The 230,686-nt window shown below is 59.1% G+C and carries 178 protein-coding genes and 1 pseudogene (1 of these 179 running past the window's edge); 76 read left to right on the top strand and 103 right to left on the bottom strand.

All coding sequences use genetic code 11. From position 1 onward, the window contains the following. The 4 genes from J3P88_RS16375 to J3P88_RS16390 form a co-directional block, all read left to right on the top strand. A protein-coding gene (locus J3P88_RS16375; protein WP_434570245.1) for an EamA family transporter crosses the window boundary here: on the top strand, window positions 1–254 show its end. 574 nt of this gene lie to the left of the window's left edge; the window shows 254 of its 828 coding nt (coding positions 575–828); the start codon falls outside the window, past its left edge; the stop codon is at window positions 252–254. 33 nt (window positions 255–287) lie between these two features. Beyond that, on the top strand, window positions 288–1,049 hold the full coding sequence (locus tag J3P88_RS16380; RefSeq protein WP_434570247.1) for an SDR family oxidoreductase: 762 nt from the start codon (window positions 288–290) through the stop codon (window positions 1,047–1,049). Between the two features lie 122 nt (window positions 1,050–1,171). After that, the gene (locus J3P88_RS16385; protein WP_434570249.1) at window positions 1,172–1,660 is read left to right on the top strand and encodes an AAA family ATPase; all 489 of its coding nucleotides are present in this window, start codon (window positions 1,172–1,174) and stop codon (window positions 1,658–1,660) included. Then, window positions 1,653–2,078, top strand: coding sequence for a MarR family winged helix-turn-helix transcriptional regulator (locus J3P88_RS16390; RefSeq protein ID WP_186705607.1), 426 nt, complete (start codon window positions 1,653–1,655; stop codon window positions 2,076–2,078). Before J3P88_RS16385 ends, J3P88_RS16390 begins: the two co-directional genes overlap by 8 nt. Here J3P88_RS16390 and J3P88_RS16395 read toward each other — a convergent pair. After that, window positions 2,075–3,190: an NAD(P)/FAD-dependent oxidoreductase gene (locus tag J3P88_RS16395; protein WP_434576496.1), complete on the bottom strand. Its 1,116-nt coding sequence runs from the start codon at window positions 3,188–3,190 to the stop codon at window positions 2,075–2,077. The two genes, J3P88_RS16390 and J3P88_RS16395, sit on opposite strands and share 4 nt — an antisense overlap. 256 nt (window positions 3,191–3,446) lie before the next feature. Between J3P88_RS16395 and J3P88_RS16400 the strand changes: the two genes are divergently transcribed. The 4 genes from J3P88_RS16400 (at window position 3,447) to J3P88_RS16415 (ending at window position 9,043) form a co-directional block, all read left to right on the top strand. Then, entirely contained in the window at window positions 3,447–3,692 is a 246-nt protein-coding gene (locus J3P88_RS16400) for a hypothetical protein (RefSeq protein ID WP_434570251.1), read from the top strand. Window positions 3,693–3,787: 95 nt separating this feature from the next. Further along, entirely contained in the window at window positions 3,788–4,372 is a 585-nt protein-coding gene (locus J3P88_RS16405) for a hypothetical protein (protein WP_434570253.1), read from the top strand. Window positions 4,373–4,688: 316 nt separating this feature from the next. Further along, window positions 4,689–8,108, top strand: coding sequence for a patatin-like phospholipase family protein (locus tag J3P88_RS16410; RefSeq protein WP_434570255.1), 3,420 nt, complete (start codon window positions 4,689–4,691; stop codon window positions 8,106–8,108). Between the two features lie 341 nt (window positions 8,109–8,449). Then, the gene (locus tag J3P88_RS16415) at window positions 8,450–9,043 is read left to right on the top strand and encodes a hypothetical protein (protein ID WP_434570257.1); all 594 of its coding nucleotides are present in this window, start codon (window positions 8,450–8,452) and stop codon (window positions 9,041–9,043) included. 264 nt (window positions 9,044–9,307) lie between these two features. Here J3P88_RS16415 and J3P88_RS16420 read toward each other — a convergent pair. From J3P88_RS16420 to J3P88_RS16440, 5 genes and pseudogenes are all read right to left on the bottom strand, one after another. Then, window positions 9,308–9,505, bottom strand: a pseudogene (locus J3P88_RS16420) (cyclase family protein); the annotation flags it as partial. 1,595 nt (window positions 9,506–11,100) lie between these two features. Next, a complete protein-coding gene (locus J3P88_RS16425) occupies window positions 11,101–11,274 on the bottom strand; it encodes a hypothetical protein (RefSeq protein WP_434570259.1) in 174 nt (57 codons plus the stop codon). Window positions 11,275–11,465: 191 nt separating this feature from the next. Continuing rightward, window positions 11,466–11,993 carry a hypothetical protein gene (locus tag J3P88_RS16430; protein ID WP_434570260.1) on the bottom strand — a complete coding sequence of 176 codons (528 nt, stop codon included), beginning with the start codon at window positions 11,991–11,993 and terminating at the stop codon, window positions 11,466–11,468. Window positions 11,994–13,165: 1,172 nt separating this feature from the next. After that, window positions 13,166–13,417: a BPSL0761 family protein gene (locus tag J3P88_RS16435; protein ID WP_434570262.1), complete on the bottom strand. Its 252-nt coding sequence runs from the start codon at window positions 13,415–13,417 to the stop codon at window positions 13,166–13,168. 858 nt (window positions 13,418–14,275) lie between these two features. Next, window positions 14,276–14,557, bottom strand: a complete 282-nt coding sequence (locus tag J3P88_RS16440) for a helix-turn-helix domain-containing protein (protein ID WP_434570264.1) — start codon at window positions 14,555–14,557, stop codon at window positions 14,276–14,278. A gap of 792 nt (window positions 14,558–15,349) precedes the next feature. Between J3P88_RS16440 and J3P88_RS16445 the strand changes: the two genes are divergently transcribed. Continuing rightward, a complete protein-coding gene (locus tag J3P88_RS16445) occupies window positions 15,350–15,538 on the top strand; it encodes an AbrB/MazE/SpoVT family DNA-binding domain-containing protein (protein ID WP_434570266.1) in 189 nt (62 codons plus the stop codon). A gap of 52 nt (window positions 15,539–15,590) precedes the next feature. Here J3P88_RS16445 and J3P88_RS16450 read toward each other — a convergent pair whose 3' ends face one another. Together J3P88_RS16450 and J3P88_RS16455 are read right to left on the bottom strand one after the other, a co-directional pair. Continuing rightward, window positions 15,591–16,022, bottom strand: a complete 432-nt coding sequence (locus J3P88_RS16450) for a Mov34/MPN/PAD-1 family protein (protein ID WP_434570268.1) — start codon at window positions 16,020–16,022, stop codon at window positions 15,591–15,593. Window positions 16,023–16,275: 253 nt separating this feature from the next. Next, window positions 16,276–16,713, bottom strand: a complete 438-nt coding sequence (locus tag J3P88_RS16455; protein WP_434570270.1) for a winged helix-turn-helix transcriptional regulator — start codon at window positions 16,711–16,713, stop codon at window positions 16,276–16,278. 239 nt (window positions 16,714–16,952) lie between these two features. Between J3P88_RS16455 and J3P88_RS16460 the strand changes: the two genes are divergently transcribed. Further along, window positions 16,953–17,696: a YkgJ family cysteine cluster protein gene (locus tag J3P88_RS16460; RefSeq protein WP_434570272.1), complete on the top strand. Its 744-nt coding sequence runs from the start codon at window positions 16,953–16,955 to the stop codon at window positions 17,694–17,696. 121 nt (window positions 17,697–17,817) lie between these two features. On the opposite strand, the gene J3P88_RS16465 is transcribed toward J3P88_RS16460, so the two are convergent. The 9 genes from J3P88_RS16465 to J3P88_RS16505 form a co-directional block, all read right to left on the bottom strand. Then, window positions 17,818–18,750 carry an alpha/beta fold hydrolase gene (locus tag J3P88_RS16465; protein WP_434570274.1) on the bottom strand — a complete coding sequence of 311 codons (933 nt, stop codon included), beginning with the start codon at window positions 18,748–18,750 and terminating at the stop codon, window positions 17,818–17,820. Window positions 18,751–18,978: 228 nt separating this feature from the next. Beyond that, window positions 18,979–19,554 (bottom strand): TetR/AcrR family transcriptional regulator, encoded by a 576-nt coding sequence (locus tag J3P88_RS16470; protein ID WP_434570276.1) that lies wholly within the window; start codon window positions 19,552–19,554, stop codon window positions 18,979–18,981. A gap of 440 nt (window positions 19,555–19,994) precedes the next feature. Beyond that, entirely contained in the window at window positions 19,995–21,788 is a 1,794-nt protein-coding gene (locus tag J3P88_RS16475; RefSeq protein ID WP_434570278.1) for a DUF1302 domain-containing protein, read from the bottom strand. A 406-nt stretch (window positions 21,789–22,194) separates the two neighbouring features. Beyond that, window positions 22,195–23,550 carry a DUF1329 domain-containing protein gene (locus tag J3P88_RS16480; RefSeq protein ID WP_434570280.1) on the bottom strand — a complete coding sequence of 452 codons (1,356 nt, stop codon included), beginning with the start codon at window positions 23,548–23,550 and terminating at the stop codon, window positions 22,195–22,197. 230 nt (window positions 23,551–23,780) lie between these two features. Then, window positions 23,781–25,100 carry an NADH:flavin oxidoreductase/NADH oxidase family protein gene (locus J3P88_RS16485; protein ID WP_434570282.1) on the bottom strand — a complete coding sequence of 440 codons (1,320 nt, stop codon included), beginning with the start codon at window positions 25,098–25,100 and terminating at the stop codon, window positions 23,781–23,783. A 133-nt stretch (window positions 25,101–25,233) separates the two neighbouring features. Further along, entirely contained in the window at window positions 25,234–26,109 is an 876-nt protein-coding gene (locus J3P88_RS16490; protein ID WP_434570284.1) for an alpha/beta fold hydrolase, read from the bottom strand. Further along, window positions 26,106–27,032 carry an alpha/beta hydrolase gene (locus J3P88_RS16495; protein ID WP_434570286.1) on the bottom strand — a complete coding sequence of 309 codons (927 nt, stop codon included), beginning with the start codon at window positions 27,030–27,032 and terminating at the stop codon, window positions 26,106–26,108. Before J3P88_RS16495 ends, J3P88_RS16490 begins: the two co-directional genes overlap by 4 nt. A gap of 14 nt (window positions 27,033–27,046) precedes the next feature. After that, complete coding sequence (locus J3P88_RS16500; protein ID WP_434570287.1) at window positions 27,047–27,553, bottom strand: DUF6841 family protein; 507 nt, start codon at window positions 27,551–27,553, stop codon at window positions 27,047–27,049. Window positions 27,554–27,564: 11 nt separating this feature from the next. Further along, window positions 27,565–28,356, bottom strand: a complete 792-nt coding sequence (locus tag J3P88_RS16505; RefSeq protein WP_434570289.1) for an enoyl-CoA hydratase/isomerase family protein — start codon at window positions 28,354–28,356, stop codon at window positions 27,565–27,567. A 129-nt stretch (window positions 28,357–28,485) separates the two neighbouring features. Here J3P88_RS16505 and J3P88_RS16510 point away from each other — a divergent pair, with 129 nt between their 5' ends. The 3 genes from J3P88_RS16510 to J3P88_RS16520 all read left to right on the top strand — a co-directional run bounded on the left by J3P88_RS16510 (window position 28,486) and on the right by J3P88_RS16520 (window position 32,089). Next, entirely contained in the window at window positions 28,486–29,151 is a 666-nt protein-coding gene (locus J3P88_RS16510) for a TetR/AcrR family transcriptional regulator (protein ID WP_434570291.1), read from the top strand. A gap of 338 nt (window positions 29,152–29,489) precedes the next feature. Beyond that, window positions 29,490–30,185: a flavin reductase family protein gene (locus J3P88_RS16515; protein ID WP_434570293.1), complete on the top strand. Its 696-nt coding sequence runs from the start codon at window positions 29,490–29,492 to the stop codon at window positions 30,183–30,185. A 293-nt stretch (window positions 30,186–30,478) separates the two neighbouring features. Beyond that, on the top strand, window positions 30,479–32,089 hold the full coding sequence (locus J3P88_RS16520) for a GMC oxidoreductase (RefSeq protein ID WP_434570295.1): 1,611 nt from the start codon (window positions 30,479–30,481) through the stop codon (window positions 32,087–32,089). A gap of 333 nt (window positions 32,090–32,422) precedes the next feature. Here J3P88_RS16520 and J3P88_RS16525 read toward each other — a convergent pair whose 3' ends face one another. Then, a complete protein-coding gene (locus J3P88_RS16525) occupies window positions 32,423–34,054 on the bottom strand; it encodes a GMC oxidoreductase (RefSeq protein ID WP_434570297.1) in 1,632 nt (543 codons plus the stop codon). 314 nt (window positions 34,055–34,368) lie between these two features. Here J3P88_RS16525 and J3P88_RS16530 point away from each other — a divergent pair, with 314 nt between their 5' ends. Further along, entirely contained in the window at window positions 34,369–34,950 is a 582-nt protein-coding gene (locus J3P88_RS16530) for a TetR/AcrR family transcriptional regulator (RefSeq protein WP_434576498.1), read from the top strand. A gap of 87 nt (window positions 34,951–35,037) precedes the next feature. On the opposite strand, the gene J3P88_RS16535 is transcribed toward J3P88_RS16530, so the two are convergent. From J3P88_RS16535 to J3P88_RS16545, 3 genes are all read right to left on the bottom strand, one after another. After that, window positions 35,038–36,918 carry an acyl-CoA synthetase gene (locus tag J3P88_RS16535; protein ID WP_434570299.1) on the bottom strand — a complete coding sequence of 627 codons (1,881 nt, stop codon included), beginning with the start codon at window positions 36,916–36,918 and terminating at the stop codon, window positions 35,038–35,040. A gap of 47 nt (window positions 36,919–36,965) precedes the next feature. Continuing rightward, complete coding sequence (locus tag J3P88_RS16540) at window positions 36,966–37,766, bottom strand: crotonase/enoyl-CoA hydratase family protein (protein WP_434570301.1); 801 nt, start codon at window positions 37,764–37,766, stop codon at window positions 36,966–36,968. A gap of 349 nt (window positions 37,767–38,115) precedes the next feature. After that, on the bottom strand, window positions 38,116–39,729 hold the full coding sequence (locus tag J3P88_RS16545; protein WP_434570303.1) for a long-chain fatty acid--CoA ligase: 1,614 nt from the start codon (window positions 39,727–39,729) through the stop codon (window positions 38,116–38,118). Between the two features lie 417 nt (window positions 39,730–40,146). Between J3P88_RS16545 and J3P88_RS16550 the strand changes: the two genes are divergently transcribed. The 6 genes from J3P88_RS16550 (at window position 40,147) to J3P88_RS16575 (ending at window position 46,707) form a co-directional block, all read left to right on the top strand. Then, window positions 40,147–41,211, top strand: coding sequence for a phosphotransferase family protein (locus tag J3P88_RS16550; RefSeq protein ID WP_434570304.1), 1,065 nt, complete (start codon window positions 40,147–40,149; stop codon window positions 41,209–41,211). Beyond that, complete coding sequence (locus J3P88_RS16555; RefSeq protein WP_434570306.1) at window positions 41,208–41,597, top strand: DUF6285 domain-containing protein; 390 nt, start codon at window positions 41,208–41,210, stop codon at window positions 41,595–41,597. The genes J3P88_RS16550 and J3P88_RS16555 overlap by 4 nt, the downstream gene beginning before the upstream one ends. A gap of 100 nt (window positions 41,598–41,697) precedes the next feature. Continuing rightward, on the top strand, window positions 41,698–42,870 hold the full coding sequence (locus J3P88_RS16560; protein WP_434570308.1) for an acyl-CoA dehydrogenase family protein: 1,173 nt from the start codon (window positions 41,698–41,700) through the stop codon (window positions 42,868–42,870). Then, the gene (locus tag J3P88_RS16565; protein WP_434570309.1) at window positions 42,870–43,649 is read left to right on the top strand and encodes an SDR family NAD(P)-dependent oxidoreductase; all 780 of its coding nucleotides are present in this window, start codon (window positions 42,870–42,872) and stop codon (window positions 43,647–43,649) included. The genes J3P88_RS16560 and J3P88_RS16565 overlap by 1 nt, the downstream gene beginning before the upstream one ends. 76 nt (window positions 43,650–43,725) lie before the next feature. Then, a complete protein-coding gene (locus tag J3P88_RS16570) occupies window positions 43,726–45,393 on the top strand; it encodes an AMP-binding protein (protein WP_434570311.1) in 1,668 nt (555 codons plus the stop codon). A gap of 729 nt (window positions 45,394–46,122) precedes the next feature. Further along, entirely contained in the window at window positions 46,123–46,707 is a 585-nt protein-coding gene (locus J3P88_RS16575) for a TetR/AcrR family transcriptional regulator (RefSeq protein ID WP_434570313.1), read from the top strand. A 472-nt stretch (window positions 46,708–47,179) separates the two neighbouring features. Here J3P88_RS16575 and J3P88_RS16580 read toward each other — a convergent pair whose 3' ends face one another. Further along, entirely contained in the window at window positions 47,180–49,273 is a 2,094-nt protein-coding gene (locus tag J3P88_RS16580) for a heavy metal translocating P-type ATPase (protein ID WP_434576501.1), read from the bottom strand. On the opposite strand from J3P88_RS16580, the gene J3P88_RS16585 reads away from it, so the two are divergent. Next, window positions 49,215–49,739: a hypothetical protein gene (locus J3P88_RS16585; protein WP_434576662.1), complete on the top strand. Its 525-nt coding sequence runs from the start codon at window positions 49,215–49,217 to the stop codon at window positions 49,737–49,739. The two genes, J3P88_RS16580 and J3P88_RS16585, sit on opposite strands and share 59 nt — an antisense overlap. Before the next feature lie 73 nt (window positions 49,740–49,812). Here J3P88_RS16585 and J3P88_RS16590 read toward each other — a convergent pair whose 3' ends face one another. Further along, window positions 49,813–50,457, bottom strand: coding sequence for a DsbA family protein (locus J3P88_RS16590; RefSeq protein WP_434570315.1), 645 nt, complete (start codon window positions 50,455–50,457; stop codon window positions 49,813–49,815). Then, the gene (locus tag J3P88_RS16595) at window positions 50,454–50,894 is read right to left on the bottom strand and encodes a disulfide bond formation protein B (protein WP_434570317.1); all 441 of its coding nucleotides are present in this window, start codon (window positions 50,892–50,894) and stop codon (window positions 50,454–50,456) included. The genes J3P88_RS16590 and J3P88_RS16595 overlap by 4 nt, the downstream gene beginning before the upstream one ends. Before the next feature lie 95 nt (window positions 50,895–50,989). Here J3P88_RS16595 and J3P88_RS16600 point away from each other — a divergent pair, with 95 nt between their 5' ends. Then, a complete protein-coding gene (locus tag J3P88_RS16600) occupies window positions 50,990–51,397 on the top strand; it encodes a MerR family transcriptional regulator (protein WP_434570319.1) in 408 nt (135 codons plus the stop codon). Here J3P88_RS16600 and tnpC read toward each other — a convergent pair. From tnpC to tnpA, 3 genes are all read right to left on the bottom strand, one after another. Beyond that, window positions 51,394–52,929 (bottom strand): IS66 family transposase, encoded by a 1,536-nt coding sequence (tnpC, locus tag J3P88_RS16605; RefSeq protein WP_434570321.1) that lies wholly within the window; start codon window positions 52,927–52,929, stop codon window positions 51,394–51,396. The two genes, J3P88_RS16600 and tnpC, sit on opposite strands and share 4 nt — an antisense overlap. Before the next feature lie 61 nt (window positions 52,930–52,990). Further along, window positions 52,991–53,326: an IS66 family insertion sequence element accessory protein TnpB gene (gene tnpB / locus J3P88_RS16610; protein WP_434570323.1), complete on the bottom strand. Its 336-nt coding sequence runs from the start codon at window positions 53,324–53,326 to the stop codon at window positions 52,991–52,993. Next, window positions 53,323–53,646 (bottom strand): IS66-like element accessory protein TnpA, encoded by a 324-nt coding sequence (tnpA, locus tag J3P88_RS16615; RefSeq protein WP_434570325.1) that lies wholly within the window; start codon window positions 53,644–53,646, stop codon window positions 53,323–53,325. Before tnpA ends, tnpB begins: the two co-directional genes overlap by 4 nt. A 360-nt stretch (window positions 53,647–54,006) precedes the next feature. On the opposite strand from tnpA, the gene J3P88_RS16620 reads away from it, so the two are divergent. The 5 genes from J3P88_RS16620 to J3P88_RS16640 all read left to right on the top strand — a co-directional run bounded on the left by J3P88_RS16620 (window position 54,007) and on the right by J3P88_RS16640 (window position 58,587). Further along, entirely contained in the window at window positions 54,007–54,216 is a 210-nt protein-coding gene (locus J3P88_RS16620; protein WP_434570327.1) for a hypothetical protein, read from the top strand. A gap of 33 nt (window positions 54,217–54,249) precedes the next feature. After that, a complete protein-coding gene (locus J3P88_RS16625; RefSeq protein WP_434570329.1) occupies window positions 54,250–55,329 on the top strand; it encodes an alkene reductase in 1,080 nt (359 codons plus the stop codon). A 97-nt stretch (window positions 55,330–55,426) separates the two neighbouring features. Then, window positions 55,427–56,848, top strand: coding sequence for a coniferyl aldehyde dehydrogenase (locus J3P88_RS16630; protein WP_434570331.1), 1,422 nt, complete (start codon window positions 55,427–55,429; stop codon window positions 56,846–56,848). Window positions 56,849–56,889: 41 nt separating this feature from the next. Next, window positions 56,890–57,348, top strand: a complete 459-nt coding sequence (locus tag J3P88_RS16635; RefSeq protein ID WP_434570332.1) for a GFA family protein — start codon at window positions 56,890–56,892, stop codon at window positions 57,346–57,348. Window positions 57,349–57,582: 234 nt separating this feature from the next. Beyond that, window positions 57,583–58,587 carry a LacI family DNA-binding transcriptional regulator gene (locus J3P88_RS16640; protein WP_434576504.1) on the top strand — a complete coding sequence of 335 codons (1,005 nt, stop codon included), beginning with the start codon at window positions 57,583–57,585 and terminating at the stop codon, window positions 58,585–58,587. An 83-nt stretch (window positions 58,588–58,670) separates the two neighbouring features. Here the strand turns inward: J3P88_RS16640 and pgi are convergent, their stop codons facing one another. From pgi to J3P88_RS16685, 9 genes are all read right to left on the bottom strand, one after another. Next, the gene (gene pgi / locus J3P88_RS16645) at window positions 58,671–60,413 is read right to left on the bottom strand and encodes a glucose-6-phosphate isomerase (RefSeq protein ID WP_434570334.1); all 1,743 of its coding nucleotides are present in this window, start codon (window positions 60,411–60,413) and stop codon (window positions 58,671–58,673) included. A gap of 2 nt (window positions 60,414–60,415) precedes the next feature. Next, window positions 60,416–62,428: a transketolase gene (gene tkt, locus J3P88_RS16650; protein ID WP_434570336.1), complete on the bottom strand. Its 2,013-nt coding sequence runs from the start codon at window positions 62,426–62,428 to the stop codon at window positions 60,416–60,418. 84 nt (window positions 62,429–62,512) lie between these two features. After that, window positions 62,513–63,439, bottom strand: a complete 927-nt coding sequence (gene tal / locus J3P88_RS16655) for a transaldolase (RefSeq protein ID WP_434570338.1) — start codon at window positions 63,437–63,439, stop codon at window positions 62,513–62,515. A gap of 34 nt (window positions 63,440–63,473) precedes the next feature. Further along, window positions 63,474–64,211: an SDR family oxidoreductase gene (locus tag J3P88_RS16660; RefSeq protein WP_434570340.1), complete on the bottom strand. Its 738-nt coding sequence runs from the start codon at window positions 64,209–64,211 to the stop codon at window positions 63,474–63,476. Window positions 64,212–64,221: 10 nt separating this feature from the next. Further along, the gene (locus J3P88_RS16665; RefSeq protein WP_434570342.1) at window positions 64,222–65,754 is read right to left on the bottom strand and encodes an FGGY-family carbohydrate kinase; all 1,533 of its coding nucleotides are present in this window, start codon (window positions 65,752–65,754) and stop codon (window positions 64,222–64,224) included. Window positions 65,755–65,758: 4 nt separating this feature from the next. Continuing rightward, complete coding sequence (locus tag J3P88_RS16670; protein WP_434570344.1) at window positions 65,759–66,850, bottom strand: alcohol dehydrogenase catalytic domain-containing protein; 1,092 nt, start codon at window positions 66,848–66,850, stop codon at window positions 65,759–65,761. A gap of 81 nt (window positions 66,851–66,931) precedes the next feature. Continuing rightward, complete coding sequence (locus tag J3P88_RS16675; protein ID WP_434570346.1) at window positions 66,932–67,924, bottom strand: ABC transporter permease; 993 nt, start codon at window positions 67,922–67,924, stop codon at window positions 66,932–66,934. Beyond that, complete coding sequence (locus J3P88_RS16680; RefSeq protein WP_434570348.1) at window positions 67,890–69,398, bottom strand: sugar ABC transporter ATP-binding protein; 1,509 nt, start codon at window positions 69,396–69,398, stop codon at window positions 67,890–67,892. The genes J3P88_RS16675 and J3P88_RS16680 overlap by 35 nt, the downstream gene beginning before the upstream one ends. Window positions 69,399–69,460: 62 nt before the next feature. Continuing rightward, window positions 69,461–70,375, bottom strand: coding sequence for a substrate-binding domain-containing protein (locus tag J3P88_RS16685; protein ID WP_434570349.1), 915 nt, complete (start codon window positions 70,373–70,375; stop codon window positions 69,461–69,463). Window positions 70,376–70,984: 609 nt separating this feature from the next. Here J3P88_RS16685 and J3P88_RS16690 point away from each other — a divergent pair. After that, on the top strand, window positions 70,985–71,593 hold the full coding sequence (locus J3P88_RS16690) for a TetR/AcrR family transcriptional regulator (protein WP_434576507.1): 609 nt from the start codon (window positions 70,985–70,987) through the stop codon (window positions 71,591–71,593). Between the two features lie 428 nt (window positions 71,594–72,021). Here the strand turns inward: J3P88_RS16690 and J3P88_RS16695 are convergent, their stop codons facing one another. From J3P88_RS16695 to J3P88_RS16720, 6 genes are all read right to left on the bottom strand, one after another. Next, complete coding sequence (locus tag J3P88_RS16695) at window positions 72,022–72,453, bottom strand: Mov34/MPN/PAD-1 family protein (RefSeq protein WP_434576510.1); 432 nt, start codon at window positions 72,451–72,453, stop codon at window positions 72,022–72,024. A gap of 53 nt (window positions 72,454–72,506) precedes the next feature. After that, entirely contained in the window at window positions 72,507–74,132 is a 1,626-nt protein-coding gene (locus tag J3P88_RS16700; protein WP_434570351.1) for a ThiF family adenylyltransferase, read from the bottom strand. Between the two features lie 5 nt (window positions 74,133–74,137). Further along, the gene (locus J3P88_RS16705) at window positions 74,138–75,286 is read right to left on the bottom strand and encodes a CBASS cGAMP synthase (RefSeq protein ID WP_434570353.1); all 1,149 of its coding nucleotides are present in this window, start codon (window positions 75,284–75,286) and stop codon (window positions 74,138–74,140) included. Beyond that, the gene (locus tag J3P88_RS16710) at window positions 75,287–76,441 is read right to left on the bottom strand and encodes a CBASS cGAMP-activated phospholipase (RefSeq protein WP_434570355.1); all 1,155 of its coding nucleotides are present in this window, start codon (window positions 76,439–76,441) and stop codon (window positions 75,287–75,289) included. It abuts the gene before it with no gap. Between the two features lie 367 nt (window positions 76,442–76,808). After that, entirely contained in the window at window positions 76,809–79,082 is a 2,274-nt protein-coding gene (locus J3P88_RS16715; RefSeq protein ID WP_434570357.1) for a KAP family P-loop NTPase fold protein, read from the bottom strand. A gap of 76 nt (window positions 79,083–79,158) precedes the next feature. Beyond that, entirely contained in the window at window positions 79,159–80,121 is a 963-nt protein-coding gene (locus tag J3P88_RS16720; protein WP_434570359.1) for a DNA-binding protein, read from the bottom strand. A 78-nt stretch (window positions 80,122–80,199) separates the two neighbouring features. On the opposite strand from J3P88_RS16720, the gene J3P88_RS16725 reads away from it, so the two are divergent. After that, a complete protein-coding gene (locus tag J3P88_RS16725) occupies window positions 80,200–81,330 on the top strand; it encodes a site-specific integrase (RefSeq protein WP_434570361.1) in 1,131 nt (376 codons plus the stop codon). Between the two features lie 778 nt (window positions 81,331–82,108). Here J3P88_RS16725 and J3P88_RS16730 read toward each other — a convergent pair. The 4 genes from J3P88_RS16730 to J3P88_RS16745 all read right to left on the bottom strand — a co-directional run bounded on the left by J3P88_RS16730 (window position 82,109) and on the right by J3P88_RS16745 (window position 87,211). Next, the gene (locus J3P88_RS16730; RefSeq protein ID WP_434570363.1) at window positions 82,109–83,515 is read right to left on the bottom strand and encodes a hypothetical protein; all 1,407 of its coding nucleotides are present in this window, start codon (window positions 83,513–83,515) and stop codon (window positions 82,109–82,111) included. Then, window positions 83,512–84,498: an ATP-binding protein gene (locus J3P88_RS16735; RefSeq protein ID WP_434570365.1), complete on the bottom strand. Its 987-nt coding sequence runs from the start codon at window positions 84,496–84,498 to the stop codon at window positions 83,512–83,514. The genes J3P88_RS16730 and J3P88_RS16735 overlap by 4 nt, the downstream gene beginning before the upstream one ends. A 4-nt stretch (window positions 84,499–84,502) precedes the next feature. Continuing rightward, window positions 84,503–86,425 carry a hypothetical protein gene (locus J3P88_RS16740; protein ID WP_434570366.1) on the bottom strand — a complete coding sequence of 641 codons (1,923 nt, stop codon included), beginning with the start codon at window positions 86,423–86,425 and terminating at the stop codon, window positions 84,503–84,505. Between the two features lie 111 nt (window positions 86,426–86,536). Then, window positions 86,537–87,211, bottom strand: a complete 675-nt coding sequence (locus J3P88_RS16745) for a hypothetical protein (RefSeq protein ID WP_434570368.1) — start codon at window positions 87,209–87,211, stop codon at window positions 86,537–86,539. A gap of 681 nt (window positions 87,212–87,892) precedes the next feature. Here J3P88_RS16745 and J3P88_RS16750 point away from each other — a divergent pair. Next, window positions 87,893–88,948: a hypothetical protein gene (locus J3P88_RS16750; protein WP_434570370.1), complete on the top strand. Its 1,056-nt coding sequence runs from the start codon at window positions 87,893–87,895 to the stop codon at window positions 88,946–88,948. A 381-nt stretch (window positions 88,949–89,329) separates the two neighbouring features. On the opposite strand, the gene J3P88_RS16755 is transcribed toward J3P88_RS16750, so the two are convergent. The 10 genes from J3P88_RS16755 to pstS form a co-directional block, all read right to left on the bottom strand. Further along, window positions 89,330–90,196, bottom strand: a complete 867-nt coding sequence (locus J3P88_RS16755; RefSeq protein ID WP_434576513.1) for a cyclase family protein — start codon at window positions 90,194–90,196, stop codon at window positions 89,330–89,332. Window positions 90,197–90,352: 156 nt separating this feature from the next. Continuing rightward, window positions 90,353–91,795: a hypothetical protein gene (locus J3P88_RS16760; protein WP_434570372.1), complete on the bottom strand. Its 1,443-nt coding sequence runs from the start codon at window positions 91,793–91,795 to the stop codon at window positions 90,353–90,355. Between the two features lie 71 nt (window positions 91,796–91,866). After that, the gene (locus J3P88_RS16765) at window positions 91,867–93,015 is read right to left on the bottom strand and encodes an iron-containing alcohol dehydrogenase (protein WP_434570374.1); all 1,149 of its coding nucleotides are present in this window, start codon (window positions 93,013–93,015) and stop codon (window positions 91,867–91,869) included. A gap of 182 nt (window positions 93,016–93,197) precedes the next feature. Then, window positions 93,198–94,571 (bottom strand): sigma-54 interaction domain-containing protein, encoded by a 1,374-nt coding sequence (locus J3P88_RS16770; protein WP_434570376.1) that lies wholly within the window; start codon window positions 94,569–94,571, stop codon window positions 93,198–93,200. A gap of 557 nt (window positions 94,572–95,128) precedes the next feature. Next, entirely contained in the window at window positions 95,129–95,755 is a 627-nt protein-coding gene (locus J3P88_RS16775) for a hypothetical protein (protein ID WP_434570378.1), read from the bottom strand. Beyond that, on the bottom strand, window positions 95,755–96,453 hold the full coding sequence (locus J3P88_RS16780; protein ID WP_434570380.1) for a hypothetical protein: 699 nt from the start codon (window positions 96,451–96,453) through the stop codon (window positions 95,755–95,757). Before J3P88_RS16780 ends, J3P88_RS16775 begins: the two co-directional genes overlap by 1 nt. Before the next feature lie 93 nt (window positions 96,454–96,546). Then, window positions 96,547–97,308, bottom strand: coding sequence for a phosphate ABC transporter ATP-binding protein PstB (gene pstB, locus J3P88_RS16785; RefSeq protein ID WP_025214260.1), 762 nt, complete (start codon window positions 97,306–97,308; stop codon window positions 96,547–96,549). 75 nt (window positions 97,309–97,383) lie between these two features. Further along, on the bottom strand, window positions 97,384–98,295 hold the full coding sequence (gene pstA, locus J3P88_RS16790; RefSeq protein ID WP_186705613.1) for a phosphate ABC transporter permease PstA: 912 nt from the start codon (window positions 98,293–98,295) through the stop codon (window positions 97,384–97,386). Continuing rightward, the gene (gene pstC / locus J3P88_RS16795) at window positions 98,295–99,260 is read right to left on the bottom strand and encodes a phosphate ABC transporter permease subunit PstC (protein ID WP_186705614.1); all 966 of its coding nucleotides are present in this window, start codon (window positions 99,258–99,260) and stop codon (window positions 98,295–98,297) included. The genes pstA and pstC overlap by 1 nt, the downstream gene beginning before the upstream one ends. A 72-nt stretch (window positions 99,261–99,332) precedes the next feature. Next, a complete protein-coding gene (gene pstS / locus J3P88_RS16800; protein WP_434570382.1) occupies window positions 99,333–100,364 on the bottom strand; it encodes a phosphate ABC transporter substrate-binding protein PstS in 1,032 nt (343 codons plus the stop codon). A gap of 204 nt (window positions 100,365–100,568) precedes the next feature. Between pstS and J3P88_RS16805 the strand changes: the two genes are divergently transcribed. Then, a complete protein-coding gene (locus J3P88_RS16805) occupies window positions 100,569–101,444 on the top strand; it encodes a LysR family transcriptional regulator (protein WP_434570384.1) in 876 nt (291 codons plus the stop codon). Between the two features lie 2 nt (window positions 101,445–101,446). Here J3P88_RS16805 and J3P88_RS16810 read toward each other — a convergent pair whose 3' ends face one another. The 4 genes from J3P88_RS16810 to gabT form a co-directional block, all read right to left on the bottom strand. Next, window positions 101,447–101,872, bottom strand: a complete 426-nt coding sequence (locus J3P88_RS16810) for a VOC family protein (RefSeq protein ID WP_434570386.1) — start codon at window positions 101,870–101,872, stop codon at window positions 101,447–101,449. Between the two features lie 188 nt (window positions 101,873–102,060). Then, window positions 102,061–102,549 carry an Lrp/AsnC family transcriptional regulator gene (locus J3P88_RS16815; protein WP_008146530.1) on the bottom strand — a complete coding sequence of 163 codons (489 nt, stop codon included), beginning with the start codon at window positions 102,547–102,549 and terminating at the stop codon, window positions 102,061–102,063. Between the two features lie 46 nt (window positions 102,550–102,595). Next, window positions 102,596–103,252, bottom strand: coding sequence for an HAD family hydrolase (locus J3P88_RS16820; protein ID WP_434570388.1), 657 nt, complete (start codon window positions 103,250–103,252; stop codon window positions 102,596–102,598). Between the two features lie 89 nt (window positions 103,253–103,341). Continuing rightward, window positions 103,342–104,634, bottom strand: coding sequence for a 4-aminobutyrate--2-oxoglutarate transaminase (gabT, locus tag J3P88_RS16825; RefSeq protein ID WP_434570390.1), 1,293 nt, complete (start codon window positions 104,632–104,634; stop codon window positions 103,342–103,344). Between the two features lie 286 nt (window positions 104,635–104,920). On the opposite strand from gabT, the gene J3P88_RS16830 reads away from it, so the two are divergent. The 6 genes from J3P88_RS16830 (at window position 104,921) to J3P88_RS16855 (ending at window position 110,143) form a co-directional block, all read left to right on the top strand. Continuing rightward, complete coding sequence (locus tag J3P88_RS16830) at window positions 104,921–105,847, top strand: 2-hydroxyacid dehydrogenase (RefSeq protein ID WP_434570392.1); 927 nt, start codon at window positions 104,921–104,923, stop codon at window positions 105,845–105,847. A gap of 224 nt (window positions 105,848–106,071) precedes the next feature. Further along, window positions 106,072–106,929: a GNAT family N-acetyltransferase gene (locus J3P88_RS16835; RefSeq protein ID WP_434570394.1), complete on the top strand. Its 858-nt coding sequence runs from the start codon at window positions 106,072–106,074 to the stop codon at window positions 106,927–106,929. Between the two features lie 49 nt (window positions 106,930–106,978). Continuing rightward, complete coding sequence (locus J3P88_RS16840) at window positions 106,979–107,686, top strand: cupin domain-containing protein (RefSeq protein ID WP_434570396.1); 708 nt, start codon at window positions 106,979–106,981, stop codon at window positions 107,684–107,686. A gap of 86 nt (window positions 107,687–107,772) precedes the next feature. Next, window positions 107,773–107,994 (top strand): twin-arginine translocase TatA/TatE family subunit, encoded by a 222-nt coding sequence (gene tatA, locus J3P88_RS16845; protein WP_411384662.1) that lies wholly within the window; start codon window positions 107,773–107,775, stop codon window positions 107,992–107,994. A 147-nt stretch (window positions 107,995–108,141) separates the two neighbouring features. Continuing rightward, window positions 108,142–109,131 carry an ornithine cyclodeaminase family protein gene (locus J3P88_RS16850; protein WP_434570398.1) on the top strand — a complete coding sequence of 330 codons (990 nt, stop codon included), beginning with the start codon at window positions 108,142–108,144 and terminating at the stop codon, window positions 109,129–109,131. A 40-nt stretch (window positions 109,132–109,171) separates the two neighbouring features. Continuing rightward, window positions 109,172–110,143, top strand: coding sequence for a threonine/serine dehydratase (locus J3P88_RS16855; protein WP_434570400.1), 972 nt, complete (start codon window positions 109,172–109,174; stop codon window positions 110,141–110,143). Between the two features lie 92 nt (window positions 110,144–110,235). Here the strand turns inward: J3P88_RS16855 and J3P88_RS16860 are convergent, their stop codons facing one another. The 10 genes from J3P88_RS16860 to J3P88_RS16905 form a co-directional block, all read right to left on the bottom strand. Further along, a complete protein-coding gene (locus J3P88_RS16860) occupies window positions 110,236–111,315 on the bottom strand; it encodes a tartrate dehydrogenase (protein ID WP_411384665.1) in 1,080 nt (359 codons plus the stop codon). A 34-nt stretch (window positions 111,316–111,349) separates the two neighbouring features. After that, window positions 111,350–112,807 carry an NAD-dependent succinate-semialdehyde dehydrogenase gene (locus tag J3P88_RS16865; RefSeq protein ID WP_434570402.1) on the bottom strand — a complete coding sequence of 486 codons (1,458 nt, stop codon included), beginning with the start codon at window positions 112,805–112,807 and terminating at the stop codon, window positions 111,350–111,352. Window positions 112,808–112,938: 131 nt separating this feature from the next. Further along, complete coding sequence (gene argE, locus J3P88_RS16870) at window positions 112,939–114,096, bottom strand: acetylornithine deacetylase (RefSeq protein ID WP_434570404.1); 1,158 nt, start codon at window positions 114,094–114,096, stop codon at window positions 112,939–112,941. Next, window positions 114,093–115,934 (bottom strand): ABC transporter ATP-binding protein, encoded by a 1,842-nt coding sequence (locus tag J3P88_RS16875; RefSeq protein ID WP_434570406.1) that lies wholly within the window; start codon window positions 115,932–115,934, stop codon window positions 114,093–114,095. The genes argE and J3P88_RS16875 overlap by 4 nt, the downstream gene beginning before the upstream one ends. Before the next feature lies 1 nt (window position 115,935). After that, complete coding sequence (locus tag J3P88_RS16880; RefSeq protein ID WP_207965653.1) at window positions 115,936–116,811, bottom strand: ABC transporter permease; 876 nt, start codon at window positions 116,809–116,811, stop codon at window positions 115,936–115,938. Next, window positions 116,808–117,764 carry an ABC transporter permease gene (locus tag J3P88_RS16885; RefSeq protein WP_186728398.1) on the bottom strand — a complete coding sequence of 319 codons (957 nt, stop codon included), beginning with the start codon at window positions 117,762–117,764 and terminating at the stop codon, window positions 116,808–116,810. The genes J3P88_RS16880 and J3P88_RS16885 overlap by 4 nt, the downstream gene beginning before the upstream one ends. 40 nt (window positions 117,765–117,804) lie before the next feature. Then, complete coding sequence (locus J3P88_RS16890) at window positions 117,805–119,451, bottom strand: ABC transporter substrate-binding protein (protein ID WP_434570408.1); 1,647 nt, start codon at window positions 119,449–119,451, stop codon at window positions 117,805–117,807. An 83-nt stretch (window positions 119,452–119,534) separates the two neighbouring features. After that, window positions 119,535–120,809: an NAD(P)/FAD-dependent oxidoreductase gene (locus tag J3P88_RS16895; protein WP_411384670.1), complete on the bottom strand. Its 1,275-nt coding sequence runs from the start codon at window positions 120,807–120,809 to the stop codon at window positions 119,535–119,537. A gap of 36 nt (window positions 120,810–120,845) precedes the next feature. Further along, complete coding sequence (locus tag J3P88_RS16900) at window positions 120,846–121,514, bottom strand: haloacid dehalogenase type II (RefSeq protein ID WP_250963811.1); 669 nt, start codon at window positions 121,512–121,514, stop codon at window positions 120,846–120,848. Between the two features lie 370 nt (window positions 121,515–121,884). After that, window positions 121,885–123,210, bottom strand: a complete 1,326-nt coding sequence (locus J3P88_RS16905) for an NAD(P)/FAD-dependent oxidoreductase (RefSeq protein ID WP_434570410.1) — start codon at window positions 123,208–123,210, stop codon at window positions 121,885–121,887. Between the two features lie 1,110 nt (window positions 123,211–124,320). Here J3P88_RS16905 and J3P88_RS16910 point away from each other — a divergent pair. Next, the gene (locus tag J3P88_RS16910) at window positions 124,321–125,799 is read left to right on the top strand and encodes an aldehyde dehydrogenase family protein (RefSeq protein WP_434570412.1); all 1,479 of its coding nucleotides are present in this window, start codon (window positions 124,321–124,323) and stop codon (window positions 125,797–125,799) included. Here the strand turns inward: J3P88_RS16910 and J3P88_RS16915 are convergent. Beyond that, window positions 125,788–126,702 (bottom strand): helix-turn-helix transcriptional regulator, encoded by a 915-nt coding sequence (locus J3P88_RS16915; protein WP_434570414.1) that lies wholly within the window; start codon window positions 126,700–126,702, stop codon window positions 125,788–125,790. The two genes, J3P88_RS16910 and J3P88_RS16915, sit on opposite strands and share 12 nt — an antisense overlap. 364 nt (window positions 126,703–127,066) lie before the next feature. On the opposite strand from J3P88_RS16915, the gene J3P88_RS16920 reads away from it, so the two are divergent. Beyond that, the gene (locus J3P88_RS16920; protein WP_434570416.1) at window positions 127,067–129,049 is read left to right on the top strand and encodes a TonB-dependent receptor; all 1,983 of its coding nucleotides are present in this window, start codon (window positions 127,067–127,069) and stop codon (window positions 129,047–129,049) included. Between the two features lie 24 nt (window positions 129,050–129,073). On the opposite strand, the gene J3P88_RS16925 is transcribed toward J3P88_RS16920, so the two are convergent. The 3 genes from J3P88_RS16925 to J3P88_RS16935 are packed head-to-tail and all read right to left on the bottom strand — an operon-like array spanning window position 129,074 to window position 135,230. Next, window positions 129,074–131,221, bottom strand: a complete 2,148-nt coding sequence (locus J3P88_RS16925) for a TonB-dependent receptor (RefSeq protein WP_434570418.1) — start codon at window positions 131,219–131,221, stop codon at window positions 129,074–129,076. Window positions 131,222–131,253: 32 nt separating this feature from the next. Then, window positions 131,254–134,349, bottom strand: a complete 3,096-nt coding sequence (locus tag J3P88_RS16930) for a hypothetical protein (protein ID WP_434570420.1) — start codon at window positions 134,347–134,349, stop codon at window positions 131,254–131,256. Beyond that, window positions 134,346–135,230, bottom strand: a complete 885-nt coding sequence (locus J3P88_RS16935) for an ABC transporter ATP-binding protein (RefSeq protein ID WP_434570422.1) — start codon at window positions 135,228–135,230, stop codon at window positions 134,346–134,348. The genes J3P88_RS16930 and J3P88_RS16935 overlap by 4 nt, the downstream gene beginning before the upstream one ends. 302 nt (window positions 135,231–135,532) lie before the next feature. On the opposite strand from J3P88_RS16935, the gene J3P88_RS16940 reads away from it, so the two are divergent. From J3P88_RS16940 to J3P88_RS17000, 13 genes are read left to right on the top strand one after another with little or no spacing between them, the layout of a single operon-like run. Further along, window positions 135,533–141,970, top strand: coding sequence for an amino acid adenylation domain-containing protein (locus J3P88_RS16940; RefSeq protein ID WP_434570424.1), 6,438 nt, complete (start codon window positions 135,533–135,535; stop codon window positions 141,968–141,970). Window positions 141,971–142,008: 38 nt separating this feature from the next. Further along, complete coding sequence (locus J3P88_RS16945) at window positions 142,009–147,483, top strand: amino acid adenylation domain-containing protein (RefSeq protein ID WP_434570426.1); 5,475 nt, start codon at window positions 142,009–142,011, stop codon at window positions 147,481–147,483. Then, the gene (locus J3P88_RS16950) at window positions 147,480–149,219 is read left to right on the top strand and encodes an ABC transporter ATP-binding protein (RefSeq protein ID WP_434570428.1); all 1,740 of its coding nucleotides are present in this window, start codon (window positions 147,480–147,482) and stop codon (window positions 149,217–149,219) included. Before J3P88_RS16945 ends, J3P88_RS16950 begins: the two co-directional genes overlap by 4 nt. Then, complete coding sequence (locus tag J3P88_RS16955; RefSeq protein WP_434570430.1) at window positions 149,216–150,961, top strand: ABC transporter ATP-binding protein; 1,746 nt, start codon at window positions 149,216–149,218, stop codon at window positions 150,959–150,961. Before J3P88_RS16950 ends, J3P88_RS16955 begins: the two co-directional genes overlap by 4 nt. Beyond that, window positions 150,955–152,058 carry a saccharopine dehydrogenase NADP-binding domain-containing protein gene (locus J3P88_RS16960; RefSeq protein WP_434570432.1) on the top strand — a complete coding sequence of 368 codons (1,104 nt, stop codon included), beginning with the start codon at window positions 150,955–150,957 and terminating at the stop codon, window positions 152,056–152,058. The genes J3P88_RS16955 and J3P88_RS16960 overlap by 7 nt, the downstream gene beginning before the upstream one ends. Beyond that, a complete protein-coding gene (locus J3P88_RS16965) occupies window positions 152,055–153,086 on the top strand; it encodes a class I SAM-dependent methyltransferase (RefSeq protein WP_434570434.1) in 1,032 nt (343 codons plus the stop codon). The genes J3P88_RS16960 and J3P88_RS16965 overlap by 4 nt, the downstream gene beginning before the upstream one ends. After that, on the top strand, window positions 153,086–154,798 hold the full coding sequence (locus J3P88_RS16970; RefSeq protein WP_434570436.1) for a class I SAM-dependent methyltransferase: 1,713 nt from the start codon (window positions 153,086–153,088) through the stop codon (window positions 154,796–154,798). Before J3P88_RS16965 ends, J3P88_RS16970 begins: the two co-directional genes overlap by 1 nt. Then, window positions 154,795–155,940 carry a Gfo/Idh/MocA family oxidoreductase gene (locus J3P88_RS16975; protein ID WP_434570438.1) on the top strand — a complete coding sequence of 382 codons (1,146 nt, stop codon included), beginning with the start codon at window positions 154,795–154,797 and terminating at the stop codon, window positions 155,938–155,940. Before J3P88_RS16970 ends, J3P88_RS16975 begins: the two co-directional genes overlap by 4 nt. Continuing rightward, window positions 155,937–156,656 carry a VOC family protein gene (locus J3P88_RS16980; protein WP_434570440.1) on the top strand — a complete coding sequence of 240 codons (720 nt, stop codon included), beginning with the start codon at window positions 155,937–155,939 and terminating at the stop codon, window positions 156,654–156,656. Before J3P88_RS16975 ends, J3P88_RS16980 begins: the two co-directional genes overlap by 4 nt. Further along, a complete protein-coding gene (locus tag J3P88_RS16985; RefSeq protein WP_434570442.1) occupies window positions 156,649–158,247 on the top strand; it encodes a (2,3-dihydroxybenzoyl)adenylate synthase in 1,599 nt (532 codons plus the stop codon). Before J3P88_RS16980 ends, J3P88_RS16985 begins: the two co-directional genes overlap by 8 nt. Continuing rightward, window positions 158,244–159,002: a thioesterase II family protein gene (locus J3P88_RS16990; RefSeq protein WP_434570443.1), complete on the top strand. Its 759-nt coding sequence runs from the start codon at window positions 158,244–158,246 to the stop codon at window positions 159,000–159,002. Before J3P88_RS16985 ends, J3P88_RS16990 begins: the two co-directional genes overlap by 4 nt. Further along, on the top strand, window positions 158,999–159,307 hold the full coding sequence (locus J3P88_RS16995) for an isochorismate lyase (protein WP_434570445.1): 309 nt from the start codon (window positions 158,999–159,001) through the stop codon (window positions 159,305–159,307). The genes J3P88_RS16990 and J3P88_RS16995 overlap by 4 nt, the downstream gene beginning before the upstream one ends. Beyond that, window positions 159,304–160,671, top strand: a complete 1,368-nt coding sequence (locus tag J3P88_RS17000) for an isochorismate synthase (RefSeq protein WP_434570447.1) — start codon at window positions 159,304–159,306, stop codon at window positions 160,669–160,671. The genes J3P88_RS16995 and J3P88_RS17000 overlap by 4 nt, the downstream gene beginning before the upstream one ends. A 17-nt stretch (window positions 160,672–160,688) precedes the next feature. On the opposite strand, the gene J3P88_RS17005 is transcribed toward J3P88_RS17000, so the two are convergent. The 9 genes from J3P88_RS17005 to J3P88_RS17045 all read right to left on the bottom strand — a co-directional run bounded on the left by J3P88_RS17005 (window position 160,689) and on the right by J3P88_RS17045 (window position 168,576). Then, window positions 160,689–161,468 (bottom strand): hypothetical protein, encoded by a 780-nt coding sequence (locus J3P88_RS17005; RefSeq protein WP_434570449.1) that lies wholly within the window; start codon window positions 161,466–161,468, stop codon window positions 160,689–160,691. 392 nt (window positions 161,469–161,860) lie between these two features. Then, window positions 161,861–162,544 (bottom strand): type 1 glutamine amidotransferase domain-containing protein, encoded by a 684-nt coding sequence (locus J3P88_RS17010; RefSeq protein ID WP_434570451.1) that lies wholly within the window; start codon window positions 162,542–162,544, stop codon window positions 161,861–161,863. Window positions 162,545–162,654: 110 nt separating this feature from the next. Next, on the bottom strand, window positions 162,655–164,001 hold the full coding sequence (locus J3P88_RS17015) for an NTP/NDP exchange transporter (RefSeq protein ID WP_434570453.1): 1,347 nt from the start codon (window positions 163,999–164,001) through the stop codon (window positions 162,655–162,657). A gap of 67 nt (window positions 164,002–164,068) precedes the next feature. Continuing rightward, a complete protein-coding gene (locus J3P88_RS17020) occupies window positions 164,069–165,124 on the bottom strand; it encodes an oxidoreductase (RefSeq protein ID WP_186705661.1) in 1,056 nt (351 codons plus the stop codon). A 45-nt stretch (window positions 165,125–165,169) separates the two neighbouring features. After that, window positions 165,170–165,430: a DUF2790 domain-containing protein gene (locus tag J3P88_RS17025; RefSeq protein WP_434570455.1), complete on the bottom strand. Its 261-nt coding sequence runs from the start codon at window positions 165,428–165,430 to the stop codon at window positions 165,170–165,172. 342 nt (window positions 165,431–165,772) lie between these two features. Then, a complete protein-coding gene (locus tag J3P88_RS17030; protein WP_411384689.1) occupies window positions 165,773–167,152 on the bottom strand; it encodes a heavy metal sensor histidine kinase in 1,380 nt (459 codons plus the stop codon). Continuing rightward, on the bottom strand, window positions 167,152–167,856 hold the full coding sequence (locus J3P88_RS17035) for a heavy metal response regulator transcription factor (protein ID WP_434570457.1): 705 nt from the start codon (window positions 167,854–167,856) through the stop codon (window positions 167,152–167,154). The genes J3P88_RS17030 and J3P88_RS17035 overlap by 1 nt, the downstream gene beginning before the upstream one ends. Before the next feature lie 166 nt (window positions 167,857–168,022). Beyond that, the gene (locus J3P88_RS17040) at window positions 168,023–168,316 is read right to left on the bottom strand and encodes a type II toxin-antitoxin system RelE/ParE family toxin (protein ID WP_186705665.1); all 294 of its coding nucleotides are present in this window, start codon (window positions 168,314–168,316) and stop codon (window positions 168,023–168,025) included. Continuing rightward, a complete protein-coding gene (locus J3P88_RS17045; protein ID WP_434570460.1) occupies window positions 168,304–168,576 on the bottom strand; it encodes a CopG family ribbon-helix-helix protein in 273 nt (90 codons plus the stop codon). The genes J3P88_RS17040 and J3P88_RS17045 overlap by 13 nt, the downstream gene beginning before the upstream one ends. Before the next feature lie 506 nt (window positions 168,577–169,082). On the opposite strand from J3P88_RS17045, the gene J3P88_RS17050 reads away from it, so the two are divergent. From J3P88_RS17050 to J3P88_RS17095, 10 genes are all read left to right on the top strand, one after another. After that, the gene (locus J3P88_RS17050; RefSeq protein ID WP_434570462.1) at window positions 169,083–171,308 is read left to right on the top strand and encodes a type VI secretion system Vgr family protein; all 2,226 of its coding nucleotides are present in this window, start codon (window positions 169,083–169,085) and stop codon (window positions 171,306–171,308) included. A gap of 16 nt (window positions 171,309–171,324) precedes the next feature. Then, the gene (locus tag J3P88_RS17055; protein ID WP_434570464.1) at window positions 171,325–171,783 is read left to right on the top strand and encodes a DUF6484 domain-containing protein; all 459 of its coding nucleotides are present in this window, start codon (window positions 171,325–171,327) and stop codon (window positions 171,781–171,783) included. Between the two features lie 12 nt (window positions 171,784–171,795). After that, complete coding sequence (locus J3P88_RS17060) at window positions 171,796–172,938, top strand: DUF2169 family type VI secretion system accessory protein (protein WP_434570466.1); 1,143 nt, start codon at window positions 171,796–171,798, stop codon at window positions 172,936–172,938. Next, complete coding sequence (locus J3P88_RS17065) at window positions 172,935–173,999, top strand: 3-oxoacyl-ACP synthase (RefSeq protein WP_434570468.1); 1,065 nt, start codon at window positions 172,935–172,937, stop codon at window positions 173,997–173,999. The genes J3P88_RS17060 and J3P88_RS17065 overlap by 4 nt, the downstream gene beginning before the upstream one ends. Next, a complete protein-coding gene (locus J3P88_RS17070; RefSeq protein ID WP_434570470.1) occupies window positions 173,996–174,907 on the top strand; it encodes a DUF4150 domain-containing protein in 912 nt (303 codons plus the stop codon). Before J3P88_RS17065 ends, J3P88_RS17070 begins: the two co-directional genes overlap by 4 nt. A 2-nt stretch (window positions 174,908–174,909) precedes the next feature. Then, the gene (locus J3P88_RS17075; RefSeq protein WP_434570472.1) at window positions 174,910–175,776 is read left to right on the top strand and encodes a hypothetical protein; all 867 of its coding nucleotides are present in this window, start codon (window positions 174,910–174,912) and stop codon (window positions 175,774–175,776) included. 15 nt (window positions 175,777–175,791) lie between these two features. Next, window positions 175,792–177,036: a TIGR02270 family protein gene (locus J3P88_RS17080; protein WP_434570473.1), complete on the top strand. Its 1,245-nt coding sequence runs from the start codon at window positions 175,792–175,794 to the stop codon at window positions 177,034–177,036. A 339-nt stretch (window positions 177,037–177,375) separates the two neighbouring features. Next, complete coding sequence (locus J3P88_RS17085) at window positions 177,376–178,578, top strand: M48 family metalloprotease (RefSeq protein ID WP_434570475.1); 1,203 nt, start codon at window positions 177,376–177,378, stop codon at window positions 178,576–178,578. After that, the gene (locus tag J3P88_RS17090) at window positions 178,566–184,010 is read left to right on the top strand and encodes an AAA domain-containing protein (RefSeq protein ID WP_434570477.1); all 5,445 of its coding nucleotides are present in this window, start codon (window positions 178,566–178,568) and stop codon (window positions 184,008–184,010) included. The genes J3P88_RS17085 and J3P88_RS17090 overlap by 13 nt, the downstream gene beginning before the upstream one ends. Window positions 184,011–184,065: 55 nt before the next feature. After that, window positions 184,066–184,845, top strand: a complete 780-nt coding sequence (locus J3P88_RS17095) for an SDR family NAD(P)-dependent oxidoreductase (protein WP_434570479.1) — start codon at window positions 184,066–184,068, stop codon at window positions 184,843–184,845. 289 nt (window positions 184,846–185,134) lie between these two features. Here J3P88_RS17095 and J3P88_RS17100 read toward each other — a convergent pair whose 3' ends face one another. Next, the gene (locus J3P88_RS17100) at window positions 185,135–186,016 is read right to left on the bottom strand and encodes a LysR family transcriptional regulator (protein WP_434570481.1); all 882 of its coding nucleotides are present in this window, start codon (window positions 186,014–186,016) and stop codon (window positions 185,135–185,137) included. Window positions 186,017–186,132: 116 nt separating this feature from the next. Here J3P88_RS17100 and J3P88_RS17105 point away from each other — a divergent pair, with 116 nt between their 5' ends. The 3 genes from J3P88_RS17105 to J3P88_RS17115 all read left to right on the top strand — a co-directional run bounded on the left by J3P88_RS17105 (window position 186,133) and on the right by J3P88_RS17115 (window position 190,202). After that, a complete protein-coding gene (locus J3P88_RS17105) occupies window positions 186,133–187,332 on the top strand; it encodes an MFS transporter (RefSeq protein ID WP_434570483.1) in 1,200 nt (399 codons plus the stop codon). 143 nt (window positions 187,333–187,475) lie between these two features. After that, on the top strand, window positions 187,476–187,949 hold the full coding sequence (locus J3P88_RS17110; RefSeq protein ID WP_186730926.1) for a (2Fe-2S)-binding protein: 474 nt from the start codon (window positions 187,476–187,478) through the stop codon (window positions 187,947–187,949). Between the two features lie 12 nt (window positions 187,950–187,961). Beyond that, window positions 187,962–190,202, top strand: coding sequence for a molybdopterin cofactor-binding domain-containing protein (locus J3P88_RS17115; RefSeq protein WP_434570485.1), 2,241 nt, complete (start codon window positions 187,962–187,964; stop codon window positions 190,200–190,202). 42 nt (window positions 190,203–190,244) lie between these two features. On the opposite strand, the gene J3P88_RS17120 is transcribed toward J3P88_RS17115, so the two are convergent. From J3P88_RS17120 to J3P88_RS17135, 4 genes are all read right to left on the bottom strand, one after another. Beyond that, complete coding sequence (locus J3P88_RS17120; protein ID WP_434570487.1) at window positions 190,245–191,153, bottom strand: AraC family transcriptional regulator N-terminal domain-containing protein; 909 nt, start codon at window positions 191,151–191,153, stop codon at window positions 190,245–190,247. 242 nt (window positions 191,154–191,395) lie between these two features. Further along, entirely contained in the window at window positions 191,396–192,142 is a 747-nt protein-coding gene (locus tag J3P88_RS17125) for a YkgJ family cysteine cluster protein (RefSeq protein ID WP_434570489.1), read from the bottom strand. A 227-nt stretch (window positions 192,143–192,369) separates the two neighbouring features. Continuing rightward, the gene (locus tag J3P88_RS17130; RefSeq protein WP_434570490.1) at window positions 192,370–193,437 is read right to left on the bottom strand and encodes an alpha/beta fold hydrolase; all 1,068 of its coding nucleotides are present in this window, start codon (window positions 193,435–193,437) and stop codon (window positions 192,370–192,372) included. Between the two features lie 248 nt (window positions 193,438–193,685). Continuing rightward, window positions 193,686–194,648 carry an AraC family transcriptional regulator ligand-binding domain-containing protein gene (locus J3P88_RS17135; protein ID WP_434570492.1) on the bottom strand — a complete coding sequence of 321 codons (963 nt, stop codon included), beginning with the start codon at window positions 194,646–194,648 and terminating at the stop codon, window positions 193,686–193,688. Window positions 194,649–194,715: 67 nt separating this feature from the next. Between J3P88_RS17135 and J3P88_RS17140 the strand changes: the two genes are divergently transcribed. After that, window positions 194,716–195,570 carry a sterol desaturase family protein gene (locus J3P88_RS17140; RefSeq protein WP_434570494.1) on the top strand — a complete coding sequence of 285 codons (855 nt, stop codon included), beginning with the start codon at window positions 194,716–194,718 and terminating at the stop codon, window positions 195,568–195,570. Beyond that, window positions 195,567–196,160, top strand: a complete 594-nt coding sequence (locus J3P88_RS17145) for an NADPH-dependent FMN reductase (RefSeq protein ID WP_411384701.1) — start codon at window positions 195,567–195,569, stop codon at window positions 196,158–196,160. Before J3P88_RS17140 ends, J3P88_RS17145 begins: the two co-directional genes overlap by 4 nt. Before the next feature lie 16 nt (window positions 196,161–196,176). On the opposite strand, the gene J3P88_RS17150 is transcribed toward J3P88_RS17145, so the two are convergent. Then, the gene (locus J3P88_RS17150) at window positions 196,177–197,688 is read right to left on the bottom strand and encodes a methyl-accepting chemotaxis protein (protein WP_434570496.1); all 1,512 of its coding nucleotides are present in this window, start codon (window positions 197,686–197,688) and stop codon (window positions 196,177–196,179) included. Between the two features lie 180 nt (window positions 197,689–197,868). On the opposite strand from J3P88_RS17150, the gene J3P88_RS17155 reads away from it, so the two are divergent. Next, a complete protein-coding gene (locus J3P88_RS17155) occupies window positions 197,869–199,017 on the top strand; it encodes a MalY/PatB family protein (protein WP_434570498.1) in 1,149 nt (382 codons plus the stop codon). Window positions 199,018–199,192: 175 nt separating this feature from the next. Here the strand turns inward: J3P88_RS17155 and J3P88_RS17160 are convergent, their stop codons facing one another. Then, complete coding sequence (locus tag J3P88_RS17160; RefSeq protein WP_434570500.1) at window positions 199,193–199,597, bottom strand: VOC family protein; 405 nt, start codon at window positions 199,595–199,597, stop codon at window positions 199,193–199,195. Window positions 199,598–199,784: 187 nt separating this feature from the next. Between J3P88_RS17160 and J3P88_RS17165 the strand changes: the two genes are divergently transcribed. After that, window positions 199,785–200,642: an SDR family oxidoreductase gene (locus J3P88_RS17165; RefSeq protein ID WP_434570502.1), complete on the top strand. Its 858-nt coding sequence runs from the start codon at window positions 199,785–199,787 to the stop codon at window positions 200,640–200,642. Between the two features lie 192 nt (window positions 200,643–200,834). Here the strand turns inward: J3P88_RS17165 and J3P88_RS17170 are convergent, their stop codons facing one another. Genes J3P88_RS17170 through J3P88_RS17180 form a run of 3 tightly spaced genes read right to left on the bottom strand, consistent with a single transcriptional unit; the run spans window position 200,835 to window position 202,320 of the window. Further along, entirely contained in the window at window positions 200,835–201,284 is a 450-nt protein-coding gene (locus J3P88_RS17170; protein WP_186705687.1) for a DUF421 domain-containing protein, read from the bottom strand. Between the two features lie 7 nt (window positions 201,285–201,291). Continuing rightward, window positions 201,292–201,810, bottom strand: coding sequence for a hypothetical protein (locus J3P88_RS17175; protein WP_434570505.1), 519 nt, complete (start codon window positions 201,808–201,810; stop codon window positions 201,292–201,294). 9 nt (window positions 201,811–201,819) lie between these two features. Further along, complete coding sequence (locus J3P88_RS17180) at window positions 201,820–202,320, bottom strand: CinA family protein (RefSeq protein WP_434570507.1); 501 nt, start codon at window positions 202,318–202,320, stop codon at window positions 201,820–201,822. A gap of 167 nt (window positions 202,321–202,487) precedes the next feature. Between J3P88_RS17180 and J3P88_RS17185 the strand changes: the two genes are divergently transcribed. Further along, window positions 202,488–203,099 carry a Yip1 family protein gene (locus tag J3P88_RS17185; RefSeq protein WP_434570509.1) on the top strand — a complete coding sequence of 204 codons (612 nt, stop codon included), beginning with the start codon at window positions 202,488–202,490 and terminating at the stop codon, window positions 203,097–203,099. 151 nt (window positions 203,100–203,250) lie between these two features. After that, a complete protein-coding gene (locus J3P88_RS17190; protein ID WP_434570511.1) occupies window positions 203,251–207,396 on the top strand; it encodes a CheR family methyltransferase in 4,146 nt (1,381 codons plus the stop codon). Between the two features lie 181 nt (window positions 207,397–207,577). Here J3P88_RS17190 and J3P88_RS17195 read toward each other — a convergent pair whose 3' ends face one another. Then, window positions 207,578–208,207 carry a TetR/AcrR family transcriptional regulator gene (locus J3P88_RS17195; RefSeq protein ID WP_434570512.1) on the bottom strand — a complete coding sequence of 210 codons (630 nt, stop codon included), beginning with the start codon at window positions 208,205–208,207 and terminating at the stop codon, window positions 207,578–207,580. A gap of 100 nt (window positions 208,208–208,307) precedes the next feature. On the opposite strand from J3P88_RS17195, the gene J3P88_RS17200 reads away from it, so the two are divergent. Then, the gene (locus J3P88_RS17200; protein ID WP_434570514.1) at window positions 208,308–208,940 is read left to right on the top strand and encodes an NAD(P)H-dependent oxidoreductase; all 633 of its coding nucleotides are present in this window, start codon (window positions 208,308–208,310) and stop codon (window positions 208,938–208,940) included. Here the strand turns inward: J3P88_RS17200 and J3P88_RS17205 are convergent, their stop codons facing one another. Next, window positions 208,941–210,503, bottom strand: coding sequence for a L,D-transpeptidase family protein (locus J3P88_RS17205; RefSeq protein WP_434570516.1), 1,563 nt, complete (start codon window positions 210,501–210,503; stop codon window positions 208,941–208,943). A gap of 162 nt (window positions 210,504–210,665) precedes the next feature. On the opposite strand from J3P88_RS17205, the gene J3P88_RS17210 reads away from it, so the two are divergent. Together J3P88_RS17210 and J3P88_RS17215 are read left to right on the top strand one after the other, a co-directional pair. Further along, on the top strand, window positions 210,666–211,349 hold the full coding sequence (locus tag J3P88_RS17210) for a murein L,D-transpeptidase catalytic domain family protein (protein ID WP_434576515.1): 684 nt from the start codon (window positions 210,666–210,668) through the stop codon (window positions 211,347–211,349). Window positions 211,350–211,574: 225 nt separating this feature from the next. Next, window positions 211,575–212,528: a class I SAM-dependent methyltransferase gene (locus J3P88_RS17215; protein WP_434570518.1), complete on the top strand. Its 954-nt coding sequence runs from the start codon at window positions 211,575–211,577 to the stop codon at window positions 212,526–212,528. A gap of 172 nt (window positions 212,529–212,700) precedes the next feature. On the opposite strand, the gene J3P88_RS17220 is transcribed toward J3P88_RS17215, so the two are convergent. The 6 genes from J3P88_RS17220 to J3P88_RS17245 all read right to left on the bottom strand — a co-directional run bounded on the left by J3P88_RS17220 (window position 212,701) and on the right by J3P88_RS17245 (window position 225,978). After that, window positions 212,701–217,800 (bottom strand): dermonecrotic toxin domain-containing protein, encoded by a 5,100-nt coding sequence (locus J3P88_RS17220; protein ID WP_434570520.1) that lies wholly within the window; start codon window positions 217,798–217,800, stop codon window positions 212,701–212,703. 109 nt (window positions 217,801–217,909) lie between these two features. Further along, entirely contained in the window at window positions 217,910–223,024 is a 5,115-nt protein-coding gene (locus tag J3P88_RS17225; RefSeq protein ID WP_434570522.1) for a dermonecrotic toxin domain-containing protein, read from the bottom strand. A gap of 245 nt (window positions 223,025–223,269) precedes the next feature. Beyond that, on the bottom strand, window positions 223,270–223,596 hold the full coding sequence (locus J3P88_RS17230) for a four-helix bundle copper-binding protein (protein WP_434570524.1): 327 nt from the start codon (window positions 223,594–223,596) through the stop codon (window positions 223,270–223,272). Between the two features lie 122 nt (window positions 223,597–223,718). Beyond that, window positions 223,719–224,321 carry a LysE family translocator gene (locus J3P88_RS17235; protein WP_186705698.1) on the bottom strand — a complete coding sequence of 201 codons (603 nt, stop codon included), beginning with the start codon at window positions 224,319–224,321 and terminating at the stop codon, window positions 223,719–223,721. Window positions 224,322–224,375: 54 nt separating this feature from the next. Next, window positions 224,376–225,212, bottom strand: coding sequence for an AraC family transcriptional regulator (locus J3P88_RS17240; protein WP_434570526.1), 837 nt, complete (start codon window positions 225,210–225,212; stop codon window positions 224,376–224,378). A gap of 340 nt (window positions 225,213–225,552) precedes the next feature. Further along, complete coding sequence (locus tag J3P88_RS17245) at window positions 225,553–225,978, bottom strand: GlcG/HbpS family heme-binding protein (RefSeq protein WP_434570528.1); 426 nt, start codon at window positions 225,976–225,978, stop codon at window positions 225,553–225,555. A gap of 279 nt (window positions 225,979–226,257) precedes the next feature. Between J3P88_RS17245 and J3P88_RS17250 the strand changes: the two genes are divergently transcribed. After that, window positions 226,258–227,343 (top strand): Rieske 2Fe-2S domain-containing protein, encoded by a 1,086-nt coding sequence (locus J3P88_RS17250; protein ID WP_434570530.1) that lies wholly within the window; start codon window positions 226,258–226,260, stop codon window positions 227,341–227,343. Next, the gene (locus J3P88_RS17255; protein ID WP_434570532.1) at window positions 227,340–228,290 is read left to right on the top strand and encodes a PDR/VanB family oxidoreductase; all 951 of its coding nucleotides are present in this window, start codon (window positions 227,340–227,342) and stop codon (window positions 228,288–228,290) included. The genes J3P88_RS17250 and J3P88_RS17255 overlap by 4 nt, the downstream gene beginning before the upstream one ends. Window positions 228,291–228,606: 316 nt before the next feature. On the opposite strand, the gene J3P88_RS17260 is transcribed toward J3P88_RS17255, so the two are convergent. Beyond that, window positions 228,607–229,320: a GntR family transcriptional regulator gene (locus tag J3P88_RS17260; RefSeq protein ID WP_434570533.1), complete on the bottom strand. Its 714-nt coding sequence runs from the start codon at window positions 229,318–229,320 to the stop codon at window positions 228,607–228,609. Between the two features lie 125 nt (window positions 229,321–229,445). After that, window positions 229,446–230,477 (bottom strand): Ldh family oxidoreductase, encoded by a 1,032-nt coding sequence (locus tag J3P88_RS17265; protein ID WP_434570535.1) that lies wholly within the window; start codon window positions 230,475–230,477, stop codon window positions 229,446–229,448. Window positions 230,478–230,686 lie beyond the last annotated feature (209 nt).

Here is a 230,686-nt window from a genome sequence, read left to right on the forward strand (position 1 = left end):
GAGACACTCAAAGCCTCTTTGCCCTGCGCCCAGGGTTCGCTGTGGCCGTCGCTGGCGGGCTGGTTTCGTTATTGGCCTACGGGGTTGTGATCTACGCCATGGCTCATGCACCGATGGGCGCGGTGTCTGCGTTGCGAGAAACCAGCGTCATGTTCGCCGCGTTGATCGGGTACGTCTTTCTTGGCGAGGCATTGACCTTGCGCAAGCTGCTGGCCTGTGCCGTCATTGCCCTCGGTACGCTGGTCATCGGCTGACGTTGTTTTTTCATCCAGTCGTGAGGATTGACCATGAATGAACGTTCGCAAAAACCCGTGATCCTGATCACCGGAGGCGGGCGCGGGATCGGGGCGGCGACGGCCATACTGGCTGCTGAGCAAGGTTACGACGTCGCGCTGACCTATATCGCCGATGAAGCGTCGGCGTTGGCGGTGGCCGCGAAGGTCGAGGCCAAGGGCGCCCGTGCCTTGGCAGTACGTGCCGATAACGCCGATCCAGCACAGGTCGCCGAACTGTTCGCCACCCTTGATTTGCACTTCGGGCGAATCGATGTGCTGGTCAACAACGCCTCGATACTCGCCCAGCAGTCTCGCTTGGAGGATCTTGGCTTCGAGCGCATGCAGCGAATATTCGCGGTGAACACCTTGGGCCCGATGCTTTGCGCGCAGCAGGCTACCCGGCGCATGGCCTATCGTTATGGCGGGCGTGGCGGTGCCGTCGTCAATGTCTCCTCGGCGTCAGCCCGTCTCGGTAGCCCGAATGAATATGTGGACTACGCAGCCTCCAAGGGCGCGGTCGAAACGTTCACGACCGGTTATGCCAAGGAAGTGGCCCGGGAAGGTATTCGGGTCAATTGCGTTCGACCCGGGCATATCTATACCGAAATGCATGCGAGCGGGGGAGAGCCGGGCAGAGTCGATCGGGTGAAGGATACGATTCCCATGGGGCGCGGTGGCCAGCCGGAGGAGGTCGCGCGGGCCATTCTCTGGTTGGCGGGGGAGCAGGCTTCGTTTGTGACGGGAACCTTCCTGGATGTGACTGGAGGAAAGTAGGCTGAGGGGATATCGGCTGCCTCATTTCATGTTCGGGTAACTTCGGCCGTTCGTCGACCACAGGTTACGTCAGTCTTATTTCTCGATACTGTAGCGTTCAAGTATCTAGAAAGTAGAAAATCATGCAATCAGTCCATATGGTTTTTGGCCCTTTGGGGGCAGGGAAGTCGACGTTCGCCAGGCAGCTGAATGCCGAAGTGACCGGCGTACGCTTCTCCATCGATGAGTGGATGAACGAGCTTTATGGCCCGGACTTGCCGAAGCCCATGAACCTGGCGTGGATCATGGCCCGTGTACAACGCTGTGAAGCCCATATATGGAAGACGGCTCTACAAGTTCTGGGAGCAGGGCGCGACGTCGTGCTTGATCAAGGCTTCATGACTGAAGCTGATCGCACACGCATTCGTTTGTTGGCCGGACAAGCTGGCTATCAGGTGTCCAGCTATTTCATCGATGCTACACCCCAACTGCGGCGTGAGCGGGTCATGCAAAGGAATAGTGAAAAAGGCGAGACCTACGCTTTCGAGGTAACGGGGCCCATGTTTGATTTCATGGATTCCCGATTTGAAAGTCCTTCTCCACAAGAATTGGAGCAATGCTGCAATGTCTGACAACGAATCTACCGCACCTGCCGCGAACGGCTCGATACTCGACCGCTGTGTTCGTTTCTCACGCGCCTACACCTCAGCCGCACGGCGAGTGGATGCCAAGCTCTCTGCCGTGCACGGCCTGAGCTTCAGCGATTTCATGATCCTGTACCACTTGAAACATGCACACAATGCTCGGCTGCGGCGAGCGGACCTGGCTGATCACATGGGGCTGACGGCATCGGCGGTCACCAAATCCCTGCTGCCGCTTGAAAAAATAGGCTTGGTGTCTCGCCAAAGTGACCCACGGGATGCGCGTGTAGGCTACGCCTGCCTCACGTCAGCAGGCGATCAGGTTTTTGCCGATGCGAAGGTTTCGGCGGAGTTCGCTTGCCGAGAGGTTTATGAGGCAATGGTGGGGGAGTGGAGCAAGCCTGGTTAAGCGTGACGCCGTTCAATCAGCTCACGTACGTGCTTGGCAATGGCCAGGCATGACGTCAGTCCGGGAGACTCTATGCCAAACAAATTGATCAGCCCCGGGACGTCATGCTCGCGCTGGCTGCTGATCATAAAATCGCGGGCTGGCTCGCCAGGCGCCGAGATCTTCGGGCGAATCCCGCTATAGCCCGGTTGCAGGCTACCGTCCGGCAAGTCGGGCCAGTAGCTGCGAATGGCCGCATAGAAACTGTCTGCGCGAGCCGGATTGACTTGGTAGTCCTCGGTTTCGACCCATTCGGTATCTGGACCAAAGCGTGCTTGTCCGCCCAAGTCGAGGGTCATGTGCACCCCGAGACCATCGGCTTCCGGCGCCGGGTAAATCAGATGGGTGAAGGGCGCGCGTCTGGACACGTTGAAGTAACTGCCCTTGCACAAATAGTCACGGGGCACCGCGTCAGACGGCAATCCGTCTATTCGCCGTGCCAATGCCGGCGCATGAAGGCCCGCGGCATTGATTAGCCGGCGGCATGCAAGCTCCATGGGAGCTTCCCCACCCACATGAAGGAGAAAACCGTCCGCGGTCACCTTTGCACCGAGGAACGGGGCATGGAACGCGATGCTGGTGCCGGCTGCCTCGGCGTCCCCTTGCAACGCCAACATCAGCGCATGGGAGTCGACGATGCCGGTCGAAGGTGAATACAACGCAGCGATGCATTCAAGCGCAGGCTCCAGCGCCATGGCTTGATTACGATCAAGCAGACATAGATCATCCACACCGTTTTCATGCCCTCGCTTGAGCAAGAACCGAAGCTGATCTACCTGCGCGTCAGTGTTGGCGACGATCAGCTTTCCAATTCTGCGCGTACTGACACCGTGGCTATCGCAATACTCGTAAAGTGCCTGTCTGCCCTCGACGCACAGCCGGGCTTTCAAGCTTCCGGGCGGGTAATAAATCCCCGCGTGGATGACCTCCGAATTACGCGAGCTTATGCCAATACCGATTGCCGCCCCACTTTCAATCACCAGGACTTCGTGACCTGCCAAGGCCATTTCCCGCGCGATGGCAAGCCCGACGACACCCGCACCCACGACTACGCAATCGATATCGACACTCACCGTCACGGCTCCTTTCAAATTGTTAGATGTCATCGAGAAGGTACCTTCAAGGCCGGGAGTCCGCCACCCGCTGTGACCTGTATCGCGGTTTGTCAGCGGCTTGCTCGCGACCATCAGTTCGATGAGTGTGAGCACAACTGGCATTGGCTTGACTTTGCTATTGAGAAGGGTAACGCTCATACTAGGTAGCGATGTGCCATCTATTACAAGCGCCACCTCTGTGTTGGCTAACGATAATTTAGAATAGGATATTCAGATGAAAGACTTTTTCGAAGCCAGTAGTAAACCCCTTGCTCTTGTGAGCGCAATAGTCGCAGTCATCGCGGCGTTGGTTTGGCATCTTTCTGCCAATGCGCAGGAGGCCCTGAATCTAGCTACTAATACAAACTCCGAGGCTTTCAAGACGGCCCTGAGCATGTCTTTGAAATTAAACTCGCAAGCGGCGATTCTCTCTGCTGTGTCTGCAGCGTTAGCCGCACTCTCGGTGTTAGCAAGTAAATAATTCGCTGCTACTGCCGGACCGTCTGCCTTTTTTTCGCATAATCTTGCCCTTGGCTGGGCTACCGAACAGATCAATTTCACTGTAGGAGAACTTACATGGATCCATTCTCATCATTGCTCTGGGACATCTTTAAGAATGTCCTCGGCAATCGAGTTGACGCTCTTATTTTCGGCAAGCAGGAAAATGAACCGCAGCCAGGCGCGTTGGGGCAGACAACTGAGCGCAAGGAGATCGTTGAGGCCCCTCTGGTCAAACCGCGTAGATTCAAAACGTTTGACGCCGTCTATGATCTTGAAAAGCTCTTGGCTTACGTCGACAACCCAATCGTCTATCTGTTGGTCGAAGACAGTCCAAGCTCTGCCTACAACCTTCCAAGTTACGTACTCGAATCCGGAAATACAGGAGAGTGGTTCGTCTTTACTCGGGGACGTCTTGCACTCCAAGGTAGCGGGGGCGGTCATAAAAATACCAAAGGTGTTTTCGAAGTCCTGTTGCAGAAAAAAACTAAAATTGGGGCTTGGGTAGTTGAAAAGAAACTACTTGACCAGCTCGATAATGGCCAAGCTTTATGGCCTGAAGTGAAACAGCTTTCGGTTCCGTTGTTAGCAGTCCTATCGGAAGAGTATTCATGGTCTGAAATCCAACGCCAGTTTGAAGCCCTCAGTGCAAATAAAACTTGATAGGGCTGGCACATTGATTTTCTGAGGTGGCGAAGGGTGGAGAGGCGCCAGTTATTAACAGACGTGGGATCGACTCGATTTTGATTGATACCCGAACGTCTGGCCTCAGCCATTCGCTCCCGCCATGGAACTGCAAGGTACTTATCCAACATCGCTGGCGAAGGTCATCAGGGCTGTCTACAGTCTCTTCAGTTACCGCTACACCATCGGCCTCGTCTTTGTTCAGGTTGTCGTGCGAATTGTCGCTCAGGAAGTCAAAACTCGGATGAGTTAGAACCACGCTTTGCGTGCGATTGATTTCTTGAGGAGAGACGCCATGACGGTCGAGCAGGAAAACCCGCCACCCGAAAATACCCAACCCTCCAGCGAGGCGCTGAAGTTGCAGGCGGCACTCGATGCCGAGGCCGCTGCTTTATCCCGCCATCCCCGATCGGCCTTTTATACCAAAGGTGGGCAAACGGATGGGCAAACCTTGCGTAAAACCCGGGAGTCCATCGGCCTGGCTTTTTCTGGCGGCGGTATCCGCAGCGCTACGTTCTGTCTCGGCGTGCTTCAGGCATTGGCCGGCAGAAAAAGACTGGCCTCGTTCGACTATTTGTCTACGGTCTCGGGCGGCGGCTATATCGGTAGCTGGCTGAGTGCCTGGATTTATCGCAAAGGCTTGGCCGATGTTCAGAAGAGCTTGGCCAAGGCGGACAACGTCAACACCGAAAAAGCCCCAGCATCCTCGGAGCCTGCGGAGATCGTCTGGCTCAGGCGTTACAGCAACTACCTCACCCCCCGGGTCGGTATGCTATCGATGGACACACTGACCTTGCTCGCCACTTGGTTGCGCAATGTCATGCTCAATCTGGTCATCCTTCTTGGTTTCTTCGCTTTATTGTTCTCCTTGCCATATGCATTACTCCGAGCCTACGACTTCGCAACTCCATACGCTAATGTCTTCGGCTTCGCGGCGGCCTGGGGTGGATTGTTTTTTGTCTTCTGCATCGGCTACAACCTCTGGCACCAGGGATTGCCGATCAATCGCCGGCGTAACTGGTTGATCTCCATACCGGGAGTGGTGCTGACTGTTATTGTCCCAGGGACAGTGTCGTCAGTTTTTGCGGTCGTCTGGTGGACCAGTATTGATCCCGTTTGGAATACCGCCTTGTCTGCCGGGCGCTATTTAGCCGGTTTGCTATTGGCGTTGTTGTTGACCTGGATGTTGGCCGAGCTGGCCGAGGGCAAGCCATTGCGACTGCTGCTGCGCGATGCCGCGGTGCTGTGTATGGCCGGCGGCGTGGGGTTGGTTTCGGGCATACTGGTACTGGCCGCTGCCAGTCACTTGTTGGCGCTGGGAGAACCGGTGACGGTCGGGCACAAAATCGTTTTGCTGTGTTTGGGCGTGCCGATTTTTCTTGCTGCCCTGGGCGTCACCACTTCCATCTATACCGGAATGGTCGGCCGCGCCTTCTTCGAGCGCAGTCGTGAGTGGTGGAGCCGTCTCAACGCCTGGCTAATGATGATAGCCTTCGGCTGGGCGATTTGGTGCCTGCTGACGTTCTTTTCATTACCGCTGCTGGAATGGCTGCAGAGCCGCATGGGTGACTGGATTGGCCTGTTAGGCACAGGCTGGATCGGTACTTTATTGGTGTCGATATTCTTACGCCGCCCCGAGTCGGCCTCGATGAAGAAACAGCTGAGAGTCGACCGTCTCCTGAACGTCGCCTCAACGACCTTTGTCGTGGGGCTGGTTTTTTTTGCAGCAGCGGCTACCCAGAAAGTCTTGTTTGCAATTGTCGCCAGCTCGAGTCAAGCGCCTGCGGAGGAGCAGAAACTTCCGGGCATCTGGACGTTGTTCCAAAACAATGTGCCCGCCATTGAGTCGTTGACAGGGAACAATCCGACGACAGCTGGCATCCCCATCTTCGTACTGGCCATTGGTATCTTGCTCTTCGTGACGCTGTTGTTCGCCTGGCGGGTCGATATCAATAAATTCTCCTTGCACAACATGTACAAGAACCGTCTGGTCAGGTGCTATCTCGGGGCGAGTAACCAGAACCTGCGTAATGAACAGCCTTTCGTTGGTCTGGATGATGACGATGATCTCTCCTTGCATGTGCTGAGCAGGGGCACCAACGGCAAGAAGATCGCGCCTCAACTTCCCCTGCATATCATCAACACCACCCTGAATATCACCCAGGGGGCGGACCTGGCCTGGCAGGAACGCAAAGCAGCTTCGTTCGTATTTACACCATTGTTTTGCGGTTATTCATTGGAACGGACTCAGGGCGACACGACCTCGCTGCACCGCGATGGCGCCGCAGATCCGGCCTACCGTCCCACTGAAGCCTATGCCGCAAGGGATCAGGAAGAGAAAGGTTTCACCCTGGGCATGGCTCTGGCCACGTCAGGCGCGGCCGTCAGCCCGAACATGGGTCGCGCCAGTCTACCGATGCTGGCATTCGTCCTGACTCTGTTCAACATCCGGCTGGGACGCTGGAGCCCCAATCCGGCGCAGTCACGCTGGTATTCACCCAGCCCGCGGCTGGGGCTGCTCGCCCTATTATATGAACTGCTCGGCATGAGCGATGAGCGCAGCCGTTACGTTTATCTGTCCGATGGCGGCCATTTCGACAATCTGGGCATTTACGAACTGGTGCGCCGGCGCTGCTCCGTTATCTTTGCCGTCGATGCTAGCGCGGATGAGCAGCGTGAGATGACCGATCTGGCCGACACCATTCGCAAATGTCGAGTCGATCTGGGGGTTGATATCAGCTTCAGCCAGCTCAACGATTTTCGCGGGGATGCCAAAACCTTATGCACCCAAGGGTTCATTACCGGCACTATTCATTACGATGCGCAGAAAAATGGCACCCTGGTGCTAATCAAATCCAGTCTGGCCGCGCTGCGCGATGAACCGGCGGATGTACTGAACTACGCCATCCAGAACTCGACTTTCCCGCACCAGACAACGGTCGATCAGTTTTTTGACGAGAGTCAGTTTGAAAGCTTCCGGCGCCTGGGCAAGCTAATTGGCGATCGTTGCCTGGATGACCCCAATGTACAACGACTGCTACCCATCCGCCGGCCCGCCAGGTTTCCGATTCGCAGGAGGCAGGGAGAGGAGGGGCGAGGGCACTTCACCGACTTTATCGGCTGGTTGCGCCATATCCCGGCCAGTCAGCGTCCGGGACGCAATGATTCGCTGATCGATCTGTTCCTGGAAATGTTGCTGGCCACAACACTTGTCGGAGTGACCCTGATGCTTCTGGACCGGACGGTGTTTAACGCCTCCAATCAATTCTGCTGGAATTTGGCAAGTTGCGTGAACCTTATCAAGCCACTTCTAAGCAACGTGACACCCTCAGGACCATGGGGATCTTTAGCGATATGGCGCATCGTGTTGGATAACTTCTTCGTATTGCTATACGTAATTACCTTGCTGCTCGGCTACAAAGTCGGGTGCGCGAAACGTTGGTGGATCTGGGTGTTGATTGTTGTCCCGCTGGTCACCGGATTGAGCGACTATGCTGAAAACTTCACGTTATTGTCGGTGCTCGATGGCCATAGCGTCACTAACATGAGCGGCATGCTGGGGCTGTTTACGCTGATGAAGTTTTGGGGATTCGCGCTCAGTGTTGTGGTACTGGCGGGGCTGGCACCGAGTATCAAGCGTGCTTTTGTCACACGCTGGAATTTGTTGCCTGCGGAGGACCAAACAAATAATCCTATAAATATTGCCCGGGAGTAAGGTGGCCACAGCAGCGTATCAATTGCGTTGTTTGTCAGCTTTGCTTTGGCTCCTTGATCAATCTTGGTCGAACCGGATTTTAGGACCGGGTCGCTTGCATGCATTCGATTAGGAACCCTGGCTGATGTTAGCAGGTGTTGCTGGCTTCAAATCCGCTGGATAACCGGGCAGAAACTGAAATACCTAGTTACGTGTAATGTATATTATGTTAAACAGGATGTTTATGATAATGAGCTGGCTGCCATCACCCCACAAACTTCCTCTTTCCGCCCGGCTGTCACCCGTAGTAGCCTCGGGCACCAGCCGTGCAGCAACCTTAAGCCAGATGAATGGAATAGATAATGGAATATACTTTTGCAGCGCTATCCATACATCTTGGTCAGGATGATGAAGAAGAACTGCTTTCCCCACTGGCAAACCTATCAGGTGCTGACGCTAAAACGCTGATAGAAGAACTGACTAGGCAACGTCCAGGTCGGGAGAATCAGAGCCTCGGAATTCTTGGCTACTTAAGACCGAAGCTTCATTGCCTGATTGATATCTGGACCGGCGGGGATTACATGGATATCCGTGAAGGACAAGAAAATAACACGCTGGACGAGGGAGCTCGGCAAAAAATCAGTGATTTCTTTACCGATTGGGACCTGTTACCTCTCCCAGATCGGGATTTCATTCATTACTCCAAGGACGACAGCTGGGATAACCTCAAGGTCGGCGAAATCATCGAGCTAAAGAGTTTTATGGGCTGTGCCCCTGATGGCTGGGAGCATCGCAGCAATGGCCGCGCTCGACTCCTGTTTCGACCAACATCACAAGCACGATACCTCGGCGCTCTCACAAGGGAGCAGGCAGAACGAGAGGTGCTTATCCGGCCGGGTTCCCAGTTCATAGTAGAGGCTATCAACGATGGGGTAACCAATTTGCGCGAAACTTGACTCACCTCTAACAGAGCACCGCGATTGAGGACGTGTGCTTACCAGCCCTTGGATCAGCACAATTAAGTTTATGTATATAAAAACGCGAAGACGTGGAACTTCAGCAATCGAAGAGACTTATGAACTGTCGTATGAAAATCAGTTGTGCCTCGTCGGAGCTACCCTCCTCCCCGCCTATACTGCGATACCCCTTGACGTAAATGGCTTTAAGCAATGTGCTTGATTTATGCTAAGGCAGGAGTAAGCCTGCCCCAGCACACATGACTATTTAATCACTACCGGATTGACCGGTGACCCGGTAGCGCGATGCACTTTAAGCGGTGCCGCCACATAAAGAAACGTATATTGCCTATCATCAGCGCAACTTTTAGCCAGCTTCTCCAAATCGCAGATCTCTGTAAAGGCGATACCGAGATTACGCATCAAGGCGCAGTGCAGAGGCAACGCCACTCCTGATACTGGAGTGCTCGGAAGCAATTCTAGGTCTGAAACGTGAAGTAATCGTTAGAACCGATGCGCTTTACACAAGACCAACAACTTGCTTCCGGGCTCTGGGCTGCATATCCCGCGTTGATCTCATAGCTCACACCGCACCAATTTTTTACTTTAGCGCTTATACAGATTCGTTTCTTTCCTTCCTCCCAAACGCGAGACCAATCTTTTACTTCCTGGACACACTCAGCTTTCGATAATTACTGACAAGTCGCCAAACCTTATATTTGATCGGGTTTTCTCATAATCAACTTCCAGCCTCCTCAAGAATTGGGGTGCATGAGGGAATGCCTCTGATGGTCCAAAACGTGTGCTACTGAATGCATATCCGGACTTCGCATCAGATCGTTCCTTACCTAAAACTCATACATTCTTCTCATTGCTTCCATATTTAATACCGCATCCAACAATTACTTCCGCACTCAATATCACTCGGAAGTCACCCGTGGAACCTTCACAGTTTCGGGGTTTACTTGCCTGTGAACAGCTTGTTCAATGATCTTGTAATTCATACACTTATGTCCCATCAGTCATCGTAAAGACGATCTGGATCCGACAAGAAACCCTCTCTGTTACCCCACCTCGCTGGTGTTGAGGATCGTCTCATTGTGGTGGGAGCTGCGAGCTACAGCAGCGCTAACATGTGCGAAAATCTTTTAAGCACAGCCAGTTACTCCTTTGCTGAGGCTGACGACTGCCCTCCTCCTTAGGCCAAATTTCTGCCTTTGAGGATTGGCGGAAATTGGGAGACCCCTATGCGCTGAAAATACAGGGCGTCGCTATTTACATTGCGGAATTAGTTCTGGGTATGAACTTAAGACGCAATGGTAGTAAAAATTCGACCTTCACTTCTCAAGCTGTAAACCTCAGCCTTCAGTTCTTCAATCGTCCAAGACGTCACTCGCCCGCTACATTTCAACTGTCAGCCAGTCCCCGAAAGATATAATTCGTTGCTTGCCTTCCTCTAAAAGCATGGCGATTCGCAGAGTGGTGTCCATAGTGATCTTTCATAGCAACCAGTATTTCCTCAAGGTCGATTACATGTGCTCTCGGGGTTTGCAGGCGAAGGGTTCAGGGCCAATATGAGCTGACCGGTTTTCCTCCACTTCTTTCCCCAATCGTTGCGCACGGTGCCCTAAATTCAGTGCACTAACCAGTGCGTGCCTGATCGACCATAATTGTCATGAGTCTGAATTGATAGGCCCAGCGATGAAGCTGTCAAGTGCCTTGCCATAAACCTCGATCGGTAACCTCACGATTGCGGTTTGGTTCCATCCTACGGTGATGAACTCAAAGGTAGCGCTGCAGTGCGGATGCATAGCTACCGGCGGAAGTACCTGCATATATCCTGCTGATTATAATTTATAGCCAGCAGGATATATTCAGATATACGCCAAATCTGCACGCCTGTTGGTGCTATCGCTGAAGTGTCCACAAGCCAATGCCACACTGACCCAACACCAATCATCTCAAGCTCAGCATTGGTATGGTTAATGAAGCAGTGCCTTGGGTCAGCGATGTTTTCAGCATCTGGGTCAATCCTCTCCGGGCTATATTAGCTTATGCTAACTACCAGCAAGGCGCCCATGAGGTTCATGTTCGATTCCAAATTGCGAGGCCGCATCAAGAAATCTATGAGCTGCTTCATCAGATCTATTTGCCATCATGCGCCGAGCTTCGGCCTCAAATTGCGCCTTTAAAAACCATTTAAACGTTTTGACTTTACGTCTTCCTTTCATGGCGGCACCTCGTGAACGCTGTTGGGTAAGAAGCCTTCGACGTCGCGCTCGTAGTAGAGTATCGGCGGCAGCGATGTTCAGCGTGTAGGTTGATAGGCTTTTAAGCCAGGGGTATCCGTCCCCCTTCTCCCGGCTTGATCTGCAAAAGCCTCCATTGGGATTGAGCTACGGTACCGATGGGACGTGATCAATTACTCCGGGGTGTCCTCTCCCTCTGGTAGGTTTACTGCGTTGACTATTCGGGTGATGACAACCGACAGCCAGGTTTGATGGGTGACAAGCTCCGGATCAACGTCACCATCCGCATTGGACGTTTCGTAGAGTGACCTCCAGCTCAAGATAGCTGCCGGCTCGACCTTAGCGTTGTCTATGAATACACCTTTTGAAGCGAGCCGGTAGGCATATGTATCTACGCAAGCGCCATCATCAAATCTTAGCTGAACTCGGCCAAAATTAAACACGTTCTCCGCGATCCATCGCGGAGAGCCGTTGAGTTTTGGAGGAATCGCCAGCAGGACACCTACGATGGCCTTATCTGAATCAGGCCGATCTATTTCGTTAAAAAGGTCGATTAGATCTTGGCCGGATAACCGTTTGACTATCTTTATGCCCTGCTCCGGCTGAGCCACGTTCGCCACCGCGACCATCAGCATTGTCGAGGGGCTGTGCTCATCACCCGTCGCCGATAACTGGTGGGCGCTAATCTGAAGTGCAGACATAAACTTATCTCGAAATGAATGCTATAGATTGTAGCTCTATAGAGCTCAAAAAAGGGCTCGTCGTCCCTTTTGTGTGTTAAACAAAATGGAACTGAAGGAAGCGCTCGCCATTGCGTTGCGTAACGTAATATGCCGCTTCGCCGTGGCTTGACTCGAGAAGATTTCGGAATCGTTAGCAGCACATATCTCAGTACGCTTGAACGCGGCCTTAAGAACGTTACGTAGAAAAGGCAGCGAAGCTTGCCGACAGAATGGGGGGCACTCACTACCCTCCTCCTTGAGAGTTTTTGCCCTTTATCTGGATATAGATCTAGATTCGCTGCCCGAACGTATTCGGCGTGAGATCAACAAGCCGCGGACCCTTAGCTCGTAACCAGTGAAGTCGAATTATTGCGCAGCGTTGTCTGGCGTCTCGTACTGGCCAGAGGGCAAATGAGAGTTCCGGGCATTCCCACAGTCAATCTGGCGGTACACGAGAATCTCCAGCAGGCACCCGATGGTGTGTTGGGCAGGTAAGCTTGGGCAGGTAAGCGACTGGTTTTCCGTCGGTATATCACCTGCCGTTGATTAGCCTCTCTTCACGGCTCGTCATCCGCTAAGTGCTTTTGGAGAAGTGCTTGCAAACGTACACGGTAGGCGACGAAAATATTCACGCGCATTTTCAGTAAACATAGCGCACCCTCCTGTTCGGCATTTTCGTGCACCTTTCGCGACAGGAACAACCATCATGACCTGCGGGTAATATCCAAACGCGTTCCGGCAATGTCACGTGGACGTAATCGATGGTCGGGTCGGTGCGAGCGGGGCCTACCCAGTATCATTTTTATCCCTCAGCCGCGCAAAGCATCCACGCGACGCTGGAGCTGCACATCAGTTTGTCCAACCCACTGTGTCAGCGTCGAGCGTGCGTGCGTGCGTGCGATCGGTAGCCTGGCTCGACCGAAAATTTTTCTCCTGCATGGGTCGACTCCAACCCTTTTCGACAGATGGCAGTCAGCCAAAAGCTTACCTTCGTGGCCGCACTGTGACGAGCTGGCCCCAGTCGAGGCGGTGGATATTCGATGCTTGAGCTCCACACGATATCCCCTGTCGGGATCGACAAAGACAACTAGAGTCTTGGCAAACGCGTCTGAATTACAAACGACAGACCTTGTTAAAGAACTGGCCTAAAGCTATATCTCCGCGGTGAACATAGGGTGATAACCGTTGATGGCTAATTCCCACCTGGAATCTCCGGGTTCTGCACTTTGGATAATGTCATCCATCTTGCCGGCGAATAGGACAAACGACGACTCAGGGTAATGTCGCAGAAGGCGCTTTGCTTCATTACGGTACTCCTCAGGAATGAGGCGGCTCTTTGACAATTCACGCAAAAACGCTTCTGTTTGGATCACACTTCGGGTGCGTTCACTCGGCATACTCATTTCAGCCCTCTTTGCCTTTTCGTAGTCGACCGATAAAATGGCCGAGACCACTATACAGGTAGTAGGCATGCTCCGACTGCGTGAGCCCAGCAAGCGGGAAGAAGGCTGTCGGGGCTCCGTTAGGGGCGGACGTACTATCCTGCCCCGTATCGTGGACGGGGCAAACCGGTGATCCAGCGCGCCACCCTGGTGCAGGTGAAAAAGCGCAGCGGCACTGGGTCGGAGAGGAGCTTCAGTTCGACGATAGGCATCGACCTGCGGCAGTGCGAGGACAGGCTGGCGTACCTTCACCGACAGGGAGCGCTCTCGCCCTCAGGTGCTTGGTGAGAGAAGCTGGAAGGCGATGCAGGACTGGCTCGACACGCTTCGCGATGGCAAGCCGGTTCACCCAGGTAACAAGTGTCAGCATTTGATTTTCATGTCATCTGTGCCGTGGAAGATGTCGTGGTCATCCCACGTCATCACCGTTGATACGCGACATGGCATCGGCCGTATCCAGGTTCGACAAACGCTTGCCCAGTCGCGACGCGTGTCCGGTAACCAGCGCCTGGCATAGAGCTCGAAATAATACGACTCGATCTCCTACTCAAGTGCAGCATTCACCTTGAGTTTCAGCTGGTCCTTACGCGACAACCTGACCCGTTGTTTAAGAGGTTTGGCATCCGAATCAAGGGCTGCGAGTTACCGGAGCTCTCCTTCCCCTCCCCCTGCTCTTCTTGGTCAGTTCCAAACGCCGGGAACTGGTAGCGCTTCCCGTCGCCCGTTGGTTCGACACAGGCGCCGGCGTATGGGCATAGTCCTGAGATTCTTATTGAACAAAAGGCTTATAGGCCTTTCCGTGGCGATGAGCATCCCCCTTCAGGTTTTTACTGAGCACAACTCATCCCTGATTTTCTGAAACAGAACCTCAACGTCCTGATGACTTTCTTTACCGACATATGTGGCGACAAGGATGGTGAGGGGGTGCACGTCTAGAGCCCTCGCTAGCTGGTCCACCTTTTCTAGCGTAGGGCTTTTGAGGCCTCGTTCCAGTGTGCTTAGGTACGTGCGACTGCTTACAGTAGCAAAATCCTCTTGAGTAAGATTTTTACTGCTTCTGACCTGCTTCAGCGCTAGGCCGAACGCGATATTGAGTTCCAATTTGCTGATTCCGCAAAAGGAACGATGAAGCGCTATCGAATCTTATAGGACTACAATCTATAGTGTTCATTTTCTAGGTTTATCATGTTCACCACCTACCCAAGGGCCAAAATAGCTCTCGATCCACCCGTTGCTAACGACTCGTATGAGGGGCAGCGAGTTTGGAGCTTCGTTGCGCAGGAGCTGCTGCTAACCTTGGTTTTAGCTCCAAGTGGTGCGCAGGTCTGGGCGGGAAAATTACGCCAGCATGGATATGATGTACCACTCAAGAGCTCAAACAGTTTATCGACGCGCAGTCGAACCGGGTCTGGGGCGAGCAGGCTCAGTGGTTACACCTCCCCACATGAATGGCCAATCTATTTGGTTGATGGAGCCTCTGATGATGGCTGGGATCGTTACGGATCCCCGGGACGGATCGCATTTTCTTGTTTACCAAGTCGCCCGCGGGGTTACTTACTCATTACGGAACGATACCGATGCGACCTTGGAGCCTTTCAGAATCTTATTTTCAGGCGAGCGTGACCTTCGGAGCTAGGGCGCTTATAGATCAGAGCAGACCAACAATAGCGGAGGCGGTATGAAAGGGCGACGCAAGCTCAAAACGGCCAAATAGGCTTTAGTTGCGCAGTCAATTCTACAGTCCAGAGCAATCTTGACATCTGAAGAGCATGCACTACGCAGGGGAAGGTTACTCTCAAGACCTGAAGCTGCAACTGGGCATGATAAACCCGTGGGCTTACTCCCCGGAGTGAGCAGCGTTCGTGATAAATTCAATATAGCTGCGGAATGACGATGAACAAATTCCAACGTTGGACCGTGAAATGTCAAAATACTAAGGACGGGAGTGGCGATGTTATTATCGACTTGCCAACTGATCTACTTGCCGAGTTAGGGTTAGGCGTCGGCGACGTGCTTACCATTGAGGTCGTTAACGGTTCGATAGTATTGAGGCCGAAGTCGAACGAGCCTACGGTCCCATGATTTATCGATATCAAAGCGCGGCTCAGGTTCCACGCTCACTGTAGCAGGCGAATCAACGCACAAAAATCCCTATTGCATCTTTGGCGGCGATCACCATGAGCGCTGGCAACCCCTCGATACTCATCTGGCGATGCAAGGTACTCAATAAATTCTCATCTAGCTCACTCGGACGAGCTGGACACCCATCAGGATGCGAATGCCATTCGCCCACATAATCCACCATGCCGGCAGTACGTTTGTGTACTACCTTCAGAACTTCGGCCTGGTCCTCTTGCCATCTAATGAAATGGCTCGGGCTGGCCTCACTATCTGTCGGCGTCGGCAGCACGTCGACGATGACAATTGTCTTTGTTTCCAGATCCGTGACGCCGATGATCGCGCCACCCGTTTCCATCGGCAGGGCCTCCTGCCGAGCAACGTATAATTTTTGTACCAATGACTCATCGTATTTCACCGCCCAGCCAGATGATTGCGCTGTATGCATTTGCGCGACGTCGATCCCATGTGCTGTAACGGATCAAGATTTGTCATCGGACTCCCAGACGCAAATCCTAGCCTGCGGCTTGGCTATCGACGGCCGAAGATGCCTGGAAAGAATCCCGGCATGGCCATGTTAGGCTTTTGAGGCCTCGCTCCAGTGTGCTGAGGTACGTGCGACTGCTTACAAGATGATGGGGCCATTGGCGTTCAGTGGGCGTTATTGCTTCGTCGGACCAACAACAGTCAATATCTACGAGTCATTCAGGCAAAACGACGCGAATTTCCCGAGAGCCGATCGGGCACCCCGTAGTCTCATCAATTGCTACCGCATTGATTTCGGTGCCCGTTTGGGCGTCGAAAAAGCGCACTATCTGTCCCCCGCCCCGATGTTTTCGCCCCCATGCTCCGATCATAAAGAGAACAGGCAGGAAGTCACACCCTGCCTCCGTCAGTACGTATTCGTCACGCGGGGGCCTTTCGGAATAGCGTTTTTTTTCCAGCAAGCCTGCCTCGGTGAGCATTGCCAGCCGCTTGGTCAGCATTGATGGGGCGATGCCTAGGCTTTTTCTAAGCTCATCGAAACGGCGAATGCCGCTGTGTGCATCCCTTAGGATCAAAATGCTCCACTGATCGCCTACCGATTTTAAGGTCCGCTCGATCAGGCAGGAGCTAGAAAGAAATAAATTTTCGTTCATATCGTTTCGATATCGACTCAGTACTGAATTGATAGTAACCTTCGCCGGACAGGCAGTCCAGCACAAAGGAAGCATCGGATGATACATCGCTTTACACCGCCAGCAATCCGGCACGGCCAAGCGACTGCGAACTGCAGGCTTAATTCTCTTTTTAGCTCAGCTGACCGACACAACTCAATAATGAATGTTTCTAAAACAAATGAAAAGTGGCAAATGCAACTTGCACTTGGTGGAATATAATGGAAAACAGCACAGTTCGATATACATGCGTGACCTGTGGAGCTTGTTGTAAGGAAAGGCTGATTCCGTTGACTATAGCGGAAGCCGAAAAATGGCTCGACCGAGGCGATCATGTTGCCATTATACTCGAGGCTTTCAGCTATTTGACAGACCCAGAGATTTCGCCAGAATACATACACAACACTAGTCGAGCCGCTATAGTTAATAAGGACAAGGGACGACTTCACATTATTGCAATTTTTGCAGCCAACGCTTTAAAGCGCTGCCCTAACTTGCAAGAAAATAACCTTTGCGGAATCTACGAAGAGCGTCCATTGGTTTGTAGAATTTACCCAATGGAAATAAATCCTTTTATCGAATTGCGTAAAGAAAACAAGATATGCCCCCCTGAGTCCTGGGGAAATGGTGACATTCTCTGCAGCGACGGCGTTGCTAATCCACCGCTGAGATTGTTGATCAACGAATCAAAACAGGCAGATGTCGACGACGCAGCAGCCAAGGTGGCGATATGTGAGTCTTTAGGGATGAGCGTCGCGAGCTGGAAAGGTGACGGGTTGGCCGTGTACTTCCCCGGAAGTGAGGCATTGCTTGCGGCAATCCAAACTAGAAACTCAAGACAACGCGAGGATGGATATCAATGGAAAGTTCGCACCGATAACGCAGGCTTACGCGAAATTCTACTCGCTGCTGAGATCCCTCTAGCGCCAGGGGAATCTAACGCCTATATATATCAAGCACTGTAGCGTTGCAAAAACCACCTCATCACCAACAGCATCATTACGACACCCGTAGCCGTCAACATCCCGATCTGAATCATAGTCGACGGTTGATCTCTGCATTTCCTGATTTTAGCTATGTGCAGTGTCACTTTGTTATTGGCACTACGCCAACAGCCTGAAGTCCTTCTATCACCATGGCTGCTGCAAACTCCGGATGTTCGAGCGGAAGGAGATGTCCAGCATCCAACATTTGCTCGAACCATCCCGTCGGTTGACGGGAAGTAAGATCACGCCACCGCGTATCGTCGAGGAAAATGGTGCTGCGACCGCGTAGACCAACCACCGGCTTTCGGATTTTTCCAAATATCTGGGCTGGCCATGGTGGGTTTGTATAGAAGTGGGCTTCCCAGTCTTTTGGGAATGTTAGCGTCACCCCTCCATCAGTTTCGTACAACGCCGCGTCAGCGAAGATCTGCAGCCCCCGCTCGGACATGCCGGCGTAAAGCCCGGAACGTCGGCAACTCTCTAAGAAAGCCTGCCGATCTGGCCAACGATCCCGTTTCACACGCGCCTTCGCTGCGGGGCCGATTCGTTGACGAATAAAGTACGGCACGAACCGAAATCCGAAAGACAACCACCGATTTAACATTGCAGGCTCTATCACTACGAGCGCCGAAAAGAGGTCCGGGTGTTCCGCCACTGCCGTCATTGATGCTGTTGCCCCTAGGGAATGGCCAATAGCGATGGTGCCAGGTCCCACTTGTGTAGCGAGCTCGTGGCCCAGATCGGACCACTGGGTGCCAGAGTCGAGTGGAGCTCCGCTCAGAGATCGCATCGGATATGCAGTGACATCAAGATGCCGGGATAAGGCTTTAAGGAAAGGCTCGTAGGCTGCTGGCGGAAATCCATTCGCGTGCAGAAAGCTTGCCGGTGGCCCATCTCCACGAAATCTCAGTGGCTTGGTCTGAAGATCCATAATCTCTCGATTCGTGCGGTCACGCACGACCGCGTTAAGAATAAATAAGTCACCTTGCTTACCGGTTAGGCCTGATGTACGCAGTGTACAAAGGTAGCTCATCTTCTAAGCGACTAGCGTCACACCAATGAAAGATGTCGCTTATGCACGTAACGCTGAATTAGAAACCTGCACATCCACAAGTTAACAGCGGAGGGCCTGCAACTCGCCCCGGTCGAACGACAAATTCATATGGCAAGGGAATGAAGCTGAAGAGGAATGCTTGAGCTGCATCTCGAACAGCGCGAATGTGCTCGTTAAATACGGGCATTCAGTTTTGTGTCTAATCAGCTATGGAGCCTCGAGCAAATCGCGAGTTACCGCCTTTAGCAGGTTATTGGCCCTGTCGCCCTCCCCCAGCGCGCGTGCTAGCACCACAGCACCGACCATCTCAGCAAGGATCGCAGCTGGCGCGCGCGACCGCGATCCCTCCGGCATAGTAGGGGCGATAGCGTTAAGAGACTGAAGGTAACCATCAATAGCGTCGACGAATACCGAGCGCAGCGCCGGATCGTCACGGCGAGCTGAATCAGCCGCCAGCGCGGGAAGAACACACCCGCTAGCTGTTCCGTCGCGATGTTCACACGAAAGATATTGCTCTATCACGATTTTAAAGGCCATTTCGGGCGCGGAAGCAATTTTTTCCTGAAGCATCGCTCGGGTGGCTTCCAGTGCATGCTCGGTAGCCTTGACGATTAGATCGTCCTTGGACGTGAAGTTGCGGTAGAAACCGCCCTGCGTCAGCCCGGCAGCCTTCATCATGTCGGCAATCCCGATCCCGTCATAGCCATGTTCTCGTAGCATAGCAGCGGCGGTATCAACGACTCGCTCGTGATTTTCTTTTGCTTTTTCTCGTGAAACTTTCATCGTTTCCTGATTTGCTTGATCAACTGAGCCAAAATGGTGCTTTTGAGTTCGATCATAATGTAAGCCAAAACCGATATTTTGTCTCGCCTGTTGGTAAGAAACGATGAAAATTCGCCTATCCCCTCCCCTGATCACAGCCAGGCAATGCCACTACATCGGGCTGTACAGGATGTCTCGGTTTGTAGTATTCGAAACGTTCGGTCGCTCTACCGTTGAGATGACTGCGTAACCGAAGCAGTTCAAACATGGGTACAGATCATCTTCTGCGATAGCGATCGTGACAGTGCGACCAAGCCGCCAATACATGCACGGCTAGGTTAGGGCAGGAAACTCACTTTCAATACCGAATACAATGAGGCGGGGAAACGATCAGAAGACACGCATCTCACGACCCCACGCCGCTGAATCGCCTGGTGCAGAATTAGCTTTTTCCAAGATAATCAGAAGTTTACGCCAATGCTTATTGACGCGAAGTCACGATCAACCAGAGTATTGTAGTCACCACCCCAGAAGTTGGTGTAGCTGAGGTTTGCAGTGTAGGTACTTCGATAATCAGCATCGAGACCTACGCTCATGGCTTTGGCTCCTTGGTTGAAAAGACCGTTCGGACCGTAGCCTTTGACGTCGTGCGACCAGGATAGGTTTGGCTTAAGGTTGATCCCGGCAAAGGCGTTGGCATAATCAAGGATGGCCCTGGCGCGGTATCCCCAAGAAGTCGCTGTCACATACCCGTTTGTATCGCCGTTGAAACCATAGGCACCGAACGCTGTGTCACGACCGTAACGCAGATCATTCCGTGACTCCAGACCACCCACGTGTACCACCGCGGCTTCACCGATAATAGTTAGGCGGTCTGCTCCCAGCGCTTGATCGTAGAAATGAGTCAGCGTCGATTGCACCTGAGTGATTTCTTTACGTCTGTAGCCTTTGTTGTCCTCACCTGGTGCTGAGGTAATTGGTGACGCAAGTCCACCGGCGATTGGGTTGAGCAGTGCCCGAGTCAGGTCAGTTGCATTGAGTTGCACCGGAGCGTTCGGCCGGTAGCTGACTTCACCAGACCATGCCGTGCCTTCTGGCAGGGTGGTGGCGAAACTAAGGCCGAACAAACGCACATCTTCGGGATACTCAAGATAGTACCGACCGTTACCGAGCATAACGCTCTGTGCGAGACCTAAACCGCTGCCGGGAGCCAGCCCGTTTGCCGTGGCGATAATGTTCGGAATGGCATTCAAGGTCGCAAGACTAGCAGTTTTGGTGCTCAAGACCGGTGCGCGGCTGTGCAAGTTTTCGAAATAGGCACCGTATTCAGTGCCCTCACCTAACCAACGCAAGGCAATACCGAATTGCCCTTTATTTTTTGGATCGCGCTTGCTACCCCGAGGAACGACCACTCCTTCGGGTGTCACCGTGATCCCCTGTCCAAATGCAGCGGCAACTGGTGCCAGCGGGGCAATGGCCGGGCTGCCAGCGGTGTAGTTGTTGTTACAGCCTTCGGCCAAAACATCGCTACCGAAGAAAGTGCCGCAGTTGTCGACGACGGTTTCTTGCCATTGCAATTGGTAGAAACCCTCAACACTGAGCTGCTCAGTCAGGCTTTGCGAGCCGAACACCATATTAACAGGAATCAGGCCTTCCTTGATTTCAGCGCCGGGACGCCTGAACGCGGAGACGTCGATAGGGTTGATCGAGTTGACGGAGTTACCAATGAAGGTACTTTCACCCCAACTGACGACCTGCTTGCCTAGCCGAACAGCGCCCGGTAGGTCGGCGATAACGTAGTTATGGTAGACGAAAGCGTCGAGCAGCTGGTAACCCGAGGATTTGGCCGCTTCTTTGCGACCGTCATTGCTGACGTTCTTAAAGTCCAGGTCACGGTTCTGCAGCGCGGCGTCATACCAATACTTTCCACGCAAGAACACACCGCTGTCAGCCCACTTCAATTGCAAGTCGTGGACACCTTTAAAAATTTCCGAAAAAGCATCACCTTTATTGAAATTCAAGCGGTTGTCATCGCCCGTGGTCGATTGACCATGGCCACCGTTTGCCGTGCCGATTAGTCCTTGACTGGCGCTTTGCGTGGAAAAACTCACGCCCAGCGACAATGACGAATCGAGTTGAGCGTCGACTTCGCCCATTTTAAATGAAACAGCTTGTGCTTGCGCTGTACAGCCTAACGCGATACCGATAGTCAACGCTTTTGAATTGAAGATGGCACATCTTATTATTGTTTTCATGTGTTTTCCTAGTTGGTTATAGACGCGCACAAGTGCGTCACACCTCTGAGTTCAATATTGGAGATACAATGTCGACGGATACACTTTATAAATTGGTCTGGCTGGCCTGATGATTTCGTGGATGCTAGTTGAATTACCCTAATGCCCTCATGGGGAAGCAAATCCCCTCGTTAGAGAATCACATGGCATCCGCCACGGATCTGCAGTGTCCTCCCCCACGTCTTCGCCACTACGCCAGTATCAGGCAATAGCTCCGCCTGCCTAAACCGTCCATTTACCGGCTATGGCGAAAACGTCAAAGAGACAGTTATGAAATCCCGATTATTCATTACGATGGGCCAGGCATTCAGAAGGATCTAGATTGGAAAACCTATCTCGCTATGCCACGGCATTATCAGACGTACCGTTAACGTATTCCCGCCTGACGCAGAGCCGCAGGTGTAAATGAACTTTCCTGCAAGTCGGCCGGCCTGAACGCCCAAGAATGCGGACTTTCGTTCTTTAATCCTATGACGTGATATCGTCCCGCAACCAAGTCGTACAATGTTTCGATCGTGTACCACGGTAGTTGTTTATGGTAGTAAAACTGCGCGTGAGCCTCGCCGACACGCCACAATGTGCCGCGACCGTCATAGTGGTCAACTTCTGCAACCAGCCAACTGTCCTCATCGATGTAAAAGTCTCGTTTGGCGTAGATATGCCGCATTTCCGGTTTCAGTGTCGCAGTTACGTGCCAGACTCGATGCAGCTCATAACGAGTTAGATCCTGATTAACATGCCCCGCCTTGATGATTTCGTCGTACTTTAAAGATGGTGAATCGAGACGATAGCTATTATAAGGAATGTACATTTCTTTCTTGCCCACCAACTGCCAGTCGTAACGATCAGGCGCTCCATTGAACATATCGTAGTTGTCCTGGGTGCGCATGCCATCAGAAGCTGTACCGGGTCCATCATAGGCAACCTGTGGCGCGCGACGCACACGACGCTGGCCCGCATTGTAAATCCAGGCTGAACGCGGCTCTTTCACCTGATCAAGTGGCTCGTGTATCAGTGTAACGTCACCCGCCAGGCGTGCTGGAGAAGTAACAGAGATTTTGAGGTAAAACTTAAGATTGTCCGGCGGATTCTTCATGTCGAAAAAGGGCATGATTTCGTCATCCATCCGCACCATGGTGTAAGCACCGTCTGGCATGGGTGAAACTACGTTGAAGTCACGACGCATACTCTGGGCATAATGGTTTTGGTGATTGCTTATTACCTCCAAGCCGTTTTGTGGGATCGGGAAAGGAATACCCCCATGAAAGTTTTCCACGCCGTTACCCCCCGCCACCAAATTTACTTCTGTGGCGTTCTTTCGGGTCATATCGAACCAGTTCTGAGGAAATCCAGCGGTCCGATGAGTCTTGAATACCGGCATCCGATATGTTTCCGGATAGCGCTTGAACATCGCCTGTTGTCCTGGCGTTAGACGTTCCTTGTACTTGTCCATATTCTGCGCGGTAATTACGAACAGCGGCTTTTCCGCGGAGAAGGGATCGGCTAGGAAACCTTTACTGTCAACGGCGCCGGCATTCTGCGGCAGACCGCCCTCCCATGCGGGGATCTCTCCACTTGCGTTGCCAGCTTTCTCGGCCCCTGCTGGGGTCAAAGATGTACCTAACTTAGGCACTTCGCTAGGCGGAACTGCAGCGAAAATAGGACTGCAGAACAGACCGAAGGCCAGCGATATGGCTGTTAACGATTTTATTGTTGTTGTCATTGACGCTACTCCATCTCTTGTTTTTGAGAAAACGTCGTCCACACCGCAATGGATTCTCGGGCGTCAGACGACAAACACATCAATTTTTGCAGTAGTCAGTTCCTCCGCTCGTAATGGGGTGTTCCTTTAAATTATTTTCAGACGAGGGTTTCCATACCGTTGTCTACGAGGCGCTCGCGCCTCCTCGGCTGTCGCATATGAGAGGTAAGGAGTCGAACCGCCTTCCGTGCCTAATTGGAGTGACGACGAACCCGACGCATGTGCCAGGCGGTCACATGTTCATCATATTGGTAGCGCATGAATGCGCTGAAAACGCCGCGCCCCCGCACTGGCGCTAGGCCGTCGCTGAGCCGCGCGATCTGCTGGTAATACCATCCCTGCTGCCCGAGCAAATTGACCGCCTTAAACAGCATGACTTTGCTTGTCGGCCCGAACACGCCCGTTCCCCAGCGCAAGTCGCGCTCGTAGCCTGGTAGCGTGCTGAGCTCACCGGTTAAGAGGCGCTTCGGCACGTCAGGATCAGTGCATAGGGGGCGGCCGAGGCCGATCACGTCAATATTGTCCTCGATCATTGCCAGTTCCATGCCTTCGAGCGTGCGAAAGCCACCGGTAACCATCATCGGCATCGTCGCTACTTGACGGATAGCCGCCGCATACTCTAGAAAATAGGCCTCACGCCGGCGCGTGCTGTCAGCTTTGGGCATTTCCTCCGCAGTGCGCTCATCGCCAATTGCGCCGATCAAGCGCGGCTGTTCATAGGTACCGCCGGAAACTTCCAGCAGGTCAATACTGCTGTCGTTGAGCCAGTGCACTACCTGCAAGCATTCCTCATGAGAGAAGCCGCCCTTCTGAAAGTCGGAGGAATTCAGCTTGAGTCCTACAGGGAAGTCGGGACCAACCGCCTTACGCGTCGCCTTGATTACCTCCAACAGGAAGCGCGCGCGATTCTCAAGACTGCCACCCCAAGCATCGGTGCGGCGGTTGGTAACTGGCGACAGGAAAGAGCTAATTAGATAACCGTGAGCGCCATGAATCTGTACCCCAGTGAAACCCGCTTCGCGTGCGGTGCGAGCCACCGACGCAAAGCGCTGAATGAAATCTAGAATCTCCTCCTCGCGCAGCGCTCGCGGACGCCGGTAGTTACCTGCAATATCAAGCTGTACAGCAGAGGGAGCCAAAGGCTCGCTAGCGACATACCAGGGAGACTGCCGGCCAGCGTGACTAATCTGCATCCACAAGTGGTTACCATTGACCGTTCCGGCCCGCGCCCAGGCTTCCAGCCGCACCATGGATTGTGGATCTGGCATCGCCGGATCAATGGCTACATTACCGGGACGCTCCATCACCCGCCGGTCGATCATCACATTACCCGTGAGCAGCAGGCCCGCGCCGCCTTCTGACCAGGTGCGATACAGTTGCGCGTGGCGATCAGTCGCGCGCAGATACCGATCAGCGATACCTTCGGTCATAGCAGCTTTGCAAATGCGGTTAGACAGAGTCGCGCCACAGGGCAATTGTAGAGACTGAGAGAGTGGATTCTTGTTGTTCATGTTGACTCCAGAATCAGCAGGTCGGAGAACCCAATCGCCGCGAGTGGTTGGACTTCTGCTCGTCAATGAGCCTCGGTAAATAGGGCGCAACTAAACTTGCAACGAAACGGCCTCTGATTGCATGTGAGAGTATTCACCAGAGCATCGCCTCTCGATCTAACACCGGTTCAGAAGCGAGAAAAGACTTCAACAGCGATGCAAATTCCCACGGTGCCTCCCGTGGTGCGAGGTGAGCGACTTCAGGAATCAGCTCATACTTCGCCCCAACGATTTCGTTGGCGATGAGTGCGGCATGCTTGGCTGGAGGAAGCGCTTGATCGCAAGCGCCAGCAACTACAAGCGTAGGAATTCGAATGAGATGAAGATGGCGAAGGAGGTCTTCGCGCTTCACCAACACAGACGTTACGGCACGTGAAAGCGCAACCTTATTAAGGTCGTTAATCTCCTGAGCCAGTCGGCTCGCGAACTCTGGGTCTTCTCTGCGCTTTCGGTCCCCGAGGAGATTTACAATTGCCATTTCCCCCAAGCTTCCCGATAAGCCGAAACGCTGGGGAAAACCAATGCGGATCAATTGGGAAACGACACCGTCGCGGAGCCGAATCATGGCGCTCGTACGGGATGCGGATGTATTACTAAGCACCATGGAGCTCACGCGATCAGGCGCGATAATTGCCGTCTGCAAGGCAACAAAACCGCCCCAAGATATGCCTAGAAATGCCGCGCGCTGTACACCCTCATTATCAAGTATCTGCAGAGCAGCTTCACTGCACTGGCGCAACGAAAACCGCGGCGGCGGTAAACCGCTTGCACCATGTCCCGGTGGATCAATGAGGATGGTTCGATAACCGAGGGCATGCAGTGTGGCTAGCTGCGGTTCCCAAGACGCATGTCCACTCGTGAACAGACTCGGCCAGAGCAGTGCTGTGGCGTGCCAACGATGGCCATTCGAAACATAAAAGCTGACGCGCCCCACAGCGGTATGGACGGACTTCATCGTCTCACGGTTCATGACGATTCCTGACCTCTTTCCAAGAGATGGCGCTCAAACCATTCGAGTGCCAGCTTGCTGCTGCGGTCGTATCCATCAAAATAAATCCCGTAGTGGTCGATGCCTGGAATCACTTCATAGCGCGCAATCTGGCCATGCTTTTCCTTCAATATCTCGTAAGCTCGCCCACTGTTCTCAGAGATCGCGAACATCTTTTCCTCTCCCGCATCAATCATCGACGTTGGGACGCTAAGCCGGTCCAACTGGCTGAGCGGGTTGTACTGCGTCCACTTGCCCAGGTCGGCAAATCCCGGAAGCCCAGGAGCCGGATCGAACCCCTGCGCGACCGGATCGTAGCTGCCACGCGCGGAGGCAATTGCCCTTTGCTTAGCAAGCGCCAACATCGCGCCAGAGAGTGGAGCAACATTGGCGACCTGCACGCTCAAGGCCCGAATACGTGCGTCATTTGCAGCACAGTGCATCGCTGTGCCGCCGCCAAAACTGGTCCCCCAAGCGCCTATCCGCTCGGGGTCGACACCGGGTTCACCTTCGATGTAATCGACGGCAGCCAGGAAGTTCTGAATCCAGGCAATGGGGTCAACAACGTCACGAACAAGATCAACTTGCGGCGAGGCGTCGACGGAAATTTCCAACCTGGTCTCGCGGCGCATCCGAATCTGGGGGGCCGATCCAAACCAAGTCGATTGCGTAAACGTCAGCGCAATCATCCCGGCTTCTGCAAATTTTGCCGCGTAACGCTCGCCAGTGAGCTTGCTACCGCCGAAGCCGTGACAGAGCACTATTGCTGGCGCAGAAGGTTGCGCTACGCGCGGACGGTAAACATCGCCATCAAGGGCAACGCCGCTACTCCAAATCGTGACCTTTTCACGCATGACGGAATCAGGCATCACTAAGGGCGGATAAATTGGCTCACTTAAACTCATCGCTTTTCTCCTAACTAGCGTGGCCAGACTTCGGCCAAGGTGGCCTTGTCCATGGCGAGCGCTTGAGTGCCAATGACGCGCCATCCCTTGGGGCTACGTGCAATCTCGAAGTGAACCGCGACACGCATGATTTCGCTTTCATCAGCCCTACGTCTCGACCAGATAACCTCTACGGCAGCGCCAACGGAGCTGTAAACGAACACTCGCTTATCCGGTACAACCGTGTGGCTGTAACCCGCTTCTTTGAGTGGCCCATGGTTCATTTCCAGAAATGTAAGAATGTCTTTTTCTTCCAGACACCAGAAAGATTGACCCAAGCCAGTAACATGCAGCGGTGTGCCCCAGTACTCGAGAATAAATTCAGGGCCCTCGCCAGACTGGCCATTGCCGGCAGCAACCCAGCGCGGCAAGTAATCATGAAAGAACCACTCGATTACATCCGCGCGGGTTTGCTCCAAATCGCCCAGAGCTTCTGGCTTTACGTTTTTCAGAACATCCAGATTCGCATCGACTGCACTCATCATTAGCTCCTTTACTTACCGTCGAATTTCAGAACTGGACGCTCAACGCCACGACGCAAAGCGTCCTGTGCCGATGCGATGCCACGACGGGCATCTGTCGTCTGGATCAACTCTTCAGCCATTGCGGGAAGTAGCTCATCAGCGGCTTCGATACCACCGGTTGCCCATGCGCCAAGCATCTTTTTATGGCCAGCGTGAGCCCGAGTTGGACCTTTGGCTAAGCGAGCCACCCATGTGTTGGCCACATCGTCAAGATAACCATCAAGAGCGATTTCGGTGATTACACCCGCAGCATGCATCTCTGCAGCTGACACGTGCTCAGAGGTAAGCGCCCAACGCATAGCGCGTGTACGGCCCGCACGCTCAGCCACGCGCTGGACTCCACCAAGCAAGGTAACAACCCCCAAGCTCTGCTCTGGGTGGCCGAACACAGCCTTCTCTGACGCAATGATCACGTCAGCCCGAAGCACTAGTTCGAAACCACCTCCTAGACACCTGCCCTGGACGGCGGCGACTACTGGAACCGGAAGCTGCTCGAATGCATTGAACAGCTGAATGGCTGCAGCGAGTTGGTCATGCATTTCACCTGGCCCCAGCTCGAGCCATCTGCTGATGTCACCACCAAAACTAAAGTTCGGTCCGTCCGCCCGAACCAAAAGTACCCGGATATCTCGATCTTCATTGACCCTGCGGACAACATCCATGAAGCCCGCCATAAGCTCATTGCTGAGCCTGTTTTGCGGAGGATTGTTGATGGTTAGTGTCGCAATGCCATCAGCAATCTTGATTTCAAGCCCAGCCATGGTTAGCTCCTCAAGCGCACGGATTAATGGAACTATTAAGTTCCTTTAATCGAACTTAGCGCTGATAAGTTCATGTGTCAAGCAGGCTCAACGTGCGATAGTTCAGGCATCGAAAACAGGAATCCCCAATTGACCTACTCCGTTTCTACCCAAGCAACGCCATCCAGAATCAGCCCTGGGCGTCCGCCAAAGGCCCAGGCTGAAGCCCGTCGCGCGCACCTTCTTCGTGTCGCAACCGACGAGTTCCTTGCTGAGGGCTTTGGCAACGCCAATGTGGATCGCATTGCTCGCAAAGCTGGTGTTTCGAAGAAAACCATCTATGCCCGCTACCCCAACAAGGAAGCGCTCTTCTTCGCAGTTGTGGATGAGATCGCAAATGCATCTCACGGATTATTGGCTGCCGACATGGCTGCTGCTGATGGAGACCCTGAACGTGTGCTTCTGGCGTTCGGATTGAGAATTGCCACGACCTGGACATCGCCACTTGAGCTTGGGATATACCGTCTTATCCTTTCTGAAATACCGAGGTTCCCAAGCCTGGCTGCACTCTACAATCGCGAGATGGAGCTCTTTCGCAGCACGCTACTGGACTACCTTCGCAGACAGATTGATCAAGGCAATTTTGTTATCCCTGATCTTCCTAAATCAGTACGCCAGTTTGGGTTGCTGGTGTATGGCGAGGCTAGAGAGCGTGCCCTCCTAGGCGAGCAGCAAACGGCTGAAGACGTCAATGCACTTGTGCTAAGTGGTGTTCGGCTATTCGTGGCTGGCTATTCGAAAAAGACGCGGGAATAAGCCAACGAAATCTGCTGATTTTTTGGGGGCCAGGTACACCCCCCCCTCTCGCCGAGGAAGCATAGAAGCACTCCGACCTGCCAAGCGCTATTTCAGCCCTAACTCGGTCGGGATCAATGCTCACCCGGACGATTGAAGCCTCACCGCGCTAACAAGCCACGCGCCTAATACCCGTAGACTATTCTCCTGCTCAACCATTAGATCTTGACAGTGATAAGATTTGTTCATAGCCTGAACTTCGCTCACGCACAGGTCCTGAAGCGCTGAGCGATGTCCGCCGTGAACCCGACAAATTCACATCAGCGCAAATCAACCGCTAAAAAATTAGGAGTCGCCGAATGCTCATTCCGGCAGCAGGTCTCGACCATACGTCCGCCTACAAACTAATGATCGGTTCGATAATTCCCCGGCCGATAGCATGGGTCAGCACTCTGTCCTCGGGTGGAGTGGCGAATCTTGCCCCCATCTCATTTTTTACCTGCGTCCCCGGTGGCGTATCGCTCACCATCCAGCCGAAGTCTGACGGGTCTTTAAAGGACACCTTCATCAACATTCGCGATACCGGAGAATTTGTCGTCAACATGGTGACGCTTCCCCAAGTCTTTGAGGTTCACACCACCGCGAAGGACTTCGAACCGGATGTGGACGAGTTCGACATCACTGGACTGACCAAAGTCGAGTCAACATCGGTCAGTCCACCGCGTGTGGCGGGCAGCCCAGTGGCGATGGAGTGCAAAGTGAACAAGATCTTCGAGGCCCCGGGCGGTCAACACGTGGTATGGGGATACGTGATCAACTTCCACATCCGCGACGACATTTACGTCAACGGCCGAGTGGACTTCGGAGCAATTGCTCCAGTGGGTCGACTCGCCGCGGAGTACACACTGGTGGATAACGCGTTTGTACCACCCCTGGAACCTGCCTTATTGGCCGAGCGCTCTGCCCGGCGAATGATCAGACTCGATGGTGAAGACGAATATTTTGCCGCCGTCGAAACGTCGTCGTGGTCATCCTCAGGCTCCGTCAAGGACTGACTTGCAGCGTCCCGGTCACCCCATTGATGGTCGAGGGATACGCGCTACGGGTCTTTACGATGGTGATCAGTGCCGGAAACGTGGACCACCGGTTCCGACCGATTAACAACCCTGGCATAGCGATGGGAACAGTGCTGAGCCTGCTATCACCTTCGTTTTTGACCATGGAGGAGAACCATCCAGATATCGGACTCGTTTCGTCATCTGAGAGTTGGTCACAGCACGTTTCCTTCTTTTCAACTGCCCTCAAGGAAGCAGCTAAGAGTTCCTATTACGACTGAGAGAAGACCGGCATGACAGACTCTTTTATGGATTTTGATTGGTTGATTGTTGGCTCAGGTTTTGGCGGTAGCGTCTCGGCATTACGTCTGGCAGAGAAAGGCTACCGAGTGGGCGTTATCGAACGTGGCAGACGATACGGCGACAAAGATCTACCTAAGTCGGCCTGGCAGTTCAGCAAACATTTATGGGCGCCAGGCCTGGGCCTGAAAGGCATTATGAGTAATATGCTGTTCCGCCACGTACTTACTAACGGACAAAACGGCGTTGGCGGAGGTAGTCTGGTTTACGGCGGCGTTTTATTCCGCGCTCGCCCCGAGTTCTTCCAAGATGCACAGTGGGCTGGTCTTGGTGACTGGAGTGTGCGGCTACAACCACACTACAAAGAAGCGGAGCGTATGCTGGGCGCGAATACTTCGCCCTATGGGTCGTTCAATCAAAAGCTCTCCCAAGAAATGGCGGAACATTTCGGAGACAAGGAGAGTTACTCCCTTGCGCCAGTGGCTGTGTTTTTCGGAGAGTCGGGTAAGACTGTCAAGGACCCCTACTTCGGCGGAGAAGGTCCTGATCGCACCGGCTGCACGCGTTGCGGTGAATGCTTGATAGGTTGCCGCACGGGAGCAGCCAACTCGCTGACAAAGAACTATTTATGGTTCGCTGAGAAGAAAGGTGTCCAGGTTCTACCTGAACGCCAAGTTGTCGACGTAACGCCTATCAGTGCCAAGGATGGCAGTGACGGTTATCTTGTGACGACAGAACGTCCTGGAGCCTGGTTCAATCGGGATAGACAGGTACATACTGCGCGCGGCGTAGTCTTTGCTGGCGGAGCGGTCGGAACCAACACTCTGCTGGCTAACTGTAAACATAGGGGCTCCCTGCCTCGCATCAGCGATCGGCTTGGTGATTTGGTGCGTACCAACAGCGAGACCGTAGTAGGCGCGCGCATGCCGGAGAGTAACCAGTCCTGGAAAGATGTGACGGTGAGCAGCCGCCTAACGATTGATGGGGATACTCAGGTCGAGATCCTAACCTACGGTCCCAATGCGGACTTCTACAGCCTATTTTTCACCCAGCTTGTTGGCGATGGAAACCGCCTCACCCGGCCATTTAAGTGGGTGGGCAACATGGTGAAGCACCCTGTAAACGCGCTGAAATTACTGTGGCCCTTCGGCTGGAGCAGAGACACCTTGCTGATGTTAGTCATGCAGGCGCGGGACAATTCTATAAGGTTGCGGGCAAAGAAGCGCTTGTTCGGGCGAGGCTTCAGGATGGTCACAGAGGAAGCTCTGGAGAAGCCCGCACCGGTCTTCGTTGAAGCCGGTCACCGGGCAGCCCAATGGCTGGCTCAGCGCACTGGGGGCATTCCATTAAGCAGCGTAGCTGAGGTGGTTAACATTCCCACAACGGTACATATATTTGGCGGTGCGTTTATCGGCAAGGATGCGTCAAGTGGCGTAGTCGATGAAAACTTGCATGTGTTCGGTTACCAGAACTTGTTGGTTTGTGATGCTGCTGCCATGCCCGCGAATCCTGGGGTAAACCCGGCATTGACCATCACAGCTATCGCCGAATACGGCATGGCGCAGATACCAGCGTCGATTCGAGGCGCTATCAGCACCGTTTGATAGGCCCCTGGCGCGTGCGCCGTTGCGCGCGCCCGACCAGGCAGGCTCCTTGGTGATATTTGACGTATTCATGGTTTGTTGACCAAAGCCCGAAATAGTTGATGCGCTGACATCATTGATCAGTCGCAGCATCCATCCACCTCAACGTCCTGCCATCAAGGGGGATAATCATAATCTCGAATGGTTGGTGACATGGGCTTGCTGCGCAAGGATGCGGCATTGGGTACTAACTATCCAAACGCGATCAAACTCATTCACCAAGACGCCCATAAGTAACCGCCTGCTAATCAAGAGCGCCCACGGTGGCGAACATCTTGGTGACTAATGGGCCACCTATATACTTGGGACCATTGACGCTTCTTCAAGTCGCGACGACTTGGCCAGTGGAATCCGTGCCATTGCAAACTCTGCGAGCGCCGTGATCGTGAGCGACGGATTCACACCGGGATTCGCCGGAACTGCTGAGCCATCGCACACCAACAGGTTTTGATAGCCGAAGATGTGCAACTGGTGATCAATAACTCCGCTAGCAGCATCCACACCAATCACCGCGCCGCCGATCAGATGCGCCGTGTTTGGGATATTACCCAGCGCCTCGAATGCGTTGCTCTGAGCGATGCCGCCGGTATGTTTGGCGAGCCACTGCGCTGCCTGATTGCCGACTTCGATGTAGCTAGGATTGGGCTTGTCGCGATCTTGCTCGGTGATGAGGCGGTAACCTCGACCAAACCAACGTTTTCGCGCGCGAAAGGCAATGGCATTATCCAATGCTTGCATTACCAGCAACATCACTGTGCGTCGGCTCCAACCGATGGGCAGGATTGTTTTCAGCCATTGAAATGGATGCAATAAGATACTGCCCAGCCATTTAATCGGGCGCGTCAAGCGGGTACCGTCACCGACCAGTACCGTGTAACTCAGGCTCATGAAATCGGCCTTCGGCCCCCAATTAACTAGTTCGATATGGGTGTCGTGGTTAACGTGTACGCTGCTGCTGATAGAAACGTCATTCCAAGTCTTGCGATCTTCGGGCAGACGTACGGTCAGGATTGACTCACTGTTGGTGCGTACAAGTTCTCCGAGACGGTCGCTGATTCTTGGAAGCGAACCACCGTGCTTGCAGTTAGCTAGCAACTCATTGGTGCCCAGTGCTCCACTGGCAAAGATTACACCACGTGCGGTATGCGTCTGTCTGTCGCGGGCGAACCAAGCACCGGGCCGCTCAGTGGTAACCAAGTAACCATCAGTACCGTCCACCGCTCCCAGCGGCTTCACATCGACGACCTGGTGTTCTGCAAAAATTTTCACACCGAGTTTCTCGGCAAACCAAAGGTAATTTTTAACCAGCGTATTCTTGGCTCCGACCCGGCAACCTATCGAGCAATTGCCGCAACGCGTACAGCCGGTGCGCTCAGGACCCGCGCCACCAAAGTAGGGATCGCGAACGGTTACGCCCTGCTCGCCAAAATACACTGCGCAAGGCGTGCGCATGACCGTATCTTCGGTGCCGAAGTGACGCGCCATTTCGCGAGTCAATTGCTGGTTGACGGAGTCGAATGGGACCGTCTTAACACCGAGCATTTGCTCAGCAGTGTCGTAGTGCTGCTGCAGCAATTCGCTCCAATCGCCGAGCGCTCTCCATTGAGGATTGTCAAAGAATTCCGGTTTTGCGCGGTACAGCGTATTGGAGTACACGAGGCTACCACCACCAACGCCGGCCCCTCCTACAGCGCTGACGTGGCGAAACACAGCCATGCGCAAAATCCCCTTTAGACCAATTTTTGGCGCCCAGAGGAATTTGCCTAATTGCCACGCTGACTTGGCGAAATCTTCGTCGCGATAGCGCCGGCCGCGTTCAAACACCCCGACGCGATAACCCTTTTCCGCAAGACGTAACGCCGAGACGCTGCCTCCGAAACCGGAGCCAATCACTAACCAGTCAAAGCCGAAAGCAGAGTCTTTCAAAACACAGTTCCTTTTGGTAGTTGTGAATCTGCAAGCTGAGGCAAAAAACGCCAACGACATGTGTTGATCGAATCGCCCTAGCCCACCCAGTTAAACTAATACCAAAGGCCAGCAAAGGCGTCTGGATCCCAATTCTTTATGCTGACTGACACGACTCGATGGAGCCTTCAGGGACGGCGGTAACGTAGCGCCGCCAAGTGGTGATCAGCATGTTAAAGTTCCCCCTGTTCAAACCCATTTAGGGGGCGATTACTTCCAGCCCAGGCCTTACATTTATGACCAAACCCTCCCCTGTTACACGCGATACATACCATGTGGGCAACTTGGCGTTTCTGCTGCTTGAAGCAGCTCGAGAGATGCTCGAAGAGGTCGGGCCAGCCCAGCTCTCGCTGCGGGCCGTGTCCAAAAGAATTGGTGTCAGCTCAGCGGCCACTTATCACCACTACGCGAATCGGGCAGACCTGATTGGTCACTTGGCTGCCCAAGGTTTCCGCGAACTCGCAAAGGTATTTATGCAAACCGATGTCGACCGCACCAGCCTGCAGAGCCAACGCAATATCAGCGTGGGCTACTTCAATTTCGCCCGCAGCAATCCAGCGCTGTATCAACTCATGTTCGGCCCCGAGATCGCCAGCGGCGAAATGATCCCGGAGCTGCGTGTTGCTCGAGAGGAAGCCTTTGTCGCGCTCAAGCGCAGCATCGCCGATTATCTCGAACAGGATCTTGATTCTGGAGAGGTCCGGAGGGCCTCCCTCGCCGGCTGGTCGTTCATCCACGGCCTCTCCTCCCTCGCCCTAAATAACGCCCTACGGATTCCCGAAGGTGCCACCGATGAGAGCTTCGTAGACAGAACGTTGCAGGGGCTCGAGCATCTACTTAGCGCCTGGAAAAAGTAGTGGGCAATTATCAGAGAGCCGCCCCCTACCCGTCTGACTGCATAAATGATCTAGATGCATCTTCGCTCCTTGCATGGTTGTAAGCGACTACACCGCCTCACTGGAAAAGGCATACCCGGCCAGAGCCTCAGCCAGAGCAGTTACATCGCCAATTCCCCGGTATTGGGCAACGATCCCTCGCGTAGCATCCTGTTCTACCCGCACGTACTGAAGCTCCATCCCGAGCGCAGCCGCTTCTCGATATACAAGTTGTTGGACTTCACGCAAAAGAAGTGCGGGCTTAAAGATTTTGCCGATTGCCGTCAGCGGAAAGGCATCGATTAGGATTACTTCCTTGGGAACGGCGGCTCGCTCGGCAATGTGCAGGGAGGCATATTCCTGCAGTTCGTCCACGCGCACCTTGACGCCGGTGCGTAGCTGTACATAGGCGACCGGCAATTCACCGGCATAGCTATCCGGGCGGGCCACGGCTGCACACATCGCCACCGCCGGGTGGGCCGCAAGTACATCCTCGATACTACGCGGGTCGATATTATGCCCACCGCGGATGATCAGTTCCTTCTTGCGCCCGGTAAGCCAGAAATAACCTTCACCATCGCAACGTCCGAGGTCGCCTGTGTTAAACCAGCGTCGACCATCTGGGGAATCGAACCAGGCGCCCTTGTTGTGCGTCTCGTCAAGGTAGCCAGCAAAAACGTTGGGTCCACTGATACATATAATGCCAACCTCGTCGACCTCCGAATCGCGCAACCATCGCCCTTGCTCATCCAGCAACATGGCACGCATATTTTGCCAGGGGATGCGCATGCCGACGGACCCCGCACGGGACTCACCGCTATCGGGATTGACCGACGAGGCACAGGTGCCCTCAGTCAGTCCGTAACCTTCGAGAATGCGTTGCCCAGTGTGCCGCTCAAAGCGGCGAATAATTTCTGCCGGCATCGGGGCAGCACCGCAGATAGCGACCGTCAGAGAGCTGGTATCCCATTCGCCTACCGGCACCTGCATCAGCGCGGAAAAGATGGTCGGTACCCCCGAGTAACTGCTGACTTTGTGGGTAGCGACAATCTCCCAAAAGCGCGGAATCAATTGTGGGGTCCGATAGCCTGCTGGAGTTGCGAGCAGGACATGGCCGCCTGCGGCAAAAACTGCCAAACCAGTAAGTATCAGTCCATTTACGTGGAACAGAGGCAATGCCGTAAGTACGGTAAGCCCTTCGCCCAGCACCGAGCCACCTACCGTCGCTTCCAACTGACCGCAGAAGAGTACTTCGTTGCGCTGGCTATGGCGGGCAATTTTGGGCACTCCCGTAGTGCCTCCGGTGCAAAAATAGGCAGCCATGTCGTCCAACTTTGGCGGCGCGAAATTGAGCTGCTTTCCAGATTCATTCAGCAAATCACGATTGAAGTCATATACGGGCAATCGACCGAGTCGCCCCTTCAGCTGGGTGTCGGGAGGCTGCGGTAGATAGCGCCTCACATCAACTACCAGCACACCGAGCAAATCTGGCAGTTCAGCGATGGCCGCTTGGACGCGCGCCCAAATATCTGCATCCGAGTCGGCGCTCACAGTAACCAGCCAGCGTGCCTTGGCCGCACGCAGCAACTCAGCCATCTGAACACCTTCAAGTTGGTTGTTCACGGCAAAGGCGATACCCGCGGTCTGGGCGCCCCACGTGGCAATGTGTGTCTCCGGCAAACTGGGCATGACCAGCGCAACCACATCCTCCCTTTGCACGCCTAGGCGGTGAAACAAATTAGCGGCACGGGTAATATCGGCGAGCAACTCTGAGTAGCTCCAACGGACAGGTTGCGCGTGATCCTCGACGCGCAGAAAGAAACTCAGCGCAGTAGTGTTCGCATACTGATTGGCACTGCGCTCGAATAGGGCGTAAGTACTAGCAACGCTGCTGTTCGGCAGTGGCGCAGACTCAATGGAACGAATGTCTTGGAAGTGACGGATCATCATGAGCTACCTTTGAAATCCAAAGACGGTTGGCAATTCATCCACAACGCTCACCAGGATCGGTTGAGGTAATTCTGCTGTGGATCGCCCAACCGTCGCTTAACTGCGATGGCCTGATTCGGCCTCCCAATGATTCTGCGTTGCCAGAGCCGCTCCAACCTTAGTGAAGAGGAGTTTGATGCGCTCCAGGCACTGACAAGGAGCCGCTTACCGGCTGCTATAGCGTCAGGAGATTGAGTTTCAAACTCTTTGCAGAGTTGTCGGGCCGCGTCCAGCGGGCTTTCCGCAACGTGCGTGATAAGACCTAGCTCTTTCGCTTCGTGCGCACCGAGGACGCGACCGGAAAAAGTTAATTCCATTGCCTGGTCTTTAGGAAGCAGCTCCCTCAGTAGCACGGTACCTCCCATGTCCGGCACTAGCCCCCAGTTAGACTCCATAATCGATAACTTAGAATTAGGAGTGGCAACCCGGATGTCCGCCCCCAGAGCTATCTGCAACCCAGCGCCGAAACAGTTGCCATGGATGGCCGCAATCACGGGTACGCTAAGCGTTCGCCATACCATAGAAACCTTTTGGTAACGGTTCATGGTTGGTTTCCAAAGTGGTAGGAAACTCAAAAATCTAGCAAGCCGTCCGCCTGCCATAACTGCTTTTAGATCCATACCTGAGCAGAATGATGGTCCGTTACCGGTGACGATTACAGCGCGGATTTTATGATCAGACTTCAGGTACTCCCCACAAGCAATAAGCTCCAGCAGCATCGGTGTAGTGAGTGAATTGTGTTTGTCAGGGCGATTCAAGTGAACTATTGCTATCCCCCCTTCATGCTTTAACTCAACGTAGTTCCACATGACTACGCCTCCCCCGAAAGACTTGGCGCCACAATTTGTATGCGGTCAGCCCAGTGGGCTGTGACGGCAGAGCCCGGATATGTTGAATATCTGCCACATGTTCACCACACAAGTCACACCACATTTCATTACGCATATCGGGGCTGAAGTGGTGCTTATCATTCTTCATTGATGTTCACTCAAAGAGTTGTGGTAAACGTCCTCACACCTGTCGTCCGGGCATTAGCTGCACAACGTGCTGCTGGGACGCTAGTCAAGGGCGTTCAGGCGCTTGGCGCTGCTTCGACGTAACAAACAAGACATTGATGTCCGATTAGCTGAGGCACACAAACCGGCGGTACCACTTCGCTTAACGCGCTGGCCATTGGTAATCTCTGAAAGCAACGCGTAGATCTTTCTTGCTGACTTTTCCGGTGGCCGTGTGAGGCAACTCACTGAGCAATACGCAGGCATCGGGCAACCACCATTTAGCCACCTTATCTTTGAGGTATCCGAGCAACTCGTCCGCATTCGGGGAGCAGTCGCGGCGTGGCACCACCAACAACAAGGGTCGCTCGCTCCAGCGCGGATGGGCCACACCAATTACCGTCGCTTCGGCTACCTGCGGATGCGCCATCATCGCGTTCTCGATGTCGATGGAGCTTATCCATTCACCGCCGGACTTGATCACGTCCTTGGTTCGGTCGGTAATCTGCAGGTACCCGCGGGGATCCAAAGTGGCCACGTCGCCGGTATCAAACCAACCCTGACTCAGCTTTCCGCCGAAGTAGCCGGCGCATACCCAGAGGCCACGTGCCTGCAGCGCGCCAAAAGTTGAGCCGTTACGGGGAAGTTCGTGTCCCTGCTCATCGACAATACGCAATTGGACGCCGAACACTTGGCGACCCGCTTTGATCATTTGACGGCCGCGCTCTTCAGCGGACAGCGCGTCATACCATGGTTGATGGCGGTTGTAGGCGCCTAGCGGACTGGTCTCAGTCATGCCCCAACCCACTTCCAAAGTCACACCGTGGCGCGCCATTCGTTCAATCAGCGCCAATGGACAAGCAGCCCCACCTGACACCGCCCGCCGCAAACTGAAAATATGCGAAGCGCTCTGTTCCAGATACTGCGCCAGCGCCAGCCAGACAGTGGGTACGCCCAGCGCGTAGCTAACCTGCTCTTCGGTGATAAGCCTGGCAAGCGTCATCCCGTCACCGGCCTTGGGCCCAGGTAGCACCAGCTTAGCGCCGATCATTGCCGCGCTGTATGGAATCCCCCAGGCATTAACGTGAAACATCGGCACTATCGGCAGCACTACATCTTGGGCACGCAAGCCCATCACGTCGGTCATGTTACTCGCGAGGCAGTGCAATACAGTGCTCCGATGGCTGTATAGAACACCCTTGGGATTACCAGTGGTGCCCGAGGTGTAACACAGGCCGCTCGGTGTGCGCTCCTCCAACTCCGGCCACTCGTAAAGATCCGACTCGCTCTCCAGCAAGGCTTCGTAACTGAGCAGGTTGGGTAGGATACTGGCCGGCAGATCTTGCGCCGGACAAAGAGCAATGTAGTGGCGTACCCCTGTTAGCTCGGTGTGCAGTTGCTCCAGCAACGGAATGAACTGCGGATCGAGAAAAAGTACGCTGTCCTCGGCGTGGCGAATGATGTAGGCGACTTGTTCGGGGAACAACCGCGGGTTGATGGTATGGCAGACTCTTCCTGAGCAAGGCACTGCGTAGTAGAGCTCAAAATGACGGTAATCATTCCAGGCCAACGTGCCGACCCGAGCTCCTGGTGGTATCTCTAGACGATCCAGCGCATTGGCCAGCCGGCGACTGCGAGCGAACGCCTCAGCGTAGGTGTAGCGATGTCGAGTGCCATCGCTGAGTACCGAGACTATCTGCACATCCGCAGCAACCTGCTCGGCATGTAGCATTATTGCGCTGATGCTCAGTTGCTCCGTCATCATCATGTCTTGCATCTCGCACCTCAAGCCATTGTTATTATTAGTTTTTTATTAACACATTCGGCTGAACGCCCTTAGTTCTGGCAGATTTATGATTTCCAGAACCTCGCATATGCCTGCAGATTTCACTGCGACTCGAAAAAGATAACGAACGCTATCCAATGCATTGATTGGCTGTCAATGGACGATTTTGTGCTCATACCAACTGCCAATTCGCTGGATATTGCCCCCAAAGCCAATGTTCACGCAGCGCATGCATAGCTTCAGCCCTCGAACCGTAAAGCCCTCAATCACCGCCGTGAATGCCGCGTGTATGCGGCAAGGAAGCGTTATTGACAGTCAGCCTCCTCGATAGATAGCGTTCGTTATCCAATAGTTGCTACGTGCAGTCTCTTCTTACGACACCGAGATCAACTTATGCAGGGCAACACAATGAGTGTTCTTAAGACGATCGAGCCAGGCTCGGACTCAAATAACCGTTCTGAATCCGCCACAACGCAACGTTTGGAGAACTACCTTAAGCAGGCCTGCCGGGCTGACCAGGTTGAAGTCCTGACTCTAAAACGCCTTGCCGGGGGGGCGATCCAAGAGAACTGGATGCTTGTTGCGGAGGTGCGCGGGGGTCTTCACGATGGATCTCATCGTTGGGTGTTACGGATGGATGCCCTATCGGCAGTACAGGTGAGCCTAACCCGTCCACAAGAGTTCTCAGTTCTAGAAACAGTGCATCACGCGGGTGTGCGGGTACCCCGCCCACTTTGGCTATGTCTGGATGAGTCAGTTCTTGGCAGGCCATTTTTTATCATGCAGATGCTTCCGGGAATCGCCGCAGGCCATACGCTGACGCTGAGCTTAGGCGACAATGGCAACTCGGCTCTTGCAGTCGAGCTTGGGGCCAATCTGGCATCCCTCCATCAATTGCAACCACCTCAGACAACGCTTGATTTTTTGCCATCAGCACAGCCTGCTCCAGCACTTACAAGCGTGGAAGCATATCGAAACTACCTTTCTCAGTTACCCGAATCGTTTCCAGCGTTGGAGTGGGGATTGCGCTGGTGTGAACTGAACGCCCCTGAGACGCACCAGCAATGTCTTCTGCATAGGGACTACCGTACGGGAAACTTCTTGGTAAGCAACGGAATGTTGAGCGGTGTCCTCGACTGGGAATTCACCAGTTGGGGAGATCCTCTGGAAGACGTAGGTTGGTTCAGTGCTCCTTGCTGGCGATTTAAGCGTCCAGATCTCCAGGCGGGTGGCATCGGCCATTTGAAAGACTTTTTGGCTGGGTATGCGCAGGTGTCAGGCCGACACATCGTATTGGAAGAACTGCGGTACTGGCAGGTCCTGGCAACTCTCCGCTGGGCAGTTATTGCACTCCAGCAGGCTGAGCGACATCTCTCGGGCGAACAAGCCTCTCTGGAACTGGCGCTTACTGGTCGACTCATTCCAGAACTTGAGCTCGACATCCTAAAGCTGACACGCGGAGAACAAACATGAATGAACGCCTAAATGCTACTGAGTTGCTGGGTATAGCTCGTGAAACGCTCCTGCAAAAAATATTACCCAACCTAGGAGGTGAACTTCGCTACGACTTGCTGATGATTGCCAATGCAATGGCAATCGCTCGCCGCGAGTTCGCTCTAGCCGGTTGTACAGTCGAGTTCGAAATCCAGACTTTAAGCGCATTGATCGGCGTTACTGGTGATCCTAGCTGCAGTGAATTGCAGGATGTTCGCCTACAGCTCTCTCAGCAAATACGTGCTGGTCGCTTCGATACCGCGGACCCGCTGCGAACGAATTTAATAGCCACGCTGGAGCAGGTAGTTCGTAGAAAGCTAGCTATTAGCAATCCCAAATTACTGACTAGCAATGTCCTGCCATGAAAATCATGAATACCAATCTGGAGCAACGGTTACGAAGAGCATTCGTGTCTCTTGCGCATCGACCTCCTCTACTTAGTCCTACTACAAGAGCAAGAAGCATATGAACTTCAGTCTTTCTGATGAGTTGCTCGAGATTCAACGCAAGACCCGTAAGTTCATCTCTGACCAGGTCATTCCCATGGAGCGAGATCCGGGGCTAGGCATCCACGGCCCGAGCGACGATCTGCGGCAACGTTTGATGATCAAGGCCCGTGATGCGCGCTTGCTCTGCCTACATGCTAGCCCGGAAATGGGCGGCGCAGGTCTGACTCACACCGCAAAAGCCATTGTTTTTGAGGAGGCGGGATACTCGCCATTAGGCCCCGTGGCACTCAATATTCACGCACCTGACGAAGGCAATATCCATCTTATGGATATCGTCGCGACAGACACCCAAAAGGAACGTTGGCTACGGCCATTGGTGCAAGGGGAAATTCGTTCATGCTTCGCCATGACCGAGCCCGCCCCAGGATCAGGTTCCGATCCGTCAATGCTCCAAACGACAGCGGTGCGAGATGGTGACCACTACGTCATCAATGGCCATAAGTGGCTCATCACGGGCGCCGATGGCGCAGGCTTCGCGATCATCATGGCACGTATGGAGGATGGCAGCGCGACCATGTTTCTGTCTGATATGAACCGTGAAGGCATCGTGCACGAACGGCTTCTAGACACACTCGACAGTTGCTTTACAGGTGGTCACTCGGTCCTGCGCTTCGTAAATCTCAGAGTGCCGGTTGCGGATGTGCTGGGAGAAGTGGGAAAAGGCTTTCGCTATGCCCAGGTACGCCTCGCACCTGCTCGTTTGACGCACTGCATGCGCTGGCTGGGCGCGGCACGCCGGGCGCACGACATCGCCTGCGAATACGCGCGAAATCGTCAATCCTTTGGCAAGCGCTTGGGTGATCATCAGAGTGTTGGCTTCATGTTGGCTGATAATCAGATGGACCTGCATGTAACACGCCTCGCCATTTGGCACTGTGCCTGGGTTTTAGATCAAGGCGAGCGGGCAAATGTCGACTCCAGCATGACCAAAGTTATCAGCTCCGAAGCGCTGTGGCGTGTGGTAGATCGATGCGTACAGGTGTTGGGCGGTTGCGGAGTGACGGGCGAGACGGTCGTGGAGAGAATCTTCCGCGATATTCGTCCGTTTCGCATCTACGACGGTCCGAGCGAAGTTCATCGGATGAGTTTGGCGCGCAAGATACTGGATGAAGCGTCAGGAGCACATTGATGAACGCCAGTATTACTCAGCTATTCTCGCTCGATAATAAATGCGTCCTCATAACTGGGGCATCCAGTGGCCTGGGGGCACACTTTGGCCGAACGCTGGCCGCCGCTGGAGCAAAAGTCGCTTTGGCAGCCCGACGTACTGCCAGGCTTCAAGACCTCGTGCAAGAAATTGAGGCCACCGGGGGCCAAGCTCACGCCTTCGAACTCGACGTAACCGATCGGGCATCGGTTAATGCCTGCCTGGATGCTGTTATGTCTGTGTTTGGCCCAGTAGATATATTGGTTAATAACGCAGGCGTAAGCGACACCAAGAGTGCACTTGATTATCAAGATACCGATTGGGATCGAATTTTCGATACCAACCTTAAAGGTGCCTGGATCGTTGCCCAAGAGACCGCTAAACGAATGGTTGAATTGGCACGTGGAGGCAACCTGATAAACGTATGCTCGATTCTCGCAAGCCGTGTATCCGGCGGCGTGGGACCTTACAGCGCCGCCAAAGCTGGGCTTCTCAACCTAACTCGTTCGATGGCGCTGGAGTTGGCCCGCCACGACATTCGAGTCAACGCCTTATCCCCTGGGTATGTGATCACCGAACTCAACGCCGAGTTTTTGCGCAGTGAGGAAGGGGACAGGTTGCGCTCTCGAATACCTACGCGCCGCTTCAGTGAGATGGCAGATCTCGATGGTGTATTGCTGCTGTTGGCATCGAATGCGAGTCGTGCCATGACCGGCACGGATATTGTTGTTGATGGCGGTCACCTATGCAGTGGCCTCTAGAACTCAACTAAGTATTCGATGCAGACCTACCGCCGTCTTCATATAAAAACAAATGGCCCTTGGCCAAGAGGATCGCATGCACAGCAAAATCTTACCGTCGAATAAAGTGGCGCCAGAGGGCTTCGATGCCGCATTGCTTCCTAACCTCGCAAACAACGTGCCTCTATCGCCGGTTTCATTTCTCAAAAGGTCTGCACATGTCTTTGCAGATCATGTTGCTGTCATCCACGGGCGCCGAAGCTACAGCTACCGACAATTACATCAGCGCAGCAAAAGTCTGGCTTCAGCGCTTATCGCTGTCGGTGTTCGGCCTGGGGATCGAGTGGCCATCATCGCTCCGAATGTGCCGGAATTGCTGGAAGCTCATTTCGGAGTTCCAGGAGCAGGGGCCGTTTTGGTGAATATAAATATCCGTTTAGAGCCCGCCTCTATCCGATTTATTCTCAGCCACTCACAAGCAAAAGTATTGTTGTGCGACAAGGAATTTGGGAGCACCGTGCGAAAGGCCCTGGACGGTCTGGCTCGTAAGCCTCTAGTTATCGACATCAACGATGAGCAGGTGATGGGCGGTGAACTGATTGGCAGTCTGAACTACGAACAGCTTCTTGCGCTAGGCAATGACGAGCGGCCCTTAGCATTGCCCAAAGACGAATGGCAGGCCATCGCGTTGAATTACACCTCGGGCACTACCGGAGATCCAAAAGGGGTAGTGTTACACCATCGCGGCGCCTATCTGAATGCCTGCGCAGGCGCTCTGTCGTTTGAGTTTAACTCGCGGAGCGTCTACCTCTGGACGCTACCCATGTTTCACTGCAATGGTTGGAGTCACACTTGGGCCGTAACACTTGCCGGAGGAACCCACGTTTGTCTTCGTAAAGTTGAGGCACGCGCCGTCTATTCAGCTGTGGCTGATTACGCCGTGACTCACATGAGCGTGGCGCCGGTCGTGATGTCAATGCTGATCCATGCATCGGACCGCTACGAGCCTATGAGTGGCCAGCGCGTCTCGGTAATTACGGGCGGTGCTGCACCACCCAGCGCAGTAATAGCGTCAATGGAGGGGAAAGGATTCCACATCACTCATGCATATGGGATGACAGAGAGCTATGGCCCTAGCACCTTCTGCCAATGGCAATCAGGCGTCGACGAATTGCCGCTCGCAGATCGTGCAGTCTTCATGTCGCGTCAGGGGGTAGCCCATCCGTTGCTGGAGGAAGTGACGGTACTCGACGTGGAGAGTGGCCAACCCGTTCCAGCAGACGGCAAAACGCTCGGGGAACTGGCCGTACGGGGAAATACGGTAATGAAAGGCTACCTGGACAATCCGGTTGCCACGCATGAAGCGTTTCTTGGAGGCTGGCTGCGAACCGGTGACTTGGCCGTTATGCACGTCGATGGGTACGTTGAGATCAAGGATCGCTCCAAAGACATCATTATTTCGGGCGGAGAGAACATCAGCTCATTGGAGATTGAGGAGGTCCTTTATAAACACCCTGAGGTGGTTGAAGCCGCCGTTGTGGCCAGGCCGGACAAACACTGGGGGGAGACGCCTCAGGCTTTCGTTTCGATTCGTGGAGATGTCGAAGTTAGTGAAGCCGAACTGATCAGTTGGTGCCGCTCACGACTGGCTCATTTCAAAGCGCCACGTCATGTGACCTTTAGGGAACTGCCTAAAACGGCCACTGGCAAAATTCAAAAATTCCTATTGAGACGACTCGCTCAGGACGACGCCGAGAAGCAATAACTAGAAGTGATATCAGAGTACATATCCATATAGATAAGCGCACGCGCATAACACACGCCCAATGCAACAATCATCGTAGCGATAAGGAATGCTTGAGCTGAAAAATTATTGCCGTGCAAGCGTAGATATAGAAAAACGGGACGCAGGCGCATCAGTATTCGTTGCTATACCCCTAAGGAGAACACGTCTGGCGCCGCGGTTCTTTGGCTTTATGAAGGCAGTCATATGCTGGAGAACCGGTCCATTTGAATAGTATTGCCAGTTTGCTGCGAAAGAGCCTGGGCTTACCGTGATAGTCCCGGAGTATCGACTAGCGGCTGTCCTCCTATCCAGACGACCTAGACTGGGGAATCTTTCAACCCGAAGGCATTGGCGCCCCCAACCTACGCGGCCTCTGTACGTGAAACAAACTTAACGAAACTATCTGGCTTGGATTGGCATTTGTGGCCTCGGATTTTTCGAGGGACAGGACATAACGTTCGGGGGTGCCGCCCGTAGGCGTAATTTATGAAGGTGTTTCGGTCCGCTCATTCAACGCAGGCTTGGCGTGCTACGGGACAACAGAGCGCTGCTAGGCCTCGTATACGTAGCCGACTCCGGGACCTATCGGGGGATCGGGCGTCCACCTAGGTAGGCATCGCATGGAGATGCTTGTATTTCAGGCAACGCCCGTTATCCTATCTGTAGCTTTCTACCTCTCCTTACTCGATACACACCTGAGTCTCATCCATGCGTTACTCCCCTGAGCACAAGAAGCAAGCCAGAGAGAAGCTCCTCGCCAACGGCGCAGGTTATGCGAAACAGCACGGATTTTCTGCGAGCGGAGTCGACGCACTCGCTGCCGCTGCGGGTGTCACGAGCGGTTCGCTTTACAAGAATTTCTCGAACAAGACGGAGTTATTTGCTGCATTGATTGATGCTGAGCTTCGTAAATCCGTTAACGTTATCGCGGAGGTGCCGGCAGGAGACATGGTTGCATTCCGTACTCTTCTACTCCGGTACCTGAGTCTTGACCACGTTGAGCACCCTCAAGCGGGCTGTCCCATACCGGCACTTGCGGCCGAGGTGGCACGGGTGGAAGAACCGGTGCGCAGGATCTTCGAATCGGGTATTTCTGATTTGGTTAGCTTGTTAGAGAAGTGGACCGGCTCTAGAGAGAGCGCATGGGCACTGCTTTGCCAAAGTGTGGGCGCCGTGATGGTCGCGCGAGCCTTCGTTGATAACGATATGCGGCACGAGCTGCTAAGTGCCGTTCGCGAACAGAGCGAGCGAGCGCTTTTTGACTTGGGCCCCAATGGCTCAACCCGCGCGTAGCAGGCATGCCCTTCCCCGCCTCGCTGCCATCGTTTTCGGTGACATAAGATTTACGCGCATATCCAACAATCTCTTCTGCAAATAAGTAATTGGAGCAATAGCCCGGCAGTGCTCCAATTATGATCAAAGATATCCATTACCAATCCTCGTAATCGTTTCGGATCGGATGCACCGAATGTTCCAGCTGAAAAAACAGGCGCTGGTGCTACCGTCGAGCGCCGGGCCTTGGAACGAAAGTATCTATGGAGCCTACCGTCACGCCTGAAGGCAGCCCGATCAATTCCTAAATGCCTACCCTAATAGCCACGATCATAGCCACGATGCCGTATCAGGCTGCCGAGGCGAACGATCCACGCGCGTTTCTCCTGTTCTTGTGTAAGCGTCTGCCAAAGTCACCTTGTATAACTCAGGACGGTATAAGCAGTCCTTCAGAAAGCCGTTCGCGACGCCTCCTTCATACCTACATCGCGATCTACTTCTTCAGCAATCGAAGCCCATTGAGCACTACAAGCAAGCTCACTCCAACATCTGCAAACACAGCCATCCACATGGTGGCCAGACCCATCAGGGTGAACACGAGAAAAATGGCCTTGATACCTAAGGCGAAGAAAATGTTTTGCTTCAAAATCGCAGCAGTCTGGCGCGATAGTCGAATGAAGGCCGGAATCTTGCGCAGGTCATCATCCATTAACGCAACATCCGCCGTTTCAATAGCTGTTCCCGTACCCGCTGCGGCCATGGCGAATCCAATCTGAGATTTGGCCAACGCAGGTGCATCGTTTATCCCATCACCGACCATCCCCACCACGTGCTTCCGACTCTGCAACTCACCAATAGCAGAGAGCTTGTCAGCGGGCAGCAAGTTTCCCAGCGCCTCATCTATCCCAACTCGTTTGGCAATCGCATCAGCGGTGTGTGAGTTGTCGCCCGTCAGCATCATGGTTTTGATGCCCAGCGCGTGTAGTTCCTTGATCGCAGTCTGGCTTGTGTCCTTTACCGTGTCGGCCACAGCAAACAACGCAAAAACCTGACTGGCGCTAGTCAAGGCCACTACTGTTTTGCCTTGGCGCTCCAGGCTAGTCAGGGACTCGTCCAACTGCGACGTACCGAGCCCCAACTCCTGGATCAGTCGGTGATTGCCCAGGTAGAAAAGCTGGCCTTCAATCATCCCCTTTACCCCGCGACCGGGAAGGGCCTCAAAACTCTGCACTTGCAGAAGCGTTGACGCGTCCAAGCCTTCATACTTAGCGATTGCCTGTGACACCGGGTGATCCGAGCGAGCACCGAGGCTGGCGGCAACAATCTGAGGATCTGCCTGCACAGTTGCGGAAACCGGCATGTAATCGGTCTGAACCGGTTTCCCATGGGTAATGGTGCCGGTTTTATCCAGCGCGACGAAACTCAGCTTGGCGCCTATTTCCAGGTAGACGCCGCCCTTGACCAAAATACCTTTGCGCGCCGCTGCCGCCAGACCACTGACGATGGAAACCGGCGTCGAAATAACCAGTGCGCACGGGCAAGCAACCACCAATAGCACCAAGGCGCGATAAATCCAATCAGTCCATAATCCGCCCATAAACAGTGGTGGGAATACTGCAACTGCGACGGCGAAAAAGAACACCCCTGGCGTATAAATCTTGGCGAACTTATCAACAAACCGCTGCGTGGGTGCTCGCGTGCTTTGCGCTTCTTCAACCGCATGAATGATTCGAGCAAGCGTCGTATTGTTGGCCTCAGCTGTCACTCGGTACTCGAAAGAGCCGGATTCGTTAACGGAACCGGCATACACGGGATCATCGACATTTTTCTCGATGGGCAGGCTCTCGCCCGTGATGGGCGCTTGATTAACGGTCGAGTTACCGGAAGAGACAGTCCCGTCCAGGCCAATGCGTTCACCGGGGCGGACACGAACCAGGGCTCCCAGCTCGACGGTTTTCACATCGACTTCCAGCCAACTACCGTTGGACTGGCGCACGGTCGCTCGCTCCGGGGTCAAATCCATCAACCCCTTGATTGCATTTCGTGCACGATCCAGCGATTTCGCTTCGACCATTTCCGCAACGGTGAAGAGAAACATGACCATTGCAGCTTCTGGCCACTGTCCGATCAACACCGCACCGGTAACTGCGATGCTCATGAGCGCGTTGATGTTCAGGTTGAGGTGTTTGATCGAGATCAAACCCTTTTTGTAGGTCGTAGGCCCGCAGAGCACGATGGCGAACAAGGCTATGACCGCTACCACCCATTCAGGCGCGGAGTTAGTGAAGTGCAGGACTTCCGCACCCACGGCAGCGACACCGGACAGCGCTAGCGGCCACCAGGTGCTTTTGTGTGATTCCGCTAGGGGAAGGACTTCTGGCGTATCTGCGCGGGTTGCATTGGCATCTGCCGTCAAGGGCTCGGCTTGCATGCCCAGCGACAGCACTGCTGCCTCGATACTCGAGGTGTCCGGTAGCTCGTGCCAGACGGCCATCGTGCGGTTCATCATGTTGAACTCGAGCTTTTGAATGCCGCTCATCTTCGCGAGCTTGCCCTCGATCATGGTCTGCTCGGAAGGACAGCACATCTGCCCAATCCTGAAACTGCTGACACGAGTCCCTTCGCCGGCATTGGTGGAAGAGACGTTTTCGATGGCGGCTTTGGAGCTGCCCGAAGCAAATGGTGGGCAGCAAGCATCGGTAAAGAGGTTGTTATCAACCGTAGCGGCAGGCTTGCTCGGTTCGGCAAGGCTGTACAAGGCAGACGGCAGTGCTGCGACTGCGCAGCTCGTTTTACTGGTGCTTGCCCCCACCGAGCAGCAATCCGTGCCCTCTACCGTAGAAGGCGCGGAACTGACGTCCAGATCTTTAGTTGAGCAGCAACTGCTTTTGGACTCGGTTGTACTTGCGTTGCACGTCGTTGCTGAAGGTGCACAGCAGCCAGTCGGTGCTGCCGGGTCAAATACTTCAACGGCGGCGTCACTTTTCGGTATTTTTCCATCACCGCAGCAGCTTTTCATAAGGTCACTCTCCACAATGTATGCTGAAGAGTGAACACCCTATAGCCACTATAAGGTCAAGCGGATTGTCGAACTCGTTGGCTTTTTTCAGTCCAAGCGCGCCTCGATTAACGAGCCTGGTTGATTTCGCTCCAAATCAGATCATAGAGCTGCTGGGCGCCGAAGTTGGTCAGAGGCTTACCGTTAACGAAAAATGTCGGTGTTCCCTTCACGCCTACAGTTTTCGCATCGGCGGCATCTCTTTCTATCGTGGCGGTGATCTCCGGCGACATCATTTCCTGACGAGCCTTAGACACGTCCAAGCCTGCTTGGGCAGCTGCCTCCCACGCTGCTGATGCTTTGGCGTCATCATGCCATTGAGGTTGAGCAGCCAGGACAGCTTCGAGCACCGGCACAAACACACCCTGCTTACGTGAGGCCTCAAGTAATCGGATGGCTTCTTCAGACCCTACGTGAAGCCTCACATAACGCAGCACCAGGCGAACATCGTTTGGGTGCTGTGACATCATCTTTTTGACAATAGGGTAGAAAGCACGGCAGCTTTCACACGATGGATCGAAGAACTCTACAATGGTCACTGGGGCGTTGGCAGGGCCGAAGCTCGGTGCGTTAAACCTCACTAGCGCGCTGGTTTGCGGCACAGGTGCTGTGGCCTGGGGCAGCGTGGCAGCGCGATTGTAAAAAAACGCGGCGACGGCAAAGCCGACGACGGCTAGCAAGCTGATCGAGAGGACGACAGCGCGTCTGCTCATACGGTAAATCTCCGACGGATGAGGATGAGAAGAATGATCAGTAGGCTGAACACGCCCAGCGATAACAGTGGTAGCGGTACACCGCTGAGGATGGTCATGTCGTCACCGGAGCAGGATGGGCCAGCCCCGCAAGGCTTGATGCTTTCAGGGATCAGTCCGTAATAAAGCAGGTTGTGATACAGAGCGATGAGCCAACCCATAATTGCTAATGGCAGCGCATAGCGCCAAACACCGGTATCCGATAAGCAGCAGGCGACGCCCAATACAAGGACGAGCGGAAACATGAAAGCTCGTTGAAACCAGCAAAGTACACAGGGCAGTTGCCCCATGACTTCACCGACAAACAACACGGCGATTGTTGATACCAAGGCAAGCAGCCAGGCACAGAGCAGGAGTGCCCAAGCTCCGGGTTGATGCTGTTTCAGGGGGATTTCCATAGGACTCAGTCCGTTTTTCCATTGGGCGCGCGCAGATTCGCTTATCGCCAAAGGCGCGTAGAATGAAGGTTCTAGCCACTATAAGGTCAAGCAAAATGAGTCCGGCCACTTACACAGTCGGTGCCTTGGCGAAGGTGACCGATACCAAAGCGGTGACCATCCGCTATTACGAGCAGGTAGGCCTGCTGCCATCCGCAGGGCGTTCAACATCGGGCTATCGTTTCTATACGGATGAGGAGCGCGACCGTCTATTATTCATACGCCGCAGCCGTGCACTGGGCTTCAGCCTTGACGATGTTCGGGAGTTGCTAGGCTTCGCTGATAAACGCGACGCTTCCTGTGCCAGGGTGGACGCAAAAGTCGAAGGACAGTTAGAGCAGGTTCGAATGCGCATCCGAGACCTGCAAGGCTTGGAGGCGGAGTTGGAGCGTTTGATTGCTTGTTGTGAAGGCGGCGTGATCGAGCAGTGCCGTATTATCGAGTCGATGTCCAATCGTCGTTAAAGGGCAACCCAGCGGTGCGGGAGCAGTTGATCAACGTCACTCGCCCGCTGCGTCGGCAAACGCGTCAGCACGTCCTTCAGATAAGCATACGGATCATGCATGTTTAAGCGCGCCGACTGGATCAAACTCATGATTGCCGCCGCACGCTTTCCACTACGAAGCGAACCAGCAAACAACCAGTTTGAACGCCCTAGCGCCCACGGTCGGATTTGATTCTCAACTGGGTTATTGTCGATGGGCACGGCCCCGTCATCTAGGTAGCGCGTCAGAGCTATCCAGCGTTTAAGACTGTAATCTAGGGCTTTGGCCGTGGCTGATCCGTTGGGCACAAGATCGCGCTGGGCCAACATCCAGTCATGCAGCGCTTTCACTAACGGCACCGCTTTTTCTTGCCGTATTCGCCAACGATCCTCATCGCTCATGTCCCGCGCTTGTCGTTCAACTTCGTACAAGCCACCAATCGAGTGCAGTGCCTGTTTCGCCAACTGACTTCTATTCGCTACATGCAGATCGAAAAACTTACGACGGGCATGGGCCATGCAGCCGATTTCAGTTATGCCTTTTTCGAAACCAGCTTTGTAGCCGGCGAAGTCGTCGCATACCAGCTTGCCGTTCCAGGCTCCCAGGAAGTTGCGTGCATGTTCGCCCGCCCGGCTCGGACTGAAGTCGTACACCACCGCCTTGAGCGCCGAAAACGGCGTCGTGCTATAGGCCCAGACGTAGGCCCGATGGGTTTTCTTCTGGCCGGGCGCGAGCATCTGCACCGGGGTCTCATCAGCGTGGATAACACCTTCGGCCAGCACTGTATCGCGCAATGCATTCACGAGCGGCTGAAGTTGCACTCCGGTTTGTCCGACCCATTGGGCCAAGGTCGAACGAGCAATCGGCAGACCAGCCCGACCGAAAATCTTCTCCTGCCGATACAGCGGCAAATGGTCGGCGAATTTCGCCACCATCACATGAGCCAGCAAGCCTGCGGTAGGTATGCCTTTGTCGATGACCTGCGCAGGAACTGGGGCCTGGATCAGGGTTTCGCACTGGCGGCAGGCCCATTTCCCACGCACATGCCGCTCGACGGTGAAGACGCCGGGCGTGTAATCCAGCTTCTCGCTGACGTCCTCGCCGATACGCTGAAGCTGGCAGCCGCAAGCGCACTGAGTGTTTTCTGGTTCGTGGTGAATGACAGTGCGTGGAAACTGCGCGGGCAAAGGCGTACGCCTGGGCTTCTCACATGGCTCGGCCAGTGCGACTGGCGGATTGACCGCCTTCAGCTCGGCTTCGATGGCCGCAAGATCGGTGTCGAGCAGGTCGTCGAGTAGGCTGCCTTGGTCAGGGCTCAGTTGTTCACTGCGCTTGGCGAACTTGTGCCGTTTGAGGATAGCGATCTCATAGGCAAGTTGTTCATTCACCGTTTCGAGACGGCGGATCTTCTGGCCCATCGAGTCGACCTGGGACAGCAACTGCAAGGCCTGTTCGGCCAAGGCGAGGAGCTGTTCCGGTGGCATCTGGTCGAGGTTGGGCGAGGAAGTCATGCCCCTGATTGTGCCAGAGCAAGCGATCAGCGACGATAAACCGATGGGCTAATGGAAGGTGTCACAGCACTGTGATTGCGCCGCTCGCGCCAACCCGCTGCCAAGGCAAACCCAACACCAGGGCTTGAAGCTGCTCGCTATCGAGTTCTACCTCCAGGCCTCGATGTACGCCGGGCCAGTGGAACTTACCCTGGTTTAACCGTCGTGCGGCAAGCCAGAGGCCCACGCCGTCGTGCACGAGCACTTTCATCCGGTTGGCACGGCGGTTGGCAAAAAGATAAGCACAATGCGGCTTCGCCACACCGAATACTGCAATCACTCTGGCCAACGCGGTCTCGGTGCCTGCGCGCATATCCATGGGCTCGGTGGCGAGCCAGATCGCATCGATGCGGATCACTTGGCAAACTCACGGACAAAACGAGCACACCCGCCTGGATCTGAGGATGGCCACTTCACAGTGATTTTTTGCGGCCCGAAAGAAATCTCGATAACGACTGACACCTGCTGCTCAGGCTCCGCTGCGGACGTAAGCTTCATTGGAACAAAAGCAGGCAAAACCGGCGCGTGATGATCACGATAAGCAGGTATCCACTTTCGAACCAGGTTGGCGTTAATGCCGTGACGCATGGCCACGCTGGCTATCGACACGCCAGGTTGGAGGCATTCTTGGACGATCTGGGTTTTGAAAGGTTTGGGATAAGAGGTTCTTTGGCGCATGGCGATCCTGATGATAAGGGCGATGGTGTCCACGTATTTTTAAGTGGAGAACATCGCCCTTATCGCTGGTATCGGGTAGGTGACTTCACCGGACGGTTACGTTCTTGTGACCCTTCCGGACCGATCTCGCTTTCCGATAAAAGCACGCAGGCACGCATTGATTACGATCGAAATCAAACGTTGACATTTTAGATCACGACCACCATCATTAGACTGCAAGCAAAGCGAGTATTTAGATGCCTGTGCCGTACCCATTCCAGAGGTTCATGGCGACAGGTTCCCCCCTCGCCAGTCTGCCTAGCAGCGATTTGAACAGGGTATGAGTAAGAGGCTAACCGCCGTCGTATGGAGGATGTCGCTATGGATCAGCCGCGACTGCCCAATGATGGCCGAATCGACGTCGTGCTCAACAATGCTGGCACCCGCCTCAACGGGAAGTTCAACGACCAAGTTATTGATCGGATCGTGCCGCTAGTCGCACTCAGCGCTGATCCGGTTTGCAAGCGCAATGTGCCGCGCATGGCTGGCGCCGGCGAAGAAGTAGTTGATCGTTTTGTCACTGCTGGTTGATCCGACCACCACACTCCCTACTGGAAACCCACAATGACCCAAAATGCACTTTTCACGAGTTATACCTTGGGCGACATCACGCTTGCGAACCGGATCGTCATGGCGCCACTCACACGCAATCGTGCAGCAAAGGATTGCGTGCCAGGCCCGCATGCAGCGGAGTATTACACGCAGCGCGCGTCCGCCGGCCTGCTGATAGCGGAAGCGACACAAATTTCGCAACAGGGACAAGGTTACCAAGACACACCCGGAATTTACTCTGAAGCGCAGATTGCCGGCTGGCGCTTAGTGACCGACTCCGTTCACGCTGCCGGTGGAAAGATTATCCTGCAGATCTGGCATGTCGGCCGCGTGTCGCATGTTGATCTGCAACCCGGGGGGCTCCCGCCTGTTGCACCTTCAGCGATCCGGGCTGAAGCCATGGTCTTCGTCCACAATAGGTTCGTTCCCACATCCAAGCCGCGCGCACTCGAACTCGCTGAGCTGCCCGGTATCGTCTCGGATTTCCGCAAAGCGGCGGCCAACGCAATCTCCGCTGGGTTCGATGGGGTCGAGATCCACGGTGCCAACGGTTATCTGCTTGACCAATTCGTGAAAGACGATGCCAATACCCGTACCGATGCTTATGGCGGCTCGATCAAAAATCGTGCTCGCCTGATGCTCGAAGTTGCCGCCGCCGTTGCTGATGAGATCGGTGCCGGGCGGACCGGCATTCGGTTGTCGCCCGTTTCCCCGCTTAATGGCACCGCAGCAAGCGATCCGCAGGCGCAGTTCGACTATATCGTGGGTGAGCTCGATAAACTGGGTTTGGCGTTCATCCACGTGATTGAGGGCTCAACTGCCGGTCCGCGCGATGTCACAACGTTTGATTACGGCGCGCTCCGTCAGGCGTTTAGCAACACCTATATTGCCAATAATGGCTACGACTTAAAGCTCGCGACTGAACGGGTGGCTGCAGACAGGGCTGACCTGTTCGCCTTCGGTCGAGCATTCATCGCCAACCCTGATCTCGTTGCCCGGTTGAAAAGCGGCGCGCCACTGGCCGAGATTGATCCCGAAACGCTCTATGGTGGCGGGGCTAAGGGGTACACAGACTATCCCACTACCGCCTAATGCGGTTGCACTGCCCCGTCATGTGAAAGCGCTCGCAGCGAAGCGAAGACGGGGCGATCGCCTAGCCGGCTTGGCTGGCCTATTGAGGAAACCTTCCGTGACCGACAACTCTACCTTCTCATCTCCAATCGAGCCTGCACAACTACTCGCGGCTCAACGCGCGGTGTTTCATCAAAAGGGCGCGCCGACGCTCGACGAGCGTCGCGCTGATCTATCCAAACTGCGCAAGATACTGATCGCTAACCGCCGACAGATAGAGACCGCTGTTAACACCGATTTTGGTCATCGATCCCGCCATGAAACGAGCATCATGGAACTCGCCGGGACGGTCGGCGGGATCGATTATCTGATTAAAAACCTACGCCGGATGATGCGGCCGGAAAAACGTCACGTCGCGATCCATATGCGCATTGGATCGGCGCGCGTTGAGTACCAGCCACTCGGCGTGATCGGTGTAATGGCGCCGTGGAACTACCCTGTTGTGCTCGCCCTAATGCCCCTGGCAACAGCAATTGCCGCCGGCAACCGCGTGATGCTGAAACCATCGGAGTTCACCCCAACAGTTAATGCGCTAATCGAGAGACTGCTCGGGGAGCTTTTTCCAGTAGAACAAGTAGCTGTCGTCAATGGTGATGCAGCAGTGGGCGCAGCGTTTTCCGCCTTGCCATTCGATCACTTGATCTTCACTGGTAGCACAGCCGTCGGACATAAAGTTATGGAGGCGGCCAGTAAAAATCTCGTGCCCGTAACCCTCGAACTGGGCGGCAAGTCCCCCATTATCATTGAGAAAAATCATCCACTTGACCATGCCAGCGCCGGTATCGTGTTTGGCAAGCTGGTAAGCGGTGGCCAGACCTGCATCGCACCCGACTATGCCCTCGTTCATGAGGATGATCTAGCCGCTTTCCTCGACAGTTACGATGCCGCGGTAGCCAGCGCTTACCCGGATGGCCCCTCGAGCGAGGATTACACCTGGGTATTCAATGATCGGCACCTGACGCGCCTCAATGGTCTACTGGAAGATGCTCGAACCAAAGGAGCCAGTGTGCGTGAGGTCGGCCGTCAGGGTAAAAACATCCCCACGCGCGCGATGCGGCCGACAGTAATTACCGACGTTACCAACGATATGAACGTCGCGCACGAAGAGATATTCGGGCCAATTCTGCCAGTATTTACTTATCGCACTCTCGATGAGGCGATCACTTTCGTCAATGAGCGACCCCGCCCGCTCGCGCTCTACTATTACGGACATGACAACGCCGCACAACGGAAAGTGCTCGACGGCACAACTTCAGGCAACGTGACGATTAACGGCACAATTATGCACATCGCTCAGGACGATCTGCCGTTCGGCGGCGTTGGCGCGAGTGGCATCGGAGCCTATCACGGCATTGAGGGATTCCGTCGACTCAGTCATGCCAAAGGTATCTTCGTACAAGGCCGCTGGAACAGCATCACGCTGCTCCGTGCGCCATTTGGCAAGCTGGCAGACCGCATCCTTAGCGTCGTCCTCCGCTAGACGCCAACGGGCCAAACCAACTTTTTACGGATCGGATAATTATGAGCAAACAGGATCATTTACATTTACATGGTCACTGCGAATGCGGGGCTTTCTCCTTTGAGACCCACAGAACACCAATCGCACGCTTCGTATGTCACTGCCTTTTCTGCCAGGACTTTACTGGCGAAGCGTTTTCAGACGTGTCGGTGCTGAGGGGACATCATGTCGAGATTAAGGGGACCGCGAACCTGATTCATAAGAAGTACCGGTTACCACCCAATCTGAACCGTTCCCTCTGCACGAAATGTGGCAAACCAGCAGTAGAGACAATGGGCGCCTGGCCGTTGAAGCTGATATTCGTTCCGTCGAAAAACTTCACCGAACAGGAACTATTGCCTCCCCCTCGATTGCATGCCTTTTATAACCGGCGCGTGGCCGACATCGCGGATGACTTACCCAAATATGCTCATTACTGGCCTAGCCAATTCGCCATTACGAAGGCAATCATGGGTTTCTAAAGTTAGACGCCAAGGTTGGATGTAGTCCACACATCCAACCAATCCGGGCCAATCTCACTCTTTGACGTTTCAGCTCTACCGGCCTGGCCCCTAATGTGCAACATGAAAGATTGGGGCTCTGAGCCTCTACGTCATGCGTTATGGTTTGCGAACAAACTGATAAACGATCCGCCACACCCCGTGTTAGCCTCTGCCAATGTATTTCTCAAAGGCCGGCACACGCCCTACAACCTGATGAACAAGAAGAAAACCGTCACCGTCAGCGACATCGCCAAACGGGTCAACATGACCACCACCACGGTTTCAAGGGCCTTTATCCAGCCAAACCTGCTCAAGCCATCCACGCTCGCGAAGATCCTTGAAGTAGCCCGTGAATTGGACTACGTGCCCAACGCGTTTGCTCGAGGGCTCAAACGCAGCGAAAGCCTGATCATCGGCGTAATCACCGCGTCGGTGGACAACCCCTTCTACAGCGAAATGATCAAGGCCATTTCCCGAGAGGCGAAGAAGCACGGCTACACCATCATGCTGGTGGACACCGATAAGCTTGAAGATTTGGAAAACAGTGCCGTGGCCACCCTGCTAGGTTATCGGGTGGCCGGGATTATTCTGTCGCCGGTGTCGGACGAGCCAGATTATCAACCCGCTTACCTCGAGCGCTTGAGTAGTGGCAAGACACCAGTGGTGCTCCTGGACCGCACGATCCATGACAGTACTTTTAGTCGAGTGGTGTTGGACAACTACGGTAGCGGCTTGAAGGCCGCGCAATACTTGCTGACCCACGCCCCCGACATGAGGCGATTGCTAGTGTTGACCGGTCCTGAACATTCACGGATTACCGTGGAACGACTCAAAGGGTTGTACGCTGTGCTGACGGAACATCCGACGGTACAGATCGATGTATACCCGGGCGATTACACTCTTGAACCGTCCTATCAAGACACACTTGCCTACTTGCACGACCGGCCCGTACCGGACGCGATCATCGGCTTCAACCAGCTGATTACGTTGGGTGCATTGAAAGCATTGCGCGCCCGAAACATACCCCATGACAACATCACAATCTGCGGTATCGACCGCCTACCCTTCGCCGATATCTTCGGGATACCAATCGCCTGTATCGTTCATGATGCATCTCTGGCTGGTAGCAGCGCGGTCCAGCTGCTGCTGGACCGTCTGAAACATCCGCAGAAACCTCGCGATAAGGTGGTGATCGCAGGTGAGTTGGAAAACGGCTGAGCGCGGTAAGCCACTCCCTGACTGCGCTGTCTTCACCGTCCTCCAAGACCGGGGAGCGGTTAACCCGCTCAATATTGTGAAATCTACCCGCGATGACGTCTGCGGAAATAATCGATCAGGCCCTGAGTCGAGCAATCGGCGGCCGGCGGCGGGTCAAAACCTGTCAGACAGCTATAGACACCCGATCCCAACTCTTTTCCTAATTCAACCCCCCATTGATCGAATGAATTGATCCCCCAGATCACGCCTTGTGCAAACACCTTGTGTTCATACAGCGCGATCAATGCGCCGAGGCGTCGCGGATCAAGGGTTTCCATCACAAGGGTGTTACTGGGACGGTTGCCGGGGATTACTTTGTGTGGGGCGAGACGTTGTACGTCGACTTCAGAGAGGCCTTTGGCTCGCAATTCGGCCTCGGCCTCCTGCAAGTTTTTGCCACACATCAACGCCTGACTCTGCGACAGGCAGTTTGCATACAACCAATGATGGTGGTCGGCCAGCGGATTGTGACTCACGACCGGGACGATAAAATCAGCCGGTACCAGCGCCGTCCCTTGGTGCAGCAGTTGGTGATACGCATGCTGCCCATTACAGCCGACACCACCCCAAATTACAGGCCCGGTTTCGCAGGAGACTGCCGAGCCATCCTGACGAATGCTCTTTCCGCTGGACTCCATATCCATTTGTTGCAAGTGCTTCACGAAATTTCGTAAGTAATGATCGTAAGGCAAGAACGCATAGGCCTGGGCATCCCAAAAGTTGCGGTACCAGATACCAAGTGTCGCCAGCAACACGGGCATATTGCTTTCGAACGGCTCGTTAAGAAAATGGCGATCCATGGCATTGGCGCCGGACAGCAACTCCTTGAAGTTGGTCATGCCGATTGCCAGGGCAATAGGCAGACCGATAGCGGACCATAACGAATAGCGACCACCAACCCAATCCCACATCGGGAAGATATTTTTCTCGCAAATGCCGAAGTCAATGGCCGCCTGGTTGTTACTGGTGACGGCGATGAAGTGTCGGTAGAGCTTTTGCGCGTTGGCGCCGCTATTCAGATACCAAGCACGCGCCGCTTCGGCGTTTTTCAGAGTTTCCAGGGTCGAGAAAGATTTACTGGAAATGATGAACAGTGTCGTATCGGCGTCGAGACGTGTAGTCAATTCATGGAATTCACTGCCATCAATGTTCGCCAGATAGTGACAGCGCACACCCGAAGGGTGGCGGTATGGCAAAAGCGCCTCAGACACCAGTTCCGGCCCAAGAAAGGAACCACCAATGCCGATATTTACTACGTCTGTGATGGCTCTGTCACTGTGACCACGCCATAACCCGTTATGAATCCGGCCAACGATTTCGGTCATATTTCCAAGGGCGTCATGGACGTCGCGCATTAGGTTACGTCCGTCCATGATCAAGCGATCACCCACAGGGCGACGCAACGCCGTATGCAAGGCTGGACGACATTCAGAAGCGTTGACCGGCTCGCCGGCAAACATCGCTTGTATTGCCTCGCCGAGTCCCGATTCTCGAGCCAGCTGGATCAACAGATCGCGAGTTTCTCCGGTGATCAGGTTCTTTGAGTAGTCCAGAAAGAGGCCGCAACTGGACGCGCTGAAAGCGTTGAAACGTCCGGCGTCAGCCTCGAATGCGTCACGCATATTGAAGCGCTGCATGGCGAGGTGGTGCTTTTGCAGAGCCTGCCAGGACGGCAGGCTGGCTGCATCTAGCGGTTGCAGATAATGCTTGGTGGAAGGCTGCTGCGACTTCGCTGTAAGTGGCGTCGCCCTGGTATCGAGGGGTTCGCGATCGACATCTGCTCGCATGGTTATTCCTCCACCGGCGACTTGGCCAGCAGGGACTGCGCCGTTTCGAGCACGTTTCCAATGGTAACGCCGAAGTGCTCATACAACGCCGGTGCTGGCGCCGATTCGCCGTAGGTGGTCATGCCGATCACGCGGCCTTCCAGGCCCACGTACTTGTACCAATAATCGGCATGGGCAGCCTCGATGGCGATCCGCGCACTGACCTGCAGCGGCAACACCGCTTGCTTGTAACGGGCATCCTGGGCGTCGAACACGCTGGTGCACGGCATGGACACCACGCGTACGTTGCGGCCCTGCTCGGTCAGCTTGTCATAAGCCTGGACGGCCAGGCCGACTTCGGAGCCGGTGGCGATCAGGATCAGCTCAGGCTCGCCGATGCAGTCCTTGAGCACGTAGCCGCCGCGAGCGATGTCGCCGATCTGGTCGGCACCGCGGTTCTGGTGCTGCAGGTTCTGGCGGGAGAAGATCAGTGCCGACGGACCGTCGTTACGCTCGATGGCGTATTTCCAGGCCACTGCCGATTCCACGGCATCGCAGGGACGCCAGGTGTCCAGGTTCGGCGTGCAACGCAGGCTCGCCAGTTGCTCGATCGGCTGGTGCGTCGGGCCGTCTTCGCCCAGGCCGATGGAGTCGTGGGTGAACACATACAAGATGCGTTTCTTCATCAGCGCCGACATGCGCACGGCGTTGCGGGCATATTCCATGAACATCAGGAACGTGGCGCCGTAAGGCACCAGGCCGCCGTGCAACGCGACGCCGTTCATGATCGCGCTCATGCCGAACTCGCGAACGCCGTAGTACATGTAGTTGCCGCTGGCGTCTTCGGCGCTGACACCTTTGCAGCCTTTCCACAGGGTCAGGTTGGAACCGGCCAGGTCGGCGGAACCGCCCAGCAGTTCCGGCAGCAATGGGCCGAAGGCGTTCAGGGTGTTCTGGCTGGCCTTGCGGCTGGCGATGGTTTCGCCCTTGGCGGCGACTTCAGCGATGTACGCCGAGGCTTTCTCGGCGAAGTCGACCGGCAATTCGCCGCTGAGGCGACGCCCCAGCTCGTTGGCCAGCTCAGGGAATTCGGCGCAATAGGCAGCGAAACGCTGGTCCCACTCGGCTTCGAGGGCGCGGCCTTTTTCCTTGGCGTCCCATTCGGCATAGATGTCGGCCGGGATTTCGAACGGACCGTGGCTCCACTTCAGCGCGGCGCGTGTCAGGGCGATTTCCTCGGCGCCCAGTGGAGCGCCGTGGCAGTCTTCCTTGCCTTGCTTATTCGGCGAGCCGAAACCAATGGTGGTCTTGCAGCAGATCAGGGTCGGCTGGGTGCTCTTGCGAGCCGTCTCGATGGCAATCTTGATCTCTTCCGGATCGTGGCCGTCGACGTTGCGAATCACCAGCCAGTTGTAGGCTTCGAAGCGCTTGGGGGTGTCGTCGGTGAACCAGCCTTCAACTTCGCCGTCGATGGAGATGCCGTTGTCGTCGTAGAACGCGATCAGCTTGTCCAGGCCCAGGGTGCCGGCCAGGGAGGCGACTTCATGGGAAATGCCTTCCATCATGCAACCATCACCCAGGAACACATAGGTGTGGTGGTCGACGACGTTATGGCCTGGGCGGTTGAATTGCGCGGCCAGGACTTTTTCGGCCAGGGCAAAACCCACGGCGTTGGCCAGGCCCTGGCCCAGCGGACCGGTGGTGGTTTCCACGCCTGGGGTGTAGCCGTATTCCGGGTGGCCCGGGGTGCGGCTGTGCAGTTGGCGGAAGCTCTTCAGGTCATCGATCGACAGGTCATAGCCGGTCAGGTGCAGCAGCGAGTAGATCAACATCGAACCGTGACCGTTGGACAGTACGAAGCGGTCGCGGTCGGCAAACGATGGGTTGCTCGGGCTGTGCTTCAGGTAGTCACGCCAAAGTACCTCGGCGATATCCGCCATACCCATGGGGGCACCGGGATGGCCGCTGTTGGCCTTTTGCACGGAATCCATGCTGAGGGCCCGAATGGCGTTGGCACGCTCACGACGGCTTGGCATCGCTAATCTCCAGAGAGTCGATGGAACAAAAAAGAAGAACGACTAAGTAGCCGTTGAACTACCAGGTCGTTCGTTAGGTCAGGATCAGGCTTTAGTTGCGAGCAAAACTTCGAGTGTCTCCTGGTCGCGAGCGAACTGGCGAATACCCTCGGCCAGCTTCTCGGTCGCCATGGCATCCTCGTTGGATTCCCAGCGAAACTGGCTTTCGGTCAGGCTCTGACGGGGCTCAGCAACCGTGTCTGTTGTCAGCTTGCACTCAAGCTTGCCATTGTCGGCGGCGAGTTTTTCAAGCAACTCCGGGCTAATAGTCAGGCGATCACAACCGGCTAATTGCTCGATCTGATTCAGGTTACGGAAGCTCGCGCCCATGACTACAGTCTTGTAGTCATGGGCCTTGTAGTAGTTGTAAATGCGCGTCACCGATTGCACGCCCGGATCATCCGCGCCGGTGTAATCGTTGCCATTGGCTTTCTTGTGCCAATCGTAAATACGGCCCACGAATGGCGAAATCAGGAATACCCCTGCATCGGCACAGGCGGCGGCCTGGGCGAAGGAGAACAGCAGCGTCAGGTTGCACTGGATGCCTTCACGCTCCAGCTGCTCTGCGGCGCGAATGCCTTCCCAGGTGGAGGCGATCTTGATCAGCACTCGCTCCCGACCAACGCCGGCCTTGTCGTACAGTTCGATCAGACGGTGCGCACGCATCAAGACGGCGTCAGTGTCGAACGACAAGCGAGCATCCACTTCAGTGGAGATACGGCCCGGTACAACCTTCAGAATTTCTTGCCCTACCGCTACGCCAAAACGGTCGCTGGCCAAACCTACATCGCCCTTGCAGTCGTGAACACAAGCACTCAGCAACTCGGCATAGCCGGGAATGGCCGCGGCTTTCAGCAGCAGAGATGGATTGGTAGTAGCATCAACGGGTTTAACGCGAGCGATTGCTTCGAAGTCGCCGGTGTCGGCAACCACGGTGGTCATTTGTTTGAGTTGTTCCAGCTTGGAGATCATAAACGTCGCAGTCCTGTAAAAGATTGTGAGTGGATTAACGACACGTGTATCCGCCATCGACTGGAAGGCTGACGCCGCTGATCATGCTCGCCGCGTTGCTGAGTAGAAACAGTACCGGCCACGCAACCTCTGCGGGCTCGGCAAACCGTCCCAAAGGAATTGCAGCCAGCACCGGGTCGCGTTTTTCAGGTAATGCCCAGTACCGCTCTGCCATGGGCGTGAGGGTTACCGTCGGATTGACGCTATTGACACGAATGCCGTGGCGGCCCCACTCGGTACATTGCACTCGGGTCATTGCATCCATCGCTGCCTTCGAGGCGCAATAGGCCAAATGTTCCTCCAGGGCCACCACTGACGCCTGGCTCGATAGATTGACGATGGACCCGCGGACCCGTCCATCAATCATGACTGAAGCGACCCGACTGGCAATCAACGCTGCCGCCCGGGCATTAACGGCCATCACCCGATCAAATCCTTCAGCGGTGATTTCATGAGCCGCTTCCAGCACTGATATACCTGCGCAATTGACCAGTCCGTGCATCACCGGCAAGGTTTGCAGCACCCGCTCCAACGCCTCGCTGTCAGCGACATCAACCGGTAACGCTTCACAGCCTTCGGACTGCAACAAACGCAACACTTCACGATTGCGTCCCATGGCAAACACCTCGGCCCCACAAGCCAGCAACTGCCTGACAATTTCCAGACCGATACCGCTGCTGGCACCGGTCACCAAAATGCGTTTTTCGCAGAAATCGAAGCGAATGCTGCTCATATACCTTCCCCTATAACGCTTGCAGGCTGTGCATGATGGGTTTCAACGCTGGATACAGGCGCAGGTAATCGGCAAAGGCAAGGTCATAAGTCGTGACGTTTTCTGGGATTGGCTGCGCCCGTTTTTTCAGTTGCACCCAACCTTGCTGCATCTGTTGGTCGTCCACCAAGCCCACGGTGTGGGCGGCCAGTAACGCGGCGCCGAGGGCCGCTTCCACTTCCTGGGCAATGGTGTACACCGGGTAACGAGTGATGTCGGCGATGATTTGCATCCATAAATCCGAATGGCTCGCCCCGCCCACCACTATTAGTCGTGGATCGAGAGAATGCGCGCCCTGCGTGCCCGCCTCGATGTTGTGCCGCAGGGCAAAACTCACTCCTTCCAACACCGCCCGATACAGGTGGATACGGCTGTGATACAAGTTCAGGCCGACGAAACTGCCGCTGGCGTGGTCGTCCCACACCGGGCTGCGCTCACCCATCAGGTACGGCAGGAACAACAGCCCTTCACTGCCCGCCGGGATCTTCTCGGCGCTCTGTTCCAGTAACCACAGGCTGTCTTCCCCACTCTGCCGCGCCTGTTGCTCTTCAGCCTGACAGAACTGTTCGCGAAACCAACTGATCGAGGCCCCGGCCGTGATCGCGCCGCCGAAGATGTACAGATCCTGATGGCCGTTGTAGACGTGAGGCATACTCACCAGACCATGCCGCGCGTCCACCTGTTGGTTGAGATAGCCCCAGCACATGCTGGTGCCGATCATCGCCACGTGATTGCCCGGCTGCGTGACCCCGGCCGCCAGGGTCGCCATGGCGGCATCAACACCACCCGCAAGGATCGGTATCCCCGCTGGCAAGCCCAGACGTCCCGCCCACTCCGGCAGCAAACCGCCAACCACTTCGCCGGAATACAGCAAGCGCTCGGGCATCATCGCCAACGGAATCTGCAGCGCCTCCAGCATCTCGGCCGACCAGCCGCGCGCGGTCACGTCATAGACGCCACCAATGTTGCCCGCACTGCTGTGATCCACCGCCAGCTCGCCGGTCAGGCAATAGTTGATGTAGCTGTTGGGCGGCAGCAGGTAGCGGGTGTTGGCCCAGATCTCGGGCTGGTGGTGCTTGAGCCAGAGCATCTTGGTGAAGCCGTAGTAACTGTCCACCGAGTTGCCGGTGACCTGAAACAGACGCTCCAGGTCGACGTGCTCACGCACCCACTCCACCTGCTCGCCCGCTCGCCGATCCATCCAGATCAGGCACGGGTGCAGCGGCTTGATCAGTGCATCCACGGCAATCCCCGAGCCGCCGTAAAGACTACTGATGCACAGAGCTTTGACTCCCTCCCTTGCGACACCGGCCTTGGCCATGCACTGGGCGACGCAACTTTCGACCGCGTCCAGCCAGACCTGCGGCCATTGCTCTGCCCAGCGCACTTTGGGGGTATCCACACGATAGCCTTGGCTGTGCTGGGCGATGACCCGTCCCTCGCCATCTGCCAGCAGCGCCTTGGTGCTTTGCGTGCCAATGTCCACGCCGATGACGTATTGCATACTGTTACTCATGGAATGGCTGGACCGGTTTCAACAACACTTTGATCGACTTCACCGAATTGGCCAGTTCGAACGCTTCGGCCCAGTTATCCAGCGGGAAGTCGTGGGTGACGATGCCCTTGGACGTGATTAGGCCGCGTTCGAACAGATCGATGGCCACCGGGTAGCAATACGGTCCCAAGTGCGCGCCGCGTACGTCCAGCTCCTTACGGTCACCGATGATCGACCAATCAGCGCTGGTTTCGGCGCCAAATACACTGAACTCGACAAAACGTCCCAGCTTGCGTATCAGCTCCAGCCCCTGGGTCACGCCCACGGGCACACCGGTAGTTTCGATATAAACATCGCAGCCGTAGTTATCGGTGAGACCGTTGATGATTTCGCGGGCGTTGTCCCTGGACGGGTTGATTACCACGTCGGCACCGAATTTTTTCGCCAGTTCCAGACGCTCGTCGACCATGTCGATCACCACCAGTTTCTTCGGAGTTTTCAAGGCCGCTACCTGGACCATGCACAGGCCCAAGGTACCGGCACCGGCGATCACCAGTACGTCATCTAGTTGAATGTCGCCACGGTTGACGGTATGAATCGCACAGGACATCGGTTCTATAAGCGCCGAATCCTCCAGGGATACCGACTCCGGTATCTTATGTACGATGGCCGTTTTGGGAATACGCATATACTGCGCCATGCCGCCTTCAGCCACTTCGCGTTGAAAGCCGAAGATATTATGGACTTCGCACATCCAGTATTTACCGGACTTGCAGAAACGGCATTTGCCACATGGCACGATTTGTTCGGCAATCACCTTGTCGCCGACCTTGACCTCAAAGTGCTCCTCGGCACCCTCGCCCGCCTCCACCACGTAGCCAAAAAACTCATGCCCCGGCACCACTGGCGCCTTGACCCATGGATTGTCGCCACCCCAGAACATTGCAGCACCCGAGTGGCATTTGCAGTCACTGGCGCAAATCCCGCAGGCGGCGATGCGAATCACCAGTTCATAGGGGCGTGCTTGGGGTTTGCTGATGTGCTCCAAGCGATAGTCTTTGGGGCCGTGGCAGACGACGGCTTGCATTTGTTTGTGCTTATCCATGGTGTTCTGACCTTTATTCAAGATGAGGGCCTCCGCCGCGACCATAATGGCCGCGTTACGGTGACGCGTTTTATAACTCGCTTATTTGTGGCGCTGACGGCTGATATAAATCGCCAATAGAATGATCCCGCCCTTAATCACGCTCTGGACGTAGGGCGAGACCCCGAGCATGTTCAAACCGTTATTCAGTACTCCCAGCAGCATCGCGCCGAGCAAAGTGCCGACAATCACGCCGCGCCCACCAGCAATCGAGGCACCGCCCAACACAACTGCTGCAATCGCATCCAGTTCGAAGCCGATGCCCGCGTTCGGCTGGCCGCTCATGAGGCGTGAGGTCAACACCAGGCCGGCGATCGCGGCGGTCAAGCCACTGATGCCATAAACCAGTAGTTTGAAGCGGGCCGCACGGACCCCGGACAGACGCACCGCCTCTTCATTACCGCCTATCGCGTAGATGTAGCGGCCAATTCGCGTGTGTTGCAGCAGTACATAGGCCGCGAAGTAAGTGACCAACATGATCAGGATCGGCACTTCAATGCCCAACAGGCTTTGGCGACCAAAAAATCCGAACCAATCCGGCAAACCGGAAATTGGGTAACCGTCGGTGTACATCAGACCCAGGCCGCGAGCGATGCCCATCGTCGCCAGAGTGACAATTATCGGGGGCATATGCAGGTATGCGACGAACAAACCGTTGCCAATGCCGAAGGCCAGACCAATCAACATTCCCGCGCCAATCGCCAGACCTGGTGGTAAGCCAGCGATCATCAGACCAGCAGTCAAAGTGCCGGACAACGCCATCACTGGCCCCACCGAAAGATCAATGCCACCCGTTAAAATTACACAGGTCATACCCACTGCAATGATCGCGTTGATCGAGACTTGGCGGGCTATGTTTGATAGGTTGCTTGCCGTCAAGAAGGTATCGCTAGCGAGGATCATCACCAGAGTGACGACCAGCAGCCCGACAAAGGGATAGAAGGCCGGGGAGCGCACCAGCTGCGCCAGGTTCAGGCGTAGTCGGCTGGTTTCGCTGGGATTAATGGACATATTCACTTGAGCCCCCTGTTGCATAGCGCATGACCTCTTGCGGGTTGACAGCAGACGCTTCCAATACCTTGACGATAGCGCCCTTGTTAAACACGGCGACGCGGTCGCACATGCCGATAATCTCCGGCAGTTCGGAGGAAATCATGATGATTGCGTAGCCCTGCTCAGTGAGGGTGCGCATAAGTGCGTAGATTTGGGCCTTGGCACCGACATCGATGCCGCGGGTGGGTTCGTCGAATACCAACACATCGCAGTGATGGTCGATCCAGCGAGCAATGACTACCTTTTGCTGGTTACCGCCGCTGAGATTGAGCACCCGACTTTCGCCGCTGGGAGCTTTGATCGATAATTGCTTCATCAGGCCGTCGACGCTGGCGCACTCACGGCCCTTGTCGATCAGGCCCGAGAGGTTCTGGTATTTGGGTAGGTTATTCAGCGAGATATTTTCTCGGATGCTGAAATCGGTGATCAAACCTTCGCTCTTACGGCTTTCTGGAAGCAGGCCGATGCCGTGAGCCAGGGCCTGGGCCGGGTCCCCGAGGGTGACTTTTTCACCACGCAGCCACACGTCTTTGCTTACCGACGGCAGCGCGCCCATCATACCCAGCGCCAATTCGGTGCGACCCGAACCAACCAACCCGGCGAAGCCGAGAATCTCGCCTTTGTGCAGTTGGAATTGGTTATGTGGACCGTTGCGCACTAGCTGGATGTCTTTTACGTCCAGCACCAGCGGCCCGCGCGGAGTGGTCGGTTTGGGCGGAAAGCTGCACTCCAAGCGTCGACCAACCATCATTTCCACCAAGCGGTCGATATCGCTGTCAGCCACATCGGTGACGCCAACATTGCCGCCATCACGCAGCACGCTGATACGATCGCAGACCTGGAAAATTTCCTCCAAGTGATGGGAGATAAAAATCACTGCCACGCCTTGGCGTTTGAGCTCTCGCATGATGTCGAACAGCAGTTCGGCCTCGCTCGGCGTCAGAGTTGCAGTGGGTTCGTCGAGCACAAGCAACCGCGCATCCAGAGCCAGAGCTTTGGCGATTTCAACAAACTGCTGTTCGGCCACGCTCAGGTGCTTGACCGCGCATTGCAGATCGATGGTCACCCCCAGGCGTTTGAACAGCACTTCAGAAGCCTTGACCATCTCGCGCTTGCGTAACAGGCCGAAGCTATTGCTCAACTCGTGGCCGAGGAAAATGTTCTCTACCGCCGTGAGGTAGGGGATCAGGCTGAATTCTTGAAATACAATACCGATACCTGCAGCAATCGCGTCACGGTAGGTTGCAAATTGCTGCGCTCGCCCATCGATCAGTATCTCCCCTTCGTCCTGATGCTCGACACCGCCAAGGATTTTCATCAGCGTCGATTTGCCCGCGCCATTCTCCCCGAGCAAGGCATGGATTTCGCCACGCTCTACTTGCAGATAGATGGACTTGAGCGCCTGTACGCCCGGATAACTTTTGCAGATATTTTCCAGCTTCAGAAGACTACTCATACAGCGACCTCTCGTTCAGAAGGATAACCTGGGCCCCACGGGTTGCGTGGGGCTTGGGCGATTTACCAACTGAAGTCCTTGGCCTTGGTCTGATCGACTAAGATGATGTCAACCGGCACGGTGGCGGGGACTTGCGAGCCCCACTTCTTCGCCAGGGCGATACCTAACGCCAGGCGAATCTGGTCGCGGGGGAACTGAGCAGAGGTGGCGATAAATTTGCTGCCGGGTTTCTGGATTGCCTTGACCGCCTCCGGCGCACCATCGACGCTAACCAGCTTGACGTCCAAGCCGCTGGCCTCAATGGCTGATAGCGCGCCGAGGGACCCGTTATCATTCACGCTGAAAATGCCTTTAAGAGTCGGCTGAGCTTGCAGCATGTTTTCGGTGACTGATAGCGCCTGGTCACGCTCCTGCTTGCCGTTTTGGATACTGACAATCTTCATGTCGGGATGCTTAGCCACAGCTTCTTTGCAACCGCGTACCCGCTCGAGGATTGGCACCACGGCGATGCCGTCGAGGATGGCGATGTTGCCCTTGCTGCCGATGTTCTTGGCTAAATACTCGCAAGCCTGGAACCCGGCGTCGAAATTCTTGGAGCCTACAAATGAGTCAAGTGGACCATCGGCTTGGGCATCTACTCCAACGACCACTACGCCGGCGTCGTGAGCAGATTTGACAGCAGATTGCACACCAACGGAATCAGTGGGGTTGATCAGCAGAATATCAATGCCTTTCTGGAGCATGTCTTCGACGTCACTGACCTGCTTGGAGACGTCGTGGCGAGCATCGGTGATGATCAACTTCGCCCCAATGGTCGCACTGGCCTCTTCCAAAGCGTTCTTCATGGTGACGAAATAGGGATTGTTGATTTCCTGGAAGGACGCACCGATGCGGAGGGGCTTGGGATCGGCGGCTGCTTGAGCGCCGAGGGAGATGCTGACAGCCAGTAAACACAAGGTTTTCGGGAGCATTTTCATGACGTGGCCTCTGTTTTGTTTTTGTTGTTCGAGCAAAATGTTATCGATGACATTTTCAGGCAAGCTAACAAAGTTTCACCGGGCTCGCAAGGACCTCGAGCGGCAATACGAGTGTTTTTTTTGTGCGCCTCTGACTCAATCCGAGACGAAACTGCCATGCTCGTTGGAGGCGAATGAGGCCCCCAACGCTTAGCTAGCTGCAGCTGGTGGGGTTTCCGAAACTGGCAAGGTAAGAACATGAATGAGGTCGGCGTCCGCTGCCTTTGATGATGAAACACCCCTCTTGGTAGCGAAGCCACCTGGCCATACGTGGATTCGATGACCTTTTCTCCTCGGTCCTGAACCGTGGTGCAGTCGGGTAAATATGTAAGCCCGCTGGTGACGGCGATCGAGCCGGAGAGGAGTAATAGCGGGATTTCTACGGCCGTGAATGCTAGATGGACGCCGAGAATTCTCGGGGCATCAGGAGTTGATAGAACCCTCATAGATGACGAAATGAGACCAAATTTTAGTTTAAGGAATTAGATTGTTTTGAGAAACTTTAATCTTTATGGTCGGTTGCTGCCCCGCGGAGCCGCAACGCCATGCTGACAGGAGAGACTGTTGAAAATGAGGAAATCAAAAGCAGAAACAGCAGAAACAAGGAAGCGGATCGTGAACGTCGCGTCCCAAGTGTTCAAATGCAACGGAATCCATGCAGCGGGCGTGTCAGAAATAATGGCCGCTGCGGGGCTCACTCATGGTGGTTTTTACCGCCATTTTGAGTCTAAAGAGCAGTTAGTTGCTGAAGCCTGTGCTGTCAGCATGGACGAACTCGTCGGCGCCGCTGAGATCGCAGTTGAAGGTGGTGATGAGACATTTTTGAAGCATGTCGAAGACTTTCTTTCCGCGGAGTACCGAGACGATCATTTGGGCGGCAGCCCCTTGGTTGCAATGGGCAGTGAATTAGCACGTGCTAGTGAAGCCACTCGTCGCGCAGCAACATTGGGATATGAAGGGCTGATCGAACTCATGGCTAAGCGCTGCCACCTCAGAGGCCCTGAATTGGCAAAAACTGATGCAATCTTTACACTTTCGTCCATGATCGGGGCGGTAACAATGTCGCGAATTGTCGATGATCCTGAACTTTCCCATCTCATCCTTGAGTCGACGAGGACACGCCTGACTGAACTTTCCGCCTGCCCCAAAGCTAAACGCTCAAAAGCAAAAGCGGCATGAATCTTTGAATATTCGGGATGTGACATCGTAACGCAGGCGGGGGGGCATCCGCCCTGCCCTCTAACTGCATGCGAAGAAGCTTGGCAGCGATAAAGCTCCCACAGTGATCCCGGCTCAAGATTTCTGTCAAAAGCGTAAGCTCGCCCATTGCGACAGCCAATCAAATGCCGTAACGCTTGTTACCACCTGAGATGATGCAGTACCGTTCGCCTCTTGGACCCTTGGCTTTACGGAATGGAGCTTGAGGGTAATACCCTTTCAGGGAAAGAATGGCTAACGTACTGGATATTCCGCAGCGAAAAGGCTAGCGTTCGGCGTTATTCAGGCGCTTTTCCCGTTATGGTCTGAGCTCCCCGCGGGCCGTTCAGCGGACTGGGAGCTGCAACTGGGCTTATATATACATGATGAAAAAGCTCGAGCGCTCTGAGCTAAGGCCGTACGCAGCTAGTGGATACAAGGGCGCTGTATACCAGGGCTCGGCCCGTTGCCAAGGTGCTTTGGATATAGATACCCTTCCGACCTACAATCAGCCCAAGCAGTGGCCGACCATCCTTACGCTTCGCTGCTGAGATTTTCCACTCCCTTAGATCAATCCCCGATGGGGATGGGTAGTCCTCCGGATGGGTATGCCATTCACCAATGTATCGAATGGTTCCCTTGCTCTCCCGCCACAACCAATCTGCCACCTCAGTATGGCCTTCTGAGCTCCGATCGAAGCTACACCGCGTCCCCCTATCGGTAGGGAACGGCGGGGTTGCATGAACGACCTCAATATGCAGCCCGTGCACGGTACCCAAAAGGATGCCGCCATTCTCTGGGGCCGAAAATTTCCGCTGGACGTGAGCGTCGAACACCGACATCACATTAGGCTGGAGATGTATCAAAAAGCGCCCTTCATTGGCGCCCCAATCTGTCAAATGCTGCAAGCTGGACACCCCTTCGCCTTCACCACATCGCAGTCAGGGGTAGCTAGTACGTACGCCGAATTTGTAACTTTGGTTCGCAGCGCTGGAGCTTCTGCATTATTAACCCACGCCAGTGCCATCTCGGCTCCGAGCGCGGCCGCCTGAAGAGAGACGGTAGCCGGGAACGGGACATACAAGCCTTCACATCCATGCCCTGCCATCAGTGTCGGGACTGTCCCCTCAACGGTAGGCAAACCTCCTGCGCGTTGGTGATTGCACAGGCACCGGTAACAAGCACCTGAGCCTGGTTTCTTCATCAGCCCACGTACGGCGATCCCAGGCCCTTCGATCCATACTGAAAGCATCGGAACTTCGTCGGCATAACGTACCGCTAACCAGTGGCCAAGAGCCTCTTCACCCGTGGCATCAATCAGTAGGTCTATTGGTCCCAGATGAGCATCCCTCGCATCGACCTCCAAAGCGCGAGCCGACACGGAAGGGTTGTCGAACTGAAGCGTTAAGCGCATTCCGGACGCCTTATTCGCAAAGATATGTGCCATACCAAGACGGTGTCGGCCGATGTTCTGTGGCCCAAGGACCTCGTAGTCGACAATGGTCAGTTGGCCACCGCCAGTACCAGCCCCCGCTTTTGCCAAAGCATCGATGAGATAGCCACCTATTGTTCCACAGCCTATGACTGCAATCTTCTTACCGGCCAGCGTTCTCATGCCAGGAATATTGCGTTGAGCCAAGTATGCGTTATCCAGGCGCACGGCATGGAGTCGAGTGATTTTGTAGCTGTACAGACGCCGAGTTCCACGAGTGGCTGCTAGCTTTTCAGCGGGTAAAACCGATTGATCAAAATGGACATGGACGCCGTATCGCAATCGCGGCGATTTGATGATGATGAGAGCATCCTTATCTGTCAGGCGGGACGCTTCGCTGATGCGCTGTTCGACCTTCCTTGCACAGCGGCTGTCCAGTTGCCGTTGCCAATCCAAAAACTCGGCCACGGTTTTGGGAGGCCAGTCTTTCTGACTTGGCCTAGGCTCGATGTTCGATTTCACGATGTACGCGGGGACGCGCTCACGCTTTGCTTCGAAGCCCATGACATCAAGCTTGAGTGAGGTTACAGCAAGATCGTCAGTTATAACTGGAAAGCGTCCACCTCCACGCGCAAGCAGGCAGAACCCGGGGACCTCCCCGAGGTTCGGTTTTTGGACATCGAAGATGCACTGCCCCGCGTACCAGTGAACAAAAAACTCCTCGCTTAGGTCCTTTACCATTTCCTTACGAAGGACTTTGCCCAGAACGCTTTGCGCCTCTTCAATACAGCGCAACGTTTGTCCTATGGGGTCAAAGAAATCTAGGACAACCGTGCCTTTAGCGAGGTAGCAGATACTACCGTCTCCTCCAATATGAGGAGCAATCGGGCGCAGAGCGTCAGGAACCTTAACGAGACGCACACGGGGCGGCGTAAAAAAGTCTGGGTCAACCGCAATCTCGCAGCCGTGAACGCCTTCACTGGTGCTCAGATTACCAGCGAAGGACAGCCATCTTTGCGGGTCTCGCCCAACGTAGTGCAAACCGCGCGTTTCTAACGCCTCAATGACTGCCTCGTTTTTCGACCCCATTGAACCTACCCTGCCTTGGAAGTACCGACGAACTCGCTGGCGGCTGATTCGGCCGGTATCGCAGCGATGGTTGATGCCACCGTTACTACTCTCACAAGGTCAGTGCGCTCTGGGAAGCGGGGACCAAACATCTTACGAAGCCAAATACACGCCGAGGCTGGGTCCGATGCATTAAGTGAACCGTTGAGATTCGACTCAAGCTCCTCAAATTTTTCTACTGCATCTTCAAGCTCATCGTCGCTGAATCGCGCGGTGAGGCTCTCAGTCTGGTCAACCGGATTATTCACGCCCTTTCGCAGCGCATCTGGAATACCTCTGAGTATCTCCAGCAGTGCCAAATCGTCCCTACCTTTCACTTTGGTAAAAAGCGGTGTAGCAGCTGCCATCAGCAAGATGGAGGAAGGTCCGCCGGTCTTCCATTGCCAATCACGGTAGGCTTTGAGGTACCGCACAACGCGACGAAGCTGCTCGCCCCTGTCCTTCACCTGATCAACAAACCAGTTTTTCACCGGCCGCGGGTCCGAGCTGACCCAGTCATCTTTCCTGTGTGCAAGCATTACCTGGTCGGTGGGAAGGTCCGCCCACGACTCGCCCCCCCGAGCGTTGAATGCTTCATCGAAGCTCAGATATCCACTGCGAATCGCGGCCTTGGTAAGGGTTACGAATTCTTCGTCGGGGATCGAGTAAAGGGGTATATCAATGTGTGCCATTGCTGAAATCTGAATTCGGATACAGGTGTCTTTATCCTTAATAAGCCTCCAACCTAACGCCTGGTTTTCCCTTACCAGCTCCTCAAGGACGGTTTCCGCAGCCGTAAAAAAGATAGCGCTCGCAACGCCAGGCTTTCTCGTCCCTTTCAAAAAACTGATCGGCAGGTAAGCGCCATCATCGCAATCGCTCTGCTGCGGCGGGACGTGTGCCGGTGCATTAAGCGTCTTGTACGCCCACGAGCCTTGCGTGAAGAACCGTGGCGTTGGCACCTCCCCCTCATACCCCATTGACCTGAGGACTCGGGGAATACCCGAGCGCAGGTAATCGCGGACGTCTTCCTTGGCTGCGGCGATGTAACCCCGCTCGACCTCAGTAAGCTCAAGCGCATTCAACAGACAAGCATCTGTCGTTTCGGTGTAGAACAGCTTAGAAAGGTCGAGCATTTACACCCCCTCCGAGTTTTTGTTGGGGCCATGGAAAAAAATGGGACGCGCTGGAACGTGAGCACGAAAAGGGGCGAAACGAGGGTCCCCAAGGGCACGCTGTGCGGCATTCGCTCCGCGGTCGCGAAGCGTATTGGTAGAGGCAGTGCTTACCTCATCAAGTGATTTCACATCACTGCTTTGCTGAGGCGTCACCTGATCATCAATCTTGAAATATCTATCGCCTATTGATTGCGCGAGCATGTAGTCGACAGATGACTCCTGCGCGGAGATAACCAGGTCGAAAAGGCTGCTACCCCACCCCAAAATGCCTCGATCCAAACTGGTTTTGCCGCTGATCGTAGCGCCGATCGTCATAGTGCCGATTGCTAGAACCCGCACAATGGCCTGCGGATCTTTGTCCAGGAACGTGCGGATCTCATGGAGCCCAAATAAGCCGGGTGCGTTGCCGACCAGACCACCGTCTACAAAGACGCCTCGGGGGTTGCGTACGGATGGGAAATAGACTGGCGCCGCCGAAGTGGCCAAGGCGACGTCGACGATACTCAGGCGGTGATCAAGCTCAAAGGTTTGATGATGGGGAGTCTTGAAGAACTGGCCCCGACCGGTAGTGAAGTTAACGGCAGGGATCAGTACGCGATGCTTCAAATCGCCGATGGTAGCCGCGCCAAATCGCTGCTCCAGCACAGCCTTGAGGCCGTCATTGGAGTGCTTGGCCTTGAAGTACATTCCTATGCGACGACGCCACCAACTGCGAACGCCGAATATTTGCTTACCTTGGTCTTCAAACAACGACTTCAGTTCCGGGGCGGGAATCTCGCTAGCCAGACCCAACGCGAGTAAGCCTCCCGCCGAAGTGCCACAGATCAAATCGAAATGCGATGCTATCGGTCGGCCAAGAGCCTGCTCGATCTCAGCCAGGATCGTAGCCGTGTAAAGACCGCGGTATCCACCTCCCGACAGTGCCAATACGTGGTAAGTACGTTGTCCGAATTCATCTGATATCAAATCAAACCTCCCGGCCATTGGTGGCATAGCAATGCCAAAACTAGAGGCCATCACTATATATAGGGTTTTTGCTAGGCAAAAAACACTAGATACAGAATACTCCACATTTTTTTGACAGGTCAACACATGAGATTTCAAACATGTCATTTCTCTGTCACTTAAAGTGATGGCTTGCGGCGAGATGGCTAATTCGGTCTTGGTGGCGCGATGCTGAGTGGCGCGCCTAGATCTACAGGCAGGTCATAGCGCGACCGATAAAACAGGAGGTGCACCCGCACTCCGGCCTGCTGATTGACCAGCCATCGCTAACCGTCGCGGCTAGTGATTTAGAATATGGAAGGTTGAGTTCGGCCCGCTCAGGCGCCTGCCCCAGCAGACACAGCCGCGGGCAGGTTAGTATCTAGGGCGGGTTGTATATTCATGATCCCGGTGCTGCATGTCATGAGAGGAAAGCAATTGATTAAGGTTTTTTAATCGGATCAGCCAAAGAATTCAGCCCCACTATCCGGATCAGCTATTCACTCCATTTGTCAGAAGCTTCACCTCGCGCATGTCGAGCCAGGGCATCCTTGACCAATGCCAGCGTTTCAGCCTGCTCTTCGTTCAGTTCTATTAAGTCGAGTCGTGCCACCCATTCCGCGCAGTGCTCCAGTCCCAGCATCTGCTCCAGCGCGCTCGGTGAGATATAGTCGGTACGAGTCATACTGTCGCCAGTGCGCGAAGTGCGGCTGTTTATTTGTCCTTGCGCGAAGCAGAGAAAGCGGGTCGATGAGGTGACATTGGTCTCAACCCAGCGGCGCCCCTCCTCCCCTCCCTCTCCGTAGCGATTCAGATCATAGAGGTAGGAGGCGTGATCCTCATCCGCAAGAAAAGCATCCGGATCACGATTCGCTACCTGACGCAGGCTTTGTAGATAGAGATTTTTTAGTTTCTCCAGCCCATCATCATCGAAGCAGCCAGTATCCCCCTTGCGGCGCTGCGCATAGTCTGCAGCGAGCAACTGATCCATGACGACCAAGCCTGGGGTCTCGGAAAAGGCTTCGATGACCAAATGGCTACGATTAGCCTTCTCATGACGCTCCAGGAACAAGCGCAGCAGTCGAGCGACCTGCAGCCGCGGCGACCAGTTGGTAAAGGACATGCGGCGGCCGACCCCTTCGCCTACTTGCAGCAAAGTCTGCACCACCGCCAGTGACTGTTCCATGGGAAACTCCCCCACCAAGCCGAGCAAGCGCTGCAGAATCTCGGCTTGCCGATCTTCCTCGTGGGAGGTCAGCAGCGTGGTGAACGCTTCGGGGTCGGTGATATGCCGGGCCAGTTCGTGCAACAACGAATTCGGCAGATCCTGCTCAGGCACTGACAGCTCGAAATAGCGATCAAACACTTCATCGCAGCACACACGCGAGTGGACCAGCCAGCGAAGCTGGATTGTTTGGTCGTAATGGGTGTTTTTGAACACCCAGTCCAAATTTGGAAACATCTCCTGCAGCAACTTCCGGGTGGCTGGCCGGTGAAGGAGCGGAGCTAAATTGACCATCTGGTCGATCACCTGATTGACGCGGGTCCGCTGCGGATCATCCTTTCGCGCGAACGGCTCGCTGCTGGTCAGCAGCCCTTTGTGCCGCGGCATCTCCGCGTAGGTCTCTGGAGCAAATACGCGCAGACATTCCAGTGCAAACAGGTCGACCGCATTGACCTCTGCCACCTCAGTCCCGCGCAGCAGCCGGCAGTGAAACGCCAAAGTTGATGCGTAACGGTAGACGTGGCGCAAGTTGCCGAAAAATGGCCGCATCCCGCGCTGGAACATCTGGTCCCAATATCCTTTATCAAAGCGTTGCTGCAACTGCTGCTCAGCGCGCAAAATCGCATCCAGCCTTTCGAAAAGCACCGCGTCCAACTGCTTAGCAGAGATGGCCGGCACGCTGAACGGAACCTGGATGATCTTCTCCAAGTAATCAGCGCCGTCAAAGCCGGCTCGCTGCAGCCCTTGCTCGACGGTATCGCGCTGAAACAACAGCAGAAACACAATATTGGCAAAATCCATATGGGCCTTGACCAACTGGAACATGGCTTTCAACTGCTCGGCCGACAACCGATCCAGGTCATCGAGCACAATCAACAGAGGCTTATCGCGTGCGCTGAGCAAATTTTGCAATTGCGTGCGAATCTGGCCGAGTGTCAGCTCGCCGTCCTTGACCTTCTGATCGATGATTTTCGACCGCCCCAAGCACCATTCCGCGCCCTGTTTCAGCCAGGGGGCAAGGCTACCGAGCCAACTGACGGCACTGACCGCCCAGATGGTCACCTGCGCGGCATCCCCCTCGGCCACGCTGCCCAACGCGGTTGTCACCAGGGCAGACCCGAGCAATATAGGCGCCCATTTGGCAGTATTGCTCAGCACACCAGCGCCGGCATTCAGGCGACGCTCATAACGACGCAGCGCCTTGGCCAGCTGTTTGTCGGCCTCGGTAGAGTCCTTGCGCTGAACGACACGCGAGACTTCCTCGAAAAAGGCGCTGCTTAATTTATCTTGCCCCGCCCACTGCCAGGGATTGAACTCGATCACCTGGCAACCCTTAAGGACCGACAGGTATTCCAGAGCCATATTCTTGATTGAGCTTTTGCCACTTCCCCAGCCGCCAGTCAGACTGATGACGAGGCTCTCCTGGTTTTTCCAGGAGCTAATTGCCAGAGCCAGGCGCTGGGCGAAACCCGCACGGTCAAGCAAGTCGTGCTGTTGCATCCTGATCGGCCGGTCATGGGCGAACTGCAGGTCGTCGTTGGTCATTGGCTGCTCCTGGCAGACTTTGGTTGCTATTGATCGGTCCCATGCACTGTGCGCCGACACCTGGTCGGCACTGAAATCACGTGCGCTTGCGCGGGCGCTTGCTCTGCAACGTATCGCGCAATTGGTCCAACTGGGCTTCGAGGGTGTCCGCGCGCGCCTGCTGCGCGACGGCGCTGCGCTGAGCCTCAGCCAGTAGCTGCTGCGCTGTCTCGGCGCGTATTTGCAAGGCCTCCTGCTCTCGAACGATCTGTTCCGTCGCGAGTTCGGCACGTGCCTGCTGGGCAGCGGCTTCACGTTGACATTCGGCCAGTGCCGTGCGGCTGCCTTCCAGCATTTGGCGGGTTTCAGTCAGTTGGCGCTTCAGTTCACGCAGCTCAGCTTGACGGGACTTGCCCTCTTCCCGCGCTCTGTCCACTTCTCGATAAGCTCGTTCCTCGATGCCGCGCACATACAGCTCTTGTGCTGCCCGCTCCTGTTCGGACTGCTGTTGAAGCGCTTGCAAGCTCTGCTGCGCGATCTGTACCTGCGCCTGCAATTCACTGAGGGACTGCTGCAGGCCGTGGCGCTGCTGCTGCAAATCATCAATTTGCGCCTGACGCTGGGCGAGCAATTGTTCCAAATCAGCCAACCGGGTTTCGGCGACCTGGCGCGCGGCCACGGCTTCGGCTGTTTGTCCGCGCGCCTGCACGACTTCCAGGCGCGCCTGCGCTTCCAGCACGGCGAGCTGCTCGCGTTCTTCTGTCAACACCTGGCGCTGACCGGTCAGTGATTGCTCAATCACGCCATGGGCCAGTGTGGTCGCCTGTTGCCAGATGGCGGTAAAAGCTTGCGCCACTTCCGCCGGCAACCCGGGCAGACGGGTTTCACCGCGTAGGCGCCCGGCCAGCTGTTCCCACCACTGATCCAGCAAGGCTCCGACGCGTGCCGGACTGCCGCGACCCAGTTCCAGGCGCACCCGTTCCACCGTCGGCCGCTCACCACGGGCCAAGACGGCGTCCGCTGCGGCAAACACATCGTTTTCCGGCACTCCTACCGCCATGACCTACCCTCCGCTATATTAGGTCTGATAATAGAATGTTATCCGACGTTATTGAATGAATATTGGAATTATTATACGTTGAACGTATTGAATATTACAGACCAGTTACCCTTGGTCGACGAAAGTCCACTGAACTCGCAGGCTCTGGCGCTCAACGCTCAGGAGGCCGCTGCAGCGTTTATCGCCGCCGGCACCGCGGCCAACACCGTGCGCAGTTATCGCAGCGCCCTCGCCTATTGGTCGGCCTGGCTGCAGTTGCGGTTTGGCCAGGCGCTGGGCGATGCACCACTTACCCCAGCCGTAGCCGTGCAGTTCGTCCTGGATCACCTGGCCCGGCCGTTAGCCGACGGTACCTGGGCGCATCTGCTGCCGCCGGCGATCGACGCCGCGCTGGTCGCCGCCCGGGTCAAGAGCAAGCCGGGACCGCTGGCGTTCAATACGGTTAGCCATCGCCTAGCCGTCTTGGGCAAATGGCATCGGATCAATGAGTGGGACAGCCCGACCGAAGCGCCGGCGCTGAAGACTCTGCTGCGCGAGGCGCGTAAGGCGCAGTCGCGCCAGGGCGTCAGCGTGCGCAAGAAAACCGCGATCGTCCTCGAGCCCTTGCAGGCGCTGCTCGCCACCTGCGATGACGGTATGCGCGGGATTCGCGACCGCGCCCTGCTCCTGCTGGCCTGGAGCGGGGGCGGCCGGCGCCGCTCAGAGGTGGTGGGACTGCAAGTCAGCGATGTACGCCAGCTGGATGCAGATACCTGGCTGTATGCGCTAGGCGCGACCAAGACCGACACTGGCGGTTTGCGTCGCGACAAACCGCTGCGCGGGCCCGCCGCCGAAGCGCTGGCCGCTTGGCTGGCCGCGGCACCTGCTGACAGTGGGCCGCTTTTCCGCCGGTTATATAGGGGCAACACAGTGAGTCGCACGGGATTGTCGGCCGACCAGGTCGCGCGCATCGTCCAGCGTCGCGCAAAACTGGCGGGCCTGGAGGGCGATTGGGCGGCGCACAGTCTGCGCTCGGGATTCGTGACCGAGGCTGGTCGTCAGGGTGTTCCGTTGGGTGAAGTGATGGCAATGACCGAACACCGCAGTGTGACTACGGTGATGGGCTACTTTCAGGCTGGCTCGCTGCTTGACAGCCGCGCGTCCAAGCTTTTGGACCCCGGACGCGGCCCGAGAGATCTTTCGATGGCCCCGGCGGCCCCCGTTGAATAGATGACGCGTGTCCAGGAATACCTGCCTAAAGTAATACCGGATCACGGCGCCAGCCCCGGCCTGCTTGTGCTGAATGAAGAATGTCACGATCGCCGATTGAAGAAAATACTGCCAACCTGGTCAGGGCTTCAGCGGATGGTCTACGCCATTCACGCCATTGATGCATAGACGCTTGGCATGGCGGCCTATGCCATGCTGACCCAGCCTAGCTACCGCATGTGCGATTCGTAATGAGCCTGCCGACACCGATACCGATAAAGTGAGTCATGCCCGATATATATCACTGGAGGGCCCTCCACTAGTCATGCTGGAAAACTCATTCATGCCTCGGACTTCGTTTGCCATGGCGGCATTAATCCAGACGGAAACCACGCAACCGATCGGCGCTATAGACGCCCTGCTAGCATCGCATCTAGCGCCGAACACAATAGTCGGTTAGCCGTAGCGTAGCCGGAGTGCATTGGCTATCTCTGAGCGCGGCCGACCCTCGGCTTTAATCGCACGCTTGGGGGAGGCCCGTCCGTGTACCCCCCAAGCCCGCCTGCTCAGCGGCAGGAACATGTGATGCAGCAAAGCGTCCCACTAGTCTGCAACACGCGCAGCGGTGAACGACGGAGGGGACCGAGTGCCTGAGTCGTACACGCGAGGGTTATCTAGAATCACCTTCTTCAACCTCAGATGACTTTAAGAGAGCTTCAGGGGCCTCTGCCATGGCTTATAGGCCAGCGAGCCTACCTGTGTTACCGGGTAGCGTTCATACTAGAATAAGCAAAGTTTGTTAGATATAAAACGTTTCCGAGCTTGACCGGGCCGCCGCGTTAGGAAAAAAAAGAACTAAAAACTCTTCCCTCCTAAGATTCGCGTAGCCGACATCGTTTGGCGCGCCACTATGGATCATCCCTTTAGCACCCCGCAAACAGCACCGTTTCTTACTTCGCACCGCCAACGACGCGCTTGATATGTAATAACCGTCTTCAACATCAGAACCAGGCGCCCGCAGAAAAAAAGTATAGGGAGGTCTAAAAAAATCCGCCCCCCGTTCAATGCGGATATGTATCAGAATAATGTTAGCTCCCGAGAAGTTGTCGGTACAAAATTCGACGGTCGACCATGCTGCATGAAACGACATCCATCCGCGTAATAAAAAGGTACGCAGGTCCAGCCCCACGACATTCCGGTAAAACTGGGAATCCGGCGCATATGGGTTGAATTTAGCGCTATTTAAGTCAGCCATCGTGTATACATTTAAAAATGTTACCAGCCAAGTGTAATAACCGAGGACGCAACTACAGCGCCGCTCGCCAAGAATTGACGAGCAACTACTGACACCGAATCGCTTTATCTGGTTGTGACATCGCTTGTGCTTTTTGACGTAACGACTAAAGATGTGACGTCTAAGCGCCTTAGCACAAGCGACTAAATTGCCTGAGCTATCAGCCTTATCCAGCATCTTAAACAGGCGAATCCTTGCAACCACCACTTTAGGAAAGTTTATATCAATCGGCGATTCACCTACCAGGGTCTCAAGGTATCTCCAATAAATAAATAGCGGCCTGGACGACCAATGAGCAGTCGAGGTACGCGCAACCTCCAGCAAATGCAGTCGAGAAACTTGCGTGACCTTATCGATCCAAGATGTGATTTGCTGATTCCATTGATCCCAGAGGCGCGCTGACACCTCATCCAGTTTGGGTTGTGGGAATTTCTCGCCTCTATACAGGTTCAAATGCATGCAAAAATATTCTTTCGATTGAAGTCTAATGACACCTGTTGGTGTTAACGCAGTACTGCATGTCTTGCAGGGTTGCAGCGTCAGGCTGTGAATTGGACATTTTTCAATCCATGGAAAGAGAAACCAAGTTGAATGAAATAACTGCTCACTGCACACAGAGCAATGTCGAACTTGATTTACCGCATGATGCATTGGTGAACCAAATGCAAGATCGACGAATGCCGTCCTGGCCTCCTTTTCGGAAATGCCTAGAGCATAACTAAATAAATCTAGGTTAAACTCCTTGCTGGAGAACCAATTTACTCGACGCAAGGATTTGCCAGCAGCACTTGACCCGACCAGTCGGTAATACTGCACAAGATTAATATCATTTACAAGCAGAATACGGACGTGTATCCCCCATGCTGATTCGTAGAGATGCAGGTGACGTGGAAAAGTCAGGACATATTTCATTTGCTAGTCCCTGGCCTTGAGGATGACTGCACAAACTCTGCCATCATTGAGCGCTCGATGGCTTCTTTGATATCCTCAATCCGAATTTCTAGATTAGCACTGTCATTGGCCGAAGCTCTGATCAGAAGGTTTTGAAGGGCGCGAAAGAGATGTTCAGTTGGAATAGGTACTCGCGCGGCGGCGGCATCAGTCACCGCTTGCCGAACAGCCGCATAAATGGAGCTAGCGTAGTTGCTTAGTCGAAAACCACTAGAAAATGCCAAGGGCACGAAAAAATTAGTATAAGAGCATCCCGACTCCGGCGGATAGATCAAGGTCGTATCATAATCCTGAAGAAGTTCGTTTAGCCAGGTAGCGCTGTCGCAACCCTGAAACCTGACCCGTTGACTAAGAAATCTCGCAACGATGGCATCTTCGCCTGCGAGCCGAAATGCGCTTATCCGGTTGGCAATATCAGGTTGTGCAAATCCGACCGAGGTGAGCGTTATCTCCGATAGTTTAAAATGGTTCTGCATCATCTGGAGCACCTTGAACTGCGCAAGCGTAAGGCTTTGCAATTCATCTAAAATCAGTACGAAATGCGCCCCTCCGCGGGCCAAAACTTCACACTCCAAGTGTTTTATGAGCCTATTCCGGAGCTTGGATTGGCTCTCCCTATACTTTGGGAGCAGTCCAGTTGCATTAACTAATGTATTGACAATTGTGTCGTCTTCGCTCATATCGCACGAAATATGGATCGCATACTTTTTAGGAAACTCCTGCTCAAGTAAAAATTTTACCATGGCTGCAGATGCCGTCTTTCCCATGCGAGGTGGTCCGTCGAAACAGATACTTGGATGCCCCAACCAAACACTTTCACGCACCCTTGCGTAAACACCCTGTATCGTGCTTGTAATCGCCTTAACCTTAGCCTCAACAACCGGATGCCCGTCAGTCATGGAATTACGCTGATCGACGTTCGCGGGATCAAAAAAGATCATCATTGGACTACCCCTTGCTCAGAAGCTTTCTGAAATCAGGCATTTCCGTTCTCATCAGAGACTTGATTGGATCGCTGGTTGACGAAACAACGGTGCGGGGCTCTGGGAAATCTACTGTCGCAACCGTTTCGTCATCTAATGCCCCCGCTCCCACGGTAGGGCTAAGAGGCAATTCATCGTCAATCTCCTGCCTCAACCGATTGTATTCGCTACTAGTTTTCTTGCTATCACGTTTGTCTGCATTAGCCTTCGGGACTAACAACTGTTCATTAAGGTAATTTAAATAATACTCAACCGGATCTTGCATTTCCTGGATGGTCGCGATTTTATCAGCCAGTAGCGAATTGATCTGTTGCCGGGTCTTTCGACTGTGCTTTGTCCTGGCCCACTTCCCAGCCGCCATGAGATGCCCTAGCGACTCACCATTTGGCAAATATGCCTCTACGACTCGCATATCCTCTTCATCAAGGAGGACGGTCAAGGTCTCTTTTGCGAGCCAACTGGACTCTCTCAAAACCGCATTTGAATACCGCACTCGGTCAATGGTGATGTATGGCCTCATGCCTTTTTTTGGATAATACGTAACTTTGCAGGCTATTTTTACCTTGTAAGTCATTTTATCCTCCATCTTATCAGCCAGCAGCCGGCGGACCATGAAGTTACAGTTATTCATTGTAAGCTTTTGCTGGATAAATTCTAATGGCGTCAGAAAGCCAAGACCCTCATTAGGCGTGGCGTTGTATTGCGCGAAGTGATGGTAAGCCAGTTCCTCCACGATTGCGGACTCGACTTTATATGTTTTTGCGATTTTTTCTGAATCCTGCGCACGTCCGTTGGTTGGACTAGAACCAGTAGTGCTCGGGAACCGTTGAAAGATTGCCTGCGCAATTCCTTCAAATGTTCGCTCTATATTTGGTCTACTCTCAAAGTGACCCGGGGGGCCGTAGTTCAGGGCGAAGCCCGATTCTCGCCGTAGTACCGTAGATACTTTTGCTGATAAGTTACACAATGCATTGTCTGCCATCAGCACTGCAGGAAGAGCATGTGTCAATTCAGGGAACCGCTCGCTTGGGTAACCAGCTTCACCTTGGATGAACATTTTCAAATGATTGGTTGTCGGCGCTGGAAGCTTAGCGCCTAGGCTTTGCGTAATCAGCCTCACAACATCACTCGCACTCACCTCCGGGGCATATACAATCAAAAACCATACGATAGCTTTTGAGCCCCTATCGATCAGCGCGAGCAGGTTTATTCTTTTTATTGACAAATAGGATAGCAAACCGTCTGCATTGCGAACTCCGACCACAAACTGTGCGTCGATCTTATGGCTGTCAATTTCCCAAACGTCGTATACTTCATCAAATCTTAGAGCCGCCTCTCTGCCCGTGCCAACTGACAAATGCGCACGCGCAGCACTGTCGCCATATAGCCTCACCTGCTGGTCTGCATGCAGGTTTATTATTTTCTTCATGTATGCTGATATACTGCGTTGTCCTTGGTTCCTCGTATTGAATGGCCACTCGGTGTCGCTTACTCCAAGCTCCCTCAGACTCTCCCTAAATATTTTGCCAAGCTTCTTCGGAGTAATCTTAAACTCAAATGCAGTTCCGGAAGGCTGATCTTTAGCTCTTCTTTTAAGTATCTTATTGACGAGTTTATCGTAAAGATCTGGATACTTTGAAAGCGTCTGAGTCAAAACTCCAGCATACCCAGACCGAGTGCCGGGGACTTTTTTTTCGAGCGCCGACGTTCGCTCATAAGCCTTTATCCGGAAACTTGGAATGAGCGCCCTGAAACCCCAGACAGTACCATCTGACGCAGTACTTACGCATCTGGCTATGAGCCGGGTAAGTTCAGAAGGCCTGATTCCGGTGAGATCGGCGATATGCTCAACCGGGTCCCCGTCCAAATACAAGTCAATCGCCGCCATGCGACGATCGAACAAATCGCGCTTTTCAGAACTCATGTTACTGGTGTGAACCGGTGCCCACGGCCGAGTTTCAAGGATCGAAATTTGTATTTCTCGCCTGTTACGCACGGATCAGTCACCTCTCAATGTCCACCTAGTATTTCTACCGAAGACATTCGACACAAACTCCAGTCCAATGTCACCCTGAAGAGCCACCCGCGCGAAGACGCCGAGAATTATCATCGGGTCGTAAACGGTTGAGCTAATGAGTAATTGCCGTACGTCGCCAGTTCTATTGGTTCGTAAGAATAAATTAACCCAGTTTGTTTCGGCCAAACATAATTCATCGCGAATCTGGGCCGCGAAGGATAAAATTTTAAGCCAATGAACCGAGCGCGTTGCTGCACTGGCTAAGTTTTTTGTGTCAAAGAAATTAGTAGCGACTTCACTGGTATTGCTACCGTTCTCAAAAACAGCGACCATCTCTCTCCGTTCGCCCTTCATCCCTGAAACAAGTTGATGAAACTCAGTAGCACCGGTGCGGGTTTCGGTAAGGATGACCTCTCGTTTGCGTGCAGTCTCTTCCCAAGGATATTGAATTACGACCTCTACCCCAAAGAGGAAGTCCTTAATATCTGGATTCGACTCCAGCTCCGAGGCCCAATATATGCATTCGTTATTACTCGCGAGCGTGATATCTCCGCCCTTTTTGAAGCTGTAAGAAAGCCAGATGTGGTTTCTCGAATTCTTTCGTTCACCATGGGACTTTAACAGGTTACCGCGAAGCTTAGACTTGAGGGAAGACATGATGGAGCCCTACCGTAGCTTCAGTGGAACACACATAATTTATCCGAGCGTTTTTAAGCGCCCTATGATTTACAAAGGAAATGAATCGGGTCATGGGCCGCTCAGAACTCACGAAGGCCACCGAAGCCATTCTAAATGCAAGCAAGGGCCAGGGTTAAGGGGGGTAATGCGCGATTGGCTTGTCATAAGGCTCGACTGGAAACAAATTCACCACAGTAAAAACTCCTATTAATAACAGCATTGACAATGCTTAAGAATGCGAACTTAGGCATTGTAGCCCCTTCTCCACCTGGCTTGGTCGGCTATGTTGCATTTATCGTGGCGTCTACTTTATAGAATTCTTGCATTAGCTAAGCCGCTGTTTCGCGATCCGAAGCGCTACGCCCCAAAAAGATTAAAATCTACCTCATCGTTTTGGTAGGACGGATAACGGGACCTCAAATATATATTTGTATTAGCTGCCTGCCTAAGTGCTCTGGAGGTGGGATAGCCGGAATTTAGCGACAGATCCTTGCTTTCTATCTTGGTGCCTATTTTCCGGATAATTGATATTCAATAATTTTCGCCGGCGCCTCAGTTTCATTAAGTGTCGTCATGTTACGCTTCGCCCTGGGGTGTTACGCAAGAACACCATAGCCGAACGGATGTGTCAAAGTGGAAAAAAACACGGATATTTACTCCATGATTGAAAGTCAACTCATTGATAAAACTTGTATTTTCCCTGCGGGAGTCGATTTTCCAGCAACGATGCGAAATCTTTTGCACACTCCTAGTTGCTCAACATTAACCCCGATGCGGAAACTCAGCATTCTCTGTTGGTACGGATTTCTAGCACGTCAAATCGGCACCACCAAGGCAGGAAGCCTTGAACGGCATTTTGAACCTAGTGCGATATCCATCGGACCCGATGGATGCACTGAGCATAAAAAAAATAAATGGCGTCATTATCGCGATGGACTTCATAAACCCCAGACAAAGTTGGTGCGTGATGTTGATAGCCGAGCGCAAGGGTCCGCGCGTATATTGGAACATCCCCTATGGAGAATTTGTGACCCCAATAATAAAACTGCGGCCGAAGACCCCGAATTCATCAGGCAGTTGAACCCAAAGATTCAGCAAATAATCTGCCCTAATGAGGCGCCCAGTCAGTATTTTCGATCTAACCTGGACCTATCCCGTAAACACCGGCGAGCTCTTTGCAAAACCCCAAGTTTGGACTCTCTGGCGGCAGTTACTTGGATCATCAGATCGTCCCTAGGACTGACAACTACGGAGCCTTCTCAGACGTTCTATGCCGCCCATGATATCTTGATGACACTCTCGGCAGAACTGTACGAGCTAGGAATCGCGTCACCGCTGCTAGATCATTATATAAAGTGGATCCTACCCTTGGCCCTGCCGAAGGGTCTTATGGTTGACTTTGCACCCTCAGACTACATACTGATATCACTCTTTACCACAGCTTTTATAAAAGCAGAAATTCACTCCAGGGATATAGTGCCGTCGAAGGTAAAAGTTTTTAAAGAAATATTTTTGGCGCAGGATCTGAAAAAAGATTTTAATCTATTTTTTGCTCTTTCTGCTCGTTTCGCGCGGATCGGTATTATCGAGGAAAACGGTAGCACTTATGACTACAATACTCACAACAAAATTAGGCATAAAGCCCTAACTAAGTTTATGGACCCATCATTGGTTGGCTATCTCACCAGTGGGTCGTCCAGAATCCCAGCAACCTGAATACCGTCGATGATTCGTTGTGCCATTTAAGGGCACCCTGCGGGCCGGGATAACTCTATGTTGGACCTCGATATGAATCAGTGCAAGCGAGCATCTGCTGCGGTAAGCGCCAGCAAATTGAGTACTGGCTTGCTGCCGATTGAGTGGCCAATAATTCTCTATTGACCTGAAGCTCGCCCGGTTGACCGTCTATGCTACCAATCCGCCTCGTACTGCCAAACTCTCTCCTTCCCTACACATGAATTCAACATTTTACAGTCATCCCAAATGCCTTCATATCAAGGCAACCCCAAAAAAACAGGCTAAATAAGACCACTTCAGATAATTTCTTCCACCGAACTTGCCATTTGATAATTGCTTCCAAAAGCATGTCAGAAAATCTTAGTTGAATGCTAATACTCTAAGACACGTTTTCGACTTACCTATCTGATCTGACGAAGCTTTTATGATTGCCGCGACATACATATGATTTCTTCCGAGTACTACTGGGTCTATCGTTACTTCATTGGCGATGGTGTCAGTGACAAGATTTGGAATTTCCTTATCATGGAACCATTGAACAAGTTCCTGCGAATACGTAAGGCCTGGCTCGCAGAAACCGTCATAAAACCCCTCGCCCTGTTCATAGAACGCTTGAAGAAAGTTAGTCCTGATAATCAGGATATCGTGAGGCTCGATCGTATGGCCCTGAGCCTCTGCGCACGCCTCAAGCTCTATATGAGTGAATGTCTCGCCTTTATCCAGCATGCGCTTGCCGCGATGCCGAGCCATATCCAGTAACACTCCGCGCCCTACTACTCCTTTTTCGCCGATCGGTGCAACACTGGCCTTGTCGAGGCCGCCCACAGTTGTTCGCGCGTCGTACCCGTTCCATATTTTTCCACCGTACCAGAGGTGGCCAAGCGCATCATATTGCGTGGATCCTTGCAGGAACGCGTCGATCTTGTCATCGGCGTAGTGCAAGCCGCCCGGATAACAAGGGCCATGATCAGTGTCCCAACTTGACTCATCGAGCACCATGGTGCGTTCTGCTGGAGTACGGCCTGGCCAAACTGGATCGCCAGCAGGATTGCCAATCATACGTTGTAAAGTAAATATGCTTCCGGTCTTAATGTGGGCAACCCCGCGCATGACTTCTTGCGCCGTCAGGTAATTCAGAGCGCCCACTTCGTCCTCCGCTCCCCATCTGCCCCAATTAGAAGGAGCGTCCTTCAATAAGTCTTCCATTGTAGGAATTGGAGTCGTCATCTTTTGTCCTTTTAGTTGCAGTGGTGATAAAAAACGCACAATAAAGCGCCTTTTGTCCATACCCGTCAGGGCATATGAAATATCGAATAAAGTGCTCGCTTAATCGCAAAGTGTCTTGAGCGGATATTCATGCGACTGAGCGACTAGGCCTGCCTATCACTCAGCCATAGCGCCTTCTACTCCCCGCTTTAGGGCCGTGGTCGACTCACCACCTTTAGCAGGCTTGGCAGGCGCAACCTTCAAATCCTTGGCAAACGTCCCATCCACCTCGCCCTTGAAGAAATTCTTACCGTAGATCAGCAAGCACAACACAACGCCAATCCCGAAGGCCCAGCTCGCGCCTTTGATGGCCAGTACCGCGCCAATCACCCCCGCGATACCCAAGTCGCGCTGGCTACGCGCCTCAAGGATGCCCAAACGCACACTGACATAACCCTGGATCAGCAAGGTCAACGACAGCGCAACACCGAGAATCGGCTGCACCAGGGTCACGACCGGCAACAACAGCAGACCGCTGTTGGTCCCCCAACGGAACGACCCGACACCGCCGATGATCGATTTCATCGCCTTCGGCCCACCTTTGAAACGTTCGATCACCACCACCAGCATCGCCGCCCATTTCGGGCCGCACATGGCGACATCTGGGCCAAAGATGCTCATGAACGCATTACGCGCGCCGAAAATCAGGTGAGCACGGTCGGCGTTGTAATCGACGACTTCATCCGTGCGGACGGTTCCTGCCTCATCGAGGAGCGATTTCGCACTGAGCACGTCGCCGAAGACGATGATGTACGCCGCTAGCATTGTGGGCAGCGCGGAGATGAACATGGACAGTGGCGGCATGCCCAGGCCGAAAACGGTGTAGTCGTTCCAAAGGCCGGCAAAATCCGGCTTGCTGATCCCCCACTGAATCGTTGGCCAAGACGCCTCACCAAACAAGGGTGCAATCACCACGGCCAGCAGAACGATCGGCAAGATGCCGAGCTTGGCGAAGTTCCACCAGAAACGGTTGCGCTGCTTGAGCTCGTTGAAATGCTGGGAAAAGATCAAATAGAAGGCAATGCCGACTGCAATGGAAATGGTCCAGGGCAGCACATTGAATTTACCGCCCACCTGGAACACCGCGATCACCGCACTCAAGCCGGCACCGACGATAATCCCGGACTTGATCGCCGAGGGCACATACTCCACCACCTTCTTCGCCATTCCGGTCGCCCCCAGGGCAATTGAAAAAAACCCTAGCATCAACTGGAAGGCAATCAAGGCGTGGACACGCTCCGGGCCCATTGGGAATTGAGCGCAGTAAGCCATCAACAGAGGCACCGCCGGGGTAATCCAGCCAGGTACGGTAGGGTCACCGAGTAAATGGTGCGCCAGGTACAGCAAGCCATTGAGCATCACGACGGCAAGTGCGACCTCGAATGGCATGCCGAGCAGTTCGGTCATCAGAGGAATTGCGGCCAGATCCACGGCGCACATCAGCAAGCCCTGGAGGTAATCCGGGAGCTCGATCTTGTAGTGAATAAACGGCAACCGGACCTTGAAAGGACCCAGCGGGATGTACGGGCTTTCGCTCCGCTGCGCAGGAGTGTCAGACATTGAGTTCACCTGTTTTATTGGTTTTGTACGGGCGCACGCTCCGGTACTACCGGAGTCGTGAGTGACGCAGATCAATAGGCAGCGCGATAGATCTTCTCGATATCGGCGGCAGTCAGCTTGCGCGGGTTGTTGCGCATCAGCCGGTCGATCTTGCTGGCTTCCTCGGCCATTGCGGGGATGGCATCCTCCGGCACGTTGAAACTGCGCAGCCCGGATGGGATATCCACGGCGGCGCATAGATCGACAATGGCGCTGACAGCATGGTCCGCGGCATCCTTGTCGCTCAGGTTTGCAACGCGCAGGCCCATGGCTTCGGCAATATCACGAAAGCGTTCGACGCAGGCCGTCTTGTTCCACGCCATCACGTACGGCAGCAGCAAGGCGTTGCTGACGCCGTGGGCGATGTTGAAACGCCCGCCCAATGGGTATGCCAACGCGTGCACCGCCCCTACTCCGGCGTTACCAAATGCCATGCCGGCCATCAAGCTGCCGGTGGCCATGTCCTCCCGCGCTTGCAGGTTGGATGGGTTGGCGTAGGCCTTCGGCAGCGCCTTGGCGATCAGCTTGATAGCGCCCAGCGCGATGGCATCGGTGATCGGCGAAGCGTTTACCGAAATATAAGACTCGACCGCATGCACCAGCGCATCGACACCACTGGCCGCCGTCACACTGCGTGGGCAGGTCAATGTCATGGTCGGACAAACCAACGCCAGATCAGGTAGTAGGTAGTCGCTGACAATGCCTTTCTTCAACTGCGCTTGCTTGTCAGAAAAAATCGCTACGTTGGTAACCTCCGAACCCGTGCCAGCGGTGGTAGGAATCGCAATCAACGCAGGGCCTCTACGCTTAACCAGATCAACACCGAACAGTTCACTCAGCGGACCGTCATGCTCGGCATACGCCGCGACACCCTTGGCGATATCGATGGCACTGCCGCCACCCACGGCAATCAAGCCGTCATGGTTGCCCTTGCGATAGGCGCGGGTGCAGTCCTCTACGATGGCGATCTCCGGCTCTGGTTTGACCTCATCGAAAATGCCGAAGTGGCGGCCGCCCAGTTGCGCCAGCGCCAAATCAACGGTGCCGGACTTCAGCAGAATGGCGTCGGTGACAATCAGCGGGTTCTGGACATCGAGGCGAGTCAGTTCAGCCGACAGCTGCTCGATAGCACCTTGTCCAGTGATCAATTTGTTCGCGATTTTAAAAGCAGAGATGTTCATCAGGCTCGTCCAGTTGATGTTGTTTTATTGGAAGACGTGCCATACGAGTTAGCGAAAGACGTGCCAATGCCCGCAAAGGCCCGTGGCGTGGGCCTTCGCGCAATTCTCAGGGTAATAGGAGAGGATTTAGCGGTCAGTCCTGATTAGTTTTCTGATCGATTCAATCGAGGCTGATCAGAATCCTAATCAGAATGTTCCCAGCGCTTCATTTTCTGCACCACGGTTGCCTGACTCACGCCTAATGCCTTGGCTGCAAGGCGCGTGGTCTTGTGCGTGCGCAGCGCCGCACGAATCGCATTGCGCTCGGCATTTTCCAATACCTTGCGCAGGGGCAAGCCGGTGTCATTGCTATTGCACGGATTGAGGTCGAGGATCTCCTCGGGCATGTCGAGCGCCTCGATAGTCCCGGTCTGATTGGTCACCACCAGCCGTTCGACGATGTTGATCAACTCGCGGATATTGCCGGGCCAAGCGTACTCGCACATCAGATCGAGGGCTTCGAGACTCCATTGAACCTGACGTTCGTAGCGGACATTGAAGCTATCAAGGTAGTAATGCAAGAGCGGCGGGATTTCCTCTCTCCGCTCGCGCAATGCCGGAATGTGGATCGGCACCACATTGAGCCGGTAATACAAGTCGGCCCGAAAACGACCTTCTGCCACCCGCTGCTTGAGGTGATGGTGGCTGGCGCTAATGATGCGTACATCGACCTCCTTCAGCTCCAGGCCACCGACGGGAATGAAGCGGTTCTCTTCGATAACCTTGAGTAACTTGACCTGCACCGGCAGTGGCAAATCACCAATTTCATCGAGAAACAATGTTCCGTGGTGCGCCAGCTCCAGCAGGCCTCGCTTGCCTTTAGGACCCGCACCCGTGAACGCTCCAGGCGCATAGCCAAACAGCTCGGCTTCGATCAGATTCTCAGGCAGCGCACCGCAGTTGAGTGCGAGAAATGGCTCACTGGCGCGCGGACTGGCGTTGTGGATGAACTGCGCTACGAGGGTTTTTCCGACGCCGGTTTCGCCCTGAAGCAAAACCTTTACCGAACTGTTGGCTACCTGCCGGGCCAGCGAGAAGATGCGTCCGGAAACCTCCTGATCAGCCATAAGCGGAGAATTCAGGAGATTGTCTCGTCGGCCAGCATGAAGTTTGGCGGTGCTGTTGCGCAGTTGCTTGAGCTGTTGCAACTCATCGCGCTCGTGTTTCATGCGCAGCAGTTCAGTCATGTCACGCACGGTACTGACAACATATGAAACCCGGTTTTCAGCGTCGAGAATCGCCGTGGCGCTGACCAGCAGCTTCTTGCCCTGACTCAGGCTTTGCATCACCGACACCGGCCGACCTTCACGCAACACCCGCAGCGTGGCCGACTGTGAGATGACACCCTCCTTCACCAGTTCCTGCATGGAACGGCCTATGAGATCGGCACCACTGAGTCCAGTCAGACGTTCATAGGCTTGATTGACTTTCAGCGTCCTGCCGTCGCCATCGGTAATGTAGACGCCGTCATGCAACGCGTTGAGCAACTCTTCGAAACTGGCGTCGTTGACGTTCACAGGAGGCGGTCCTTCGAGGGTTCGGAGCGGTTGAGTTTAAACGTTGCGCTGGGAGATGGAGAGTGACGTTTGTTTGCTTCGCAGTAAAATCACGCTCCCTTGATCACAAGATTGAGCAAGGCGCACCTCGACATCGAGGAACGGGCCGTACGAAGCACCTGCCCTCCTCCCTGGGTGCCGTCGATCAGAATCAGGTCCTGGTCCATCACGTCACCTCTTCATGCATACGACTTGGCGCAAGGTATGAACCACTTCGACCAGGTCGCGTTGGGAGCCGAACATCGATTTTGAACTGCAGCGCTATGCCCGGGATCACGGAGAGCAGGTCTTGAGATCGATCTGTTCGATCGCCTTCAACTGGAGTCGGTCTTGAAGGTGTGCAGCACAGCGACAAGTCAGGCGGACGCCGGTCGCAAGCTCTTTTCACAGAGCCGATCAGCCAAGGCATCGCCTAATGATTCCGATCGTATCCGTAAGTTTCTGGGTCGATTCAACATCCCATGGAGCCAAGTCAGCAAGCTTGTATAGACGGCACGCGGTACGGAATCACTCACTGGCTAAATAGTCGGCACCCGGCGCAACGAAGCTCGCTGCACAGGCCTCTGCTGCCAAGCCAGCTGCGCTTGGACAACGGCGACCGCATCCAGCACTTTATGCGTCCAACCCTCATCCTCCGGATGCACCACGACTACCCGAAAGCCATGGTCATCACCTTCAATCTGCACCCCTTCGGAATCATCGACGTGCAAGTCGATATCGAACGCTGGCGGATATTTCGAGGGCGTATTCGACAGCCCATGGACCGCCAGCGCGCGGTTGTGCAGCACGCTGTTGACCACGCCGTCGACGCGGATGCCGTACAGCAACAACCAACGCCGGATGTAGGACGGCGTGCGACCGGACGACGTATAGACCCAGATGCTGCAATCCTGGCGGCGCAGCTCTCGGATCAAGGAACGTGTGCCCCTGCGCAACGGTTCACCCAACCAACGATGGACACTGGCCGGCAGCCTGCTGTGTTCAACTTCGCAGTGGTGGAGTTGGCAGGCGAGCGTGTCATCGATATCAAACGAAATGCGGATGCGTTGGCGCCTGGACATTTGCAGCGGGACAGCACTGCGGATGGCCTGCCCTACCCGGCTACCGACGGTTTTGCATTTGGCGAGCGCCATATACCTGCCCATCAATGGCCACCTAGAGAGAAGGACGACGGCTTGCCCTTGAGAAAGAACTTCATCGGGTCAGGCGCCTGCTCTTCCAGGAAAGCTGCGTATTTTTTCTTGATCTTGGGCAATTCGTACAACGCCTTGACTCCATGTTTGGCAGAGTTGCGTATGACTGATGAGGGGTTGAAGTAGCCCTCGGCGTTTTCCAGCGTCAACACGAAAGGCGGCAACCCCGCGCGCATGAGCAGGTAGCTGACGATGAGCGACCCGCTGCGGTTGTTGCCTTCAATGAACAACTGCGGCTTGCTGAGAATGCGCACATAGACGCCAGCCGCACGCTTCCAGACGGATTCGCTGCGGTACGCACAATACCAGTTGTACAAGTCCTTGATGCCTCCCTCAACGTTGTTGAAGAAATGCGCCTCGGTCGCGGCCAGGTGCTGGGCGTACTCCAAGCGGCGCGCCGGGTCTCGGCCACAGAGCACCGTGGCGTTGATCTCGAGCATCAGGTTCAGTTGCTGGAGGTCGAACAGATCAACGCCGCGGGCAACATAGTCGTCAACCAGCGCATAACCTTCAAGCACATTGTGCAGCACCTCGTCGGTCAAGGGATCGCGCGGCTCCGTGAAGTGCTGGCTCAGCGCGGCGAAGCGCTCTTGCACTTCCCGCAGTGCACGTTCAATCGCAGGCAAATCAAGGCGGTGCGTAGCAGGCATTGGTGCTCCTTGGAAACGCTTGGTAAATGTCTACCGGATGCCCGCCAAATCCATTTGGCTTCTGCAGGTATACGGCCTTGACCGGAAGTGGACTCAGCTGAACTTGCCGCTGATGTAGTCGCCGGTCATCTGTTCACGAGGGTTGTCGAAAATCTGCGTCGTCGGGCCCATTTCGACCAGGTAGCCGGTGCGCGTGCCCTGGGAAATATCCACCGAGAAGAACGCCGTGGTATCAGCGACGCGGATGGCTTGCTGCATGTTGTGGGTGACCAGCGCGATGGTGTAGTCCTTCTTCAACTCGACCATCAACTCTTCGACCCGCCGGGTAGCGATCGGGTCGAGCGCCGAACACGGCTCATCCAGCAGCAGGACTTCCGGCTCGGTGGCGATGGCGCGGGCAATGCACAGTCGTTGTTGCTGGCCGCCGGACAGCGACAGGCCGCTGACCTTGAGCTTGTCCTTGACCTCATCCCACAGCGCGGCGCCTTGCAGGGCATGTTTGACCCGATCGCCGATATCGCCCTTGTAGCGATTGAGGCGCAGGCCAAACGCGACGTTGTCGAAGATGCTCATCGAAAATGGGTTGGGCTGTTGAAACACCATGCCGATGTAGCGGCGCACGACCACCGGATCGACGCCCTTGCCATAGACGTCCTGGCCAAGGAAGTGCACGTGGCCCTCGAAACGGAAACCTTTCACCAGATCGTTCATTCGGTTGAGGCTGCGCAGCACGGTGCTCTTGCCACAGCCGGAAGGCCCAATGAAGCCGGTGATCTTGTTTTTTTCGATCGGCACATGGCTGTCACGTACCGCCATGAAGTTACCGTAGAAAATCTTGTCCAGTTTGCAGTCCATGACGACAGGGGCCTGGGTGACAAACGGAGCGGCTATTTGCGCAGTGGATACGTTCACGATCAGATGCTCCCGTTCTTAATACTTGGGCTTGCCGAAAATACGGCTGATGATGTTCACGACCAACACGATCATCACCAGCACCAGGGAGGCCGCCCATGCGAGCTCAAGCTGGTTGTCAAACGGCATGCCGGAGAAGTTGTAGATCAGTACTGCCAGCGATGCCGTCGGGTTCATGACCTCGAGGCTGCCCTGGTGGTAGATCCAGTAGTTGCTGAACAGCGCGGTAAACAACAACGGCGCTGTCTCGCCCGCGGCACGGGCCACGGCCAGCATGACGCCGGTCAGGATCGCTGGCATGCCGGTGGGCAAGATGATTTTCCAGATGACCTGCGAGCGGGTGCAGCCCATGCCATAGGCGGCATCCTTCATGATCTTGGGCACCATCCGCATCGACTCTTCCGCCGTCAGCACGACGATAGGCAGCATCAGTACCGCCAGCGCGACGCCGCCCGCCGGTGCCGAATAAGTACCGGTGGTCATCACCACCAAGGCGTAGGCAAACACCCCGGCCAGGATCGACGGCAGCCCCGTGAGCATCTTGGCCGCAAAGCGCGCGGCATTCGCCAGCTTGCTGTCCGGCCCCAGTTCAGCCAGGAAAATCGCCGCCATGATGCCGACCGGCACCGCGATTGCCGCCGCGATGCCCACCATCACGAACGTACCGGCCAGCGCGTTGCCGAAGCCCCCGCCCATCTCGAAACCGGTCGGCGGCAGTTCGGTAAAGACTTCCAGGTTCAGGCGCGCGCCGCCGCGGGTGATCAGCATGTAGAGCACGGAAATCAACGGCACGCTGGCCAGCAGCGCCCCGCTCCAGACCAGTGTGGTCAAGATCAGGCTGCGCAGGGCACGGCCCTCGAACTTGCGCTGCAGGCTGGGCATCGCGCCTGCTGGAGCCGTCAAGTCTGTTGCAGCAGTGAGATCGGTCATCACTTATTACCCCGTTGGGCATACATCATGATCAAGGAGCCGAAGACGTTCACGATCAACGTGATGAACATCAGCACCAGCGCGGCATACATCAGGACTTCAATCTCGTTCGGTCCGGCCTCGGGGAAGTTCAACGCCAGCAAGGCCGCCAAGGTGTTGGCCGGGGCGAACAGCGAAAGGGAAATGTTGTTCGCGTTGCCGACCAGCATGGCCAGTGCCATGGTTTCACCCAGCGCACGCCCCAGGCCCAGCACCAGGGAGCCGAAGATGCCGGTGGCGGCGGACGGCACCATGACCTTGAGAATCGCTTCCCAATGGGTGGTGCCCATGCCGTAGGCAGCCTGCTTGGTTTTCATCGGTACGGCCGTGAGCGCATCCTGCGAAACAGCGGCAATGGTCGGCAGGATCATGATGGCAAGCACCAACGCCGCGGGAAGCAGCCCCGGCCCGCTCAAGGACGTGCCGAAGAACGGTATCCAGCCCAACTCACTGTTCAACCAGGTGGTCAGCGGCCGAATCGCCGGGATCACCACGTAGATCCCCCACAGGCCGTAGACGACGCTGGGGATGGCCGCGAGCAATTCGACGATGGTGCGAAAAATGGCGGCGAGCTTGGGGGGGAGGAAATCCTGGGTCAGGAAAATCGCCATGCTGACGCCGAAGAACCCGGCGATCAGCAACGCGATAAAGGCGCTGTAGAGCGTGCCCCAGATAGCCGGCAGGATGCCGTATTTACCCTGGTTAACGTCCCAGACAGTGCCGAGCAGCACATCAAACCCGTGCTTTTCCATGCCGGGAAGCGCCTTGCGTCCGACCTCGAACACGAGGGCAAACACCAGCGCCAGAACCAGGACCACCCCTATGCGAGCAATCGCACGAAAGGTGCGATCCACCAGGAAGTCCTTCGCGGACGGTGGCTGGCAGGCAGAATCTGGATTAACCGGTACGACAAAGGGAGTGTTCATTGGCTAATTCCGGAACAGGGGGAAAGCTCTCCCAGCCTGGCTGACATGCCACACCGGGAGAGGCCTCAGGCGTTACTGAATGTTGGCGGAAGCTTTGCGAACCTGATCGACAACCGATGCCGGCAACGGGATGTACCCCATCGAGTCGGCAATTTTCTGGCCTTCGGTCAGGCTGTATTCGACCATTTCACGCATGGCCTTCGCCTTGGCCGGATTGCCGTTGTCCTTGCGGAAAATCATCCAGGTGTAGGACGTGATCGGGTACGACTTGGCGCCGTCTGGATCAGGCAACCAGGACACCAGGCTTTCTGGCATCTTCACCGCCGCCAGGGCCTCGGCACCACTCTCGGCGTTTGGCACGACGTATTGGCCGGCCTTGTTCTGCAACTGGGCGAAGTCAACCTTGGCGAGCTTGGCGAAGCCGTATTCGATGTAGCCAATCGCGCCCGGGGTCTGGCGCACGGTAGCGGTCACACCATCGTTCTTCGGCGACTTGATGAACTTGTCACTGGCCGGCCAGTTGACGGTGTTGCCCTCCCCCAGCGCCTGTTTGAAGTCTGGGTTGATGGTCGCCAGGTGTTTGGTGAATACCGCGGTGGTGCCGCTGGAATCAGCACGCACGACAACCGTGATCGGCGTATCGGACAGTTTCAGGTCCGGGTTGGCCGCCACGATTTGCGGATCGTTCCAGCGAGTGATCTTGCCGAGGAAGATGTTGGAATACACATCCCGTGGCAACTTCAGGCCCTTGGGATTGCCCGGCAGGTTATAGGCCAGGACGATTTCCCCAGCGGTCATCGGCAGCAACTGCACGCCTTCGGCGACCTTGGCGATGTCTTCGTCTTTCATCGCCGAATCGCTGGCGGCGAAATCAACGGTTTTATTCAGAAAGTCCTGGACGCCCGCACCGCTGCCCTTGGACTGGTAATCCACGGTGACGCCGTCGGATTTCTTGCTGAAATCCTTGAACCAGGTCAGGTAGATCGGCGCTGGGAAGCTCGCGCCGGAACCCGTCAGACGGACGTTCTCTGCAGCGAAGGTCGCCGAAGTGGCACAAAGAGAAAGCGTAACGGCGAGCGCAGCAGACTTCATCAAACTTTTCATTGAAAGAAATTCCTTGTGATGACGGGCCGGAGAACTCTGCAACAGTTGTGTTACGTTTTTATGAAAATCGAATGGCAAAGGGAGCAAATGCTCCCTTTTGTGCAGCCGCACCGATGGGCGCAGCTGAAATGGCCCACCATCGGACGTATGGCTGCTACAAAAAAATAAATATGTCTCCCATCGAAACAACATTATTATTTTTGAATGATCAAAGAACTGAAAACACTTATAGCGGTGGCAAGAGAAGGCACCTTTGCTGCGGCGGGCAACAAGATTGGGCTTACCCAAGCCGCTGTCAGCGCGCAGATGCAACGGCTTGAAGCGGAGCTCGGAGTTGAATTGTTCGACCGTAAGGGACGCTCCGCCCAGCTGAACCGCATGGGGCATCAAGTTCTGTTGCAGGGCCAGGAATTGGTGCGCCAGTTCCAGAGCCTGGGGACAACATCGGTGGGCCTTCCGGCCGATGTGTTGATCACCCTGGGTGCGATTGCCTCCGTTCAACGCTCCTTCTTGCCGCAAGCGCTCGCGCAATTCCACCAACGCTCCCCGCAGTGCAGGACGCGAGTGGTCCCCGGTCTTTCGATGGAACTGGTGAACCAGGTCGATTCAGGTGAAATCGACATGGCCGCGATCATCCGCCCGCCTTTCTCACTGCAGAGTGATCTGCGCTGGACAACATTGGCCCGTGAACCGTACCGCTTGATCGTGCCTGCCGATATGCCGGGGGACGACTGGGCGGAGTTGTTATCAAGCCAGTCCTTCATTCGGTACGACCGTTCATCTTTCGGCGGGCGCCAAGTTGATCGCTTTTTGCGAGAAACCCATATTCCATTGCATGAAGTCTGCGAGCTCGATGAGCTGGATGCGATCATCAAGCTCGTGGCAAACGGAGTCGGCGTGGCCTTGGTGCCGGAAACCACACCCCACCATGAATGGCCTGCCGGGGTGCGCCCCATCGACCTGAATCAGCGCACCTTTCATCGCGATATTGGCCTGGTTCATCGTGCACGCCGTAGCCTCACCGAGCCGGTAAAGTTATTGATTCGGCTGATTACCGAGCAGGTTCTGAAAAAGCCGTAGATTTATTTTGCGAAGAGCTGACTCATGTCCTTGAAGGCTTTGAATTCAAGTGCATTACCACAGGGGTCGAACAAGAACATGGTGGCCTGTTCCCCCACCTGCCCTTTGAATCGAATGTAGGGTTCAATGACGAACTTGGTGTCGAAGGCTCTCAAGCGCTCGGCCAGCGCTTCCCATTGTGCCCATTCCAGAATGATCCCGAAATGAGGCACCGGTACGTCGTGACCGTCTACGGGGTTGCTATGGACGCTTTCTTGAGAAACGGTTTTAGGGTGCTCATGAATGACCAATTGATGGCCGTAGAAATCGAAGTCGACCCACTGGGTGCTGGAGCGCCCTTCGGAAAGACCAAACACTTCACCGTAGAATGTGCGTGCGGCGGCCAGGTCATACACAGGGATTGCGAGGTGGAAAGGAGAAAGACTCATCGGGACTCCGGGCTGCAATTTTTATTGATTTCCAAACGGACAACGGGTTCGCTGTCTGCCGGGCTTCTTAGGCCATATTCATGCTAAAGCCGCATACACCTAAAAAAAATCAATATAAATTTTCTACAAGCACAAATTTTTTTGTTGCTTGTGAGCAGTCCAAAAGCTCGGTTTGCCGCCAGGATGTATCAGTGACGCAACAACCTACGCAACGGCACCCCATCCTTTAGCACCGGGGACTTGATGACGATGTAGCTGAAGTACTTGGAAATGCCGATGTTCTTGTCCAGCAACCCTTCGATGACTTCCTGATAATGCTGGATGCTGCAGGTCATGAAACGCACGAGGTAGTCGTAGCCGCCGCTGATCAAATGGCACTCCAGTACCTCATCGACCAAGCGGATATTGGATTCGAACTTGGCGAAGTCCTCGCGCTTGTGGTCGCTCAGCGTGATTTCAGTGAAGACCGTGACCGAGTCAGTGATCTTGGCCAGGTTGAGATGAGCCCTGTAGCCGGAAATATAACCCGCCGACTCAAGCCGCTTGACGCGCTGCAGGCATGGGCTGGATGACAGCCCCACGGCATCGGCGAGACTGACGTTGGTCATTCGACCGTCCTTTTGAAGTTCAACAAGGATACTGATATCAATTCGGTCTAGTTTTATTAAACCTTCCATCGTGTACCCCTCGGTTGTCTTCAGGTTGACAGTGGTTTTAGCAAATTCAACGGCGCAAAGATAGCTGATGCTGAGCGACCAGGTCGGCCATGCTGGTGATGTAGAAATCGGCAGAATATTCTTGATTATCAGGCTCATGGCCACGGCGGATCAGGCACAGGCCCGCTGACTTTGGCGCTTGTGCAGGTGGCCTGGACACTTGCATGATGTTTTCTGGCTTGAGCGCGTTCGCCTGCAGCCATGCCTCATCTTCCAAAGGATTGTTCGCTCGGGAATGCAAGTCCTCGGGAGGAATTCCCAAACGCTCGCAAAGGGGCTCGCGATCCTCGGCATCGCGGTCGCAGTACACCAGCAACCGATAGAATTTGCGCAGGTACAACATCGCGCCGGGCGCGTCCTCGAACAGCGGCCAGTTGCCTGCAGAACGGGCAAAGCTCATGCCCTCCTCCCAACTGACCTTGAGCCCCAGGCGCTCTGCCAGTTGACGATGGGCAAAGCACAACAAACCACTGAAGCCGAGTTCGGAGAAACGCGGATAAAGCCCGCGCACCGCCGCGTCGAATTCCGCCAACACCGCGTCCCTGTCTGGCGTGCCCGGGTGGTTGTCGAGCAAGGGTTGCAGGGCCGTCCAGACACCGGAGTCCCTATCGACCAGGACTTCGTCGCAATCGATCAGCAGCGCGCGATATTCAGTCAGGTGCATGTGTCGCCTCCCATGATGCATTCATCAATCCATCTGCGCTAAATGCCCTCGGTCAGCACCTCGTTACAGGTGCCGACCGAGACCTGAGATTAATCCAACACGCGTAGCAAAGCTGCTTCAAGAATGTTCAGTGCTTCGTCGATCTGGCTTTCTTCGGTGACCAAGGGAGCCAAGAAGCGCAGGACATTGCGGTACACCCCGCATTTGATCACCAACAGCCCGCCTACCCTTGCCTGGTCGATCAGTTGCTGGGTGAGTTCGGCGTCGGGGCTGCGGGCCTCATCGTCCTTGATCAATTCGATGGCGAGCATGAAGCCGGTGCCGCGTACGTCGCCGATACGTGGGTGACGTGCCTGCAAGCGCAGCAGGCCCTGACGCAGCCGCTCGCCCAATGCCTTGCCGCGCTCGAGTAGCTGCTCCTGTTCGTAAGCTTCGATCACTGCCAACGCCGCCGCACACGCCAAGGCGTTACCGCCATAGGTACCACCGAGGCCACCGGGCAAGGGCGCGTCCATGATGTGCGCACGCCCCACTACGCCGGAGATGGGCAAACCACCTGCCAGGCTCTTGGCGACGGTGACCAGGTCCGGCTGAATCCCGGCGTGCTGGAAACCGAACCATTTGCCGGTACGGCCGAAGCCGGTCTGGATTTCATCAAGGATGAGCACGATGCCGTGTTGCTCGGTCAGGGCCCGCAGCGCCTGGAGAAACTCTGGCGGCGCGGACAGGAAGCCGCCGTCGCCCTGCACCGGCTCGATGATGATCGCTGCAACGCGATCCGGAGCGACTTGGGTCGCCAGCAATTCGTTGAGGGCCTGCAACGCCATTTCGCTGCTGAAACCGCGGTAGGCATTCGGGTACGGAGTATGGAAGACCTCAGGCGCGAGGGGACCGAAATTCTGCTTGTAGGGCTGGCTCATGCCCGTCAGCGTCGTACCCAGCAAGGTACGCCCATGGAAACCGCCACGGAAGGAAATGATGGCGGGACGATTGGTGTGGGCGCGGGCGATCTTCACCGCGTTCTCCACCGCCTCCGCGCCGGACGTGAACAGCGCCGCCTTGTAGGCTTGCTCGCCACCCACCAGCTCGCACAGGCGCTTGACCAGGTCGAGGTAGGGTTTGTAGGCCACGACCTGGAAGCAAGCATGGCTGACCTTCTGCAGTTGGGCCTGCACCGCCGCGACCACCTTCGGGTGATTGTGGCCAATGTTCAAGACGCCAATGCCGCCGACGAAGTCCAGATAGCGCGCCCCGTCCACGTCCCACAGCTCGGCACCCTGGGCCCGGTCGATGACCAGCGGATGCGCGGTGACCAGACCCCGTGGCACGAATTGATCGCGTTGACGGAGCAAGCTTGGGGTTTCTTCGACTTTACTGTTCATGGCATCTCCCACAGTGAACCAGGCAACCGGGAAACGGTTGCGATGTGTTCCACAGGTTAAGCGTTCGACGCAATTGTCTAAGCCGAACTTGGCCTCTGGGAAATTCGGATCGACTGTTTTCACCCTGGCAAACAGCAGATTCCTTCAGCCGCCTCCAGCCCCATGGAATCTGCCGGCAAACGCCCCATACAACGCAGTGTCGCCGGATTACGCAGGCTCTTTTGATACATCCTGCTTTACCACTCGGGCATGCTGGATGTTCCCTATCCTTTACGAGAAGTGACCCATGGCCCTGCTTTATAAAGCCGACCCGGTACGCGGCGAACAATGGAAGCGTCTGTTCGCCGAGCACGCGCCGGATATCGAATGGCGTGCCTGGCCGGACATCGGCGATCCGAAGGACATTCGCTACCTCGCCGCTTGGCAGGCGCCGGATGACCTCGAAGCACTGTTGCCGAACCTTGAAGTGCTGTTCGCGTTGTCGGCCGGGGTCGACCAACTCGACCTTGATCGCCTGCCGATGTCCCTGCCGGTGGTGCGTCTACTCGATCCTGGTATCACCCGGGGCATGTGCGAGTACGCCAGTTTCGCCGTGCTCAGCCTGCACCGGGATATGCTCCGTTATCGCCAGCAACAGCTCGCCCGATGCTGGCAGGCGCACTTGCTGCAACCGGCGGCCCAGCGTCGGGTCGGTGTCATGGGGCTTGGCATGCAGGCCCAGCAGATCCTGGCCACCTTGCAGACCTTTGGTTTCGCCTTATCCGGCTGGGCACGCAGCGAACACACTATCGTTGGCGTGGATTGCTTTGCCGGTAACGAACAACTCCCGGCGTTCCTCGGCCAATGCGACATCGTGATCTGTGTCTTGCCATTGACCGAGCAGACCCAAGGGATTCTCAACCGTCAATTGTTCAGACACCTGCCCCAGGGCGCGGCCCTGGTCAACATGGGCCGCGGTGGGCACCTGATAGAAGCGGACCTGCTCGAGGCTTTGGCCAGCGGTCAACTCAGTGCCGCGGTGCTCGACGTCCTGCAACAGGAGCCGGCCGCACCGGATCACCCGTTCTGGCAACATCCTCAGATAGTGCTGACGCCGCATATCGCGGCGATGACCCAACCCGAAAGCGCCTTTGGCGTGCTGCTGGAAAATATCCGTCGGCATCAACGCGGCGAATCGATGCTCGGCCAGATTGATCGCCAGCGACGTTATTGACCCGCGCAGCCCATGCGTCTGCATAAGCACCGACAAAAAAGACGCTGATATTTGCTGCTGGGCCGGCTGCGGATTTGAGCAATAACTGCGGCGCGTGAAGCCGCAACTTATGCAATCTACCGAATCAATGCCGGCCTCTTGTCAGGCCTGGCGGCAGGTGAGATACCCATACTTTCAGCGGAGAAATCCGACCGGTCACGCTCCCTTGTCCATGGAGATCTGTCATGTCCAACTCGCAACGCCCTGTCTATGCCTACCGCCCCATGACCGCTGCCGATGTGGCGGCGGCCCATGCCTTGTCCGTGCAGTTGAAATGGCCCCACCGTCTGGAAGACTGGGCCATGCTGCAGCGTGTCTCCCAAGGCTTTGTCGTAGAGGACGAAGGGCGTCTGATCGGTACCGCGTTCACTTGCCCGCAGGGTGATTACGCCACGATTGGCCTGGTGATCGTCAGCGATGAGTACCAGGGCCAGGGCATCGGGCGCAGATTGATGGAACTGGCGCTCGAAGCGTGCGGTTCGCGGACCGCGGTGCTCAATGCGACGTTGGCCGGCGCGCCCCTTTATGCCAGCCAGGGATTCGTTGACTTTGGGCATATCCAGCAGCATCAGGGCAACGTATTGCCCCCTGCCTCCACGGACCTGCCATCCGGTGAGCGCCTGCGCCGCCTGGCCGACACCGATCGAAACGAGGTGATCGAACTCGCCAATGCCGGCAGCGGCCTGGACAGGCATACCGTGCTCAACGATCTGTTCGACAGTGTCGACGACGTCGTGGGCATCGAGCGCGATGGACAACTGCGCGGATTCGCCATTCTGCGTCCCTTCGGCCGCGGTCGTTACATCGGCCCGGTCGTGGCAGAAAATCCAGGGCAGGCCAGGTACTTGATCGCCGTGTTATTGGCGCAAGTACCGGACGCTTTCGTGCGCATGGATGTACTGCCCGACAGCGGCTTGGGTGCCTGGCTGGAAGAAGCCGGGTTGAAACAGGTCGACACCGTCGCCCAAATGGTCCGCGGGACCCCGCCCCAGGCCAGCGGCGGCGTACATCAATTTGCGCTGGTGACCCAGGCCATCGGCTGACGCCCCTCCATCACCGCTATACCATCCACTCTCCTGGAGAAACACCCTCATGCTAGAACCCACTGCCGTGCTGCTGGCCCATGCCAACGGCACTCCCGCGTCCACGGCATTCACCCGCGGCTCATTGGGCGCCAACGATCCTTTCGACCGGCAGATCGCTTATGTCGGGACCGATGACATTGCTGCCGGCATCGTCCAAGCGAGCGGGCAATTCAGCACCGATGACCACCCCTACAGCGAAACGATTGTTGTCCACGCGGGACACGTCACCCTGCAGAGCCAGGAGCACTCGCTCGAACTCAATCCGGGTGACAGCGCCGTGATTGCCCGCGGCACATCGGTTCGGATCGAGGCGCAACCGGGTTCGCTCTGGGCATTCTGTGCCGATATCCAACCGGTTGAAGCCGGCAACATAGGGCTGACCGCTCTCCCCCCGCACACCCTGCTCTCCCCTTCGACGCCTCCGAGTGAAGAGTTCCTGCTGAGCCCGACGCCACAATGTCGCTCGAACAACTTGTTCGTCGAGGACGCGACCAACCTGCGCATCGGCATTTGGGATTCGACCCCTTATACCCGCAAGGCGCGGCCACATACGATGCATGAATTGATGCACCTGATCGAGGGCTGCATCATTCTCCAGATCGCCGGCGGGACCCAACTGGCGGTCAACATGGGCGATACGGTGTTCGTACCGCTAGGCGCTCCCTGCGCCTGGAAGAGCAGCGTCTATGTGCGCAAGTTCTACGTCTGCAAGTAACCCGAAGCGTATCAGCGCCGGCAGATGAGTTGTCCTCTGCCGGCGCCCACCCCAATACCGATCACATCACTCGCGGAGTAAAGACAATGGGATTAGGTGGCTTCAGTATCGGAAAATTGCTGATTATCCTGGCGATCCTGGTCCTGCTGTTCGGCACCAAGCGCCTGAAAGGCCTGGGGACGGATCTTGGGGACACGATCAGGGGATTTCGCAAATCCATGGACGAGGATAAGCACGGTCCCGAAGCCCCCGGGGACTCGATTGACGCTCAGGCGCGCACGCTCGAAGCGTCGGCCAAAAAATCATAAGTTTTTATTCAAATCCGCTTTAGCGGAATCTCTTCCTCAAGGTCGCCTGGATCCCTTCCCAGAGCTGAAAACCTTCTTTCTCCCGCCAGCGTGATTAGGCCCGTATAGCGTATGCCCGTGATTTAAAGCACAGCGAGGTAACGTAAATTGAAAACACTGTTGCTGACAAAAGAAGAAGTTGCCAGTTTGATATCGATGAAGGAAGTCATAGACGCTGTGGCGCAGGCATACAAAGCGTTCAACAGCGAGCAAGTTGTACAGCCCGACTATATCGGGATTCACCTCCCGCCGCCTCGTGGGGAAATCGATTTCAAGATTGGTTATTGTAAAACCAATGAACTGATCTCCATGAAGGCCTCTTCAGGAGGATTCATAGACAATCCGGCAACTCACGACGTACCTAACAGCATGGGGACTGTTCTCCTGTTTGACGCGAGGAGCTGTGCGTTGATTTGCGTCATGGATGGGAGTTTACTCACCCACCTCAGAACCGGAGCCTCCGGAGCCATTTCGGTACAAGTACTGGCAAGAAAGAACTCGAGGAAAATTACAACCATAGGCACCGGAAACCAGGCCCGAATGCAAATCCGGGCAATCCGCGAGGTTATGGACATTGAAGAAATCCACGCGTGGAGCAGAAATCCGGATGCCCTTTGCCGATATAAAGTGGATATCGAGCGTGAGTTTGGCATTCCCGTGATCGTGGCGAACTCGAAGAAAGAAGCTGTCGAGCAAGCTGACATCTTGATTACCACGACCCGTGGAACAGGATCGCTTGTCGAAGCGGGCTGGATAAGACCGGGTACACATATCATCGCTATTGGTACGGATCAAAAAGGTAAACAAGAGCTGGATCCCGCGATATTCAGGCATGCAAAAATCGTGAATGACTCGATTTCGCAATGCATCGAAAAAGGTGAAACGTGGCATCCGTTAAATAAGGGAATCATTGTCAAGTCCGATATCCATGGAGAGATCGGCGAGATATTGCTGGGCATAAAGCCCGGAAGGGAAAGTGATGAGGAAATCACTGTTTTCGATTCTACGGGCATGGCCATACAGGACAACACGAGCTCCGAAAAAATCTACCGAAACGCGTTAGAGAACAACGTCGGGACTTTTTTTGGTTTTCTTTGAACTCAGTCATTCAACACTAAGATCTGGAAAGGTAATTACTATGCGTGACTATCCAACGATCAACGATATAAAAGAAGCCCAGGAACGGCTGAGACCTCACATCAGGCATACACCGCTATTACGTGCAGAAAAAATAGAGATTGCCGTGGGTTGCCAGCTCTATCTGAAACCGGAAACATTGCAGATTACCGGGGCTTTTAAAATTCGAGGTGCTCTGAACAAGACACTTTCGTTACCCAGGGATGAGATCGCCAATGGCATTATTGCCACCTCGTCGGGCAACCATGCCCAAGGGCTTGCCTACGCGGCCCGAATGCTGGGGGTGAAAGCGATATTGGTGCTACCGGTTACCACTCCAAAAATCAAAATTGCCAATACCATGGCGCTTGGAGCGCAAGTGATTCTTTTCGATGGCGACACGGCTGCCAGATGGAAAAGAGTGTATGAAATCGCCGAAGAAAATAACTATGCAGTCGTTCACGCGTTTGAAGATCCTTTGGTGATGGCCGGTCAGGGGACAATCGGCTGCGAAATACTGGAGGATCTGCAAGATGTCGATACGGTCATCATCCCCATGGGCGGCGGTGGCCTTATTTCGGGCATTGCCACGGCCATCAAGGAAACCAGGCCATCGGTGCGCGTAGTCGGCGTAGAGCCTGCCTTAACGCCAAAGTACTACCAGAGCAGGATAAACAAAGAACGTACGACGCTACCGCTGAAAAATACCATCGCGGATGGGTTGAGAATCAGCGTCCCGGGGCAGAATCCATACCCGATTATCGAGCGGTACGTGGATGAGATCATTCTGGTTGAGGAAGAGCACATCATTGAAGGTATGCGTGTCCTGGCCAAGGATGCAAAATTGATAGCCGAGCCCGCCGCAGCGATTGGTATCGGGGCTTTGTTGGCGGGTGCAATCAACGTCAAGCCGGATGAAAAGGTTTGTGTGGTGTTGACGGGCGGAAATTGGGACCTGTGCGACCTGGCCGAAATATACAAGGCTGTCGAGTAGTTTGCGTCCTGGGACGCGCCCCAAAAAAAAGCCCGCAGTGAGACGGGCTAAAGAGTGACACAACAAGAATCAATACCGGGCGTTGCCTCGGCTCAAAGCGCCGCGGCGATCGCCGCTCCAACCTCCTGGGTCGAACCTTGCCCGCCCAGGTCAGGCGTAATCGGCCCCTCTGCGATGACCTGCTCGATGGCCCTGAGAATACCGTCATGAGCCGCACGATAACGCTCATCGCCGTTGCCAAGGAAATCCAGCATCAAGGCCCCAGACCAAATCATCGCAATCGGATTAGCGATGTTCCGTCCATAGATATCCGGCGCCGAACCATGAACCGGTTCAAACAGCGAGGGAAAACGTCGCTCCGGGTCGAGATTGGCCGACGGCGCGATGCCGATGGTGCCAGCGCAGGCCGGCCCGAGGTCGGACAGGATGTCGCCGAACAGGTTCGACGCCACGACCACATCGAAACGATCAGGCTGAAGCACGAAGCGCGCACACAGAATGTCGATGTGTTGCTTGTCCCAAGTGACGTCCGGGTACTGCTGCGCCATGAGGGCCGTGCGTTCGTCCCAGTACGGCATGCTGATGGAAATGCCGTTGGACTTGGTCGCCGCGGTCAGGCGCTTGCGCGGCCGGGTCTGGGCCAGGTCGAAGGCGAACTTGAGGATCCGGTCCACGCCACGGCGGGTGAACACCGACTCCTGCAGCACGAACTCGTGCTCGGTGCCTTCGAACATCTTGCCGCCAATCGAGGAATATTCGCCCTCGGTGTTTTCGCGAATCACCACGAAATCGATGTCCCCGGCTTCGCGCCCTGCCAACGGGCACGGCACACCGGGAAACAACCGCACCGGACGGATATTCACGTACTGGTCGAAGTCCCGACGAAACTTCAACAGCGAACCCCACAGGGAAATATGATCCGGCACCTTGTCCGGCCAGCCCACGGCGCCAAAATAAATCGCGTCGAAGTCCTTGAGCTGCTCGAACCAGTCGTCGGGCATCATCTGCCCGTGCTCCAGGTAATAATCGCAGTTGGCCCAGTCGAGCACTTCAATGCTCAAATCCAATTGCCATTTCTTTGCGGCCTGCTCCAATACCCGCAACCCTTGCGGCAAGACTTCCTTGCCAATGCCGTCGCCGGCAATCGCGGCGATTCTGAATGGTTTGCTCATCAACCGTGCCTCCTCTCTTCAAACGCTGACCGGATCACAACCCACCCATGTGGAAGGCTTTGACTTCAAGGAATTCGTCCAGGCCGTACTTGCTGCCTTCACGCCCCAGGCCCGATTGCTTGATCCCGCCAAAGGGCGCGACGTCCATGGAAATGAGCCCGGTATTGAGACCGATCATGCCGAACTCCAGCGCCTCGCCGAACCGCCACGAGCGGCGCAGGTCCTGGGTGAAGAAATACGCGGCCAAGCCATAAGGCGTTGCGTTGGCCGAGGCCAGCGCCTCTTCTTCAGTGCCAAAGCGCATCAGCGGCGCCACTGGGCCGAAGGTTTCTTCGTTGGCCAGCAGCATCCCGGCATGGGTTTCGCCGAGCACCGTCGGCTGGACGAACTGGCTGTCGCCCTGGGGAATCTCACCACAGAGTAGACGAGCGCCCTGGCTCAAGGCCTCGTCGATGTGTCGAGCGACCTTACTGACCGCCGCCGCATTGATCAGGGGACCTATGTTTACGCCGTCATCCTGGCCATCGCCGACCTTGAGCTTGCCCACCTCCTCCACCAGGCGCTGGGCGAAGCGCTCATAGATCCCATCCTGCACCAGGATTCGGTTGGCGCAGACGCAGGTCTGTCCCGCGTTGCGGAATTTGCTGAGCATGATGCCGGCCACCGCCTGTTCCAAGTCGGCGTCGTCGAACACGATGAACGGCGCGTTCCCCCCCAGCTCCAGGCTCAAGCGCTTGATGTGCTCCGAACTCTGGCGCATCAGCAGCCGACCGACCGCGGTGGAACCGGTAAAGGAAAGCTTACGCACCGTTGGGTTGCCGGTCAGCTCTTCACCAATGCCGACAGGCATGCCAGTGACGACATTGAACACCCCGGCGGGAATGCCGACCCGCTCGGCCAGCACGGCCAGGGCCAAGGCCGACAGTGGGGTCAGGTCCGACGGCTTGACCACGATCGTGCAACCGGCGGCCAAGGCCGGCGCGCACTTGCGGGTGATCATCGCGTTGGGGAAGTTCCACGGGGTGATCGCGGCGCAAACGCCGACCGGTTGCTTGAGGGTCAGCAAGCGGCGGTCACCGCTGGGGGCCTGGATGGTTTCGCCGTAGACCCGTCGGGCTTCTTCGGCAAACCATTTGACGAAGCTGGCACCGTAGCGAATCTCGCCCTGGGCTTCCGTCAGCGGCTTGCCCTGTTCGCAGGTCAGGATCAACGCCAGGTCGTCGAGGTTGTCGATCATGGCCTGATACCAACGATCCAGCAGCGCCGCCCGTTCTGCCGCCGGACGTGCACGCCAGGCCGGCCAGGCACGGTCGGCGGCTTCGACGGCGCGCCGGGTTTCGCTGCCTTGTATCGCCGGCACCTTGGCGAGCACTTCGCCAGTGGCCGGATTGATGACGTCCAGGGTCTCGGCGTTGTCGGCGCCGACCCATTGACCGTCGATGTAAGCGAGTTCTACCAGCAGGCTGGGGTCTTTCAGGCGATTCTTGAGCATGGCGTGGAGTCCTGTTCTGAGACAGTCTCCAGTCTATTGAGTCGCCATGGATGAGGATGCTGAAAACGCCGGTCCTACAGCCGTCGAATGCTGAAAATCAGCATTCGACGGCAGGCTTTACCGTGGCACGATTAGATGCGCATCGAGCCCAACAGCCCCTGCAGAAAACGCTCGCCTGCGACCAGTTGGCTGATCTCGATGAACTCGTCAGGCTTGTGCGCCTGTTCTATCGAGCCTGGGCCACAGACCACCACCGGCACGTCCAGGCGTTGCTTGAACAACCCGCCCTCGGTGCCGAAGGAGACTTTGGCGGTGCCGGTGTCCGGGGCGGCAAAGTTTTTCAGGAAACGCACCGCGTCGACGCTCGGATGGGTATCGAGGCCCGGGTAGACATTCAAGGTCTCGATTTCGATCGCGGCCACGCTGGAGAGCTTCTTGGCTTCGCGCACGATCAGTTCGGCCCGCTCGCGCATCTGTTCGAGGAACCCGTCCAGGTCGTCCGCTGGCAAGTTGCGCACTTCGAAATCCAGGGTGCACAGGTTGGGCACGATGTTCAGCGCCTTGCCGCCGACAATCTGGCCGACATGCACGGTGCTGTAGGGCACATCGTAATCGGTATCCCGTGCCCCCTGCTCTTGCAACTGCTGCTGGCTCTGGCGCAGCGCGGCGATGAAATCGCAGGCCACGTGAATCGCATTGACCGAACGCGGTGCGAGTGAGGAATGCGCTTCCAGGCCGCGACAGTAGGTGCGGTAGGAACCCTTGCCCTTGTGCCCGAGCACGAACTGCATATTGGTCGGCTCGCCGATGACGCACAGAAACGGCCGAACCGGTGCCAGGTGCAGCACATCGAGCAAACGACGCACCCCCACGCACCCGATCTCTTCGTCATGGGACAACGCCAGTTGCAATGGCCGGCTCAATGGCTGTTCGCTGGCATCGAGCATGGCGTCGATGGCCAGTGCGATAAAACCCTTCATGTCGCAACTGCCCCGACCATAGATCCGCCCTTCCCGCACCGTCGCCTCAAACGCCGGGACAGTCCAGGCCTGCCCCGCCGCCGGCACCACGTCGGTATGACCGGACAGGAGGACCCCCGGCACGTCCCGGGGTCCGGTGCTGGCAAACAGATTGGCTTTCTGGCCGCTTTCATCCTGGACGATCAGCGACTCGATGCCCTTGGTCAGCAGCAGATCGCGTACGTACTCGATCAAGGCCATGTTCGATTCCGAAGAGACGGTATCGAAGGCCATCAGCCGCTTGAGAATCTCCAATACACGGGGTTTCATGCGTACGCCGCCACGGTCAGATTGTTCGATTGCTGGGTTTTCATCAGTTCGGCGCTGTCGTGATGGCAGAGGATTTCGCTGCCGCCGACAATCATCCGCCGCTGCGGCGCGACGCAATTGCACAGCCCGTCTACCCGCACCGGGCAGCGACTGAGGAAGGTACACAGCCCGGGCACGCTGGCTTTCGGGCCAACGGGCGGCAGCGTCTGGCAAGTCGTTGCGCCGCAGGTTTCCAGCCAGCCCTGGCGCAGCTCCGGTACGGAATGGATCAATAGGTCGGTATATGGATGGAACGGCGCCTCGGCATAGGATTGGCGGCTACCGGCCTGGACCTTGTGCCCGCTGTACATCACCACGATGTCGTCGCACAAGGCGCGCACGGTGGAAATGTCGTGGCTGATGAACAGATAGGACACTCCCAGTTGCTGGCGCAGATCGCGCAGCAGTTCGAGAATCGCCGCGCCGACCACGGTGTCCAGCGCCGAGGTCACTTCGTCGCAGAGGATCAGGTCCGGCTTGGCCGCCAAGGCCCGGGCCAGGTTGACCCGTTGCTTCTGGCCGCCGGACAGTTCGTTCGGCCGCCGGTCCGCCATTGTGCGCGGCAAACGCACCAGGTCCAGCAATTCGCCGATACGCTCGCGCAACGCCGCGCCCTTGAGGCCGAAGTACATCTTCAGCGGACGGCTCAGGATCGTGCTGATGCTGTGCATCGGGTTGAGGGCAGTGTCGGCATTCTGAAAGACCATTTGAATGCGTCGGAACTGCTCATTCGTGCGCGACGACAGGCTGCCCCCCAGGGGCTGGCCATCGAAGGTCAGCCCGCCAAGGGCCGGCACCAGCAATCCGGCCACGACCCGTGCCAGGGTCGATTTGCCAGAACCCGACTCGCCAATGACGCCAATGGCCTGGCCTCGGCGAACCGTCAGGTCGATGTCTTCCAACACCCGAATCGCTGGCATGCCCTGGGCGTTCTTGTTGCCGTAGCCGGCGGTCAGCCCTTGGATAGTCAGCAGTGGCGTGTCCTGGGCGATGTCGCTCGGCGGACGGATCGTCGTGTCCGGCCGCGCCGCTGCCAACAAGCTGCGGGTGTATTCGTGGGCCGGAGCCTTGAGCAAAGGCGCCGTGGCGCTGTGTTCGAAGATTTCGCCGCCATTGAGCACGACGATCTGGTCAGCCATCTGCGCCACGACGGCGAGGTCGTGGGACACATAGACGGCCGTGGCCCCCCGTTCACGCACCACCCGTTTAAAGGCCCGCAGCACATCGATCTGGGTCGTCACATCCAGGGCCGTGGTCGGCTCGTCGAGCACCACCAGCAACGGATCGCTGATCAGCGCCATGGCCGCCATCACCCGTTGCAATTGTCCGCCGGACACCTGGTGGGGATAGCGCTGGCCGATGCGCTCAGGGTCTGGCAAGGCCAGGTCGCGGAACAACTCGATGGCCTTGGCCTCAAGCACGGCCCGGCTACCCAAGTCATGGATCAGCGCGCCCTCCACCACTTGATCGATCAGTTTTTTCGCCGGGTTGAACGCCGCGGCGGCGCTCTGGGCGATATAGGAGACCCGATTGCCGCGCAACTTCTGCAACTGGCTTTCGCCCAACGCCAGCATGTCATGCTCGCCGATTTGCACGACGCCGCCCGCCAGCCGACACCCGCGCCGGGCATAACCGAGCAGCGCCAGGGCGATGGTGGTCTTGCCGGAACCGGACTCGCCGATCAACGCCAACACTTCACCCTTTTGCAGGGAGAAGCTGACGCCCTTGACGATGTCCACCTCACCACGCTCGCCACAGGCGACCACGCGCAGGTCCTGTACTCGAATCAACTCGCTCATTTCAATGACCTCCCGAACGTCGGCTACGTCGCGACGACAACCGGTCGATGAACAGATTCACGCCGATGGTCAGGGTGCCGATGGCCAGTGCTGGAATCACGATGGCCGGTGCCCCTTGATTGAGCCCACCGATGTTCTCGCGCACCAGCGAGCCCAGGTCGGCATCTGGCGGTTGCACGCCCAGCCCCAGGAAACTCATGCCACTGAGCAGCAGCACGATGAAACCAAAGCGCAGGCCCAGGTCCGCCAGCACCGGGTTGAGGATGTTCGGCAGGATTTCCACGCAAGCGATGTACAGGCGACGCTCGCCCCGGGTACGGGCCACTTGCACGTATTCCAGGGCCTCGATATTCACCGCCATGCTGCGGGCGATGCGGAAGGCGCCGGGGGTGTAGCTCAACACCGCCGTGCAGATCAGCAAGGTGACCGAAGAGCCGAAGGCCGAGACCATGATCAGCGCGAGCATCTTGCTGGGGATCGAAATGAACGCGTCCATCAGGCGACTGATCAACTCATCCAGCCACTTGGGCGACACCACCGACAGCAATGCCAGACTGGTTCCCAGGGTGCTGGACAACACCGCGGCCACCAACGCCAGGCCGACGGTGAAGCGCGCGCCGACGAGGATCCGGCTGAGCATGTCGCGGCCCAGGTAATCGGTGCCTAACGGATACGTGGCGCTGAGGCTGTCGAACACGTTGTCGGAGACCACCTCCCCCACCGGATGTGGCGCCAGCCACGGGCCGAAGATGGCCACCAGCAACCAGATCACACACATCGCAGCACCGACCAGGCCCAGCCAGGACTTGGCGTGGGCGTCTTTGCCCAACCCCAGCGCAACGGCCGCCGTCGGGGACTTCACAATGAGGTTGTTCATTGGTTTCTCAGCCTCGGATTGGACAGTATCGCGCACAGGTCGGCAATCAAGACCAACGCCAGGTACGCCGTACAAAACAACATGGTGCAGGCCTGGACCAGGGCCATGTCGCGGTTGGTCACGGCATCGACCATCAGGCTGGCGATGCCGGGATAATTGAAGATCGTTTCGACGATCACCACCCCGCCCAACAAGTAGGACAGGCTCAGGGCGATGGCATTGGCGATGGGGCCGATGGCATTGGGCAAGGCATGCCGAAGTACGATGCGGATATTGCTCACGCCTTTGAGCCGGGCCATTTCCACGTAAGGGCTGTCGAGCTGATCGATCACCGCCGCCCGGGTCATGCGCGACATTTGCGCGACAATCACGCAACACAGCGTCATGACCGGCAATGCGTAGGTGCGCATGAATTGCCAGGGTGAGGTGATGTCACTGGCGTAGGACAGCGCCGACAACCAGCCCAGGTTCACCGCGAAGATCAGCACCGCCAAGGTGGCGACCAGGAATTCCGGCACCGCCACCATGGTCAAGGTGAAAAAACTCAGGAAGCTGTCGATGCGCCCGCCCCGGCCCATGGCCGAACCGATGCCCAGGGCCAAGGCCACAGGCACCGACACCAACGCGGTGGCAGCCGCCAGCATCAACGTGTTGGGGACCCGGCCGGCCATCAGATCGATGACCGGCATGGCGTTGGACATCGACATGCCCAGGTCACCGCTGAGCAGGCTCGTCAGCCAGTGCAGGTATCGCAACACACCGGGCTGGTCCAAACCCATTTTCGTCCGCAGGGCCGCCACCTGTTCTGGCGTGGCGAACTGCCCCAGCGCCTGTTGCGCCGCGTCTCCCGGCAGTACCGCCGTGATGGCGAAGACCACCATGGAGACAATCAACAAGGTCACGACCGCCGCCCCCAGGCGGCGGCCAATCAACCAGAGTGTGTTGCTATTCATCATCCGACCCTCATGCAATATGGCCCAAACCCGACGTTCATCAGGCGTCCAGCCAGACTTGCTCGGCAAACATGTAGCCCATGAAACCGCCCAGGGGATTGGCGCCATAACCCTTGACCCGCTGATCGGCGCCATCGATGTTGCTGATGAACACCGGTACGCCAATACCGCAGTGCTCATGCACCAGCACTTGCATGTCGCCGTACATCTTGCCGCGCTTGGCCTCGTCGGTTTCACCGCGGGCCTGGATCAACAGTTGGTCGAACTGTTCGTTTTTCCAGCCGGATTCATTCCACGGTGCACTCGACTGGAAGAACTGCGAGAACAGCATGTCGGCATTCGGCCGTGGGTTGATGTTGCCAAAGCTCAGCGGGTGCTTGGCCCAGTGGTTGGACCAATAGCCATCGCTCGGCAGGCGGTTGACGTTGAGCTTGAGCCCGGCCTCCTTGGCGGACTGCTGCAGCAACACCGCGACGTCCACCGAGCCGGTCGCCGCTGGCGAGCACATCAGCGGCATGCTGATGTCTGCCATGCCGGCCTTCTTGAGCAGGAACTTGGCCTGTTCCGGATCGTAGGCCCGTTGTGGCAACTCGGCGTTGTAAAAGCGTGCGCCGGGGGCGATCGGGTGGTCGTTGCCGACCCTGGCGTAACCCCGGAAGATCGCTGACTTGATCTGTTCCCGATCCAGCAGCAGCTTCATGGCCTGGGTGAATTCCGGGCTTTTGCCAGGCATCTGGTCCTGACGAATGATCAAGTCAGTGTAGTTGCCCGACGGTGAGTCAATGACCTGGTGCTTGGCGCTGGCCTTGATGCGAGTGGTCGAACGCGGGTTGACCTCGTTGACGATGTGCACGTCCCCCGACAACAGGGCGTTGATCCGCGACGATTCGTCGGCGATGCCGATGAATTCGATTTCGTCCAGGTACGGCAAGCCGGGTTTCCAGTAATTGGTATTGCGAACGCCAATGGAACGCACCCCAGGCTTGAACTCCTTGACCTTGAACGGACCGGTACCGACGCCCTGGCTGAAATCGCTGGTGCCTTCGGGAACGATCAGCATGTGAGAAACGGCCAGCACCGACGGCAATTCAGCGTTGGGGCCGGTCAACTGTATCTGCACTTCATGGGTGCCGACGGCTTTGACGTCGGCGAACTGCGACGCCAGCGGCAAGACCTTGGAGCCGGTGATCGGGTCCTTGTGCCGCAACAACGAAAACACCACGTCGGCGGCGGTCAGTGCCTTGCCATTGTGGAAGGTCACTTCCTTGCGCAGGCTGATCACCCAGAGCGTGGCGTCGGTGGTTTCGATACGCTCGGCCAGTTCCAGTTGCGGCACCATGTGGCTGTCGAAACGCGTCAGCCCGTTATAGAACATGTAATGGCGCACATAGTCGGTGGACGACGAACCTTTGGCCGGGTCCAAGGTGTCGGCGGTGGAGCTGGTCGAGCCTGCGACACGGATGCGACCGCCAGGCTTGCCTTTGCCAGGGGTTGCGGCCTGCTCATCGGCGAACAACTTGCCGGCGGCGCCGAACAGGCTACCCGCGCCCGCCACCGTCACCCCGGCCAATCCGAGCATTTGCAAAGCATTGCGGCGCGACATGCCGCGATTGAGCCCTTCGAAGATGCGCAGACTTTCCGTACCTGTTATCAGCTGGGTGTCGATACTGTTTTTCTTGTCAGTCATGTCAGTTCTACCTTTCGGAAGTGATAAGGCTCGATGGCTCGCGATTAACGCAATGTGTTGAAACGTGAAGCGTCCCCCGCAACTCAATGCAAATAGTCTTGAAGGCGGTAATACGCACCGACCAGGGGCAGGAACCAGGGCTTGCCGAAATGTCCGGGGATGGCTGGCCAATCGAGCTCGCGCCAAGGGTTGGCCTCGACCTTGCCTGCCATGACGTCGGCCATGACTTGGCCCATGTGCACCGACATCTGCACGCCATGGCCGCTGTAGCCCATGGAGTGATAAATGCCGCCGTGCTGGCCGGCCCGGGGCAGCCGATCGGAGGTCATGTCCACCAGTCCACCCCAGCAATAATCGACCTTCACGTGAGCCAACTGCGGGAACATCTGCACCATCGCCGCATGCAGGACTTTGCCGCTCTTGGCATCCGACACGCTGTCAGACATGGCGAACCGCGCACGCCCACCAAACAGCAGGCGGTTGTCCGGCGTCAGGCGAAAGTAGTTGCCGATCATGCGGCTGGTGACATAGGAGCGATGGGCCGGCAGCAAGCTGTCGATCAGCGCCTGGGGCAACACCTCGGTGGCGATCACGAAACTGCCCACGGGTACGATCCGCCGCCGATACCAGCCCAACCCACCCTGCTGAGAGGTGCCGGTGGCCAGCAGGACCTGCGTGGCCTGGAGCGAACCCTTGGTGGTATTGACCCGATAGCCACCGGCGCTGGCTTTCCAGTCCGTGACGGATACACCCTGGAAGATCAACGCGCCATGACGGGCTGCGGCTTCGGCCAACCCGACTCCGAAGCGCCCGACATGCATCTGCACGCCGTTGCGCTGCAGCAAGCCGCCATGGAACTGGGCCGAATTGACTTCAGCGCGGGTTTCCTGGGCAGACAGCAACTCGACCTCGGCATCGACCTCCCGCCGGATCAATTCGCAGGTGCGCGCCAAGCCTTCGTAATGCAGGGGCTTGGCCGCCAGCTTGAGCTTGCCATTGCGCTTGAGGTCGCAGGCAATCTGCTCCTGCTCCACCAGCGAGACAACGCTTTGCACGGCGCTTTCATAGGCCAGGTAATAGGCGCGCGCTTTATCGGCGCCGAGGCTGGCGCTCAGTGCCGCGTAGTCCTGGGCAACGCCGGTATTGCATTGGCCGCCATTGCGTCCCGACGCTTCGCCAATGACCCGCCCGCCTTCCAGCACCACCACATTGGCGCCCTTCAAGGCCAGGGCCCGGGCCGCGGCCAGGCCAGTGAAACCACCCCCGACGATGGCCACGTCGACCTGCCCGGGCAACGCACCGAGCTGGGCACCGGTGAATGCCGGTGCGGTATCGAGCCAGTAAGACTCACTGCCCATGTCTAACCCCTTATGCCTTGAAGAGTGCCAAGAGACTCAGAGACCGACCAGACCGGCCAATCCGCCGATGTCCGGGATCTGGTGGTAGCTGTAGCCCACGTTCCCAGGCAGTTCATGACCGCGAGCCACGAACGCTTTGTTTTTGATCTTCATGTCGTCGGCCGGCATCAGGTCATAACGGAAGCTCGAGGACACGTGCAGGACATCTTCCGGCCCGCAGCCGAGGTTATCGAGCATGAACTCGAAGGCGGCCAGGCGCGGCTTGTAGGCTTGGGCTTGTTGAGCCGTGAAGACTTTATGGAAAGGCGCGCCGAGCTTGTCGACGTTGGACATGATCTGCTCGTCCATCGCGTTGGAGAAAATCACCAGGGGGATCTTGTCGGCGATTTTCGACAGGCCTGCCGGTACATCAGCATGGGGGCCCCAGGTCGGTACGGCATCGTAGTAGAGCTGGCCTTCGCCTTTGTATTCGACGCCCCAGCGTTTGCAGACACGGGACAAGGCAGTCTTGAGGATTTCATCATATGGCCGCCAGTCACCCATCACCTGGTCCAGGCGATAGGCCGAGAAATCCTTGACGAACTGGTCCATCTGCTCGGCAGGGACCCGATCGGCGAACAGCTCGCGCGTCATGGTGCCCATCTGGAAGTTGGTCAACGTGCCGTAGCAGTCAAAGGTAATGAACTTGGGGCGAAGGAAGCTCATGAGTGCAGTCCTGAGTGATGGTTGAGGTCATGAGGGGCAAGCAGTTGCGCCGTTCTGGAAGCCTGGGTGCAACGCTGCATCACGGATTTATTACAGCATCATGAGACCGTGCATAAACCGTTAAAAGTATAGGTCGCTTGGCACAAACCACCGTTTTTCGGGGCCTGCTCAGCAGACTGTGCGGGATGCGCCAAGCGCGGGCATTTGCGCCGTTTTCAAGGGATTTACGGGCGCAAATGGTGCGCAAAAAAACACGTGAACCGCTGTGTGCGGCAGAATCTACGCCCGCACTGCCCCTGCAAGAACGAGAACGGGCGCATCCCTTTCAGGAGGCGCCCGTTCATGGTGTCGTGGCTTGGAGATCCTTTGCTCAGAACTCCGCCACCTTGCCCCAGGACGAAGATTGGAAACGGTCCGGGTGATAAGGCCGCGGATCGACCAGTGGGGTCATGTCACAGATGATGTCGGCGATCAAGTGGCCCGCCCCCGGGCCGATGCCGAAGCCATGACCACTGAACCCCGCCGCCAGCACCAGGCCAGGGAGGCTGGCCATCTCGCCGATGCCGGGGACGCCATCCGGCGTGCTGTCCACATAGCCTGCCCAGGCTGCGGTGACCGACGACGCCTTCAGCGCCGGGATCAGGTCTACCGCGCGCTTGTAAGTCAACTCAACCGTCGAGGCGTCTGCTTTCGGATCCAGGATTCGCATGCGCTCCATCGGCGTTGGCTGGTCCAACCGCCAGCGACCCAAGCCTTCGTGTCCCGACTGGAAACCCTCGAGGCCACCGGGAGCCAGCTTGCGCCACCTGCGCTGGAACATTGGCAGGAACTGCGGGGCGAAACGCAGCAGTTGCAAAGTCGGATCCACGCGCCCTCTGCCACTGATGGCCAACGTCATCCCGCCATCGGCGCGACGGGTCATGGAGATTTCATCCGTATGGAGCGCATCCGGTATTTCTTTGGGGCCCTTGGACACCGACAGGATCGTTTGACGAATGGACGCCTGGGGAAAGCGAATGCCGTATTGACGGCAGAACGAGGACGCCCAAGCGCCACCGGCGAGCACTGCGAGCTGAGTGCGAATGGTGCCCTTCTCGGTGACGACTGCGGATAACCGCCCGCCTTCAGTCTCGAGGCCACGGGCGGCGCAGCCCTGGTGCACGGTGCTGCCCAGCTTGATGATGGCCCGTGCCACCGCCGGCGCGGCACGGGATGGATCTGCGGTGCCGTCGGTCGGTGAAAAGACCCCGCCTTTCCATGGCTTGCCGGTCACCCGACCCTGTTCGGCGGCCTGCTCCGCCGTCAGCATGTGGGTTTGCACATTGACGGTACGGGCGAACTCACCCCATTTTGCCCAACCGGCCAGCTCTTTCTCGTTGTTGCTCAGATAGAGCAGGCCACATCTCCTGAATCCGGTGTCTTCCCCAGTCTCTGCGGCGAACTGCTCCCACAGATCCAGGCTCTTGGTCGACAGCGGCAACTCGCGGGCGTCTCGGTTCTGCTGGCGGCACCAGCCCCAGTTGCGACTCGATTGCTCTGCCCCTACGCGGCCTTTTTCCACCAGTGCGACCTTCATGCCGCGCTTGGCCAGGTAATAGGCCGTGAAGGTCCCGATAATGCCGCCGCCGATCACGACAACGTCAGCGTGTGTCGGAAGTTCAGAATGCGTCTCTACGGAGATTAACGGTGCTGGCATTTTCAGGATGTCCATTGAGGTCCGGGGGCGTTTAAAAAAGCATCTTCTTCAGCCGGTCGGGTGCATCGGGCTTGCACTGAGGATGTATGACCAGGGCACGCCGCTACTCCGTTCTGGAAGCATCGGTGCCATGCTGAATCTGGTGTTTATTACAACACCAAGAAACCGTGCATAAACGGTTAAAAGTATAGGTCGGCTGGTACAAAGCACCGTTTTGCGGGATGTGTTCAGCAGACTTTGCGGGGGCTTTGGTATTTGCTCCTGGGACGGGGAGTTGTGTGTATATCCGTTTCTTCCCCCCACGATGGGACCAGCTGTGAACACAAGACTCATGAACAGCCCAAGATTCCCTGTGGGAGCGAGCCTGCTCGCGAAGAGGCCGGCACCTCCAACATCACCGCAAACTGACACACCGCCTTCGCGAGCAGGCTCGCTCCCACAATGGGACTTGCTGTGAATACAAGACTCATGAACACCCCAAGATTCCCTGTGGGAGCGAGCCTGCTCGCGAAGAGGCCGGCACACCCAACATCTCCGCAAATTGACACACCGCCTTCGCGAGCAAGCCCGCTCCCACAATGGGACTTGCTGTGAATACAAGACTCATGAACACCCAGGATTTCCTGTGGGAGCGAGCCTGCTCGCGAACAGGCCGGCACACCCAACATCTCCGCAAATTGACACACCGCCTTCGCGAGCAAGCCCGCTCCCACAATGGGACTTGCTGTGAATACAAGACTCATGAACACCCAGGATTTCCTGTGGGAGCGAGCCTGCTCGCGAAGAGGCCGGCACACCCAACATCACCGCAAACTGACACACCGCCTTCGCGAGCAAGCCCGCTCCCACAGGAGGAACGCGGTCCCACCAAGGATCAGGTCGGCTATCAGCCCGCCTCGCATGGCTGGCGTTCCAGTGCGAAGCGCTCACAAAGAAGGGTCTGCTGCGCAGCCCAGCGGGAGCAAGCTCCCTCGCCACACGGTAATGACCAGTTAAACAGGCAGATACGGCAGATTCTCCTTTGCGCCCTTGAACAACGGCATATTTTCCCTGGGCTGCTTTGTTAGCGTATTGAACAGACTCGCATACGGCTCGAAAGGAACGCCCTGGATGACTACCCAATCTTCAAATCGCTACAGCGTTGATCCGCAAACCGCCCATCTGTTCTACATCAATGGCGGTTGGTCGGCGCCGGTCAGTCCGGCCAGTTTGCCGGTGGTCAATCCGGCAACCGAGGAAATCGTTGCACAGGTCGCCAGCGGGTCTGCCGAGGATGTCGATCGGGCAGTCGCGGCGGCGCGTGCCGCGTTTGCCGATTGGTCTGTGACTTCCACAGCGGCACGCGCACGGGTGCTGGGCAAGATCCATGAGCTTATCCTTGAGCGCAAAGAGGCGTTTGCCCAGGCGATCTCCCTGGAAATGGGCGCCGCCATCGGTTCTGCACGGGCGATGCAAGTGCCCCTGGCGGCTGAGCACGTTCGGGTCGCCCGCGACTTGCTGGCCACGTATCGTTTCCAGGCCGTCGAGAACGGCACTGCGATCCAACGCGAACCTATCGGCGTCTGCGGCCTCATCACGCCGTGGAACTGGCCGCTTTATCAGATCACCGCAAAAGTCGCCGCGGCGCTGGCGGCCGGTTGTACGGTGGTGCTCAAGCCCAGTGAACTGTCGCCGCTCAGCGCTCTATTGTTCGCACAGGTGGTCCATGACGCAGGCCTTCCACCGGGCGTCTTCAACCTGGTGAACGGCAGCGGCCAGGTGGTCGGCGCGGCGATGGCCGCACACCCGAGTGTCGACATGATTTCCATTACCGGCTCGAACCGCGCGGGTGCGCTGGTGGCCCAGGCGGCCGCGCCGACGGCGAAGCGGGTCGGGCAGGAATTGGGCGGCAAATCCCCGAATATCCTGCTGCCCGATGCCGACTTTGCCAAAGCCGTCCCACTGGGCGTCATGGCGGCGTTTCGCAACGTCGGGCAATCGTGCAGCGCCCCCACCCGGATGATCGTACCCAAGGCCCGGCTGGCGGAGGTCGAAGCGCTAGCGGCCGCCACCGCCAATGCGATCATCGTCGGCGATCCGCAATCACCGGAAACGGTACTCGGCCCCATCGCCAATGAAGCCCAGTTCAATCGCGTCCAAGCCATGATCGAGGCCGGCCTGCATGAGGGCGCCAAACTGCTGTGCGGCGGACTGGGCCGCGTGCCGGGTTTTGAAAAGGGTTTCTACACCCGCCCGACGGTTTTCTCCGAGGTGGATAACGCCATGCGGATCGCCCAGGAAGAAATCTTCGGGCCGGTGCTGTGCATCATTGCCTACGAAACCATCGATGAGGCAGTCGCTATCGCCAACGATACGATCTATGGCCTCGGCGCCCATGTTCAGTCAGAGGACCTTGATCTGGCGCGCGCGGTGGCTTCACGTATCCGCGCGGGGCAAGTGCTCCTGAACTACCCGGCCTGGAATCCCATGGCGCCATTCGGTGGCTACAAGCGCTCGGGTAATGGTCGTGAGTACGGCGTCTTCGGCCTTGAGGAATATCTGGAAACCAAGGCGATCATTGGCTTTGGTGGCCCTGACCTAGATCGATAGCTTGTTTCTTCCGCCATGCTTGAGGAGCGAAGGATTGATCCCGAACTGCTTGCGAAAAGCGGTGGCGAAATGGCTGGCATTGGCATAGCCGAGGTCCGACGCGATTCGCATCACCGACTCATCGCCGTTCAACAAGCGGCTACGGGCCTGGATCATCCGCGCTTGCTGGAAGACGCCGTAGACACTGTTGAAGAACAGCTGGCGGAACCCGCGGGTGAGCTTGGGCTGGCTCATGCCCGACTCGCGCGCCAGTTCCGATAAGCTGGGTGCCTTGCCCAGGTCAGCCAGCAGGCGTTCGCGCGCACGCAACAGGCGTTGGCGGTCGATGTGGCTGACACGGCAGGTGCATTCCACGTTACGGCGTGCTTCCAGGAACAGGCTGACCAGGGTCACGCTCTGGCCATACAGCCAGAGGCCGCTTCGGGGCTGGCCCATTGGCAAGTCTGGGCTCGGGTCCATGGCCTTGCACAACAGATGCGCGGTCGCGCTCATTTCGCCACTGCGGTGGCCGTCCAGGAAACAATGATCGCAGGCCAGTGCCTTGTTCAGCAGCGGGTCGAGTTTCAACTCCCACTGTGACAGCACCTCGGGACGGATCATGACCGTGATGTTGTCGATCTCGCCATGCTGATGGTAGAGGCCATCGCGACGACGGCCATAGCTGATGCAACCCGCGCCTTCGTCAATCACGTAGCGGCGCTGCCGACGACCGTCACGGAAACTGCAGGCGGCCTTGCCCTTGAGCAAGTTGGTGAAGCTGAAATGAATGCAGTCGCTGTCATCCTGCAGGGGCAATTCGATTGGCTGCTCGAACTTGCTTTGCCAGCGCACGATGTCGAGTCCGTCCTGCAGGGCCATGCGCGTCACCCGACAACTGCGCCCCGGGTCCGAGGTCGCTTCCATATTCCCCCGTAATGATTCGCGAGACCGGCATCGGCTCTCCTGCGCCTCCTTGAACGACTGACATCGTGAATCTCCTGGTTGACCGGATACGGCTCGAATCAGATCACATCGGGGTAGAGTTGTGCAATTGATAATTATTAGCATCTGGCGCGTCGCACACGCTGCGCTTATTCGTGTCTGCTGACGCTAACGCGCACCGCTCAAAACCCTCAGTCAAGGCCCCATTATGTCTGCACGACGCAACACGACGACGACCCCTCGATCTTGCTATAAGTGTAATACTATAACAATAGTTTTAACTTGCACACTGGCCAGTCCAGTCCTTGCCGCCACCGGCGAAATCCTTGAATTGCCTGTCTCGACCGTGACTGCGCGCATGGAGCAGGAAGACCCCAAGAGCCTGCCCATTAGCCTTAGCGTGATCAGTGGCGAGCAACTGCGTACCCAGCGCCTCGACACGCTGGAAAGCGCCCTGCGCAACACCTCCGGGGTCAATGTCAATTCATCCGGCGGCCCCAATGACTTCAACGTGCTGATCCGTGGCGTCGGCTCGCTGTACCAGATGTCGATGGATGACAGCTCGGTGGCCTTCAACATCGACGGTGTGCCAGTCGCCTCCCGCAGCCTCGGCTTCGGCACCCTGGATATCGACCGCATCGAAGTGCTCAAGGGGCCCCAGGGCACGATGTCTGGTGCGATTGGCCAAGCGGGCGCGGTGAACATCACCACCCGCCAGCCAACCCGCGAACTGGAAGGCTATGTGCGTGGCGAAGTCGGCCAGGAGGGCCAGTTTCTCAGCGAAGGGGCCATCGGCGGGCCGATCAGCGACAGCCTCAGCGGCCGTCTGGCGGTGCGCCGTGCGGGCTATGACAGCTGGATCGACAATGACCGGAACAACGATCCCATCACCCAGCCGCGCAACGAGGCTTATCGCGCCAGTCTGCTCTGGGACCTCAACGATGAGACCCAGGTGCTGTTCAGTGCCGAACGCCAGAAAACCGAGCGCGCCACCAACTCGCTGGTGCTGCGCCCCTATGGCAGCGACCCCAGCCTGGACCTGACGCCCGGCCTGTTCGACGATAACTACAAGACCACCGAACGCTATACGGTCAAGGTCGATCATGACTTCGCCAACAGTCGCCTGACCTCTACGACCGCCACCTCCACCGCCGACTTCGAGGGTTTGATCGCCTATGACAGCAAACTGATGGGCGCCCTGTACGGCACGCCCAGCGAGTACTGGGTGGTGGACACATCCTTCGAGCGCAGTTGGAGCCAGGACCTGCACTTGAGCTCACTGCCCGATTCCGAGACATTCTGGATCGCCGGCCTTGCCGCCAGCCGCAACGAGCGCAGCTACGACACCCCGCGCAACACCTATGGCACTGACAGTGCCAGGTTCCGCGATTTCACCACCACCACCTATGCCGGCTACGGCGAAGTCACCTTCCCGCTCAGCGAGCGCCTGAAACTCACCACGGGCTATCGCCATTCCTGGGATCGCAAGACCTACGATGGCCAATACATCAATGGTGCCAGCGCCGTGGATGATTTACGCCAGCTGACTGACCATTACGGCACCGGCCGCGTGGCCCTGAGCTACGCGCTCACCCCGCAAACCAACGTCTACGTGCAACTGGCGCGAGGTTACAAATCCGGGGGATTCAATGACTATGCGTCGCAGGTCAGCGACAGCGAGCCCTACAAGGCCGCCGTCAGCAGAGCCGCCGAACTCGGCTTCAAAAGTGAAACAGAAGACCGCCGCGGCAGCTTGAACGGTGCGCTGTTCTACACCCGCGTACACGACGACCACCTGCTGGGCTACAACGCGGCCACCTTCGCGACCAATGCGTTCAATGCCGATACCCGCACCCGCGGCGCCGAACTGGAAGGCACCTGGCATTTCGACCACGGCCTGACCCTGGCCGCCAGCGCCACTTACCTCGACGCCAAGATCACCAGCGCGGTCCACGGCATCCAGGCCGGCGATATCGCCGCCGGCAACCGTACCCCGGATGTGCCGCGCTGGAGCGGCAACTTCAACATCAATTGGCAGCACCCGTTGGGCACCTTCGCCAGCCTGGGCGAAACCACCCTGAACACCAGCCTCAATTACCGCCTGGTGGGCGAACGCGCCGCCGATCCGCAGAACCATTTCAACCTGGACAACTACGAGAAACTCGACCTGCGCGCAGGCCTGGAAAGCCGCTTCGGCGAAGTCTATGCCTTCGCCGACAACCTGCTGAACCAAACCTACGACACCTATGGTTTCTACAGCGAACCGGTGGCCTACGGTGCGCCGGCACGGCGGCGCACCTTGGGGGTCGGCTACACCTATCAGTTCTAACCTGCCCTTTGACTCAAGGGGCACTCAGAACGAATAGCTGTACCCCACGCCGGCCGAGCGTCCTCGGCCCGGCATGCCGGTCAGCACCTGGTCGGTGGAATACGAACCATACAAGTCATAGCGCGCATCGAGCAGGTTATCGCCCCACAGGTAGACTTCCGAACTGCCACTTTCCAGGCCCAGGTGCAGGTCCAGCTTGGCGTAGCCCTTGAGGTCGTAGTGATTCTGCGGGTCGGCCGGGCGATTTTTCTGCACGCGATAGTTGAGCAACGTATTGAGGCGCGGCGCCGGCAAGCCCAGGAACGCGCCCAGCTCTTTCTGCCAGGCGACGCTGAAGTTGCCGCTCCACAGCGGCACATCCGGCACGCGACTTCCCGCCGCGACATCACCGCCAGAAACCCCCGCTGCATCGGAGGTCACCACCGCGTTGGTGTAGCTGATGGCGCTGCCCACTGTCAGCTCATCCGTGACATGCCAGGTGCTCGACAGCTCGGCGCCCTTGCTGCGGGTGTCGGCATTCACGGCGCTGACCGCCAGGGTGTTGAAGTCATACCCCAACAGGTGATCGTCCTGCACCCGGGTGAGGAACAACGCCCCCTCGAGACTCAAGGCCCCCTCGGCGCTTTCGTGCTTGAAGCCGACTTCGACAGCGTTCACCTTGGCGGCCTTGTAGGGTTCGCTGTCCTTGACCGAGGTGGCGTAATCGTTGAATCCGGCGGATTTATAGCCTCGCGACAGTACCGCGTACAGGTTCGTCTGCGGCGTCAGTGTGTAGCTCAGCGCCACGCGCCCGGTGCTGTAGTTGTCCTGCAACCGACGGTTGTCGCCAACGGTATTGCCGCCGCTGGTATAGTCGGCCCCATAGGTCTTGCGGTCCCAGGTGTGGCGCAGGCCGGTGGTGAGTTTCCAGTCTTCGCTAATCGGGTACGTCACCTCGCCGTAGGCGGCATAACTGTTGGTGCTGAAATCGCGCCTCTGTTGTGCGCCGTTGGTGAAGTTGTCGGAATCGAAACTGCGCTCGGAGCGTGACAGGTTCACCCCGGACACCCAGAACACATCGGCATCGGCCAGCGATCCCAAGCGCAGGTCCTGGCTCCACACACGCTCTTTGGCAGAATCCTCGATCAGGTATTCGAACGGCGAACCGTACAGCGCCTCGGTGATGTTGCGGTCGTAACCTTTGACCGCATTGAGGTCGGTGCTGGTGTAGGCGCTGATCGAGGTAATCCGCGACTGCGCCAGGTCATGATTGAGTTCGAAGGAATAACGCTCGTTGGTCTTCTGGTTGCCATCGAACGTGCCGGGCGTGTAGTCCAGGCTTGGGCGGTTGCCAAAGGGGCGCAGCATCTCCAGGCCGGCATAATGCTCGGCGCGCTGGCGCTCGGCAGTCAGCAGGCCGGTCGTGCCTTGGTCGTTGTCCCACAGCAGGCTGCCGCGCAGGGCCAGGTCCCGTGGCTGGGTCAACGGGTCGCCATCCTGCTGGTCGTCGACCCAGTTGTCGAAGCCACTGCGGCGCACGGCAATGCGCCCCGCCAGGGACTCGGTCAATGGCCCGCCCACGGCGCCTTCGGTCATGAACTGGCCTTGGCTACCGACTTCGCCGCGCACATAACCTTCCCGTTCGCGGGTCGGCTTGCGCGTGGTGACGTTGATCGCGCCCGCCTCGCTGTTACGTCCCAACAACGTGCCCTGAGGGCCCTTGAGCACTTCCACCTGCTCCACGTCGAGGGTGGCCATCGCCGCGTTGCGCACCGACATCGGCACCCCGTCCACATTCAGCACCACCGAGCCGTCGTCCATGCTCATCTGGTTCAGCGAACCGACACCGCGGATGCGCACATTGGCGTCGTTGGCGCCGCCCCAGGAATTCACATCCACCCCCGGTGTGGTGCGCAACGCGTCCTCCAGGGTGCGCAAGCGCCGGGTTTCGAGGGTTTGCCCGTCGATCACGGTGAGCCCGAAGGGAATGTCCTTGGCGCTTTCTTCGTTCAACCGAGCGCTGACCATCAACGGAGCCAGCTCGATCACCTCCGTGCTGGCGACAGGTTGATAATCAGCGGCATAGGCCGCGCACATCTGGCTGGACAAGGCCAGTGCAAGGGTTTGGGTCAAGACATTCTCCCGCCAGCCGAGGGGACGGCGCAGCGGTTTGATCGACAGCGGTGCTGACATGGAACAACTCCAGGCAAAGGGATGGTTCAAATTCATTGCGCAGGCCCCCAGCGCTTGAGCGCTGCGGTGATCGCCTGGTCAGAGGGCGCGCCCAACAGGTGCTGGATCGCGGCGGGCCATCCCTGGCCATTTCGGATGCTTGCGGCCATTGCCGCCAGTTGTTCGGCGCTTTGTCCGGCCACCCAGTCCAGGCTGGCCAGCGGTGCATACGTCGCGACCCAGCCCTGTTCCCGGGCAGTGGCAAAGGTGCCGACGGGCTCGCCGTCATTGCTCAAGGCGCGGGTCAAATCATCGGCCATCAACTTCACCAAGGCCGAGCGGGCCTCAACGCCGTCGACGTCACCGACACACAGCAAGCCGATCGCGCCCGCCACACCCTGGCTCAGCCAGAGGTAACCCGGGGCCTGGCGCAGGTCGCTGGCATCGCTCAGCATTCGCCGCGCGAGCAGTTCGGCGATATGGGCACGGCGCGTCCAGCGCCCGACACCTGCCTGCGCCACATCCCAATCCGGCGTCTGGCTGAGCACCAGATGGGCCTGGCTCAGATGACTGGCTCCCATGCCGGTCGGCCACTGGCTCAGGGCCTCGACGGTTGGGCGACTGCCCAGGCGCCGAGCCACACAGGCGGACATGACCTCCAAGTCTTCGTGCACCTCACGGGCGACTTGCTGCCGGCCGGCATCGGCGAGCATTTGCACACCGTCGAGATCTTGTGTCGCTGCCGTGTGATAGGCGAAGTCCAGCGGTCCTGCGCCTTGGCCATTGAACGCCTGGCCATCCACCTCGATCAGCCATTGCCACGCGCCCGCCGGCGCCACCGCGTCCACGGCGACGGCCGCCCCCGCCGGCAAACTCGGCACCTGCGACGGCAAGCCGGCTTCGGCACGGTGGACCGGCGCGCGCAGCAAGCGCTCGCTGTCCAGGCCCAGGCGTGGCATCACGCGGCGCGCTTGCAGCCACACCCCTCGCGGCCCCAGCCAGAATGCATCACCTTCGGACGGCCAGCCGGCGGCATCCAGCGTCCAGTTCAGTTGCACGCTGCAGCCGCTCGCCGCGCACTCTGCCAAAGGCACACGCAAATGCCCGGCGGCCTGTTCGAAAAGGACCGGTCGGCCCATGACGCTCACCGCCGTGACGTGCAACCCCGGCGGCAATTCTGCGTCCAGGTGCTCCTTGGCGGCGATCACGGTTCCCAGCGTCCACTCGCCGTCAACACGTCGCGCAACACTGTCGATGCGCAAGTGCAAGCGCCCGTCCGCCACCTGCCAGGCGCCCGCCCCGGCCAGCCATCGCTGTTCCCATTCGGCGTGCTCGGCCCGTTCCTCGGCCACCGACCGGTAGTCGCCCTGCTCCACCAGATGCCGATGCAACAGCGCGCCGCTGCCCAGCAAACCCACGGCCCCCAACACCAGCAACGCACCGGGCAAGCCCAGCAGGCTGCGGCGCACATCCCTCAGACGGCGCCGCTCCGGCCCACGGGGCAAGGCCAGCGCCGCCACCGCGACCATCACCAGGCAGCCGGCCAGTTTCCAGCTGGTCAAAGTGGCGAGATAAGGCAGCCAGGGCGCCCAGCCCGTCAGTTGCGACAAGGCCACGTGGGCCGGTATCGCCATGGCATAGGCGGGATAGCTGACCAGCCCCAATTCATGGTTGAGCACCAGGAAAAACGTCAGCAGCATGGATGTCGCATACGCCAGGCCGGAACGACGGATCAACGCATGCACCAGCACCGTGAGCATCGCCAGTTCCAGCAACGGCGGCGCGAACACCAGCGCCTGGTAGACCAGCACAAAGCCCGGCGCCAGGTTGTCCGGGGCGACCAGCGCGCTGATCACCAGGCTGGCAACCCCCGGCACCAGCGCCAAGGCCAGCGTCGCCACCAGCACGCAGGCCACCCGTCCCAACAAACGCAGCCACGCCGGCGCCGGGGTGGCCTGTAGCATTGCGCCCAGGCCTTCCACGTCATCGCGCCGGCAGACCAGCCCCACCAGCGCCGCGATAATGAAGGCGATCACCAGGAACGACGCGCTCGATAACAACGGCAAGATCAGGTCCGGTCGCGGCACCATCGGCCCGCGTGCATGCCACACGATATGAACAAACCCGCTGAGTATGCCCATGGCCAGCAACAAGCCGAGGGCAACCCAGCCGATGCGCCGGGCAAACAACTGCCGCACCTGCCAGCGAACCTCGCACCACAACGCCCGCGGCCAGCGGCTGGCGGGTAACGGGCCAGGCAAGCGCACGTGGCTCGCCAACAGCATCGGCGGCTCGGCCAACACGGCGCCGCCGCGGTGGCCCATCAAGCCCTGGCGGCTGGTGCGGGCCAGGACGACGGCCAGCAGCAGCAACGGCAACCCACACCACAGCGCGCGGTTAAGCCAGAACCCCGGGGTCAACGCCAACAGCGATTGGGATTTCTGCGCGGCGTTCCAGGTTTCCACTTGGGCCTGGGCAAAGGTGAACAGTGACGGATCGAGGCTGGCCGCCAACAGCGGGTTGATGTGCCCGCCCTTGAGCACCACCACGGCGAACATCCACAACAGCATCAGCACCGTCGCCAAGGCAAACGGTGCGGCCAGGCCTCGGCTGCGCAAGGCCAGCAAGTAATACAACGCGCCAATCCCGGTGCTCACTGGCAACAGCAAGGCGACCCAGGCAAACCCCAGCGCCGACCACATGGGTGCGCCGATGCTCGCCGCCGGCACCCAGCCGAGCCAGCCCAGCACCGGGCTGACGAGAAAGCCGACGATCAATGAACTGGCGAGCAAGCCACCCACCAACGCCGCGCCGATAAAACGTCCCCACAGCAGCGCCGGCAGGGACAACGGCAAGGCCAACAGCACTTCTTCCAATTGCGCCTTGCGGTCCCTCAGGGCCGGCTGGGCGAACACCCAGGCCCAGGCAAAAAACAGGAAGAACATACAGCCGCACGACATCAGGTAAATCAGGCTCGGCGCATTGCGGGCGATATCGCTGGCGCCCATCTTCTGCACATAGTCGGCATTGGTCAGGGCCATCAGCAGGTAGCCGGTCAGGCCAAGGAACACCAGCAACGGAATGCCGCTGCGCAACCCGGCGCGCACTTCCACCCAGGCTTCGCGCATCAGCAGAGCAAAGGTATTCATGCGTCGATCGCCTCACCTGCCTGAGCCAATGCCAGGTAATAGATGTCTTCCAGGCGCGGCGCATGGGGCACGAAACGTGGATCGGCAGGACGCTCGCCATGGACGATGACGCGGCTGCCCTGCGGGCTGGCGGCCACATGCAAGGCAGCGGGCAGCGACTCGCCACGGTCGAAGGACGCTTCCCACAATCGGCCCTGCTCGGCACCCAGCAACTGCGCCGGGCTACCTTCGACAATGATCTGCCCAGCGGCCAGCACGGCCAGCCGACTGCAGAGGTTTTCGACGTCTTCGACGATGTGGGTCGAAAGCAACACGATGGACTCGGCGGCGACATCGGCCAACACCCGATGGAAACGGTTGCGCTCCGCCGGGTCGAGGCCAGCCGTGGGCTCATCGACGATCAACAAGCGTGGCGAACCGACCAGCGCCATGGCGATGCCGAACCGGCGCAGCATGCCGCCCGAATAGGTGGCGAGCGCCCGATGGGCGGCCTGCTGGAGGTTGACCTTGTCCAGCAGGCCCTCGATTTCCTCGCGGCGCTGGCGGCTGTCGGTGCGCCCCTTGAGCCAGGCAAAACGGTCGAGCAAGTCCCGTGCGCTCACGCCCGGATACGCACCCAATTGCTGCGGCAGATAGCCCAGGCGGCGGCGCAAATGATCGGAATCGGCCAACACATCCGTCCCGTCCAGGTGAATGCTGCCGGCGTCGGGTTGCTGCAGGGTCGCCAGGGTCCGCATCAAGCTGCTTTTGCCCGCGCCATTGGGCCCCAGCAAGCCATACATCCCGGGGCCGACACTCAGGTCCACGCCGCGCAGCGCCTCGACGCCGTTGGGGTAGCGCTTGCGCAGGCCGCGCACTTGTAAACCCGAATCGACAGACATCCGTAACTCCAATCAGAGGGACACAGGCCCGGCAAGGGGCGGCGAGCGACGGTAGTCAAGGCCATGGGGCGGGCTCTACCCGATTCAAGTCATTTTCCAACCGCATCCTGCGGGCGATTGGCGCTGTGCGTAGCCACCACGGCACTGCAACGGGTGAGCGAGACGCGGATGCGGGGCAAAAACGATTCGATCCGGGTAGTTGGCAAAATGAGAATGACTAGCATCTTCCCCCAAGCAACTGCATGCCCCCAGCGCCTGGGCCAACCCCGGTCCGGGCCCTAGCAATGAGAAGACGTTGAGCCATGGCCACTCCCAGCACCTCAACCGCAACACTGCTGCGCCAATCCCTGTCCCAGGCCCTCGACCTGCCCGCCGACCAGATTCCCCTGGAGGCGAACCTGATCGAATGGGGGCTGGATTCCGTCACCCTGATTCGCCTCGCCGGCCAGTGGCGCCGCCATGGCCTGGCCGCGCGTTTTGCCGAGCTGATCGCCGACCCGCGCCTATCAGCCTGGCTGGCCATGCTTGAGGTGGCCCCCCAAGCCCCGGCGGCGGTCACCGCGCCGGCGGACGACGGCCAGCCTTTCGAACTGGCGCCGATGCAACACGCCTATTGGATCGGACGCGCCCCCGGCCAGCAGCTGGGCGGTGTCGCCGCGCACTTCTATAACGAATTCGATGGCCGCGACGTCGACCCGATCCGCTTGGAAGCCGCCGTACGGGCGTTGCTGGCGCGCCATCCGATGTTGCGCGCGCAGTTTCTCGACGACGGTCGCCAGCGGATCCTCGCCCGCAGTCCCTGGCCGGGATTGAAGGTGCATGACCTGCGCCAGGCCAGCGCCGAGCAACAGCAACAACGGCTGTCGGCGGTGCGCACTGAGTTATCCCACCGCCAATTGGCCGTTGAACAAGGCCAGGTGCTGGACATCCAGTTGTCGTTGCTACCCGACGGGACGCGCCTGCACTTGAACCTCGACATGCTCGCCGCCGATGCCCTGAGCCTGCGCACCCTGCTCGGCGACCTGGTGCAGCTGTATCGCCAGCAGCCCTTGGCCGCGCTGGACTACAGCTTTGCCCGTTACCTGGCCGACCTGCGCCGTGAACACGCCAGTCCCGAGCAACGTGCGCTTCATCGGCAGGCCCGTGACTATTGGTTGCAGCGCCTGGACCGGTTGCCCGGCGCCCCGCGCTTGCCCATCAAGCCCCAGGGCGACGATCGCAAAGTGCGACGCCGTCATCACTGGCTACCGCCGTCCCAGCGCCAGGCCTTCGAGCGCCACGCCCGGGAGCACGGCTTGACGCCGGCGATGGCCTTGGCGGCGGTGTTCTGCGAAGCCCTTGGCGCCTGGTGCGAGACGCCCGAGCTGCTGCTCAATTTGCCGCTGTTCAACCGCATGCCACTGCATGCCGACGTCGAGCGCCTGGTCGGCGATTTCACCTCATCGATCCTGCTGGCGTGGGACGGTCACGTCAGCGGCACGTTCGCCGCTCGTGCCACGGCCTTGCAACGGCGCTTCCACAGCGATGCCGCACACAGCGCGTTTTCCGGCCTGGAGGTGTTGCGCGAACTGTCCCGCCAACGCGGTGAGCAAGTGTTGGCGCCGGTGGTGTACACCAGCGCCCTGGGGTTGGGGGAATTGTTCGCCGAGGGCGTGCAAGGGTGTTTCGGCCAACCGGCCTGGATCATTTCCCAAGGCCCGCAAGTGTGGCTCGACGCCCAGGTCACCGAGTTGGACGGCGGTGTCCTGGTCAATCTCGACGCCCGTGAAGGGTTGTTCGCCGACGGTGTACTGGATGGGTTGTTCGAGGCGTATACCGGGCTGTTACAGCGCCTGTGTTTTGAAGCTTCGGCCTGGGACCTGTCGCCTCCGGCGCTGATCCCTGCCAGCCAACTTGACGTCCGCAATGGCGTCCAGGGCCAGGCGGCGCCGCTGCCGGTACAACGCTTGCACGAAGCCTTTTTTGCCCAGGCACGCCTGACACCCACCCTGCCCGCGTTGCTGCACGGCGATCATCCCGTCATCACCTACGGCGAACTCGCCGAACGTGCTTTACACGTGGCGGCGTACCTGGAAGGCCAAGGCGTGCGGCGCGGTGACGTGGTGGCGTTGCAACTGCCCAAGGGGCCCGAGCAGGTGATCGCGGTGCTGGGCATCCTGGCGTGCAGCGCCACATACCTACCCATCAGCGTCGATCAACCGGCGGCGCGGTGCCGGAAAATTTGTAATTCGTCGGGCGCGCGCTTATTGCTCACGCAACTGCCCGCCGCCAGCAGGGCGCTGGACGCCCCCCGGCCCGGAGCGATCAGCGACCTGGCGTACATCCTCTATACCTCCGGTTCCACCGGTGAACCCAAGGGCGTGGAAATCAGCCATCAGGCCGCCGCCAACACGCTGGAAGACCTGCAACGGCGCTTGCAACTGAACAGCGACGACCGAATCCTCGCGCTCTCGGCCCTGGAGTTCGACTTATCGGTATTCGACCTGTTTGCCGCGCTGTCGACTGGGGCGGCGGTGATCGGTATCGAGCCCGAGGCCCAGCGTGATGCCGGACGCTGGCGTGAACTGGCCCTGCGGCATCGCGCCAGCGTGCTCAACTGCGTGCCAGCGTTGCTCGACATGCTGCTCGGTTGCGCCCCCGCCGGTGCCAGCCTGCCCCTGCGCGCGGTATTGCTTGGCGGCGACAAAGTCGCTCCGGACCTGGCGCCACGGTTGTGGACCCAAGCCCCCGGCTGTCGTTTCATGGCCTTGGGCGGCGCCACCGAAACCGCCATTCACTCGACCCTGTTCGAAGTGCTGCCCGGCCAACCCTTGTCCTGGCACTGCCTGCCCTATGGCACGCCGCTGGACAATGTCCGCTTGCGCATCGTCGACCCACACGGCCACGACTGCCCCGACTGGGTGGCCGGCGAACTGTGGATCGGCGGCGCCGGTGTTGCCGAGGGTTATCGCGGCGACCGGGTGCGCACAGCTGAACGTTTCGTCGACTATCAAGGCTTGCGTTGGTACCGCACCGGCGACAGTGCCCGTTATCACCCCGATGGTAACGTCGAATTCCTCGGGCGCACCGATTTCCAACTCAAACTGCACGGCTACCGCATCGAAGCCGGGGAAGTCGAAACCGCCTTGCTGGCCTGGCCCGGCGTCGAGCAGGCGGTGGCGCTGCTGGCCGGCCAGCAGTTGGCAGCAGTGGTGCGCCTGACAGACGGCCCCGTGATGCCCACGCGCCTGGACCCACAGGGGTTGGCCGAACATCTGGCCGAGCACCTGCCGGGCTACATGATCCCCAGCACTGTCCTGGGCTGCGCGCAGTTGCCCTTGACCGGCAATGGCAAGGTGGATCGCAAGGTACTGAACGACTGGCTGGCGACCAACAGCGCCCCGGTGCAGGCCAACCTGTCCGCTCCCTGCGGCGACATCGAAACCCTGGTGGCCCATGCCTGGCAGCAATTGCTGGGCTGTGCTGAGGTCTGCCGTGAACACAACTTCTTCGCCCTGGGCGGCGACTCCCTGAGCGCCACCCGCCTGGTGCGTTTGCTTGCAGAGCAAGGGCTGGGAGGCGCGCGGATCGCCCAGGTATTCGCCAAACCAGTGCTGGCGCATTTTTGTGCCGATTTGCATCGACAGGCCCAGGCCGAACCGCGGCACACGATTGTGCCCGACCTGCCGCAACGCCATGCGCCCTTCCCCATGACCGAAGTGCAACAGGCCTATTGGCTGGGCCGCGACCCGAGCCTGGTACTGGGCGGCGTCAGCTGCCACTTCTATCGCGAGTACGACGTCGAGGATCTCGACCTGCCGCGCCTGCAGACCGCGCTGGATCGCTTGATCGAGCGCCACGAAATGCTCCGCGCCGTGTTCGATCAATGCGGCCAGGCGCGCATCCTGCCCCTGCAACAGCTGCCGTCCTTCGAAATCGGCCAGGGCTACGCCAACCTCAACGACTTGCGCGAACACTGTGCCCATCGCGTGTTCGATCCGAGCCAGTGGCCGCTGTTCGATGTGCAGGCCGTGACTCATGGCCGCTATACGCGGTTGGCCATCAGCCTGGACAACCTGATCCTCGATGCCCTGAGCATCCTGCGTTTCTACGCGGAACTCGATGCTTTGTATCGCGACCCCGGGTTGACACTGGCGCCGCTGGAACTGTCGTTCCGCGACTATCAACTGCAATCCGCCGTGGACGCGGGCGAGCTGCAAGCCGCGCAACACTTCTGGCAAGAACGCCTGCCCGAGTTGCCGCCGCACCCGCAACTGCCGCTGGCGGCCGACCCCGCCAGCCTGGGTCAACCGCGCTTCGAACGCCTGCAAGGACAAATCGACGCCCAAGCCTGGCGGGCGATCCTGGCCAAGGCCCAACAACAGGGCCTCACCGCCTCGGCCGTGCTGCTCTGCGCGTTTGCCGAAACCCTCGGCCGCTGGAGTGCACGTCCCGACCTCAGCCTCAACCTCACGCTGTTCGATCGTCGGGCGCTGCATCCCCAGATTGATCAGGTCATGGGCGATTTCACCTCCCTCACGCTGCTCGGTTATGTTCCGCTGCCCGGCGAACGCTGGGTCGACCGCGCCCGGCGTACCCAGCGCACCCTGGGCGAGGCACTGGAGCACCGTTGCCTCGGCTCGGTCAGCCTGTTGCGGCAGCTGGCCCGGGGCAATGGCGAACAACAGGTGAGCATGCCGGTGGTGTTCACCAGTGCGCTCGGGGTCCCGGATGGCACGGCCGCGCCGGTGGACGGGCCGTTTGCCCGGCAAGTCTTTGGCCTGACCCAAACCCCGCAGGTCTGGCTCGACCATCAGGTGGTGGAAGCCAACGGCGGCATCGCCTTGAACTGGGACTACGTGGTCGGCCTGTTTCCCGAAGGCCTGGTGGAAGCGATGTTCGATGCCTACTTGTACAGCTTGAACTGGCTGGCCGAGCACACCTGGGACAACCCACCGCCCGACCTGCTGCCGCAAGCCCAGGCGCAGTTGCGTGCCCAGCTCAATGCCCCGGGCCCGAGCGTGCCGGGTGACCCGACCTTGCACCAGGGCTTCTTCGAACAGGCACGCCAAGCGCCCCAACGCCCGGCGTTGTTGTGGGGTGAGCATGGCATGCTCAGCTATGGCGAGCTGGCCGAGCAGGCGCTGCGCATTGCCCGCAGCCTGGTGGACGCCGGCGTGGTGCCGGGCGACCTGGTGGCGGTGTCCTTGGCCAAGGGGCCACGACAGATTGCCAGCGTGTTGGGCATCCTGGCCGCGGGTGCCGCGTACCTGCCGGTCGGGGTCGACCAACCGCTGCAGCGTTGCCAGCGCATCCTGCAGCAGGCCGGCGTCACCCTGATCCTGGCCGGGCATGACCCGCAATTGCCCAGCGTCAAACACCTCGACCCGCTCCACGCGCTGGACGCTGAACCGCTGTCGGCGCCGCTCGCCGTCTCGGCCGCGGAGCTGGCCTATGTGATCTACACCTCCGGCTCCACGGGCCAGCCCAAGGGCGTGGAAATCACCCACCGCGCCGCGATGAACACCGTGGCCGAGATCAATCGCTGCTATGGCATCGACGCCAGCGACCGCACGCTGGCCCTGTCCGCACTGGATTTCGACCTGTCGGTGTACGACCTGTTCGGCCTGCTGTCGGTGGGCGGTGCGCTGGTCTTGATCGAGGAGGACCAGCGCCGCGATGCCCGGGCCTGGCTCAAAGCGTTGCAACATCATCGCGTGACCCTGTGGAACAGCGTGCCGGCCTTGCTGGATATGCTGCTGGAAGCCAATGCCCATGACCGCCAGCCACTGGGCCTGAACGTGGCGTTGCTGTCGGGCGACTGGATTGGCCTCGACCTGCCCCAACGCCTGCGGCAACAGGCCCCTGACTGTCGTTTTATCGCCCTGGGCGGCGCCACCGAAGCGGCGATCTGGTCGAACCATTACCCGGTGGAGCAAGCGCTGCCGGGTTGGCGCTCGATCCCCTACGGCGTGCCACTGGCCAACCAGGCTTACCGAGTGGTCGATGCCCTGGGCCGCGACTGTCCGGATTGGGTCACCGGTGAGCTGTGGATTGGCGGCGCCGGCGTCGCCCGCGGCTATCGCCACGCGCCACAGTTGAATGCCGAGCGCTTTGTCGACGGCTGGTACCGCACCGGCGACCTGGGTCGCTACCACCCCGATGGCCTGCTGGAGTTTCTCGGGCGCGCCGACAGCCAGGTGAAGATTGGCGGCCATCGCATCGAACTGGGCGAAATCGAGGCAGCCCTCGCTCGCCACCCCTGCGTCACCAGGGCCGTGGCGCTGGTCACCGACAACCGGCTGATGGCCGCCGTGACGGCCAGCACCGACGCACAGGTCTTGGCACGACACCTGGAGCAGTGCTTGCCGGGGTACATGCGCCCAGAACACGTCCTGGTGCTGGAACACTTGCCCCTGAGCAGCAACGGCAAGATCGATCGCCGGGCACTGCAGGGGCGATTGGCCGACGCCGCCCAGTCGCGACCGGTGGCGGACGAGCAACCGCTGCGCCCGGAAGAACAACTGATCGCCGAGCTCTGGCAGCAATTGCTCAACGTGCCGAGCGTGTCGCGTCACGACAACTTTTTCCGCCTCGGGGGCGACAGCCTCCTGGCCACGCGTTTTCTCGAAATGCTGCGTAACCGCGTGGGCCTTGAACTGCCCATGGGCCAGTTGTTCGGCGCCGCCACCTTGACGGAGGTGGCGCAGATCCTTGAGCGCCAACCTGCCTCGGACACCGTTGAAGAGGGCGTCATCTGATGCCCGCACAACCCCTCTTTTCTCCAGGAGCTGTACCCATGCCCGCCGCCAAACTGCTAAGTGAACTCAAGTCCCTGGGCGTCGAACTCTGGCCCCAGGACGGACAATTGAAATTCCGCGCACCCCAAGGCCTGCTCAATGCCGAGCGCCTGGCACAACTACGCGAGCACAAAGAACAGATCCTGCACCTGCTCGAAGCACAGGAACGGCCACTGGTACAGGCTGACCCGGCGAACCACCACGCGCCCTTCCCGCTCACCGACGTGCAGAACGCTTACCTCCTGGGCCGCCAATCTTCCTTTGGCTACGGCAACGTCGCCTGTCACGGTTATCTGGAACTGAGTTGGCCGCGGCTCGATCCGCAGCAGGTGGAACAGGCGTGGAACCATCTGATTGAGCGTCACGACATGCTGCGCGCGGTGATCGCCAGCGAGGGTTCCCAATGCGTCCTGGCCAATGTTGCCCACTACTCGCTGGCCGTCGCGGACTTGCGCGGCGCCACGGCTGAACAGCACCGGCACGGCGTGCAGCAGATCCGCCAGGCCATGGAACAGAAGCTCTACCCCACCGATCAATGGCCGCTGTTCGAATTGCGCATGAGCCGCAGCGACAGCGGCGACACCCTGCATTTCTCCATGGATTCGCTGATCGCCGACTGGGCCAGCGCACAGTTGCTGTTCAACGAGTTGGAACAGTTGCTGGACGATCCCCAGGCCCCCCTGCCGCCCCTGGACATCACCTTCCGCGACTACCTGCTGGCGGAGCGTGGCTTGCTCGAAGGCAGCCGCCACCAACGCGACCGTGAGTATTGGCTGGGGCGCGTCGATGACTTGCCCGCCGCGCCGCAACTGCCGGCGCCCCTGAGCGGTGAAGACACGGCATCGCCGCGCTTCCAGCGGCATTCGGCCCAGCTCGATCAGCAGCAATGGAACGCCCTGAAAAAAGCCGCCAACGAACGCGGCCTGACGCCTTCCATTGCGGTCCTCGCCACCTACGTCGGAACCTTGCAACGCTGGAGCCAGCGCCCTGCCTTCAGCCTCAACCTGACGCTGCTCAACCGCTTGCCACTGCACCCGCAAGTGGATCGGCTGGTGGGGGACTTCACCTCCGTGAGCCTGCTCCAGGTCAACGATCCGCAAGGCCAGGACTTCACCCAGCAGGCCCGGCAACTGGGCGGCCAATTGTTTGCCGACCTGGAGCACCGGCTGTTTTCCGGCATTGAAGTGATGCGTGAAATCGGCCGTCGGCGTGGCCGTGAAGCCGCGGCCATGCCGGTGGTGTTCACCAGCGCCATCGGCCTGGCGATCGAACCCCTGGCGGCCAGCCAGCGCCGGGTGGGCCACGGCATTACCCAGACCCCGCAAGTCACCCTCGACTGCCAGGTGATGGATGACCACCACGGTTTGCACGTCCATTGGGACGTTCGCCAAGGCGTGTTCCCCGACGGCTTGGTCAACGACATGCAGCAGGCGTTCCTGGCGCAGCTGCAGCGATTGGCCCTGGACCCGGTTGCCTGGGAACAACCCATGCAGGTGCCGCTGCCGGCCTGGCAGCAGCGTGAGCGCCTGGCGGCGAATGCCACCGCCGCGCCGCTGCCCACCGGTCGCTTGCACGACGGTCTGCTGGTCATGGCCAAGGCACATCCGCAAGCGCTGGCGGTGATCGACGCCAACGGCAGCCTGACCTATGCCGCGCTCGTCGAACGCGCCTTGGCCGTCGCTGCCACCCTGTGCCAGGCCGGTTGCGCCGCCCAGGAACCGGTGGCGATCCTCATGCCCAAAGGCCTCGACCAGGTCGTAGCGGCCTACGGTGTATTACTTGCCGGGGCCGCCTACCTGCCACTCGATAGCAATGCCCCGGCCGCCCGCCGCGACCGCGTGCTGCGCAGCGCCCAGGTGCGTCATGTACTTGGCCAGTCCCAGAGCCTGCCCGATACGCCGCTGCCGGATGGGTTGCACTGGCATGCCATGGATCGACTGGCGCCGGCAGCGGCCGACTTCCAAGCGGTTGACAGCAACCCCGATGACCTCGCCTACGTGATCTTCACCTCCGGTTCCACGGGGGACCCCAAAGGCGTGATGATCAGCCATCGCGCCGCCCTCAATACCGTGCAAGACATCAACCGGCGTTTTCAAGTCAACGCCAAGGATCGCGTGCTGGGGTTGGCACAGTTGAGTTTCGACCTGTCGGTGTACGACCTCTTCGGACCTCTCGCCGTGGGCGGCGCCTTGGTACTGCCCGACCCGGCACGCGGCGCCGACCCGTCGCACTGGGCCGAACTGGTGCAGCAGCATCAGGTGACGCTGTGGAACTCGGTGCCTGCGCAACTGCACATGCTCGCCCACTACCTGCAGGCCGAGCCCCGGCCACTGGACAGCCTGCGCCTGGCGTTGTTGTCCGGTGACTGGATCCCGCTGAACCTGCCGCCGCAACTCCAACAACTCTTGCCTGGCCTGGCCCTGGTGGGTCTCGGTGGCGCGACCGAAGCCTCGATCTGGTCCAACCTGCACCTGATCGACGAGATTGACCCGGCGTGGCGCAGCATTCCCTATGGCCTGCCCTTGGCCAACCAGGGCTTTCGCGTGCTAGACAGCCAATGGCGCGACGCCCCGACCTGGGTGCCTGGCGACCTGTACATCACAGGTGTCGGCCTGGCCAACGGTTACCTTGGCGACCAGGCACTGAGCGACGCGCGGTTCTTCGCCCATCCCGTGGACGGCCAGCGCCTGTATCGCACCGGTGATCGGGGTCGCTACCTGCCCGGCGGCGAACTGGAGTTCCTCGGCCGTGAAGACGGCCAAGTGAAAATCCGTGGGCATCGCGTTGAACTGGGCGAAATCGACGCCGCATTGCTCGCCATCCCCGGCGTGGACAACGCAATCAGCCTGGTCACCGGCGAAGCCACCGGAGAGCGCAGCCTGCTGGCCTTCGTCACTGCCGCGCGGACATCGCCAACACCGTTGCCGGACGCGTCCTTGCTCACGACGATCAATCGTTATGCCGACAACCAGGTCGGCGCCTTTGACGCCCAACAGGTCGGTGATTACCAGGCAGACCTGAGTGCCGCGGCGCTGAGCTCGATGCTGGAGGTGATGCTCAAGGCCGGCTTGTTCAGCGGCGAGCTGGCCGAACCCGATGCCCCGGCCATTCTCCAGGCGTTGCAGGCACAGCCGCGCCACCACTGGCTGGTGCGCCGCTGGTTGGGCGAGCTGTGCGAGGCGGGCCTGCTGCAACTCGAACAATCGCGCTATCGCCTGGCGCAACCGGCACCCGAGCCGGCGCTGGCCTGGGGCCGGGTGGAACAGGCCGTCGCCTCTGGGCTGTGCAGCCAGGCGCTGTTCGACTACCAACTCAACCATGTTTGGCATTTGCCGCCGTTGCTCAAGGGCGAGGTCAACCCGTTCGACCTGCTGTTTCCCCAAGGCCAACAGGACCTGGCATTGCAGCTGTACGGCGGGGACGCCGTCTCGCGCTACAACAATCACAGCATCGCGGCGCTGATCAACCGCCTCGCCACCCACCATGACGGCGACGGGCCGCTGCGCATCCTGGAGATCGGCGCCGGCACCGGGGCCACCAGCGCGCCAGTGATCGGGCTGCTCGATGGCCTGGACGTCGATTACCTGTTCACCGACATGACCGCTTTTTTCTTGCCGGCGGCCAAGCAACGGTTTGCCGAGCACGCCTGGGTGCGCTACGGCGTGCTGGACATCGACCAGGACATCCGGCCCCAAGGGCTGGCCAGCAACAGCGTCGATGTCGTGTTGTGTGCCGGCATGCTCAACAGCGTCAAGGACATCGACAAAGCCCTCGGCCAAATCACCGAGCTGCTCAGCCCCGGGGGCTGGTTGGTGTTCAGCGAACCCACCGGCGAATGGCCGCCGATCCTGTTGACCCAGGGCTTCATGATGACCCCGGTCAACGACGACCACGACCTGGGCCGTAGCGGTTTGCGCGACGCACAGACCTGGCAGGCGCGGATCCGGGCGTTGGGCGGTGAATGCCTGCCCGCCCTGCCCCAGGCCGATCACCCGCTGGCGGCCCTCGGCATGCAGGTGTTCGCCGCCCGTTTCAAGGCCGGGTTCCAGCGCCTGGACGTCGACAGCCTGCGCCGCGCCCTGGCCCAACGCTTGCCCGAATACATGCTGCCGGCGCACCTGCAAGTGCTCGACCGCTTGCCATTGACCGCCAATGGCAAGGTCGACCGCAAGACCCTGGCCGGCTTGCGCCCCGCCGTTGATGCCCACGTGTCCGCGGGCCAGGCGACGCCGACCGATCCCCTCACCGCCGAGCTGTGCCGGCTGTGGGCCGAGGCCTTGGGATTGACGCAAATTGGCGTCGACGACAGCTTCTACGAAAAAGGCGCCGACTCACTGATCCTCGCCCGTGTCGCCGGTCAACTGCGTGAACAACTGCCCCAGGCCCAGGCCTTGAGTTACGACACACTGCTGCGGCAGATGCTCAACGAGCCGAATGTCACCGCCCTGGCGCGCCTGCTCAACCACGGCGAAGCCGCGCCAGCGCCCACGGCGGCGGGCGGCGAAGCCCAGCGTTCCTCCAGCAGCAATGCGTTGGTGGTGCCGTTTGGCGGTGGCGAGGTCGGCCCGGTGCGGGTGATGTTCCACGCCGCCCTCGGCACCTTGGATTACTTCCAGCATTTGGGGCGCGCCCTGGCCGAGCAACAGGCCGGCCCGGTGATCGGCTTTGCCGTGGCCGACACCGAGCGTTACCTGGCCCTGGAGCCCAAGCGCCTGATCGAAAGCGTGGCCCAGGATTACGCAGAACGCTTGATCGCCGACGGTCACCAGCGCTTCCAGCTGATTGGTTACTGCCTGGGCGGGCTGCTCGCCACCGAGGTCGCCCGGCGTCTGCTCGAACGGGGCATGGACGTGGTGGACCTGAGCCTGATCGACAGCATTCCGATGTTCATCGACACCGACGAAGAGCTGGCCTACGAGGCGATCTTCGTGCCCAACCTGAACCTGGATCCGGTGAAAACCGTGTTCGGCCCGCACATCGAAGACTATGACGTGTACCGCGCCATCGATCTGCTGATGGCCCGTGACAATCGCCGCGTGCCCGCCGGGGCCATGGCCGCCTTGAGCGGCGACCCGGGCCTTGAAGCCCTGGCGCTGGCGGTGAGACAACAATCGGCGCGCAGCCAGGAACAACGCCTGGCCGAATATGCGCGCCTGGCGTCGGGCCAGGCCGGGGTGCCCATCGGCCCGGAGCTGGTGCCGACGTTGTTCCGCGTCTGCCGCCACAGCATGCGCGCGGCACGGTTCGACCCGCCGCCGTTCCTCGGCAACATGACCTACCTGCGCTGCCTGGAGCAGCAATCGTTCGGCATCACCGGCGGCGTTGGCCACCTGGCGGCACCGTTCTGGGAAGACGCGTGCCTGGGACGATTCGACTTGATCGATGTGCCGGGCAATCACTTCAGCGTGATCGAACCGCCTCACGTCCACACCGTCACCGCGCACCTGCTGGACGCCCTACGGAAAAACTCATGACCACCGCTCTGGATACCCTGAAACGTCCGGTCAACCGCCTGATTCACTTAGGCGTAGCGTTTGCCGCGGTCGGCGCACTGGTCAACCTGGTGCCCTTCATCGGCCTGACCGAGCTGGGCCGGTTGCTGCTGGCCGGTGGCGTCGACACTCAAGCCTTGTGGCGTTGGGCGGCGCTGGTGGTGATCGCCTTGAGCCTGGGCTGGGTGGCCAACGGCGTGGCCCTGTGGTTGACCCATCTGGCGGACCACCGCCTGCAAGCCAGCCTGCGCGAAGCCATGGTGCGCAAGCTGGGGCGCGTGCCCCTGGGTTGGTACACCGACACCACCTCGGGCGCGGTGCGCAAAGTGGTGCAGGACGATCTGGAAGACCTGCACCACCTGGTCGCCCATCACGCGGTGGAACTTACCGCAGCCATCGTCACGCCCGTGGCGGGGTTGGTGTGGCTGGTCACGCTGAACTGGCGCCTGGCGCTGCTGGCGGTACTGACCTTGCCGGTGTATGCGCTGGCCTACGCCCTGATGATGCGCGGCTTCGGCGGGAAAATGCAGTTGCTGGACAAGAGCATGAGCCGGGTCAGCGCCGCCATCGTCGAGTTTGTCCACGGCATTGCCGTGGTCAAGGCGTTCGGCCAGGTGGGCCAGGCCCATCGCAGCTATCAGCAGGCGGTCAACCAGTTCAGCGAGCAATACGCCGGTTGGGTCAAGCCGCTGCTGCGCCTGGAGGCGTTGTCCTCGATGGCCTTGAGCGTCCCGGTGATTCTGCTGGTGAGCCTGGGGGTGGGCAGCTTGTTGTTGGCCAAAGGCTGGATCACGCCGCTGCAATTGTTCGCCGAGACCTTGGTGGCGGTGGTGATTCCGCAGTCGCTGTTGGTGATCAATCAAAGCCTGACCGCCCAACGCACCGCCCTGGCGGCCGCCGACCGCATCGAAGTACTGCTCAAGGTCGAAGAACTGCCCGCGCCGAAAGTCGGCAAGCAGCCCCAGGGCAGTGACATCACCTTTGAACACGTGCAGTTCGGCTACCACCCCGAGCACCCGATCCTCAACGGTGTCGACCTGCACTGTCCGGCTGGCAGCGTGACCGCCCTGGTCGGCGCGTCCGGCGCGGGCAAGTCGACCCTGGCCAAACTGGTGCCGCGCTTTCACGACGTCAAGGCTGGCTGCGTGCGGGTGGGCGGTGTCGATGTGCGGGACATCGATCCGCGCCAGTTGTATCGACAGGTCGGTTTCGTCTTGCAGGACGCGCAACTGGTGCACGGGACAGTGGCCGACAACCTGCGCCTGGGCCGCCCCGAGGCCAGCGACGCGGAGGTGGAGATGGCGGCCCGCTCGGCGCAGATTCACCTGCGCATCGAGGCCCTGCCCCGTGGCTATCAGTCGGTGATCGGCGAGGATGCGGTTCTCTCTGGCGGTGAAGCGCAACGCCTGTCCATCGCCCGCACGCTGCTGGCCGACACGCCGGTGCTGATCCTCGACGAGGCCACTTCCCACGCCGACCCCGAATCCGAAGCGTTGATCCAGGACGCCCTGTCGGCCCTGGCCCGGGGCCGTACGGTGCTGGTGATCGCCCACCGCCTGGCCAGCATCAGCGGCGTGGACCAGATCGTCGTCCTCGATCAGGGCCGCGTGCTTGAAAGCGGTCGCCATGAATCCCTGCTCCAAGCCAACGGCGCCTATGCCCAGCTGTGGCGCGCCGGCGCCAAGCACCCCGTCCCCGAGTTGGAGATGTCCCTGTGATCCGCAGTCTTGTCACGTTACTGGGGCCGGCCCATGCCGCCCGCCTTTACCGATACCTCGCGTGGCTGGTGACCAGCGCCGTGCTGCAAGGCCTGGCCGTGGCTTTCCTGGTGCCGATCCTGCACGCGCTGTTTGCCGGTGACCCAGCTACGGCGCTGGCTTGGCTGGCCGGCCTGGCGGCGATGGCCGTGCTGACCTGCATCGCCCATTACCAGCAGGCGATGAAGGGCTTTGCCCTGGCGCTGGTGGTGCTGACCACCCTGCATGATCGCCTCGGCCAACACCTGGCCAGCCTGCCCCTGGGCTGGTTCAATTCGGAAAAAATCGGCCGCCTGTCGCGCAGTGCCACCAGCGGCACGTTGATGGTTACCGGCCTGTTCGCCCATTACCTGGGACCGGTGGTGTCCGGAGTGGTGGTGCCGGCCACGGTCGCGCTGACCTTGTTCATCTTCGACTGGCGCCTGGGCCTGACCGCCGTGCTGTGCGCGCCGCTGATCTACTTCACCCACCACTGGTCCGCTGCCGCCATCGGCAATAACGACGCCCGGGTCGAAGCCGCCGCGACCATGGCCGGTAACCGCGTGGTCGAGTTCGCCCGCTACCAGCAAGTGCTGCGCGCCTTTGGCCGGACCCAGGACGGCTACGCGCCCTTGCAGGCAGCCAATCTGGCGCAGAAACAGGCCGGTGGTTCGATGTTGGCCCAGACCTTTCCGAAACTGCTGGCCGGCGGCCTGACCGTGCAATTAGCCTTTGCGCTGCTGGTGGGCGTGGGCGTCGCCCTGGCCGTCCACGGTGATATCGACGCCATTCAGTTGGTCGCGTTGCTGGCCCTGGCGGCCCGTTTTGTCGGGCCACTGGCCGAGGCGGCGGCGCGCAGCGGCCTGCTGCGCATGGCCGGTAATGACCTGGAGCAACTGGTCGGCATCCTGCGCGAGTCGCCATTGCCGCAACCCGCTGTCAGTCAGCCGTTGACCGCCCCCGGCAGCTTTGCCTTCGAACACGTCAGCTTCGCCTACGCCAGCGGCCCGACGGTGCTGCGCGACCTCACCTTCACTGCACCGGCCCATTCGATGACGGCGATTGTCGGCGCCTCGGGCTCGGGCAAGACCACCGTCACGCGTCTGCTCATGCGGTTTTTCGATGCGACCCAGGGCAGCGTCAAGGTCGGCGGCGTCGATGTGCGCGAACTGTCCAACGAAGCCTTGATGGCGCAATTGTCGCTGGTGATGCAGGACGTCTACCTGTTCGACGACAGCCTCGAAGCCAACATCCGTGTCGGCAGGCCGGACGCCAGTGCGCAGCAGGTGGCTGAAGCGGCGCGACTGGCCGGCGTCGATGAAATCGTCGCGCGCCTGCCCCAGGGCTGGCGCACCCCGGTGGGAGAAGGCGGCGCTTCACTGTCCGGCGGGGAACGCCAGCGGGTGTCCCTGGCCAGGGCCTTGCTCAAGCGCGCCCCAATCGTGCTGCTGGATGAAGCCACTGCCGCCCTGGATCCCCAGAACGAAGCCTTTGTACAAGCGGCGATTCGTAGCCTGAAGCAAAGCTCGACCGTATTGGTCATCGCCCATCGCCTGTCGACCATCATGGCCGCCGAGCAGATTCTGGTGCTGGACCAGGGCCGCCTGGTGGAATCAGGCACTCACTCGCAACTGCTGGCCCTCGATGGGCGTTACGCCGGGTTCTGGCGTGATCGCCAACGTGCCGGCGGCTGGCGCCTGAATGCGCAGGCCCAGCCATGCTGATCGGGGTGCTGGGTGCCAGTGGCGATGTCGGTCTGGCCAGCGCTCGGGCGCTGTTGAGCTTGGGTGTGAACGAACTGCGCCTGGGCGGGCGTGACGCCCGCAACGGGGCCCGCTGCCTGGCATCGCTCCAGCAGCAATGGCCCGACGCGCGCCTGCACTGGACCGCGGTGGACTTCAATGATGCGGCTGCCCTGGCCGGGTTCGCCCATGGCTGCGACGTAATGCTCAACTGCGCCGGTCCTTCTTGGCGATTGGAAGATCGGGCCGCCCGGGCGGCGTTGCAAACCGATGCGCACTACGTGGATGCCGCCGGTGAGGTGACACTTGAGCCGAGCCAGTGGCACCACCGTTGCGCCGTCCTCGGAGCCGGCCTGCAACCAGGGCTTACCGGCTTGCTGCCCCGTTGGCTGGCCCAGCAGGCTTTCTCTGGAGTCCAGGGACTGACCAGCTATTTCGGCCTGCGTGACCAATTCACCGCCGTGGCCGCCGACGACTTCCTGCAAGGGGCGGTGGACGGCACCAGCGAACCCCTGGCGGCCTGGCGCAATGGTCGTTGCAGTCGGGCGCTGCGCCGCAGCCGGGATGTGCTGCTGCCGTGTTTCCCCGGCCAGGTTCACTTGCTGCCCTATTTGAATCGGGAAGGCGAATGCCTGGCCATGGACCTGCGCCTGGACGTCGGCCATTGGTTCAACGTGATCACCGACGGACATGTGCTCAAGGCCCTGGACCTGGCCCACGGCCTGTCGCGCGCCGATGCGGTGCAGCGGTTGTGCGAGGCCAGCCGGCTGGACCTCAGCGGCCAGGCCCCTTTCGTCACGTTGCTGCTGCAACTCGACGGGGTGTGGGACGGCCAGGCACGCACCCGCAGCCTGGTGCTCAGCGGCGCAGGCAACGCGGCGCTGACTGGAGCAATGGCCGCCGCCACGGTGGTCAGCGTGGCGAACGATGAGATCAGCACCGGCTGCCATTACGCCGCCCAGGTGTTGCCACCCGCCGCCAGCCTTGAACGCCTGCAACGCACCTCGGCGATCCGTGCCCTGAACCTGCTGCCCGGCCCGCTCGATCACCTGCACACCGTTGAAGAAGGTTGCCTATGAACAGCGCCCTGAATGAACTCGAAGACGTGAGCCTGGGGGTAATGGCCCAAGTGTTGCTGCACACCCAGGCTTTGCCGGTGCAGGCCTGGCGCGGCGCCGGGCAGATCAACCAGGCCTTGGGCACGGCGCCCCGCCATGCCTGGATCGTGCGGCGCTGGCTGGCGGCGCTGACCCACGCCGGTGCGCTGCGCGAAGACGCCGGACGCCTCGCCTGGCAAGGCACGCCACCCCCGGCCGCGGTAGAAAATTTGCCCGGGCTGTACGCCGAACTGGGCTTCCCGGCCAGCATGGCGCCCCTGCACCGCCAGGTCATCGAGTGCCTGCCCAACCTGTTGCGCGACCAACTCGCCTTGGCACCGTTGCTGGTGCAATCGGGTGACCCCGTCGCGGTGCTGGGCGCCTACCAGCGCAACCACTTCACCGCTGCGATCAATCGAGCCCTCGCCGCACGGGCAAGCGAAGTCCGTGCCCTCGGCGATGTACTGCGGGTGCTGGAGTTGGGCGGTGGTGCTGCCTGCACCACCCGCGCCGTGCTGGCAGCGTTGCAAGCGCGGGAAAAGGACTATCGCTTTACCGACATCAGTTCGCTTTTCACCGGGGCGGCCCAGCGTGAGTTCCGCCTGGAACCGGGGATGCACGTCGGTTTGCTCGACCTGGACCGGGACTTCGCCGAGCAAGGCATCGAGGCCCGCAGCCAGGACCTGGTGGTCGCGGGCAACGTCCTGCACAACGCCCGCGACTTGCCCCGCAGCCTCGGACAGATACGCGCCTGCCTGCGGGACGGCGGGCGCTTGTTGTTCAGTGAGTCCATCGCGGACAACCCGGCGATGCTGACCTTCATGCACCTGCTGCTGTCGCCGCCCGCCGGTGCGCCGTTGCGCAGTGCCGATGAAGTGTTCATCCCGCCTGATGCATGGCGCCAGGCCTTGCAGGCCCAGGGTTTCCAATTACTCGAAGTTTGGCCCGCGGCCAGCGACCCGCTGGCGGCCGCCGGGCAACGTTTGTTTCACGCCGTAGGAGTTTCATGATGACGCTGCACGTTGACATCCTGCTGATCGAGCTACCCGCCGGCGCATTTCCCTGGCATTTACCGGCCCTGACGGACCTGGGCATACATCAGCGCTCCCCGGCACGCCTGTTGGCAGTGATCGAACGCCAACGCCCCGCCGTGGCGGTCATGAACGCCGAACAGCTGGAACGGCTGCTGGACTTTCCAGCGTTGCCATTGACCGACCTGAGCTACCTGGAACAGGTGCTGTTCATCACGGCGCAACCGGGCGACTGGCAACTGGCCGAGCGGGCGGCGGCACAGCTTAATTGCGGCGTCCAGGGGTTTACGGATGCCCTCGGCGAATGGCGCGACCTGGCCAGCGTCAAGCTCGAACATCAACGCTGGCGCGAGCGGGCCCTCGGGCATCCCGACGTGAGTAGTGTCGCGCTGCACGGCCAGACCTTGTTCGCCGTGCCTCACCCTTGCGAGGCCGCCTGGGTCGAGGATCACCTCGATGCGACCGAAGCGGCCCTCGACCTGCAGTTTTCCAGCGAGCAACTCGTCGAAGCGGTACGGCTCAATGATCGGCTGGGCCACGCCGCGTTGCTGTCGATGCTCAACGGCCTGGACCATTGTGGTCTGTTGCCCGCCCCGTTGAACGATGTCGCCCAGGGGTTGGCCCATGGGGGCATCGCGCCGGGTCATCGGCCATTGATCGCGCGCTGGCTCGACGTGTTGCAGGGGCAAGGGCTGTTGCGCCGCGAAGGCACCCGACTGCACCCGACCCTTGACGCCAGCGCCTGGAGCGACGAAGCCCTCGAAGGCATCTGGACGCAACTGACCCTGGACTGGGCGCGCAACACTGGCGGCAGCGGCACCCTCGACTATGCACGGGACAACGCCCGTCAATTACCGGCGTTGATGCGTGGCGACTGCGCGGCGGTGCACCTGTTGTTTCCCGAAGGACGCACCGAACGCGCGGCGGCGTTGTACCGCGAAAGCCTGGCGGCCCAGTACCAGCATCGCACCGTAGCCCACTGGATCGGGGCCTGGGCCGCACGCCAGAGCGCCGGTGCACCGTTGCGCGTGCTCGAAGTCGGGGCCGGCACCGGGTCGACCACCCAGGCGGTGTTGCCGGCCTTGGCCAACGCTTCGGTGGACTACCTGTGCACCGACGTGTCGCGCTATTTCAGCGAGCAGGCCGCCGAGCGCCTGCACGACTGGCCGTGGGTTCGCCACGGCGTGTTCGACATCGACCGCCCCGCCCTGGCCCAGGGTTACCGCAGCCAGGACTGGGACCTGATCGTCGCCGGCGGCGTGCTTAACGCCGCTCGCGATACCGAGCGCGCCCTGGCGAACCTGCTCGTCCTGCTCAAGCCGGGCGGCTGGCTGGTATTCAGCGAACCCACGCAGGAGGAATTCTGGGTGATGGCCTCCCAGGCCTTCATGCTCAACCAGGCCGACGATGAGCGTCAGCTCAGCAGCAGCACCTTCCTGAACCTCACGCAGTGGCAAGCCGCACTGGCCAGGAGCGGGTTCCAGGGCAACCGCAGCCTGCCCGCCGCCGATCACCCACTGGCGCGCCTGGGTCATCGCGTGTTCGTCGCCCAGGTGCCCACCCAGCGCCTGAGCCGTGCCGCATTGGCCGCGCACCTCGAAGAACCGGTCTTGGATCTTGAACTACTCGACCAATTGCCCGACGACCACACGCTGGCCCAGTGGGCTCGCCTTCCGGAGACTTGCCCATGAACAGCGCCTCTGCCCGCAAACGCGTGATCGTGGCCGGCACCGCGTTCGGCCGCATCTACCTGCAAGCCCTGGCCCGCGCCCATGATCGCTACCAACTGGTGGGCATCCTGTCCCGCGGCAACGCCTACTCCAAAGCTTGCGCCGAGCATTACGGGGTGGCGCTGTACGAGGCCGTCGAACAGGTGCCGGATGACGTCGATATCGCCTGCGTGGTGGTGCGCTCCGGGGCAACCGGGGGCGCTGGCGGTGACTTGGCCCAACAGTTTCTGCGCCGCGGCATCCATGTGTTGCAGGAACACCCGGTGCACCACCGCGAAATCGCCGCGTGCATGCAGGCCGCGCGCCAGGGCCAGGCCGCCTATGCGGTGAACACGCTGTACCCGAATATCCTGGCGATCCGGCGCTTTCTCGCCGTGGCCGCCTACCTGCGCGATCAACAGGGGTTGGCGTACATCGAAGCCGCCTGCAACAGCCAGGTCGCCTACCCGCTGCTGGATATTCTCGGGCGCCTGGCCGGTGGCCTGCGGCCCTGGTCGTTCGCGGCCCTGGCCCCGACGCTCGGGGAGCATCCCTTCACCCGGCTCGAAGCCCGTTTCAACGGTGTCCCCATCAGTTTGCGAATACAGAACCAGGTGCACCCCAAGGACCCGGACAACCACTCGTTCCTGCTGCATCGCCTCGAAGTCGGCTGCGAAGCCGGGGTGCTGAGCCTGGGCGACACCCACGGCCCGGTGCTGTGGAACCCGCGCCTGCACGCGCCGAGGGACAGCACTGACCGGCTGATCATGGCCGGCCCCGGCAGCGAACGGCTGGCCGGGCCAACGATGGTGCTTCTCGACCCGCAGGTGCCCCTGAGCTACCGGCAGGTGTTCAACCAGGTCTGGCCCGACGCGGTCAGCGTCGCCCTGGACGCGTTATGCCGCGACATCGACGAACCTTCGCGGCGCCTGCACAGCGGCGTCTGGGCCACCGAGGTGTCCATGGCCTGGCGCGAAATGAACAACCTGATCGGCATGCCCACCTTGATCGAGCCGCCCGTGCCCCGCGCGCTGCCCCTGGCCGAACTCCAGGCGCTGGCCGACGCCGTGCAACCCCCTTGCGGTGACGACACCGCCCAACTGCTCGGAGCGCTGCCGTTTTGAACACTGCCCAACCTTTGTCCAATTGCAGCCACGTGTTGCTGTGGGTGCGCGACTTGCACCAGGCCGTGGCGAACTTTCGCGCCGCCGGTTTCGAAGTCACCTACGCCACTGCCGAGGCTCGCGCGCAACACGCGCACATCTGGTTCAGCCAGGGGCCGATCATCGAGTTGCTCACCACACCGCGTCACGCCTGGCTGTTCAAGTGCCCCATCGACTGCCTGGCTGGCCGTGGCGCCGGGCGGCGGATGTTGCGCTGGGCCGCCCAGGGCGAAGGGTTCTGCGACCTGGCGCTGCTGTGCGATACCCCGGCCCTGGCGCCGCGCCTCAAGGGCCTGGCGGGCTGCGGCGTGGCCATGGGTCGCACGGTGAATTGGCGGCGTACCTGTGTGGATGGCCGCCAGACGCGCTTTCGTTTCGTCTATCCACGCCACGACCGCCTGCCCTTCCTGGTTACGCCCTATGAGCCGGCCCAGCATCCGCCCCAAATGATTCACCCCAACGGCGCGACGGGCCTGGCGGCGATCCACATGGGCGTCCATCCCGCCGACCACACCGCCCTCAGCTTGCTGGCCGGCGACGACCCGTTGCTGCGTATCCAGGCGGCCGAATACACCGGCGTACAGGCGGTGCGAATCGCCGGCCTGGCGCACCCGCTGATTCTGCACGGCGCCCGTTTGCTGGGTTGCCCGACCGTTCAAGGAGATTGCCATGCTTGATGGATGCACCGACTGGCCCGACGACTTCGTCCGCCGCTATCGCGAACACGGTTATTGGCAAGGCGTGCCGCTGGGCCAACTGTTGCGCGAGCAGGCGCTGCGTACGCCGCACAAAGAGGCGCTGGTGGACGGCCATCGGCGTTGGCGTTACGCCGAGCTCGATCTGCAAGCCGACCGCTTGGCCGCCGGGCTCGCCGACCGGGGCTTGCGCGCTGGCCAACGGGTACTGGTGCAACTGCCCAACGTCGCTGAATTTTTCAGCCTGACGTTCGCCCTGTTGCGCCTGGGCGTGATTCCGGTGTTCGCCCTGCCGGCCCATCGCGAACATGAACTGCTCCACTTGGCCCAACTGAGCCAGGCCGTGGCCTATGTGATTATCGATCGACACCTGGGCTTCGACTATCGACCGCTGGCACGGGCCCTGTGTAAACAAGCGCCGAGCCTGCAACAGGTCTTTGTGGTCGGGGCGGCCGAGGAATTCGTCGCCCTGGGCGACTGCGTTGCTGCCCCCCGTCCGCTGCCCGCGCCAGATTCACGGGAAGTCGCCGTGCTGCTGCTGTCCGGCGGCACCACCGGCCTGCCCAAGCTGATCCCGCGCACCCATGACGATTACGCCTGCAATGCACGCCTGGCGGCCCGCGCCTGCGGCTTTGACAGCCACACCCGCTACCTGGCGGCGTTGCCCGTGGCCCATAATTTCCCCTTGGCCTCACCCGGCGCGTTCGGGGTGTTCAGTGTCGGCGCCACCCTCGTGCTGGCGCCGGAGCCCAGCCCCGAAACCACCTTCGAACTGATCGAAGGCGAACGCATCACCCACACCGCGTTGATCCCGCCGCTGGTCCTGCTGTGGCTGGAGATGGCGCAATGGTCCGAACGCGACCTGAGCAGCCTGCAATGGTTACAGGTCGGTGGCGCGCGACTCAAGGCCGAGATCGCCGCACGTATCGGCCCGGCCCTGGGCTGTGGCCTGCAACAGGTCTACGGCATGGCCGAAGGGTTGCTGTGCTTCACGCCGCTGGATGACCCGCAAGCGCGCATCTTCGAAACCCAGGGTCTGCCGCTCACCGCAGACGACGAGATCCGCATCGTCGACGGCGACGACATGCCGGTCGCGCCAGGCGCCGTGGGCGAACTGCTGGTGCGCGGCCCCTACACCATTCGCGGCTACTACAACGCCGCCGAACAGAATCTGCGCGCCTTTACCGCCGACGGTTTTTACCGCAGCGGTGATCTGGTGCGGCGTTTGCCCGAGGGCCATCTGATTGTCGAGGGGCGGACCAAGGATGTGATCAATCGCGGCGGCGAAAAAATTCCGGTGGAGGAAATCGAGAATCTGTTGCTGGGCCATCCGTTGATTCGCGATGTCGCCCTGGTGGCCTTGGCCGATGAGCTGCTGGGTGAGCGCAGTTGCGCCTGCGTGCTGGCCCATGGCGAACAGGTCGAACTGGGCACGATCAACGCCTGGCTGCGCGAGCGTGGACTGGCCGCCTACAAATTGCCGGATCGCTTGCAGGTGCTGCGCGAGTTCCCGCTGACGCGCCTGGGCAAGGTCAACCGCAAGGCCCTGGCGGAACAGGTGCAGGCCTCATGAGCAGCGAAATGTCCCCGTGGCTGCGCGTGCTGCGTGAGGGCGCCCAACCCCGGGCCCGCCTGGTGTGCCTGCCCCACGCCGGAGGCAGCGCGAGTTTTTTCCGTCCGTGGCTGACGCACCTGCCGGGGGATATCGACTTGCTGGCCGTGCAATATCCCGGACGTGAAGAACGGTTCAACGAGACGCGTATTGCCTGCCTGGCCCGCCTGGCTGAACACATCAGCCAGGCCCTCTTGAGTTTGCCCTCCCGCCCGCTGTGGCTGTTTGGCCACAGCATGGGCGCGGCGCTGGCCTACGCCGTCGGTGTGCAGTTGGAGGCGGCGGGCGTCGGTGCCGAGCATGTGTTTGTCTCGGCCCACCCGCCACCGCACCGGCAACCAGCCAGTGACCTGCACCGCCAGGACGATGCCGCGCTGATCGCCGACATCCTGCGCCAGGACGCCGAGGCCACAAGCCTGTGGGGCAACCCGCAACTGCGCGGGTTGTTCCTGCCGACCCTGCGCAGCGATTACCAGGCCATCGAAACCTGGCAACCGGCGCGGCTTGACCGTTTGGCGGCGCCCATCGACGTACTGCTGGCCCTGGCCGACACCGATGTCAGCCTTGACCAGGCCCGGGCCTGGGCGGACCTGAGCGAACACACCCCGGATATCCGCCAGTTCGACGGCGATCATTTTTACCTCAAGCAACAGCCGCGCCCCGTGATCCATCACTTGCTGCGACGCACGGCCTACCTTCAAGGAGACTCGGTATGAAAATCCCGGAACACTGCACCGGCCTGCCGGACATTCGCCACGCCATCGACACCCTCGACCGGCAGATCATCGATGCCCTGGGGCTGCGCATGCAGTACGTCAAGGCGGCCTCGTCGTTCAAGCCCGACCAGGCCAGTATCGCCGCACCGGACCGCGTCGCGGCGATGTTGCCGCAGCGCCGGCAGTGGGCGCAGGAGGCGGGGCTGGACGGTGAATTCGTCGAGGGCCTGTTCAACCAGGTCATCCATTGGTACATCGCGGAGCAAACGGCGTTCTGGCTGCAAAAAAAGAGCGCGGCCGTATGAACGAAGCCGCCTTACTGGGTGTGTTCGAAGCTGCGCACCAGCTCGCGCTGAAACATCAGCGGCCCGTTGTCGCCGTGAGTTCGCGCCGTGCACCGAACCTTGATCCCTTGGCGCTTTACGAAGCGCTCCAGCAGGGCTTTTTCTGGTGTGCTCATTCACCGGGGCTGGCTCTATTCGGTCTGGGCTGCGCCTGGCAGATCGAAGCCACGGGACCGCAGCGATTGGCCGAGGTGAACCGTCAATGGTTCGCGCTGTGTGCCGACGCGGTGATCGACGGCGCCCATCCACCGCTGCTGCTGGGCGGCATGCGTTTCGACACGCAACAACCTTGCGCGCCACATTGGGCGCCGTTCGCCGATGCCAGCTTTCACCTGGCCCAATGGCTGCTCAGCGAGGACGGCGACGGCCGCTGGCTGCGTTGCCAATGCGTGGTGGAACCCGGCAGCGATCCGGCCGCATTGGCGCGCGCCAGCGTGGCGGCGCACCAACAGCTTTTCGCGTCGCCACGCTCGCTCGCATCGCACCCGGAGGTGATCGAACGCACCGCATTGCCCGCGCCCCAGTGGCAAGCCAAGGTCGCCAACGCCTTGCAGGCCATCGACAGCGGCGAGCTGAGCAAAGTGGTGCTCGCCCGCCATATCGAATATCAGCTGGACGCCGCCCTCGATAGCGGCGCCGTCATGCGTCGGCTGCACGAGCGGCGCAACTCATCCCATCTGTTCGCCTTGCACCGCGCAGGCAGCTGTTTCATGGGCGCCACCCCGGAACGGCTGCTCAGTTGCCGGGAAGGCCACCTGAGCACCCACGCGCTCGCCGGTAGCGCGCGCCGGGCCCCAACGCCCGAGGAAGACCAGCAAGTGGGCGCAGGTTTGTTGGCGGACCCCAAGGAACTGCATGAACATCAACTGGTGGTGCAGACCATCCTGCAAGGCTTGAGCGGCATCGTCAGCGACCTGCAAGCGGCCACCCGACCCGAACTGCTGAAACTGGCCACGGTGCAGCATCTGAGCAGCCCGATCAGCGCCCGGCTTGTAGAGGGGTGTAGTTTGCTGGACGGCATTCAGGCCTTGCACCCCACCCCAGCGGTTGGAGGTTTGCCAGCGGCGACGGCCATGGGCTTCATTCGCCGGCACGAGGGCTTCGACCGGGGCTGGTACGCCGCGCCCGTGGGTTGGCTGGACGCCCGGGGCAACGGCGATTTCCTGGTGGCCTTGCGTTCGGCGCTGATGACACCTTTGCATTGCCACTTGTTCGCAGGCTGCGGGATTGTCCAGGGGTCTCGACCGGCCGATGAGTACGAGGAAACCCAAATCAAACTGGCGAGCATGGAGCAGGCCTTGCACCTCGCTCCACGCGAACAGTGAGTAGATGCCCGGGCCCCTTAAAGCCCCGCCGCCTGGGCAATCTGCAGCCGCCAGTTTTCGACTTCCTGCCAATCATTACCAAACGACCAGGTCGTCCAGCAAGGCGTGCCTGAACCGATCTGGAACTGGATTTGCACAGTGAAGGAGTGGTGGGTGGTACTTGAAGTGTAAGTGGTCGAGTCCGAGGTGCCCTTATCGATGTCGCCACCATAGTGAGTGGTATAGAGCCGACGCTCGCTATGGGTCGTATGGGTCTTGGAGGTGTGAACGGTCTGGGTTCGCTCGTCGACCCGTACTTGCCGGACGACCCGCGGCGCGTCGATCAGAGCGTGCTGGTGGCCGGACTCCGCCGAGTAGAGGTAGAGCACGGCAGACTCGGGAAATAGCCCAAGCATGTTCTCCCCACGGGATATCCAGCGATACGGGCCCAGGTCCTGCTCCGCGAGAAAGTCAGTGCAGGTCTTGTGCAGAACGACCGGGACGTTATCTTCCGCCCGTTTCAGCTCACGGCTTTCCTGGCGCCAGAACCACCGCAGCGGCAGGCTGAATATCCATGTCACGCACCAGAGTAGGCCCGCAAGCAGCGGCCCGCCAATGTAATGCCCCGCCACGACCCATTTGATCAGGAAGTAAGCGCAAAACAAGCCTTGCACGATCTTGAATGGTTTCAGCACCGCCTGCTTGCGCTGGGCCAATCGGTCCTTGGCGGGCGGGATCTGTTGACGCGCCTGCTCGACGCTGGGAGAGAGTTGGAAATGGGTGATTTCGGGATGGGTAACGAGCTCGCCTTGCGACATATAAGTTTCCTGGTGACTGCCGTGTCAGCGCCGGGGGACGGCGTATGGGTCGCACTATAGCGGCTGTACCTGAAAACGACGAGTTGCTCATGGATATGCCCGGACCCAACCAACAAAAATGGCCATCAAGGCCCTAATGCCTTCCAGTCAAGCAACAAACGACATGAATCTTGTGGGAGCAAAGCTTGCTCGCGATAGCGGCAGCGTCGCCAATACCGTTGTCGGCTGGCTTACCGCAATCGCGAGCAAGCTTTGCTCCCACAGGGTTGCTGCTTATCTGTTCCCACAGGTTTGCTGCTTGACTGGCAGGCATTAGCCGTCAACGGTCCTTGGTGCCCACCGCCCGTTATCAGCGGCCGAGTTGCCCACTGCGCGAAGCTGACTCAACCCGCCTATTCCACCTCCAATCGCTTGAGCAGTGCATTGGCCGCAGCTTCCGATGAGGCGGGGTTCTGCCCGGTGATCAGGTGTCCATCCTCAACCACATAGCTGCTCCAATCCGCTCCTTTGGAGTACTCACCGCCCTTGGCCTTGAGCATGTCCTCCACCAGGAACGGAACCACATGAGTCAACCCCACCGCCTCCTCCTCGGAGTTGGTGAATCCAGTCACTTTCTTACCCTTGACCACGGGTTCGCCGTCTGGGGCGTTGACGTTCTTGAACACACCTGGCGCATGGCAGACGGCCGCGATGGGTTTATTCGCCGCATAAAACGCCTCGATGAGCGTCTTGGAGTCGGTGTCCTCGGCAAGATCCCACAGCGGCCCATGGCCTCCGGGATAAAACACGGCATCGAAGTCATAGGGGTCGACCTCGCCCAGCGGGACGGTGTTGGCCAACGCCGCTTGGGCCCTGGTATCAGAGGCGAAGCGACGGGTCGCAGCGGTCTGGGCGTCCTCTTCGTCGCTCTTGGGGTCCAGCGGTGGTTGCCCACCCTTTGGAGAGGCCAGCGTGATCGTCGCCTCGGCGTCGGCGAACACGTAATAAGGCGCGGCAAACTCCTCCAGCCAGAAACCGGTTTTCTTGCCGGTGTCACCCAACTGATCGTGGGATGTAAGCACCATTAGAATCTTCATTGAACCTCTCCTCCGTGCATGGATGGATGGGCGAACCGTGCTCGCCCCGCATTAATGTCAGAGGCTGCGGTTTGCCAGACGTTCAAGTGGGCAAGGCCCGCACCATGAAGTTACGACGCGACAGTCGAGGTGTTTAGCTCCCTGGCCGAGATCGCCGCCAAGCGCTGTTCCCTGGAAGCGGCATAATCGGCCTGTCGCCCCAGTTGCCAACCCAAGTAGCCCCACAGCAACGCGCAACCCGCGCCCACCACAGCGACCGGGCCGGCGCCTTGCCCCAACAGATCAAGCAGACTCTTGATCCAGCCACTCATGGCGTCACCCGCACGATAGACCACGGTGTCGATAAAGTTCTTGGCCTTGTATTTACTCTCGGCATCCAGTGGCGCGAACAACATTTCCCGGCCCGGTCGGACGAACGCGTACTCGCCGATCCGCCGCACGATCATCAGCGCCACCAGCAGCGCGAACCCCGGCGCCAACGCCAGGCCCAGGAAGCCGATGCACATCAGCAGCGGCACGATGGCCAGCAAGGCGCGCACCCCCAGCTTCGGCGCGATACGACCGGTGATGAACAGCTGGGACAGCAACGCCCCGGCCTGCACGACGATATCGATGGTGCCGAAGATGCGCACTTGCGCTTCGCGATCCGGATAATGCTCGGCCACCAGGCGCGCCTGCTCGAAATAGAGGAAAGTGCTGACCGTCGCCAACAACACGACAAACCCGGCAATGCCCAACAGGTAAGGCGACCCGAGCACGGCCATCAAACCGCTGAACGGGTTGCCCTGCAAGGGCTGCCGGGGATGTTGCGTCGGCGCGGCGCCAAGACGGCCAGCCCCGCCCTTTTCGCGCCATGCCATCAATGCCCGTTTCAAGACCAGCGTGACGCCGAGCAACAAGGCCGCCAGAAACATCAACCCCGAAGCGCCGAGCGGACCGATGAGCAACGCGCTCAGGGCCGGCCCCAACAGGCCGCCGACGCTGGCGCCCGCGGCAATGAAGGCAAACAGACGCTTGGCCTGCTCGCTGTCGAATACATCCGCCATCAGGCTCCAGGCCACGGAGACGACGAACAAGTTATAGACCGAAATCCAGACGTAAAAGACCCGGGCCAGCCAGACACTGTCCGGCTGGAACTGGAAGAGCTCGACGAACATCAGCAGGTTGAACCCGAAGAAGCCGTACACCCAGTCGATCAGGCGCAGGCGTGGCACTCGGGAACTGAGCCAGGCGAACAACGGCACGGCCGCCAGCATGACCAGGAAGGTCGCGGTAAACAGCCATTGCAAGTTCTCCACTCCCGCCGCGATGCCCATCGATTCACGGATTGGGCGCAGCATGAAGTAACCGGTGAAGAGGCAAAGGAACAGCAGGAACCCGCACAGCGCCGGACGCAACTCACCGTCGCGGGCGTTGAGGGCGAGACTCAGCCGGTGCAAATAGGAAGGCGCACTCATAGGGACTCCAGGGAGACGGCAATAAGAAAGGTCAAGCGCGGGACGGACGCCCGCGCCCTGGGTTGCATCAGCGATAGGTCACGCCGGTGAGGCGCTCGGAGACGGCCCAGAGCCGCTCGGCATCCGCCTGCGCACTTGCGGCGGGCGGCGTCTTGGCGAAGCCCAACGGACCGCGTCTTTCAGCGTCCCCGGTCGGGCCGTAATAGGCTCCGCCCACGGCTTGCGCAGCCGTGGCGGCGTACAACGTCGGCAATGCCCCTTGTGCCGCAGAGTGGTAGGCGTCGCGGTCCTTGGCCCAGCGCCGACCGAACTCGCTGTCCAGGCCAGGACCGCGTTCGACCAACTCGGTGACCGCCACGCCGGGGTGCGCCGCGATGCTGCGAATTCCCCAGTTTTCAGCGTCGCTGCGCCGCTGCAAGGCAAAGGCCCAGTGCAGGACCGCCAGTTTCGATTGCGCGTAGGCCGCATAGGGGTCGTATTTCTGCTCGCTCTGCAGGTCATCGAGGTTCATCGTGCCGCGCGTCGCAGCAATGCTGGACAGGCTCACCACGCGGGCATCCTGGCTTTGACGCAAGAGCGGCACCAACAGGCCGGTCAGTGCGAAGTGCCCCAGGTAGTTGGTGGCCAACTGAAGCTCAAAGCCATCGGCGGACGTACCCCGCTCGGGCGGCGCCATGACGGCGGCGTTGTTGATCAATACGTCGAGGCGCGGCAGCCGCTGATTGAGACGCTGGGCCAGGTCGCGCACCGATGAAAGATCGGCCAGGTCCACGTTCTCGAACTGCACTTTGGCGTCGGGCACGGATTCACGGATACGCGCGATGGCCTGGGCGCCGCGCTCCGGGTTGCGCGCGGCGATGATGACCTCGGCGCCGGCACGGGCCAAGGCCAGCGCGTCCTCGTAGCCCATGCCACTGGTGCCGCCGGTGACCAGGACAATCCGGCCTTTCTGGGACGGCATGTCGTGGGTCGACCAGTCCGGTTTCGGTGCTACGCGATCGGACGCCTCGACACTCACCGAAGCGAGCAGCGCGAAGCCGGCGGCAAGGGTTCTCGCCAGTCTCGCCAGCCGGCCCCTGTCACTCACGCGGCCAAGGGTAGGTGTTGTTGTGTTATTCCACATGGTGATAGTCCCTGTCTGAAGAAATGAACCGGCATCGCCGGACGGTCACTGTCTGGAGCACGCCTCGGCCAACTGCAGAAAGCTGACGTGCTTCTTGGTGCCTTGGCTGTTCAAGTAGGTCATCTTGGCTTGCACGACCTCGCACACCGGCGATGTCGCCTCCTCGATATGGACGACCCTGGCGATGTCCAGCGGCATGCCATATTCGTAGGCTGGGATCTGCGTTTGTTCTTTGGCGAGCAGCGGCGAGCCGCTCAAGGAGATGACGGCCAGCAGGCCGGCAATCGACAGGTTTCGAATATTCATAGTGGGCTCCACGACACGGTCCTCGTTGGGATGGTCGTAGCACTCTAGGAGGGGGCGACTGACGTCAAGGTGACTGCTGGCTGACGGGAAGATGTCAAACCCGAGCGCAATGCTGTTCTCTTAAGCCAATCGACAAACCCGTGGCGAGGGAGCTTGCTCCCGCTGGGCCGCGAAGCGGCCCCAAAACCTGCCAATTGCGGCGTATCAGACACACCGCACCCGCCGGTTTACGACTGCTTCGCAGCCGAGCGGGAGCAAGCTCCCTCGCCACAGGTCCATCATTTTTCTTAAGTGAACAGCCTTGCAAACGCGGGCGGGCTTTTATTCGCGGGGGGGCGACGACTAAGGCGCCGCCTGGTTCATCAAGGAAAAGCCGAAGGTATTGAAGCCATTTTCGCTATGGGCGAACACACGCCCGCCGTGCATGGACGCCACCGCTCGCACGATGGAAAGGCCCAGGCCATGGTGCGCATCGCTTCGCGCCCGGGCGGCGTCGGCGCGATAGAAACGCTCGAACAAACGCTCCAGGTGCACCGTGTCGATAGGCTCCCCGGCATTGGAAACGCTCACCTCGACCTGCATGCCGTGGCTGACCAGGCTCACGGTGATGATGCTGGTCGGCACCGCGTAGCGCGCCGCGTTCTGTATCAGATTGGCCAGGGAACGGTGAAAAAGGCGTCGGTCGATGCACACGCGCATGTCGCCTTGGATCTCCACGCTCAGTTGTTTGTCGTGCAGCACCGGCTCCAGGTACTCCACCGTCTTCGACGCCTCTTCATACAGCGAGACATCACTGAGTTCGGTGGCCCGCTGCCCGCTTTCCGCCCCGGCGAGGAACAGCATGTCGTTGACGATGCCGCCCATCCGTTCCAGCTCTTCGAGGTTCGATTGCAGCAGGTCTTGGAGCTCACCCACATCTCGTCCATGGGCCAAGGCCACCTGGGTCTGGCCGATCAGGTTGGTCAGGGGTGTGCGCAACTCGTGGGCGACATTGGCGTTGAACCCTTCGAGCTGACACCACGCCGTTTCCTGGCGCGCCAGGGCGCCGTTGAACGATACCGCCAATTCCTGCAATTCCGCGGGCAACGCCTCAGTGTCCAGCCGCTGCTTCGAATCCCCCGGCGGCAGGCTATTGGCCTGACGGCTCAAGCGCCGCACCGGCCCGAGGCCGAAACGCGCGATCCAGTAACCGAGCAGCGCAACCAGGCCGATGCCCAACGCCGAAGTCAGGATCAGTATCTTGGTGAAATGGTTCAGGGTCTTCCTGAACGGCGTCGAGTCCAATCCCACGATGAAGCGCAGTTCCGGGCGATTGCCCATGGCGGGAATGGTCTTGAGCAAAACCATCATGGGGCACTCACGCTCTCGCCCAGGCAATTGGAGGCTGAAGAGTCCATCGGCGCGCTTGGACCAATCCTGGCCGTCCGGCATCGCCCCGCCATAGCTGAAGGCCGGGTTATCCACCAGAATCCAATAACGGACCCGTTCATCCGCGGGCGTCAGGCCGTCGAGCTTCTGACGCAAGCCGACCCAGAACGTCGGCGAATCGTATTTCGCCAGCACCGGGTCAAGCACCGAATGGCGCAGGACCAGTTCGTTCTGCATCTGTTCATCGAGCGATTGCTTCAAGGACGAACGCAGCAGTGTCGCGCTGATCGACATGATCAGCAGGACAGCGAGGGCGAACATCAGGGCCAGCCGCTTGGCGATGGAAATCTTCATCACGACGCACCATTTTGCCTGCTAGGTTCTTCCCGGCTTTCCAGCACATACCCCATGCCGCGGACGGTATGCAGCAGCTTGCGCGGATACGGCGCGTCCACCTTGGCGCGCACGCGCTTGATCGCGACCTCCACCACATTGGCGTCGCTGTCGAAATTCATGTCCCAGACCTGCTCGGCAATCATCAACTTGGACAAAATTTCGCCCTGATGTCGCGCCAACAGGCTCAACAGACAGAACTCCTTGGCCGTCAGGTCCAGCCTCAGCCCACCCCGGGTCACCTTGCGTGCTTGCAGGTCGACCTCCAGGTCGTCGATGCGCAAATGCGTCAGGTCGGCCGTGTCACCGGCGCGGCGACGGATCAAGGCTTGGACGCGCGCGACCAGTTCGGCAAATGAAAATGGTTTGCCCAGGTAATCATCGGCGCCCTCGCGCAGCCCTCGAATGCGGTCATCCACGGTTCCCCTGGCGGACAACATGATGACCGGGGTTTTCTTGTGCAGGCGCAGCCCTTGCAGCACGTCGTAGCCGTCCTTGCCCGGCAGCATCACATCCAGGACCACCACGTCGTAATCCCATTCCAGCGCGTAATGCAGGCCATCGATGCCATTGGTGGCAACGTCGACGATGTAGCCGAGCTCGGTCAAGCCACGATGGACGTAGGAGGAGGTTTTTTCTTCATCCTCGACAATGAGCAGGCGCATCAGGTAACTCCTCTACGGAAGCAAGGCAACCCAGTGAGTCTAGGCAGTGAAGGTGTCTGGAGGCTGACGGCTTCCTGACATTTTTGTCAGAAAGGGTTCGAGGACTGAATATCACCCCAACAGGCTTGCGAAACTGAGCAGCCTTCGGGGATGACTTTGTGTCTCCTCAGTAACCCGCTTCCTTTTGGTGTCGGAACGCCAATACGTACACGTTTTCTTCCGCGGGAACAAAACGGTAAAGCGCGACGTAGCCCGCGTCACCAAAAGTAATGATCAACTCTCGTAGTTCGGGTGACTCGGCGAGGGGGCGACCGATGTGGGGGTCGGTTTCCAGGCGCATCAACTGCTGCTCAATGACTTGAGCCGCCCTGCGCGTCACCTGTACGTCTTTTTCCAACAGGAAACGACGACAACGCTCCAGACCCTCAGCCGCCCCTGCAGTCACAATCAATCGTGGCATGCAGGAAGCTCCGACTCTTCCTCGGTTCCCCACGTTTTAAGCCAGTCTCGAGTCTCCGCCCCGGTCAGGTGCAGGCCCGTTTCCTGGTAGGCCTTCCACGAAGCCAACGCTTCCTGCCTGAAATTTTCCCGCGCTTCCTCCCGTACCACATACTGAGAAAGGGCTTCTCGCATGATCCAATGGGCCGAGCGCTGCCGCGCATTCGCCAACTGCTGGATGCGATACTTCAGATCTTCATCGATTTTGATCGACGTCGCCATAACGGCCCTCCAATATCAATAGGTATTACCTTTGAATACGATAGCACACTGAAACGTGCCTGATCCGGATGAGGATACGCGTAGAAGCGATACGTCCAGACGTGTGCAATCAGTTGGGAGCCAGGTTTAAACGGCTATGGCGCGGACCACCATGCTAATTGCCATCTCACTGTTTATTCGATTTAAGAATAATAAATATAGCTAACGAAACTAAGCAAACGACCTTCCAGTCACCTATCTTGACCTCAATATCTGCCAGTCGGGCTGATGCTGAAGCGTTATCCAACTGGCGCCGGACGAACGTTAATCCGCAGGATACGGATGCGCTCCTACTCTCACGTTGATTGAAACCGCAATACCGATAAGGAGATCCCCCCTGTGGTGGATGTACAGCAATTGTTGGACTCGACTTCCCCTGGCATCCCCCATGGCGCGGACCCTGCGTACGCCGCCACCTTCCTTGCAACGGCCAACTGAAACCCAAACAAGAGCCAAGGAAGTCGCTCATGGCAATCACGCAAAACAGCCGTCTGGTGCAGGTCGACAGTCCGCTCGGCGGCGATGTCCTGGTGCTGCAGGGCATGGAAGGCAGCGAAGAACTGGGGCGGTTGTTTCACTACGAATTGGACCTGACGTCCGAAGATCGGGCGATCACCTTCGATCAATTGCTGGGCAAGCCGATGGGCCTGACCCTGGAACTGTATGACGGCGGCAAACGCTACTTCCACGGCATCGTTTGCAGTTGCCGGCAGTTGACCGGGCACGGTCAGTTCGCCGGCTACCGCGTCAGCCTGCGGCCCTGGTTCTGGCTGCTCACGCGCACCTCCGATTGCCGGATTTTCCAGAACAAGACGGTGCCGGACATCATCAAGCAGGTGTTCCGCGACCTCGGTTTTTCCGATTTCGAAGACAGCCTGAGCGGCAGCTACCGTGAGTGGGAGTATTGCGTGCAGTACCGCGAAACCAGCTTCGACTTCGTCAGTCGGCTGATGGAGCAGGAAGGCATCTATTACTACTTTCGCCATGAAAAGGGCCGTCACGTTCTGGTCCTCGCCGATGCCTATGGCGCCCACTCCACGGCGGCGGACTATGCTTCGGTGCCCTTCTACCCGCCCGATCGGCAAATGCGCGAGCGCGATCATTTCTACGACTGGCAACTGGCGCGGGAAGTACAGCCCGGCTCGCTGGCGCTGAACGACTATGACTTCCTGCGCCCACGCGCCAGCCTTGAGGTGCGTTCCAGTGTGCCGCGCAACCACACCAACGCCGACTACCCGCTCTACGACTACCCGGGTGAGTACGTCCAGAGCAACGATGGCGATCACTACGCGCGGACCCGCATCGAAGCCATTCACAGCCAGTTCGAGCGTGTGCAATTGCGTGGCCGCGCCCGCGGGATCGGTTGCGGTCATCTGTTCACGCTGACGGGTTACGACCGCGAGGATCAGAACCGCGAGTACCTGGTGGTGATCGCCCGTTATCAGATTCGTCAGGACGCCTACGAAAGCGGGCAGTCGGAGGTCGCCGAACAGTTCGTCAGCGAGCTGGACTGCATGGATGCCAACCAGACCTTCCGCCCTCTGCCCCTCACGCCGATGCCCATCGTCCGTGGGCCGCAGACTGCCGTGGTGGTGGGGCCCAGTGGCGAGGAGATCTGGACCGATCAATATGGCCGGGTCAAAGTGCACTTTCATTGGGATCGTCATGACCAGTCCAATGAAAACAGCTCCTGCTGGATTCGCGTGTCCCAGGCCTGGGCCGGCAAGAACTGGGGCTCCGTGCAGCTTCCGCGGATCGGCCAGGAAGTCATCGTCAGTTTCCTCGAAGGCGATCCGGATCGACCGATCATCACCGGCCGCGTCTACAACGCCGAACAGACCGTGCCCTACGCGCTGCCCGCCAATGCCACCCAAAGCGGGACGAAAAGCCGTTCAAGCAAGGGCGGCTCACCGGCGAACTTCAATGAAATCCGCATGGAGGATAAAAAAGGCGCCGAACAGCTGTTTATCCACGCTGAGAAGAACCAGGACATCGAAGTCGAGAACGACGAAACCCACTGGGTCGGCCACGACCGCCGCAAGACCATCGACAACGACGAGACCGTGCACGTCAAGCACGACCGCACCGAAACCGTCGATAACAACGAAACCATCACCATCGGGGTGGATCGCAAGGAAAAGGTCGGCAATAACGAAACCATCTCCATTGGCGTGAACCGTACCGAGGATGTCGGCAGCGACGAGAAAATCACCATTGGCGCCAATCGCACCGAGAACGTGGGCAGCAACGAAACCATCACCATCGGCGCGGACCGCACGGAAAAAGTCGGTGCCAACGAGACGATCACCATCGTCAGCAACCGCACCGAGGACGTAGGCGGCAACGAAACGATTGGCATCAAGGGCAACCGTAACGAGACGGTCCAGGGCAACGAAGGGATCGAGATCAACGGCAACCAGAGTACCCAGATCGGCCAGAACGAATCCCGCGACGTCACCCAGAACCGCAGCACCAACGTCAAGCAGAACGACACCCTGGACGTCGGCAAGCACTTCGCCCTCACTGCTGGTGACTCCATCAGCCTGACCACGGGCGCGGCCAGCATCACCCTGAAGAAGGACGGCACCATTGTGATCAGCGGCAAGAACATTACCATCGACGGCTCCGGCGCCATCAACATCAAGGCGAACAAGAACGTGGTCGTCAAAGGCCAGAAAATCCTGCAGAACTAGCCACGGAGTGGGCGCCATGACCGTTGAATATCATTTACCCGCTTCCTCTACCGCCACCCCCGCCCGCGTGGATGGCGTCGTGATCGGGGTGCTGCTGGATGTGCCCAGTGCAGATGCGCCGGTAGTGGCCTTCCCGGGCTGCCTCGGCGAAACCGGCCTCGCCGCGCGCACCACCACGCCGCTCTCCCGTGAAGACATCGGCGCCCAGGTCGCCCTGATGTTCGAGGCCGGCGACCCGGCCCGGCCGCTGGTGATCGGTCGTATCCAGCGCCTGTTGGCGACCGCGACACCCGCGGTTGCCCACATGGACGGTGAGCGTCTGGAGTTCACCGCCGAGCGGGAAATCGTCCTGCGCTGTGGCAAGGCCAGCATCACCCTGACCCGCGAAGGCAAAGTGCTGATCCGAGGGACCTACCTTTCGAGCCGATCATCCGGCGTGAACCGCATCAAGGGCGGCTCGGTGCAAATCAACTGAGGCAATGGCGCCATGGAATTGGTAAACAAGACCCGTCTCGTCGGCGGTTATACAGCTTCAACCGATAAAACGGGCCGTGAATGGCTGGTCGTGGTGGCAAAAGGAACCTATGGCATTCCAGATCACCCTGGGCAAACACCCCGGCTGCTCGAACAACAGCTTCCGCTGATCATGGCCGATGTGTTCCCAGGCGAACCGAGTGAATCCGCTGCCATATATGAAAACGATTTTGCACTGCACAAGCCGCGCTGCGATGTCCTGCTCAATGGTCACTGCCACGCCCCCAATGGCGAGCCGGCGCCGGAGGTGAACGTAGCGCTGAAAGTGGGGACGCTTGTCAAAGCCTTCAAAGTGATTGGGGCACGAATCTATGAGGATAGCGCCCTCTCATACTCGATCAGCAAGCCTGTTCCATTCACGACCATGCCGATCACCTACGCGCAGGCTTTTGGCGGCGTGGATCGGACGCATGCAGACCCGGCCAAGCACAAATGGTACCCATGGAACCCTGTTGGCGCCGGCTTTTACCCCGCAGCAAACAGTGCTCAGACCAATGGCTTGCCGCTTCCCAATACCGAAGAATTGGACAGACCGGTCACCGCCCCCAACGAACATTACAAGCCAATGGCATTTGGCCCGATTGGTCGGGCATGGCAGCAACGCATCCGGTGGGCGGGCACTTATGATCAGGCTTGGCTTGATCATCAATTCCCCTTTCTTCCTGAGGATTTTGACTTGCGCTACTTCCAATGCGCACCCGAGGATCAGCAGATTGACTATCCCCAAGGGGGTGAAGAAGTTGCCCTGCTTAATCTGAGCGATAAAGGCCGGTTGGCATTCAGGCTTCCGGCAAACCTGAAACTGCCGATGCTTGTTGTTTTTCATGGCGACAGCACGCGGGAAACAGCTGCCGTAGTCGACACCGTCATTCTTGAACCTGACGCGAATCGTTTGACGCTGACATGGCGAGCGTCTTCGCCGCTGGGGCGCAACATCAAGGAAGTAGCCAAGGTCATCGTCGGGCAAACCACCGAACAGTTCGAACAGGCCAAAGCCTACGAAGAACGCATGCGAGGGAAGCAGCACTTCAAGTCATTGGCTCAACTCGTCGCGTGGACAAAGGAAGCTTATCCTCCCGCGGAAGAGGAGATATGACGTCCATGCAGGGGCCCGCCCTATTCATCACCAGCATGGGCATGGCTTGTCCCGTGGGCTTGTGCGTCGCCAGTGCCTGTGCTGCCAAGCGAGCCGGGCTCTCTGCACTCCAGGAGCTGCCGTTCCTCGACAACGCCTGCGAGCCCATCATCGGTGCGACGGTGCCCAGCGTAGACCTGGCGCTGCCGGCATCGGCGCGGATGTCCGAGTTCATGATGCATGCACTGGTCGAGCTGATACACAGTGCGCCGAAACTGGATTGGAAAACGGTGCCTTTTCTCCTGTGCCTGGCTGAACCGGAGCGTCCAGGCATCGATATCAGGGAAATAGCCCAGACCGTCATACAGGATGTTTCCTCCAAGTTGGGCATCCAATTCGATCCGAACCATTCCAAGGTCATCCCCTCCGGCCATGTTGCCGGCATGCATGCCCTCCATGAAGCCAGTCGTCTAATGCAGGAAATACGTGCCCCCGGCTGCGTGGTGGCGGGTGTTGACTCGCTGCTCAGCGCCTTGACGCTGCAGTGGCTGGATAAGCATCGCCGGCTGAAAACGGCCACTCACAATGACGGCTTGTTCCCCGGCGAAGGGGCCGCGGCCATCCTGGTTCAGCCCTATCGGCAAGCTGGCACCTGCCTGGAAATCTCAGGCCTTGGTTTTGGGCAAGAAGAGGCGCCTCTGTTGTCGAACAAGCCTCTGCGAGCAGGCGGACTGACCGACGCCGCTCGCATGGCGCTTGCGCAGGCAAGACGGGGGATGCATGAAATTGATTGGCGCCTGTCGGATGTCACGGGAGAGCAATACGGGTTCAAAGAGCTTCCGTTGATGGAGGCCCGGCTTTTTCGAACAGTCCGAAAAGAGGATCAGCCACTGTGGCATTGGGCTGAAGCCATGGGTGACACCGGGGCCATTGCCGGAATCGTCCAATTGATACTCGCCGACCAGGCGTTTCGCAAAGGCTATGCACCGGGAACCACTGCGATCTGCCTGAGCAGCGCCCTGGCTGGCGCGCGTGCCGCCGCCGTCGTGCACGACCTCAGTCGATCCGAGGGGGAGCTATGAGCTGTGACGTTTACGCAAACGGTGATGAGATTGCATGCAAGGCGGGTGGCGGCAAGGTGATTGCAGCGTTCCCGGATGTTTGCCTGACGCCACCCCCGCCTCCGGGAGGTCCGATCCCAGTGCCCTATCCGGATACCTCGTTTTCCAAGGACATGAAGAACGGCAGCAAGACCGTCAAGATCGAAAACAAGGAGATCATGTTAAAAAACCGCTCCTTCTATAAAACCTCACCACTGGGTGATGAAGCGGCAACAAGAAGCCAGGGCGCCGGCGTTATCACCCACGTCATCACCGGCAAGACCTATTTCGTTTCCTGGTCAATGGACGTTCTGTTCGAAGGCCAGAACGTCGACCGACATACCGACCTCACCACCTCGAACCATGCCAGCCCGGCGGCGAATGCGGCGGTGCCCATGGTCAACACTGCCAAATACAGCCCGGTGCAACAAGACTCCAAAGTGCCGGGCAAGCATAAGTGTGAATGCTGTGGCGGCGCGGCGCACTCCAAGGCTCAAGCGAACGGGGAGTACATGTCGGAAGCCGAGTTCTACGACACCACGCAAAGTCCCGAGAACGCTGCCGTCCTCGCTAAGGTCCGAGCGAACCCCAAGTGCAAGCACCTGCTACCGCCCGCCGGGAAGCCACCGAGCGGGTGCAATAAATACTACAAGACGGACACGCGGGAGAAAAAGAACATTGAGAATGACTGGGCAATGAACAGACCAAGTTATATGGAATGGAAAGGCGTGAGCCAGGGCGACCCAGTTGCCCATAGGGTCCCCAAGGCGGCCGGAGGTTGCCCCGCTGGCCAAGGAAATCTGGCGCCCACTGGCCGCAAGTGTGCCAAACTCGAAACAGAGTTGAGTGCTCTACAAGACAAACGCGCCAATAGTTTTCGAAGGTCCTAGGGATGAGCACTGCCACTTACAAGTACACCCGCCGACCAGACTTCCTTCACGATTGCTTCTATTGGAAAGGCCGTGGATACCACTACGTCAGTGCAGCCCCCGAAGCCGTGTCATCGCCTGACGGATGGCGGAGCAATGACCCCTGGATTGCACTTGCCTCGATTCTGGAGCGTGCAAAGCATGCAGATTACAGTCATGTTTCCCAGCTCAGAAAATGGATATTGGACACCGATAGCGCGCCAACGCTGGTATCGGCCTGCCTGGGCCTGACCGCGGATGCGGGCCTCGATACGGATTTGGATTTCCTGGCCGAACTCATGATCGACGGACCCGACTATCTACGCATCGAGGCTTGCCTTGCGGCTCAGTGGTCGGGTGTTCTCTGGCTGATACCGTTCATGGTCGAAGCGCGGCGCATGCTGGAACGACGAACCGATCAGGAAGCCGTAGAAGCGAACATTTCAAACCTTCTTGACCCCGTGGGCGGCGAGCCCGATTTCTACGACAGTGGCCTGAGCGAAGATGACTACAGGGCGGCCGTCGATTCGCGACTTGCCAATCTGAAGAACGCCCATGGGAATGACAGAATATCGATCTTGGGCGGCCTACCGGTCGATATGAACAAACAGGCCTGGTTCATGCGCAAGGCCCTGGCCCCTAAAAACATTGACGAATGGATCGATTGGAGCGGCTTTTTGCTCTGGAGACGGAAGTTCGAGGTGTATACCGGGGTTGACTGCTCCAGCTTCTATGGAGAAAACAGCGACTTCCAACCTCTGAATGCAGCGGCGGTCCTGGACCAATACATGGCCTCTCCCCTGCGCTTCGAAGTTGGTAGACGTTACTTTTTTGGAAACCTGGTGCCGTAACAAGACAGAGGCGTCATGGTCCCTATCTCATCAATGATCGAGCAACATGCCGAAGAAGCTTGCTTCCTCATCCTCCTGCACGATCACGCCGTGCGGGCGCCCCATTACGACCTTGATGACGTCAGCAAACTGGACGAGCGCATCGACGCACATCTCGATGGCCTGCGCATTGCCGGCTCAACAGGCCTGGAGACCCTGCTGGCCCAGCTCGGCCCCCACAGCGTCGGCGAGATGTTCGCCAGTGTGCTGCTGTCCTTCGAGGCGGCCAATGCGAAGGCGCTATCGCGGCTCAGCGAGCACCTGAGAAGCGCCATGGAAACAGAACGAGGTTACCTGATGGCCCTGGGTTGGCTCGACTGGGACCGGGTATCGCCCTGGATCGAGCGCATGCTCGTCTCCCCCGAGCCCCTGTTCCGCCGCCTCGGCCTGGGGGCCTGCGGCATGCATCGCCACGACCCAGGCCCGGCCCTCTTGGTCGGACTGTCCGACGCCGACCCAAGCGTGCAGGCACGCGCTGCCCGCACCGCTGGCGAGCTGCGCCGCCGGGACCTGCTGCCGGCGATTCGTGCCCACCGTCAGCATGAAGACGCCGCCACGCGCTTCTGGGCCAATTGGGCCACCGCCCAAATGGGTGATCAGCAGGCCTTGGAACCTCTGCGCACATTTGCCGAACGACCGGGCGAATTTCAATACCGCGCGCTCTGTGTATTACTGGCCTGGCAGGAGCGCGAGCCCAGCATCGCCTGGATACGCCAATGGGTACAGGATCCCAGGGATCGGCGCATCGGCATCCAGGCCCTTGGGCTGCTGGGTGATCCGGTCTGCGTCCCCTGGTTGATCCAGCAGATGAGCGACTTGCCCCATGCCCGCGTCGCCGGCGAAGCCTTCAGCTTGATCACTGGCGCGGACCTGGCGCTACTCGACCTGGAACTGCAGGCCCTGCCGGATTTCGATGCAGGCCCGAACGACAACCCTGAAGATCCCAATGTCGCGATGGACCCCGATGAAAACCTGCCCTGGCCCGACCCGCAGGCAATAACTGCTTGGTGGCAGGCCCACGGCGGCGATTTCCAGGCGGGCGTCGGTTATGTGCTGGGACAAATGCAGAGCGAAGACGGTTTTCGGCACGCCCTTGCCCAGGGCCAGCAACGTCAGCGCATCGCCGCCGCCTGTGGCATCGCCCGCTATCGGCCGAGCGAGGTGCTGTTCCCCACCAGTGCACCGGCCAGGCGGCAAAAGCGGTTGTTGTTCAGGCGATAAGCAGACGATATATCGGGCAGTCCGACGCTCGCGGTTCTGCCAAAATATCATGTGGCTGCACAGCAGAAAAAACTGAACCTGAAAGATCTCGGCGTCGCAGGGACAACTCGATTTTCCTGCAGAACTTTATAAATTGTGCCGTCAGTTAACCACCAGTGGCAGCAGGCCTCGAACTATCGCCGCAGACCATTCCCCTCCCTTCTATAAACAAGGTTCGTATCTTCTCCGCGCCCTAGGTATGCTCGCCCTCAAAGCCGATGACCGAAAAATGGGATGCCAGCCCATGCCGTTGCTGCCCAGGCACAGCGTATGGAGCCGTATCCTCAAGGATGTTGAACGATGAGTAACCCCGCGCTGGATATCAGCAACTTGACGCCATTGCCGTACCACCAGCAGGTGGTGAATTACCTGAAGACCAGCGAGCCGGCTGTCTGGAGTTGGGCCTCATCGCTAGGGGTTCAGCAGGAACACGCGCAAGAGGTTCGCGCGCAACTGCTGCGCGATACGTACCGACTCCATCCCGATACGCATCCCGACGCTTATCAAGCCTGCGAAACCGCGCTCCAGCGCTTGCACATCCAGGCACCGGCCACGCTGTACCAGGCCGGAGATGGCGGCATGAATGCCAGTCTCTATTACCTCGCCGGTGAAGTGCATGTGGTGTTCTACGGCCCGATCCTCGAGCGTCTCGACGCCCAGGAATTACTCGCGCTCTTGGGACATGAGCTGGCGCATTACCGGCTGTGGTCCGAGCATGACGGCGACTACCTGACTGCCGAGCGCATCCTCAACCACACCCTGGCCGATGTTTATACGCCGGCGAGCCTGGAGCAAACCGCCCGTTTGTATAGCCTGCACACCGAAATCTACGCGGACCGAGGTGCGGCATTGGTGGCCAGTGGGCCCGAGGCGGCAATCACTACATTGGTCAAGGTGCACACCGGTATTGTCACGGTCAATGCTGCCAGTTACTTGCAACAAGCCAAGGAACTGGACGGTAACGGCGCGCAACTGTCCCGGGGCGTGTCCCACCCGGAGACCTTCCTGCGCTCACAGGCACTGGACAGTTGGTGGCAGCAGATCCCGGACATTGACGCCTGGCTGCACCGCCGCCTGCGTGGGCCGTTGTCGCTCAACCGCCTGGATGTGACCGACCAGGTCGAGCTCACCGCCCTCACCCGCCGTTTTATCGCCAGTTTCATCAATGCGCCGGCCTTGCAGTCAGAGGCTGTCGGCAACCAGGTACGCGGTTTCTTTCCCGATTGGAAAGACACCGAAACACCATTGGACCTCAGTACCTTGGACGTCGAGCGCATTGATGCGAGCATCCACGAGTACCTGCATTTCATCATGCTCGATCTGTGTCTGGTGGACCACGACCTGCGGGATGATGCCTTGCTGCATGCCGCACGCACCGCGAAAAAATTGGGCAGCGCCGACGACTTTATCAACGTGCTCAAGCGCGATATCAAACTTCCCAAACGCGAGCTCGACCCGCTCATTCGCGCGCTCAAGGCGGAGGTCGACACATGGACCCAATGAATCAGCCAGTAACGTTCAAGCAATTACTCCTGAGCCACGATGGGGCTGCGGTACCGATCGATGATGTGCTGTTCCTGATGCTGCCGCTGCTGCGGCAAGTGGCCCAACTGCATGAACTCGGCCGCGTGGCCCATTTGGGTTACCTCGACGTCATCCTGGGGCCCGAGCGTACCTTGCAACTGCGCAACCCTGAAGGCCTGTCGCCGCGCCTGGCGCTGGAAGCCATCAAGCAGGTGCAGCCCAACCCGGAATCGGCGCTGAACATCATCGGCAATATGCGCTTGACCCGCGATTCGAAAGACGGCGTGGCGATTGCCAATTTGCAGGTCCAGGAAGATCCGCACCAGACCATCGACCATCCCGTGTTTCTCACCGAGTTGCACAGCTGGGAACACAGCCTGGGTCATCACGACGAAATCACCGACATCTTCCAGTTGGGCCAGTTGCTGGCTTGCCTGGCCTGCGGGCTGGATTTCGCCGACCTCGACGACCTCAAATCCTTTGCCCAGCATCGACGCAACCTGTTCCAGCTCAATGGCCGGCTCAACCCGGTGCTGGCGAACCTCATCAATGAGATGACCGAGCTCAACCGCCACGAGCGTGCCACCGACGTCGGCTCATTGGCGCGGCGCCTGGAAACCTGGCGCGAACAGCCGGCCAGCCTCGACGTTGAGCGGGTGCTGGCCGAGGCCGAAGGCCCGGCCTCTCGACGTACAGTGGTGCTGGAGCACCTGCGCAATCGGCTGTTCGACCTGTCCCGGCGCAATCGACTGCTGTACTTCCGTCCCACCCAGGCCAACATCAACCTCACCGTGGCGAGCGTGCCGCTGGTGATGCGCATCGAGAGTATCCGCCCGGAAGCGTTGTGCACCTGGCAAGCGAGCTTTGGCGGCTTTTCCGAGCAGGTGCTGAGCGGCAACCCCGTGGGCTTGCAGCAATGGCTGCGCTTTGAAGACCAGGCCTGGTTGCAGACGTCCCTGGAACGCATCATTCAGGAAACCCGTCGCGACCGTGCCGAGTTTGGTTTCAGCAACCTGCGCCTGGTGGTGGCGTTCATGCGCTGGCATAACCTCAAGGACACCCCGGAAGAACGCATCGTCACGCCGTTGCTGTGGCTATCGGTGGAGCTGAGTCGGAAAAAGGGCGTGCGCGACCAGTTTGTGCTCAAGTGCGATGAGACCGAGGCCGAGTTCAATCCGGTGCTGCGTCACCAACTGCGCCAGCTCTACGACATCCAGCTACCGGAAACCGTGGACCTGCAGACAACATCCCTGGAAACCATTCACGCCGACATCGCCCGGCAGATCAAACTGACTGAGCCGGGCGTTGAACTGCGTCTGCAAAGCAAACCGCAAATCGAGCTGATCCATCAGAAAGCGGTCCAGCACCTGCATCACTTCCAGCGCCGCCGCGCCCGCCAGCGCTCGGCCATGCCGCCGGTGAAACCAGACTTCAGCTACGACCGCGAGGACTATCGCCCGCTGGGCCTGCAGTTGTTCCGGGAAAAGGTCCTGCCCAGCGACCTGCCCCTGCGCAGTGCCGTCGGCGCCAAGCCTGCGGTGCGCACCCAGCACCCGCAAATGGTGGCGAGCAGCACCGAGAGCAGCACCTTCGCCCTGCCCCAGGACCAAGGGCATCGTTACGCCTGGGATATCGACCTGACCCAGGTCACCCTGGCGAATTTCAACTACCGCAAAATGTCGCTGGTACGCGACTACGCGCAATTGATCGAGGAACCGGCCCAGAACGAGGCGTTCGACCGTATGTTCTCCATCGAACCCCGGGAGATCGAAGTCCAGGCGCCAGACCCGATCCCGCTGCCGGAGCAATGGAATGTCGTCGCCGGCGATGCCACGCAGAACGCCGCCGTCAGTCTGGCGCGAACCGGGCGCAACTTTATCATTCAAGGGCCGCCGGGCACCGGCAAGTCCCAGACCATCACCAACCTGATCGCCGATTACGCCGGCCGCGGCCTGCGGGTGCTGTTTGTTTGCGAGAAGCGTGCGGCGTTGGACGTGGTGTTCCATCGCTTGCAACAGAGTGAGCTGGGTGAGCTGTGCTGCCTGATCCACGACTCCCAGAGTGACAAGAAAGCCTTCGTCGGCAACCTGCGCGAATGTTATGAGCGTTGGATCGCTGGCGATGCCCAGTCATCACAGCTGCAAGCAAGACGCAGCGCCGTCCTCGCCACCATGACTCAACAGTTGGACCTGATCGAGCACTTTGAGCAGGCCATGGCCGCGGTTCCGCAAACCCTTGCGTGTTCAGTGCGCGAGCTGGTGCGACACTTGATCGAACTGCCCAGCGCTGCTGCAAAACTGCCCCCCGAAGCCCTGGAGCGCCTGCCTGAATGGCGCCGTTGGCAGTCACAAAACGAACTGACCGGGCGGCTGTACCAAGCCATGACCGAGCGCTTCGGCCTCGACAGTTTTGCGCGCCACCCTTTCAGTCGCCTGGCCTCAAGCGTCATCACCCACGAACATGCCTATGGCCAGCTCAAGGCATTCCTGGATGAAGCCAGCGGGCTGATGGACAGCGTCGAGCCACTGCTGGAGTCATCGTCGAGCCTGTTGTCCAGTGACACGGGCCTGGTTGATGCGCAGGTCTTGACCCAGACGGCCGAGCAAATGAGCGGCTCCAACCTGGTATCTCATCTTGACCTGCTGGAACCCGGCTCACCGGGCTCCCAGACACTGCACGCGGAACATGCCGCCTTGCAGACGTTGACCGTGCAGCAACACAGCATCCGTGAGACGAACCGCCACTGGCGCGACAAACTCGACGCGCAAGATACCCAAGGGGCCCAAGCCCTGGTGCAACGCCTGGAAGGGTCGTTGCTGCGTTGGCTGCAACCGGCCTGGTGGCGACTGCGTAGCGAACTTCAACGGCGTTATGACTTCAGTCAACACGCCATACGCCCAAGTTATCGCAGCGTGCTCGACAACCTTGCTGGCGAACACGTGGTCAATGCCCAGCTACAGGTCGAGCAACAGCGCCTGCAAGGTCTCTATGGCGTGCAAGACGTCGACGTCTTTGTGCAAAACCTGCACGCCTTGCTGCAACAACTGAACACCTCGCCCCTGTTGCGACAATGGGTCGAACGCCTGCGCAACAGCCCTGAAGCCTTACCCGCTGTGCGCCAGGAGGCCAACCTGCGTCAGCCCGTGGCGCGCCTGGCCCAACTCGTCGGTCAGTACTGTGTGTTCGAGCCGGCACCGAGCCTGGGGACGCTGGCCGAGTACCTGCGCGACCTGCGCGAAGAACTCGACGAACTGCCCGATAGCCTGCCCTTGCTCAATGAGCTGCATCAGGCCGACCCGGTCTGCCTGCTGGCCTTGCAACAGCACGCCCTGGTGCAGCGATCCCTTGATGCCTTAATTGCCCAGGAGAACCTGACCCGCCTGTATCGCGCCAACCCGCAACTGGCGCGCTTCGATGGCGCGGCCTTGAGCCTGGCGACCCGCCAGGTCAGCCAGGCCGAAAACAGCCTGCTCAAACACAACGCCCATGTCCTTAGCGCTACGTTGCAGCAACGCTTCCTCGAACATGTGAAGCAGTCGGCCATGTCGGTGACCCAACTGGATGCCGCGGCCCGTGAGTTCAAGAAAGCCTATGCCAAAGGCCGCCGTGAGCTGGAGCACGAGTTGGGCAAGACCATGCGTTATCGCTCCATCCGTGAACTGGCCAGCGGCGACAGTGGCCGGGTGATCAATGACCTCAAGCCCATCTGGCTGATGAGCCCATTGTCGGTGTCCGACACCCTGCCCCTGGCCCCGGACCTGTTCGACGTGGTGATCTTCGACGAAGCCAGCCAAATCCCCAGCGAAGAAGCCGTGCCCGCCCTGAGCCGTGCGCAGCAGGTGATTGTGGTGGGCGATGAGATGCAGTTGCCACCGACCAACTTCTTCTCCAGTGGCGGCGACCAGGACGACAATGAGTTGATTGCCATGGAGGACGGAGAACAGATCGAGATCAACCTCGACGCCGACAGCCTGCTGAGCCAGGCCGCACGCAATCTGCCAGCCACCCTGCTGGCCTGGCACTACCGCAGTCGGCACGAAGCGCTGATCAGTTTTTCCAACGCGGCCTTCTATGAAGGGCGACTTATCACGATCCCCGACCGCCGGATCGAGCGCCCGGCCCCGGCCAACGGGCCGCTGGAATCCACCGATGAACAGGCGGTCATCCAGGGCGCCGATACCTTGCTCGACAGCCCTATCAGCTTCCTGAAGATGCGCGATGGCGTGTACCTCAGCCGCAGCAACGTGGCCGAGGCGCGTTACATCGCCAACCTGGTGCGTGAATTGCTGCGACGCGAGACAGGCCTGAGCCTGGGCATCGTGGCGTTTTCCGAAGCGCAGCAAGGGGAAATAGAACAGGCGCTGGAGAACCTTGCAGCCAGTGACCCGGCCTTCGCCACGCGCCTTGAGCGCGAATACGTGCGTGAAGACGCCGGGCAATTCAACGGCCTGTTCGTCAAGAACCTGGAAAACGTCCAGGGTGACGAACGTGACGTGATCATCCTGAGCATCTGCTATGCGCCAGGGCCGAACGGCAAAATGCTGATGAATTTCGGCCCGATCAATCAGCGCGGCGGGGAAAAACGCCTCAACGTGATTTTCAGCCGCGCGCGCAAACGCATGGCGATCATTTCCAGCATCGAGGCCGATGCCATCACCAACACCCACAATGACGGTGCCGCGGCCCTTCGTGCCTTCCTGCAATTTGCCCAGGCCAGCGCGAACGGTGACGCGCCGCGCTCCCAGGGCATCCTGGCCAACCTCAATCCGGGGGCCAAGCAGTCCTTTGCCGTCACCCTGCCCAAGGACAGCCTGCGCGCCGCCCTCGCCAGCGCCCTGCGCAAGCGCGGGCACGAGGTGCAGGAGTTTGTCGGGCGTTCGCAATTCCGTTGCGACCTGGCGATTAGCGATGCCAGCGGCGAACACTTCAGCCTCGGTATCCTGCTCGATAGCGACGCGTCGGCGACGGCGAACGTGCGCGAACGTTATGTGTTCCGGCCGACCGTGCTGCGCAGTTTCGGCTGGAAGATCATCGACGTACTCAGCCATGACTGGCTGCGGGATCGTGAAGAGGTGCTGAACCGGATCGAAGCCCTGCTTCGTGGTGAAGAGGCGCCCGTGTTGTTGGAGCCGGAGCCAGAGGAGGAAAGCGTCGACACCGAACCGCCATCGGAGCCTGTCGCTGAACCGGCAACCTCAATGCGTGAGTTCACCTTTGGGGAAGGCAACTCCAACAAGTTCTGGCGCATCGGCGTCACGGCGACGGATGTAGTGGTCAACTTCGGCCGCATGGGGACCAAGGGTCAAACCCTGATCAAATCTCTGGAGAGCCCCGAACGTGCACTGCGGGAAGCTGAAAAGCTGATCGCGGAAAAACTGCGCAAGGGTTATCAGGAGCAAACGGTGCCGTAAGTCTCGACGATAGGGTTCAGACACCAGGCAATCACTTACAACCTCTGGAGACACCATGCCAAACCCAACCGGACAGAACCCCGTGGCCCTTGTCAGCGGGGTTGGCAGTGAAATCGGAATCGGCATGGCAATCGCCCGCAGGTTGGGTGCCGCCGGTGCCAGACTGATCATCACCGCCAGCAGCGCACGCATCCTCGAACGCGTCGCAGAGTTGCGTGCCGAAGGGTTCGACGTCGAAGGGCGGGCTCTCGATCTTACCGATGAAAACCAGGTCCGTGAGTTTATGGTATGGGCGGAATCCGTCTGGGGGCAGGTCGATATTCTGGTGAACAACGCGGGCATGGCCATGCAAGGCAGTCCGGAGTTTTTTTCCGACTTGGCGACCATGGACCTGCACACCTGGAACCTGACACTGGCGCGAAACCTCACCACGGCCTTTCTGCTTACGCGGGCGGTCCTGCCCGGCATGCGTGCGCGTCGTTACGGGCGCATCGTCAACATCAGTTCCACGACCGGCACCCGCTGCAGCAACCCCGGTGAAGCGGCTTACAGCGCCGCGAAAGCCGCAATGGTTGGCATGAGCATGAGCCTGGCGCTGGAAGTCGCCCAGCAAGGGATCACTGTCAACAGCGTCGCGCCCGGCTGGATCACCACGGGGTCGACCGCCGCCGAGGAAGCCAAGGCAGCTGGCTACACGCCGATGGGCCGGGCCGGACGTCCCGAAGAGGTGGCGGCATTGGTGGCTTTCCTGGCGTCGGCAGAGGCCAGCTACCTCACTGGCGAAGTCATCGTGGTGGATGGTGGAAACTGCCTGGTCGAGAACAAGGCGCCTTGATTCCCCTGTGGGAGCGAGCTTGCTTGCGATGGCGGTGGTTCAGCTAAATGAGTGTTGGATTGGCTGCCCTCTTCGCGAGCAGGCTCGCTCCCACAAGGGGCTGGGATAGACCTGAATGTTGTGCCTGCTCGCGATGGCGGTGGTTCAGGAGGCATAAGGGCTTCGAGAACAGCACGGTCTTGTGGCGAGGGAGCTTGCTCCCGCTGGGGCGCGCAGCGGCCCCCAAAAAGTGATGAGCGCTGCGCACTCAAGCGGGAGCAAGCTCCCTCGCCACAAAAGCGCCCAAGCGTCATTTGAATAATTCACTGCTCATGAAATCGATGAACACCCGCAGTTTCGGCGCCAAATGTTTGCTGGAAGGCCAGAGCATGCGGAAGGTGTTCTGATACCGGTTGAAGTCATCCAGGACGGTGACCAGCTCACCGCTGGCGATGGCCTTGCGCACGGTGAAGTCCGGCACGCAAGCGATCCCCAACGCATCGTGCACGACATGCAGCAACGCTTCGGTGGTGTTGCAAACCAGGGTGGCCGGCAGGTTGAGATCCGGCTCCCCTTCGCCGTTTACCGGCCAGACTTGCATCCGGCCAGTGCTGGGGAATTTGTACAGCAGGCAGGCATGCCGCAGCAGATCCGCCGGCACCTGCGGTGTGCCGTGTTCGGCGAAGTACCGGGGCGACCCAACCACAACCAGCGTGAACGTACCCAACGGGCGCGACATCAGCCGAGAGTCGCTCGGTTCTCCGGTCCGAATGACCGCATCGAAACCTTCCTCGATGATGTCCACCAGCCTGTCGGAGAAATCCAGGTCCAGTTCGATACTGGGGTAGCGGCGCATGAAGGCGATCAGCGTCGGCATGACCAGATCCGCAACCAGTGGCAAACTCACGCGCAGTTTGCCCCGGGGCGCCTTGCGGGTTTCCGACAGCTCCAACTCGGCCGCTTCGACTTCGCACAGAATACGCCGGCAACGCTCGAGGAACAGCGTCCCTTCCGCCGTCAGCGTGATACTGCGCGTGCTGCGATGAAACAGGCGGACTCCCAGTCGCGCCTCGAGCCGGGCCACGCTTTTGCCCACCGCCGAAGAGGAAATGCCGAGCGCCCTGCCCGCTTCTGAAAAGCTGCGGGTTTCGGCCGCGCGCACAAAAAAATCAATCCCGCTCAGCGATTCCAAGTCAGCCCCCATTGCGGACATTTTTTCCGATGTGTTCTGCACTCTAGCATTCTTGTCTCGCAAAAGACGCGCACTTACCGTGGTCGACACTTATCAGCGCTCCAGGCAGGTGCCCCATGACGATTGCCAATACCCATATCGATGCCGAGGTCGTTCAAGACACCGCACCGCTTCCCATCGGTTCACTATTTGCCCTGGCGCTGGCGGCGTTCGTGACCATTCTCACCGAAGCCTTGCCCGCCGGCCTTCTCTCACAGATCAGCGAAGGGCTGGCGATCTCCGAATCCCTCGCCGGCCAGTTGGTCACCGTCTACGCGATAGGTTCCTTGTTGGCGGCCATTCCGCTGACGGCAGCGACCCAAGGCATGCGGCGCAGAGCGCTTTTGTTGCTCGCCATTGCCGGTTTCGCCGTGGCCAATACCGTCACGACGCTTTCCACGCATTATGGTTTGACGATAGTCGCGCGCTTGCTGGGTGGCGTATCGGCCGGGTTGCTTTGGGCCTTGTTGGCCGGCTATGCCGCCCGCATGGTGCCCGAACACCAGAAAGGCCGGGCGATAGCGATCGCCATGGTGGGCGCGCCCTTGGCGTTATCCCTGGGCGTACCCGCCGGTACGTTGCTCGGCAACCTGATCGGTTGGCGGATGAGCTTCGCCATCATGAGCCTGTTCGCCGTCGCCTTGATGGTCTGGGTCCGACTCAAGGTGCCTGACTTCCCAGGGCAAGCCACCCATAAGCGCCTTGCCTTGGGTCAGGTTTTCACTCTCCCGGGCGTTCGCTCGGTGTTGTTCGTGGTGCTGGCGTTTGTCCTGGCGCACAACATTCTCTTTACCTATATCGCGCCGTTTTTGACGGCGGCGGGCCTGGGCGAGCGGATAGATCTGGTCCTGCTGGTCTTCGGTGTCGCGTCGTTGCTGGGGATCTGGGTCGTCGGCGTGCTGATCGATCGCCACCTGCGGGCGTTGACGCTGGCCGGCACGGTGCTGTTCGCCCTTGCGGCATTGACACTTGGCGTGATGAGCGACACGCCTGCGGCGGTTTATATCGCGGTGGCGGCTTGGGGAATCGCTTTCGGAGGGGCTGGGACGCTGTTTCAGACAGCCATCGCCAAGACGGCTGGGGACGCGGCGGATCTCGCCCAGTCCATGCTGGTCACGGCCTGGAACCTGGCCATTGCCGGTGGCGGGATCGTCGGTGGTCTGCTGCTCGATCACCTGGGGGTCGTTGCGTTTGCGCCGGTCTTGGTCGTTCTCCTGCTGCTGACGTTGGCCGTGGTGTGGTCCGCAGAACGCCATGGCTTTGCGCAGAGCATCTAGCAACACGGATCTATTACGCTTGGGGACTGATATCCCGGTTTGGTTTGCAAGATCAGGCAAGAATCAGCCCGGATCGTGCAACCCACCCCAACCATTCCTTCCTATAGTTAACCAGAGCCAAACCATCTGGAGCTGGTCCCCCTATGAGCGCCCTAAACATAAACGGCCGTGAATACACGGTCGACGTAGACCCTGGCACCCCGATTCTCTGGACCCTGCGCGATACGCTGGGCATGACCGGCACCAAGTTCGGCTGCGGCGCGGCGTTGTGTGGTGCCTGCACCGTGCACCTGGACGGCCAGGCCATTCGTTCCTGCGTGACGCCCATCGCCGCCGCCGAAGGCAAGAAAATCACCACCATCGAAGCGGCCACCAACGGCAGCGACCCGGTCGGCAATGCGGTGCACGAGGCGTGGGTCAAGCACGACGTGGCGCAATGCGGCTACTGCCAGAGCGGCCAGATCATGAGCGCGACCGCATTCCTCAAGGCCCAGCCCAAGGGCAAGCAGCCCACGGTGGCCGAGATCGACTCGGCCATGGCCGGCAATATCTGTCGCTGTGGCACCTACGCCCGAATCCGCGCCGCGGTGGCTGATGCCGCCAAGACCCTTGCCTGATCGGAGCCGACCATGTTGAACGAGATATTCCCGAACGAGCTCCCCCGCGCCTTGCAACAGATGCTTGAGCGCGACGAGGCTGACGGCCCAGCAGCCCTGCCCCGGCGCAGTTTTCTCAAGATCGTCGGCATCGGCGGCCTGGCCTTGGGTGCGTTCCCGCACCTGGCCTTGGCGCAGGAGGCCAATGGCGCCGCCGCAGCGCCGCTCAAGCCGACCCAGCAACCCTCCGCATTCGTCCAGATCGCGCCCAATGGCGAAGTCACGGTGACCATCAACCGCTTGGAGTTCGGCCAGGGCGTACAAACCGCACTGCCGATGATTCTCGCCGAGGAACTGGATGCCGACTGGAGCCTGGTGCGCAGTCGCAACGGCAGCAACGACGCCGCCTACATGGACCCGGCCTTCGGCATTCACCTCACCGGTGGCTCCAACACGATCAAGAACAGCTACACCCAGTACCGTGAGCTCGGCGCCCGCGCGCGCGCCATGCTGCTGAGTGCGGCCGCCGCCCGCTGGAGTGTGGACGTGGCGAGCCTGCGTACACAGGCCGGCATGGTACTCGGGCCCGAGGGTCGCAAGGCGAGCTACGGCGAACTGGCAGAAGCGGCGATGACAATGCCGGTGCCCGAGCGGATCACCCTCAAGGACCCCAAGGATTTCCGCATCATCGGCCAGGCCACCACCCGCATCGATGCCAAGGCCAAGAGCAGCGGCCAGCAGGATTTCGGCATCGACATGCACCTGCCGGGGCAGCTCACAGCGGTCGTCGCTCGACCACCGGTGTTCGGCGCCAGGATTGCGTCCCTGGATGACAGCGCCGCGCGGGCCACGAAAGGCGTCAAAGCCGTGTTGCGCGTGCCGCTGGACGGCGGCGCCGAAGGTGTCGCCGTGGTCGCCGACGGTTACTGGCAGGCGAAGTTGGCCCGGGATGCACTGAAGGTGGAATGGAACACTTCTACCGTGGAAAAAGTCGACAGCGAAAAACAACTGGCTCAATACCGCGAGCTGGCCAGCCAGCCCGGCCCGTTGCACTTCGACGCCGATATGACGCCGCTGGCCAGCGCGCCGCATCAACTGGACGCCGAGTTCGTGTTTCCCTACCTCGCCCACGCCCCGATGGAGCCTCTGAACTGCACGGTGCAGCTCGCCCAGGACAGCGCTCAACTGTGGGTCGGCACGCAGTTCCCCGGCGGCGACGGTGCCGCGGCCGCCAAGGTACTGAACCTCAAGCCCGAGCAGATCCAGGTCAACGTACAGACCGCTGGCGGTGGTTTTGGCCGGCGCGGCGTGCCCACCAACGATTTCGTGGTAATGGCCTGCGAAGTCGCCAAGGCCGCCCGCACTGCGGGAGTCAACGCCCCTATCCGCACCCTTTGGAGCCGGGAAGACGACATCAAGGGCGGCTACTACCGCCCTATGCATCTGCACCGTGCGCGTATCGGTTTTGACGACAGCGGCAAGGTCCTCGCCTGGGACCACGCCTTGGTGGGCCAATCGATCATCACCGGCACCGTGTTTGGCGGGCGGGTAAAAAATGGCATCGACCCGACCGCCACCGAGGGCATGCGCAATCCCTATCCGCTGCCCATGCGCCTGACAGTTCATCATCCCAAGCTCAACGTGCCCGTATTGTGGTGGCGCAGCGTAGGCTCCACCCATACGGCGTTTGTGATGGAGACGTTGATCGACGAGATCGCCCGCACCACCAAACAGGATCCGGTGGCGTACCGGATGAAGTTGTTTGGCGACCAGAGCCCACGCCATCGCGAAGCGCTGCAGTTGGCCGTGGACAAGAGCGAGTACGGCAAGCGCCAGCTAGCGGCGGGCCGTGCCTGGGGCGTGGCGGTCCACGAGTCGTTCAGTTCGGTGGTGGCATATGTGGTCGAAGCCTCGGTGCAGGATGGCCGCCCCGTGCTGCACAACGTGACCGCCGGCGTGCACTGCAACCTGGTCGTCAACCCACGCAGCGTCGAGGCCCAGGTCCAGGGCGCGGCGCTGATGGGCTTGTCGATGTGCCTGCCCGGTGGCGCCGTCACCCTGAAGGACGGCGTGGTGCAGCAGAGCAATTTTGCCGACTTCAGCGTGCCGCGCATTACCGACATGCCGGAATTCGCCGTCCACATCGTGCCCAGCGCCGAGCCGCCCACGGGAATGGGCGAACCCGGCCTGCCAGCGTTGGCCCCCGCTTTTGCCAACGCCGTGGCGAGCCTGACGGGTAAACCGTTGCGTGAGTTGCCGTTCAAGTTAGTGTGATGGGGCGAGGCTGTCTGGTCGCAATGCCAGGCAGCCTCGCGATCACAAGCGAATCCGTTTGATATCCCGCTGCGGCGGCGCCCCAAAGAGACGGCTGTATTCACGGCTGAACTGCGAGGCACTTTCATAGCCAACCAAGCCCCCTGCACTACTCGCGTCGACGTTCTGGCTCAACATCAACTGCCGAGCGGCTTGTAGCCGCAGTTGCTTCTGGTATTGCAACGGGCTCATGCCGGTTACAGTGCGAAAATGCTGGCGAAATGTGGAAGGACTCATGTGGGCTTGTGCCGCCAGATCGTCCATGCGCAACGCCTGGCGAAAATTCAGTTTCAGCCAGGCGACGGTCTTGGCAATGTGCTGGCTGGGTGAACCGGCAGCAATCACATGCAGCAACTGCGGCGCGTGGGCACCACTCAACAGGCGAGCGACGATCTCTTCCTTGATCAGCGGCGCCACCGTCTCAAGCAGGGACGGCTCCTCCAATAGCGCTATCAAGCGTCGCAGGGCGTCCAGTACGCCAGCATCCAGCGCTTGTACGGTTATCGGTCGAAACGCGTCGTCGCGCATGCGTTGTGACAGCTGCATGCGCTCGGCCACCTGCATCACCATCGTGCTGTCGAATCTGAGCATCATGCCCAGGAATGGCTTGGCGACGCTGGCTTGGGAAACATGGGAAATGACCGGCAGATCCACGCAGGTCACCATGGACTGACCGGGCGCGTAGGTCAGTATCTCGTCCCCGATCATGGCTTGTTTGCGGCCTTGCAAGGTCACGCCGATGCCCAGGCCGTAGAGGCAATGCATCGGCGCGGTGATCGCTTTGCGCCGATGCAGGGTCAAACCGGCAATAGCCGTTATCTGGTCGCCATCGCTGGGCACATGCCGGCTGACTGAACCGACCAGGCGACTGATATCGCTGACGCTCTGGTCGCTTTTAAAATCGGTGTGCACACTTCACTCCTTGGAAACTCGGGCCCACGACTCGCGGCGATGGCGAACAATGTTCGGCATCGCCGCGAGTCGTGGGCCAATATGGACGCAGTATGCTGGGTCGGCGGTTCGGATCGTTTGCCTGATTGGCGCTATTTCTTGCACGATTCAACGAGCTGTGGCGGGCGTCACTCCCTCAGAGGCAGTTATAACAAGATATTTCAGAAGCTGGGAGTGCACAAAGTGATGGCTCCGTCGGTTGCCTAAAGAGTCTGGAAGATGTAGCCGGTGGACGGTTGATCGTCCAACGCGACACCTACTTGCGACAGTCGTTGGGCCAAGGCCGGCGTCTCGACCCGCACTTTCCAGTCCACGCGTGCCGGTGCCACGGGGGCGCGGTCGTAGCGCATGATCGCTTCAGCCAACTGCACTCGGTCTGGCAAGTACACCGCCAGCGCGTTGCCCTTCCAAGCGGCGACGCTCAGGCCCATGGCTTCACACAGCGCAATCTTGGCCTGGGCATCGTCCCGGTCCGCCTGGCGGGAACGTTCGATCTGATCGGCCAGTAGCGGATCGACGACGCGGTCGGTGAACAAGACCTCGCCCGCCTCCCAGACTTCGGGGGGACAGATCTTGTCGGCTGGACGCAAGGCAATGAGTGGATTGATTTCCATCGGGTAGATCCGACAAACCAGCGGCCGCTCTTCATAGATCCCACAACGACCATCGTCGCCGAGATTGCGGCACTGCGTCAGCGCATTGCCTGCCAGTACCGCAACAACTCGAATTCGGGCATCGCCACTGTTGACTTCCACCGCCCTTTGGGCGCTGTGGGCGAATTGTCGCGGTTCCGAGGGCCAGGTCGACTCATCGAATGCCTCCAGTACGACCGCCACCTCATGCCCGCGTTGTAGCCACTGCCTTGCCTCTCCCAGTGTCAGTGGAATCAGCCGACCCTTGCAGCAAACCCCGCAGCCGTTGCAGGCAAAGCGGATCGCGTTGTTTTCCATATCAAGCACTCGCACACATGTTTTTGAACGCCTACAGAAGGCCCCACCATTCGGATACATGCGTGGCAGGGCCTCAGGGCCGCGAGAGTATGTGGAGCGAAACGTCCATCCGCTTGCCGGATCCGCCGGCATGTTTGCCTGATCCAAGGTGATTTCCGGTATCAGCCTTTGGGAGGAAAACTCGTTGTTTCAGGCAACCTTTCACAATAGATATGAGGAACGCAGCATCATCGAAGATGATCGGCATCGATCACAGCCTGGGCGAACGCCTGCGGCGCCTCTTGCGGCAGGTTGTGACCGATGCCGCCATCGATCAGGCGATGCTCATATTTCCCGGAGAAGCGCTTGGCGTAGGCTTCGGCGGGCGGATGGGGAGCGCCATTGGCGTCGCCTTCCAGGGTGATGGTTGGCACGCTGATCGACGGGAACGTCGCCAGTTTCTTCTCCAGCCTGTCGTATTTGGCTTCGCCCTTGACCAGCCCCAGGCGCCAGCGATAGTTGAAGATTGAAACGGCGACATGGTCGGGGTTCTGCAAGGCGGCGGCGCTTCGATCAAACGTCGCGTCATCGAAATTCCACTTCGGCGACGCCAGCTTCCAGATCAGCTTGGCGAAGTCGTGGGTGTTCTTCTCATAACCGAGACGGCCACGCTCGGTCGCAAAGTAGAACTGGTACCACCACTGCAACTCAGCAGCCGGCGGCAGCGGCGCCTTGCCGGCCTCCTGGCTGCCGATCAGGTAGCCACTCACCGCCACCAGCGCCTTCACCCGCTCTGGCCAAAGGGCCGCGACGATGTCGGCGGTGCGTGCTCCCCAGTCGTAACCGCCGAGCACGGCCTGCTTGATGTTCAGCGCGTCCATGAAATCGATGAGATCGCTTGCCAACGCCGAAGGCTGGCCGTTGCGCAGGGTCTTGGCAGACAGGAAACGTGTATCGCCATAACCGCGGGCATACGGGATCAGCACGCGATAGCCCTTCTCTGCCAGCGCCGGCGCCACATCGGCGTAGCTGTGGATGTCATAGGGCCAACCGTGCAACAGGATCACCACCGGCCCGTCGGCGGGACCCACTTCGGCATAGGAAACGTCGAGCAGGCCGGCCTTGACGTGCTTGAGCGGGCCGAACGAGGTGTGGCTGCCGGGGGTGATCGCGCCGACAGTGCTCGCCGGCAGATCGGCCGCGCTGGCCGGGGAAGAGGTCAATGCCAAGGCGCCCATCTGCATCATTGCCAACGCCAGGAGCGTGGGTGCAAGCAGACGGCGATGCCGGGGTACGGGGGAATTGTTTATATCCATGTGAAGCTCCTTGCGAACGACGTGGGTAAGCCAGTGAGACGGCTTGGGCCGTCTCGATGGGTCCCATTTGACGTTGGCCAGGTATCGCGAATGTGTCAGCGACGGGCTGGAATGCAAGCGTCCGTATCGATCGTGAGCCAGGATACGCTGAGATACATTCGGAGCTCACAAAAATGGGCCGCTGCACAGCCCAGCGGGAGCAAGCTCCCTCGCCACGATGTGCACACGCCTGCAATGCGCGGAGTGGCTTATTTCACCGCACGCCACCGGTTTCGTGCATGCAGATAGGCGGTCGTATCGCTGTAGCCCAGTTGGGCGGCGATCTGCGCTATAGGTTCGCCTTGCATTTCCAGGAGTTGCTCCAGTTCGGCGCGCACCTGGTCGAGCAATTGCCTGAAGGTCGTGCCTTGTTCTTCAAGGCGCCGGCGCAGCGTCCTCGGCGTCTGGTGCAGCGCGTGCGCCAGATCCACCAGCGTCGGCGTCTCGCCTTTGGCCAGCGATTGTCGAACGCCCTCGGCGAGCCGGGCCGACCAACCGGTGAAGTGGCGATGCGTGGCCAACCGACGGTCGAGTTCCTGAGTCAGCAGCTCCAGCAGTCCGTGATGACGCGTTTGCATCGGCAGACGTGTGCTGGGGGCATCGAAGTAGAAACGGTTGACCGGGCAATCGAACTCGACACGGTCGCCGAACCAGTGGCTGTACTGGAGGTAGTACGAGGGTCGCGAATGGGCGAATTGGGCGAGAACCGGTTGTACGTCCCTCCCCGTTCCTTGTCGTAGTTGCGTAATGGCCATCACGCCGTAGTGCTCGACCACATACCGCGCCAGATCACCCGGCGCGTCGACATTCAGCTCGACCCCCAGGCCGTTCTCATCATTGACCAAACGCACCGTGTCGGTGTCAGCGGCCAGCGGTGCGTACCGCGCCCAGAGCTGCATGGCCGAGAGGACGTCAGGACTGTACAGGCAAAGGTAGGCCAGGACGTGCCAGTCCTGCGGCGTGAATAACCCGAACAAGTTCAAGCCGATCGCCGGATCGACCCGCGCAGCCTCGCGCCAGAGCTGATCCAGTTCGATTAGGTTGTAGTCCTTGTGCTTCCCGCCCGCATGACTGTCCAGGAACCGCTCCAGCACCTGGCCCAATTTGCCCCGGTGAAAGCGTTGGGGTGAGCGATTGACCGCTTCTCGCTCGATTCTGTCCGTTTCGCGCATTGGGAGGGCTGACTCGCTGGCTTCTAATGAAATGGCATTGCCCGCTGGGGCCTTAATCGAGAGTGCCATGAATACAACAATGCTCGCCAATAATCCTTCCGCTGTCGTGGCCGGGATATTTCTCGCCTTCATTTTGCTGGAACTTGCTTGCTCGGCCTTGCGCCAGTCATCCGCCGGCAGACGTGACGTACTGATTGAAATCATCGGCTCCGGGATCCTGGTTGCAATCACCTTCCCTGCCGTCATGTGGCTGAGCGGCAAGCTGCTCGGCCTGGCTGCCCCGCAGATGAAGGATGCGCTGGTGGCAATCCCTTGGGCCGCGGGTTTCGTGTTGTTCCTGCTGCTGGACGACATGACGCAATACTGGTGGCATCGCCTGACTCACCGGGTGCCCGCCCTCTACGCACTGCATCGTGCCCATCATTCCGCGCCCTACATGAGTGTCCGGATCGTTTACCGCAACAACAGCTTCTACTACCTGCTCATGCCCGGTATCTGGCTGTCCGGCATGCTGATCTACCTGGGCCTTGCGCCGGTCTACTACGTCTATCTAATCATCAAGATGACCGTCATTTTCGCCGCGCACAGCAGCGTGGCCTGGGATGACAAATTGTATGGCGTTCGCGTGTTGCGGCCCCTGGTCTGGATCCTGGAGCGGACGATTTCGACCCCGGCCACCCACTCGGCCCACCATGGCTTGACGGCCGAGGACGGTGTCACCCACTACAAAGGCAACTTCGGCAACTTGCTGTTTCTATGGGACGTCTTGTTTGGGACCGCAAAGATCACGCGCCGACGTCCGCCCGCCTACGGCATCGAGCATCTGTCGCCGATCAGTTGGCAAGAAGAATTGTTCTGGCCCGTCGTACGCGCTCGCCGTACCGCGCCCAAGACCCGCGTCCAACCGGAGGTGACGCCGTGAGCCGCCGTATCGTCGTGCTGTCGGGCTCCAATCGGGCGGGCAGCCAGTCGCTCAAAGTGGCAAATCATCTGCGGCAGCGACTGACAGATCTAAACCTGTGGGAGGCCAGCGACTTGATTGACTTGGCCACCAGCCGACTGCCGCTTTGGCCGGAACAAGACCGCGACCAGCTGTGGCCCGCTCAACAAGCGATCCTTGCCAAAGCGACGGCGCTGATCGTGATCAGTCCGGAATGGAACGGCATGGCCTGCCCAGCGCTGAAGAACTTCTTCCTGTACGCGGGGATCAGCGAGCTCGGGCACAAACCCGCGCTGTTGGTGGGTGTCTCGGCGGGCCTGGGCGGCGCGTACCCGATCGCCGAGTTGCGTGCGTCGAGTTACAAGAATTGCCGGCTCCTTTATTTGCCTGAACACCTGATCATTCGAAACGTGGAATCGATGTTCAATGACCAGGCGCCGGCCAACGAAGACGACAAGCGCATTCGCGAACGTGCTGATTGGGCGTTGCGCCTGCTCAGCCAGTACGACGTTGCATGTCGCGAGATCAGGCGGGCCCTTGAACAGCCTCCGGCGTTTTCTACCGGTATGTAGGCGGTAAGTCCTGCGCTCAGGCCGCCCCGGGCTTCCCATGAAACGCCTGCCCCAACACCGCCAATCGCTCCGCCAACGGTGGCAAGCATTGGCTGCTGCGGGTCAGGACGCCGATGTTGTCAGCGTTGCGCTCAGCCACGGCCTGCACGCTTTGCAGACGCTGGCTGATGCCGATCGACGCCTGGGATTGCTCCTGGGTGGTGCTGGCAATCAGGTCGTTGAAATGGTTGATCACGGCAATGTCTTCGACCACGGCATGCAACAGTTGCGAAGCCATTTGGCTGGCGGACACGCAGCGTTCTACCCCGTCGCGGCTACCTTGCATCGCGGCGGCGGCCTGGCGGCTGCCTTGTTGCAGCTTGGCGATGATCTGCTGGATCTCGGTGGTGGACGTCGAGGTCTTTTTTGAAAGGGTGCGGACCTCGTCGGCCACGACCGCGAACCCGCGGCCCTGATCACCGGCACGGGCGGCTTCGATGGCCGCGTTGAGGGCCAGCAGGTTGGTCTGCTCGGCAATACCATTGATCACATCCAGTACCTGGCCGATTTGCTGGGCCTGCTCGGCCAGCACCTGCACGGTGTCGTTGGTCAGGTTGATGCGCCCTGCCAGCTCGACGATCTCTTCCCGGGTCTGGTCAACCGTGCTGCGTCCGCGGTTGACCTGCTCATTGGCCTGGCCGGCACGCAGCAAGGTCTGGTCGACGTGGCCGGCGATGTTCTCCATGGCTTGGACCAGGTGGCCGATCGCACCGCTCATCTGCGCCACTTCGTCGAGTTGGTGGCGGGCGCCGGTTTCCAGGGTCTGGCCAACCTGGGACAAGTCCTGGCCCAGGTCCGAGAGGTTGCGGGTGTCGCGCACCACACCGTCCACCAGTTGGGTGACCTGTTGGAGGAAATGATCGAAACGCTCGCTCGAAGAAACCTTGACGCCCTCACCGCGCTGCCTGTCGGTGTCATGGCTCAACTGAGCGGCCGCTGCCAATACCTTGTCGAGCACCTCCTGGTTTTCCGTGGCGTCGGCCAGGCTCTGGTTCGCCAGGTAAATCAGGATCACGCTTTCCACCACCACGTAGAACGCGTGGAGGAAGATCATCGACCAGCCGCCGTGAGTCTCCATGACGAACACCGGATAACCCTGGTGTTGAAGCCAGTGAAAACTGAGGTGATGAACCGCGATGGTGGCGGCGGCCACGACAATCGGCAGCCAGTCACGGTAGAACGTCAACACGGCCAGCAGCACGAAGATCCCGAAGTGGAACTCGGTCACGCCGTGGGTCTGGTTGATATGCAGCGCCGCCATGACCATCAACGCCACCGCAATGACGCAGCGCATGGCCCGCGTGCCCGCCAGGACGCGATAAAGCCCGGTGCTCGCCACGCAGGTGGTCGCCCCCACCAGCAACGCCCGGGTGAACGTCGAGTGCAGGAAGGCCAGGCCCAGGGAATACAGCAGCGCCAGCCAAAGCAGCCCCAGCATGATGCGGTCGGCTTTACGGTGGTGGTCGTTAAAGCGCACGGGCAATGTCATGGGGGTCGTCCTTTTCAAAGACTTGGAGGTCCGTTACCAAATGCCGTAAATGGCTTAGCGGCGTTTCGAGAGGGAACTTTAACTGATTATCATCAATTAGTGGCACTGCGCCACCAAGCTTTTCTCAGCGGCCTTTGCTTTATGATGTCCGCCATCTCATGACTGACTGATGGAACCCCCATGACTTTCGATTTCGACACCGTATTGGAGCGCCACGGCACCGGCAGTACCAAATGGAGCCGCTACCCGGCGGATGTGTTGCCGATGTGGGTGGCCGACATGGATTTCGCCGCCCCGCCGATGGTCATTGACGCACTGCACAAGCGCCTCGAACATCCGATGCTCGGCTACAGCGTCGCCCAGGACGATCTGCGTGCAGCCATCACGGCTGACCTGTGGAGCAAGTACGCCTGGCGCGTCGAGCCTCAGCAGATCGTGTTCCTGCCCGGCGTCGAGCCAGGTTTCAACATGGCGCTGCATGCCTTGGTGGAACCCCGGCAGAACGTCGTGGTGCAGGTGCCCAACTACCCGCCGCTGCGCCACGCCCCTGGTCACTGGCAGTTGAACAAAGTGGAATTGCCGTTCACCCCGGTCAACGGTGAGTTCCATACGCCGTTGGCCGCGTTGCGCGAAGCGTTGCAGGGCGGCGGCGCCTTGTTGCTGAGCAATCCCCACAACCCGCTGGGCAAAGTGTTCGAGCGTGAAGAACTCCAGGCCGTGGCCGACATTTGCCTGGCGCAGGACGCCTGGATCATCTCCGACGAGATCCATGCCGAACTGTGCTTCGACGGTCGCGTGCACATACCGACTGCGTCCCTCAGCCCCGAGATTGCCGAGCGCACCATCACCCTGATGTCCGCCAGCAAGGCCTACAACATCGCGGGGCTGAAAACCTCGTTCGCGATCATCCAGAACGCCAAGCTGCGCGAACGGGTCAACAGCGCCCGGGCAGGCATGGTCGACAGCGTCAATGCCCTGGGCCTGGAAGCGACCCGCGCGGCCTACAGCGAAGCCGGCCCGTGGCTGGAAGCCCTCAAAGCCTACCTGCAAGCCAACCGTGATTACCTGGTCGAGGCGGTGAACACTCGCCTGCCGGGCATCACCATGACCGTGCCCCAAGGCACTTACCTGGCCTGGCTGGATTGTTCAGGCTTGGAGCTGGATGACCCGCAAGGATTCTTCTTGAAGGAAGCCAAGGTCGGGCTCAGTGCCGGGCTGGATTTTGGTGACGATGCCGGGCAGTTCGTGCGCCTGAACTTCGGCTGCCCGCGGGCGTTACTGGAGGAAGGGATTGCGCGGATGGAGCGCAGCCTGAAAGCCAGGGGTTGATCCAACCGGCGACGCAGAGCCCCTGTGGCGAGGGAGCTTGCTCCCGCTGGGTTGCGAAGCGGCCCCCAACGACCACACAACTCGGTGTTGGTGAGAATTGAGGGGGCTGCTGCGCAGCCCAGCGGGAGCAAGCTCCCTCGCCACAGAGGCTTCATCGCCGCAATGGATCGGTGCTCTATTCCTGCATATCCGGCGCATAAACAAAACACAGCTTGTTTCCCTCCGGATCGCGGCAATACGCGCCGAAATAGCCTTCGCAATATTGCGGCCGCGGGCCGGGAGGGCCTTCGTCGGTACCGCCCATGGCCATCGCCTGCTCCCAGGCGGCGCGGACGGTTTGCGGGGAGTCGGCGGCGAAGCTCACTTGCATGCCATTGCCCCAGGTCGCGGGCAAGCCGTTGAACGGCAGTTGGACAAACACCTGGGGCCAGTGCTTGCCCGGCTGACGCCAGCCTTCCCCCGGCGGGCCCGAATCGTTTTCGCTCGCCATGCGCTCCAGTCCCAGGCAGCCGAGGACTGCGTCATAAAAAGCGACCATTTTCGGCAGGTCGCGGGCGCCGATCTGGATGTGGCTGAACATGGCCCTGCTCCTCTTTCAAATCCGTACGTGGATTGGAGAATACCGCAACCTCCAATGTTCGCCCGATGCCGCCTATTTACCGACGAAGCAGCCCTCGTCACGCTCATCGACTGACCGGACAATCCGACCGAACTCCGCCAGAAAAACCAAAGTCCACCCTCCATCGCAACCCAACTGGAGAACGACAATGGCCGACTACCCTTTCCCGCCTTTCCCGAAACAAAGCCAGCCGGTGCCCGGCACCCAGCGCAAAATGGATCCGTACCCGGACTGCGGCGAGCAGAGCTACACCGGCTCCGGGCGATTGGCGAACAAGATCGCCCTGATCACCGGCGCCGACAGCGGCATAGGTCGCGCCGTCGCCATTGCCTTCGCCCGTGAAGGCGCGGACGTGGCGATTGCCTACCTGGACGAGCATGAAGACGCCAAGGAAACCGCACGCTGGGTCGAACAAGCCGGCCGCCAGTGCCTGTTGCTGCCCGGTGACCTGGCGGACAAAGGCCTGTGCCGCAAGATCGTCGATGAAACCGTCGCCCGCTTCGGGCGTATCGACATCCTGGTCAACAACGCCGCGTTCCAGATGACCCACGAAACCCTCGAGGAGATTCCCGACGAGGAATGGGTGCGCACCTTCGATATCAATATCACGGCGATGTTCAGGATCTGCCAGGCCGCCGTGCCGCACATGAAGCCCGGTGGTTCGATCATCAACACCACCTCGGTCAACTCCGACATGCCCAAGCCGACACTGCTTGCCTATGCCACCACCAAGGGCGCCATCGCCAACTTCACCGGCGGCCTGGCGCAAATGCTCGGGCCCAAGGGCATCCGGGTGAACAGCGTGGCGCCGGGACCGATCTGGACGCCGCTGATCGTGGCGACCATGCCCGAGGAGGAAGTGCAGAATTTCGGCTCGCAGACACCCCTCGGGCGTCCTGGCCAACCGGTTGAGGTAGCGCCGATCTATGTGCTGCTGGCCTCCGACGAAGCCAGCTACATCACCGGGGCCCGTTATGGGATTACCGGGGGCAAGCCGATGCTTTAAGCAAAGCGCAGTGTTTTACCTGTGTTTTACCTGTGGCGAGGGAGCTTGCTCCCGCTGGGCTGCGCAGCAGCCCCCCACAATTCTCACCAACACCGAGTTGTCTGGTCGTTGGGGGTCGCTTCGCGACCCAGCGGGAGCAAGCTCCCTCGCCACAACAGCCCCCGTGCCACAAAAAGTGTCTAGCGACAGTGCTCAGGACGGCTCCTTGGCGATCACCGAAATCTTCCCGTTACGCTCGATAATCGCAAACTTGATTTGCTCCAGGGTCTCGATGCCTTGGCTGGAGCGCGCGGCCTCCATGATGTCCGCCTCGATCAACCGGGCATGGCGCATCCGGCCACGGAGGATGCGCCCGTCCTCGACGATGATGGTCGGGCCGCCATCGATCAGCCGTGAAACCCACTGCGAGCGCAACTTGAGCAATGAAAAACCGACATCGATGGCAATCAGCGTCACAATCACCATCAGCGCGTTAGTCATCGAGAAGTCATCGCCCAACAGCGCCTGTTGAGTGGCCTCGCCGATGATCATCAACAACACGAAGTCGAACGTGGTGATCTCGGCCAGGGAACGCCGTCCGGCGATCTTGAACAACACCATCAATGCCGCATACAACGCGGCGGCTCGCAGTACCGAATCCATAGGTCACCTAAGGAAATATGAACTGTTTGAAACTGACCGTGGCGCCGCCGGGGGTGGCGATGCGGCTGTGATAGGTCCCGAACCCTTCGCCAAGCAATGACAGATACAGGCTGGCCTGCCCTTGCTTGTCCGCTTGGACCCAGAGCGTCATGCCCTGCCCCGCGCCCGCCGAACGCATCGGTGGCGGTTGCAGCGCTTGCATCTCGAAACCTTCCAGCCAATCGCCGCCCAACTCCACTTCCAGCACGGCGTTGGGTTGGCCCTTGAGCCGGATGGTCATGGCATTCGCGGAGCCGTTGCGGTGGAACGCCTGGTACTCAACGCCCAGGCTACCGTCGCTGCTGTACAACTCCCGGTCGCTCAACGGCCCTCGGGAAAACAGGCCCAGCAAGGTCAGGATCACCAGCAGCACCAATACGTACCAGCCCATTCGCTCAAAACGCCAGACCTTGTGCTGGAAGACCATGTCTTCGCGCACCGGGAATTGGCGGCTGCGGTGATCGTCCTGCTCGTCTTGATCGGTCATGGTCGGCCCCTATCGACACTCACCCGCCACGGCGCGTTGGTGAAAAGTGGGCAATTGCTGCAACACATATTCGGCGGCCCACAATTGCACCTGGCTGCGGTTGCCGAAGAACCGCTCGCGGCGACTGAACAAGGCGCGCTGGCCATTCACCTCGAACGCCCAGGCAAAACAGACGGTGCCGGCGGGTATACCGTCCTTGCCCTCTGGCCCGAGCAGGCCGGTAGTCGCCACGGCTACGTTGGCATTGGCATCGCGCAAGGCACCAAGAGCCATCTCCTCGGCGACTTCGCGACTGGTGAGGTTGAACGTCTCGATGGTGCGTGGACTCACGCCGAGCAGCCGCTGCTTGGCTTCAGGGGAATACACCACATAGCCGCTTTCGATCAGTGAACCGCTGCCGGGCACCTCGGCCAGCAGCGTGACAATCTGCCCGGCGGTGCAAGATTCGGCCGTGGTCAGGCGCAGGTCATGTTCGCGCAGATAATCAACCAGGGTTTGGGCAACAGTCATGGCAAACGGTCCTTCAGGGATGCTGATGGGTTGACCCCTGCCGTTTTGATTCATTCCCTTTATCGCACCGTCAGCCAGATCCTGGAAATAAATGAAACCCCTGTCTGTAGCCGTACCTCAAACCTACATGGGCCTCATGCAGAGGCCGTCCTGATCAGGAGGTCGTCATGTCTGCACCTTTCGTCAAACTGTTCACGCAACCTGAGTTCGCCTGGGCCGACATCCGCGAACAGGAACAGGCGCATCCACGCCACTACCTGGCGCACTTGCTGTTGCTCGCGCTGATCCCGGCGGTGTGCCTGTTCATCGGCACCACCTGGACCGGTTGGAGCCTGGCCGAAAACGAAACGGTACGACTCAGCAGTGCCAGCGCGTTCCAGCTGTGTGCGCTGCTGTACCTGACCATCGTGGTCGGCGTCACGCTGATGGGGGTGTTCATCCGCTGGATGTCCCGCACCTTCGAGGTGCGTCCGACGGTCAACCAATGCATCGGTTTCGCCGCCTACACAGCCACGCCCTACTTCCTGGCCGGGATTTTCGGGTTGTATCCGAGCCGCTGGCTGGCCGTGGCGGTGTTGTTGCTGGCGTCGGCCTACTCGACCTTCCTGCTGTTCGTCGGATTACCCAAGTTCATGGGCCTCAAGAAAGAACAGGGCCTGTTGTATTCGGCAAGTGTCTGGGGCGTCGGTTTGCTGGTCCTGGTGACGATCCTGGTGGAAATGATCCTGCTCTGGTTCAACTACCTGCAGCCGGAATATCTGCGTGTGCCGGTGGGCTGAGGGCGTTTTCGGGGCGCACAATGCCGGTGACGGTGGCTTTGCAGCGCCCGGTCTTCGCAATCTTCGTGCAACCGGACTATCCTGCGAGTTTTTGCCCCCTGAATTTGATGTGGCGGGACTGGATTGCCCCGCCCTTTAAGGCCAAGAATTTATGCCATCATCCAGCAAACGCTCTCCCAACGTGCCACAGCGACGAGAGCTGAGCCCCAGTGACCTGAACTTCCCGGTGGTGGGAATCGGCGCTTCGGCGGGCGGCTTGCAGGCCATCAAGCAGTTTTTCGAGCACATGCCCAAGGACAACGGCATGGCGTTCGTCATCGTTCTGCACCTGGCGCCGGACCATCAGAGCCTGGCCGGCAAGATCATCCAGGAAACGACCAAGATGCCGGTGCTGCAGGTCACCGAAACGGTGCCGATCCGCAAGAACCACGTCTACGTGATTTCCCCCGCCCAAAGCCTGCACATGAATGACGGCTATCTGCATGTCACCCCGGCCGAACCACGCCAGGGCGGGCACGTGGCCATCGACCTGTTTTTCCGCGACCTGGCGGATGTACACAAGGACCGGGCATTTTGCCTGGTGCTGTCGGGCACCGGCTCCGACGGCGCCGTGGGCCTGTCGAGGATCAAGGAGCAAGGTGGCGTGACCATCGCGCAATCTCCCACGGACGCCGAATTCGATGGCATGCCCCAGGCGGCCATTGATACCCAAATGGTCGATCTGGTGCTGCCAGTAGCGGAAATGCCGCAGAAATTGCTGGAGCTGTGGAGCAACGCCCAGGCAATCCGCCTGCCTACCGCCAATGATCCGGAAATCAACACCCAGCCGCCGACCTCCGAGCGCGAGGCCGCCGCGGCCGAGCAGTCACTGCATGACATCCTGGTGCAACTGCGCGCCGGTACCGGCCATGATTTCAAACACTACAAACGCGCCACCGTGCTGCGACGTATCGAACGGCGGATGCAGGTCACTGCCCAGGCGGATTTACCGTCCTACTACAGCTACCTGCAGAATCATCCGGATGAGACCAAGTCCTTGCTCGGCGACCTGCTGATCGGCGTGACCAACTTCTTTCGTGACCGTGAGGCATTCGAGGCCCTGGAGCGGGACGTGCTGCCCAGCCTGCTCAAACCGGTCGAACCCGGCAGCGTGCCTCCAGAGGAAGTACGCGTGTGGTCGGCGGGCTGTTCCACCGGTGAAGAGGCCTACACGCTGGCGATGCTGGTCAGCGATCAACTGGTGCACGACGCCAGTCCCGCCAAGCTGCAAGTGTTTGCCACCGACATCGATGAACGTGCCATTACTGCGGGCCGTAACGGCGCGTACCCAGAGGCGATCATCACCGACGTGCCCCCGACCCGGCTGCGTCAATACTTCCTTAAGGATGGCCACAACTACCGCGTGCGCAAGGAGATCCGCGAGCGGGTGCTGTTCGCCAAGCACAACCTGCTGTCGGATCCGCCGTTCTCGCAGATCGACCTGATCGTCTGCCGCAACCTGTTGATCTACCTCGACCGCGAAGTCCAGCGTGAAATCCTGCAAATGTTCCACTTCGCCCTGCGACCGGGGGGCTATCTGTTCCTCGGCTCGTCGGAATCGGCCGATGCCTGCCACGAGCTGTTTACGCCAGTGGACAAGCGCAACCGGATCTTCCGCAGCAAGTACGGCACCGCCAGCAGCCGCCGCACACCGACCATGCCTCGCGGCGGTTACGTGCGCGCGACGTCCTCCCCGGCTGCGCCCCTGGCCGCCCCGATACGCAAGGTGTCGTTTGCCGACATCCACTTGCGCGCCATCGAGCGCTCCGCGCCGCCGAGCATGATCGTCGACGCCAACGCCGACATCCTGCACATGTCCGAAAGCGCCGGACGCTTCCTGCGCCATGTCGGCGGCGAGATGTCGCGCAACCTGCTGACGCTGATCAATCCGCAGTTGCGCCTGGAGATCCGCACCACGCTGTTCCAGGTCAACCAAAGTGGCCAGGCGGTCAAGTCGCGTCAGGTCAACCTTGAGCGGGATGGCCGACGGTTCCTGGTGGATCTGCTGGCCCAGCCCTATCGCGACGACCAGTCCGACGGTGACTTTGTCTTGGTGGTGTTCGATGAGGTGGAAGTCGACGCGGCCGAACAGCTTGAATCCAGCACCAACCAGACCGAGAACCAGGTCCTCTCCAACCTTGAGCGGGAACTGCAACGCACCAAACTGCACCTGCAGGACACCATCGAACAGGCCGAAGTCTCCAGCGAGGAACTCAAGGCCTCCAATGAAGAGATGCAGGCGATCAACGAAGAGTTGCGCTCGGCCACTGAAGAGTTGGAGACCAGCAAGGAAGAGCTTCAGTCGATCAACGAAGAATTGCTGACGGTCAATTACGAGCTCAAGACCAAGGTCGAAGAAACCGACAAGATCAATGATTACCTCACCAACCTGATCGCCTCCACCGACATCGCCACGGTGTTCGTCGACCGCAGCGTGCGCATCAAGTGGTTCACGCCAAGGGCCACGGAAATCTTCAGCATGCTGCCGGTGGACACCGGCCGTTCGCTGCTGGACATCACCCATCGCCTGGACTACGCCGACATGGCTGCCGACGCCACCCAGGTCTTCGAATCCTTGAACATGATCGAACGGGAAGTCAGCAGCAACGACGGCCGCTGGTACATCGCCCGGCTGCTGCCGTACCGTTCCAGCGAGGACCACATCGACGGCACGGTGTTGACCTTTATCGACATCAGCAAGCGCCGGGCGGCCGAGGAAGAACTGCGCCTGGGAGAAGAACGCATGCGACTGGTGGCCGAAAGCACCCGGGACTACGCCATCATCCTGCTGGATGAACATGGCGTGATCACTCGCTGGAACACCGGGGCCGAATTGATCTTCGGCCATTCCAAGGCCGAAGCCGAGGGCGCCTATTACGACTTCATCTTCTCGCCCCAGGACCGCGCCGACGGCGTGCCGGAAAACGAATTGAGGCTGGCCCGGACCAACGGGCGCAGCGAGGACGAGCGCTGGCACCTGCGCAAGGACGGCAGCCGCTTCTTCTGCAGTGGCGAGGTCACCTTGCTACAAGGCGACCACCAGCAGGGCTACGTGAAAATCGCCCGCGACCTGACCGGGCACAAGCGCCTGCACGAGGAACAGACCCAACGGCTGATGGAAACCCAGAACACCAGCCACCTGAAGGACGAGTTCTTCGCGGTCATGTCCCACGAACTCAAGCATCCGCTGAACCTCATCCAGCTCAACGCCGAATTGCTACGACGCTTGCCGGTGACCAAGACCGTCAGCGCGGCGGCCAAGGCCGTCAACACGATCTGCGACGCGGTAACCAGCCAGGCGCGAATCATCGACGATTTGCTCGACGTGGCGCGGGTGCGCACCGGCAAGCTCAAGCTCAAGCGCCAGGCCGTGGACCTGGGCCGAGTGCTCCAGGACATCTACACGGTGGTGATCAATGACAATCACCCGAACAAGGTGACCCTGGAACTGCCCGAGGGGCCCAGCGAGCTGATCGTCAACGCCGACCCGACCCGGTTGGAGCAGGTCATTTGGAACCTGGTGAACAATGCCCTGAAGTTCACCCCCAACGGTGGCCGCGTGCAGTTGATCGCCAGCCAGGACGGCAGCATGGCGCGACTGGACGTCAAGGACTCCGGCGTGGGCATCGAGGCCGAGCATTTGAACGAAGTATTCGACCTGTTCGGCCAGGCCGAGACCCAGCACGCGACCCATCAACGCGAAGGGTTGGGCATCGGCCTGTCCCTGGTGCGGCAGTTGACCGAGGCCCATGGCGGCAGCGTGGAAGTCAAGTCCGATGGGTTGGGCAAGGGCTGCACGTTTACCATTCGCCTGCCCTTGAGCAAGGCGGAGGAGCCACAAGCCAAGCAAGCGCCCAGCAGTGAGCAATCCGGTCGTCTGAGCGGCCTGACCGTTTTACTGGTGGATGACTCTCCCGAAGTGCTGGATACCCTCAAACTGCTGTTGGAGATGGAAGACGCCCAGGTCCTCGCCTTCGCCCTGCCGCAAGAGGCCTTGCAAAGCGCCCGTGACGCCCGTTTCGATGTGGTGATTTCTGACTTGGGCATGCCGGTGATGAACGGGCATGAGCTGATGCAGGCATTGCGCAAGTTGCCCCATGTCAAACACATTCCGGCCATTGCGTTGACGGGGTATGGGGCGTCGGTGGACATGCAGAAGTCCCGGCAGTCGGGGTTTGATCAGCACATTGGCAAACCGGTTTCCTATGATGAGCTGATTGATACGATTGAACAGTTGTTGCGTTCGCAGGTTTATTGATTCGGGCTGCGCTGTTGGATTGTGTGCATATCCGTTACCGCAGCAATGGATATGTACTCAATCAACAACCCCTGGCCGCGAGCAAGCTTTGCTCTCACAGGGGCACTGGGGCTTTGGCGCAGATATTCTCAGGCAACACAAAACGACAGTGGGAGCAAAGCTTGCGCGCGATAGCGTGGGCTCAGCTTGGAGAGGTGTCGACGGTCCTGCCCACCATCGCAACAATGCTGGCAAACAGCTCTTGCTTTGCCTCGTCAGCGCTGATTTCCCCGGTGGCGGCCGCATTGGACAACGCCTCCGCCGCCCCCAGCATCGCTCGCAAACCAGCCTGGCCGACGCCATTGGTACCCGCAAACGGCTCCAACACCACGCGGCACTTGTCAAGAAATTTCCCTTCGCATTCCCTCTTGATGCGCTCCAATTCAGGTGAGCCACTCAGAGCTGCGCTGACGCCGGGGATCTCTCGGCCCTGAAGCAGGACACATTCCACAAAGGAAGAAGCAATGACCTGCGCTCGGCTTTCTAGCTCCGGTTCACTGGCTTCAATCGCGGCATTGATCACCGCCATCTGGCGGACGTCGAAATCTTTATAAAGCGCCGCCAATAGCCCCGACCGGGTAATGAAATGGTCGTAGACGATGGGTTTGGTGACACCCGCCTGATCCGCGAGCCGAGCCAGGGTCAGCGCTTCACTGCCCTCCTCCCGAACCAGGCGCCAGGCGACATCTAATAACTGCCGCTGTCGGTCGGCGCGGGACAGTCGACGACGGGGGGCGGCAGAGGGCTGTGCTTTTTCTTCAGTGCTTGACATGCTAACTATACCAAAGGTAACTTACCAACCGTAACTTACTCACCGTAACTTAGCCCAGCATACTCGCTTGACGCTGCGTGATGCTAGAAGGAGATTCGAGATGCACGCCCTTATCGTTGTTGCTCACCATGACCCCCGTTCGCTGACCCATTCACTCGCCCGAGCCATTGGTGACGGCATCGTCCAGGCCAACCCGGTCAATACCTTCGAAATAGCCGACCTCGCCGCCGAAGGATTCGATCCACGCTTTGGTTTCGCCGACGGCGCGGTCCATCGCCGCGTAGCGGCCGCCCCGGCGGATGTTCTGGCCGAACAGGCTCGAATCGAACGAGCCGATACGCTCGTAATGGTCTACCCGATTTACTGGTGGTCGATGCCTGCTTTGCTCAAAGGTTGGATCGACCGAGTGTTTTCCAATGGTTGGGCGTTCGATTACAAGCACGGCGAGCCGTTTGTCCAGAAGCTAAAGCACCTGCGAATACAGCTTGTGGCGGTCGGCGGCGCCGATGCCGGTAGCTTTGAACGCCACGGCTACGACCGGGCAATGGTCACGCAGATTGAAGATGGCATCTTTGGTTACTGCGGCGCCCAGGTAATGAGCACCGAACGTTTGCTCGAATCGGAAACCCTCGATCCGAAGCTTCACTTACAAACGGCTCATGCCCTCGGCCAGCGGCTGTTCTCGACAACCGAAGAGACTACGCCCGTGGAGTCCGATGCTGAGTTCGCGTGATCAGAGCGCACTACGGCTAGCGGCAGATAGAGCGATATCGCGTTGGTAGATATCCGGGATGTACACCGCCTGGCCCTGGCTGTCAGCTTGTGCTGTCCAGTAACCCAGCAGGATCGGCATGGGCCGGGCCAGCCTGAACTCGTGGGTCGATTCACTGGCCAGCAAGGTGTCGGTGCGGGCCCGTTCAGCCGGGCTGACCAGCAGGTCGCGCAGGTGCATCACTTGCTCGATCCGCACGCAACCTGAGCTGAAGGCCCGCGGACCTTTGCTGAACAGCGACTGGCTCGGCGTGTCATGCAGGTACACCGAGAACGGATTGGGGAAGCGGATCGCCATTTTGCCCAACGGGTTCTTCGGGCCCGGGTCCTGGCGAAGCATCAGGTTGCCCGGGTGCTCCCAGTCGATGTCCTCCGCCAGCAACGGCAGGCCTTCACTGTCGAGGATCCGTAGGTTGTGGCGAGTGAGAAACTCCGGATCACGGCGGATCTCGGGCAGTTTGTCCTCGCGCATGATGGTCGGCGGAATGGTCCAGGTCGGGTTGAGCGTCAGTCGAGTGACATGGGATTTGAGCAACGGCGTCTGCCGTTGCGCCCGGCCCACCTGGGTGCGGGTTTGCCAGACCGGCGCGCCGCCCTGGTAAACCGTCAATTGCGCCGCGGCCACGTTGACCAGGACGCTGTCGGTTTCCACATCCTGGGCCAGCCAACGCATGCGCTCCAGATTGATGCGCAACTGCTCCCGGCGCATGGCCGGGCTGATGTTCAGCTCGGTGACGGTCCACGGCCCGACCACGCCATCGGCCTGTAGCGAATGCCGAGCCTGGAAGCTCTTCATCGCCTCCACCAACATGGGGCCGTAATGCTCGTCGCTGACCTGCGGCGGCGTACTCAAGTACCCCTCGTTGAACAGGCGCTGGGCCAGGGCGGGGACACGGGCGTCCTGTTTGTCCGGTTGCAGCAACGGCCCGCCTGGCACCGCTTGCCATTCGCCCAGCGGCTGTTGCCGTAGCCGGGCATAGAGACCGCGCAGGTTGCGGTAAAGGTCCAGGTTCGGCCGCGACTGTTCAAAGGCGTCGGCGAGGTTTTGCAGGCCCAGCCCGGCGATGGCCAGCACCACGGCCGGGTGATCCTGTGGCGGTGGGTTGGCTTTCCATACCGGCTCCAGTCGGTCTTGGGGCAAGTAGCCGAAACGCAGGTCATGCAAAGCTCGCAGGTAGCGCTGGCTGATGGCGATGTCGGCGCAATGAAGGCCTTGGACCGCGTCCCCGACCGGCAGGCTATAACGAGCCGGATCCAGGCCGTCGTCGGCCAACTGCTGCAACTGGACCTGCAACGCTCCCCGTCGTTCGTCGTCCGCCCAGACTTCCTGGCCTGCGTTTTGCTGGTAGAACGCCTGTAAGTCAAGCTGCGTCGGAAAATCGACGCCCACCGCGACGTTCGGGCACGCGACCGCCAGTTGCGCCAGCGTGGTCTGCACCAGAGCCGGGTCGCCGTCCTCGGCTTTGGCGACCAATGGCGCCGTGAGCAATAAAAGGCTCAGGTAACATGCGGACTTTTTGAACAACTGCTTTACTCCAATCCATGGCCGTCTCGTTGACGGTGAATTTTGCGACAGGTACGACCCGCCATCATGCAGACAAACACAATCGGACGGGATGCCGCGAACGAACACCACGCTGGAACCGCTTCGCCTGTATCGGGCTTTTTGCGCCGATTTTGCCTGGTCATGCTGGGCCTGGGTATCATTTGCAGCCCGGCACTGGCGGAAAAAAAGGCCAAGTCGAAAACGCTTTACCACAGCCTCGCCCAGGCAGCGCCGGAACTCAATCCCCTGGCGCTGAAAAGTGCCTTGAGCGCCATGCAATGCGCTGTCGCCAATGGCGCCGGCCAAGCCCGCCACCTGGCGGTCATCGACTACTCGCAACCCTCCACGGCCCGGCGCCTGTGGATCTTCGACCTGCGGCAAAAGAAGCTGGTGTTGCGCGATCTGGTGGCCCATGGGCAGAAATCCGGAGAAAATTTCGCCACGCAATTCTCCAATCGCCTGGGCAGCTACCAATCCAGCCTGGGCCTGTTTCGTACCCAGGAAAGCTACCAGGGCGCCCACGGTTATTCACTGCGCATGGATGGCCTGGAGCCGGGCTTCAATGACCTGGCCCGCGACCGGGCGATCGTGATCCATGCCGCCGACTACGTGAACCCGTTGTGGAGCGTGCGCCAGGGACGCATCGGGCGCAGCCAGGGCTGCCCTGCCGTACGCCCGCAAGTGGCGCGCCAGGTGATCGACAAGCTCAAGGGCGGGCAATTCATGTTTTCCTGGTACCCGGACCCGAGCTGGCTCAAGCGATCGGCCTATCTCAACTGCCAGCCGCAACAGGTGGCGAGCATCCTGGCCACAAGCGGCGGCTAGTAGCACCTTTGTGGCGAGGGAGCTTGCTCCCGCCGTAGGAGCTGCCGAGCGAAGCGAGGCTGCGATCTTTCCACTGACAATTGAATCGAAAGATCAAGATCAAGAGATCGCAGGCTTCGCCAGCTCCTACAGAGCCCAACGGGAGCAAGCTCCCTCGCCACAGGGATTGCACCAGGGTCGGCGACGGTTAAAATGCCGGCCTTTCGAATCCCTGGCGTTGCCTGAATGAATTGCGTAGCCCTTCAAACCCTTCACGACCATTTGCTGACCGCCCTGGCATCGGTGCCGGAAGAGACCCGCCGTCTGTTCCATGGCCGTGGGCGCTGCTGGCCGGGGCTGGAGCAGGTCACGGTCGACTGGTTGCAAGGGGTGGTGCTGGTCTCGCTGTTCAAGGAACCGGACTCCACGCATCTTGACGATTTGCGCGCAATGCTGATGGCATTGACCACGTCGCCGGCCTGGCAACACAGCAAGGCCCACACCCTCGCCGTGCAGCACCGCTACTTGCCCGATAGCCTGACCCAGTGGCTAGTGGGTGAGCCCATCGATGAGTGGACCCTGACCGAAGGCAGCTTGCGTTACCGGATCGACCTGGGCAAAAAGCAGAACAACGGCCTGTTCCTCGACATGCGCTACGGTCGCGACTGGGTGCGGGCCAACGCCAATGGCAAGCGGGTGCTGAACCTGTTTGCCTACACCTGCGGTTTCTCGGTGGCGGCGATTGCCGGGGGCGCGCAGCATGTGGTCAACCTGGACATGTCCCGGGCGGCCCTGAGCCGCGGCCGCGACAACCATCGCCTGAACGGCCATGACCTGGGCCAGGTGAGTTTCCTCGGCCACGACCTGTTCAAGTCCTGGGGCAAGGTGATCAACAGCGGCCCCTACGACCTGGTGATCATCGATCCGCCCACCTTCCAGAAGGGCAGTTTCCTGCTGACCAAGGACTACCAGCGGGTATTGCGTCGCCTGCCGGAACTGCTGACCGCCCACGGCAAGGTATTGGCTTGTAGCAACGACCCGGCCACCGGCCCGGATTTCCTTATCGAAGGCGTCACGCGTGAAGCGCCTGGCCTGACACTCGAAGAGCGACTGGCAAACCCTCCGGAGTTTCCAGATGCGGACCCCGCCTGTGGTTTGAAGGCCTTGGTGTTCAAGCGTGACGCCCCGCTCATCGGCTGAAACTTCGTACCGGGATTACACATTTCCACTATTTGACGGATCTTGCCCACAGCTAGACGTGTTTCACGTTGTCCGCAACGTGAAACGGTCCGGTAGCGTTGCTGCTGCGCAGCACCTCGACAGGACAGCGGGAAACGCCGATTCCGCCGCCCCGTCAACACCTCGATGACGATTATCGTGGCCGCTGCGCCCACCACGGGTCGACCATGCCAGTCGTAATCCGGCGAACCAGCGTCTCGATTTCCCGGCTCTTGACTGACCGGTAGATCGCCATGGTGCGCCGCAGCTGATCCTCACTGAGCATCACCGGCTGGCCTGAGCGCCAATCCACGTCTGCCACTGCGTCAAGCCTTGCGCGACGCCAAGTCAATTGGCCGTTTTCCTCAACCTGTTCCCAGGCGCTCGGCAAGTCGGCGTCAGGGTGCGCAAGGTTATCCAGCAATACCTGTGGCCAACGGGACGGATCCACGGGGTCGCTGAAGGCGTCCACCAAGTCACCTTCGACGACCTCCCAGGCCGATAGCTGATGGGGCCATTCACCGGACATCAGTCCAAGATAGGGCCGCCAGGTCAGTTCTCCAACGCGGGGCATGTGGTCGTTGTTGTTGAACGTGTCCTGGGCGTCGCTGAGCCAGTTGATGAACGCCTCTCGTGTGGCATACGCCTGGCGTTGCACGGGATTGGGGTAACGCTCGGCCAGCGTGTGGCTCCAATAAAGGTAATGATCGTTTAGAAAACTGCTGAACGGTACGGATTGTTGTTCAAGGCGCGCGCGAAGCGCCGATTCGAACATCATGAAATGAACTTCCAGCTCCAGGAGGTCTGGAGGCTGCCTTTCCAGAATGCGCGCTTGCAGGCGTGTGCGCAGCTGGGCCATTTGCAAGTCGAAATCGGCGATGACTCTTGAGAGAGGTGCATGAGCATTCCGGTACCCAACGTAGTGCTGCAGAATTGCGGCAGCTCTGTAGCGATCTTCGAAGGTCAATCCGTTAGCCGTATCGGTATCCGCCTCGCGCATGGTGCCGGAAAACCAGTCGATGAAGCGTCGTCCCCCCGCGTCATCACGAGCCTCTTCCAAAGCGCTTCGCAGTCCCGGGTTGATATACAACCAATCGTCGACTGTGTACCTGAACGCCTCGGGATTGCGGCTGCGCAGGGCACTGATTTGGGTGCTGGGCAATGGATTGTCCTCAAGCAACAGCCCGACGGTGCCCCCCTCCAACCGAGCGATGAGGGGAAGCAGATCATCCCGGATATCAGTGATACGGTTGTTGCTGAGGTCTACGACGATTTCTTCGCCCGGCGACTGGGACAGCACCGCCAGCGCCAGCGCTGGCACCCGTGTGAGCCCTGCATTGGTCATTTCCAGATCGCGTAGAGCTACCAGTTCGGGCAGTGGAGGTAGTTGACTGCAATTGTTCCCATTAAGGCTGAGTTCCTCCAGGTCGGTGGCCGTGCGCAAAAATGCGCTGCCCTGCTCATCCAGCCGCAGGCCGCAGCGCGACAGATCCAGCGCGCGCAACCCAGGTAAAGCCGTGATGGCCTGTAGCTGGCCCGGGGTAAAATCCAGATTATCGGTCCAAAGAAGCTCATTCAGCGAGGGCAGCTCCGCAAGACGACTAATGGCGCTAATGACTTCAGGGCCAGCTGTTCCCGTAAGGACTCTGGACAGGTCCAGCGTTTCCAGGCTTGGCGCTAAATCGACGCCAAGGAGGGGCGCGAACATATCCGCAGTCATATGGAGTGGATTCCCGTCAAGCGACAGCTCGACCAGTTCACCCAGCTCCCCGACTACTGATGGTATTGCAGTGAGCTGGTTACGTTCCAAGTCCAACAACTCGGTGTTGGGAAACAGCCGGATGAAGTCCGAAGGATCCTCGCTCAGGCCCATGTCCGTCAGGATCAGCTGCTCGATGTGCTCGAATCGTGCGTTAATCGGCGGCAAATGACCAAGTCGCTGCCCCATAAGCCGTAAGGTCAGCTCATTGCTATCTCCACTGGGGTCCGGTGCGCGCCACCAGGCCCGGCGAATGCGCATTGCAATGTCCCTGCGCAGCGAAAGCCTCCCCTCGACGTCGAAGCTGTTTTCGGCGGGATGATGGACCCCCTCGAAAATTTCCCATTGGCGCAGTCCTTGGTCCAGTTCCGTCCACTCGTTTTCCAGCTGGGTGATCAACGTTTCCACGCTGATGTTTTGGCGCTGGGCCTGCTCGGTCAGATTGTCTCGAAGCCGTTGCAGCTCCCCCCCCGCATGGGCGGGGTATAGCCGCTCAAGACGCTGATTGAGACTGCCATGCCAAACCTCCAACAGCAGCCGTCCACGGCCACTGAGTGGATAGCCCAGGCGTCCGTTCAGCCATTGCGGGCGTACCCCACCCGTGCCGAGGCCCCTCATCATCAGGTAACGACGCAGCCCTTGCCGATCAGCCAGGGCTTGTGCAAGCAGCTCTGTACGAAGCCGGGCCCCTTCCCAGATGTTCAAGCCCAACGCCTGGCGTGCGTCATCCGGCATCGCCCTGAGCAATGCATCTTCCAGGCTCAGCGCGTCCGCCAGTTCGTTTCCCTGTTCATCGAAGGGACGGTACGCGTCGCCCTCCTGCCGAAGTGTCTTCAACGGTCCTGTTGCACCCACGTCAAGTGGACTGCTCAGTTCACGCTGGAACAGGCGCAGGCGCACCCGACCTTGCAGTTTGGGCATTTCGCCGATCAGTCCCATGACCAGACGGTCACGGTCAGCGCTGCTTTCACCGCGTTCCAAGGCCCGCAAGGCTCGGCCCAGGCGCAATTCCCGCAGGGTTTCAGCGCAATGACGGCCGAGGGTTTCGCTCACGTGCCCTTGCAACAGGCGAACCCGATCCTGCCCCGCGGCCTGGCTGGCGAGTTCATTCGCCAAGGTTTGCGGCAGCCCAGGAAAATCCCGAGCCAAGGGCGCAGCCAATGGATCGACCGTCGTGGCGCGGGCCATGCCGGCCGTTACTCGCTGAGTGTTGGCCTGCAAATGCCGGGCCCAGCGCCCGGACAAGAGACGGCTACGTTCCGCCGAAGACAGGCCGAAGCTACTTTGCCCCAGCAGGGCCGTCTGCTCGTCCATTCCCATACGGGTGAGGATGCGCGCCGCCCAGGCGTCATTCTCAAGGTCCAGTTTGCTTAACAGGAGCACACGCGTGCCGGCGGCATTGCCCATCGGGTAAAACTGCACGCCATCGTGATAACGTACCGCAATGTCCTGCGGCCAGCCTGGCAGCTCCAGGAGCATCTGCACGCTGCGAAAATGCACCCCGCCCGGTGCTTGATCCCGACTCAGGCGCCCAATGGTGCGCCACACCTGCTGCCAGTTCCAGGCTTCATTCAATGCATCCGATAATATCGCCGGCAACGGTTTTCCCTCGACTTGCAGATAACGCAAGTGCGCCTCGCTGATGCCGACCTGGCGTTGCACCGAGAGAATCGCAGCGTCGTCCAGTTCGGCCGGCGTCTCGGCAAAATTACGCAGCAATGACAGGTTGTCTCGTTGCAACGGGTTGCGATGGGCCCACTGCCAGCCACGGGTTCGGCTCCATTCCAGCGGCGGCGTTACGCCTCGGTGACTGCCCGGCAGGCGCAACGCCAGATCGCGTTCCGTGCCTTGCACTTCAAAATAACGGTCGTCAATGCGCACCCACGCCTCGTTTGTCGTGCGCCAGACACCCCAGGCGTCCGGCTCGGCCTCCACCGGCGGCGGGCGCCTGGCCGCAAACGGCGTGACGTCGCCATTCCACAGGCGGGTGCTGCCATCACGCACCGGCATGGGCTCCATCGCCCCTCCGACGAACCCCAGATAGGCACCTTGGGCGACACCGAACAACACATTGAAAATATGATCGATGCCCTCCTGCGAATGCCCTTCATTGAACGCCTGGATGCCCTCGAAGATTTCATACACCAGCCGCACCCCGCCCACCGCAGCCGCGGCCATGCCGATCGGCGCACAGAACGGAATGAAGCTGGCGGCAACCATCAGCGCCTGCTCGGCGAAGTGCTCCCAGTATTCGAAACGCGCCAACAGCGCCTGCCAATCCTTGTCCCGGGTCGACACCATCAATGTCGAAGCGTTGGCCAGGGTGTGCCCGCGCCATTCGTGGTAGCGGCTGTGCCAATGATCCCCGCGCACATCGCCAAGGCCCCAAGCGACGCGGGGCGTCGGCACCCTGATGCGCCGGCTGTCACCCCTTTCGCCCCGCTCGCCTTCGCGCCAGCCGGTAATACGAGCGTGGATTTCCTGGAAGAGGTTGAGGTTGTCTTTGACTTCCCACTCCACCTGGTCATGCAAGGCCGCGCCCAGTTCGGCCTGCAAACGCATCGGCAGGTAGCGCATCAGGCTCTGGCGGTAGCTGCGTTTTCGGACCCGCTCAGTCAGCTCCGCCGACATGGCCTGCAAACTTGAAAACTGCTGGATGGGCGCGACAACGTCATGGGGCATGTGCAGCACCACCGGGCGGACGCCCTCGGCATCACCTTGCACCCCCCAGTATATCCGGGCGCCGAACAGCGGCACCGAGAGCAGTTCCAAGGATTTGATCTCGCAGGCCAGCGGCGATGTGCGCCCTGCTTCCAATTGCACCCCGACAGAGGCCAGCAACCGCTCACCGGTTTGATCCAGGCGCCCGTCCAACTTCGCCTCGTAGGCGTCATAGGCCAGTTGACTGCGTGAATAGGCCAGGTAAGCCTTGGCGACAGCGGGCGTGTCGCTGCCAATACACGGCAACCGGGTTTCGAGCAGTGTGCGATAAGCGCCTCCGACATCCACGCGGCGACAAAGCTGCGCGAAACTGGCCGGGGTGATAGGCAACGGGAGGGTGTCTGAAAAGCCCTCCCAGTGGAGGAACTCTCCCGGCTTGCCCTGGATGAAAACCTTGCCTTTTTTATCGAAATCACTCCCGGCCACCGCATCGGTGAGAGGGTAATTGAGCATCGCCGCCTCGACCATCGACAACGACCGGTCGGTGACGTAGGGGCCGCGCTTGACCCGGGCCCGGCGCACGACGTCTGCTGGACTGCTCCCGCGTGCTGTCGTTCGGCTCCACACCCGCACCTCCGGCTGGGCCTGAAGCAGGTCGAGCGTAAAGTCATAGGGCGCGGGCAAGTCCTTGGTCAAGGCATTGAGCGCATCGCTGTCGCGCTGCAATTGTTGGGTCAGGGTCTTGAAGCGTTGCTGTTGGGCTCGCAGCGCTCGTCTCAACCAGATGGGCAGCCTGGCGTGGATAAACTCGACGTGGGTTTCGAGGGTTGACATGTGGAACCTCCTTCCTTGGGGGTTGTTGAATATTCGGGTTTCGGCACTAAGCAATGAATTGACGGATGTCGCCGTTGCCGCCTCGCGACCTCGGCGACAAGGCTGATCGTCAGACTCGCGGAACACTTGACGTTCGCAACGCCCACCAAGGGCCGACAAGATCGGCGGTTATCCGACGGACCAGAATCTCGAGTTCGCGACTCTTCACCGAGCGGTATATAGCCATGGTGCGCCGGAACTGATCGTCATTGAGCGTTACCGGTTGGCCCGCAGTCCAGTCCACGTCCGCTACGGCCTCCAGCGGCGTATGGCGCCAAACCATTTGGCCATTTTCCAGAACCTGCTCTTGGGCGCTCGGTAACCCGGCGTCTGGATGCCTGAGGTTATCCAGCAGTACCTGCGGCCAACCGGACGGATCCACGGGTTCGCTGAACGCGTCCACCAGGCCGTTATCCACCGCATCCCAGATTGCCAGCCCATCTGTCCAATCCCGGGACATCAATCCCAGGTAGGGGCGCCAGGTCATTTCGCCTGTCCGAGGGGTGTGGTCATGGCTGTCGAAGGTATCCTGAGCGTCGCTGAGCCAGTCGATGAATCGCTCCCGCGTCATCAACGACTGACGCTCGGCCGCCACCGGATGTCGAGACGTCAGAGCAAAGTTCCAGTAGTCGTAGTGCTCGCTCAAGAAGTTGGCGAACGGCACCCCCTGATGCACGAGGCGCGCACGCTGGATCGAATCGAACATCGTGAAGTGCAACTCCAATTCGGCGATGTCAGGCTGTTCGCTATCCAATGCACGTGCTTGCAAGCGGCTGCGTATCTGCTCTAGCTGCAGGTCGAAATCCGCAAGTCGGGTCGGGAGCTCACCGTGGATGCCTTGGTATCCGATGTAATGTTGGAGAATGCCGACGCCCCTCATACGATCGTGATAAGCCAACCCTAGATCCGCCTCCCTGTCAGCGTCCTGCATGGCCCCGGAAAACCAATCGATGAAACGTCTGCTTCCGGCACCATCGCGGGCAACCTCCAAGGTCCGCTGGAAACTGGGGAAAACAAAGAGCCAGTCGTCGATGGTGTAGCGAAACGAGTCGGGAGCTATTGCGCGAACGGCATGGATTTGTGCGCTGGGCAACGGATTGTCATCGAGCCACAATCCAATCGTGTCATCCCTTGGATGCGCAGCAAGCGCGGGGAGTAAATCATCCTGGATGTTGCTGATACGGTTACCCCGCAGGTCAACGACAATCATGTCCTCTGACGGTCTGGATACTACCGCCAGCGCCAGCGACGGCACCCGCTCGAGTCCCGAGTGGGCCAGTTCCAGTTCACGCAACGCTGTCAGCTCCGGCAGGTCAGGCATCTGGCTGCAATTATTGCCACTCAGGCGCAGGTCTTCCAAAGCAGTAGCCGTGCGCAGGAATGCGCTGCCCTCCTCGTCCAACCGAAGGCCGCACCGCACCAGATCCAGCGCTGATAACCCTGGCAGGGCAGTAATTGCCTGCAATTCCTGAGGGGTAAAATGTAAATTTTCGGCCCAAACCAGCTCACGCAGGGAATGTAGTTCGGCCAGTTGCCCGATGGCCGCGACCAGGTCAGCGCTGGCTCCAGCCTCCCCACCGCTACTGATGCCGGACAGATGAAGGGTTCGCAAACTTGTATCGGTACTCAGCAAGGGGGTGAACACATCCGCGTTCATGTCCAGCGGGTTGCTGCTCACCGACAGCTCCATCAGCATGCGCAATTCCCCTACTGCCACGGGCAGTGCGGTGAGGTTATTGCGGTGCAAATGCAACGTATCGATGTTTGGAAACCTGCGCAAAAACTCCGAGGGATCTTGGCTGAGCGCCATATCCACCAGGATCAGTTCCTCAATATGCTCAAAGCTTGCGCTGATGGGTGGCAAGTGGCCGATGGAGTGCCCCACCAGTCGCAATGAAAATTCACTGCCGTCTCGGCCGGGCTGGGGCACGCGTCGCCAGGCCCGACGAATTTCCGTTGCTACGTCTGCCCGTAAGGAAATACGCGTCTGACGATCCAAGGTACCTTCATGGGGGTGGTGGACCCCTTCATGAACCACCCATTGGCGCAGTTCATTGTCCAGCGTCGTCCATTCGGTTTCCAGATGGGTGACCAAGTCTTCCAAGCTGATGCGTTGACGAATGGCCTCCCTGGTCAGAGAGCTTTGAAGCCTCGCCAGCTCATTCCCCGCGTGGCTCGGATAAAGTCGTTCCAATCGTTGCCCCAGGGCCCCTCGCCATTCCGACAACGGCAACCGTCCACGGCCACTGAGGGGATACCCCAAGCGCCCGTTCAGCCACTGCGGGCGAGCCGCACCCTTGTCGACTCCTCTCATCGCCAGGTGGCGACGCAGCCCTTGCCGATCAGACAGGGCTTGTGCAAGCAGCTCTGTACGAAGCCTGGCTCCCTCCCAGATGTTCAAGCCCAACGCCTGGCGTGCGTCATCCGGCATCGCCCTGAGCAATGCATCTTCCAGGCTCAGCGCGTCCGCCAGTTCGTTTCCCTGTTCATCGAAGGGACGGTACGCGTCGCCCTCCTGGCGAAGGGTCTTCAACGGTCCTGTTGCACCCACGTCAAGTGGACTGCTCAGTTCACGCTGGAACAGGCGCAGGCGCACCCGACCTTGCAGTTTGGGCATTTCGCCGATCAGTCCCATGACCAAACGGTCACGGTCAGCGCTGCTTTCACCGCGTTCCAAGGCCCGCAAGGCTCGGCCCAGGCGCAATTCCCGCAGGGTTTCAGCGCATTGACGGCCGAGGGTTTCGCTCACGTGCCCTTGCAACAGGCGAACCCGATCCTGCCCCGCGGCCTGGCTGGCGAGTTCATTCGCCAAGGTTTGCGGCAGCCCAGGAAAATCCCGAGCCAAGGGCGCAGCCAACGGATCGACCGTCGTGGCGCGGGCCATGCCGGCCGTTACCCGCTGGGTGTTGGCCTGCAAATGCCGGGCCCAGCGCCCGGACAAGAGACGGCTACGTTCCGCCGAAGACAGGCCGAAGCTACTTTGCCCCAGCAGGGCCGTCTGCTCGTCCATTCCCATACGGGTGAGGATGCGCGCCGCCCAGGCGTCATTCTCAAGGTCCAGTTTGCTTAACAGGAGCACACGCGTGCCGGCGGCATTGCCCATCGGGTAAAACTGCACGCCATCGTGATAACGTACCGCAATGTCCTGCGGCCAGCCTGGCAGCTCCAGGAGCATCTGCACGCTGCGAAAATGCACCCCGCCCGGTGCTTGATCCCGACTCAGGCGCCCAATGGTGCGCCACACCTGCTGCCAGTTCCAGGCTTCATCCAACGCATCCGATAATATCGCCGGCAACGGTTTTCCCTCGACTTGCAGATAACGCAAGTGCGCCTCGCTGATGCCGACCTGGTGTTGCACCGTGAGAATCGCAGCGTCGTCCAGTTCGGCCGGCGTCTCGGCAAAATTACGCAGCAATGACAGGTTGTCCCGTTGCAACGGGTTGCGATGGGCCCACTGCCAGCCACGGGTTCGGCTCCATTCCAGCGGCGGCGTTACGCCTCGGTGACTGCCCGGCAGGCGCAACGCCAGATCGCGTTCCGTGCCTTGCACTTCGAAATAGCGGTCGTCAATGCGCACCCACGCCTCGTTTGTCGTGCGCCAGACGCCCCAGGCGTCCAGCTCGGCCTCCACGGGCGGCGGGCGCCTGGCCGCAAACGGCGTGACGTCGCCATTCCACAGGCGGGTGCTGCCATCACGCACCGGCATGGGCTCCATCGCCCCTCCGACGAACCCCAGATAGGCACCTTGGGCGACACCGAACAACACATTGAAAATATGATCGATGCCCTCCTGCGAATGCCCTTCATTGAACGCCTGGATGCCCTCGAAGATTTCATCCACCAGCCGCACCCCGCCCACCGCAGCCGCGGCCATGCCGATCGGCGCACAGAACGGAATGAAGCTGGCGGCAACCATCAGCGCCTGCTCGGCGAAGTGCTCCCAGTATTCGAAGCGCGCCAACAGCGCCTGCCAATCCTTGTCCCGGGTCGACACCATCAAGGCCGAAGCGTTGGCCAGGGTGTGCCCGCGCCATTCGTGGTAGCGGCTGTTCCAATGATCCCCGCGCACATCGCCAAGGCCCCAAGCGACGCGGGGCGTCGGCACCCTGATGCGCCGGCTGTCACCCGTTTCGCCCCGCTCGCCTTCGCGCCAGCCGGTAATACGGGCGTGGATCTCCTGGAAAAGGTTGAGGTTGTCTTTGACTTCCCACTCCACCTGGTCATGCAAGGCCGCGCCCAGTTCGGCCTGCAAACGCATCGGCAGGTAGCGCATCAGGCTCTGGCGGTAACTGCGCTTGCGCACCCGCTCGGTCAATTCGGCCGACATCGCCTGCAAGCTGGAAAATTGCTGGATGGGCGCGACAACGTCATGAGGCATGTGCAGCACCAGCGGACGAACGCCCTGGGCGTCACCGTGCACACCCCAGTAGATCCGGGCGCCGAACAACGGTACCGAGAGCAGCTCCAACATCTTGATCTCGCACGCCAGCGCAGACGTGGGCGTGGCTTCCAATTGCACCCCGACCGAGGCCAGCAGCCGCTCACCGGTTGGGTCCAGGCGCCCGTCCAACTTCGCCTCATAGGCGTCATAGGCGAGCTGACCGCGTGCATAGGCCAGGTAAGCTTTGGCGATAGCGGGCGTCTCGCTGCCGATGCGAGGCAGTTTGGTTTCGAGCAGCTTGCGATAAGCGCCGCCCACATCCACGCGGCGGCAAAACTTCGCGAAGCCGGCCGGCGTCATGGGCAGTGGCGCGGTGTCTGAAGGTCGGTCCCATCGTCGGAACTCGCCTGGTTTGCCCTGGATGAAAAGCTCACCCTTTTTGTCGAAGTCACTGCCGAGAACAGCATCGGTGGGAGGGTAGTTGCGCATGGCCGCTTCGACCATCGATAAAGAAGGGTCGATCACATAGGGCCCCCGCTTGACCCGAGCCCGGCGAACCGCGTCAGCGGCACTGCCTTCTATCATTCGGCCCCAATCGCGTACTTCAGGCTGGGCCTGGAGCAAATCAAGCGTGAAGTCGTAAGGCGCGGGCAAGCCTTTGGTCAATGCGTTGAGCACGTCACTGTCATGTTGCAACTGCCGGGTGAGCACTTTGAACCGTGCCTGCCGGGGCCGAGTGGCCCGTTTCAACCAAGCGGGCAGCCTGGCCTGGATAAAATCGATATGGGTATCTTGAGTGGACATGATGGACCTCCGTCCTTGGGGTCGATTGAGCGTTCGAAATGCTAAGGTGCACTGAACTGAAGCGCCTGCGATGCTCGCGAAAACACGCGCGTTTTGAAACCGTTCAACCGTTGCAGGGAGTTGCCAGGCGCGTAGGAACGTCACGCCGTGGCGAAGAAGGGATTGTGGGATCGGCCCCCCGCATCCCCATAGCGACCGGCCAAGCGCTTGTCCTCCAAGACCAGCGCTTGGCCAGGCCACGCCGATCAGGCGGCCATTCGCTCACACGCCTCGGCGCATGACCGGCAAGCTTTTGCACACGCCTGGCAGTGCGCCGGTTCGTGTTTGCCACATTCCTCGCCACACGCCCGGCAAATTGCCGCGCACACAGTGCACAGTTGGGCGGCGACGCTGCTGTCGCGCTTCATGAGCGTGGCCGCGAGCCGACATAGGTCGGCGCAGTCACGGTCCAGCTCGATGCACCTGGCCATCATCTGCACACTCTGCTCACGCAGGCAGGCTGCGGCGCAGGTTTCACAGGCCATGGCGCAGGCGATGCATTCGGCTATGCATGCCTCGTAACGACTGTTCATGGGAATCTCCTGTTGCGAAGGTCGATTGGGGTATACCGCACATGAAAACAGGGGCGGTATAAGGTCCGACTCGGCCGTCAATCCGGAGGTTTCGAGAGAAAAATTACAATTTTGTCAGCCGCTCAGACCACCAGCGTCAACCACGCCGACACCAGCAGCATCACCGCCATGACTCGATTGAACCGCCCCATCGCCACGGCGGAACGGCAGAAGCGCGCGGCTCCCCGGCCCAGGTAGGCCCAGACAGTCATGCAAGGGATCGAAATGGCGAAGAATGCCAGGGACAACCACAGAACCCGCACGGTACGGTCGGCCTCGGCCCCTGCGAAGACGCTGACCACCGCCAGCGCCATCATCCAGGTTTTCGGGTTCACCAACTGCAACCCAGCCGCCCCGGCCAGACCCAAGCGTGGCCCCTCGACCGGACGGTCCGGGTCGATGACCTCGGCCGGTGCGCGGAAAATCTGCCAGGCCATCCAGCTCAACCAGGCGATGCCCGCCCATGAGAGCAGCGTCTGAATCGTGGCATGGCGCGCCAGCACGTCCCCTAATCCGGTGCCGACCAGAAGCACCAGCAAGGCCGCTGCCGCACAGGCACCGAGGATGATCGGCAAGGTGGTTACCAGGCCGAAGCGTGAGCTATGGCTCAGCACCAGGATATTGGTCGGGCCCGGGGTAATGGAGGCGACAAACGCGAACAAGGCAAACGGCAGTAACTGGTCCATGGAGCGACTTCTCGGTGAAGGATCGATCGCTTGATCATCCCCGCCAAGCCTTGGTCAGTCTGGAACAATTGAGCAGCGCTTGCGGTAGTCCGCCGGGCTCAGGCGATAGGCACGCTGGAACCAGCGGCCCAAATGGCTTTGGTCGGCAAAGCCGAGCATGGCCGCCACCGCCACGGCGCTCTCGCCACCGGCCAGCAGGCGCCGGGCACGAGCCAGGCGCAACTGGATGAGATAAGCATGGGGCGCCAGGCCGAAAGCGGCCTTGAAGGCACGGGTCAAGCGGAAACGGTCCACGCCGGTGACCCGGGCCAGGTCATCCAGGCCGATGTCTTCGCTCAGGTGACTGTGCAGATAATCCCTGGCCTGCTGCGCCACCAATGGCAGCCGCGGATCCGGGTTGATCCGTGCCCGCCAGTGCAGGTGTTGGGTCAGGTTGGCCAACAAGGTATCGAGGGCCGTCTGGCGCACGATGCGGATCTCTTGCTCGTGCAAGCTCTGGAAGGCCGACGCCGTGGCACTGGCCAACCGCGCATCGTCGGTCAGGGTGGCGGCGAATCCCAGTTGGGCGTTGTCCGGTGCCTCGTCGAACAACGAACGCAACTCACGCTCCAGCCATTGAGGTTCGAGGTACAACGTGCGGTAGGTAAACCCGTGGTCATGGGGCGCATTACCGTCGTGCAGTTCACCGGGCTCAAGCAGAAACACCTTGCCCGGCGTGCTGTTGTGTTGCTGGCGACGGCAATGAAACTGTTGCACGCCCTGCTCGGTCACGCCCACCAGATACGTGTCATGCCAATGGGGATCATAGGCATGCCCCTCGAAATGCGCGCGCACGGTCTCGATACCGGACGTCGCGTCCTGCTTGAGATCGATCCAGTTGCGCGCCGTCATGCCCTGTCCCGTTTGGTGAATGTGCTCCTGGCAGATTAACTGCTGGAGAAGCGTGTGTCTGGAAGATTTGTGCAGGCCTGCGATCCCTGTGGGAGCCGAGCTTGCTCGCGATGGCGGTGGGCCTGCTTGCATCGATGCTGAATGTTCCGCCGCCTTCGCGAGCAGGCTCGCTCCCACATGGTTTTTTGGTCGAATAGAAGATCAGCGTCCACCGCCGATCCCTGTGGGAGCCGAGCTTGCTTGCGATGGCGGTGGACCTGCTTGCATCGATGCTGAATGTGTTGCCGCCTTCGCGAGCAGGCTTTGCTCCACAGGGGAATTCCATAGCTTCATGACTGCTTCAAGCATCCGGCGTAATCACCGGCAACACGGTCTCAACCGCCAAACGAGCCAACTCCGCATCCTGCTCAGCCTTGACCCCAGACACGCCAATAGCCCCAATGCATTGGCCGTCATGACGAATGGCCACCCCGCCTTCAAGCATGCCCTGCACGTGCGGAGCGCTGAGGAAAGCGTAACGACCCCCGTTGATCATGTCCTCGAAAACCTTGCTGTCACGCCGCCCCATAGCGGCCGTACGCGCCTTTTCAGTGGCGATATAGGCCGATAACGGCGAGGCATCGTCCAGGCGCAACAGCCCGAGGGGATGACCACCGTCGTCCACCACACACACCGACACCGCCCATTGACGCTGGTGAGCCAGCTCCTTGGCCGCCACCAGCAATTGCGCAACGTCCTGCTCAGTGAGTACCGCTTTGGTCTTCATGAATCACTCCGTGTTGTGCGACAGCAAGCCCGCGAGACAATCAGGCGCCCGCCCGGCAGGTCGAGGAATTTTCGTTCTGCGAACCATAGCGCACATGCGGCAGTTCATTGAAGCCCTGTCGCTGGCGACCCGCTGCGCCTGACACCAGCCCCTACGCCCACATCAATGGATCCACTAACACAACCAATCGTCCATACACCCAGCAAAAACATTGACAATCAAATTAGTTAAGAGAGTTAATGGATCCACAAACAAAAACAATTCGCCTGGAGATCCGTCATGTACCCCAAGAACGCCTGGTACGTTGCCTGCACCGCCGATGAAATCGCCGACAAGCCCCTGGGTCGCCAGATCTGTGGTGAGAAGATGGTTTTTTACCGGGGGCACGAAGGCAAGGTCGCAGCCGTGGAAGACTTCTGCCCCCACCGCGGCGCCCCGCTTTCCTTGGGCTACGTCGAAAACGGCAATCTGGTGTGCGGCTATCACGGCTTGGTGATGGGCAGTGATGGCAAGACCGTCGAGATGCCGGGGCAACGGGTACGGGGATTCCCTTGCAACAAGACCTTTGCGGTGCAGGAACGCTACGGTTTCATTTGGGTCTGGCCCGGTGACCAGGCGCTGGCCGATCCGGCACAGATCCATCATCTGGAATGGGCCGAAAGCGATGAATGGGCCTACGGTGGCGGCCTGTTCCATATCCAGTGCGACTACCGCCTGATGATCGACAACCTGATGGACCTGACCCACGAAACCTACGTCCATGCCTCTAGCATCGGCCAAAAGGAAATCGACGAGGCGCCTCCGGTGACCACGGTCGACGGTGACGAAGTGGTCACCGCTCGGCACATGGAAAACATCATGGCCCCGCCGTTCTGGCGCATGGCCTTGCGCGGCAACAACCTGGCCGATGACGTGCCGGTGGATCGCTGGCAGATCTGCCGCTTCACCCCGCCCAGCCACGTACTGATCGAAGTGGGCGTGGCCCATGCCGGCAATGGCGGCTATCACGCTGCACCGCAATTCAAGGCGTCGAGCATCGTGGTGGATTTCATCACACCGGAAACCGAGACCTCGATTTGGTACTTCTGGGGCATGGCCCGGCATTTCCAGCCGCAGGATGAAGCCCTCACCGCGTCCATTCGCGAAGGCCAGGGCAAGATTTTCAGCGAAGACCTGGAAATGCTCGAACGCCAACAGCGCAACCTGCTGGACCATCCAGAGCGCAACCTGCTCAAGCTCAACATCGATGCCGGTGGCGTGCAGTCCCGGCGGGTGCTGGAGCGCTGGATCGCACGGGAGCGCGAGGCTCAAGCCGGGTTGATCGCCAGCACTCATCAGCCGCAACTGGCGGAGCAACGGCCATGATCGAAGTCCAGGTCACGGCGCGACACAACGAAGCCCTCGATATTTGCAGCTACGAGCTGAGCCGAATCGACGGCGAGCCATTGCCGGACTTCACCGCCGGTGCCCATATCGATGTGCACTTGCCCGGCGGGCTGATTCGCCAGTACTCACTGTGCAACCATCCCGAGGAACGGCATCGCTACCTCATCGGCGTGCTCAAGGACCCGGCGTCCCGCGGTGGTTCGCGCAGCTTGCACGAACAGATCCAGCCCGGCATGCGCTTGCACATCAGTGAACCGCGCAACCTGTTTTCGCTCGCTCCCCACGCCCGGCGCAGCCTGCTATTTGCCGGCGGCATCGGCATTACGCCGATCCTGTGCATGGCCGAGCACCTGGCCCAGAGCGGCGCGGCGTTCGAGTTGCATTACTGCGCCCGTTCACGGGACCGTGCGGCCTTCGTCGAACGCCTGCGCCAGTCCCCTTACGCTGACCGGGTGTTCCTGTATTTCGATGAAGAACCCGAAACCCTGCTGGACGCCGCCAGGGTCCTGGCCGCCCCCGATAACGACCTGCACCTCTACGTCTGCGGACCCGGTGGTTTCATGCAGCACGTCCTCGACACCGCCAAGAGCCAGGGCTGGCAGGAAGACTGCCTGCACCGCGAATACTTCGCCGCCGCCCCCATCGACACCCGCGCCGATGGCAGCTTTTCGGTCAAGCTCGCCCGCAGTGGCCAGGTGTTCGACGTACCGGCGGACCGCAGCGTGGTGCAGGTGCTGGAGAGCCACGGCATCAAGATCCCGATCTCCTGTGAACAAGGCGTGTGCGGTACCTGCCTGACGCGGGTACTGGAAGGTGTGCCGGAACATCGGGACATGTTTCTGACCGAAGCTGAGCAGGCCTGCAACGACCAGTTCACCCCGTGCTGCTCCAGGTCGAAGACACCGGTGTTGGTCCTCGACCTCTAACATCCGAACAACACGAAACCCTGTGGTGGGCTTGCTCCACAGTGTTTACCGTGGATCAATCTGTGCCGTGATGGCTGGGAAAGCTTTTGTGGCGAGGGAGCTTGCTCCCGCTTGAGTGCGCAGCGCTCATCGCTTTTTTGGGGTCGCTGCGCGCCCCAGCGGGAGCAAGCTCCCTCGCCACAGGACCGTGCGGTTCCCAATACCTTGTGGGTATCCAACATCACCGCAAACTGGCCCTCCGCCTTCGCGAGCAGGCTCGCTCCCACAGGGGATTTGGAGTGGATACGGATATTGCAATCACCAGCCGCCGAGGCGGTCACTCCGAACGCAGGATCACCTTCATTCGCTCATCAGCCAGTGTCGAGCCGAACACCTCGGCGTAGCGCAGGGTCGCATTGGCATGCTCGCGCATGATCGCCTCGGCGCGGCCGCTCTGGCGGTTGATCAGTGCGTCGAACACGGAATGGTGTTGCATATGGGCATAGTTGAAACGGCGAAACTCACCGGCCATGTTCTGACGATCCACCGCCAGGGCGGTGACTGAGGCGAATGGCAAATGATCGTTGCGGGCCAGGGCATCGGCGATCGCCGGGTTGTGGCTGCCTTCGACGATCACTTGGTGAAAGCGCATATTGAGGTCGTGATAGACCTCCAGGTCGTCCTCGGTGACATAGCCTTTGGCGAACAGTTCATCGCCCTTTACCAAGCATTGTTCAAGCGTCGCGCGGGCATCTTCGGACAAACCATGCTCGGCTGTCTGCCGTGCCGCCAGGCCTTCCAGCACGCCACGCACCTCCACGGCCCCAGCGATTTGCTCGGCGCTGACCGAACGCACCTGGAAACCGCGCCCGCCAAAACGCACCAGTAACCCTTCCTGCTCCAGGGTGCGGAAGGCCATGCGCACCGGCATGCGCGAAACGCCAAACAACTCGGCCGTGGGAATTTCCATCAAGCGCTCGCCAGCGGCCAGCTCGCCCGAAGCGATCATCTTGCGCAGCGCAACCAGCACCGTTTGGCCGGGCTTACTCATCCAGGCAATTCCAGAAAAAAAGAAGCCGTCATAGTAGAAGGCTTGGCCCAGCGTGTCACGGCAACGCCAGGGACCGGCCCGTGATGAAAGCGGTGGCAACCAGGCCGGCTGCCACCGCTGACGGTTCAAACGCCCGCCAGGTCCCGCAGTTGCGCCAAGGTCTGCTCGTCCAAAGTAATCCCCTGCTCATTGGCCTTGCTGCGCTCGCGGTGACGACGGTCTCCCGGCAACCGCCGCAGCCCGACACCGTGCATCTGCCTGACCAATTCCCGGCTGCGCTCGGCGAAGTCTTGCCCGGCGGTCTTGCTGGGGTCGATCACGATCAACAACTGGCCGGTCCACGGCGTCTTGGCGCCCGGATGATTGCTCCAATCGAATTCGAAGGAAAAGTTGCCCCCCGTCAGCGCCGCCGCCAGCAACTCGACCATCATCGACAACGCGGAGCCCTTGTGCCCGCCAAATGGCAGCAGCGCACCGCCTTCAAGAATCGCCTTGGGGTCGCGGGTCGGCTGGCCGAGGCTGTCCACGCCCATGCCGGGCGGCAACAACTCGCCCTTGCGCGCCGCGATCTGCACGTCGCCGTGGGCGATGGCGCTGGTGGCCAGGTCGAAGACGATCGGCTCACCGTCGGCCCGTGGCGCGGCGAAGGCAATGGGATTGGTGCCGAATAACGGACGGTCCGCGCCGTGGGGCACCACGCACGTCATGCTGTTGACCACAGTCAACGCCACCAGGCCTTCGTAGGCAAACGGCTCGACATCCGGCCAGAGCGCCGCGAAGTGATGGGAGTTGCGAATGGCCAGGACGGCGATCCCGGCGCTGCGGGCCTTTTCCACCAGCAAGGCGCGCGCGGCGGCCAGGGCTGGCTGGGCAAAGCCGTTGCCGGCATCCACCGCGACGAACCCTGAGGCGACGTCTTCGACCGCCGGCACGGCCTCGCCGTTGACCCAACCGCTGTTCAGCGTCGAGACATAACCGGGAAGGCGAAACACCCCATGGCTATGGGCACCGTCGCGCTCGGCCCCGGCGCAGTTTTCGGCCAGGCACCGAGCGACTTCGGTCGAGGTGCCATGACGCAGGAAAATCTTCTCCAGCAAACTCACCAAAGCATCGAAAGACAAGGTGCAAGAAGCGGCATGATCGGATGGCGCAGACATCTGAAGCTCCAGAATGATTGTTGGAGGTAGCAACAGCGTAAAGGACCCGCCCGGTGATTAAACACTGTTTCAGGCGCGCACTGCCAATCCTTCCCCGCCGCAGACCAAAGAAGCCCGGCGTGCAATAACTATGTACCACCTTTGTCCATCCATCGTTGCCTAGTCTGGCTGCTTCTGCCCCTTCGCGCCGTCTTGCGGCGCCTTTGATC

The organism is Pseudomonas sp. Z3-6 (genome assembly GCF_051131985.1).
Taxonomy (GTDB): Bacteria; Pseudomonadota; Gammaproteobacteria; order Pseudomonadales; family Pseudomonadaceae; genus Aquipseudomonas; species Aquipseudomonas zanjanensis.

Coding starts and splice junctions, on each gene's coding strand:
- J3P88_RS16380 (WP_434570247.1), top strand. CDS start 288: ATGAATGAACGTTCGCAAAAACCCGTGATCCTGATCACCGGAGGCGGG.
- J3P88_RS16385 (WP_434570249.1), top strand. CDS start 1,172: ATGCAATCAGTCCATATGGTTTTTGGCCCTTTGGGGGCAGGGAAGTCG.
- J3P88_RS16390 (WP_186705607.1), top strand. CDS start 1,653: ATGTCTGACAACGAATCTACCGCACCTGCCGCGAACGGCTCGATACTC.
- J3P88_RS16400 (WP_434570251.1), top strand. CDS start 3,447: ATGAAAGACTTTTTCGAAGCCAGTAGTAAACCCCTTGCTCTTGTGAGC.
- J3P88_RS16405 (WP_434570253.1), top strand. CDS start 3,788: ATGGATCCATTCTCATCATTGCTCTGGGACATCTTTAAGAATGTCCTC.
- J3P88_RS16410 (WP_434570255.1), top strand. CDS start 4,689: ATGACGGTCGAGCAGGAAAACCCGCCACCCGAAAATACCCAACCCTCC.
- J3P88_RS16415 (WP_434570257.1), top strand. CDS start 8,450: ATGGAATATACTTTTGCAGCGCTATCCATACATCTTGGTCAGGATGAT.
- J3P88_RS16425 (WP_434570259.1), bottom strand. CDS start 11,274: ATGAAAGGAAGACGTAAAGTCAAAACGTTTAAATGGTTTTTAAAGGCG.
- J3P88_RS16430 (WP_434570260.1), bottom strand. CDS start 11,993: ATGTCTGCACTTCAGATTAGCGCCCACCAGTTATCGGCGACGGGTGAT.
- J3P88_RS16435 (WP_434570262.1), bottom strand. CDS start 13,417: ATGAGTATGCCGAGTGAACGCACCCGAAGTGTGATCCAAACAGAAGCG.
- J3P88_RS16445 (WP_434570266.1), top strand. CDS start 15,350: ATGAACAAATTCCAACGTTGGACCGTGAAATGTCAAAATACTAAGGAC.
- J3P88_RS16450 (WP_434570268.1), bottom strand. CDS start 16,022: ATGCATACAGCGCAATCATCTGGCTGGGCGGTGAAATACGATGAGTCA.
- J3P88_RS16455 (WP_434570270.1), bottom strand. CDS start 16,713: ATGAACGAAAATTTATTTCTTTCTAGCTCCTGCCTGATCGAGCGGACC.
- J3P88_RS16460 (WP_434570272.1), top strand. CDS start 16,953: ATGGAAAACAGCACAGTTCGATATACATGCGTGACCTGTGGAGCTTGT.
- J3P88_RS16465 (WP_434570274.1), bottom strand. CDS start 18,750: ATGAGCTACCTTTGTACACTGCGTACATCAGGCCTAACCGGTAAGCAA.
- J3P88_RS16470 (WP_434570276.1), bottom strand. CDS start 19,554: ATGAAAGTTTCACGAGAAAAAGCAAAAGAAAATCACGAGCGAGTCGTT.
- J3P88_RS16475 (WP_434570278.1), bottom strand. CDS start 21,788: ATGAAAACAATAATAAGATGTGCCATCTTCAATTCAAAAGCGTTGACT.
- J3P88_RS16480 (WP_434570280.1), bottom strand. CDS start 23,550: ATGACAACAACAATAAAATCGTTAACAGCCATATCGCTGGCCTTCGGT.
- J3P88_RS16485 (WP_434570282.1), bottom strand. CDS start 25,100: ATGAACAACAAGAATCCACTCTCTCAGTCTCTACAATTGCCCTGTGGC.
- J3P88_RS16490 (WP_434570284.1), bottom strand. CDS start 26,109: ATGAACCGTGAGACGATGAAGTCCGTCCATACCGCTGTGGGGCGCGTC.
- J3P88_RS16495 (WP_434570286.1), bottom strand. CDS start 27,032: ATGAGTTTAAGTGAGCCAATTTATCCGCCCTTAGTGATGCCTGATTCC.
- J3P88_RS16500 (WP_434570287.1), bottom strand. CDS start 27,553: ATGAGTGCAGTCGATGCGAATCTGGATGTTCTGAAAAACGTAAAGCCA.
- J3P88_RS16505 (WP_434570289.1), bottom strand. CDS start 28,356: ATGGCTGGGCTTGAAATCAAGATTGCTGATGGCATTGCGACACTAACC.
- J3P88_RS16515 (WP_434570293.1), top strand. CDS start 29,490: ATGCTCATTCCGGCAGCAGGTCTCGACCATACGTCCGCCTACAAACTA.
- J3P88_RS16520 (WP_434570295.1), top strand. CDS start 30,479: ATGACAGACTCTTTTATGGATTTTGATTGGTTGATTGTTGGCTCAGGT.
- J3P88_RS16535 (WP_434570299.1), bottom strand. CDS start 36,918: ATGATGATCCGTCACTTCCAAGACATTCGTTCCATTGAGTCTGCGCCA.
- J3P88_RS16540 (WP_434570301.1), bottom strand. CDS start 37,766: ATGTGGAACTACGTTGAGTTAAAGCATGAAGGGGGGATAGCAATAGTT.
- J3P88_RS16545 (WP_434570303.1), bottom strand. CDS start 39,729: ATGCAAGACATGATGATGACGGAGCAACTGAGCATCAGCGCAATAATG.
- J3P88_RS16550 (WP_434570304.1), top strand. CDS start 40,147: ATGAGTGTTCTTAAGACGATCGAGCCAGGCTCGGACTCAAATAACCGT.
- J3P88_RS16555 (WP_434570306.1), top strand. CDS start 41,208: ATGAATGAACGCCTAAATGCTACTGAGTTGCTGGGTATAGCTCGTGAA.
- J3P88_RS16560 (WP_434570308.1), top strand. CDS start 41,698: ATGAACTTCAGTCTTTCTGATGAGTTGCTCGAGATTCAACGCAAGACC.
- J3P88_RS16565 (WP_434570309.1), top strand. CDS start 42,870: ATGAACGCCAGTATTACTCAGCTATTCTCGCTCGATAATAAATGCGTC.
- J3P88_RS16570 (WP_434570311.1), top strand. CDS start 43,726: ATGCACAGCAAAATCTTACCGTCGAATAAAGTGGCGCCAGAGGGCTTC.
- J3P88_RS16575 (WP_434570313.1), top strand. CDS start 46,123: ATGCGTTACTCCCCTGAGCACAAGAAGCAAGCCAGAGAGAAGCTCCTC.
- J3P88_RS16585 (WP_434576662.1), top strand. CDS start 49,215: ATGCCGCTCATCTTCGCGAGCTTGCCCTCGATCATGGTCTGCTCGGAA.
- J3P88_RS16580 (WP_434576501.1), bottom strand. CDS start 49,273: ATGTGCTGTCCTTCCGAGCAGACCATGATCGAGGGCAAGCTCGCGAAG.
- J3P88_RS16590 (WP_434570315.1), bottom strand. CDS start 50,457: ATGAGCAGACGCGCTGTCGTCCTCTCGATCAGCTTGCTAGCCGTCGTC.
- J3P88_RS16595 (WP_434570317.1), bottom strand. CDS start 50,894: ATGGAAATCCCCCTGAAACAGCATCAACCCGGAGCTTGGGCACTCCTG.
- J3P88_RS16600 (WP_434570319.1), top strand. CDS start 50,990: ATGAGTCCGGCCACTTACACAGTCGGTGCCTTGGCGAAGGTGACCGAT.
- tnpC (WP_434570321.1), bottom strand. CDS start 52,929: ATGACTTCCTCGCCCAACCTCGACCAGATGCCACCGGAACAGCTCCTC.
- tnpA (WP_434570325.1), bottom strand. CDS start 53,646: ATGCGCCAAAGAACCTCTTATCCCAAACCTTTCAAAACCCAGATCGTC.
- J3P88_RS16620 (WP_434570327.1), top strand. CDS start 54,007: ATGGATCAGCCGCGACTGCCCAATGATGGCCGAATCGACGTCGTGCTC.
- J3P88_RS16625 (WP_434570329.1), top strand. CDS start 54,250: ATGACCCAAAATGCACTTTTCACGAGTTATACCTTGGGCGACATCACG.
- J3P88_RS16635 (WP_434570332.1), top strand. CDS start 56,890: ATGAGCAAACAGGATCATTTACATTTACATGGTCACTGCGAATGCGGG.
- J3P88_RS16640 (WP_434576504.1), top strand. CDS start 57,583: ATGAACAAGAAGAAAACCGTCACCGTCAGCGACATCGCCAAACGGGTC.
- pgi (WP_434570334.1), bottom strand. CDS start 60,413: ATGCGAGCAGATGTCGATCGCGAACCCCTCGATACCAGGGCGACGCCA.
- tkt (WP_434570336.1), bottom strand. CDS start 62,428: ATGCCAAGCCGTCGTGAGCGTGCCAACGCCATTCGGGCCCTCAGCATG.
- tal (WP_434570338.1), bottom strand. CDS start 63,439: ATGATCTCCAAGCTGGAACAACTCAAACAAATGACCACCGTGGTTGCC.
- J3P88_RS16660 (WP_434570340.1), bottom strand. CDS start 64,211: ATGAGCAGCATTCGCTTCGATTTCTGCGAAAAACGCATTTTGGTGACC.
- J3P88_RS16665 (WP_434570342.1), bottom strand. CDS start 65,754: ATGCAATACGTCATCGGCGTGGACATTGGCACGCAAAGCACCAAGGCG.
- J3P88_RS16670 (WP_434570344.1), bottom strand. CDS start 66,850: ATGGATAAGCACAAACAAATGCAAGCCGTCGTCTGCCACGGCCCCAAA.
- J3P88_RS16675 (WP_434570346.1), bottom strand. CDS start 67,924: ATGCAACAGGGGGCTCAAGTGAATATGTCCATTAATCCCAGCGAAACC.
- J3P88_RS16680 (WP_434570348.1), bottom strand. CDS start 69,398: ATGAGTAGTCTTCTGAAGCTGGAAAATATCTGCAAAAGTTATCCGGGC.
- J3P88_RS16685 (WP_434570349.1), bottom strand. CDS start 70,375: ATGAAAATGCTCCCGAAAACCTTGTGTTTACTGGCTGTCAGCATCTCC.
- J3P88_RS16690 (WP_434576507.1), top strand. CDS start 70,985: ATGAGGAAATCAAAAGCAGAAACAGCAGAAACAAGGAAGCGGATCGTG.
- J3P88_RS16695 (WP_434576510.1), bottom strand. CDS start 72,453: ATGTCGGTGTTCGACGCTCACGTCCAGCGGAAATTTTCGGCCCCAGAG.
- J3P88_RS16700 (WP_434570351.1), bottom strand. CDS start 74,132: ATGGGGTCGAAAAACGAGGCAGTCATTGAGGCGTTAGAAACGCGCGGT.
- J3P88_RS16705 (WP_434570353.1), bottom strand. CDS start 75,286: ATGCTCGACCTTTCTAAGCTGTTCTACACCGAAACGACAGATGCTTGT.
- J3P88_RS16710 (WP_434570355.1), bottom strand. CDS start 76,441: ATGACATGTTTGAAATCTCATGTGTTGACCTGTCAAAAAAATGTGGAG.
- J3P88_RS16715 (WP_434570357.1), bottom strand. CDS start 79,082: ATGACCAACGACGACCTGCAGTTCGCCCATGACCGGCCGATCAGGATG.
- J3P88_RS16720 (WP_434570359.1), bottom strand. CDS start 80,121: ATGGCGGTAGGAGTGCCGGAAAACGATGTGTTTGCCGCAGCGGACGCC.
- J3P88_RS16730 (WP_434570363.1), bottom strand. CDS start 83,515: ATGAAATATGTCCTGACTTTTCCACGTCACCTGCATCTCTACGAATCA.
- J3P88_RS16735 (WP_434570365.1), bottom strand. CDS start 84,498: ATGATGATCTTTTTTGATCCCGCGAACGTCGATCAGCGTAATTCCATG.
- J3P88_RS16740 (WP_434570366.1), bottom strand. CDS start 86,425: ATGGCGGCGATTGACTTGTATTTGGACGGGGACCCGGTTGAGCATATC.
- J3P88_RS16745 (WP_434570368.1), bottom strand. CDS start 87,211: ATGTCTTCCCTCAAGTCTAAGCTTCGCGGTAACCTGTTAAAGTCCCAT.
- J3P88_RS16750 (WP_434570370.1), top strand. CDS start 87,893: ATGATTGAAAGTCAACTCATTGATAAAACTTGTATTTTCCCTGCGGGA.
- J3P88_RS16755 (WP_434576513.1), bottom strand. CDS start 90,196: ATGACGACTCCAATTCCTACAATGGAAGACTTATTGAAGGACGCTCCT.
- J3P88_RS16760 (WP_434570372.1), bottom strand. CDS start 91,795: ATGTCTGACACTCCTGCGCAGCGGAGCGAAAGCCCGTACATCCCGCTG.
- J3P88_RS16765 (WP_434570374.1), bottom strand. CDS start 93,015: ATGAACATCTCTGCTTTTAAAATCGCGAACAAATTGATCACTGGACAA.
- J3P88_RS16775 (WP_434570378.1), bottom strand. CDS start 95,755: ATGGGCAGGTATATGGCGCTCGCCAAATGCAAAACCGTCGGTAGCCGG.
- J3P88_RS16780 (WP_434570380.1), bottom strand. CDS start 96,453: ATGCCTGCTACGCACCGCCTTGATTTGCCTGCGATTGAACGTGCACTG.
- pstB (WP_025214260.1), bottom strand. CDS start 97,308: ATGGACTGCAAACTGGACAAGATTTTCTACGGTAACTTCATGGCGGTA.
- pstA (WP_186705613.1), bottom strand. CDS start 98,295: ATGACCGATCTCACTGCTGCAACAGACTTGACGGCTCCAGCAGGCGCG.
- pstC (WP_186705614.1), bottom strand. CDS start 99,260: ATGAACACTCCCTTTGTCGTACCGGTTAATCCAGATTCTGCCTGCCAG.
- pstS (WP_434570382.1), bottom strand. CDS start 100,364: ATGAAAAGTTTGATGAAGTCTGCTGCGCTCGCCGTTACGCTTTCTCTT.
- J3P88_RS16805 (WP_434570384.1), top strand. CDS start 100,569: ATGATCAAAGAACTGAAAACACTTATAGCGGTGGCAAGAGAAGGCACC.
- J3P88_RS16810 (WP_434570386.1), bottom strand. CDS start 101,872: ATGAGTCTTTCTCCTTTCCACCTCGCAATCCCTGTGTATGACCTGGCC.
- J3P88_RS16815 (WP_008146530.1), bottom strand. CDS start 102,549: ATGGAAGGTTTAATAAAACTAGACCGAATTGATATCAGTATCCTTGTT.
- J3P88_RS16820 (WP_434570388.1), bottom strand. CDS start 103,252: ATGCACCTGACTGAATATCGCGCGCTGCTGATCGATTGCGACGAAGTC.
- gabT (WP_434570390.1), bottom strand. CDS start 104,634: ATGAACAGTAAAGTCGAAGAAACCCCAAGCTTGCTCCGTCAACGCGAT.
- J3P88_RS16830 (WP_434570392.1), top strand. CDS start 104,921: ATGGCCCTGCTTTATAAAGCCGACCCGGTACGCGGCGAACAATGGAAG.
- J3P88_RS16835 (WP_434570394.1), top strand. CDS start 106,072: ATGTCCAACTCGCAACGCCCTGTCTATGCCTACCGCCCCATGACCGCT.
- J3P88_RS16840 (WP_434570396.1), top strand. CDS start 106,979: ATGCTAGAACCCACTGCCGTGCTGCTGGCCCATGCCAACGGCACTCCC.
- tatA (WP_411384662.1), top strand. CDS start 107,773: ATGGGATTAGGTGGCTTCAGTATCGGAAAATTGCTGATTATCCTGGCG.
- J3P88_RS16855 (WP_434570400.1), top strand. CDS start 109,172: ATGCGTGACTATCCAACGATCAACGATATAAAAGAAGCCCAGGAACGG.
- J3P88_RS16860 (WP_411384665.1), bottom strand. CDS start 111,315: ATGAGCAAACCATTCAGAATCGCCGCGATTGCCGGCGACGGCATTGGC.
- J3P88_RS16865 (WP_434570402.1), bottom strand. CDS start 112,807: ATGCTCAAGAATCGCCTGAAAGACCCCAGCCTGCTGGTAGAACTCGCT.
- argE (WP_434570404.1), bottom strand. CDS start 114,096: ATGAAACCCCGTGTATTGGAGATTCTCAAGCGGCTGATGGCCTTCGAT.
- J3P88_RS16875 (WP_434570406.1), bottom strand. CDS start 115,934: ATGAGCGAGTTGATTCGAGTACAGGACCTGCGCGTGGTCGCCTGTGGC.
- J3P88_RS16880 (WP_207965653.1), bottom strand. CDS start 116,811: ATGAACAACCTCATTGTGAAGTCCCCGACGGCGGCCGTTGCGCTGGGG.
- J3P88_RS16885 (WP_186728398.1), bottom strand. CDS start 117,764: ATGAATAGCAACACACTCTGGTTGATTGGCCGCCGCCTGGGGGCGGCG.
- J3P88_RS16890 (WP_434570408.1), bottom strand. CDS start 119,451: ATGACTGACAAGAAAAACAGTATCGACACCCAGCTGATAACAGGTACG.
- J3P88_RS16895 (WP_411384670.1), bottom strand. CDS start 120,809: ATGGGCAGTGAGTCTTACTGGCTCGATACCGCACCGGCATTCACCGGT.
- J3P88_RS16900 (WP_250963811.1), bottom strand. CDS start 121,514: ATGAGCTTCCTTCGCCCCAAGTTCATTACCTTTGACTGCTACGGCACG.
- J3P88_RS16905 (WP_434570410.1), bottom strand. CDS start 123,210: ATGCCAGCACCGTTAATCTCCGTAGAGACGCATTCTGAACTTCCGACA.
- J3P88_RS16910 (WP_434570412.1), top strand. CDS start 124,321: ATGACTACCCAATCTTCAAATCGCTACAGCGTTGATCCGCAAACCGCC.
- J3P88_RS16915 (WP_434570414.1), bottom strand. CDS start 126,702: ATGGAAGCGACCTCGGACCCGGGGCGCAGTTGTCGGGTGACGCGCATG.
- J3P88_RS16925 (WP_434570418.1), bottom strand. CDS start 131,221: ATGTCAGCACCGCTGTCGATCAAACCGCTGCGCCGTCCCCTCGGCTGG.
- J3P88_RS16930 (WP_434570420.1), bottom strand. CDS start 134,349: ATGAATACCTTTGCTCTGCTGATGCGCGAAGCCTGGGTGGAAGTGCGC.
- J3P88_RS16935 (WP_434570422.1), bottom strand. CDS start 135,230: ATGTCTGTCGATTCGGGTTTACAAGTGCGCGGCCTGCGCAAGCGCTAC.
- J3P88_RS16940 (WP_434570424.1), top strand. CDS start 135,533: ATGGCCACTCCCAGCACCTCAACCGCAACACTGCTGCGCCAATCCCTG.
- J3P88_RS16945 (WP_434570426.1), top strand. CDS start 142,009: ATGCCCGCCGCCAAACTGCTAAGTGAACTCAAGTCCCTGGGCGTCGAA.
- J3P88_RS16950 (WP_434570428.1), top strand. CDS start 147,480: ATGACCACCGCTCTGGATACCCTGAAACGTCCGGTCAACCGCCTGATT.
- J3P88_RS16960 (WP_434570432.1), top strand. CDS start 150,955: ATGCTGATCGGGGTGCTGGGTGCCAGTGGCGATGTCGGTCTGGCCAGC.
- J3P88_RS16965 (WP_434570434.1), top strand. CDS start 152,055: ATGAACAGCGCCCTGAATGAACTCGAAGACGTGAGCCTGGGGGTAATG.
- J3P88_RS16970 (WP_434570436.1), top strand. CDS start 153,086: ATGACGCTGCACGTTGACATCCTGCTGATCGAGCTACCCGCCGGCGCA.
- J3P88_RS16975 (WP_434570438.1), top strand. CDS start 154,795: ATGAACAGCGCCTCTGCCCGCAAACGCGTGATCGTGGCCGGCACCGCG.
- J3P88_RS16985 (WP_434570442.1), top strand. CDS start 156,649: ATGCTTGATGGATGCACCGACTGGCCCGACGACTTCGTCCGCCGCTAT.
- J3P88_RS16990 (WP_434570443.1), top strand. CDS start 158,244: ATGAGCAGCGAAATGTCCCCGTGGCTGCGCGTGCTGCGTGAGGGCGCC.
- J3P88_RS16995 (WP_434570445.1), top strand. CDS start 158,999: ATGAAAATCCCGGAACACTGCACCGGCCTGCCGGACATTCGCCACGCC.
- J3P88_RS17000 (WP_434570447.1), top strand. CDS start 159,304: ATGAACGAAGCCGCCTTACTGGGTGTGTTCGAAGCTGCGCACCAGCTC.
- J3P88_RS17005 (WP_434570449.1), bottom strand. CDS start 161,468: ATGTCGCAAGGCGAGCTCGTTACCCATCCCGAAATCACCCATTTCCAA.
- J3P88_RS17010 (WP_434570451.1), bottom strand. CDS start 162,544: ATGAAGATTCTAATGGTGCTTACATCCCACGATCAGTTGGGTGACACC.
- J3P88_RS17015 (WP_434570453.1), bottom strand. CDS start 164,001: ATGAGTGCGCCTTCCTATTTGCACCGGCTGAGTCTCGCCCTCAACGCC.
- J3P88_RS17020 (WP_186705661.1), bottom strand. CDS start 165,124: ATGTGGAATAACACAACAACACCTACCCTTGGCCGCGTGAGTGACAGG.
- J3P88_RS17025 (WP_434570455.1), bottom strand. CDS start 165,430: ATGAATATTCGAAACCTGTCGATTGCCGGCCTGCTGGCCGTCATCTCC.
- J3P88_RS17030 (WP_411384689.1), bottom strand. CDS start 167,152: ATGAAGATTTCCATCGCCAAGCGGCTGGCCCTGATGTTCGCCCTCGCT.
- J3P88_RS17035 (WP_434570457.1), bottom strand. CDS start 167,856: ATGCGCCTGCTCATTGTCGAGGATGAAGAAAAAACCTCCTCCTACGTC.
- J3P88_RS17040 (WP_186705665.1), bottom strand. CDS start 168,316: ATGCCACGATTGATTGTGACTGCAGGGGCGGCTGAGGGTCTGGAGCGT.
- J3P88_RS17045 (WP_434570460.1), bottom strand. CDS start 168,576: ATGGCGACGTCGATCAAAATCGATGAAGATCTGAAGTATCGCATCCAG.
- J3P88_RS17050 (WP_434570462.1), top strand. CDS start 169,083: ATGGCAATCACGCAAAACAGCCGTCTGGTGCAGGTCGACAGTCCGCTC.
- J3P88_RS17055 (WP_434570464.1), top strand. CDS start 171,325: ATGACCGTTGAATATCATTTACCCGCTTCCTCTACCGCCACCCCCGCC.
- J3P88_RS17060 (WP_434570466.1), top strand. CDS start 171,796: ATGGAATTGGTAAACAAGACCCGTCTCGTCGGCGGTTATACAGCTTCA.
- J3P88_RS17065 (WP_434570468.1), top strand. CDS start 172,935: ATGACGTCCATGCAGGGGCCCGCCCTATTCATCACCAGCATGGGCATG.
- J3P88_RS17070 (WP_434570470.1), top strand. CDS start 173,996: ATGAGCTGTGACGTTTACGCAAACGGTGATGAGATTGCATGCAAGGCG.
- J3P88_RS17075 (WP_434570472.1), top strand. CDS start 174,910: ATGAGCACTGCCACTTACAAGTACACCCGCCGACCAGACTTCCTTCAC.
- J3P88_RS17080 (WP_434570473.1), top strand. CDS start 175,792: ATGGTCCCTATCTCATCAATGATCGAGCAACATGCCGAAGAAGCTTGC.
- J3P88_RS17085 (WP_434570475.1), top strand. CDS start 177,376: ATGAGTAACCCCGCGCTGGATATCAGCAACTTGACGCCATTGCCGTAC.
- J3P88_RS17090 (WP_434570477.1), top strand. CDS start 178,566: ATGGACCCAATGAATCAGCCAGTAACGTTCAAGCAATTACTCCTGAGC.
- J3P88_RS17095 (WP_434570479.1), top strand. CDS start 184,066: ATGCCAAACCCAACCGGACAGAACCCCGTGGCCCTTGTCAGCGGGGTT.
- J3P88_RS17105 (WP_434570483.1), top strand. CDS start 186,133: ATGACGATTGCCAATACCCATATCGATGCCGAGGTCGTTCAAGACACC.
- J3P88_RS17110 (WP_186730926.1), top strand. CDS start 187,476: ATGAGCGCCCTAAACATAAACGGCCGTGAATACACGGTCGACGTAGAC.
- J3P88_RS17115 (WP_434570485.1), top strand. CDS start 187,962: ATGTTGAACGAGATATTCCCGAACGAGCTCCCCCGCGCCTTGCAACAG.
- J3P88_RS17125 (WP_434570489.1), bottom strand. CDS start 192,142: ATGGAAAACAACGCGATCCGCTTTGCCTGCAACGGCTGCGGGGTTTGC.
- J3P88_RS17130 (WP_434570490.1), bottom strand. CDS start 193,437: ATGGATATAAACAATTCCCCCGTACCCCGGCATCGCCGTCTGCTTGCA.
- J3P88_RS17135 (WP_434570492.1), bottom strand. CDS start 194,648: ATGCGCGAAACGGACAGAATCGAGCGAGAAGCGGTCAATCGCTCACCC.
- J3P88_RS17140 (WP_434570494.1), top strand. CDS start 194,716: ATGAATACAACAATGCTCGCCAATAATCCTTCCGCTGTCGTGGCCGGG.
- J3P88_RS17150 (WP_434570496.1), bottom strand. CDS start 197,688: ATGACATTGCCCGTGCGCTTTAACGACCACCACCGTAAAGCCGACCGC.
- J3P88_RS17155 (WP_434570498.1), top strand. CDS start 197,869: ATGACTTTCGATTTCGACACCGTATTGGAGCGCCACGGCACCGGCAGT.
- J3P88_RS17160 (WP_434570500.1), bottom strand. CDS start 199,597: ATGTTCAGCCACATCCAGATCGGCGCCCGCGACCTGCCGAAAATGGTC.
- J3P88_RS17165 (WP_434570502.1), top strand. CDS start 199,785: ATGGCCGACTACCCTTTCCCGCCTTTCCCGAAACAAAGCCAGCCGGTG.
- J3P88_RS17170 (WP_186705687.1), bottom strand. CDS start 201,284: ATGGATTCGGTACTGCGAGCCGCCGCGTTGTATGCGGCATTGATGGTG.
- J3P88_RS17175 (WP_434570505.1), bottom strand. CDS start 201,810: ATGACCGATCAAGACGAGCAGGACGATCACCGCAGCCGCCAATTCCCG.
- J3P88_RS17180 (WP_434570507.1), bottom strand. CDS start 202,320: ATGACTGTTGCCCAAACCCTGGTTGATTATCTGCGCGAACATGACCTG.
- J3P88_RS17185 (WP_434570509.1), top strand. CDS start 202,488: ATGTCTGCACCTTTCGTCAAACTGTTCACGCAACCTGAGTTCGCCTGG.
- J3P88_RS17190 (WP_434570511.1), top strand. CDS start 203,251: ATGCCATCATCCAGCAAACGCTCTCCCAACGTGCCACAGCGACGAGAG.
- J3P88_RS17195 (WP_434570512.1), bottom strand. CDS start 208,207: ATGTCAAGCACTGAAGAAAAAGCACAGCCCTCTGCCGCCCCCCGTCGT.
- J3P88_RS17200 (WP_434570514.1), top strand. CDS start 208,308: ATGCACGCCCTTATCGTTGTTGCTCACCATGACCCCCGTTCGCTGACC.
- J3P88_RS17210 (WP_434576515.1), top strand. CDS start 210,666: ATGCTGGGCCTGGGTATCATTTGCAGCCCGGCACTGGCGGAAAAAAAG.
- J3P88_RS17215 (WP_434570518.1), top strand. CDS start 211,575: ATGAATTGCGTAGCCCTTCAAACCCTTCACGACCATTTGCTGACCGCC.
- J3P88_RS17220 (WP_434570520.1), bottom strand. CDS start 217,800: ATGTCAACCCTCGAAACCCACGTCGAGTTTATCCACGCCAGGCTGCCC.
- J3P88_RS17225 (WP_434570522.1), bottom strand. CDS start 223,024: ATGTCCACTCAAGATACCCATATCGATTTTATCCAGGCCAGGCTGCCC.
- J3P88_RS17230 (WP_434570524.1), bottom strand. CDS start 223,596: ATGAACAGTCGTTACGAGGCATGCATAGCCGAATGCATCGCCTGCGCC.
- J3P88_RS17235 (WP_186705698.1), bottom strand. CDS start 224,321: ATGGACCAGTTACTGCCGTTTGCCTTGTTCGCGTTTGTCGCCTCCATT.
- J3P88_RS17240 (WP_434570526.1), bottom strand. CDS start 225,212: ATGACGGCGCGCAACTGGATCGATCTCAAGCAGGACGCGACGTCCGGT.
- J3P88_RS17245 (WP_434570528.1), bottom strand. CDS start 225,978: ATGAAGACCAAAGCGGTACTCACTGAGCAGGACGTTGCGCAATTGCTG.
- J3P88_RS17250 (WP_434570530.1), top strand. CDS start 226,258: ATGTACCCCAAGAACGCCTGGTACGTTGCCTGCACCGCCGATGAAATC.
- J3P88_RS17255 (WP_434570532.1), top strand. CDS start 227,340: ATGATCGAAGTCCAGGTCACGGCGCGACACAACGAAGCCCTCGATATT.
- J3P88_RS17260 (WP_434570533.1), bottom strand. CDS start 229,320: ATGAGTAAGCCCGGCCAAACGGTGCTGGTTGCGCTGCGCAAGATGATC.
- J3P88_RS17265 (WP_434570535.1), bottom strand. CDS start 230,477: ATGTCTGCGCCATCCGATCATGCCGCTTCTTGCACCTTGTCTTTCGAT.